At 47.1% G+C, this 227366-nt stretch carries 180 protein-coding genes, 1 tRNA gene, 1 pseudogene and 1 riboswitch; of the genes and pseudogenes, 95 read left to right on the top strand and 87 right to left on the bottom strand.

Going from position 1 to position 227366, the window contains the following annotated elements; genetic code table 11:
• Positions 1-55 precede the first annotated feature (55 nt).
• From GGU45_RS15275 to GGU45_RS15290, 4 genes are all read right to left on the bottom strand, one after another.
• A complete protein-coding gene (locus tag GGU45_RS15275; RefSeq protein ID WP_435226152.1) occupies positions 56-625 on the bottom strand; it encodes an SLATT domain-containing protein in 570 nt (189 codons plus the stop codon).
• A 17-nt stretch (positions 626-642) separates the two neighbouring features.
• A complete protein-coding gene (locus GGU45_RS15280; RefSeq protein WP_435226154.1) occupies positions 643-1920 on the bottom strand; it encodes a nucleotide-binding domain-containing protein in 1278 nt (425 codons plus the stop codon).
• A 25-nt stretch (positions 1921-1945) separates the two neighbouring features.
• Positions 1946-2635, bottom strand: coding sequence for a toll/interleukin-1 receptor domain-containing protein (locus tag GGU45_RS15285; RefSeq protein ID WP_435226156.1), 690 nt, complete (start codon positions 2633-2635; stop codon positions 1946-1948).
• 254 nt (positions 2636-2889) lie between these two features.
• Positions 2890-3528 (bottom strand): hypothetical protein, encoded by a 639-nt coding sequence (locus GGU45_RS15290; protein WP_435226158.1) that lies wholly within the window; start codon positions 3526-3528, stop codon positions 2890-2892.
• 644 nt (positions 3529-4172) lie between these two features.
• On the opposite strand from GGU45_RS15290, the gene GGU45_RS15295 reads away from it, so the two are divergent.
• Both GGU45_RS15295 and GGU45_RS15300 read left to right on the top strand, forming a co-directional pair.
• Entirely contained in the window at positions 4173-5252 is a 1080-nt protein-coding gene (locus tag GGU45_RS15295; protein ID WP_435226160.1) for a helix-turn-helix domain-containing protein, read from the top strand.
• Between the two features lie 31 nt (positions 5253-5283).
• Positions 5284-5808, top strand: coding sequence for a PIN domain-containing protein (locus GGU45_RS15300; RefSeq protein ID WP_435226162.1), 525 nt, complete (start codon positions 5284-5286; stop codon positions 5806-5808).
• 4 nt (positions 5809-5812) lie between these two features.
• Here the strand turns inward: GGU45_RS15300 and GGU45_RS15305 are convergent, their stop codons facing one another.
• The 7 genes from GGU45_RS15305 to GGU45_RS15335 form a co-directional block, all read right to left on the bottom strand.
• Entirely contained in the window at positions 5813-6034 is a 222-nt protein-coding gene (locus tag GGU45_RS15305) for a hypothetical protein (RefSeq protein WP_435226164.1), read from the bottom strand.
• A gap of 23 nt (positions 6035-6057) precedes the next feature.
• Entirely contained in the window at positions 6058-6585 is a 528-nt protein-coding gene (locus GGU45_RS15310; RefSeq protein ID WP_435226166.1) for a hypothetical protein, read from the bottom strand.
• Between the two features lie 34 nt (positions 6586-6619).
• Complete coding sequence (yidD, locus tag GGU45_RS15315; protein ID WP_435226168.1) at positions 6620-6883, bottom strand: membrane protein insertion efficiency factor YidD; 264 nt, start codon at positions 6881-6883, stop codon at positions 6620-6622.
• 435 nt (positions 6884-7318) lie between these two features.
• Positions 7319-7930 carry a hypothetical protein gene (locus GGU45_RS15320; protein WP_435226170.1) on the bottom strand — a complete coding sequence of 204 codons (612 nt, stop codon included), beginning with the start codon at positions 7928-7930 and terminating at the stop codon, positions 7319-7321.
• Between the two features lie 38 nt (positions 7931-7968).
• Entirely contained in the window at positions 7969-8148 is a 180-nt protein-coding gene (locus GGU45_RS15325; protein ID WP_435226172.1) for a hypothetical protein, read from the bottom strand.
• Positions 8129-9142 (bottom strand): type IV toxin-antitoxin system AbiEi family antitoxin, encoded by a 1014-nt coding sequence (locus tag GGU45_RS15330; RefSeq protein WP_435226174.1) that lies wholly within the window; start codon positions 9140-9142, stop codon positions 8129-8131. Before GGU45_RS15330 ends, GGU45_RS15325 begins: the two co-directional genes overlap by 20 nt.
• Positions 9143-9948: 806 nt before the next feature.
• The gene (locus GGU45_RS15335; RefSeq protein ID WP_435226176.1) at positions 9949-10908 is read right to left on the bottom strand and encodes a hypothetical protein; all 960 of its coding nucleotides are present in this window, start codon (positions 10906-10908) and stop codon (positions 9949-9951) included.
• A 530-nt stretch (positions 10909-11438) separates the two neighbouring features.
• Here GGU45_RS15335 and GGU45_RS15340 point away from each other — a divergent pair.
• Positions 11439-14216, top strand: coding sequence for a metallophosphoesterase family protein (locus tag GGU45_RS15340; protein ID WP_435226177.1), 2778 nt, complete (start codon positions 11439-11441; stop codon positions 14214-14216).
• A 287-nt stretch (positions 14217-14503) separates the two neighbouring features.
• Here GGU45_RS15340 and GGU45_RS15345 read toward each other — a convergent pair whose 3' ends face one another.
• Positions 14504-15124 (bottom strand): dihydrofolate reductase family protein, encoded by a 621-nt coding sequence (locus tag GGU45_RS15345; RefSeq protein WP_435226179.1) that lies wholly within the window; start codon positions 15122-15124, stop codon positions 14504-14506.
• A 51-nt stretch (positions 15125-15175) separates the two neighbouring features.
• A complete protein-coding gene (locus GGU45_RS15350) occupies positions 15176-15583 on the bottom strand; it encodes a VOC family protein (protein WP_435226181.1) in 408 nt (135 codons plus the stop codon).
• A 642-nt stretch (positions 15584-16225) separates the two neighbouring features.
• On the opposite strand from GGU45_RS15350, the gene GGU45_RS15355 reads away from it, so the two are divergent.
• The 13 genes from GGU45_RS15355 (at position 16226) to GGU45_RS15415 (ending at position 34424) form a co-directional block, all read left to right on the top strand.
• Positions 16226-16891, top strand: a complete 666-nt coding sequence (locus GGU45_RS15355) for a ferredoxin reductase domain-containing protein (protein WP_435226183.1) — start codon at positions 16226-16228, stop codon at positions 16889-16891.
• Between the two features lie 60 nt (positions 16892-16951).
• Positions 16952-17881 (top strand): Dyp-type peroxidase, encoded by a 930-nt coding sequence (locus GGU45_RS15360; protein WP_435226185.1) that lies wholly within the window; start codon positions 16952-16954, stop codon positions 17879-17881.
• A 61-nt stretch (positions 17882-17942) separates the two neighbouring features.
• Complete coding sequence (locus GGU45_RS15365) at positions 17943-18152, top strand: hypervirulence associated TUDOR domain-containing protein (protein WP_435226187.1); 210 nt, start codon at positions 17943-17945, stop codon at positions 18150-18152.
• Positions 18153-18227: 75 nt separating this feature from the next.
• Positions 18228-18590, top strand: a complete 363-nt coding sequence (locus GGU45_RS15370; RefSeq protein WP_435226189.1) for a DUF488 domain-containing protein — start codon at positions 18228-18230, stop codon at positions 18588-18590.
• Between the two features lie 259 nt (positions 18591-18849).
• Complete coding sequence (locus GGU45_RS15375) at positions 18850-20568, top strand: phytoene desaturase family protein (protein ID WP_435226191.1); 1719 nt, start codon at positions 18850-18852, stop codon at positions 20566-20568.
• Positions 20569-20877: 309 nt separating this feature from the next.
• The gene (locus GGU45_RS15380; protein ID WP_435226193.1) at positions 20878-22494 is read left to right on the top strand and encodes a beta-N-acetylhexosaminidase; all 1617 of its coding nucleotides are present in this window, start codon (positions 20878-20880) and stop codon (positions 22492-22494) included.
• Positions 22494-23672: an SGNH/GDSL hydrolase family protein gene (locus tag GGU45_RS15385; RefSeq protein WP_435226195.1), complete on the top strand. Its 1179-nt coding sequence runs from the start codon at positions 22494-22496 to the stop codon at positions 23670-23672. The genes GGU45_RS15380 and GGU45_RS15385 overlap by 1 nt, the downstream gene beginning before the upstream one ends.
• The gene (locus GGU45_RS15390) at positions 23665-24954 is read left to right on the top strand and encodes an alpha/beta hydrolase family protein (protein ID WP_435226197.1); all 1290 of its coding nucleotides are present in this window, start codon (positions 23665-23667) and stop codon (positions 24952-24954) included. The genes GGU45_RS15385 and GGU45_RS15390 overlap by 8 nt, the downstream gene beginning before the upstream one ends.
• Before the next feature lie 383 nt (positions 24955-25337).
• Positions 25338-28532: a SusC/RagA family TonB-linked outer membrane protein gene (locus GGU45_RS15395; RefSeq protein ID WP_435226199.1), complete on the top strand. Its 3195-nt coding sequence runs from the start codon at positions 25338-25340 to the stop codon at positions 28530-28532.
• A gap of 21 nt (positions 28533-28553) precedes the next feature.
• Positions 28554-30440: a RagB/SusD family nutrient uptake outer membrane protein gene (locus GGU45_RS15400; protein WP_435226201.1), complete on the top strand. Its 1887-nt coding sequence runs from the start codon at positions 28554-28556 to the stop codon at positions 30438-30440.
• Positions 30441-30475: 35 nt separating this feature from the next.
• A complete protein-coding gene (locus tag GGU45_RS15405) occupies positions 30476-31693 on the top strand; it encodes a DUF4959 domain-containing protein (protein ID WP_435226203.1) in 1218 nt (405 codons plus the stop codon).
• A 30-nt stretch (positions 31694-31723) separates the two neighbouring features.
• Positions 31724-32893, top strand: a complete 1170-nt coding sequence (locus GGU45_RS15410) for a DUF4998 domain-containing protein (RefSeq protein WP_435226205.1) — start codon at positions 31724-31726, stop codon at positions 32891-32893.
• Between the two features lie 172 nt (positions 32894-33065).
• On the top strand, positions 33066-34424 hold the full coding sequence (locus tag GGU45_RS15415; RefSeq protein WP_435226206.1) for a hypothetical protein: 1359 nt from the start codon (positions 33066-33068) through the stop codon (positions 34422-34424).
• A gap of 117 nt (positions 34425-34541) precedes the next feature.
• On the opposite strand, the gene GGU45_RS15420 is transcribed toward GGU45_RS15415, so the two are convergent.
• A complete protein-coding gene (locus GGU45_RS15420; RefSeq protein ID WP_435226208.1) occupies positions 34542-35573 on the bottom strand; it encodes a GntR family transcriptional regulator in 1032 nt (343 codons plus the stop codon).
• A gap of 267 nt (positions 35574-35840) precedes the next feature.
• On the opposite strand from GGU45_RS15420, the gene GGU45_RS15425 reads away from it, so the two are divergent.
• The 5 genes from GGU45_RS15425 (at position 35841) to GGU45_RS15445 (ending at position 42688) form a co-directional block, all read left to right on the top strand.
• Entirely contained in the window at positions 35841-37166 is a 1326-nt protein-coding gene (locus tag GGU45_RS15425) for a class II aldolase/adducin family protein (protein WP_435226210.1), read from the top strand.
• Positions 37167-37211: 45 nt separating this feature from the next.
• The gene (locus tag GGU45_RS15430; RefSeq protein ID WP_435226212.1) at positions 37212-38183 is read left to right on the top strand and encodes a sugar phosphate isomerase/epimerase family protein; all 972 of its coding nucleotides are present in this window, start codon (positions 37212-37214) and stop codon (positions 38181-38183) included.
• Positions 38184-38213: 30 nt separating this feature from the next.
• The gene (locus GGU45_RS15435) at positions 38214-39641 is read left to right on the top strand and encodes an FGGY-family carbohydrate kinase (protein WP_435226214.1); all 1428 of its coding nucleotides are present in this window, start codon (positions 38214-38216) and stop codon (positions 39639-39641) included.
• 112 nt (positions 39642-39753) lie between these two features.
• A complete protein-coding gene (locus GGU45_RS15440) occupies positions 39754-39879 on the top strand; it encodes a hypothetical protein (protein ID WP_435226215.1) in 126 nt (41 codons plus the stop codon).
• Positions 39880-39937: 58 nt separating this feature from the next.
• Positions 39938-42688 carry a family 78 glycoside hydrolase catalytic domain gene (locus GGU45_RS15445; RefSeq protein WP_435226216.1) on the top strand — a complete coding sequence of 917 codons (2751 nt, stop codon included), beginning with the start codon at positions 39938-39940 and terminating at the stop codon, positions 42686-42688.
• A 117-nt stretch (positions 42689-42805) separates the two neighbouring features.
• On the opposite strand, the gene GGU45_RS15450 is transcribed toward GGU45_RS15445, so the two are convergent.
• Complete coding sequence (locus GGU45_RS15450; RefSeq protein ID WP_435226218.1) at positions 42806-43198, bottom strand: winged helix-turn-helix transcriptional regulator; 393 nt, start codon at positions 43196-43198, stop codon at positions 42806-42808.
• Between the two features lie 125 nt (positions 43199-43323).
• Here GGU45_RS15450 and GGU45_RS15455 point away from each other — a divergent pair, with 125 nt between their 5' ends.
• The gene (locus tag GGU45_RS15455; RefSeq protein ID WP_435226220.1) at positions 43324-43872 is read left to right on the top strand and encodes a YceI family protein; all 549 of its coding nucleotides are present in this window, start codon (positions 43324-43326) and stop codon (positions 43870-43872) included.
• A gap of 11 nt (positions 43873-43883) precedes the next feature.
• Complete coding sequence (locus GGU45_RS15460; protein ID WP_435226221.1) at positions 43884-44756, top strand: pirin family protein; 873 nt, start codon at positions 43884-43886, stop codon at positions 44754-44756.
• Between the two features lie 9 nt (positions 44757-44765).
• Here the strand turns inward: GGU45_RS15460 and GGU45_RS15465 are convergent, their stop codons facing one another.
• The gene (locus tag GGU45_RS15465) at positions 44766-45110 is read right to left on the bottom strand and encodes a hypothetical protein (protein ID WP_435226223.1); all 345 of its coding nucleotides are present in this window, start codon (positions 45108-45110) and stop codon (positions 44766-44768) included.
• A 116-nt stretch (positions 45111-45226) separates the two neighbouring features.
• Here GGU45_RS15465 and GGU45_RS15470 point away from each other — a divergent pair, with 116 nt between their 5' ends.
• Genes GGU45_RS15470 through GGU45_RS15480 form a run of 3 tightly spaced genes read left to right on the top strand, consistent with a single transcriptional unit; the run spans position 45227 to position 50737 of the window.
• Positions 45227-45997, top strand: a complete 771-nt coding sequence (locus GGU45_RS15470) for an ImuA family protein (RefSeq protein WP_435226225.1) — start codon at positions 45227-45229, stop codon at positions 45995-45997.
• 1 nt (position 45998) lies between these two features.
• Positions 45999-47495 (top strand): Y-family DNA polymerase, encoded by a 1497-nt coding sequence (locus GGU45_RS15475; protein ID WP_435226227.1) that lies wholly within the window; start codon positions 45999-46001, stop codon positions 47493-47495.
• 11 nt (positions 47496-47506) lie between these two features.
• On the top strand, positions 47507-50737 hold the full coding sequence (locus tag GGU45_RS15480; protein ID WP_435226229.1) for an error-prone DNA polymerase: 3231 nt from the start codon (positions 47507-47509) through the stop codon (positions 50735-50737).
• Between the two features lie 37 nt (positions 50738-50774).
• Here GGU45_RS15480 and GGU45_RS15485 read toward each other — a convergent pair.
• From GGU45_RS15485 to GGU45_RS15500, 4 genes are all read right to left on the bottom strand, one after another.
• A tRNA-Thr gene (locus GGU45_RS15485) sits at positions 50775-50847 on the bottom strand.
• Between the two features lie 130 nt (positions 50848-50977).
• Complete coding sequence (locus GGU45_RS15490; RefSeq protein ID WP_435226231.1) at positions 50978-51907, bottom strand: NAD(P)/FAD-dependent oxidoreductase; 930 nt, start codon at positions 51905-51907, stop codon at positions 50978-50980.
• A gap of 203 nt (positions 51908-52110) precedes the next feature.
• Positions 52111-53490: a deoxyguanosinetriphosphate triphosphohydrolase gene (locus tag GGU45_RS15495; RefSeq protein ID WP_435226232.1), complete on the bottom strand. Its 1380-nt coding sequence runs from the start codon at positions 53488-53490 to the stop codon at positions 52111-52113.
• A gap of 851 nt (positions 53491-54341) precedes the next feature.
• The gene (locus tag GGU45_RS15500) at positions 54342-55667 is read right to left on the bottom strand and encodes a Gfo/Idh/MocA family protein (protein WP_435226234.1); all 1326 of its coding nucleotides are present in this window, start codon (positions 55665-55667) and stop codon (positions 54342-54344) included.
• Positions 55668-56049: 382 nt separating this feature from the next.
• Between GGU45_RS15500 and GGU45_RS15505 the strand changes: the two genes are divergently transcribed.
• Together GGU45_RS15505 and GGU45_RS15510 are read left to right on the top strand one after the other, a co-directional pair.
• Positions 56050-56670 (top strand): methylated-DNA--[protein]-cysteine S-methyltransferase, encoded by a 621-nt coding sequence (locus GGU45_RS15505; RefSeq protein WP_435226236.1) that lies wholly within the window; start codon positions 56050-56052, stop codon positions 56668-56670.
• A gap of 44 nt (positions 56671-56714) precedes the next feature.
• A complete protein-coding gene (locus tag GGU45_RS15510) occupies positions 56715-57575 on the top strand; it encodes a bifunctional helix-turn-helix domain-containing protein/methylated-DNA--[protein]-cysteine S-methyltransferase (protein WP_435226237.1) in 861 nt (286 codons plus the stop codon).
• Between the two features lie 111 nt (positions 57576-57686).
• Here the strand turns inward: GGU45_RS15510 and metE are convergent, their stop codons facing one another.
• Positions 57687-60020 (bottom strand): 5-methyltetrahydropteroyltriglutamate--homocysteine S-methyltransferase, encoded by a 2334-nt coding sequence (gene metE, locus GGU45_RS15515; protein WP_435226239.1) that lies wholly within the window; start codon positions 60018-60020, stop codon positions 57687-57689.
• 177 nt (positions 60021-60197) lie between these two features.
• A riboswitch (cobalamin riboswitch) is annotated at positions 60198-60391 on the bottom strand.
• 274 nt (positions 60392-60665) lie between these two features.
• On the opposite strand from metE, the gene GGU45_RS15520 reads away from it, so the two are divergent.
• The 5 genes from GGU45_RS15520 to corA all read left to right on the top strand — a co-directional run bounded on the left by GGU45_RS15520 (position 60666) and on the right by corA (position 64076).
• Positions 60666-61082 carry a putative signal transducing protein gene (locus GGU45_RS15520; protein ID WP_435226241.1) on the top strand — a complete coding sequence of 139 codons (417 nt, stop codon included), beginning with the start codon at positions 60666-60668 and terminating at the stop codon, positions 61080-61082.
• Positions 61082-61924, top strand: coding sequence for a sterol desaturase family protein (locus GGU45_RS15525; protein WP_435226242.1), 843 nt, complete (start codon positions 61082-61084; stop codon positions 61922-61924). The genes GGU45_RS15520 and GGU45_RS15525 overlap by 1 nt, the downstream gene beginning before the upstream one ends.
• Positions 61925-61958: 34 nt before the next feature.
• The gene (locus GGU45_RS15530; protein WP_435226244.1) at positions 61959-62096 is read left to right on the top strand and encodes a hypothetical protein; all 138 of its coding nucleotides are present in this window, start codon (positions 61959-61961) and stop codon (positions 62094-62096) included.
• A 117-nt stretch (positions 62097-62213) separates the two neighbouring features.
• Positions 62214-62945: a 3-deoxy-manno-octulosonate cytidylyltransferase gene (gene kdsB, locus GGU45_RS15535; RefSeq protein ID WP_435226246.1), complete on the top strand. Its 732-nt coding sequence runs from the start codon at positions 62214-62216 to the stop codon at positions 62943-62945.
• Between the two features lie 18 nt (positions 62946-62963).
• Positions 62964-64076, top strand: coding sequence for a magnesium/cobalt transporter CorA (gene corA, locus GGU45_RS15540; RefSeq protein WP_435226247.1), 1113 nt, complete (start codon positions 62964-62966; stop codon positions 64074-64076).
• Between the two features lie 29 nt (positions 64077-64105).
• Here the strand turns inward: corA and GGU45_RS15545 are convergent, their stop codons facing one another.
• Entirely contained in the window at positions 64106-64612 is a 507-nt protein-coding gene (locus GGU45_RS15545) for a DUF2480 family protein (protein ID WP_435226249.1), read from the bottom strand.
• Positions 64613-64934: 322 nt separating this feature from the next.
• Between GGU45_RS15545 and GGU45_RS15550 the strand changes: the two genes are divergently transcribed.
• A complete protein-coding gene (locus GGU45_RS15550; RefSeq protein WP_435226250.1) occupies positions 64935-67814 on the top strand; it encodes an FG-GAP-like repeat-containing protein in 2880 nt (959 codons plus the stop codon).
• A 14-nt stretch (positions 67815-67828) separates the two neighbouring features.
• On the opposite strand, the gene GGU45_RS15555 is transcribed toward GGU45_RS15550, so the two are convergent.
• The 6 genes from GGU45_RS15555 to GGU45_RS15580 form a co-directional block, all read right to left on the bottom strand.
• Positions 67829-68926 (bottom strand): mandelate racemase/muconate lactonizing enzyme family protein, encoded by a 1098-nt coding sequence (locus GGU45_RS15555; RefSeq protein ID WP_435226252.1) that lies wholly within the window; start codon positions 68924-68926, stop codon positions 67829-67831.
• A gap of 94 nt (positions 68927-69020) precedes the next feature.
• Complete coding sequence (locus GGU45_RS15560) at positions 69021-69464, bottom strand: hypothetical protein (RefSeq protein WP_435226253.1); 444 nt, start codon at positions 69462-69464, stop codon at positions 69021-69023.
• A 91-nt stretch (positions 69465-69555) separates the two neighbouring features.
• Positions 69556-70194 (bottom strand): response regulator, encoded by a 639-nt coding sequence (locus tag GGU45_RS15565; RefSeq protein ID WP_435226255.1) that lies wholly within the window; start codon positions 70192-70194, stop codon positions 69556-69558.
• A gap of 17 nt (positions 70195-70211) precedes the next feature.
• Positions 70212-73148, bottom strand: coding sequence for a ligand-binding sensor domain-containing protein (locus tag GGU45_RS15570; RefSeq protein WP_435226257.1), 2937 nt, complete (start codon positions 73146-73148; stop codon positions 70212-70214).
• Between the two features lie 392 nt (positions 73149-73540).
• Positions 73541-75703 carry a S46 family peptidase gene (locus tag GGU45_RS15575; RefSeq protein WP_435226259.1) on the bottom strand — a complete coding sequence of 721 codons (2163 nt, stop codon included), beginning with the start codon at positions 75701-75703 and terminating at the stop codon, positions 73541-73543.
• Positions 75704-76126: 423 nt separating this feature from the next.
• Positions 76127-77095 (bottom strand): 2-hydroxyacid dehydrogenase, encoded by a 969-nt coding sequence (locus GGU45_RS15580; RefSeq protein ID WP_435226260.1) that lies wholly within the window; start codon positions 77093-77095, stop codon positions 76127-76129.
• A gap of 261 nt (positions 77096-77356) precedes the next feature.
• On the opposite strand from GGU45_RS15580, the gene GGU45_RS15585 reads away from it, so the two are divergent.
• From GGU45_RS15585 to GGU45_RS15600, 4 genes are all read left to right on the top strand, one after another.
• Complete coding sequence (locus tag GGU45_RS15585) at positions 77357-77701, top strand: PadR family transcriptional regulator (protein ID WP_435226262.1); 345 nt, start codon at positions 77357-77359, stop codon at positions 77699-77701.
• Positions 77701-79815: a PspC domain-containing protein gene (locus tag GGU45_RS15590; RefSeq protein WP_435226264.1), complete on the top strand. Its 2115-nt coding sequence runs from the start codon at positions 77701-77703 to the stop codon at positions 79813-79815. The genes GGU45_RS15585 and GGU45_RS15590 overlap by 1 nt, the downstream gene beginning before the upstream one ends.
• A 126-nt stretch (positions 79816-79941) precedes the next feature.
• Positions 79942-82362 carry an outer membrane beta-barrel protein gene (locus GGU45_RS15595; protein ID WP_435226266.1) on the top strand — a complete coding sequence of 807 codons (2421 nt, stop codon included), beginning with the start codon at positions 79942-79944 and terminating at the stop codon, positions 82360-82362.
• Between the two features lie 183 nt (positions 82363-82545).
• Positions 82546-83799 carry an ATP-binding protein gene (locus tag GGU45_RS15600; protein ID WP_435226267.1) on the top strand — a complete coding sequence of 418 codons (1254 nt, stop codon included), beginning with the start codon at positions 82546-82548 and terminating at the stop codon, positions 83797-83799.
• Positions 83800-84039: 240 nt separating this feature from the next.
• Here the strand turns inward: GGU45_RS15600 and GGU45_RS15605 are convergent, their stop codons facing one another.
• The 13 genes from GGU45_RS15605 to GGU45_RS15665 form a co-directional block, all read right to left on the bottom strand.
• Positions 84040-85752: a TlpA family protein disulfide reductase gene (locus GGU45_RS15605; protein ID WP_435226269.1), complete on the bottom strand. Its 1713-nt coding sequence runs from the start codon at positions 85750-85752 to the stop codon at positions 84040-84042.
• Positions 85753-85762: 10 nt separating this feature from the next.
• Positions 85763-86518: a LytR/AlgR family response regulator transcription factor gene (locus tag GGU45_RS15610; RefSeq protein WP_435226271.1), complete on the bottom strand. Its 756-nt coding sequence runs from the start codon at positions 86516-86518 to the stop codon at positions 85763-85765.
• Positions 86515-88281 (bottom strand): sensor histidine kinase, encoded by a 1767-nt coding sequence (locus GGU45_RS15615; protein ID WP_435226273.1) that lies wholly within the window; start codon positions 88279-88281, stop codon positions 86515-86517. The genes GGU45_RS15610 and GGU45_RS15615 overlap by 4 nt, the downstream gene beginning before the upstream one ends.
• 10 nt (positions 88282-88291) lie before the next feature.
• Entirely contained in the window at positions 88292-89635 is a 1344-nt protein-coding gene (locus GGU45_RS15620; protein ID WP_435226275.1) for a thioredoxin-like domain-containing protein, read from the bottom strand.
• 713 nt (positions 89636-90348) lie between these two features.
• Positions 90349-91881, bottom strand: coding sequence for a sulfatase family protein (locus GGU45_RS15625; RefSeq protein ID WP_435226276.1), 1533 nt, complete (start codon positions 91879-91881; stop codon positions 90349-90351).
• Positions 91882-91934: 53 nt separating this feature from the next.
• Positions 91935-92306 carry a BACON domain-containing protein gene (locus GGU45_RS15630; protein ID WP_435226277.1) on the bottom strand — a complete coding sequence of 124 codons (372 nt, stop codon included), beginning with the start codon at positions 92304-92306 and terminating at the stop codon, positions 91935-91937.
• A 30-nt stretch (positions 92307-92336) separates the two neighbouring features.
• Positions 92337-94187: a RagB/SusD family nutrient uptake outer membrane protein gene (locus tag GGU45_RS15635; RefSeq protein WP_435226279.1), complete on the bottom strand. Its 1851-nt coding sequence runs from the start codon at positions 94185-94187 to the stop codon at positions 92337-92339.
• 24 nt (positions 94188-94211) lie between these two features.
• Positions 94212-97451: a SusC/RagA family TonB-linked outer membrane protein gene (locus GGU45_RS15640; protein WP_435226280.1), complete on the bottom strand. Its 3240-nt coding sequence runs from the start codon at positions 97449-97451 to the stop codon at positions 94212-94214.
• Positions 97452-97518: 67 nt separating this feature from the next.
• The gene (locus tag GGU45_RS15645) at positions 97519-98574 is read right to left on the bottom strand and encodes a FecR family protein (protein WP_435226282.1); all 1056 of its coding nucleotides are present in this window, start codon (positions 98572-98574) and stop codon (positions 97519-97521) included.
• A 35-nt stretch (positions 98575-98609) separates the two neighbouring features.
• A complete protein-coding gene (locus tag GGU45_RS15650; protein ID WP_435226284.1) occupies positions 98610-99140 on the bottom strand; it encodes an RNA polymerase sigma factor in 531 nt (176 codons plus the stop codon).
• A gap of 106 nt (positions 99141-99246) precedes the next feature.
• Complete coding sequence (galE, locus tag GGU45_RS15655; protein ID WP_435226286.1) at positions 99247-100302, bottom strand: UDP-glucose 4-epimerase GalE; 1056 nt, start codon at positions 100300-100302, stop codon at positions 99247-99249.
• Between the two features lie 195 nt (positions 100303-100497).
• Positions 100498-101730, bottom strand: coding sequence for an inorganic phosphate transporter (locus GGU45_RS15660; RefSeq protein WP_435226288.1), 1233 nt, complete (start codon positions 101728-101730; stop codon positions 100498-100500).
• Between the two features lie 87 nt (positions 101731-101817).
• A complete protein-coding gene (locus GGU45_RS15665) occupies positions 101818-102465 on the bottom strand; it encodes a DUF47 domain-containing protein (protein WP_435226290.1) in 648 nt (215 codons plus the stop codon).
• Between the two features lie 276 nt (positions 102466-102741).
• Between GGU45_RS15665 and GGU45_RS15670 the strand changes: the two genes are divergently transcribed.
• Positions 102742-105516, top strand: a complete 2775-nt coding sequence (locus GGU45_RS15670; protein WP_435226292.1) for a TonB-dependent receptor — start codon at positions 102742-102744, stop codon at positions 105514-105516.
• A 24-nt stretch (positions 105517-105540) separates the two neighbouring features.
• Positions 105541-106929: a beta-helix domain-containing protein gene (locus GGU45_RS15675; RefSeq protein WP_435226293.1), complete on the top strand. Its 1389-nt coding sequence runs from the start codon at positions 105541-105543 to the stop codon at positions 106927-106929.
• A gap of 277 nt (positions 106930-107206) precedes the next feature.
• On the opposite strand, the gene GGU45_RS15680 is transcribed toward GGU45_RS15675, so the two are convergent.
• The 5 genes from GGU45_RS15680 to GGU45_RS15700 form a co-directional block, all read right to left on the bottom strand.
• Positions 107207-108403 (bottom strand): hypothetical protein, encoded by a 1197-nt coding sequence (locus GGU45_RS15680; protein ID WP_435226295.1) that lies wholly within the window; start codon positions 108401-108403, stop codon positions 107207-107209.
• A gap of 319 nt (positions 108404-108722) precedes the next feature.
• On the bottom strand, positions 108723-110615 hold the full coding sequence (locus GGU45_RS15685) for a RagB/SusD family nutrient uptake outer membrane protein (protein WP_435226297.1): 1893 nt from the start codon (positions 110613-110615) through the stop codon (positions 108723-108725).
• Positions 110616-110638: 23 nt separating this feature from the next.
• Complete coding sequence (locus GGU45_RS15690) at positions 110639-113917, bottom strand: SusC/RagA family TonB-linked outer membrane protein (protein ID WP_435226299.1); 3279 nt, start codon at positions 113915-113917, stop codon at positions 110639-110641.
• Positions 113918-114087: 170 nt separating this feature from the next.
• On the bottom strand, positions 114088-114753 hold the full coding sequence (locus GGU45_RS15695) for a sterol desaturase family protein (RefSeq protein WP_435226301.1): 666 nt from the start codon (positions 114751-114753) through the stop codon (positions 114088-114090).
• Between the two features lie 162 nt (positions 114754-114915).
• Positions 114916-116115, bottom strand: coding sequence for a serine hydrolase (locus tag GGU45_RS15700; RefSeq protein WP_435226303.1), 1200 nt, complete (start codon positions 116113-116115; stop codon positions 114916-114918).
• A gap of 158 nt (positions 116116-116273) precedes the next feature.
• Here GGU45_RS15700 and gcvT point away from each other — a divergent pair, with 158 nt between their 5' ends.
• The 4 genes from gcvT to GGU45_RS15720 all read left to right on the top strand — a co-directional run bounded on the left by gcvT (position 116274) and on the right by GGU45_RS15720 (position 122702).
• Positions 116274-117359, top strand: a complete 1086-nt coding sequence (gene gcvT / locus GGU45_RS15705; RefSeq protein ID WP_435226304.1) for a glycine cleavage system aminomethyltransferase GcvT — start codon at positions 116274-116276, stop codon at positions 117357-117359.
• Positions 117360-117592: 233 nt separating this feature from the next.
• The gene (locus tag GGU45_RS15710; RefSeq protein WP_435226305.1) at positions 117593-118321 is read left to right on the top strand and encodes a 2-phosphosulfolactate phosphatase; all 729 of its coding nucleotides are present in this window, start codon (positions 117593-117595) and stop codon (positions 118319-118321) included.
• Between the two features lie 225 nt (positions 118322-118546).
• On the top strand, positions 118547-122311 hold the full coding sequence (locus GGU45_RS15715; protein WP_435226307.1) for an SNF2-related protein: 3765 nt from the start codon (positions 118547-118549) through the stop codon (positions 122309-122311).
• Between the two features lie 112 nt (positions 122312-122423).
• Positions 122424-122702 (top strand): hypothetical protein, encoded by a 279-nt coding sequence (locus GGU45_RS15720; protein ID WP_435226309.1) that lies wholly within the window; start codon positions 122424-122426, stop codon positions 122700-122702.
• Positions 122703-122838: 136 nt separating this feature from the next.
• Here the strand turns inward: GGU45_RS15720 and GGU45_RS15725 are convergent, their stop codons facing one another.
• Entirely contained in the window at positions 122839-123723 is an 885-nt protein-coding gene (locus tag GGU45_RS15725) for a helix-turn-helix transcriptional regulator (protein ID WP_435226311.1), read from the bottom strand.
• A gap of 323 nt (positions 123724-124046) precedes the next feature.
• On the opposite strand from GGU45_RS15725, the gene GGU45_RS15730 reads away from it, so the two are divergent.
• Genes GGU45_RS15730 through GGU45_RS15760 form a run of 7 tightly spaced genes read left to right on the top strand, consistent with a single transcriptional unit; the run spans position 124047 to position 135539 of the window.
• Positions 124047-127169: a SusC/RagA family TonB-linked outer membrane protein gene (locus tag GGU45_RS15730; protein ID WP_435226312.1), complete on the top strand. Its 3123-nt coding sequence runs from the start codon at positions 124047-124049 to the stop codon at positions 127167-127169.
• An 18-nt stretch (positions 127170-127187) separates the two neighbouring features.
• On the top strand, positions 127188-128753 hold the full coding sequence (locus tag GGU45_RS15735; RefSeq protein ID WP_435226314.1) for a RagB/SusD family nutrient uptake outer membrane protein: 1566 nt from the start codon (positions 127188-127190) through the stop codon (positions 128751-128753).
• Positions 128754-128770: 17 nt separating this feature from the next.
• Positions 128771-129586: a phytanoyl-CoA dioxygenase family protein gene (locus GGU45_RS15740; protein ID WP_435226315.1), complete on the top strand. Its 816-nt coding sequence runs from the start codon at positions 128771-128773 to the stop codon at positions 129584-129586.
• Positions 129587-129592: 6 nt separating this feature from the next.
• Positions 129593-130441, top strand: coding sequence for a sugar phosphate isomerase/epimerase (locus GGU45_RS15745; protein WP_435226317.1), 849 nt, complete (start codon positions 129593-129595; stop codon positions 130439-130441).
• Entirely contained in the window at positions 130431-133277 is a 2847-nt protein-coding gene (locus GGU45_RS15750; RefSeq protein ID WP_435226319.1) for a glycosyl hydrolase, read from the top strand. The genes GGU45_RS15745 and GGU45_RS15750 overlap by 11 nt, the downstream gene beginning before the upstream one ends.
• A gap of 7 nt (positions 133278-133284) precedes the next feature.
• Positions 133285-134769, top strand: a complete 1485-nt coding sequence (locus GGU45_RS15755; RefSeq protein ID WP_435226321.1) for a glycoside hydrolase family 28 protein — start codon at positions 133285-133287, stop codon at positions 134767-134769.
• Between the two features lie 23 nt (positions 134770-134792).
• On the top strand, positions 134793-135539 hold the full coding sequence (locus GGU45_RS15760) for a glycosyl hydrolase family 28 protein (protein ID WP_435226323.1): 747 nt from the start codon (positions 134793-134795) through the stop codon (positions 135537-135539).
• Positions 135540-135548: 9 nt separating this feature from the next.
• On the opposite strand, the gene GGU45_RS15765 is transcribed toward GGU45_RS15760, so the two are convergent.
• Positions 135549-136265 (bottom strand): tetratricopeptide repeat protein, encoded by a 717-nt coding sequence (locus GGU45_RS15765; RefSeq protein ID WP_435226324.1) that lies wholly within the window; start codon positions 136263-136265, stop codon positions 135549-135551.
• Positions 136262-136819 (bottom strand): RNA polymerase sigma factor, encoded by a 558-nt coding sequence (locus tag GGU45_RS15770; protein WP_435226326.1) that lies wholly within the window; start codon positions 136817-136819, stop codon positions 136262-136264. The genes GGU45_RS15765 and GGU45_RS15770 overlap by 4 nt, the downstream gene beginning before the upstream one ends.
• 158 nt (positions 136820-136977) lie before the next feature.
• On the opposite strand from GGU45_RS15770, the gene GGU45_RS15775 reads away from it, so the two are divergent.
• From GGU45_RS15775 to GGU45_RS15785, 3 genes are all read left to right on the top strand, one after another.
• Positions 136978-138966 carry a DUF7849 domain-containing protein gene (locus GGU45_RS15775; protein ID WP_492226444.1) on the top strand — a complete coding sequence of 663 codons (1989 nt, stop codon included), beginning with the start codon at positions 136978-136980 and terminating at the stop codon, positions 138964-138966.
• 71 nt (positions 138967-139037) lie between these two features.
• Complete coding sequence (locus GGU45_RS15780; protein ID WP_435226331.1) at positions 139038-141650, top strand: CHAT domain-containing protein; 2613 nt, start codon at positions 139038-139040, stop codon at positions 141648-141650.
• A 148-nt stretch (positions 141651-141798) separates the two neighbouring features.
• Positions 141799-143244 (top strand): ATP-binding protein, encoded by a 1446-nt coding sequence (locus GGU45_RS15785; protein ID WP_435226332.1) that lies wholly within the window; start codon positions 141799-141801, stop codon positions 143242-143244.
• Here the strand turns inward: GGU45_RS15785 and GGU45_RS15790 are convergent.
• Positions 143202-143378, bottom strand: a complete 177-nt coding sequence (locus GGU45_RS15790) for a type II toxin-antitoxin system ParD family antitoxin (RefSeq protein ID WP_435226334.1) — start codon at positions 143376-143378, stop codon at positions 143202-143204. The genes GGU45_RS15785 and GGU45_RS15790 overlap by 43 nt on opposite strands.
• Before the next feature lie 232 nt (positions 143379-143610).
• Between GGU45_RS15790 and GGU45_RS15795 the strand changes: the two genes are divergently transcribed.
• Complete coding sequence (locus tag GGU45_RS15795; protein WP_435226336.1) at positions 143611-144693, top strand: hypothetical protein; 1083 nt, start codon at positions 143611-143613, stop codon at positions 144691-144693.
• 1701 nt (positions 144694-146394) lie between these two features.
• The gene (locus GGU45_RS15800) at positions 146395-147972 is read left to right on the top strand and encodes a hypothetical protein (protein ID WP_435226338.1); all 1578 of its coding nucleotides are present in this window, start codon (positions 146395-146397) and stop codon (positions 147970-147972) included.
• A 154-nt stretch (positions 147973-148126) separates the two neighbouring features.
• Here GGU45_RS15800 and GGU45_RS15805 read toward each other — a convergent pair whose 3' ends face one another.
• Both GGU45_RS15805 and GGU45_RS15810 read right to left on the bottom strand, forming a co-directional pair.
• A complete protein-coding gene (locus GGU45_RS15805) occupies positions 148127-149179 on the bottom strand; it encodes a Gfo/Idh/MocA family oxidoreductase (protein WP_435226340.1) in 1053 nt (350 codons plus the stop codon).
• A gap of 49 nt (positions 149180-149228) precedes the next feature.
• Positions 149229-150362, bottom strand: a complete 1134-nt coding sequence (locus GGU45_RS15810; protein WP_435226342.1) for an arginase family protein — start codon at positions 150360-150362, stop codon at positions 149229-149231.
• A 136-nt stretch (positions 150363-150498) separates the two neighbouring features.
• Between GGU45_RS15810 and GGU45_RS15815 the strand changes: the two genes are divergently transcribed.
• The 6 genes from GGU45_RS15815 to GGU45_RS15840 all read left to right on the top strand — a co-directional run bounded on the left by GGU45_RS15815 (position 150499) and on the right by GGU45_RS15840 (position 155337).
• A complete protein-coding gene (locus GGU45_RS15815; RefSeq protein WP_435226344.1) occupies positions 150499-151440 on the top strand; it encodes a DUF3078 domain-containing protein in 942 nt (313 codons plus the stop codon).
• On the top strand, positions 151440-152144 hold the full coding sequence (trmB, locus tag GGU45_RS15820; protein ID WP_435226346.1) for a tRNA (guanosine(46)-N7)-methyltransferase TrmB: 705 nt from the start codon (positions 151440-151442) through the stop codon (positions 152142-152144). Before GGU45_RS15815 ends, trmB begins: the two co-directional genes overlap by 1 nt.
• Positions 152131-152355, top strand: coding sequence for a C1orf53 family protein (locus GGU45_RS15825; RefSeq protein WP_435226347.1), 225 nt, complete (start codon positions 152131-152133; stop codon positions 152353-152355). Before trmB ends, GGU45_RS15825 begins: the two co-directional genes overlap by 14 nt.
• The gene (locus tag GGU45_RS15830; RefSeq protein WP_435226349.1) at positions 152294-152686 is read left to right on the top strand and encodes an MGMT family protein; all 393 of its coding nucleotides are present in this window, start codon (positions 152294-152296) and stop codon (positions 152684-152686) included. The genes GGU45_RS15825 and GGU45_RS15830 overlap by 62 nt, the downstream gene beginning before the upstream one ends.
• A gap of 687 nt (positions 152687-153373) precedes the next feature.
• Positions 153374-154795, top strand: coding sequence for a Gfo/Idh/MocA family oxidoreductase (locus GGU45_RS15835; RefSeq protein WP_435226351.1), 1422 nt, complete (start codon positions 153374-153376; stop codon positions 154793-154795).
• Positions 154796-155034: 239 nt separating this feature from the next.
• Entirely contained in the window at positions 155035-155337 is a 303-nt protein-coding gene (locus tag GGU45_RS15840; protein WP_435226353.1) for a hypothetical protein, read from the top strand.
• A gap of 50 nt (positions 155338-155387) precedes the next feature.
• Here the strand turns inward: GGU45_RS15840 and GGU45_RS15845 are convergent, their stop codons facing one another.
• A complete protein-coding gene (locus tag GGU45_RS15845; RefSeq protein WP_435226355.1) occupies positions 155388-156878 on the bottom strand; it encodes an aminotransferase-like domain-containing protein in 1491 nt (496 codons plus the stop codon).
• A gap of 123 nt (positions 156879-157001) precedes the next feature.
• On the opposite strand from GGU45_RS15845, the gene GGU45_RS15850 reads away from it, so the two are divergent.
• Positions 157002-158960 (top strand): TonB-dependent receptor plug domain-containing protein, encoded by a 1959-nt coding sequence (locus tag GGU45_RS15850; RefSeq protein WP_435226356.1) that lies wholly within the window; start codon positions 157002-157004, stop codon positions 158958-158960.
• Between the two features lie 12 nt (positions 158961-158972).
• Here GGU45_RS15850 and GGU45_RS15855 read toward each other — a convergent pair whose 3' ends face one another.
• The 4 genes from GGU45_RS15855 to GGU45_RS15870 form a co-directional block, all read right to left on the bottom strand.
• Complete coding sequence (locus tag GGU45_RS15855) at positions 158973-160010, bottom strand: SDR family NAD(P)-dependent oxidoreductase (protein ID WP_435226467.1); 1038 nt, start codon at positions 160008-160010, stop codon at positions 158973-158975.
• Positions 160011-160211, bottom strand: a complete 201-nt coding sequence (locus tag GGU45_RS15860) for a helix-turn-helix domain-containing protein (protein WP_435226358.1) — start codon at positions 160209-160211, stop codon at positions 160011-160013. It lies immediately after the preceding gene.
• A 65-nt stretch (positions 160212-160276) separates the two neighbouring features.
• Entirely contained in the window at positions 160277-160798 is a 522-nt protein-coding gene (locus GGU45_RS15865) for a hypothetical protein (protein WP_435226360.1), read from the bottom strand.
• Between the two features lie 211 nt (positions 160799-161009).
• Positions 161010-162296, bottom strand: coding sequence for an ABC transporter permease (locus tag GGU45_RS15870; protein ID WP_435226362.1), 1287 nt, complete (start codon positions 162294-162296; stop codon positions 161010-161012).
• Positions 162297-162480: 184 nt separating this feature from the next.
• Here GGU45_RS15870 and GGU45_RS15875 point away from each other — a divergent pair, with 184 nt between their 5' ends.
• A complete protein-coding gene (locus GGU45_RS15875) occupies positions 162481-162690 on the top strand; it encodes a hypothetical protein (protein WP_435226364.1) in 210 nt (69 codons plus the stop codon).
• A gap of 492 nt (positions 162691-163182) precedes the next feature.
• On the opposite strand, the gene cysS is transcribed toward GGU45_RS15875, so the two are convergent.
• Entirely contained in the window at positions 163183-164685 is a 1503-nt protein-coding gene (gene cysS / locus GGU45_RS15880; protein WP_435226366.1) for a cysteine--tRNA ligase, read from the bottom strand.
• A gap of 296 nt (positions 164686-164981) precedes the next feature.
• Here cysS and GGU45_RS15885 point away from each other — a divergent pair, with 296 nt between their 5' ends.
• Positions 164982-165422 (top strand): hypothetical protein, encoded by a 441-nt coding sequence (locus GGU45_RS15885; RefSeq protein ID WP_435226368.1) that lies wholly within the window; start codon positions 164982-164984, stop codon positions 165420-165422.
• Between the two features lie 6 nt (positions 165423-165428).
• On the opposite strand, the gene GGU45_RS15890 is transcribed toward GGU45_RS15885, so the two are convergent.
• The 6 genes from GGU45_RS15890 to metF form a co-directional block, all read right to left on the bottom strand.
• Positions 165429-166553, bottom strand: a complete 1125-nt coding sequence (locus GGU45_RS15890) for an endonuclease/exonuclease/phosphatase family protein (protein ID WP_435226370.1) — start codon at positions 166551-166553, stop codon at positions 165429-165431.
• A 71-nt stretch (positions 166554-166624) separates the two neighbouring features.
• On the bottom strand, positions 166625-167563 hold the full coding sequence (locus GGU45_RS15895) for a rhomboid family intramembrane serine protease (protein ID WP_435226372.1): 939 nt from the start codon (positions 167561-167563) through the stop codon (positions 166625-166627).
• A gap of 56 nt (positions 167564-167619) precedes the next feature.
• Complete coding sequence (locus GGU45_RS15900; RefSeq protein WP_435226373.1) at positions 167620-168303, bottom strand: rhomboid family intramembrane serine protease; 684 nt, start codon at positions 168301-168303, stop codon at positions 167620-167622.
• A 31-nt stretch (positions 168304-168334) separates the two neighbouring features.
• On the bottom strand, positions 168335-169768 hold the full coding sequence (rlmD, locus tag GGU45_RS15905) for a 23S rRNA (uracil(1939)-C(5))-methyltransferase RlmD (RefSeq protein WP_435226375.1): 1434 nt from the start codon (positions 169766-169768) through the stop codon (positions 168335-168337).
• 1 nt (position 169769) lies between these two features.
• Positions 169770-170072, bottom strand: a complete 303-nt coding sequence (locus GGU45_RS15910; RefSeq protein ID WP_435226378.1) for a DUF1330 domain-containing protein — start codon at positions 170070-170072, stop codon at positions 169770-169772.
• Between the two features lie 57 nt (positions 170073-170129).
• Positions 170130-171080, bottom strand: coding sequence for a methylenetetrahydrofolate reductase [NAD(P)H] (gene metF / locus GGU45_RS15915; protein WP_435226380.1), 951 nt, complete (start codon positions 171078-171080; stop codon positions 170130-170132).
• 161 nt (positions 171081-171241) lie between these two features.
• On the opposite strand from metF, the gene GGU45_RS15920 reads away from it, so the two are divergent.
• Complete coding sequence (locus tag GGU45_RS15920; protein ID WP_435226382.1) at positions 171242-172396, top strand: peptidase associated/transthyretin-like domain-containing protein; 1155 nt, start codon at positions 171242-171244, stop codon at positions 172394-172396.
• 205 nt (positions 172397-172601) lie between these two features.
• A complete protein-coding gene (gene lptB, locus GGU45_RS15925; protein WP_435226384.1) occupies positions 172602-173396 on the top strand; it encodes an LPS export ABC transporter ATP-binding protein in 795 nt (264 codons plus the stop codon).
• A gap of 29 nt (positions 173397-173425) precedes the next feature.
• On the opposite strand, the gene GGU45_RS15930 is transcribed toward lptB, so the two are convergent.
• The 6 genes from GGU45_RS15930 to GGU45_RS15955 form a co-directional block, all read right to left on the bottom strand.
• Entirely contained in the window at positions 173426-173701 is a 276-nt protein-coding gene (locus GGU45_RS15930; protein ID WP_435226386.1) for a hypothetical protein, read from the bottom strand.
• A 132-nt stretch (positions 173702-173833) separates the two neighbouring features.
• On the bottom strand, positions 173834-174658 hold the full coding sequence (locus GGU45_RS15935) for an SDR family oxidoreductase (protein WP_435226388.1): 825 nt from the start codon (positions 174656-174658) through the stop codon (positions 173834-173836).
• A 162-nt stretch (positions 174659-174820) separates the two neighbouring features.
• Positions 174821-175147, bottom strand: a complete 327-nt coding sequence (locus GGU45_RS15940) for a four-helix bundle copper-binding protein (RefSeq protein ID WP_435226390.1) — start codon at positions 175145-175147, stop codon at positions 174821-174823.
• A 367-nt stretch (positions 175148-175514) separates the two neighbouring features.
• On the bottom strand, positions 175515-176153 hold the full coding sequence (locus GGU45_RS15945; protein ID WP_435226392.1) for a DUF2911 domain-containing protein: 639 nt from the start codon (positions 176151-176153) through the stop codon (positions 175515-175517).
• Positions 176154-176162: 9 nt separating this feature from the next.
• Positions 176163-176723 (bottom strand): DUF2911 domain-containing protein, encoded by a 561-nt coding sequence (locus GGU45_RS15950; protein ID WP_435226393.1) that lies wholly within the window; start codon positions 176721-176723, stop codon positions 176163-176165.
• 12 nt (positions 176724-176735) lie between these two features.
• Positions 176736-177326, bottom strand: a complete 591-nt coding sequence (locus tag GGU45_RS15955; protein WP_435226395.1) for an acyl carrier protein phosphodiesterase — start codon at positions 177324-177326, stop codon at positions 176736-176738.
• A gap of 60 nt (positions 177327-177386) precedes the next feature.
• Between GGU45_RS15955 and GGU45_RS15960 the strand changes: the two genes are divergently transcribed.
• Positions 177387-177887, top strand: a complete 501-nt coding sequence (locus tag GGU45_RS15960) for a DinB family protein (RefSeq protein WP_435226397.1) — start codon at positions 177387-177389, stop codon at positions 177885-177887.
• 201 nt (positions 177888-178088) lie between these two features.
• On the opposite strand, the gene GGU45_RS15965 is transcribed toward GGU45_RS15960, so the two are convergent.
• Both GGU45_RS15965 and pnuC read right to left on the bottom strand, forming a co-directional pair.
• Positions 178089-179156, bottom strand: a complete 1068-nt coding sequence (locus GGU45_RS15965; protein WP_435226399.1) for an acyl-CoA dehydrogenase family protein — start codon at positions 179154-179156, stop codon at positions 178089-178091.
• On the bottom strand, positions 179153-179758 hold the full coding sequence (pnuC, locus tag GGU45_RS15970; RefSeq protein ID WP_435226400.1) for a nicotinamide riboside transporter PnuC: 606 nt from the start codon (positions 179756-179758) through the stop codon (positions 179153-179155). Before pnuC ends, GGU45_RS15965 begins: the two co-directional genes overlap by 4 nt.
• A 247-nt stretch (positions 179759-180005) precedes the next feature.
• Here pnuC and GGU45_RS15975 point away from each other — a divergent pair, with 247 nt between their 5' ends.
• From GGU45_RS15975 to GGU45_RS15985, 3 genes are all read left to right on the top strand, one after another.
• Entirely contained in the window at positions 180006-180443 is a 438-nt protein-coding gene (locus GGU45_RS15975) for an SET domain-containing protein (RefSeq protein ID WP_435226402.1), read from the top strand.
• 269 nt (positions 180444-180712) lie between these two features.
• On the top strand, positions 180713-181723 hold the full coding sequence (gene obgE, locus GGU45_RS15980; RefSeq protein ID WP_435226404.1) for a GTPase ObgE: 1011 nt from the start codon (positions 180713-180715) through the stop codon (positions 181721-181723).
• Positions 181724-181817: 94 nt separating this feature from the next.
• On the top strand, positions 181818-184520 hold the full coding sequence (locus GGU45_RS15985; protein WP_435226406.1) for a family 78 glycoside hydrolase catalytic domain: 2703 nt from the start codon (positions 181818-181820) through the stop codon (positions 184518-184520).
• A 10-nt stretch (positions 184521-184530) separates the two neighbouring features.
• Here the strand turns inward: GGU45_RS15985 and GGU45_RS15990 are convergent.
• The 4 genes and pseudogenes from GGU45_RS15990 to msrB form a co-directional block, all read right to left on the bottom strand.
• A pseudogene (locus tag GGU45_RS15990) lies at positions 184531-184785 on the bottom strand (DUF5615 family PIN-like protein); the annotation flags it as partial.
• 88 nt (positions 184786-184873) lie between these two features.
• The gene (locus GGU45_RS15995) at positions 184874-185116 is read right to left on the bottom strand and encodes a DUF433 domain-containing protein (protein WP_435226408.1); all 243 of its coding nucleotides are present in this window, start codon (positions 185114-185116) and stop codon (positions 184874-184876) included.
• A gap of 168 nt (positions 185117-185284) precedes the next feature.
• Positions 185285-186286, bottom strand: coding sequence for an SRPBCC family protein (locus GGU45_RS16000; protein WP_435226410.1), 1002 nt, complete (start codon positions 186284-186286; stop codon positions 185285-185287).
• Between the two features lie 214 nt (positions 186287-186500).
• Positions 186501-187064, bottom strand: coding sequence for a peptide-methionine (R)-S-oxide reductase MsrB (gene msrB / locus GGU45_RS16005; RefSeq protein WP_435226412.1), 564 nt, complete (start codon positions 187062-187064; stop codon positions 186501-186503).
• 344 nt (positions 187065-187408) lie between these two features.
• On the opposite strand from msrB, the gene GGU45_RS16010 reads away from it, so the two are divergent.
• Positions 187409-188017 carry an adenylate kinase gene (locus GGU45_RS16010; RefSeq protein WP_435226414.1) on the top strand — a complete coding sequence of 203 codons (609 nt, stop codon included), beginning with the start codon at positions 187409-187411 and terminating at the stop codon, positions 188015-188017.
• A 41-nt stretch (positions 188018-188058) separates the two neighbouring features.
• On the opposite strand, the gene GGU45_RS16015 is transcribed toward GGU45_RS16010, so the two are convergent.
• Positions 188059-188520 carry a viral A-type inclusion protein gene (locus GGU45_RS16015; RefSeq protein ID WP_435226416.1) on the bottom strand — a complete coding sequence of 154 codons (462 nt, stop codon included), beginning with the start codon at positions 188518-188520 and terminating at the stop codon, positions 188059-188061.
• Here GGU45_RS16015 and GGU45_RS16020 point away from each other — a divergent pair.
• Positions 188519-188659, top strand: a complete 141-nt coding sequence (locus tag GGU45_RS16020; protein WP_435226417.1) for a hypothetical protein — start codon at positions 188519-188521, stop codon at positions 188657-188659. The genes GGU45_RS16015 and GGU45_RS16020 overlap by 2 nt on opposite strands.
• A 95-nt stretch (positions 188660-188754) precedes the next feature.
• On the top strand, positions 188755-189222 hold the full coding sequence (locus GGU45_RS16025; protein ID WP_435226419.1) for a cytochrome c class I: 468 nt from the start codon (positions 188755-188757) through the stop codon (positions 189220-189222).
• A 66-nt stretch (positions 189223-189288) separates the two neighbouring features.
• Here GGU45_RS16025 and GGU45_RS16030 read toward each other — a convergent pair whose 3' ends face one another.
• On the bottom strand, positions 189289-192546 hold the full coding sequence (locus tag GGU45_RS16030) for an amidohydrolase family protein (RefSeq protein WP_435226420.1): 3258 nt from the start codon (positions 192544-192546) through the stop codon (positions 189289-189291).
• 312 nt (positions 192547-192858) lie between these two features.
• Between GGU45_RS16030 and GGU45_RS16035 the strand changes: the two genes are divergently transcribed.
• Complete coding sequence (locus tag GGU45_RS16035) at positions 192859-193053, top strand: hypothetical protein (protein WP_435226422.1); 195 nt, start codon at positions 192859-192861, stop codon at positions 193051-193053.
• 174 nt (positions 193054-193227) lie between these two features.
• Here GGU45_RS16035 and feoB read toward each other — a convergent pair whose 3' ends face one another.
• Together feoB and GGU45_RS16045 are read right to left on the bottom strand one after the other, a co-directional pair.
• Positions 193228-195375 carry a ferrous iron transport protein B gene (feoB, locus tag GGU45_RS16040; RefSeq protein ID WP_435226423.1) on the bottom strand — a complete coding sequence of 716 codons (2148 nt, stop codon included), beginning with the start codon at positions 195373-195375 and terminating at the stop codon, positions 193228-193230.
• Between the two features lie 173 nt (positions 195376-195548).
• Positions 195549-197816 (bottom strand): FUSC family membrane protein, encoded by a 2268-nt coding sequence (locus GGU45_RS16045; RefSeq protein WP_435226424.1) that lies wholly within the window; start codon positions 197814-197816, stop codon positions 195549-195551.
• A gap of 208 nt (positions 197817-198024) precedes the next feature.
• On the opposite strand from GGU45_RS16045, the gene GGU45_RS16050 reads away from it, so the two are divergent.
• From GGU45_RS16050 to GGU45_RS16065, 4 genes are all read left to right on the top strand, one after another.
• The gene (locus tag GGU45_RS16050; RefSeq protein ID WP_435226426.1) at positions 198025-199503 is read left to right on the top strand and encodes a sensor histidine kinase; all 1479 of its coding nucleotides are present in this window, start codon (positions 198025-198027) and stop codon (positions 199501-199503) included.
• Positions 199504-199505: 2 nt separating this feature from the next.
• On the top strand, positions 199506-201002 hold the full coding sequence (locus tag GGU45_RS16055; RefSeq protein WP_435226428.1) for a TlpA family protein disulfide reductase: 1497 nt from the start codon (positions 199506-199508) through the stop codon (positions 201000-201002).
• Between the two features lie 178 nt (positions 201003-201180).
• The gene (locus tag GGU45_RS16060) at positions 201181-202323 is read left to right on the top strand and encodes a TlpA family protein disulfide reductase (protein ID WP_435226429.1); all 1143 of its coding nucleotides are present in this window, start codon (positions 201181-201183) and stop codon (positions 202321-202323) included.
• Positions 202324-202371: 48 nt separating this feature from the next.
• Complete coding sequence (locus tag GGU45_RS16065; protein WP_435226431.1) at positions 202372-203034, top strand: LytR/AlgR family response regulator transcription factor; 663 nt, start codon at positions 202372-202374, stop codon at positions 203032-203034.
• A gap of 212 nt (positions 203035-203246) precedes the next feature.
• Here GGU45_RS16065 and GGU45_RS16070 read toward each other — a convergent pair whose 3' ends face one another.
• Entirely contained in the window at positions 203247-204494 is a 1248-nt protein-coding gene (locus GGU45_RS16070; protein WP_435226433.1) for a M16 family metallopeptidase, read from the bottom strand.
• 217 nt (positions 204495-204711) lie between these two features.
• A complete protein-coding gene (locus GGU45_RS16075) occupies positions 204712-205995 on the bottom strand; it encodes an OmpA family protein (protein ID WP_435226434.1) in 1284 nt (427 codons plus the stop codon).
• 203 nt (positions 205996-206198) lie between these two features.
• Here GGU45_RS16075 and GGU45_RS16080 point away from each other — a divergent pair, with 203 nt between their 5' ends.
• Positions 206199-206588 carry a DUF4488 domain-containing protein gene (locus tag GGU45_RS16080; protein ID WP_435226436.1) on the top strand — a complete coding sequence of 130 codons (390 nt, stop codon included), beginning with the start codon at positions 206199-206201 and terminating at the stop codon, positions 206586-206588.
• Between the two features lie 87 nt (positions 206589-206675).
• Here the strand turns inward: GGU45_RS16080 and leuS are convergent, their stop codons facing one another.
• Positions 206676-209930 (bottom strand): leucine--tRNA ligase, encoded by a 3255-nt coding sequence (leuS, locus tag GGU45_RS16085; RefSeq protein ID WP_435226437.1) that lies wholly within the window; start codon positions 209928-209930, stop codon positions 206676-206678.
• Between the two features lie 272 nt (positions 209931-210202).
• Here leuS and GGU45_RS16090 point away from each other — a divergent pair, with 272 nt between their 5' ends.
• The 4 genes from GGU45_RS16090 to hemL all read left to right on the top strand — a co-directional run bounded on the left by GGU45_RS16090 (position 210203) and on the right by hemL (position 213116).
• Positions 210203-210454, top strand: coding sequence for a DUF3098 domain-containing protein (locus GGU45_RS16090; protein WP_435226438.1), 252 nt, complete (start codon positions 210203-210205; stop codon positions 210452-210454).
• 65 nt (positions 210455-210519) lie between these two features.
• Positions 210520-211356 (top strand): undecaprenyl-diphosphate phosphatase, encoded by an 837-nt coding sequence (locus GGU45_RS16095; RefSeq protein WP_435226440.1) that lies wholly within the window; start codon positions 210520-210522, stop codon positions 211354-211356.
• Positions 211357-211437: 81 nt separating this feature from the next.
• The gene (locus GGU45_RS16100) at positions 211438-211794 is read left to right on the top strand and encodes a four helix bundle protein (RefSeq protein WP_435226441.1); all 357 of its coding nucleotides are present in this window, start codon (positions 211438-211440) and stop codon (positions 211792-211794) included.
• Positions 211795-211826: 32 nt separating this feature from the next.
• Positions 211827-213116, top strand: coding sequence for a glutamate-1-semialdehyde 2,1-aminomutase (gene hemL / locus GGU45_RS16105; protein WP_435226442.1), 1290 nt, complete (start codon positions 211827-211829; stop codon positions 213114-213116).
• Positions 213117-213170: 54 nt separating this feature from the next.
• On the opposite strand, the gene GGU45_RS16110 is transcribed toward hemL, so the two are convergent.
• The gene (locus GGU45_RS16110) at positions 213171-213749 is read right to left on the bottom strand and encodes an ORF6N domain-containing protein (RefSeq protein WP_435226444.1); all 579 of its coding nucleotides are present in this window, start codon (positions 213747-213749) and stop codon (positions 213171-213173) included.
• A 148-nt stretch (positions 213750-213897) separates the two neighbouring features.
• On the opposite strand from GGU45_RS16110, the gene GGU45_RS16115 reads away from it, so the two are divergent.
• The 4 genes from GGU45_RS16115 (at position 213898) to GGU45_RS16130 (ending at position 216717) form a co-directional block, all read left to right on the top strand.
• Positions 213898-214746, top strand: coding sequence for an SRPBCC family protein (locus tag GGU45_RS16115; RefSeq protein ID WP_435226445.1), 849 nt, complete (start codon positions 213898-213900; stop codon positions 214744-214746).
• 113 nt (positions 214747-214859) lie between these two features.
• Positions 214860-215321: a MarR family winged helix-turn-helix transcriptional regulator gene (locus tag GGU45_RS16120; RefSeq protein WP_435226446.1), complete on the top strand. Its 462-nt coding sequence runs from the start codon at positions 214860-214862 to the stop codon at positions 215319-215321.
• A 10-nt stretch (positions 215322-215331) separates the two neighbouring features.
• Positions 215332-215838, top strand: a complete 507-nt coding sequence (locus GGU45_RS16125; protein WP_435226448.1) for a transposase — start codon at positions 215332-215334, stop codon at positions 215836-215838.
• A 186-nt stretch (positions 215839-216024) separates the two neighbouring features.
• Entirely contained in the window at positions 216025-216717 is a 693-nt protein-coding gene (locus tag GGU45_RS16130) for a class I SAM-dependent methyltransferase (RefSeq protein ID WP_435226450.1), read from the top strand.
• Between the two features lie 34 nt (positions 216718-216751).
• Here GGU45_RS16130 and GGU45_RS16135 read toward each other — a convergent pair whose 3' ends face one another.
• Entirely contained in the window at positions 216752-217108 is a 357-nt protein-coding gene (locus GGU45_RS16135) for a GIY-YIG nuclease family protein (RefSeq protein WP_435226451.1), read from the bottom strand.
• A 406-nt stretch (positions 217109-217514) separates the two neighbouring features.
• Between GGU45_RS16135 and GGU45_RS16140 the strand changes: the two genes are divergently transcribed.
• Complete coding sequence (locus tag GGU45_RS16140) at positions 217515-218030, top strand: hypothetical protein (protein ID WP_435226453.1); 516 nt, start codon at positions 217515-217517, stop codon at positions 218028-218030.
• A gap of 104 nt (positions 218031-218134) precedes the next feature.
• Here GGU45_RS16140 and GGU45_RS16145 read toward each other — a convergent pair whose 3' ends face one another.
• On the bottom strand, positions 218135-218665 hold the full coding sequence (locus GGU45_RS16145) for a helix-turn-helix domain-containing protein (protein ID WP_435226455.1): 531 nt from the start codon (positions 218663-218665) through the stop codon (positions 218135-218137).
• 1068 nt (positions 218666-219733) lie between these two features.
• Here GGU45_RS16145 and GGU45_RS16150 point away from each other — a divergent pair.
• Positions 219734-220597, top strand: coding sequence for an alpha/beta fold hydrolase (locus GGU45_RS16150; RefSeq protein ID WP_435226456.1), 864 nt, complete (start codon positions 219734-219736; stop codon positions 220595-220597).
• Between the two features lie 83 nt (positions 220598-220680).
• Here the strand turns inward: GGU45_RS16150 and GGU45_RS16155 are convergent, their stop codons facing one another.
• Complete coding sequence (locus tag GGU45_RS16155) at positions 220681-221271, bottom strand: BRO family protein (RefSeq protein WP_435226457.1); 591 nt, start codon at positions 221269-221271, stop codon at positions 220681-220683.
• 812 nt (positions 221272-222083) lie between these two features.
• On the opposite strand from GGU45_RS16155, the gene GGU45_RS16160 reads away from it, so the two are divergent.
• From GGU45_RS16160 to GGU45_RS16180, 5 genes are all read left to right on the top strand, one after another.
• Entirely contained in the window at positions 222084-222644 is a 561-nt protein-coding gene (locus GGU45_RS16160) for a hypothetical protein (protein ID WP_435226459.1), read from the top strand.
• A gap of 224 nt (positions 222645-222868) precedes the next feature.
• A complete protein-coding gene (locus tag GGU45_RS16165) occupies positions 222869-223807 on the top strand; it encodes a tetratricopeptide repeat protein (protein WP_435226461.1) in 939 nt (312 codons plus the stop codon).
• A 3-nt stretch (positions 223808-223810) separates the two neighbouring features.
• Positions 223811-224899, top strand: a complete 1089-nt coding sequence (locus GGU45_RS16170) for a hypothetical protein (RefSeq protein WP_435226462.1) — start codon at positions 223811-223813, stop codon at positions 224897-224899.
• Between the two features lie 350 nt (positions 224900-225249).
• Positions 225250-226770: a PIN domain-containing protein gene (locus tag GGU45_RS16175; protein ID WP_435226464.1), complete on the top strand. Its 1521-nt coding sequence runs from the start codon at positions 225250-225252 to the stop codon at positions 226768-226770.
• Positions 226771-226774: 4 nt separating this feature from the next.
• Positions 226775-227152 (top strand): ASCH domain-containing protein, encoded by a 378-nt coding sequence (locus GGU45_RS16180; protein ID WP_435226465.1) that lies wholly within the window; start codon positions 226775-226777, stop codon positions 227150-227152.
• The last annotated feature ends 214 nt before the right edge of the window (positions 227153-227366 follow it).

A 227366-nucleotide genomic window follows, 5' to 3' on the forward strand; every position in this document is an offset into this window, starting at 1 on the left:
ACCAGTTCTTAATTATTTTTGGTGACAGATTGAAGGTATAAGTTCTACGATTATTTTACCTCGATTTTAACTTACACACTTTTCGGGATACTCCCAGAATTTTATCAATTTCAGCATCAGAAAATGTAAATTCTTCATTTTGCTGAAGTGCCTTGGAAGCAATTTGATAAGCTTTATTAATTGTTTTAGGTGCTCCCCGGTATACGTTTACGAGTTGTTCGTTCAATTCGTCTCTTTTCTGCTGGAGCTCTTCGATTTCTTTATTCCCAATCCGAGTGTCTATAAGCAACGAAAGTAACTTTTCTCTTATTTCAAGAATATTCAAAGCTGCTTGCTTATGTTTTTCAGCAATCGCTAATAAATTGAAATCCTTTGAATAAAGTGTTAACCCTAGTAAAATAGTTGAGCAAAGTGCAGCAATAAATTGAAATGCTTTCCCGTCACCAAATACAACGACTAAAATACTTGTTGTCGTTGCTGCGGATAATAGAATTTCTGTAAGCTTTAGGCGATCACTTCTTGTTTTAAGAACATCAGCACATTTTTCGTGAGTTTTGTGCGTGTAAATAACTCGCCCATATATTTCTCTTATCTGAGATTCTAACAAGTCTATTTGTTCGCTCATCGTTCAATATTTTAAAATTATTCTGAAATAGGTACATCAATTGTGTCTCTGGCAACCACTACATTGTCCTTAATAATGTAACACTCTACAAAATGGCTCCCCTTGAAATTTGTGCTCTCTTTTCGCTCGTAATTACCTGCATCGTCGATTATTTGTCCTCTAATACAGTTTCTTCTTATTGCTTGTTCTCCCCTATTAGTAACTTTCCACTTTACAGTGTAAGGCGCTGGCACATCCATTCTCACAATGTGAAATTTTAATGACTTATTAGGCCTTAGCCTAATCTTGTTTAGAAGAAACTCACGCAATGAACCTTCTCTATAACCATTTTGCTTCACCTCACAATCTATTTTTAAATCGTACCGAATATCAATAGGATAATACGATTCAATAAATTCTTCTGTATTTCTATATGTGGAATTTATTGATCTCGCTTCATTTTCATCGTTTTCATACTTAGGAAAATCATTACCAAAAATGTCTCGCCACTTATTGTGTTTTCTTTTGTCAGAGGTGGCACCAATGGCTTCCACTGCAAGATCATAAGCCTTCTTTGCTTTTCTTCTAAATGCCTTTTTAACTTTTACCCGTTGCTTGCTTCCCAGCGCTCCATATTCTGTTTGATTCTTAGGTTGATCATACAAATATTTAAAAAAGTCTCTGCACATTTCATCGTAATAAGTAGTTGATTTTAGAAAATTGTACGCCAATGTATCTATTAAAAGGCCTCCCATACAAACACCATGCTTATTTTTCCATGCCCTGGCCATTTTACAAAGTCTTCGTAGATTTCGATTCTTATTTTCTTCAAATTCAACCATGGCACCCATCTCTTTTCTCGGCTTTGTTATTTTCCAATAACCGTCGCCATAAGTGTCTGGATATTTGTAATCTTGGTCTTCAATTTCGAAAACTGGTTGTACGTCAATATGTGAATCTGCAAAATTTACCGTGACTACGCATCTATCCACCTTAATATCAGAGGAAGAATATGTTTTCGAGATTGCATTTTTAGTGTCTTGCAGCAATTTAGCTTGCCCTCCAGTTTTATTATAATCGTCCCATTTTAATGCGGGCATTATATAAAGTATATCTAAATCTGAAATCCCTTTAATTCCTGTGTATCGCCCGTACGATCCGACTTGCAAACTATTTGCTGTTTTGGAATCCGTTTTCCGAAATTCCTCATTTAACGCTTTTGTAATACGTCCGTAACGATATGAAATAGTCTCTGCTGCATCACCGCTGATCTTAATATTGGAAAGAAACTCTTTATAGATTTCAGATACATTCATGTGTTAATAGTTAATTTATTATGTCCTATGGGGTTACTAACTCCACTAACTTAGCAGCAACATCTGCCATTGATTCCTCTATAGTACTTAAGCCACTGCGTGAGCCAAGTAAAGGACTTACTTCACGTAAATCCTCAAAAGTTGTGTTGTGAACAATAGGAACAAGTAGATCACGAGCTAAGAGAGCAGAAAGTTCTTTGTCTGCGATTCCTTCTCCTTTAATGCGTTTAAGAAAAGAAGGAGTAACTAATACGATACCAACACGGGATTTTGCCAATCCTTTATCGATTTCGCGAAGTAATGGTGAGCCTAGCAAAACATCTTTTTCGCTAAACCAAACTGAAACACCCTTTGATTCTAGTAAATCATGTAGCTCTTTGGCAGCACCTTGACGATCATCCCAGGCGTGACAAAGAAAAACATCTCGCAGATCCAATAAACCCGAACGTTTCTCTACATTTTCACGCACGGGTGTAAGCGTTCGAATTTCTGCAGGTGTATATAGAATAGTAGAACCTGCCGAAGACCATCGCGCTTTAGTTCTAGGCTGTCCGCTACTACTGCTACGGCTTCCTGAACCATTTGAAGATGATGAATAAGAAGAAGAGTAACCATACGAATTGTAACCACGATTATAGCGACTACCACATGCAGGGCAGTTTGCTGCTGCACTTGCTGTTCGATGACCATAAACCGGTGCTGTACATCTTGCCATATTGGAAAAAATTTAATTGGTTAAGAAAATTTATTAATCATATAAAAACTTCACATGCCTATTGATATATGAATTTAACCCGTGCCCGGCAGCGGCTAAATTTTTCATATTGCTCACATGAGAACTTCCTGCACGCCAATGGCTATACCTGTAAACCCGGCCCGTGGCGAACATTATCAATATGTAATCTGCTCCGGTTTCGTAAGCCGCTACACCTGAACCACCACTTAAATTTCTGTATGGTATCATAATATTTAATTTTTATATTTATTGAATGAATCAAGGACTGTATTTAAAATCTGACCGGTTTCATTAACACTTAACTCAATGCTTTCTTCATCAAAGCTTTTAAACTCAAACTTTCCGGTTTGTAAACAAAAAACCCCCACATTCAAGGCGGAAGGATGGCAGTTTATTATATGATCTGTTAAGTATTTCTGATACAAGGGGTATTTTAATTGATGCTGCCAGGCAGTGTTGGTTTCTGCTAAGGAAAGCGCGTAGTAATTTCGATCACTGGCAAAAACCCAGGGAGTCTGTCCGGTTAGGCGGGTATCTTTTGAAAAATCCCATTTCATCCTGCGGCTTCCATCAATAAATTCAAGCTGATGTTTTTTAAGCTGCTCGTGATAGGCAATAAAGCCCTGTATCAATTCCTCCTGCCGTTCCTTGTTTTCTTTAGTAGGGCTAAAAGTCAAAAACTTTTGCTGTATTTGTTTAACTCCTTCAGATACAGTAAATTCTTCTTTTCCCATGGCAAGAGCGACCTCTCTAACGCAGGATACCATGCCGCGCCCGCCGCCGCTTTTAATTCCATTTGTTGCCAGTACCTGGCCATGTGCTGCAGGGTTCTCCCTTACACTTTCTAATTCTGAACATCGTACGCTAATCATTTTTCTCCTTTTAATTACATAATAATTTTGATTCAGGCTCGTTATTATAAACGGCATGAAATGGGGCTATGCCTCATAGCACATGCACCAACTCTTTCAATAAATAAGTGGAGAAAAATTTAGCGAAAGGTCCCAGAACCGGGAAAAAAAACCAATTTGGTGGTTTAATACGGTTTTCCGTAATTCGCAGAAATTACAAACTAATTTTGGGAAAGAGCGGCGTTAAAAACGCCGGGGTCGCCAAACCTTCTTTTCCAATTTCGTAAGGGGCCTGGAAAGGCCCTTTCTCTTTTTATTTAAAGAACTTTATAGATCTAACACAACAATTCCTATTCCATAGTTGTTAATTAATTGCCGTCTGTCATCTTTGCAGAAACTTCACCCCCCTCATTACATTAAAATTTAAAAGAGAGGTTTAATTTTAGGACACAATGTCTTCTAGCCTCTTATATATGACAAAGTTACAAAAATGTATTTAATATGCAAAGTCGTAACTTTAATTTGTCTACTTTAAAAAATACTTTTACCTTTGCAGTACGAAAAAAAACTAGTGCACAGGGTTTCGCCAATTTATTTAATTTCAGTAAGCTGTAATATGCTTTAACTCTTAACCTCAATTTTGTTACTATTTAAAATGATTCGTTATGAGCAGTACTGAAAACTTATTTGCCACTCGCTTTAAATCTGCCCGCCTGCTCAATGGTTTTTCTTTACAGGATCTGGCAGATGTGCTTGATGCGAACGGCCATCCACTTACCAAACAATCTTTACACCGCTACGAAAAAAGTGAGGTGATACCGGATAGCGAAATTACCGGCTGGCTGAGTGATGCGCTGAACGTGCGCCCTGACTTTTTTGCCCGTACTACCAGTATTGAAATTGGCGAGGTGGAATACCGCAAACTGAAAAGCCTGGCTTCAAAGGAGGATGACCGCATTATTGAGCAAACCCGCGAATACCTGGGCCGCTATTTGGAGCTGGAAGAAATACTGGCGTTGCCTGTGAACTTTAAGGACCCGCTGCCGAATTTTAAAATTGTAAAGGAATATAAAGACGTAAACGATGCAGCTATAAAACTACGCGAAAAATGGAACCTGGGAGATGATCCTATTTACAATATTGTGGAGCTGCTGGAAGATAAGCATATAAAAGTAGTGCCACTGGATGCGGATATGGGCTTTGATGGATTGCAGACTACTGTAAATAAAACTATTCCGGTGGTTGCTTATAACAGCCGCAAAATTGTAAAACCGGACCGCATTCGTTTTACCCTGCTGCACGAGCTGGGGCACCTGTTATTAAAATTTGATGAAGCGCTTACCAGTAAACAAATTGAAAATCTTTGTCACCAGTTTGCGGGGGCAATGTTGTTACCAGAAAAAGCTATTATACAGGAACTGGGTAAGCACCGTACCCGCCTGTATATGCAGGAGCTGGGGCATATAAAAACTCAGTATGGTATATCTATGCAGGCTATTGTAATGCGCGCAAAAGTTTGTGGCATTATAAATGAGCATTATTCAAAACAGTTCTTTTTTATAATGAACAACAATGGCTGGAAGGTGGATGAGCCGGTGGATTATACCGGTGAAGAAAAATCGAACCGGTTTGACCAGTTGTTGCTGCGCGCATTGGCGGAAGAACAAATATCTATGAGTAAGGCGGCGGCGTTAAAAAATCAAAAACTGGCAGATTTTAAGAAGGATTTTCTGATGGCATTTTAATGCTAACTTTGGGCGTACCAATTGTACTGCCATGAAGAAGGTTGCTATAACCGATGCCTGCATATTTATTGACCTGTGCGAACTGCAACTGGTTACGCATTTTTTTGAACTGACGCTGGAAGTGCATACGACCGTTGATGTAATGAACGAAATGATTACAGAACAACGGCAGCTGTTACAGGTGTATTGTTCTGCCAGCAAACTTACCATTCATATTGCGGGAGAAGTGGATAAAGAAACGATCCGTTCCAACAACTACCCCCGGTCACTTTCTGAAAGCGATTGTTCAGTGCTTTACTTTGCAGAAAAACATAGTGCGATTCTTTTGAGCAGCGATAAGGTAGTGCGTAACACCGCCAAAAAGCGCTCTATTGATTATCATGGGATGCTTTGGATTTTTGACAAATTGGTTGAGAGTGGGTTGCTGAGCCCGAAAGAAGCATCGACCAAACTTCAACAATTAATTCAATCCAATATTGTTTTTCAAAACAACCGGGAGCTGGTGGCGGAGATGGAGAAACGGTTGAAGGAATGGAGTAAACCTGGCGAGGCCTAAGTCCCTATTTAAGCCATTTAAGCAACCCCTGTATACCGGAAACAGAGTAAATAACAAACCCTATTACAATAGCAATAACTATAACAACAATCCAAACGATTGCCGCTATATTATCAACCTCCTTTCTATACTCCGGTGTACCGTTTACGTAATTATAATGGGCCTGGTCTCTAAGCTTACGTCTGCCATATTTGGTATTAGGGTTATACGGTTTGCGTTGTGCCATGTTTCCTGTGGTTTATTTATTATTTATCTTCTTCTGCTGGGAGCACTTCTTGTATGAGGGCTTACATATGTACCATTTTTTCGATAATATCCCCGCACATGCACCGGGCCGCCGGTACCGGGTTTATACGTATCAGAACTTTCGGAAGAGCCGGCCTTATAGGAGCTGCTTTCAGCCGCTTTCTTCTTTTGGAAATAGTTGTTTTTTATTTCACTGCTTTTTTGTTTATAGGCCAGGAATGAAGCACCATAAATTTTTCTATATTTCTTCTTTGATGCAGAACGGGATAATTTAAAACCATCCCTGCTGGGGGTGTAACCAACTTCATCTGCATAAATAATTTCATAATTAGATTGCCCAAAATTTCTCTTTTTCCGCAACAGGAAACGGTTATACGGAGCAATAAAGACCGTGTTGTACTCTGATTCATAATAAGTAATAAAATCAGAAGAAGAATACTTTACGGGTTCCGGACTTTCAACTAAGTAGTATCTGTTACAGGAGCTCAAAAGAATAATAATGAATACTGCAACTAAATTTATACGGTTCATTTGTGAAATTTTTAATGCTTTTTATGGGTCTTTTCTAGCAGATTTTTTTGTTCAATATTTCAGCGGGTACAATGCTGCAATCTGCCATGCGTACTGCGTTTTCATTAATATAATAATATCCGGGTCTGCACTTTTTTTTGCGATCCTTTAGTGCTTTTATGCCAGCATGTAAACCCTGTTGCCGTGTTATTCTGTATACATATTTGCTACAGGTTTCCTTGAAAAGACATCGCTTCCTTTTATTTTTAGGAATAAGAAGCCAATACAAGTGTATTGCAAAAAGTAAGATATAACGCATTTAGGTTGGTTTGGAAAATATAACCAATTGAAAGAAAGTGGTTGATGTTTTTGCGTTGATGCCAAAACACCCCGGGTCATCTACGACTGTTTCAAACTTTTCTACCGACTCAAAAGCCTAGCCCTGCGCAGCAAAATCATTAATAAGTAATTCTAATTTCTGAGCTACTGTTCCTGTTGTTTCTTTTGTTGTAATATTGGCTACGTATGGCACTACTTTGTAGGATTTCATTGCATTTGTTTAAAACAAATCTATAATTTCCAAACAGTAGGGATTTACGGAAAACCGTATTGGTAATTGTTCTTATTAATTGGGAATAAAATACAGATAACTAAAACAATGCTGCCATATGCACCCGTGATAAACGGAGCGTCGCAAGATGGATGCCGGGTGTTCTTAAGCTGGGAATATAAAAATAATTTGGAACGAAATAGTCTAATAAGAAGAGAATCCTTTTAGAAGTTGTGCCAGCCAATTTTGCATTTTTTCTGCGTCGCTATTGGTTTCTTGTACCATTTGCCGGATAAACCTGCTGCCTGGCCCGCCGGCTACTTCCCGTTCCAGTATATGTTGTACCCTCTCTTTCAGAGAGCTGTTATCTGCACAAAGTTTCTTTAGCTCTCTTCCTATTACAATGGCTCCAATATCTACAATGTTCTCCCCGGATTCGGTAGCAAAAAGATCAAGATGGTGTTCATAGATGAAATCAGATTGAAGATCGAAGTAGTGCTCAATAATGCTGGCAATATCCCTGGCATCTTTCAGGCGTTTTTCCGGTCTGTCATCGTAAGCAATGAATTTTAGTAACACAATACCCGGAAGCGTTGCGGTTTTGAAAATCTGACCTGTTGGTAATTCAGCTTTTTCAGTTCCTGCTGTATAAACTTCTTTGAAACCGCTCACACGAATGCAGGTCATACCTTCGCCCATTACCTTTACCGTTTCATCTATTTCAATTTCTCCGAACGGCAATATATCAACTTGTACACCTGTAGGGCTGATAAGAACGTAAGCATTCTCTTTTGCAGGGCTATATCCTTTATCCATTAAATAAGAACGGATATTTTCATAATCTTCATGGCTTGCTACCAGCGCGGCAAATCAATGTCTTTGGTCCCTTCGGATGTTTTACCACCACGGTGGAACCAATATTCTTTTGCGATGGCACCAATAAGATAAAAATCAACACCAACGGCTGTAAATGCTGTATTCACCTCTTCTAATAATGGCTTTAGCGCCTCTTGGTCAATCGATTTCAAATTCATCTTTCAGGTAGTTTTTATAGATGCGTTCGGCTGCTTCAATGCATCTCGGATCTTCTGTGATGAGTAAATCTGTATACACAAGTAATGGGGGAGCTGCCAATGCAGGGGTCGTATTCGTTCTTTTCCAAAACTGGTTATATATCGTCAGCTCTACATCCTTGTCTGGTATAAGTTTCCATTGCTGTATTAACTGGTTTTTCGGCAAAGCAGTATACAATTGGAGTTTCGTGGCCTTTAGGTAGTCTGTAATTAAATCAGCCGCCGGCTCGCCACCCCATACGGCATCAATGCTTTGCAGATCAAGGTTCCGCCAGTTTTGACCGGCTTTCTTATCCAGGAAACGAAAGGTCCCTGTCAACAATGTAGGTTTTAATGTTTCGCGATATCCTGCAACCCATCTTTCCAGCAATGGTTTTACATTTTTAAGTTGGATATCCTTCTTGTTTACTTTAAGGATATAGCCAGCTTCGGTAAGTCCATCAATTATATATTTGACATTGCCCAGGGCGATTCCTGTATCTTCTGCTATTTTCCGGTAATTGTCGTTAATAGCAGCTTTATTATTTAGAAAGTGGAAAACGGCTTTCAAACCTGTTTTGGTAAATGCACGGTTCGTTATAGGTTTATCTACCCGAAGCGGCGCATGTTTGTCAATATGAATATAAAAAAGAGGATTTTGCAGATAAACATTGCCATTGGTTTCGAACCAGGCTATTCCCCTTTCTATGAGCGCTATTTTTACCGGGGGTAAAATTCTTTCCGCAATAACCAGGAGTGGGTTATGCTTTGTTGCCAGGTCCATTATGTTGCCCAAATGGTACTGCCTGACTTCATTCCGGGCATTAACATAGTAGGTAATGTTATTGCCATTATAATACAACATCACCTCTCCATCCAGCCCATCGTTAATGGCAGGCTTCCAGGTACCTCTTATGCCGGTTTCTTCGCCCAGGCGCTGTAAGGCATTAGTAATAAAGAAGTCTTCTGTGTTCATAAACTTTTATAGTTCATTTAAAATGAACAAACAAATATAATGAACACTATTGAATGTGTGTTCACAAATTTACACTGTTCATTTTAAGTGAACAAGAAGCAGACTGGTACAAACGAAGCGAATTTACACAACACAGTTTGTTGCATAAATGTACTTAGTTGATTTTCAATTATTTTAAAATTGACCGTTATTATTTCCGATCTAAACCAGTTGTTGCATATTTTGCAACAGTTGAGGATTAGGTTAATTCTCCTTCTTTTGAACTACCGAAAAAAAGCACGGTAGTTGCTTCTTCTAAAAGCTGATCTTCTAAGGTGCTACTAAGTTATTCGCCGCAAAGTTGTGGCGAATAAACCCTCTAATCTCCGCAGGTGCTGAATTTGAGAATGCCGGCGAAAGAAAATATGTCCGGAAAATTTAGCAGTAAGGCTGCCAAAAAGGGTGTATTTCTGTTGGTTCAAACAGCCTGGTTCATCCCCATTTTTCAGCAAATTTGGCAGAAATCGAATTATTAGCCAATTTTTCATTATCAGGAGATGTGCTTCCTCAGCAAGGGGAGCTAAAAATCAAGCAGCTTCATGTTAAAAGGCAGCTGAATTTTTACATTTTGATCAGGATGAGCATCATAATGGTTTTCCGTGATTCGTATTCCGCATCGTCTTGCCAAAATCAGCATGGAGGTAACTGCAATAGCAAAGGTTCTGTTTTCTTCGATTAAGTAATTAGACGTTCAACTTTCTGCTTTCCTAATTATTTGCACAAAGAGCCTTTAACCCGTCTATTAAAAATGACCGCCGCCGCTAGGCTTAGGTTTTAATTGGCCCGATGTATCTTTTGGCAATAACGAGGTTGGAAAATTTGATATGGTGGGAGGCTCCTTCGGGCGTGGTATCGTCATAAAATTCGATCCAGATATAATTGAGATTCAGTTTTTCATTTGTTCTCCAGCGAAACCCTTCAAAAGGCTGCCCGGTGTTATCGTTGATCCAGGAATCCGCCAGCCAGTTCCCGTTTGGAAAACCAGGGCCCCAATGCCCCACTACCACCCCGTCCTGCCAAACCTGCAGCTCCCCGTTTGATGCAGTTGCGGGATGGTTAAGCCGGATCATCAGCTCAACGCACATCCATTCATCCCAGCGGATCTTTTTCGATTGCGGACCGCCGTTTATCAGGTCATTGCCATAGCATTTTCCCCGGGCGCCGGCCCGCATATCGCCCCAGTAAAGATAGGTATCCATATCGTCCAGGGGGCCAACGGGTTCATAGGCTATGGAGATCCGCTGATCTCCGAGTCCGCAGGTGCCGGCCCGGGGATCCGGATACCGGGTAGCGGGATTATAGCCGCCGATCCAAACCGATTCGTGGTGGATGTATCCTTTAGAACCGGAAGGGTATTTGACATAGTACCGGATATAGAGGACGCTATCGAACCCGGGGTCAAACTTCCGGAATAAATGCCCGCCGTCGTTTTTTCCTCCCTGATTGGTCATCTTAAGAGCAACGCAGCCTTTGGCCGGAACATCTGTGCTATCCAGGCTCATTCCTTCGCTGTTAACAATATCGGTATACCGGGCCAGTATACCTGGCATACCATCGCTGAATTTTTCTGTATAAAGCACATCGGGGTCTTGCTCAATGCCCGCATCGTTGAGATATTGTGCCGCAAGGGAACTGTCCGGTTGGTACAGGGTTGGCTCCTGCAGCGGTTTAAAGCTCGCAATAGAGGCGAGGACTACCAGGATGCAGGTAGGTTGTTTTATTGTCATAAACAGGGATAGAAATTTCGGAAGGGTTTTGTAAGCTGTCAACTAAATATACGTAAAATTCGGGGTTGATCTTAATGCGACAAAGGAGCGTATAGGTAGGATATGTTGAACTGTTCCTATTTGGAGCGATGAAAGATTGCATTTGCATTAGTAGAGATCTTTTAAGTTAAACCGCTCTTGTCACAATTTTAGGCGGATCTGTAACAGGCAGCCGCTGCAAACTAGTCTGTTGGTGGGGTGTTGCCGTTAAAACACTTTTTGTTTTTCGTTTCTGCCAAAGTTGCCCCTCTCCTAACGCTTTGTTTTAAAAAGTTTTATGTATATTAGCCATCGATTTAGACTTCTGACCTGAATGATTGTTGCCAATTGTTGCCCCGGTGTAACGATGAGTTTAGCGAGCCCTTTTACTGTCTTTGCCTGGTTAAACCCTTTAAAAAATGTTCGGGTATAATCTTTTTAGTGGATGGTCAATGTTGTTTAGATATTGATGTGCGGAGCATTTATTTTAAAACCCTCAAAAATAAACCACAATGTCATCAAGTTTTCAAAATCCCAGGAACCCTCTTGCCGCCTTGTGGGCGTCAGCCACGGAATCCTATTTGCGCGGTCAACACCCCGATCTCAGCATCCAGGAAATCCGGCGCCTGCCCTTCATGCAAGGCGTATTCGAACACCTGGATCAATTGAAGCAAAAAAAACGGGTGCCAAAACCACCGGATCAAGCGGAAGCAAAAGAAGCGGGTAATGCACCCGGCGTTGCCCAGGCAGCATATTATTCCCAGGCATTTTTTGATGTTGCTGTTACGGGCGCTGCTTATGTTTATACAGAAACCGCGGGAGATGTACTTTATGAATTATACCTGGTAGGTTTGGAAGCCAGTCATTACATAGACAGAACTGTTGATTTTAGCACGGATGACTGGTACGGCTTTGGATTATGTGTATTGGTATACATATGGATGCTGGGAGGGCCGGAAAATTTGAGTCGGCTTGAGGAAGCCCTGCTCAACAGCCTTTTAAACTCCCCGGTGTTAACACAGCAGCAGCGGGATAAAATTCAGGAATTTTGGGATATGCCCCGTTACGGTATGACGGAAATGCAATACCGGGATGCAGGGGATCCAGCCTATCAAAATTACGGCGCCATCGACTGGAAGATTCCCAATAATGCGCAGATCGTGATGATCGGTGACTGGGGCACCTCAATGGATGATGCCCGGGAGTTTTTAAAAGCGCTCTGGAAACAGGCCTATTTGCAATACCCGGGGCGCAAGATTGTTTTCCTCCACCTCGGTGATATCTACTATTGCGGATTGCCCTATGAATGTTATTATAATTTCCAGGATGTGTTTGCCCGGGTAAGCAACGAGCTGCAGCAAGACCGGGATATTGATCCCGGTAAGTTTGATCCAAACCCTCCTATCTTTACGATACCCGGTAATCATGAGTACTATTCCTATGGGTACGGATATTTCGAATTGCTCGATAATTTAAACCAGGGGCAAAAATGCAGTTTCTTTTGCCTGCGTACCGAAAACAACAATTGGCAGTTTCTCGGTATGGATACCGGCCAGGCCGATGGCAATGGCCTGCTATCCTTCCTGCAAAGTTTTGGCGACACTGTAAAAAGCAAGCTGGATAAAATTATGGATGCCCTGCCCGACTGGGACTGGATCACCTGGCTTCCGAACCTGGCAGAAACGACCTATGAGGATTATGTGGGGCCATTCCAGCCGGAATTACGGGAGAATGAGCTTAAATGGATGAAGAAACGATTGGACGAATTTGGCGGAAAGACCATTATGCTCTCGCATCACCAGCTGTTTTCCCGGAAGGCAATGATTGATCATAAAAGTCCTGAATACCATAATACCTGGCTGGACGCGCAGTTCAGCTCCTACTTCAAAGACCGGATCGCGGCCTGGTATTGGGGGCACGAACATGCATTTGCGGTATACTACGATGGCCTGCTGGGGTTAAATAAAGGGCGGCTATTGGGCAGCAGCAGCTACGAAGTAACGGATAAAGCAGACGACCCCTATGAAGAAAATTATAAAATGGTTGCTTTTGCACCCAATATGAATAAGAAACTTGTAGACCAGACCGGCGCAGACAAAGACAAAAAATTATACTCCCATGTGGGAGCCATCATGTCGCTGAAAGATGCGGAAATTGATGTGCGCTACTACCAGTTCCCGGCGTGGTCTCAATTAGTTGATATGCCGTCAAATGCGCAATTGAAGGAAATACCGCAGGTAGCTGAAGCCATTAAACAAGCTCCGTTTAAAAGCCTGAAACCGCGCTGGATCGGAGATATCCCCATTAAAAAGAACGCGGTTGTTACCAACCACAGTCCCTCGGTGGCCGTGTGGAATGAAACGCTTTATGTAGTGTATGTAGACGGGCTGAATCAGAATAATGAATTAGTCATGTGTTCCGTTAAAATAAAAGACATTCATATCGAAAATGAGCAATTGAAAGCCGACTGGAAGGGCCCGCAACCTATTGCGGTGGGAGGCAGTACGATCGTCACTAAGCATTCGCCAGCCATCATTGCCGTAAATAGTATACTCTATTTATTTTACATCGACAAGGATAATATACTGCAGGGAATTTCCAGGCCGGCGAGCGGCACCGAGTGGACATCGTTAAATCTGTATGGGAAAGATCAGGCAGCGCTGAAAGTGGGTGAGGCGGCTCCAGCGGTCTGCTTCTTTCAGGGCCGGATCTACCTGGTGTACCGGGAGAAGGATAAGAACGACAACCTTTGCTGGGCATACTACGATCTAAACCCCGGCTGCCAGGGAGACTGGAAGGATTTTGGAAGGCTGCTGGATCATGTGGGCGAAAAGATGGAATCGCCCAATACGCCGGCGCTCGCCGCAGACGCGTATCATATTTATATGACCTACCAGAAAAAAGACGGCACCATCATCGAGTGGGCCATTGGCACCCCATCCAGTACTGCACCCGACCGGTACAATAACAATATTTCCTGGCAGGAAATCGGAAATATCAAGGGAGAGCACTATACCGAAAGAGGAATGGCCTTAGCATATGCCAGCAACGCTTTTGTTATGGTGTACACTTCATCAAACGGGAATTTAACACAGTGTGCGCTGAGTGACACAGGAAAAGACAAACGGGGCTCCTGGGTGGGAAGCAATACCGTGAAGCCTATTTCAGAAGGTATCAAAACGACTACCGCCCGCAGCAAGTTTGTAGCCCAGATCGGGATCACCGTCGGCGGCGGGGTCCTGGTGTATCGCGGGTTAGAAGAAGATGAAATATATTGGGCATACTATTAAAGAGATGCGGAGGCCCTCCATCGCTTTTTTTGTTTTCTTTCCGAACAGGATCCGTGTATTTTTCAGGCATAACCGGCAATAAGAGCAGGGAGCCCGTATATGAGTTGAACTTTAAATTTGGGAAAAATTTACTTGCGTAATGCAAAACAAGGGTTACCCTTTACCCCAAAGATTGTGAAGATGGAGAGGGCTTCGCACCGGAACAGGAAAAAGAAGACCGAAGGATGAGTATCATAAATAACGCACTTGCTGCCATAAACAACGTATATGCAGCAAGTGCGTTTTGTTCATTTCTTCGTTAGCTTATACCTCAAATGGGTTGTCAGGTTAGAAGGGATTACTTCTGCAATCTGAATATCATATTGGTCTTTGTCCATACCATCAAACAGCCGGATACCGCTTCCTAAAAAAACGGGGGCAATGTGAATGAAGAATTCGTTGATGAGCCCGGCATTGAGAAATTGTTGAATCGTATTGGCGCCGCCCTGTATCCTGATATCCTTGCCCTTGGCGGATTGTTTTGCTTTTTCCAAGGCACTTTCTATGCCATCATTGATGAAGTAAAAAGTAGTAGTTCCCTTTTGCACCCAGGGTTCCCGCTTTTCATGTGTGAGCACATACACATCTGCTTTGTACAGATCCTCTGCCCAGTGTACTTCGCCTTCTTCAAACATCCGTTTTCCCATAATATAAGCGCCAGTTCTGGCAAACACGTCATCAATTAACTTACTATCGGCGCCATATTCTTCCCCGCCTTCCACAAGGATATGTTTCCAGAATGCTTTTTGTTTAAACATCCAGGCATGAATTTTTCCTGAAACGCCGCCCATGGGATTCTCCGGACTTCTGTTGTCGCCCGCAAAAAAGCCATCGAGCGATATGGCGCCATCGAATATTATTTGGCTCATAATTTTTATTCTTTTTTGTAGTTGCAATAATTAACTGCAGATGGGAAGGTGTTATTGTTGTGGAAATTTACTCATATCCATAAAAAAAGGCTCCCAATGGTTTCCGTCCGGATCTTCAATAGTATGTTGAATCATAAACCCGTAATCTTTTGCTTCGCTAGGCTCTGTACCGCCTGCTGCAAGCGCCTTTGCTACAAAATCCTTTACCGCATCTGCGCTTTCGAGCGATAAAGAATTCATTACCGAAATAGCTTTTTTAGTATCAGCGACTTCTTTATTTGTAAAACTTTTGAATTTTTCTTTTGTCAGTAACATTACAAAAATAGCATCGCTCCACACCATACAGGCTGCTGTATCATCAGTAAACTGTGGATTGTTGGTAAATCCCAGTTGAGTATAAAAATCCATAGCATTCTTTAAATTGCTTACCGGGAGGTTTACGAAAATTTGTTTGCTCATTTTTTAAGTTTTTATTGTTTGTTTAATTGGTTTTGTACTTTCATTTGTAATACAAAGATGAGACGAAAATGAACATTATGGAAATGGCGAATGTGACATTTTGAGGGTGAAATACGACCAAGGGAGAAGCAGATTGCTATTTTTATGGCTATTTTAGCCGAGGTTTTATTCATTATGCCTCAGGTGGAGTTGGCGATCTTTTCCGTATTTATTCAGCCTCCGGTGCTGAGTTTGATTGCAGGAAGCGGGAAATATGCCGATGATGCTAAAGTACAGCGGGTATTAAAGCGATAAAAAATGGAAGTAGCACGGCCCCTGCTAAAGTAAGTGACCATACGGTCAGTTATAGAAACAATGAATTATTTTGAACGGAGGGCTGCCTTTCTGTTAAAATGCAAAACCCTGTATGGCGGGCTTACTCCCGATGGTCGGGGCGATAAATCGGCGGAAGGAAAAATTGGAGTGCCACCAATAGAATTGCAACGGAATTTCTGACAAAACGATTGGAAGTAAAGTATTCATTGCTTCACCAGGCGTATTTCCGGAACACCCGGGTAATAGCATCCCGATTGCTGTTTATTTGAAATGCCCCCATTTTTCTATTGTAAAAAGAAGTAACTTTAAAGGGATAAATTTGGAAAAATGAGTGAAAGACATATTGTAAAAATCCTTTCTATTGAACCCGTTACCCATGATGTTAAACGGTTCCGGGTAGAAAAACCCAATGGTTATTCTTTTATTCCCGGTCAGGCAACCGAAGTCTCAATCAATAAAGAAGGCTGGTTAGAGAAAAGGAACCCTTTTACTTTTACCTCGCTGAATGAATGGGATTTTTTGGAATTCACCATTAAGATCTACGATGCACATAAGGAGGTTACACATCAGTTGGGCTTGTTAAATCCCGGGGATGAGTTGATTTTGCACGATGTTTGGGGAGCCATCCAATACAAGGGCGCTGGCTGCTTTATAGCCGGTGGAGCGGGTGTTACGCCGTTTATTGCTATTTTCAGACAATTGTACAATGATGGGTTGATCGGTAACAATAAATTGTTTTTTTCAAATAAGACCGCAGCGGATATTATCCTTAAAGAAGAGTTTACAAAAATGCTGGGGTCGAATTTTATTAATACCATCACGGAGGAGCTGGTGCCGGGCTATGACCATCATCGCATCGATGAAGCATATTTAAAAAACAGGATCCATGATTTTAATCAGGATTTTTATGTATGCGGTCCCCCCCAGATGATAGAAGCGGTACAGCAGGCTATAAAAAACCTGGGTGGTTCTGCAATAACCGTTGAAATATGACCGGCACTGGAAAAAAATGGACATCGGGTATATTTAGAGTAACAGCATTTTATAAACAAAATGAAGCCGCAATCGCAAAATGTATTGGATAATCGTGGAACGAACACCCTGTTTATGGTTTGGAATTTTAAAACAGGTACCGCTATTAAGCAAACGTTCCAACACATTTGTGCGCTGGTCATCAATCTAAATCATTCCGCGGCCATACGCTTTCCGAATGAAGGTGTTGGTTGTATTATGGGTATTGGCCATGATGCGTGGCAGCAGCTAAATCTTTCCGATCCGCTTCCCAGGGAGTTGAAAAATTTTGTTCCTGTTGTTGGCGAAAAACACACGGCCGTGGCAACCAGGGGCGATCTGCATTTTCATCTCCGGGGTAATGATTGCAGTATTTGTTATGATATGGCTGCTGAATTGTGCAAGCATTTGAATCCCATAGCGGAATGTGTGGAGGAGGTTCATGGCTTCCGGTACTGGGATGGACGTTCCATTTTGGGATTTGTGGATGGCACGGAGAACCCCCAGGGTGAGGAACGGGCTTTTTTTGGCCTTGTTGGGCCCGAAGACAAGGCTTATAATGGGGGTAGCTATCTTTTTGTTCAGAAATATATTCATGACCTGAAAGCGTTTAAGGCGCTGCCTTTGGATGAGCAGGAAAAAGTATTCGGGCGCTCCCGGCAGGATGATATTGAGATGCCGGATGCCGTAAAGCCAAAAAATTCGCACAGCGCCGTTGCCAATGTGGGCGATGATTTTAAAATTGTTCGGGATAATATGCCTTTTGGCAATATGGCTACCAATGAAATGGGCACCTATTTTATTGCATATGCCAGCACCTTTAGCACTGTAAAGAAAATGTTGGATAGTATGTTCATTGGATCTCCAAAAGGCAACTACGACCGGTTGCTGGATTTCAGCACGGCTAAAACAGGAAGCTTGTTTTTTGTGCCGACTCTGGATATGCTGGATCGTTTTTCTTCAGTCGATTGATGATCATAATGCCGGCAAAATGCAGCCTGGATACGGATGGACGTAATAAAATATTTTTTCGATGACGACACTATTCAAAATAGGCGACCATGTGAGCTGGAATTCTGAAGCAGGAAGGGTTTCAGGAGTAATCATCAGGGTGCATACAGGAGATTTTGATTACAAGGGTTACACGCATCATGCAACAGAGCAAGAACCGCAGTATGAAATTAAAAGCGATAAATCGGATCATATTGCCGCGCATAAAGGATCTGCGCTTACCAGAATATAAATGAATGGTAACGGGTGTTGTTAACGGTACGCCTGTTGAGACAGGCATTTACTTTTGACGGGTAAAACAGCTAAAATGAAACCGGTAATTAATATAAAAAGAATTTACGAGCCTTCTGCAAAAGATGACGGATACAGGGTTTTAGTAGATCGCATCTGGCCGCGGGGCATTTCTAAGGAAGAAGCGGATTTGGATGAATGGCAAAAAGAAATTGCTCCAAGCACAGCACTCCGTAAATGGTTTAACCACGATCCGGTACGATGGGAGGCCTTTAAAACAAAATACACGGAAGAACTTAATAAGAATGAAGCCGCGGCCCCCTTCCTGAGCCAATGCCGCCGGCACAAAACGATCACATTACTCTATGGCGCTAAAGAGGAACGGTATAACCAGGCCGTAGTACTTCGGGAATATATTAACAAAGAGCTGAAATCGTAATGCTTACTGTTTTCGAGTTGAGAGAATTTTGCCCCGAAGTCAAATGGCCATTCACCACTACATTGCGTGCAATAAATAAGCGTTTTTGGCGCCCGGGAATGTTTATATTAAGCAAAATGTCCGGATAAAACTCCCAGGAAACGGATCGTAAATTTTCACTCAAGCGCGCGATAAAAAACCATTAACTTTAGTACACAGGTAAAAGGAAAAACTATTTTTAAATAGCTTCAATGAAGACCAAGTTAATGTCAGCGTAAAAATGAGTATCGCACCCCAATCAAGTTATGATGTAGTAGTAATTGGTGCCGGTATTGGTGGCCTTACCGCTGCGTCATTGCTCAGTAAAGCGGGGCTCTCGGTTTGTGTACTGGAGAAAGAGCCGCATGCCGGCGGTTACCTTGCGGGCTTTCGCAGAAAAGAGTTTCGTTTTGATACGGCCATTCATTGGTTAAATCAGTGCGCTGCGGGTGGCGTTGTCGATATGATGTTTTCAATTCTTGGAAGCGATTATCCCAAAGCGGTTACTCAAAAAAAAATCAGGCGGTACATTGGCAACCATCATAATTACTTGTTAACCTGTAACCCGGATGAATTAAAACGACAATGGATCCACGAGTTTCCGGAGGACGAGGAAGGGGTTGAGCTTTTTTTTAGAATTGCAAAAAAAATAGGGGCCGCATTTAACAAATACTATCGGGTGTTCAGAACCGAAGAAAGTATGAGTTATTGGGAACGGATAAAAAAAACAATGGCTTTTTTGCAGTTTGGGATTGCATTTATTCCGTACCTGAGGTTTTCCGGTCCCGATGGATTGCAGAAGGGTTTGCGGAAGTTTTTTAAGGAAAAAAAGATGCAGGATGTTTTTGCGGCAGATACAGAGCTGGTTGGCTGCTTAACACCCATAGGATGGGCCTACTATAAAGATTTTCAAAGTCCGCCGGAAGGAGGTGGCCAGGTAATACCGGAATGGCTCAAGCATATTGTGTTGTTTTACAAAAATGATATTTTCTTTAATTGTACGGTGCAAAAGATTGTGTTGAAAGATCAACGCGCAGAGGGTGTAAAATGCATTCACAAAGGCCGGGAGTATACCATCGGGACTAAATATGTTATTGGAGCTATAGATGTGGAGACGTTGTATGACAAAATGCTGCCTGCAAACACCATCTCCTCAATATTTAGAGGCAGGCTGGCACAGGCAGAACTTTACAGCAGCTCCATTACTATTTCTATAGGATTGGATTGCCCCCCAAACCATCTGGGATTTGGTGAGGAAATGTTGCACCTTTCCATGCCGGTTAACCAAGACGGCGATAGCACAACCTCAATGCCCTTTATATCGGAGTTGTCCATTATTGCTCCCTCGGTCAGAGATCCGTCGCTGGCGCCCGATGGGAGGGGTACACTTACTATTTATGCACCTGCCTACATGGATGATTGTGGGTATTGGCAAACGGAAAAAGATGAACAGGGAAACCCCGTTCGTACAGAAGCATACCGGCAACTGAAAACGAAAATAGCGGAGACGATCCTGCGGGAGGTGGAATGCCGGGTAGCACCGGGATTGCGTGCTCATATTTTATTTTACGAAGTGGCTACGCCCGTAACGCATTGGCGATACACAGGAAATAAAAATGGATCTATGATGGGCGCGAAACCGGGAAGGGCCAATATCCGGAATAAGGTAGCGCATTATCAAACACCCATAAAAAATGTACTACTTGGCGGACATTGGGCCGAATTGGGTGGAGGGGTGCCGATTGCCGTAAAAGCGGGCTCTAATGCCGCGTTATTGATTTTTAAAAAAGAGAATAAAAAAGCGTTCAGGGCACTTGCTGATTATATGGATCGAAAAATTTCGATCGCTGCATTTTTTGAAAGAAATGTTTTTAAACCCTATAGTAATAATTGGGTACGAAAGCCAACGCCTGCTGAAAAAGCAATGCGAAACCACAAAAAGGAGTCGCCTGGTTTATGAACCCGAAACCCACGCTGAAGGAAATACAGCAGTTGTTTGTTTCGGAATAAAAGTGTTTGCTCATTTTACAAAAAACACCATGTAAAACGGAGCACTATAGCGGCCGTCAGGCAGTACAGAACAGGACAGTGGTAAAAAAATTGTGCACTAAATTCACGCCGGATATTTGATAACAAATGTTTGCGTAATGTATACGATTGATGGCATGCCTTTCTAAGGGCATAACGATACCAGCCGTAATGGCTCAAATATATAAAACGGAGCGTTTCAATTTTAACACATAAAACAGCGTTTAAAAATTATTAGTATATGAAGGGAATCATGGTTTGCATGACTGTTGGTTTATTTACCGGTATTTTGCAGGCACAGCAGCAACCGTTAAATATCATTCCGCAGCCGGCATCTGTTCAGTTAAAAAAAGGGTCTGTAAAGCTGGAGCAAAACGCCACTGTTTATATGGATCGCAACGTACAGATTGATACCGGTTACTGGAACGCAGTCCTTACAGAGATTGGTTTTCGGCCGCAGTGGGCAGGCACACCACAAAAAGCCCGGATCCGTTTTGCACTCAATACAGGGACCAATGATCCTAAAGATGAATCCTATAAGCTGGAACTGCGCCCTGGCAGCGATCAAAGCCCGGCGGTTAGCGCACAGGCGAATGGCAGCAAAGGGTTGTTATATGCATTGCAAACCCTGCGGCAACTGGGGCTGGGGTCCCAGACCGATGGGGTATCCTTCCCTGCCTGTGTAATTGCCGATAAGCCGGCATTTTCCTGGAGGGCCTATATGCTGGATGAAAGCCGCAACTTCCATGGCAAGGAAATGGTAAAACGGCTGCTGGATGAAATGGCCCGGTTAAAGCTCAATACCTTTCATTGGCATTTGGTGGATGATCCTGCCTGGCGGATAGAGATTAAGAAATATCCCCTGCTTACCCGCATCGGATCAAGAGGAAACTATGGGCACATGGTGCATTTTCAAAATTCCGAAAGCCGCCTGGATAGCCTGTTCCTGGATCCTCCTGCTCAGTTCTATTTTCAAAAAGATATAAAAGAGATCATCGCCTATGCCCATGCAAGAGGTATTGCGGTGATCCCTGAAATTGAAGTACCGGCCCACGCCTCTGCTTCAATTTTTGCGTATCCCTGGCTGGGCGCCAGCAGCAAGCAAACCGGTAAGCCGGTGCAGAGTGATTTGTACGATGTTACGGATCCTAAAGTAGAACAATTCCTGCATGATGTATTGGATGAAGTCATCGCACTTTTTCCGGATGGGATCGTTCATATAGGAGGTGATGAGGCCGATTACGGACACTGGAAAAATTCAAAGCCTGTCAATGATTTTATGAAGGCGCATTCCCTGCCTACGTATTCCGACCTGCAGGTATGGGCCATCAACCGGATGTCGCAGTACATTGCTTCAAAAGGATACCGTATGATCGGGTGGAACGAGATCACCGGGGATAATATCCGGGGGGAAGCACATGTACAGGCCGGCCAGTCGGAGCGGCTTGCAAAAGGCACGATTGTCCAGTTCTGGGATGGGAATGTACGGCTGGTAAATAAGGCCATTGCCCAGGGATATGATGTGGTAAACTCCGACCGGCATTATACCTACCTGGATTATTCCTATGAAACCACACCGCTTGAAAAAGCGTATATGTTTAATCCCATACCCGAAGGGGTAATGGGCGCGGATCAGAAAAAAATACTGGGGATCGGCTGCCAGATGTGGGGCGAGTCTACCCCAACCAGCGAGCGGATCTATTACCAGACCTTTCCGCGCATTGCCGCTTCTGCAGAAGTTGGCTGGATCCCGTCTGGTACAAAAAAATCCTATGCGGATTTCCGGAAAAGACTGGCTCCTCTTGAAAAGATATGGACAGAGAAGGGATATATCCAGTATCAAAAAGGAAAATACTAATGCTGCGGGCAAGAAGGTTGTGGCTGCTTGTGTGTCTTGTTTGCTGGTACTCTGCAAGAGGCCAGGTACCTGCCGGTGCTACGGTGGTACTGTACAACCAGGTATTTGATACCACGGGTCGTTACCCGGAGCTGGTATTACCGGATGCCAGGTATACGCCCAGCGGTATACAAATGCGTGTAAGAGGACAACTGGCCCGGCTGAATAAATATTACTCCCTCGCAGAGCGTCTGGTGCGTTATCGTGTTCGTTTTTCAGCAGACGCAAAAGGTGTTTTTCAAAGTGACCAGGGCGATTTTAAAGCCTTTGTAGATATGAGCCGGAAAACGATCAGTATTCAAACCAACCCGGTAATCCAAAAGAAAGCCGCGTTCCTTGATCCGCAGCACGATTACCTGGTGGAAGTGCACCGGAGTTATCAGACTGTAATGCTTCGCCTGATTGATCTGCATACGGGCAGCGCCGATAGTATTTCCGCAACAACGGACGGTACCGGAGGTGTGCGGGCCGGCGCTGTGGGCCGGGGTTTCTTTGCGGGGCTTCAGCACGACTATTACTGTTTTGGGTTAGCAGCGGGATCGGGGATGTATATACAACAGATGACCGTGCTTTCAAAAGCATGTAACCTGCTGCTACTAATATATGGCGATTCCATAACGGAGCCGGAGGGTTATTTTCCCCGTGCTGATTTTGCGGAGTCGTGGACGCAGCTCATCCGGAAGCAAGCCCATGGCAGGGTAATAACCAGCGGCCGCGGGGGAACCACCATTAACGAGTTGCTCAACCGGATCAAAAATGAGCTGCCCTTTATAAAGGCCAAATATGTAATGATAACGATTGGTACCAACGGGGGCAATACGGAACAAAATCTCAGTGCCCTGGTGGAATATATACAATCACAGGGATCCATTCCTGTCCTCAATAACATTCCTGCCAATGAAAGCGGCAGCCAGGTACCGGTGAACGCGCTTATTGAAAAAATACGTCAGAAATATAAGATCAAAGGCGCAAGGTTCGACAGGGCTACTTCGCTAAACTTTGATGGCATTGCTGTAGATAAAACCACTATGTGGCACGAGGATTATGATTTTGGCCAGATCTATCATCACCCGAACATAAAAGGCTCGCGGCTGATGTTTCTGCAAACGTTAACGGATATCCCTGAAATTTATGAATAACGCAGGATGGTGGTTGGGGCTTTGCGGGCTGCTGATGTCCTTACTGTCTACGGCCCGGAAAAATACAGCGCCTGCATACCATGTGCAGCAGGTGGCCAACGGCAAGGTGTATATTATTACACAAAACGATGCCCATTACACATTTGACTCAGCCCGGTATGCGGTTTTTATCCCCGACAGCGTAACCAGCCTGCAGGGGGTTTTTGTACATCAGCATGGTTGTACTATGGAAGGGCGGGGAATAGCTACCGCCTTTGATCTGCAATACCAGGCGTTTGCAAAAAAATGGAACCTGGCAATTGTAGGCCCCGACCTCTATTCCGCCAAAGGGAACTGCCATGATTGGCGAAATCCCGGGTCCGGATCAGGCCCGGCGCTTATTAAAACACTTGCCGGCATCGGGAAGATCTCCGGGCATAAAGAACTGGCGGAGCTTCCCTGGCTGTTATGGGGCCATTCCGGCGGCGGTTACTGGGCCCTGTCCATGCTAAGGGAATATCCCGAAAGAATATTGGCGGTATTTGGATACTCACCGGCATTTGAGCCGGGAGCCTATCCGTCTGCGGCATTAGAGGTACCGGTAATGATGCGGCATGCGGGCCCGGCGGGAGATGCCTGCTGCTGGCAAACATCCATAAGGGAGTTTGGTAAACTGCGTTCCGGGGGTGGGTATGCCAGTATTGCCTATACCCCCTACCAGAGCCATAATTACAGTTATGTCCGGTATATGGCCATCCCCTTTTATGAGGCAGTGCTGCGGCAAAGGCTTCCATCCAAGCCGGGAGCAGGGTACGCTGCCATGAGGCCCGTAGACCGGTGCAAAGCGTGGCTGGGTGATACCGTACGCTACAATATATACCCGGAACGGGATTTCCCGGGTAATAAGCGGAACGCGGCCTGGTTCCCCGATTCAGCAACGGCTGCCCGTTGGCGCGAATACGTGATCACGGGTACTGTTGCAGACCATACGCCCCCGCCTGCCCCCTACCATGTCCGGATAACAGATCCGCAGCGTCCGGAGGCAACACTTACCTGGAAAGCAGATGCGGATATAGAATCCGGTATCAGTCACTTCAATATTTATAAAAATGATCAGCTGATCGGACGTTTTCCGGCAACCGGTACCTATCAGAATTTTGATACCAATGGAGATGACGCTTACCCGCGTGAACTGCCCTTGCCAGAGATCAGGCTCCCGCATTTAAAAGATTCTCCCGGAAAGATCTCTGTAAGTACCGTAAACCTTTTTGGATTAGAATCGGCGAGAACTGCAATGCCCTAAAGAACGAAGCTGCAACTGTTGATGCTCAAAGTTACAAGCCCTGTTCCCAACCGATCAGACAAGCGTATTTTCAAAAGAGCGGCATGGCCTTTAAGGGTATCATGCAATTGCTTTGCGATACCCCTGGTTGAGTTTTTCTTGCAGGTTCAGTACAGAGCAGGACAAGAAAAATAATTCACTTCTTTAATTTCATACCCGATACACGAAGAACGATTTTAATGAGGATATGATTGCCGTGTTTGCGATGTGAAAAAGCAACTACTCTTTTCATAGTGCTTGCTGTTACGTAACAATAGAACAGTTTCAACGAATTTGTCTTGTTCCACGGGGCCATGCTATGCGTATCCGTGACAGGAAAGAAATAAATAAAAAACAATCAACAGATGAAAATAAAAAACCTGCTGCGTTTTTCAACGATGAAACGACTTGTTTTTAGCCTTATGCTTAGTTGTACGCTGGCCGGCATGGCCGGTGCGCAAACGCAGGATACGATTAAGGTATTTGGCAAAGTAATGAATGCCGATGGCGCTGCAATAGCAAATGCTACCGTAAGTATTAAGGGCACTTCAAGGGGCATGGCAACGGACCAGAACGGGAATTTCTTTATTGCCGCTTCTTCCGGCAGAGACTCGATAGAAGTGTCGGCTGTGGATTATAAACCCAAAACCGTACTGGCGCGTGCGGGAAAGGAGCTTATCGTAGTGCTGGAGGCAGACGAAGATGTGCGGGGGCTTGACCAGGTAGTGGTGCAGGTAGGGTTTGAAGCACGCAGAAAAGAACAGGTTGTAGGCGCGGTAACATCTGTTAACCCCGAAGAGCTACGCATACCCTCCAGCAACCTTACCACGGCGCTGGCAGGAAGAGTGGCGGGTGTTATCGGTTATCAACGCTCCGGGGAGCCGGGTCGCGATAATGCCGAGTTCTTTGTAAGAGGCGTAACCACTTTTGGTTATAAGAACAGCCCGTTGATCCTGATTGACGGCATTGAATCCAGCAGCACCGACCTGGCACGGCTGACGGTAGATGATATTGCTGCGTTTTCCATTTTAAAAGATGCTACGTCCACCGCCGTTTATGGCGCAAGGGGCGCCAATGGTGTCATGCTGATAAATACAAAAAAAGGAAAAGTGGGGAGTGCAAAAATTGCCCTCCGGGTAGATCAGGCTTTTTCCATGCCCACGAAAGATGTGGAGTTTGCCGACCCCGTCACCTATATGAAAATGGCCAACGAAGCAGTACTTACAAGAGACCGGCTGGGCACCATTCTTTATTCGGATGATAAAATTAACCGGACGGGGCAGCCGGGGGCCAACCCCTATCTTTACCCGGTAAACGACTGGAGGTCCATCCTGTTTAAAAACTATACCAGCAACCAGCGCTATGCTCTTAATGTAAGCGGCGGCGGCGGCGTAGCCCGTTATTTTGTTTCCGGGGCTTTAAACCAGGACAACGGTGTGTTGAAAGTGGACCCGGTAAATAATTTTAACAGTAATATTAACCTGAAGAGCTATTCACTCCGCTCCAATATCGATATTGACCTTACCAAAACCACTATGCTCACGGTAAGGTTGTATGGCAACTTCGATGATTACCGCGGGCCCATCTATACGGGAGAAGAAATGTATGGTATGGTAATGCGCTCCAACCCGGTTCAGTTTCCCGCTACCTTTCCAAAAGATTCGGCGCATGCGTATGTAAAGCATATCCTGTTTGGTAATAATGTTACGCGTAGTGACCGTGGTTCCCTGTACCTGAACCCTTATGCGGAAATGGTACGCGGCTACCGCGACTGGAACCGATCCAAAATGATGGCGCAGCTGGAAGTAACCCAAAACCTGGGGCAGTGGATAAAGGGGCTCAACTTCAGGGGAATGCTTAATGTGGAGCGCTATGCATATAACAGTGTAACCCGGTTCTATAACCCGTTTTATTATGAGGTATCCAATTACGACCCTGTTACCCAAAACTATGCGTATAACGTTATCAACTCTTCTGCCAATCCGCAGCCGGTGGGCCCTATAGGAACGGAGTATTTGAATTTTAGTGGCGGCGGTGGAGATGTAAATGCCAATTTTTATGCCCAGGGGGTATTGAATTACGATAACCGGATCCATGAAAAACATTCTATCAGCGGTATGTTGGTAGGCATTGTGCAGCAGCGGCTTAATTCCGGAGCCCAAACGCTGTTAAACTCGCTACCCTTAAGAAATACCGGGCTTTCCGGGAGGTTTACCTACGGGTACGACAGCCGGTATCATGCGGAGTTTAATTTCGGGTACAATGGCTCCGAACGGTTTTACAGGGACAAACGTTTTGGATTTTTTCCCTCAGGGGGCGTTGCCTGGACCATCCATAACGAACCCTTTTTTGAAAAACTGAGAACGATGATCAGTACGCTCAAGCTTCGTTATACCTATGGTATTATCGGTAATGATGCCATCGGATCTCCCGAGGACCGTTTCTTCTATTTATCGGAAGTAAAGATGGATGACGGGACAAGGGGCGCTACCTTTGGACGCGATCTTTCCGGCGCCAGCAAGTATTTGCCCGGCGTTTCAATTGGCCGGTATGCCAATGAAGATATTACCTGGGAAAAAGCCTACCTGCAAAACCTGGGGCTGGAGTTTGGGCTGTTTAATGCCATTACGCTCAACGTAGACTTTTTTAAGCAGCACCGTACTAATATTTTAATGACGCGGGCGTTTATCCCCACTACCATGGGGCTGTCTGCGCCCATCCGCGCTAATGTAGGAGAAGCCACTTCGCAGGGCATTGATGCATCGCTTACGGTAAGCAAAACCTTCGACAACGGGCTTTTTTTATCGGCGATGGGCAATTTTACCTATGCCACCAATAAGTACCTGGTAAATGAAGAGCCGCAGTATAAGGAGCCCTGGCGCTCCAGGGTTGGGCAAAATATTAACCAGCCCTATGGGTATATTGCAGAACGTCTTTTTGTAGATGATGAAGACGCGCTTAACTCCCCCGCTCAAAATTTTGGCCGCCCGGTGCTGGGAGGCGATATCAAGTTTCTTGATGTAAACCGTGATGGGCGCATTACCGAGGCAGACCAGTTGCCCATTGGTTATCCTACGGTACCGGAAATTGTTTATGGTTTTGGGCCCTCCGCTTCATATAAGAATTTTGATCTTTCCCTCTTCTTCCAGGGCATGGCCAATGAATCGTTCTGGATCGATTATAACAAGATTACCCCCTTTGTAGATGACCGGCAGGTACTTAAAGTGATTGCTGATGATTTTTGGAGCGAGCAAAACCAGAATATTTATGCACTTTGGCCCCGTCTAAGCAATTTTGCCCATCCCAATAACAAACAGCCAAGTACCTGGTTTATGAGAAACGGCGCCTTCCTGCGCCTCAAAACCGTGGAGCTGGGGTATACCCTGCCGCAAAAGCTGACCAATAAAATACGATCCTCCGGTATCCGGGTCTACTTTAGTGGCAACAACCTGCTTACGTTTAGCAAATTCAAACTATGGGATGTGGAAATGGGCGGCAATGGCCTCGCCTATCCCATTCAAAAAGTATACAACCTGGGTGTTCACTTCAATTTTAATTAAACGGATCCTAAAATGCATATAATGAAAAATATTGCTGTTGGCGTTTTTATAGTGGTCGTATGTTGTTTTTCTTCCTGTAAGAGATACCTCGATATTGTTCCCGATAATGTAGCAACGCTCGATAATGCCTTTGCCATGCGCGGAGAGGCAGAAAAATACCTGTTTACCTGCTACTCCTATATGCCGGCGGATGCCGAATTCAACGGTGGTCCGGCCTTGTTTGGGGGAGATGAAATATGGGAGCTTCCCGATATCAATGAAACCAGCATTTACCGGCGTCTTGCAGAAGGAGATCAGAATGTGAACAACCCTATCGGCGGCGATTACTGGTCAAAAATGTATCGCGCCATCCGCGACTGTAATATCTTCCTCGAAAATATCGGCGGCGTACCGGATATGGAGTCTGCGGAAAAAAGACAGTGGATTGCCGAAGTAAAGGTATTGAAAGCCTATTACCATTTTCTGCTCCTGCGCATGTATGGCCCCATTCCGGTTATAAAAACCAACCTGCCGGTTTCCGCCGGTGTTAGCGAGGTAAAAGTGACCCGCCAGCCGGTAGATTCCTGCTTCAGCTATATGGAACAGCTGCTGGATGAAGCGAAGGACAATTTGCCAATAACGATTGTGGATCCGCAGTATTATGGGAAAATAACGCGCCCTGTTGCCTACAGCCTCAAGGCAAAATTGCTCACTTTTGCCGCCAGCCCGCTCTTCAACGGCAATACCGATGAGGCCAGCCTCAAAAACCCCGATGGAACCCAGCTGTTCAATACGGAGTATTCCGAAACCAAGTGGCAACGGGCTGCGGATGCCTGCCGCGAGGCCATTACCCTTTGCGAAACCGCCGGCATAGCATTGTATAAGCACCCCAATGTAAAAGCGGCATTTGTGATCAGCGATACCACTCAAACCGAACTGAGCCTGCGAATGGCCTTCTCAGAAAAATGGAATTCAGAGATCATCTGGGCTAATACGCAAAGCTGGATCAACCGGATGCAGATCCTTGCATCGCCGGATTGGGACCCCAGCCCCCAGGCAAGGGTATGGATGGATAACCGGTATAACGCCCCACTAAAAATAGCGGAACAGTTTTATACCAACAACGGGTTGCCCATAAACGAAGATAAAACCTGGAACTACGCAGAACGGTATGCCACCCAGCTCGTTACCCCCGGTTACCGCCGGTATCTGAGGAGCGGTTTTACAACGGCGCAGCTCAATTTTAACAGGGAGCCCCGGTTTTACGCTTATCTGGGTTTTGACGGCGGTACCTGGTATGGCCAGGGTAAATTTAATGATGCGGACCCTGGTACGCTTTACTGGCTCCGGTTTAAATTAGGCGATCCCATCGGGAAAGCCTCTTCCTTCCAGGGGCCGGTTACCGGTTACCCCATAAAAAAATGGATCCATCCGGATAATGTAAGAAGTCCCTCCAGCTACACCACCATCCGGTATCCCTGGCCGCTGATGCGCCTGGCCGATCTGTATCTCCTGTACAGCGAATGTCTTAACGAGGTGAAGGGGCCCGATCCCGAAGTGTTTTTATACCTCGATAAAGTACGGGAGCGGGCCGGTATCCCAGGGGTATTGGCCGCCTGGTCCAACTTTTCTACAAACCCGGCAAAAGTGACCACCAAAAACGGCGTAAGGGAAATCATTCAGCGGGAACGGTTAAATGAACTGGCTTTTGAAGCCCAGCGCTTCTGGGACCTGCGCCGCTGGAAGCTGGCCCTCACAGAAATGAACAAAACAATTACCGGCTGGAACGTTTATGGCTCTAATACCGAATCGTATTACCGGCCTACCAATATTTTTCAGCAACGCTTTGGTATCAAGGATTATTTCTGGCCCATATCAGAAAGCGATCTCAATGTAAACACGAACCTGGTACAAAATATTGGATGGTAGCAACCGCCACCCTATAACATTTAAAATTTTTATAAATGATGGAACGAAAATATCAGCTGCTGGTTTTGGCGCTTCTTTCGCTGGTGATTTTTAACTGCTCCCGGAATGAGGAATATGTAAACTATACAGACGCCAGCCTCCCGGCGCCGGCACAGGTGCAGGATGTAAAAGTTATTCCGCAAAGCGGGGGGGCTTATATCGTTTACAAAATTCCAAAAGACCCCAACCTCCGGTATGTAAAAGCCGTATACGAAACCGCACCCGGTTCGGAATGGGAAGTAAAATCCTCGTATTATACAGACACCCTAAAGGTCGAAGGCTTTGGCGACACGCGGGAATATGATGTAAAGCTGTATAGTGTAGGTAAGAATGAAAAGGAGTCCGGGCCGCTGGTGGTAAAGGTGAAACCACTGATGCCTGCCATTCAATCAGTGTATGAAACACTGAGTATTGCAGGAACTTTTGGCGGCATCAATGTAAAACTGCAGAACCCCGAACGGGCCAACCTGGCGGTGGTGATCCTGCAGGATACCCTGCGCAATGGTAATTACAGCGAGCTGACCACTTATTATACCGCCGCCGACCGGGTCAATTTTTCTGTAAGAGGAATGGATACAACCGAAAGAAAGTTCGCTGTATTGCTGAGAGACCGCTGGAATAATAAAACAGTACAAAAGGATGCTATTATAAAGCCCTGGTTTGAAAAGCTGATCGATAAAGGCCCATGGAAGGCCATGGAGCTGCCGGGGGATAATTACGATTATGTAGAAAACTACCCCCTGCGCAAAATATTTGACGGAGGTTTTGGCTATTGCTGCCTCTTTGCCACCAGGAGCTACCAGCTGCCGCAGACCTTTACCCTCGACCTGGGCCGCCCGGTGGCCATCAGCCGCATGCGAACCTGGCTGCACCCGGAGGGAGCCTACCAGGGATCGCACCCAAAAAACTTTGAAATATGGGGCGCCAACAGCGTAAATCCTGATGGAGACTATGTGGATCTCGAAAACAAGATCTACCGGAGCAACTGGGTAAAATTAGGAACGTTTAGCTCCTTTAAACCATCGGGAGACGGACCTGTAACCGCGGAGGACCGGGACTATGCCCTCAACAGGGGCGAAGAGTTTGAATTTGAGGCCGGGATCCCCACGGTAAGGTATATCCGCTTTAAAACCTTAAATACCTGGGGCATTTCCAGCGGACAAACACAGATTGTTATACAAGAGCTCACCCTTTGGGGCCAGGACGCACAATAATCACTACAATGTAAAATTAACTTGAACAACATGAAAATTAACATACACCCCTTGATTGCAGTACTGGCGGCAATGACCATTACCGGCTGTAAGAAAATGGATGATACATATAAAAAATACGTGGTGCCCCAGGGCATCACCTATGTGGAGCGCGCCAAAGGGGTAAAAACCTACTCGGGGCTTAACCGTATTAAGTTTGGCTGGTTGGCGCCGGTAGACCCCACGGTTTCAAAAGCCCGCATCTACTGGAATAATTTTGCAGACTCTGCGGAGTTCCGGATACCCGGCAACACGGATACCGTTTCCTATTTTTTGGATGTGCCGGAAGGCCTCTATTCTTTTATCATCAAAACATTTGATGATGCAGGCAACCAGTCAGTTCCTGTAGAAGTGCAGGGCCGGTCCATCGGCGCTACCTTCCAGTCCAACATGTTTAGCCGCCCATTGAGCCAGACTTTTGTGGATAATGCAGACGGGCAGCTGCGGCTGTCCTGGGGCGGCGCAGACACGTATAATGGCAGCATTGGTCAGCAACTCACCTATACAGATGCAGCGGGTAGCCAGAAGAAGATATTTTTGAATGCAAGCGAAAACACCACGATACTAACGGACTATAAACAGGGAACGGATATTGCTTATACTACCTGGTACCTGGCTGATACTACTTCCGTAGATACGCTCAAAACCGCTGCGGTTGTTGTTCCCGGCAATACGGTAAGATACCGGCTCGATAAATCCAAATTTAAAGAAGTAAAGCTTGCCGGCGATGCCAACATGGCCTGGGGCTGGGTGATGCCAAATATGTGGGATGGCAAAACCAATGCGGAGCCGGGCTTTCACACAGCGGACGCACCTTTTCCCCAGCATATAACCTTTGATTTGGGCGTATCCGGTTTTTCCCTTTATTCATTCAGAACATGGCAGCGCCAGGGGTACCAGTACAAGATAGGGAATATGAAGCGGTTTTCGCTTTGGGGAAGCAATACCCTGGCCCCGGAATTGAGCAGCTGGACAAAACTTGGCGACTTTACTTCCGGTATACATGTAATGAGCGAAGGAGAGTTGTTCCTGATTCCGCCGGGGGCTGCGGCATACCGGTATATCCGGATACAGGTACAGGAAGCCTGGGATGGAAAAACAGTTGGCGCATTTCATATTATGGAAATTGATTTAATGGCGAATGTGAACACAAACGGATGATCTGCTTTAGAAACTGTATGAATGGCGGTTTTTTTGAAATGGTTGTGTGCCGGCCCCTTTTTTAAGGTTCTGATTAAATACCACCGGAGAGTGGTAAATTGTATGCCATGAAGGGCAAATGGTGATCCGCTTGCACGAGACATGCACTATGCGCTTCAAAAAAATTCACCGGATGTTAAAAGTTAAAGACCTTCACCTGTTCATTGCTGCAATTTGTTTTTTATGGGCGCCGCTGGCTGCGGCTCAAAAAACAGCAATTATCAATGCAGCAGATCTACACTTTTTAAAAAACCTTACTCAGGCGGTATTAGACAGTTCCCGTATTCATCCCGGCCAGCCCCTGCCACCTCCTTTTGGGGTGAACAGAACCGGGGGCACATTGATCCGGCCCGGGGGACGGACGACTTACCCGGCTTTTTGGATCCGGGATTATGCCATGAGCCTGGAAACCGGTTTTGTAACAGCAGAAGAGCAAAAGGGTATGCTGCTGCTTACGGCCGCCACACAATGCAACCAAACGCAGATCACCAGGGGGGGAGGTATGATTCCTTACGGGGCCATCGCCGATCATATCCTGATGGATAGCGGTCTGCCGGTTTATTTTCCGGGTACCTACGCTGTTGAAGAGCAGGGTACCCGGGCTTTTGGATGGTTTCCGCCGTACTGTGATCAGTTTTATTTTATAAAGATGGCCCGTCATTATATGTACACTACCGGCGACCGCGCCATTTTGAATAAGGTTATTAACGGCACTGCATTGTCTGACAGGCTGGAAATTGCTTTCCGGGTGCCACCGGCCCATCCCGGCAATCATATTGTGCATTCTATAGAAAACTATCGTGCCGTTGATTTCGGATTCAGAGATGCGATCCATATCACCGGCGATTTACTATATCCTTCATTATTGAAGTATGAAGCGGCGCTGGATCTTTCAGAGATCTTTAGAAAAAAAAACAACTCGTCAAAAGCGGCCCGGTACAAGGCGATTGCCGACAGCCTGAAGGCCGCCATTCCTGTGATTTTTACGGATGCCGGCGGTATGCTGCGCGCATCTACCGGAAAGAGCGCGCAAAAAGATGTTTGGGGCACGGCACTGGCCATCTATTTAAAAATACTTTCCGGCAAAGCCGCAGAAAAGGCGGCAGCCGTCCTTTCCGATGCCTATGCTGCGGGCACCCTGGCGTATAAGGGCGCTATACGGCATATTATTATCACGGATGATTTTGATTCTGCAACCGCCTGGGAAGGCGCTTTGCCGGAGGTTCGGTTAAACCAGTATCAAAATGGCGCCTACTGGCATACGCCGGTGGGTTGGGTAGCGAGTGCCATCTGGCTTATAGATAAACAAAACGCACAAAAGCTGGTAAAGGAGTATATAGCTCAATTGAGGGATACCGACTTTCGGAAAGGCAGCCGGTTTGCCGGCCCCCTGGAATGTTTTCATCCGCCATCATACACCCGCGGTCCGGTATACCTGACGTCCGTATCCTGCCCCTATATTGTTTTAAAAAGAATCACGAGTAAACGTTGATGCAAAAAAAATCCGGCGCACATTCCGGTTTAATGCCGCAATCCTATCAAAGCCTTTCAATGGTAAAAGAGGATGTTGGTTAGGAATACTGCCTGCTGAACCAGTTGCTGCATTTTCCTATAAAGACGGGCGTAAAGTAAGCAGGAAGGGCACTTTTTGCTTTTCCGTGGTTCCCGAAAGGATCGCCTGTGCGGTCATTACCCCCATTTCATGGAAGTTGGAAGAGATCGTTGTGATCCCGTTTAAGATCACTCTTTTGAACGGGGTTTCGTTATAGGAAATGATGCCTACCTGTGTGCCTATTTTTAACGAGGTGGGCTGAATTTTTTCGATAAGGGTCACCAGGTCCTCCTCAATCATATTGATGTATACTTCCCCCTGCTTGATAGGCTCATTTTCGATATTGTGAATGATCCTGTACGAAAAAGCGTTGTCCTGGCAAAAATGGGTAAAGCCTTTTTTTATTTCCTGTGGATAGTAGCTGTTATCCGGAAAGATCAGCTTAATGGTATGGTATTTTTCAAGATGTTCAAGAGCTTCATGCAGTGCCTGGTAAATATCATTTTGATAGTCGATATAAATAGAGCCGTATGCACCAGTTACCCCCTGCACCAGCTTATCCAGCAGGATCAGTTTATCTTTTGGAATGGTATCGATGATCTCGGAAGCCCGCTCGCCTCCATCGATAAAATGCGGAATGATCACATAGTGGGTGTAGTGATCCTTACTGCCTGAGAGCAGCCGTTTGAACAAATGAAAATTGTTGTTATAAATATAAAAATCGATACCCGCCTTATCGCCCAGGGCATTTACCAGGGCATCGTACACCATTTTTTTAGGAGTGCTTAGTTTATTGAAAAGCAGGAATACCCGGAGCGGACGCTGAAATTCGGTATTCTCAATAAAGTATCCCTTTCTGGGAACCGCATTAATAATTCCCATGCGGCGTAGCTGTTTGTAACCGCGTTCTACTGTATCCCGTGCAATATCCAGCTCAATACTGAACTCATTGATAGAAGGCATACTGTCGCCTGCCGTTACGGTTCCTTTTTCAATTTCCTTGAGAATGGCATTAACGATCTGAAGATATTTAGGTGTGCTTGAATACGGATCTACCTGGATCAGATCCAGCAAACGTTGTTTTTTCATTAGAAAAATGTTGGCAATTCAAAAGACCAATATACTATTAAATGCGGAACAGGAAAAATACGGTGTATGGCCGCAGGACCATAGTATCATGCGTACCCTCATCGCTCTATGCACGATTGTTGAAAGTCGTGGCTGATAAAGAAGCCCATGAAGCCTTCAGCGTTGCCGATGTCCGGAACCATAGCGTAAATAGTTCAGGTCAATACAGGATAGCAATCCCTTTCAGCTTTTTTAAGTTTGTTGATACTTAAACGATTTAAAGCAATTATGGCGACCTTGCTGAATACAAAAACGATGCACCCCCGGGACCAGATCACTTTGGTGATGAGGCGGATCTACGACCGCGTGCTGACAACGACATCGGGAGGCAATTTATCGATCTGTGATGAAGAGGGCAATATCTGGATCACCCCGGCGGGCATGGATAAGGGATTGCTGAAACCCGCCGATATTGTTTGTGTGAAAAAAGACGGAACCATCGTTGGCGGTCATAAACCATCATCGGAATACCCGTTTCACCGGGCGATCTATAAAAAACGTCCGGATATAAAAGCCGTAATTCATGCACACCCACCTGGTATTGTTGCCTTCAGCATTGTGCGTAAAGTACCCGATACCCGGGTGCTTCCGCAGGTGCATGCCCTTTGCGGCACCGCAGGGTATGCTCCCTATGCATTACCGGGAACAGAAGAGCTGGGAGAAAATATAGCAGCTGAATTCAGCGAAGGCGTTTCGGTGGTCGTTATGGAAAATCACGGTACGGTGATTGGCGGGGCTGATATTTCGGAGGCCTACCAGCGGTTTGAGTTGATGGAGCTAACGGCAAGATCACTGCTCTACGGCAGCAGGATCGGGACCGCCCGGATTCTGGCGGAAAACACGATCGAAAAGCATTTAATGCGGTTCTGCAATGTATTGCCGGAGGAAGATACAACCCACTCCTACTCCGCCATCAACAGGGAAAAGCGAACCGAGCTGCATAAAATTATTACCCGGGCATGCAGACAGGGGCTTATGCTGGGCGCGTATGGATCCGTATCTGCAAGATGGGAGGGGAACGATTTTATCATTACGCCCGATCATATTTCCAAATGGGACCTTACCCCCGGGGATATGGTGCAGATCAGGAACGGGCAAAGGGAAAAAGGGAAAATACCGGATAAGGCAGTACAGCTGCACCATGCCATTTATGCGCATCACAAAGAGGTTAATGCCATCATTATGACGCAACCTGCTTACCTGACGGCTTTTGCCATAACGGGAGAAAATTTTAATGTACGTACGATTCCCGAAACCTGGATCTATCTCCAGGATGTGCAGATGAGCGAGCTCGGATGCCAGTTTTCGGAGCAGGGAACGCCGCAGCCGGTCATATCGGAAGACTCACCGGTAATGATCATTAAGAACGAATGCGTGGTGGTTACCGGCAATAAGCTGTTACAGGCGTTTGATTATCTTGAGGTGGCAGAATTCAGTGCGAAATCATTAATATTGTCTGCCTCACTGGGGGCGATGATCCCGATAGCGGATCATGAGATTGAAGCGCTGGGTAAAGTGATGAGCCGTTGGAAAAACTACGAATGGAAAATATAGTATGCAGCAATAATGCAGTTAATCACCTTATAGAAGAAGATTGCCATGAGTAATAAATATGCCATTATACTGGGAAACTTAGGAAATACGCGGGATCGTTTTTGCCAGGGATATAAGCAAAATCCCAGTTCAGAAACAATGTTAAAACAGGCGCTGGAGCGGATACCGCAGATCCAGGGAATCGAACTGGTAGGTACCTGGGATATCCGGCCCGATAATGTGGCCGATATGAAAAAAAGACTGGATGATGCCGGTGTGGCCTGTGCCAGTATTATCCCGGATACTTTTGGGAATTCCTTGTTTGGAAGAGGCAGCCTCACCAGCACGGATGCAAAAGTGCGGCAGGCGGCCCTGGACTATTTGCGCCAGATGAGCGAAGTAGCATTGGCCATGAATTGCGGGATCGTGAATTTGTGGCTGGGCCAGGACGGATACGATTATTTGCTGGCCACAGATTATGATCAGGAGCGCAACTGGCTAACGGAGGGCACAAGAGCGGTTGCCAGCGAATTTCCAACACTAAAGTATGCGCTGGAATACAAGCCCAAAGAACCCCGCAACTTCTCCTATCATGCGCGGATGGCAGATACGATTCTGGCGGCAAAAGAAACCGGTTGTCCGAATGTAGGCATTACCATTGATACAGGGCACAGCTTTTATGCAGGTGAAAACGTGGCGGAAGCCGTGGTATTGGCAAAACGCGCCGGAAACCTGTTGTATCACATGCATTTTAATGATAACCACGGCAGCTGGGATGATGACATGATCGTAAGTAGTGTACACTTTACCACTTATGTGGAGTTGTTGTTCTGGCTTCGGAAAACCGGCTACGGGGGATGGATCTCGATGGATCAGTATCCCTACCGGGAAGATGCTGTAGACGCCATTTCCGAAAGCATCTGGTGGGTAAAGAAGTATGAGCAGATTGTAGATGAATACTACGATGAGATCGATTTGCTCATAAAAGAAAATGATGCCGTTAAAACTTCCAGGTTTTTAAGAAAGCTGATCCGCTAAAAAAGCGGGCCTTATTTAAACAGACGGAGTATGCCAACAAGATTGCCTGTCATAGCTGTTTTTGATATTGGGAAGACCAATAAGAAATTGTTGGTTTTTGATGTGCATTACAATGTAGTTAAGGAAGAGCAGATCCGTTTTGAAGAAATAGCGGATGACGACGGGTTTCCCTGCGAAGACCTGAACAGGCTGGCTGCCTGGGTGCTGGAGCAGTTCCGGCAATTAAAAAAGGCGCCGGAATTTCAACTAAGGGCGGTCAATTTTTCAACCTATGGAGCATCGGTCGTATGCCTTGATAAACGGGGAAAGGTGGCCGGAAATCTTTATAATTACCTGAAGCCCTACCCCGCGGAAGTACAAAAAATATTTGAAGAAGAACGGGGCAATGCCGCTTTGTTTTCTCAGGAGACCAGTACTCCTTTAATGGGGCATCTGAATGCGGGCCTGCAATTGTATTGGATAAAAAAGAAAAAACCGGACCTGTTTGATCAGACAGCGCATGTACTCCATTTACCACAGTACCTGTGCTTTTTACTTACCGGCAAAAAATTTGCTGAGATGACAAGCGTAGGCTGTCATTCGGCAATGTGGAATTTTAAACAAATGCAGTATCATTCCTGGTTAAAGGAAGAACGGGTATTGCCAAAACTATCGATGGTTGTCCCGGGTAGTCATGTAGTACCAGTGATGAATGAATATACCGGTGAAACAGTAACTACAGGCATCGGGCTGCATGATAGTTCGGCAGCGGTGATCCCCTATCTGCTGTGTTTTAAAGAGCCCTTCGTTATTTTATCTACGGGCACCTGGAGCGTTAGTCTGAATCCTTTTAACACTACACTGCCGGCTGGCCGGGAGCTGGCCGGGGGGTGCCTGAGTTATCTTTCTTATCAGGGGTGCCCGGTAAAGACCTCTATGTTATTTGCCGGTAATGATCATGATACACAGGTGCTCCGGATTGCAGAACATTTTCATGTACCCGGCGATTTTTTCAAAAACGTTCCTTTGGATCCGGGGTATATCCGGAAAATAAGAATGCAAAACAGGGTGCAAGCTTTGCAAAAAGAGGATCGGGCATTCAGCCCCACTACACCCGGTGTTTTTCATTCCCGGGCACTGTCCGGGTTTTCTTCAGCGGGTGAAGCCTACCACCAGCTGGTGGCCGACATTATAGCCCGGCAGCAACAAACATCCCAAATGGTGCTGGATGGAAGTGATGTAAATAGGGTTTATGTAGATGGAGGGTTTTGCAGGAACGGGATCTATATGCAGCTGCTGGCAAATGCATTTCCGGGTAAAGAGGTATACGCGGCCTCTATGATACAGGGTACTGCATTGGGTGCCGCACTTGCCATTCATACACACTGGAACCGGGAAGCGGTTCCAGAAAACCTGGTGCGGCTACGGCGCTGGCCGCTGGAGCAGCCGCTGCCATGCAGCGCTACATCGCAGTTGTGATTTTTTTTGGCCGGGGTAGCAGCCTCATTGTTGTATAAAAGGAAGGATAGAGTTGCTGCCTGCCGGATCTGTTACCCTGGTTTTGCTGATGATGGCCGGTAATGAGTGACGGATGCCTGTAAATGGAAAGCGGTATAAAGCCCTCCGCTACCTGCGGAATAAGTACACAGAGCTGAAAGAAATAGAGATCATGGTCACCTATGCCAATAAGAAAAATAAGATTCCCCGTAACTGGTAAAAGCCGGGGCTTGTAAATAAAAACAAATTAAAACCCTGGCAGATGCCAGCTCTAAGTTATGCGTAAAATTCTATTGATCCTTATTGCTGAATGTTGTTGGTTCACCGGTTTGCAGGCGCAGGTGCTGGATCTAAAATGTGAGAACAGGACCGCCCCCATTGGAATTGATGCTCCCGAACCCTTGTTTACCTGGAAACTCCGTTCGGCAGCACCGGGTCTGTTACAGGAGGCGTTTGAAGTATGGGTATCGGACGATCAGCACAAATTGAGGGCCGGCGCCGGCAATATCTGGCAGTCGGGGAAAATAACCAGTGGTTATAACGGGATACGTCTGCCCGCTCAAAAACTAAAGCCGTTTAAAAAATATTATTGGAAAGTACGGTGCTATACCAATAAAGGAGCAGCATCGGATGCCACGGGTACTTTTGAAACGGCGATGCTGGCTCCCGGCCACTGGAAGGCCCGCTGGATCGCCGACCGGCCGGATGAGAACCGTGTGGATCAAAGGGCTATTAATGGGGCCATGCCGCTGTTTCGCAAACCGTTTGTGCTAAAAAAAGCGGTGCAGTCCGGAAGGCTTTACATCTCCGGGTTGGGATACTATGAAGTGGAGCTGAACGGGAAACGGGTTGGGAAAAATATGCTCGACCCGGGGTGGACGGATTACCGGAAACAAGTACTCTATACGACCTACGATGTTTCGGCACTGGTTAAAAAGGGCCGTAACGCCCTGGGGGTAATGCTGGGAAATGGCTGGTACGATCTGTCGCCGATGAATATGTGGTGCAACCCCGATCGTAACCTGAGAAAGCATTTATATATGGGAACTCCCTGTGTAAAAGCGCAGCTCCGGATCACCTATATCGATGGAAAAAGTGAGGATATTTATACAGACGGTTCCTGGACTACTTTTCCGGGGCCGGTACTGGATAATAATATTTACATCGGGGAGGTTTACAATGCAAATCTTGAACAGCCGGGTTGGTCGCTGCCCTCATTTAAGAGCAGCGATGCCAAACAGGCAATCGAAATAGCAGGCCCCCCGGGGGCAATGGTTGCCCAGGCCCAGCCACCCATACAGGTATACCGGTCCTTAAAGCCGCGCTCGGTACGCGAGGTAAGGCCCGGTGTATTTCTGGCGGACCTGGGACAAAACTTTGCAGGCAAACTCAAAATAAGGGTAAGAGGCAAAGAGGGTGATACCGTTTCCATCAGGTATGGTGAAGCGCTTTACCCGGATGGAAGCCTGAATGTAATGACCTCGGTAGCCGGTCAGATCAAAGGGGCGGGCTGTGCCGGGCCCGGGGCCCCCGACACGGCGTACCAGAAAGACGTGTATATCCTCAAGGGGCGGCAGGTAGAAGAATGGGCACCGGGCTTCACATTCCATGGTTTCCGTTATGCAGAAATTTCCGGCTGGCCCGGAACGCCCGGCCCCGGAGATCTTGAAGGGCTCTGTTTGAGCGCGGCCGTTGACAATGCGGGTGATTTTAACAGTTCGGATCCCATGCTGAACCAGCTCAATGAGAATATCCGGTGGACCTTCCGGAGCAATATGTTCAGCACCCAGTCCGATTGCCCGGCACGTGAGAAGTACGGGTATGGAGGCGATATGCTGTGTACCAGTGCCGCCTTTATGTATAATTTTGATATGCAGGAATTCTACAAAAAAATGTTGCGGGATTTCACAGATGCGCAACGGCCTTTGGGAGGCATCACAGAAACTGCGCCCGATGTGGGGATTGCTGATTTCTCGCTGGGAGATGGTTCGGGACCGGTTTCCTTCCAGGCGGGTTATACCTTCCTGGCAAATGAGTTGTTTTTGTTTTATGGAGACACCGGCATTATCCGGTCGCATTATCCTTATTTGAAAAAGCAGGCGGCATTCCTGGTATCGGTTTCCAAAGAGCACCTGCTGCACACCGATATCAGTGACCACGAATCGCTGGATGCAAAACCCGGGGCCTTTTCAGCATCCTGCTTTTATTTCTTTCACCTGGTGAGGATGGCCGGCTACGCCCAGCTGCTGGAGAAAGCGGAGGACCTGAACTATTTTACCAGGCTGGCGGCACAGGTAAAAAAAGCCATTCTTGAAAAATATTTTAATGCACAAACAGGACAGTTTGATAACGGAACCCAATCTGCACAGGTATACGGCCTGTGGTTTGGATTGCTGGATGACGCCCCCTCCGCCAAAGAAAAAGCACTGAACGGTTTGCGAAAGGCCATCCGCGAAAAGGATTTTCACTTATCAACCGGGATCTTCGGAACAAAAATGCTGCTGGATGTGCTGGATGCACAAAATGAAAATGCGCTTGCCTATAAAATAGTGACCCAACCCGACTATCCTGGCTGGATGTATATGATCCGCAACGGGGCTACCTCGCTTTGGGAAACCTGGAAATATTCCGATAACACTTACTCCCAGGATCACCCGATGTTCGGATCCGTAATGGCCTGGTTTTACAAAAGCCTTGCAGGCATCCGTCCTGCGGCCGCCGGATTCCGGAAGATCGTGATAAAGCCGTTTGTGAACAATGGACTTAGCCAGGTAAAATGCGACTACCGCTCTCCTCAGGGGTTGATCCGGTCCGGCTGGAAAAAAGAAGGAACACTGGTCCGGTTTCAAATCAGTGTTCCTGCCAATACGGAAGCGGAGATCTGGATCCCCGCAAAAGACCGTACCGCAGTCCGGTCGGGAAACCTAAGCCTGGATCAGGACCCTGCTGTCCGGTTCCTGAAGCAGTCTGAGGGATACCAGGTGCTTTCCGTACCTGCGGGCGATTATGTATTTACTGCGGCCTTATAAGCCGGCGCCGGCTCCTGTCGCTTATGGCACTGCCGGTATTCGTTATTGCGGGTATGAGCTCCTGTACAAAAGGCAACAGTTTTCAGGGGGAAGACCAGAGCCGTTTGTGTAGTATATTTATACCGCTGCGGTTTTGTTTTTCCGCATGCTTTTTCGGATGGTTTCGCGGTGCATTGCACCCCACGAGGAAAGCGCATCGAGCACATCGCCCAATGTTCCGGAATATTCCGTTAACTCATAGCTGACCACTATGGGGGTACCGGTAAACACCCGGCGGTGTACAAATCCATTCAGCTCAAGATCTTTCAATTCAGCGGCAAGCGCCTTGGCTGAAATCCCTTCTATGGATCGCTGCAGTTCGTTAAAGCGTTTGCTGCCGGTCTTTAAAGCCACAATGATCCGCAGTTTCCATTTTCCGCCAATGGCGTACAGCGCATCGCCAACGGCCATTAAATTAGCATTGCATGCTTCTGCAGAAAGGTGCATATCACTACTATTCAGTTTTGCCATAGCCGGATTGTTTTATATAGCAAAGGTACGCACTTACATATTGTATAGTGCTTACCTTTTGTTAAGTGCTTACCTTTTGTAAGTATGTTGAAATACCTTTGTGTTCTAAAACAAAAAATAAAGTTATGGCACACGCAAAATGGTTATCGGATCTTACACATAGTGAATTAGGTTTTAAGATCCGGCATTTAATGATCAGCAATGTAACGGGTTCTTTCCGGAACTTTCAGGTAGAAGTGGATACCCGCGGCGATGATTTTAGTAGCGCTCAGATAAAGCTTACAGCCCGCATGGACTCTGTATCAACCCATAACGAGCAGCGGGATGCCCATCTCCGCAATGCCGATTTCTTTGAAGTGGAAAAGTACCCGGAGCTGGAATTTGTGTCAACCGGAATTACGCGCAAAGATGTGGATACATTTGACCTGCGGGGCAACCTGACTCTGAAAGGCATTACCCGGCCGGTACAGCTGAGGGTAGAGCACAATGGTACCACAAAAGATCCCTGGGGCAATGAACGGGCGGGCTTTTTTGTTACCGGTAAAATCGAGCGCAGTCAGTGGGGCATCAATTTCAATTCCGTATTGGAAACGGGAGGCATTGCGCTGGGTGAGGAAGTGAAGATCCAGAGTGAGCTGGAGCTGGTAAAGCAGGCCGTGGCTGTTCCTGCATAAAAAGACCTGTTATGAAAACCGAAAGAAAGATTATAAGAACAGAAACCCCGGAGGCCCGTCCGGGGTTTCTGGGCGCCGGTCATATAGCCCGTCAGCTGGTAGGTGCAGATTTCGAAGCTTCCGACCCCTTTATTTTCCTGATGGATGATGTACTGGATAAGAAAGATACCACGCCCTCCGGTGGGGCACATCCCCATGCAGGCTTTGAAACTGTGTCGCTGCTCCTGGAGGGAGAGATCGGTGATGAGGCCCACAAAATGCACAGCGGGGATTTTCAGCTGATGACCACCGGCAGCGGCGTGGTGCATACGGAAACCATCGACAGGCCCATGCAGTTAAGATTGTTGCAGCTATGGCTGAACCTTCCCCGCAAATACAGGACCGCAACGCCCAGGGTTCAGGACCTGCCGCTGAAGCATGTACCGGTGCTGGATGAAAAAGGCGTACAGATCCGGTTGTACAGCGGCGCACTAAACGGATTAACCGCGCCGGTACACCATTATGTGCCCCTGATTGTTGCCGATGTTTCGCTGGAAGCGGGCGCCACTACTGTGCTGGATCTTCCGGCACAGTACAACACATTTTTGTATATACTGGAAGGCGGGGTTACGGCCGGTGCGGATGAACAACCGCTCAGAAAGGAACAGGTAGGATGGCTGGATCTGTTTGAAGAAGCCGGACCAAGCACCTTAAAGGTTGTTGCAAAGGAAGAAAAAGCCCGGCTGGTACTATATGCCGGACTGCCACAGCATGAAGAGATTGTGGTACATGGCCCCTTTATTGCAGACAGTGCGGATGCAATCCCCGAACTGTACCGGCAATACCGGGCCGGCCGGATGCCGCATATTGCTACGGTTCCGGCGGCACAACGGATTTTACTCTAAACAGCAGTGCTATACCTGGGTCTTTACCACATCTCTTAAGCCGTTGTAACGCTTCTCTGCCGGCTCGCGCTTTATAGGGCTTTTATCGTTTTTGGGCTTATCCCCGCCTGGCTGTGCCGGTTGGGTTATACCCTCAAATAAGGGATTGTTTCCTGATGTTCCGCTATGCTCATAAAGAGGATTGCGGGTTGTAGAATCGGTTTGTACTGTCCGCTGCTGTTGCCGGGAAACGGTTACGTTCATAGAAATACGGGAAGGCATCCCGGAGTTGGTAATAATGCGGGAGCTGTTTTCCTGCGCAAATCCGATTTGCGTTCCTGCAAGGATCAGGCAAAGTGTAAATATTGTTTTCATTGTTTTTAAATTTGTTGTTACCGGTATATCAACAGGCGTTCTAATTTGTTACCCTAAAGCACAGATTTACAAAAGCAAAAAATTTAGCAAAATATGCTAAATATATTAGCAAATGATTGTACCTTAGCGGTGGCTGCTGGCAGCCCGGTTATATGGCACAGGCGCTATTTCATACCACTCTTTTTCAACAATTGCAGGAAGAACTGCTGCTGTTGCAGGGTCTGCGGGCTCCCGTGGATGCGGAGCTGCAGGATATGGGATTGGGCATCATCAGCGAGTCGTTTCCGCACCGCGCGTTCCCGGTAAGCGCCGTACATGAGTTGATGAGTGGTTCCGCAGAGGATGCGGCCGCCACTACCGGGTTTATAGCAGGTCTGTTGGGTACGCTTATGCGCAGGGGTTCTTGTCTTTGGGTAAGCCGGCACCGGAATATTTTTCCCCCGGCTTTGAGCATTTTTGGCATGACACCGGACCAGGTCCTTTTTGTGGAGGCTCCGGATCCTAAAAAGGCGCTGTGGGCCATTGAAGAAGGGCTTAAATGTGCCAGTCTTGCTGCTGTGGTAGGAGAGGTTCAGGAACTGAGCTTCACGGCCTCACGCCGGTTACAGCTGGCGGTAGAAAAAAGCCATGTAACGGGCTTTATTCATCACCGTACCAACCAGGTTCGGGGTAACCTGGCCTGTGTATCCCGCTGGCGGATCCGGCCTGTAACCAGTGTGTCTCCCGGGGGGCTACCGGGGGTAGGTTTCCCAGGCTGGAATGTGGAATTGTGTAAGATTCGAAACGGCCGGCCAGGCAAATGGAATGTACAGTGGACGCCGCAGGGCTTTTCCGTGCTGCCGGAAAAAACCGTTGAACCGGCGGTTATCATCAAAAAGACAGGATAACATGAGCCGGTATTTATCAATATGGTTCCCCGCGCTTCTTGCCGACAGGGCATTGCGCCTCCGGCCAGGCTTAAAGGACACAGCTTTTATCATTGCAGCACCGGAACGGGGCCGGCTGATGGTAAAGACCGCCAGCACAACGGCTGTGCAAAAAGGTATTGTACGGGGAATGGTGGTGGCTGATGCAAAGGCCCTGTTGCCGGGGTTAAAATTATTTCATTACAAACCAGGCGTGGAAGACAAATTGCTGACCCGGCTGGCAATATGGTGTCTTCGTTTTACACCGGTTGTGGCGTCCGATCTGCCGGATGGCATACTGCTTGATATCAGCGGTTGCCCGCATCTCTGGGGCGGTGAGCAGCCCTACCTGGATACCATTATCCGTAAACTGAATACCTCTGGTTACGAAGTGCGCGCCGGCATTGCAGACACCGTTGGTGCTGCATGGGCGGTTGCCCGTTTTGGGGAATCGTGTTGCATAGTGCCTTCCGGTCAACAAAAAGCGGCCCTGGAACCGTTGCCGGCCGCCGCCCTGCGCCTGGAACCTCCGGTATTGGAACGGTTGCAGAAACTGGGCTTTGCCCGTATTGGAAGTTTTATTTCCATGCCTTCAACAGTATTACGCAGGCGTTTTGGACAGGCGCTGCTGACCCGTATTGGGCAGGCCCTGGGCCACATTCCGGAGGCGCCCGTACCGTTGCAGCCGGCGGTTGTTTTTCGTGAACAGCTTCTTTGTACAGAGCCGGTGCATACCCGGGTTGCCATTGATATTGCCCTGGAAACATTATTGCAGCGGCTTTGCGATACTCTTCAGAAAGCAGGGCAGGGATTAAGGTCTGCAGTATTTAAGATTGATACGGTAGATGGCGGGTCTCAGGATATTTTTATCGGAACCAACCGGCCGGTACGCAATACAGCGCACTTGTGGAAACTATTTGAGCCAAAGATTGCGGCCATTGCCCCGGGAATGGGCATTGAAGTGTTTACGCTGGAAGCCCCGGCTGTGGAAGCGCTTGCCGGCCGGCAGGAAGCCATCTGGAGCACCCTGGGGGGTGCAGATACAAGCACGGAGCTGGCCGCTTTGCTGGATCGGATCGCCGGCCGCATGGGCGATGCTGCTATAAAACGATGGCTGCCGGCTGCACATTACTGGCCAGAGCGTTCTGTTGTTGCAGGGGGGCTTTTTGAAAAAACTGAAGCCTCCTGGCGCAGCGACCGGCCGCGGCCGGTATACCTGTTGTCCAAACCCGAACCCGTTATCGTTGCCGCACCGGTACCGGATTATCCGCCGATGCTTTTCCGTTACCGGGGAAAGGTTCATAACATCACAAAAGCAGATGGACCGGAACGTATTGAACAGGAATGGTGGCTGGAGCAGCACCTGGTACGCGATTACTATGTGGTGGAAGACGAAGATGGCGCCCGGTACTGGCTGTTCCGGGCGGGGCATTATGGCGTAGAAAAACCGCAATGGTTCCTTCATGGATTCTTTGCATAAAGGAGGTATCGATGCACTACACAGAATTACAGGTAACCACCAATTTTACATTTTTGCGGGGCGGATCACATCCCGAAGAATTGGTGAAACAGGCAATAGCGTTGAAGTACTCGGCGCTTGCCATTACGGACCGCAATACCCTGGCAGGGGTGGTACGTGCCTTTGCGGCGGCAAAGAATACATCCCTGCGGATCATACCTGCCTGCCGGCTGGATCTGGCGGATGGCCCCGGTCTGCTGATCTACCCAACAGATAAGGAGGCGTACAGCCGGCTATCTGCGCTGCTCACAGAAGGGAACCTGCGCACCGAAAAGGGGAAGTGTGTGCTGTATAAAGCCGATGTGTACCGGTATGCAAAGGGGATGAAGTTTATTGTAGTGCCCCCTCCGGAATTAAATGCGGCCTTTGACCTGGACGAGGCGTTTAAGGATACCGTAAGGGAGTACCGCAAAATGTTGGGCCAGCAGCTATACCTGGGAGCGGTATGTACCTACCAGGGCAATGATGCAAAAAAGTTATTCCGGCTGGCGCAACTGGCGCAGCAGCTCGGGATTCCGATGGTGGCCACCAATGATGTGCATTATCACGAAGCAGCAAGGAGGGAACTGCAGGATGTGCTAACCTGCATCCGCGAAAAATGTACGATACAAACCGCTGGTTACCGGCTCTGTCAGAATGCAGAACGGCATTTAAAAAATGAAAAGGAAATGCTGCGGTTGTTTCGCCTGTACCCGGATGCCATTGCCCGTACACAGGAAATTACAGATGCCTGCCGGTTTTCATTGAGCCAGCTCAACTATGTATACCCGGAGGAGCTTACAACGGAAGGCCGTACACCCCAACAGGAACTGGAATACCTGGCATGGAAGGGTGCGCAGGCAAAATTTGATAAGGCTGAAATGAAGCCAGAGAAAAGACAAGAGATCAATACTGCTATTAAGGAAGAACTGGCATTTATGGAGCGCAAGAATTATGCCTCGTATTTCCTGACTGTTTATGATCTGGTGCGTTTTGCGCGCAGCAGGGAGATCCTCTGCCAGGGCCGGGGCTCTGCTGCAAATTCTGTTGTTTGTTATTGTCTGGGCATCACATCGGTGAACCCGGTGGAAATTAAACTGCTTTTTGCACGGTTTATGTCAGATGCACGGGATGAACCGCCGGATATTGATGTAGACTTTGAGCATGAGCGGCGCGAAGAAGTGATGCAGTACATATATGAGAAATATGGCCGTAACCGGGCGGGCATTGTAGCCACCGTAACACAGGTGCATTGGAAAGGCGCGGTAAGGGATGTAGCCAAGGTGATGGGCTTGTCGGCCGATGCGGTGGATCACCTGGCAAAATCGGAATATGAATTTACACAGGACTGGACGGAGGGAAAAACGAAGTCGAGCGGAGGCTTTACAGCCCGGGATCCACACCTTTTAAAAACACTGGAACTTACCCGGCAATACATCGGCTTTCCCCGGCAGCTGGGGCAGCACACGGGAGGCTTTGTGATCACGCAAAATAAATTGTCGGACCTCTGCCCTATCCTGAATGCACGTATGGAAGACCGTACCTGCATTGAATGGAATAAAGACGACATTGAAACCCTGGGCTTTTTAAAAGTGGATGTGCTGGCCCTGGGAATGCTTACCTGCATCCGCAAAGGGTTTGATCTGATCAAAAACCACCACGGTCCCGCGTTAACGCTGGCTACAGTGCCACAGGGCGAAAAAGCCGTGTATGATATGATCAGCCGGGCCGATACTATCGGCGTGTTTCAGATCGAAAGCCGGGCACAGATGTCGATGTTGCCCCGGCTGCGGCCAAAAGAGTTTTATGACCTGGTGATTGAGGTAGCCATTGTGCGCCCTGGCCCCATACAGGGCGATATGGTGCACCCCTACCTGCGCCGGCGCAATAAGGAGGAGGAGGAAGTATATCCTTCTGAAGAATTAAAAACAATACTCGAACGCACCAAAGGGGTTCCCCTCTTTCAGGAGCAAGCAATGGAAATCGCCATTGTGGCGGCGGGTTTTACGCCTGCGGAAGCGGATGGCCTGCGCCGGAGTATGGCAACGTTTAAAGCTCAGGGGCAGGTAACAAAATGGCGTACCAAACTGGTAAATGGTATGGTGGCAAAAGGGTATGAAAAAAACTTTGCCGAACGGGTATTTAAACAGCTTGAAGGATTTGGAAGCTATGGTTTTCCGGAAAGCCATGCCGCCAGTTTTGCATTGCTGGTATATGTTTCTTCCTGGACTAAGCTCCATTACCCCGATGTTTTTTGCTGTGCGCTGCTCAACAGTCAGCCTATGGGGTTTTATCGCCCGGCACAGATTGTCATTGATGCCCGGAAGCACGGTGTGGAAGTACTTCCGGCAGATGTGAATCATTCCTGCTGGGACAATACTCTTGAAGAAAAAAACGGAGCGTATTGCCCGGTACGTCTGGGTTTCCGGCAGGTAAAGGGTGTGAAGGAAGAAGAGATGCAGCGGCTGATCGAAAAGCGGAAGCAACCGTACTGCTATATTGTTCAGCTGTCCGATGCGGGCATCTCTCAGGCGGCACTGGAATACCTGGCAGATGCGGATACATTCCGCTCCCTGGGGCTGGACCGCCGGCAGGCGCTTTGGGAAGTGGCGGCCCTGGCAGATAAGCCCTCCGGTGTATTTGAGGGACAACCTTCTGAAAGCGCTGCAGAACCTGCTGTTCAGTTGCCGGTGCTGAGTGCGGCTGCTCACGTGCTGCAGGATTACAACAGCACTTCCCTGTCGCTCAAGGCCCATCCCGTAAGCTTTGCACGGCCGCAGCTTCAGCAACAGAATATTGCACCTACCCGTATGCTGGACGCGTGGCCGGATGACGCTTTTGTACGCGTGGCCGGCCTGGTGTTGGTGCGCCAGCGGCCCCAAACGGCAACAGGGGTTTGCTTTATTACCATTGAAGATGAAACAGGTATTGCCAACCTGGTGGTATTTCATAAAGTATTTGAAACCTACCGGAGGGAAATTTTACAGTCGAAGTTATTGATGGTTTCCGGAAAGATACAAAAGGAAGGAAGCGTGATCCATGTAGTGGTGAGCCGTTGTTACAATATGAATGCATTATTACAGAACATGGCGGCACCCGGTACGGAGGAACTGCGGTTACCTGTAAACTCCTATATGGGAGAAACGGATTCTTCAGGAAAGAAAAAAGATATCGGGCAAAAAGCGGTACAGGGTGAATTGTTTCCCTCAAGGAATTTTAAATGAACAGATGACCGCCTGTGTTGCGGCCCGTATTTTTATGAGCCAACCATGGGGCTCGAACCCACGACCTGCTATTTACGAAACAGCTGCTCTACCAACTGAGCTAGGATGGCTTGTCCTTTGATAGTGTAAAATAACGAATAAAAATTTTAAATTTAAAAATAGCAGTCCCTGTTACCGGTTAAGTTCTTTTTATCGCCAATAGTCCTTCACTTTTACATGCGGTATTTAATATTCCTCGTTTCACATTTCCCCCGGACCCCGGGAAAAATCTTCCTGTGAGAGATCATGGTTGGCCATTGCGCCTGCAAGATTGCCACCGGCTACAGCGCTGGCAACGGAGCGCATGGGGGATGCCGCATCGCCGCAGGCATATACTCCGGGGACCGTTGTTTTTTGAAAGGCGTCAACCTGTATATGTCCTTGTTCGGTAAAGGCACAGCCGAGCATTGCAGGCAGCGGGGTTTGCTGTTCAAACGGCACGCGGGCATATAATGCCTGTAAGGGTATGGCAGTGCCGTCTGTAAACACAACCTGCTGTAATTGCCCTTCCGCTTGTTGCAGTGCACGGATTTCCTTTGGCACGATGGCGATACCCCGTTGCTGCAGCCGCTGCTGCTCTTCTTTTGTAAATTGTAGAGGGCCATTGGTAAATACGGCCAGGCTGCTGGTAAGATTGCGGACGAGCACGGCCAGGTGCAGCGCTGCGGCGCCGTTTGCAAGGATCCCTGTTTTATGATTGCGGTATTCATAGCCATGGCAATAAGGACAATGGATCACCGATTTACCCCAGCACTCCGCAATACCATCGATTGCCGGGAGCAGGTCTTTGATACCTGTTGCAAAGATCAGTTTCCTGCTTTGGAACTGATCTCCGGAGCGTGTTGTAACCGTAAACTGTCCGTTGGATGCGGCTGCATCCGTTGCGGGGTCGGTCCGTAATTGCACGGTCTTATAATGTGCTACCTGGTGCCGGCCCAGGGCTGCTATTTCAGCAGGTGGCTTGCCATCCTGGGTCAGAAAATTATGGGAATGTGGTGTAGCTGCGTTGCAGGGCGTTCCGCTATCCAGCACCACCACGTTCTTTAGAGAGCGGCCCAGCGCCATTGCAGCAGAAAGCCCCGCATAACTGCCACCAATGATCACTACATCAAAGGATCTGTTCTTTTTCATAAAATGATTTAAATGGTTGATGGCAGAACAGGGCTGCATGGCGATAGCCGTCTTCCTGTTCTCCCCGGGCAAAGCTATTGTTTATTTTTTATTTATGCAACATCGTTGCATAAATAAAATGAATAAGTATACTGTTTTGAGGAATGCCGGCTAAATTTTTCCTGTCACCTGCCGGGTAGTGACCTGGTTGTAAATGGGGTATACTACATTTCAATACCCCGGAGCTTCCGGTAGAGCTTCAGCGCATATACATCCGTCATGCCGGAAATAAAATCGAGGATATGCATAACCTTTGCATAAGGGCTGCCCGCTTCGTCAAATGTATATTGCGTAGGCAACAGCTCCAGGATTTTCTGGTGTTCTTTTTCCCGCTCGCGGGCTGGTGTTAATGCTGCTGTAACAAAGTCTTCAACAAGCCCGGACATGATGCGGAAGCCGGCGATCTCCAGCTCCACAACTTTACGGGCATTGTAGATCTTTTGCCGGGAAATATCTGCAATTTCCTTAAGCGCCGCTTCCAGCTCAGGGATGGCGTTGATCAGGCTTTTTTCAAATGTTCCGTTGAGGATGGCTTCCCGTTGCTCCCAGAATACTTCGGTGGATTTATAGATCAGTGTGCCGATCGACTTTGCCCGCAAATAGGCGATGGATTCGTTGGCATCTCCGCGCAGATCGTCTGCTACCTTTATCACGGAATCCATCCTGGCTTTGGGATCTGTGGCAATAATGGCTAAAAAACGCTTCCTCACTTCTTCATAACTCAGGATGCCCAACCGGTGCGCGTCTTCAAAGTCAATGATATTATAACAGATATCATCCGCTGCTTCCACAAGGAATACAAAGGGGTGGCGTTTATAGGTTATTTCTGGGCTTGTTTCCGTATCGCGGATCATATGCAGTTCCTGTGCTATTTCCAGGAATACCGCTTCATCAATTTTGAAGTATCCGTATTTTTTCCGGTGAAGAATGCCTTTTGCTGATGCCAGGGATTCACAGGGATATTTGAGAATGGAGGCAAGGGTGCTGTAGGTAAGCCGGAAACCACCCTTCATCCGCCCGCTCTGCTTCATGGTGAGGATGCGGAGCGCATTGGCATTTCCTTCAAAGGTGATGAGGTCTTTCCATTCTGCCGGGCTGAATAGTTGTTTAAATGCGATATCATCCGGCCGGGCCGACCGGTCTCTTTTTTTAAAGTACTTTGAAATGGCTTCTTCTCCCGAATGCCCGAAAGCGGGGTTGCCCAGGTCGTGGGCCAGGCAGGCTGCAGCAATAACATATTTCAGATCGCTTGTATAAAAAACAGCGGCATCGGGATCCTTTTCCACGCCGGGAAGTGTAGCGATCTTTTCGCCGATCAATCCTCCTAGGGAGCGGCCCACACTGGCTACTTCCAGCGAATGGGTAAGCCGGTTGTGCACAAAGATCTCTTCCGGGAGGGGGAACACCTGTGTTTTGTTCTGAAGCCTTCTGAAAGGGCTTGAAAAAATGATCCGGTCCCAGTCCCGCTCAAAATCGCTCCGGATGTCTTTAGATGTTTTATCGAGCCCATAGCGTTTTGATGAAAAACAATTGTTCCAAGTCATTACCATAGTCGCAAATTTAAACCCAGAACCTGTTTGAAACTTAAATAAATGCATCCTGTTTCAAAATCGTCTTATTTTTAAGCATGAAAAAACCTAAGAAAAACCCGCTGGCACCGATTGGCGGTATATTGACATTACTACAGATTGCGGCTTTAAAAAGATTTTTGCAACCGAACCTAACAAAGAGCCGCTGATCGCATTCCCGATCGAATTATTCCGGGGCAGAAAGACTGTTGCGGATCTGGTTTAGAATAAAAACGAGCAGGTAGGTGAAGCTGTTGATTCCGGTTCTGTTAGGTATTCTTTATGTCGGACACCGCCAACCTGAAACCGGTTCACCGAAGTTCCCAACACAGGATGAGGCTGTATCAAAAGTCGCTATTTTGTCATGCCGTCCCGATAGCAATCGCATGTGCGTCAGGTTAAGAACAGATCATGTTGCCATGAAATGTAGTACGGGTAAGCCTTTCGCGCCAAAAAGATCGCATCTTTTAATAGCAAACAGGCGCAGCGCGCCGTTGACCCTTATAACGATGAACCTCCAAAACCTCCCGTAGCCGCAGCGCGGCGGTAATTTCCTGTGCACGGCTTGTACAAACCGCAATGATTACCGGTGCGCTGCACCTTTATTACCCGTATTGTCGTTTACTAACAGGATCAGCGCTGCGCTGCAGCTCCCGGGGCAAAAATTAACTTGACGCGCATGCGATGGCCATCGGGATTGTTTCGGTATTTAAAGATGATTGTTAGTCAATAGATTCTGAAGAATAGATCCCGGGTCAGGCCCGGGATCTATTCTTCAGAACGACATCATGCTGTAAAGCGACTTTTGAGTCTCAATGATCACTTATTTATATTCTGGGCAAACTGTATCCGTTATGGTAAGGCGCCATAAGATAAGTGGCGTTCAGTTTACTATCGGTAAACTTGTTGGCGGCCTTGTCCCAGGTTACTTTTGCCTGGCTGCGATAGGCGATATTACCCATCTGGCAAACGGTGGCTATATGGGCCCCGGTTTGGATGGGACAGTTAAGGTCTGCCAGCTTACGGGAGCGCATCACATTAATAAAGTTTTGTGTATGTTTATCCAGGCCGTTATCGGATGGCCCTTTGCGTTGCATGCTTACTTTTTTGGCGCTGCGTTTTTCCTCCAGTACTTCCCAGCCGCCGCGGTCCAGCTCCAGGGTGGCATTATTGCCAATAAAGGCAATGCCGTGGTCTTTTCCGTATAAGCCGTTGTCTATGCCCATGGCATGATCCCATATCAGGTTAAAGTTGTCAAACTGGTAAAGCGCGGCCATGGTATCCGGTGTTTCCTGGTAAAGCTCGGGGTAGGCAAAATCGCCCCCCAGTGCCGAAACGGTTTTGGGCACCGGGGCATCCATGCCAAAAATAGCATAGTCCATCAGGTGCACGCCCCAGTCGGTCATCAGGCCGCCGGCATAGTCCCAAAACCAGCGAAAGTTGAAGTGAAACCGGCTTGAGTTGAAGGCCCGGGTTTTTGCCGGTCCCAGCCAAAGTTTATAATCCACACCAGCAGGAGGTGCGCTGTCGGCTACCTTAGGCCCCGGCTTCATCCATCCCTGGTAGCACCATACCTTTACGGTGCGGATATTGCCCAACTGACCGGTGCGGATAAAATCCACTGCATCGCGAAAATGCTGCTGGCTGCGCTGCCATTGTCCGGCCTGTACCACTTTGTTATATTTTTCCTGTGCGGCTACCATTGCCCGGCACTCAGCAATGGAGTTGCCCACGGGCTTTTCCACATATACATCCTTGCCGGCCTGCACGGCATGAATCATGATCAGTGCATGCCAGTGATCCGGCGTACCAATGATAACGGCGTCAATGTCCTTGCGGTCCAGCAGAGAGCGGTAGTCGGTATATGTCTTTATTTTCGATGTATCGATATTCTTTTTGGAAAGCTCGCGCATCCGGTTATCCAGCACATTTTTGTCCACATCGCAAAGCGCGGCAAGCGTTACGCCCGGGTTTTTGAGCATCGACAGGGTATCGGACCATCCCATCCCATTAATGCCGATTGCGCCGATCCGGATCTGATCGTCAACGGCCGTGTTTATACGCGAAAAATTGAGGGAATTGAACGATTGCAGGGCCAGGCCTCCCAGTGCTAACGCGGAGGAATGGGCAATAAATTTTCTTCTTGAGTGCATGGCAATTGATTTTACAGGGCCAAATATATAAAAAATGTAATCGATTGCAAAATATGCGATATTTTATTTCTAATGAAAATGCCGGTACCGGGCGGTAGAACAGAGACCAAAAAATAGTCCCCTGTGGAAACAGGGGACGCAACCAAAACTAACTGCTTATGAGAAAATTTAATATCTTTTATATCGATCGATAGTCTGTTTTATAACATGGTCCTACGTGTAATGTTGCAACAACCATTCCAAAAACATCAAATTGACCGGTTTGTTAACATTTGTTTTGATATTTTGGGGCAAATATTGTCGGCCATCAATTTTTAAACGCAAGATCCGGGTTTTGCGGCCATTTTTACAGCGGTACATTTGTGCAGTAAATAACAATGATATGGAACATGCTAAAACGAACAGTCCCGTAGATGTACGCAACAAGCGCAGCATGCGCGGGCGCCTGACCGCAACCAGGATGGCCGCGCCCGGCAATATTCAGCTGGAACCCTGGACGCCCGGGGATGCGGCTGCGTTCATTACCTACGAACGCGCCGGATCGCCATTTGGAGAAATTCTTGTAGCTGCTACATCGAAAGGGATCTGCTACCTGGGTTTTACGGGTAATAACCCGGCTGCAGCCATTGCCGATCTCAAAAGACGGTTTTCCTCCAACCCAATTTCAGAAGGCCCTTCTTTTTTTCAAAAAGCAGCCATCCGGCAGCTGAGCTGCCCCCGCCGGCCCCTGCCCCTTCGTTTACATTTAAAGGGGACCGGCTTTCAGCTACAAGTATGGAAACAGTTATTACAGGTGCCCCTGGGCGGCCTCACCACTTACACCCGCCTGGGCGGCAGCAGCAAAACTGCCCGGGCCACGGGCCGCGCTGTGGGCAGCAACCCGGTGGGCTACCTGCTGCCCTGCCACCGGGTAATATGCGCAGACGGCAGCTTTAGCGGCTATTTTTGGGGTACGGCATTAAAAGAAAAATTATTGGCCTGGGAGGCTGCAGCGGAAGATTGAAATCCTGCGGGCCCAATGTGGACGATGTAAAAATTTTTTAAAAGATGGAAACACAGCAGGAGCTCGATTATGGCCGCATTGCAGCAGCGATACGGTTTTTTAAAGCCCATTACAGGCAACAACCAACACTGGAAGATGCGGCGGCCCATGTGCACCTGAGCCCGTTTCATTTTCAGCGGATGTTCCGCAACTGGGCGGGTGTTACGCCCAAGCAGTTTCTGCAATATCTTACGGCAGGGTATGCCAAAGACATGCTCAAAAATACCCGGGCCAGCCTTTTTGATGTAGCGTTCGAAACCGGGCTTTCGGGTACGGGCCGGCTGCATGATCTGCTGGTAAAAGTGGAAGGCATGACCCCCGGCGAATATAAGAATGGCGGGGCCTCATTAAATATCAACTACCGTTTTGCAAGCAGCCCTTTTGGCAAGATACTGGTGGCCTCCACCCCTAAAGGCATCTGCCATATAGCATTTGCTGATGAGGGGGCGCAGCAGGCGCTGGCAGTATTACAGTCGGGCCTGCCTCATGCCCGGTACCGGCAGGCGGAAGATGAGGTACAGCAAAAGGCATTGCGCATTTTTTTGCAGGACTGGAGCAAACCGGAGGAGGTAAAACTGCATTTAAAAGGTACCCCATTCCAGATTAAGGTTTGGGAAACATTGCTAAAAGTGCCCTCCGGGGGCGTTACAACCTATGGCGATCTGGCGGTAAATGCCGGTTATGTCGGTGCATCGCGGGCCGTAGGTACCGCAGTGGGCCATAATCCTGTTGCGGTGCTCATCCCCTGCCACCGCGTCATCCGGTCTACCGGCGCCATTGGCCAGTATCATTGGGATGCTGTACGCAAAAATGCCCTCATCGGCTGGGAGGCAGCCCGGGTAAGCGGCCCCTATGTTAATGAGTAGAAATTGACGGGTGTTTCGTTTTGGAAATGCCGGTAAAAAAGCATACTGCCCACTTTGCATTCAACGGGTTGTTTGCAGCGTGGGCAGTATCGTTCTTCAGGTGTGCGCACGCTATTCCGGAACAGGATCCATTATTCTTTTGCGTAATGTTTTAGCCGCCCGTATCATTGCGGTAAGCGCCGGCATGGTTTCCTCCCAGGCCCGGGTTTTTAAACCGCAATCTGGGTTTACCCAAAGGCGTTCTGCCGGGATGGCCTCCAGTGCCTTTTCCAGTAACGCCAGCATCTCGTCCTCTGATGGCACACGCGGGGAATGGATGTCGTATACGCCCGGGCCAATATCATTCGGGTATTCAAACATAGCAAACGCATCCAGCAGCTTCATTTGCGAACGTGCTGTTTCGATGGTGATCACATCTGCATCCATGGCTGCAATAGCATGAATGCTGTCATTGAATGCGGAGTAGCACATGTGCGTATGGATCTGCGTTTGATCCTGAACGCCAGAAGCGGCAATGCGGAAAGCGGTTACAGCCCAGTTCAGGTACGCCTCCTGCTGTTCTTTTCTTAAAGGCAGGCCTTCACGAATGGCCGGCTCATCGATCTGGATGATTCTTATACCCGCTTTTTCCAGGTCGGTCACTTCATCCCGGATGGCAAGCGCCAACTGGTTGCAGGTAAGACTGCGGGGCTGGTCGTTCCGCACAAAGCTCCACTGTAAAATGGTAACGGGCCCCGTAAGCATTCCCTTTACATGTTTGCTGGTTAGGGATTGTGCATAAACGCTCCATGCAACGGTCATAGGATTGGGGCGGTATATATCGCCATAGATCACCGGAGGCTTTACGCAGCGGCTGCCGTAGCTCTGAACCCAGCCGTTTTGGGTAAAGGCAAAACCTGCCAGCTGCTCGCCAAAGTATTCCACCATATCATTGCGCTCAAACTCGCCATGCACCAGCACGTCCAGTCCAATGGCCTCCTGCCGCCGGATGGCGTTTGCGGTTGCTTCCTGCAGCAGCTGGTTGTAACTGCTGTCCGAAAGCTGTTGTTTTTTCCATTGCGCGCGCCAGGAACGCACTTCTTTTGTTTGGGGGAAAGAACCGATCGTAGTTGTGGGAAAAAGGGGAAGTGCCAGCTCCTGCTGTTGTTTTTCTCTGCGGGCAAAAAACGGGCTGTTCCTCCGGGCGTCAGCGGCCGTTATAGCAGCTACCCGGTCTTTCACCTGCTGGTGATGGATCCTTGCGGAGGTCCTGCGTGCCTTCATACAGCGGGCATTGTCTTCAAGGAGGGTTTTTGACAGTGCCTCTTCGGGGTTTGCCGCTATTTGCTTCAGTGCTGCCACTTCAGCCAGCTTTTGTTTGGCAAAAGCCAGCCATTGTTTAATTTCCTGCGGAAGCGTTTTTTCACCGGTTTCCAGGTCCAGGTCGCAGGGCACATGCAACAGTGAGCAGGACGGTGCAATCCAGATTCGCCCGGGGCCGATCTTGGCGGTTGCTTTTTGGATCAGTGACAGCGATTGTTCAAAGTCGTTCTTCCAGATATTCCGTCCATCCACAACACCCAGCGAAAGATGGGTTCTTCCGTTGGTGAACGCTGGTGTGGCAAGGATATCGTCCAGCTGCAGCGGACAACGCACCAGGTCCAGGTGCAGTATATGTACAGGCAGGGAAAGAACGGTCTCCAGGTTGGCCCCAAAACAGTCAAAATAATTAGTAAGCATTATGCGGAGGTTTGGGAACCGTTTAAAAAAAGCCGTGTACGTGGTTTTAATGGCCTGCAATGCTTTTTCGCCGAGCCCGAGCGCCAGGCAGGGTTCATCCACCTGGATATAGTAAGCACCCTGCTGATCCAGTTTTTCCAGTACCTCAAAATACACCGGAAGCAGGTTATTTAACAGGTCGAGGCGGTCAAAACCCGCCTCCTTTTCTTTCCCAAGCAGCAGGAAAGTGACCGGGCCAAGCAATACCGGCCTGGTTTGGAAGCCGGCATTTTTGGCTTCATTGAACTGGTCAATAATCTTATTGCTGAAAAAAATAAATCGCTGATCTTTTTTAAACTCAGGCACTATGTAATGGTAATTGGTATCAAACCATTTGGTCATTTCCATTGCGGTAAGATCGTACCCGTTTTTCTGATAACCCCTTGCCATAGCAAATAACAGATCGAGGGTATTCATCTGTTCCTTCTCAATCAATGGATGGTACCGGTCCGGGATGGCGCCGGTCATCAGGCAGGTATCCAATACCTGGTCATAAAACGAAAAATCGTTTACGGGCAGCAGGTCAATACCTGCGTCTTTTTGCAGCATCCAGTTGCTTTCCCGGATCTTTTTTGCTGCCTGCTCCAGTTGTGCAGCGGTCATGTTGCCGGCCCAGTACTGTTCACTGGCCTTCTTCAATTCCCTGTTGCTACCAATACGCGGGTAGCCGAGGTTGTGCGTTTGCATCTCTTTTAACTTTTTTAATGAATAATAAGCTAAAAGCCCTTTGCAAATTTCGCAATGCCGTGGTGTAAAAAAGACAGAAGATGCCGGTAACCGGAGCAGCTGAGGAGGCTGATCCCTCTATAGAGAGGGGGGTGGAATAGGGACATCGTGCAGATCCTTGCTTTATACCGCGAAAGCATTGCTCTTACAGATAAGGCAGGTCTCCTGGCTTACAGCAGCATTTACCGTCCTTCCCATAACGCCCGGGCGCTACAGTGGACATAGAGGGTAATGCTTGTGATGCTGTTTACAGTTGCGCGACAGCTCGTGATTGACACACGATTCCCTATTATCCCCGATCTTCATCGGGGACCTTTTCCGTTTGATGAAAAATGAAAGAACTTATTAGAGTAAAGGGCAAATGTAGTTAAATCGGGGGAGTTCCATCGGAAAAAATGATCCGGTGGTCCCGGGCGCTGTTTAAAAATGTGCCTCCGAAAAATAGTAGTGATGATTATTTCCCGTCCCGGTTGCTTTCGCAGGTGGGATCTGTATCAGAAAAATACTGTTTTTAAAATTGTAGGAACCTGCCCGTCTGTATATTGTTCCCTCTCTTAAAAGACACCTCCGTTTTTTTTATCCGTAATACTGCAATAACTTTAAGGTATGGACTTTATTATTGCGGCTACATATAATAATTATATTGATGCGCACCTGGCAATGGGAAATCTGCAGAGCGAGGACATCAATTGCTGGCTAAAGGACGAAAACACCATTGCCATTCATCCGGGTTTGATCAATGCCATCGGCGGCATTAAACTGATGGTGGCAGCGCCGCAGATTGAACGGGCGCTGGAGCTATTGCGGAAAACAAAACAGCAATACCAGGAGGAAAATCCCTGCCCCCATTGCGGATCTACAAATGTGGAGTATACCACTACTCCTAAAAAAGCAGTTACCTGGCTGCAAACCTTTATAAACATTGTGCGGCTGGGAGGTGCAGCGATGGCGGCAGACAAAGTATACCATTGCTTTGATTGCGGATTTGAATTTGAGGATGCGGAAAAAAAGACGGCAAAATAATGGAATCAATCGTTACCTATTTTTCCACCCTGGAACAGCGGCCGCTGGAGCGGATGGCCCTGCTGGTGGGCGGACTGGTTTTTTTCTGGATCATAGAGGGTGCTATCCCGCTGTTTCAGCTAAAGTACCGGAAATCTAAATTTTCACATGCATTGGTCAATTTTGGATTTACCGTCATTCATCTCATCATTCATACCGCCCTTGCGGTATTGATTGTGCTGCTGTCTGACTGGTGCCGCAATGCCGGATTTGGTCTTGTATACTGGCTGCACGCAGGCGTGTTGGGCGCCATCATTATTGGAGTACTGGCGCTGGATTTCAGTAGCTGGCTGGTACACTGGATCATGCATAAGCAGGCTTATTTATGGCGGTATCATCTCATTCATCACAGCGATAATAAGGTAGATGTTACCACCGGGCTGCGGCATCATCCCGGAGACAGCCTGCTGCGCGGCATCTTCTTCCTCCTGCTGATCTTTGTAAGCGGAGCGCCCATGTATAGTGTAATGATCTACCAGACGCTGGTGGTGATCACAACGGCATTTACCCATGCCAATATGAGCCTGCCCAAAAAACTGGATAAATGGTTGAGCTATATGCTCATTTCTCCCAATATGCACAAAGTACATCATCACTGGAAACAGCCGTTTACTGATAGTAACTATGGTGCCGTTTTCTCCGTATGGGATCGTTTGCTGGGAACCTATAAAGAGCTGGATCCTGCACAAATCCGGTATGGGCTGGACCGGTATTATGACAACGAAAGGGACGAGGATTTTCTGAAGCTGATGAAAGATCCGTTTGTTAAAAAAGACCGGAATCGGGGCACAAACGATCATTAGAACATTTTTCAGTTATTAAAATTAAATTTGTAGTATGGCAGACGTATTAGATAAAGAAATGTACGGTTACTTTATCCGGTTAAATGAAGCGGAAAAAAGGTCTGTGGTACAAATGCTGAAAACTTTTTCGAAGAGCCGTCAGACTGCATCGGACAACATCAGCATCGGGTAATATAATAAAGAACCGGACGAGGCCATGCGGCGTATGGATGAGGGTAAATTTACTACTGTTGAAGACCTGGAAAAAGAAATGCAGGGATGGTAAAATCCCGGCTAAAAGTTATTATAGATGATGAAGCAAAAAATAATTGCCGTTATCCCTGCCCGTTATGCGGCTACCCGGTTCCCTGCAAAATTAATGCAGATGCTGGGCAACCGGCCGGTAATTGCACATACCTATGCGGCCGTAGCAGGCAGCGGTTTGTTTGATGATGTTTTTGTAGTGACGGATAGTGCCATAATTTTTGATGAAATTGTATCCCGCGGGGGAAAGGCGATTATGAGTGTTGCCGAACATGAAAGCGGTACGGACCGGATTGCGGAAGCGGTTAAGGATATGAATGCAGATGTGATCGTAAATGTGCAGGGCGATGAGCCATTTATGGAAAAAGACCCGCTGGAAAAGATTGTAGCCTTGTTCCATTCCGATACCGTGCAGGTGGGTTCCCTTATGCGAAAATTTGCATCGGAAGCGGATGCTCAAAATCCCAATGCCGTAAAAGTAGTAACCAATAAGAACGGTAAAGCGCTGTATTTTAGCCGGAGCATGATTCCCTATAAAAGAGATCAGCAGATACAGGCGCCCTATTACCTGCATATAGGCGTATACGCATTCCGGAAGGAGGCCCTGCTCAATTTTACCGGCTGGCCCCCTTCTTTGCTTGAGCAAACGGAAAAACTGGAGCAGTTGCGCTTCCTCGATAACAGTGTGGATATCTATATGGCCGAAACCAATTACGAAACTGTAGCCATTGATACCCCCGAGGACCTTGAGAGAGCCATTGCGCTCCTGAACCGGTAAAATACCTATCTTTCCTGTATGAAGATGCGCCCTGAAAAATATTTGCGGTATCTTTTTTTACCCAACCTGTTTGAGCTTTTTGGTACAGAGCGTACCCGGGAGATCCTTTCGGTGAATCCCACTGTTGTTCCTGCAAGGGAAGAAGCACAACAGGTAATCATCACCGCATATTGCTTTAACAAAGAAAGCATAGAAGAGTGGAAGAATATTTCGTTACAGGAGGCGCTGGAATTAAAACAAAGCGATAAGATCACCTGGATCAACATTGACGGGTTGCGTAAATCGGATGTGGAAACCATTGGCAATTGTTATGGTATTCACCCGTTGCTTCAGGAAGATATCCTGAGCGTTAACCAGCGGGCCAAGATGGATGAGGTCGATGATATCCTCTTCTGCCTGGTGAACATGCTTTATTATAACGAGCAAAAAAAATCGGTGGACCAGGAGCAAATCAGTCTGGTGCTGGGGCGCAATTTTGTGATCACTTTCCAGGAAGATCTCAACAGGGATGTGTTTACTGCGCTTAGAGGCCGGCTAAAGCTGCCCACCAGTAAAACCCGTGCCAAGGAGGCCGACTATTTATATTACACCCTGCTGGACACGATCGTAGACCATTATTTTATTGTAATGGACAAGCTGGGCGATGAAATTGAGGACCTGGAAGAAGAAATTGTCCGGAGCGCCAGCAAACGCACCCTGGCCTATATAAACTCGCTGCGGAAAGAGCTGATCGTTTTAAAAAGAACGATTTATCCCGTGCGGGAAGTGATAAGCGGCCTTATCAAAAGCGAAAATGCGTTGCTGGCTGCGCTCAATGAGCGCTATTATAAAGACGTATACGATCATATTGTACAGGCCATTGACCTGGTGGATAACTACCGGGATATGCTTACCGGTATGCAGGACCTCTACCTTAGCAATGTAAATCTGAAGATGAACGAGGTTATGAAGGTGATGGCTATTGTAACCTGCCTGCTGGCCCCGGCAACGGTAATTGGCGGCATCTTTGGAATGAACTTTAACGTGTTGCCCCTCACCAATCAGCATTTTGGGTTCTGGATTGCGGTGGCGGCTATGATCCTGATCCCGATCTGGATGTTGCTGGTTTTTAAAAGAAAGGGATGGTTTTAATGTAGCATTTTACAAAAACAGCAGGAAAATTATTTTCGTTTATATACCGGTACCGTGCTGCAGGGTTCGCCATACATCAGGCTTTTGACCACGGGCAGCAGCTTTAGGGAGATTTGTGCATAGGCCTCTTCTGAAACCGGGATATCGCCGCAGCCCTTGATCACTACGCGCGCATCTGTAAAAGAAGTGGCATCAATGGCATCGATATTCTTAAGGAGCCATTTGTTTTTTACCGTGGCTTCATCGCCCAGGCTTACAAATTTGGCAATGGGTTGCAGGTAGCTCACAAGGAGCATATAGGCCCAGAGGGGTATGATAGCATCGGCGGAGCAAACAATACCTGCCAGCTGACCTTCGTAAATTGACCAGTCCTGCTCCTTTAATGCTGCCCGAAAATCTTTTTCTCTCAGGATCAGGCCCATAAAAAGATAGTCTTTAATGTCGAGCAGTACAACGGGTTCTGCAGGATAATAGGATTCCAGGTTAAGGGTTATAATCCCGCTTTCCGCTATTTTATTTCTGATAATGGGTTCCATAATGATACAACAAAGTTAGGAAGGCTTTGTTTTTTATTTTAATAGAGCGGAGCATTTTATAAACCATTGACCGCTTTTCAAAAGCAGATGCCCTGTCCCAGACGAAGCATCACCATCCCAAAAAAGTATTAGGGGATGGAATACTTCGAAGAACGGAGCGGTAGTATTGCCACAGGCAGCAATTATCAGGTTATTTTCTTTATTTTTACGGCTATCTGTAAAGAAACTACTATTTAAGCCTCGTCATAAACCACGCTATTTATGGAATGATACAGCCTCCATTAATTGGGTTTAACCAGGCATACCGTTAAACAACAGTGCCATGATAAAAATGATGCCCCCGGCCAAAAAGCTTATGCAACCCTTCCTGTACCTAGTATTCCTGTGCTTGTGCCAGCCGGTAACCGCCCAGGTGGTATTTTCAAAAACCGGTTATACGGCCGGCCTGGTTGGCCGAAAAATAGTGGCGGCCGATTTTAATGCCGATGGCAGGCCGGACCTGGCTATTGCCAATGATTACTGGAACGCGGCGGCGGATAATGGCGTAAATGTATTGCTTAATAAGGGCGATGGAACCTTTAACGCTGCGGTGGTATACCTGCCGGGCCGCGCAACAAATGACCTGGCTATTGGCGACCTGGATGGCGATGGCCGCCCGGATATCGTTGCCACAACCAATATCAATGACCCGATGGGCGGCTCCTCCAGTGGGCAACTGGTGCTGTTGCTCAATAACGGCAGCGGCAGTTTTAACGAAACCGCTCAATACCCCATCGACTATAACATCTTAGCAGTAGCCACCGGCGATTTTAACGGCGATGGAAAGGCCGATGTAGTGGTAGAAAAAAGCGGAACCACCCTATCCCTTTATCTTGGTACCGGCAGCGGTGCCCTGGCCGCCCCGACAGATCTTGTTGCCGGCGGATCCCGCCAGCTGGCGGTGGCCGATCTTAATAATGACGGCCGTCCGGATATTGTCGCCACCGGCGGGGCGGGTAACCTGGTTTCGGTACTACCCGGCAACGGCGATGGTACTTTTGGCGCTGCCGTCAGCTACCCCACGGGGGCCTATGCACATTACCTTACCATTGCAGATGTGGACGGCAATGGGAGCAAGGACCTGGTGGTATCCAACCGCGGCGATATGTCCATATCTGTACTACGCAATGATGGCAGCGGCGCCTTTGGTCCCCAGGCCGTTTACAAGGTAGGGCAAAGCCCGGCAGCAATTGCCGTGGGCGACCTGGATGGGGATGGCAGCGCCGATATTGCCGTGGCAAACGTATCCTCAAGCAAACTGTCTATTTTAACCGGTAACGGCAACGGAACGTTTCGCACCGGGTACTCCGCGGGTATTATGAACTATGTATACGGTGTGGCTATAGCCGATTTTAACGGTGATGGCAAGCAGGATATGGCTTCCACCACGGATATTACAGCCCTGCATCTTTGGGTAGGGCTCAATGCCGGTAGCTATGCACCCAATGCCTCCAATATCCTGTATGTAAACCAGGCGGTGGACCAAATGGCTGCCGGGTACACCGGCAACGGATCTTCCTGGGCCAATGCTGTTCCCGATCTGGCAGATGCGCTTGAATGGGCCAAAGCGCACCAGGGCCGATGGACCGCAAACGCCCCGCTAAAGATCTATGTAGCCAAGGGCCGGTACCTGCCGGGGTACACGCCCGGGGATAACCATACGAATCCCGCCAACCCGGCCGATAGCCGGGACAGGGCCTTTTATCTGGTTCCCAATGTAAAACTTTATGGCGGCCTTGACCCCACCGGCGGCATTACAGAGCCGTGGCAGGCCCGTATTTTTGATGCCGGCGGCAGCATCCTCAGCGGCGATTTTAATAATGATGATGTGGCCAGCGGCGGTGGCGCCGGTTTAAATATTACCAATAATAATGAAAATGCCTACCACGTAGTAGTGGTCTCGGGCAATGCCGGCAGTGCCAGTTTGGATGGGTTTACCATTAGCGGTGGTAATACGCATACCGATGAAAATCTGACCCTGACGGTTAATGCGCTGGCCGTTTACAAAAACTCCGGGGGCGGTATGTACTGTGTTGGTGCGGCTCCCCTGCTTACCCTGCTTACTATTGAGCACAATACGGCTACCGACAAAGGCGGCGGTATTTTTATATGCGATGGGGCCCAGCCGGTATTTACCAATAGCCGTGTTAATGGCAACATCGCCCTTTATGGAGGCGGCATCGCCAACCAGATAACAACCGCTCCTGTTTTCAGAAACCTGAGCATTACCAATAACAAAGCGGGCGACAGGGGTGGTGGTGTGTACAACTATAGTGCAACGGCCGCCGTTTTTACCAATACCACCATCAGCGGTAACAGTGCGGCTTCGGGCGGCGGTCTGTTTAACCGTACCCGGTCGGCCGCCAGCGTATACAACAGCATTATCTGGGGTAACCAAAAGGGCGGGGATGCGGCGGCCGCCGGGGCCGATATTGAAAACACCCCCGATGGCACCACCATCGTTGTAAAAAACAGCATTACGCAGGTTTATAATACGGGTAATGTCGCAGATAATAACCTGACCGGTATGGATCCGCTTTTTACCAATGCGGCCAATGGCCAGTATACATTGACGGCCGGCAGCCCGGCACAAAATACCGGTAGCAACCAATTGTATACCAGCGCCGGCGGCATAATCAGCAGCGACCGCGACCTGGCCGGCAACCCACGCCTGGCGGGCAGCACGATCGATATGGGCGCTTATGAAAGTCAAACGGTGCTGCCGGTATCCTTTGGCGCCTTTACCGCGGTTATAAAGGACGGCCGGCTGCTGGTGAGCTGGAGCACGGAAACAGAAACCAATAACGATCATTTTTTAATACAGCTTTCTGCAGATGGTGTGCAGTGGCACACCGTGCAAACGGTACGGAGCAAGGCGGCCGGCGGCAACAGCCATACGACATTGGAGTACAGCAGCACCCTGCCTTTAACAGCAGCGGGTGTAAGCGCCGGGTTCCTACTGCTGGGACTGGCGGCCACCGGCCGCAAAAAAAGAAGAGCGCTTATAACCGCATCGGTACTGTTTTGCGCCCTGGCCCTCTCCTGCAGTAAGCGGGATATTGACGGCACTATGGAGGGCGGCAAACTGTTTGTGCGCATTGTGCAGGTAGATAAGGATGGTGAGCAGCGGGTATCAAAAGTGATCCGCGCGGTGCAGGAGTAAAAGGAGCGGGCGCTTTATGCGGGTATTAGAAAACCGGGTGCTATTGCAGCTCCAATGCCGGGCTGATCCGGTACGGTTATACGGCCGTTTTTCTCATACTGTATGCCCCCTTCTACGGGATCCTGGCTGAACATAAGCGCGGTATCAAAATCGAAATAAACAATATTGGGGCTGCAGAGCGCCAGGTGCGCAAAGGCCGTCATGGCCAGGCGCGACTCCAGAAAGGCGCCCAGCTGTATTTCTACATGGGCGGCTTCTGCCAGGCGTATCATTTGCAGGGCATTGTAAATACCGCCGCTTTTGCCCAGCTTAATATTGATACGATCGCAGGCGCCCAGGGCCAGGAGCCGTTTTAGATCGTACTGATCGCCACAGGTTTCATCGGCCATTATGGGGATGGGGCTTTGGGTCCTTATTGCGGGCAGCTCCATAAAGGCCCGGCGGGCAATGGGCTCCTCGCAATGCTGGATATTAAAGGGCGCCAGCGCCTGCAGCGTTTCAATGGCCTCGGCCACCTGCCAGCCCTGGTTGGCATCTACCCGCAGCGGAATTTCATTGCCAACGGCTTGCCGTATAGCCTTAATGCGTTCCACATCCTGCGCACCCCCCTTGCCGATCTTTACCTTTATAACCGGGAAACCCGCTTCCTGTATTTTTAATGCATCGGCCGCCATTTTTTCCGGTGTGCCTACGCTTACCGTATAATCGGTAACAATTTCCTTATGCGGGCTGCCCCCCAGGAACCGGTAAAGCGGCTGCCCGGCATGCCGGGCAGCAATATCGTACAGCGCCATATCAAAGGCGCTTTTAATGCTATGGTTGGCATAAATGACACGGTCCATATCGGCCACCCGCTCCCCAATATCCAGGGGGTCTTTACCCAGCAAAACCTGCTCAAAATACCGGCCCACCACCAAACCGGTATCAGCCGATTCGCCGTTGATGCTCATAAACGGGCTGCACTCGCCCCAGCCGGTAATACCGGCGCTGGTTTCCATACGCACCACCACGCTTTCTGCATTGTACAGCGGCCCCAGTGAAATAACAAAGGGCTCTTTTAATGGAATAAACAGTTTATAGAAGTCGATCTTTGTAATGGTTAATGCTTGCATGTGCTAAAAGTACAATTGTCCCGGGCAAAAACCGGAAACTTATTTCCCCTTCATGCATTTGCAGATCATGACCTATTCCGTTTTACCTGTTCATTTAGCCCCGGCGGAATTTTTTCTTGGATTGGACCTGTCCGTTTTCATTCATAATTAACCGGATCCAGTCTTTTTCACCATCCAGGATAATGGTATAGCTGGTACCCGATGGCTTTGCAAGTTCGGTTACTCCAAAAATCTCAAACCGTGCAAACTGCTTTTTTATATGGTACGTGATCAGGGCCGGCAGCTGGCTGGCCTTGTAATACCGCAGGGTTTGCGTTAGTTCCCCGTTCCGGTCAAAAAAGGCTTTTACCGTTATGCCTCCATTGCTGAAGCCCGCCACCGTGTATTCCTGCGCGGCAAACCATTGTACCTGCGTGGCATCTTTAAAAAGCAGTTGAAAAGTTTCCCGGGCTTTTTTGTTTTCAATATCCGGGCCGGCGGCGGCGGCCGGCGCCCAATAACCGGCACAAAGGAGGAGGAACATTATTATACGTTTCATGATACCTGTTTTATCGGTTTTTTAAAAAGACCAATCTCCTCCTAAAGGTAGCACAGGCAGGGCGGCATCATCTACCCCCATCCGGGGGATTTTATATAAATTTACTTTTACGGGCAACGCTCAGTGCTTCGGCACGGGAGTTTACATCCAGCTTGTGATAAATGTTTTTGATATGAGATTTTACGGTTTCCTGATCGATGAATAATTCCTGCGCAATTTTGGAGCGGCTCTTACCCTCGGCCACGTATTCTAAAATTTCGGTTTCCCGTTTTGTGAGGGGCGAGTGCTGATTTTTTTGAAAATACTTCATTACCTGCAGGGCAATGCCCGTACTCATAGCGCCGCCGCCCCCGGCCACATCCCGGATATGTTCCTTTATTTTGGCAAATGATGTGTTTTTTGTAAGATAACCCGAGGCGCCGTTTTTTAGGGCGGTAAAAATAAGGTCGTCCGATTCGTGCACCGTAAGCATGATGACGTGTACGCCCGGCAGTATTTTTTTTATTACCGGCAGGGCATCCACCCCCCTCATGCCGGGCAGCTGAATATCCAGCAAAATAATATCCGGCCGCAGGGTCTCCAGTTGCTGTAGCGCGTCCTCAACAGAGGCAAAGTTACCGGATACAAAAAAATCCTCATCCGGGCTCAAAAGGCTGGTATATCCCTTGCGGATCACTTCATCGTCCTCAATAATACAGCAGTTGATCCATTGATGCGGGTTTGTATTCATTGTTTAATAGTTAAGCGTTATTCCTGTATATGAAAGATAAGGCAGGCCCTGGTACCCTGGTGGGGGGCGGTATTTATGGTAAAATGGCCATTTATCTTTTGGGCCCTTCGCCGGATATTGTTTAACCCATTGCCCGTTGCCCTGCTCTTATCAAAGCCGATGCCGTTATCTGTAAAATAGATGCCAATGGTGCCTGGCTTTTCCTGTTTACACTCCATGATGACTGATGTGGCGCCGGAATGCCGCATACTATTGCTGAGCAGCTCTTTAAATATCATAACAATGTTTCGGTTATAGCCCGGTGGTATGCGTACACCGGGGTCCACAGCGCTCAGACCGGCAAATTCAAACACCATGTCGGTATCGCTAAACAATTCGATACCCGTTTGTTTTATGGTTTGCAGCACATCTTTTAAGAGATCGCTTTCCTTCGTAAGCGACCAGATGATTTCCTTGGTGCCGGTATAAAGGCCCAGGGCATTTGAACGTATTTGCCCGATGAGCTTATTTTTTTCTTCATCTGCAGGGTCGGTTTTTTGTTGCAGCAGGTCGGCAAGCAGGGAGATGCGCGTAAGCTTATTGCCCAGCTCATCATGAAAATCTTCGGCTGTTTGCTCCCTTATTTTTTGCTGTTCCTGTTCTTTGATTTTCCGGATCTCCCTGCGTCTTCTTCGCTTTTCGCTGGTGTAAACCAGCTGTATGCCCACCCCGGCCAATAGCAACCCCAGCGCCACCAGCGCCTTAAACCAGGTTGTTTTATAATAGGGGGTAGTGATGGTAAAGGGGTATTCGATCGTATTGGAAGACTCCTGCCCGGTGGTGGTAAGCGCTTTTACTTTAAAGGTATAATTGCCGGGCGGCAGGTTTTTATAGCTTAATGCCACCTGCTTTTGTGGTAATGAAAACGCCGTATCATAGCCACTAAGCTGGTAGGCATAGCGTAGCGATGAGGGGTCCTGCAGGTAGATGCCTTTAAAATTAAAGGCGATGCTGTTGCCTGCGTAAGCAATGGTTGGGTGCTCCGGCAGCTGCTCCCATGCAGAAAATTGATGTTCCGCGGTATCGGCATCGCCGGGGAAGGCTACGGCTTCTAAAACCACAAAGGGCTTATTGCCGGATCGTTTTTTTTCATAGGCGGGGTTGTAAAGAAAGGCCCCCTTGGTAGTGCCGATCCATACCTGGTGCCGGTCATCCTCCAGCATGGCATTGAGGTTTGTTTCGGAAGGCTCATAACCATCGGCAATGCTGTACTTTTTTATCTGGAAGCCACCGGTTAGGGGGTCAATGGATACCTGCTGCACGCCCAGGCTGGTACCTACCCAAAGATGCCCGCCCGAATCCTTCATGATGGCAAAAACATTATTATCCAGTAACCCGTTATCGGTATTGCAGGAGCGCACTTTGTTGGTGGTGGTATCCCAAAAAAACAGCCCATCATCCATACAGCCAACAACCAGGTAGCGCCCCAGTTTTTCAAAACAGGACACATTAGCCCCATCCAGCGCCGGCAGGCGAAGCGGCGCCGGGCGGCCCTTAAGGGGGTATTTAAAAATACCGGTAGTAGTACCCATCAATAAGGTGTCCTGCAGCAGCACAGAGCTTACAACGCCTCCGGAGAGGCCGGCTATCTTTTGCACCGTATTGCCGGCCACCCAGTAGCCGCCTTTTGTTGTATGTACCAGCATCTTATTGTAATACGGCTTGATGGCGTAAATGGGTACCCGGTATTTTTTTTCGAGCAAAAGCGGGGTTACCTTATTACCGCTGATCTTTAATAACCGGCTGTCCATAGTGCCTATGTAAAGATTATTGGCATCATCGGCCCCCATACAGTTAACCCCCGAAGCGCTGTAAGCCGCATAATTGATGGCCCGGAAATTTTTTTTAATGCTGTCATAACGAAACAGCCCCCCCTCCCGGGTGCCCAGGAAGAGGTTGCCCTTCCGGTCTTTTGCAAAGCCCATTACCACGTTTCCGCTAAGGCCGGTGGTTTTGTCGTACCGCACAAAGGCCCCCGAAGCATATTTGTACAGCCCATCTCCATCAGACCCGATCCAGATGCTGTTATCCCGATCCTTATAAAGCGTATGGATCTGATTGTCTGAAAGCCCGTTTGTGGCGTTGATCACCCTTTTCACAGCAAAATGCTGCGCATCAACAATCCAGGCTCCCTTTGCCGCGCCCAACCAAAGGTCATGCGCATCGTCTGCGATGATGGAGGTAAAATGAACGCCGGGAAAATGCTTTTTTTGAACCACCATATCCGGGGTCATCTTTAATAAAGTGCCCCGGTTGGTAATGGCAAAGTAAACGCCGTACTGCTCCGTTATCCGGCGCACAAATTCACCCGCTTCCAGCCCGGTAACCGCCAGCTGTTTTGCCCATTTGCCCTGCTGAAGCCGGTACAGGCCTTCTGAATAAATATAAGCAAGGAGCCCTCCTCCCGCATCGCGATACAGGCAGGTGATGCGATTGCCGCCCGCCGCCGGCTCTTGTTTTTCAAGCTTTCCATGGCGTATTGCAAAAAGGCCCTGCATTATTCCAAAGGCATACACGGTGCCGCCGGCATCCTCCGTAATGGTGGTAAACGTAAAGTGCCCGCCGGGAGTAGCACCAAAATGCTCAAACCGGTACCCGTTGTACCTCGAAATGCCCTTTGGCGTAGCCACCCAAATATCCCCATTGCGCGCGGTGTACAGGGCGGTTACCTGGCCCGATAATAAGCCGTCTTTTTTTGAGAAGATCCGGAACTCTGTGCCGTCAAAGCGGTTGAGCCCGGCCAGGGTACCCACCCAGAGGTAGTTCCTTTTGTCCTGGGTAATGCAGATGACCTGCGACTGGCTTAATCCCTTATCCACATTAAAACTCTCAAACGGCAGGCGCTGGGTTGCAGCTGTTTTTGCACCAGGACAAAAAAGAAATAAAAAAAAGATTCTTAACAGCGATGTTGTCATTTGAAAATTTCCTCTATAAATATAAACCTCCCCGGCCCGATTACCGTATTAATTTTTACAACGGTTTCAAAAACGGGCAGGTGGTAGAAACCACCTGCGGTGCAATTTTTTTACAAAAAAAATTACATGAGAAAAGTTTATCTTATGAAAGCAAATGTATCCTGTTTATAAAAAACAAAAATCCCCCTTAACGGGGGATCTTTATGCATTGGTATGAGGCTGTATCAAAATTCGCTATTTTGTCATGCCGTCCCCGATGGCGATCGGGATTGTTTCGGTATCTAAAGATGATTGTTCGTCAATGGATTCTGAAACAAGAATAGATCCCGGGCTTGACCCGGGATCTATTCTTCAGAACGACATCATGCTGTAAAGCGAATTTTGATACAACCTCATTTTACCAGCTTTAGTTCGTTGATAATATTGGTAGCGCCGCCCAGTTTGTCGATGCACCACAATACATAACGGATGTCTACATTAATGGTCCGGTTAAGGTCCTTATCAAAGGCCATTTTATGGCTGAGCGCCTCGTAGTTGCCGTCAAAGGCCAGGCCCAGCAGCTCTCCCCGGCCGTTGATCACCGGCGATCCGGAGTTGCCGCCCGTGATATCGTTAGAGGAAATAAAATCGATCACCAGGTCCTTCCGCACCGGGTCCATATACCGGCCAAAATCCTTCTTCTTTAAGAGTTCAATCTGTTTTGCCGGCAGGTCGTACTCATAATCGCCGGGTTTGTATTTTTCCAGTATCCCTTTAGATGTGGTTACATAATCATAAAACACCGCATCGCGGGGCTTGTAGGCCTTTACCTGCCCGTAGCTTACCCGCATGGTAAAGGTTGCATCGGGATACATCATCCTGGCCTTTGCAGGGTCCATAGCCATTACGCCCTTCAGGTATAGCCGGCCGTAATCCGTATTTTTTGCTGTAAACTCCTGGTATTTAGGCCCTGCCCCCTGCTGGTAGTTGCGGATAAAGGCAACGGCCTGCGCAAAAGCCGGGTCTGCATCCAATACAGCCAGGTCCGGGTTGCTGATAAAGGTTTTCCATTTTGCATCGTCAAACACCATTGATTGTGCAAATATATCGGCTGCATATTTCTTGTAGGAAGCGGCTTCTGAAAGACTGCCATATTTCGCCTGGAGATCATTGTAAAAGGCTTCCGGCTGCTGGTTTTTGTCTACATTTTCATAAAACAGCTGGGTAACCGCTGCCAGGATGTTTTGATCGGAGGGTTTGTCTTCCTCTTTTAAGAATTCGCCCCGGGCTTCCGAGGCACCTGCTGCAATTTTTGCTATTACCTCCTTGGTGTCGCCGGACGCCAGCGCATTCCTCAACGGGATCAATGATGCCGCAAAGCCGATAAGCGGGGAACCCATAATGCCTTCATTCAGGTATACCCTTGCTTTGGCATAAGGCCGCCAGTCATCGTAGGCCTTTGCCCAGTCCGCAAAAATATGCTGATATTCCGGTTTGCCTTTTGCCCAGGTATTGAACCGGTCTTCCGCTGTTTTCTTTTGGCCGTAGACATCATACTTCAGCAATTGTTTGGTTTCCCCGTCAAAAAACTTCCAGTAGTTGGCGATACCCGCATAGCTGGAGGCCAGTTTTAGTTTTATTGCGGGATCCTTTTTCATTTGCTCAAACATATATTTCAGACGTACGTCCCTTAATGCTACCAGGGTAGGGTTGTTTACATCGGTAGCCAGCTTTATGCCGTAAGACGACTCATACCGGTTGGTACCGCCGGGGTAACCCCATATCATGGTAAAATCGCCTTCCTTAACTCCTTTTAAGGAAATGGGCAGAAACCATTTGGGTTTTAAGGGAATGTTGGCCGGATCATAGGCGGCCGGTTTATTTTGTTTGTTGGCGTACACCCTGAAAATGGAAAAATCGCCGGTGTGGCGGGGCCATTCCCAGTTATCGGTATCCCCGCCAAATTTGCCTACTGCTTCCGGAGGCGTTCCTACCAGGCGTATATCATTGTACCGCTCGTATACAAAAGCCAGGTATTGGTTACCTTTAAACAGGGCGCTTACCCGGGTTTCAATACTGGCAGCGGCATTGCTCATGCGTTTATTGATTGTTGCCAGCACTTCTGTTTGCTTATCGGCCCGCTCTTTTCCGCTCAGGGAGCCCAATGCTGTCATCACCTCCCGGGTTACGTCCTCTATCCGCAGCAGGAACTGCACGCTTAGTCCTGTTTTGATTTCCTCGCCTTTATTGCGCGCGTAAAAACCATCCCGCAGAAAGTTGTGGTCAACCGTGCTGGCGCCGGCGATGGCATCATAACCGCAATGGTGGTTGGTAAAGATCAGGCCCTCCGGGCTTACAATTTCGCCGGTACAGCCTCCGCCAAAGATGATGATGGCATCTTTCAACGAATTTTTGTTAACGCTGTACAATTGTTCCTTGCTCAGCTTCAGGCCTTTTTTTACCATATCATTATATACCTGCTGGCCCAGCAGCTGCGGCAGCCACATACCCTCATCCGCATAGGAACGGAATACTGCTGTAACAAAAACCAGCAGTAAGAAAACACTTTTCTTCATTCGATTAATCGATTTTTTTTTAATTAAAATTAAAGAGGCCAGGCCTCCGTAACAAGCGCCCAAACATACAACAAATGTTTGCAAGTTTTTATACCGCATGGGATTCCAGGGGTTTACAAGCGGGCCAACTTTAGACAGTTCTTAAAAAAAAGGGAATTTCCTTAACGGAAATATGATAAAAAGAGCCGGCATTTAAATGAACGGAGAGCAGGGAGAATAAAAATTGGTTTTGGTGAAATGCAGGGGCGCATAAGATTTTTATAAACTTCTTTTGAGAAAGGCTTTAACGCAATGAGCGCCAGGTTTTCGCAACGTTCGCAAGGTAACAGTAGTCAATTGTAGCGGGCATTGTAGATTTGCCGCCTGTGTTTGTCTCTGTTCCAAACGCTGAACACCGGCACCCGGGTTGCGGCTTTAAGCCGGCTAACCATAAACCTCCGCATTTACAATGGTTGGCAACCGTTCCCCGTTTAAACCGGCAATCACATTTTTTGCGGCCATCACTGCCATCGCATCACGGGTTTCCACGGTGGCAGAACCAATATGCGGCAGCACGCATACATTGGGCATTTTTAGCAGGGGATTAGCCGGGCTCATAGGTTCCGGGTTGGTTACGTCCAGCCCCGCCCCCCAGATGGCGCCGCTTTCCAAAGCAGCTTTCAGGTCCTCTTCCTGGTGCAGCCCGCCCCTTGCTGTATTTACAAAAATGGCATTGCGCTTCATTTTTTCAAACGCGTCCTTATTAAAAAGTTCTTTTGTTTGCGGGGAGAAATTGGCATGCACAGAGAGCACATCACTTTGTGCCAGCAACTCCTCAAAGGATACATAGCGGGCTCCCAGTTCTTTTTCTGCTTCCGGGTTCTGCCTGCGGTTATGATAGATCACCGGCATATCAAAGGCCGCCCGGCATTTCTTTGCCATTTCATAGCCAATCTTTCCCAGTCCGAATATGCCCAGCGTTTTTCCATCTAATTCAATACCTAAATCGGCCACTGGCTCAAATTCCTGCCATTTTCCATCAAGAATTTTATGATAATTATAAAAAGCCTTGCGCGATACAGCCAGCATTAGCAGGAAGGCCGTATCGGCCGTAGCACGGCTCAGTACGCCGGGGGTATTGCCTACCGGGATGCCCAGGCTGGTGGCCGTCGCTAGGTCTACATTATCATAACCTACGGAAAACAGCGACAGTACTTTTAAATGCCGGCAGGCTTCCAGCAGGGTGGCATCGGCCTTTACGAACCCCGCGCTTAGCAGGGCATCATAATCTTTTAGCTCCGCAATCAAAGCCTCCTGCGATAAGGTGTTTCCGGCAATGGTATACGCAATACCGGCCTCCTGTAAAAGATCCAGCCCTTTTTGGGGTACCTGTTTGGTGATGAATACGTTCATAGTGAGACGTTGTTTGGTAAGATGTTGTTTAATGAAAAGTTGTTTAGTGAGATGTGAACGGTTTGGGCGAATAGTTAGTGGTCAATGCTGAGACGAACTCCGGTTGACCATTGCCTTTTCACCATTGCCTATTGCCCTCCACGAAGCTACCGTTATTCACCGACAGTTTAGTTTCTTTACCGGCAAAAAACGCCAAACAAGGTACTGTGTATTGCCAAATACTAAATTTTGCCAATATCTTTATGAAACAATTGATAGTAAATGAACATTGATAATACACAAAGCCAGATGCGGAAGGGAATTTTGGAGTTCTGCATTTTGTCGGTGATCAAAAGAGGCGAAGCGTACCCCAGTGATATTATTGAAGAAATGAGAGCCGCCGGTTTGCAGATCCTGGAAGGCACCCTTTACCCCTTGCTTACCCGGTTAAAAAACGCGGAAATGCTCACTTACCGCTGGGAGGAAAGCAATAGCGGCCCGCCCCGGAAATATTTTTCCCTTACAGAAAAAGGCGAGGGGTTTTATAAAGAACTGGAACAAACCTGGAACGAATTATCAAACGCAGTAAATACCTTAAAAACAAAAACCACTACAAACCAACAATAATGAAGCAGATCATCAACATACAATTAGGCGGCCGCAGTATTGCCATTGAAGACAGTGCCGCGCAAAAAGTGCAGCAGTATCTGGAAAGTCTGCGTGTGCATTTTGCAAAAGAGCCGGGCCACGATGAGATCCTGTCGGATATTGAAGCCCGCTTTTCGGAGCTGATGTTTGAAAAACTGCGCAAAGGGGCTCCGCATATTACCGAAGCGGATGTGGATGAAATGATAACTACCATGGGCCGGCCCGAGGATTTTGCTGAGGATGCGGAGGCCGATAGTCCGGCACAGGAGGGCGCCCAAAGCCGGTTTGCCGCGGGCAGCCGCAAGCTGTACCGGGATGCCAACAATAAAGTGCTGGGGGGCGTATGCAGCGGTGTGGCCAACTGGATCAATATTGACCCCTCCATTGTAAGGGTTCTGTTTGCCATTATTGCCTTTGGAAGCTTTGGTACCGGACTGCTGATCTACATCCTGCTTTGGGTCTTTTTGCCTGCCAGGAACCTGGAGGGGTATAAGGGCAAGCGCCTGTTCCGCAACCCGGACAATAAGCAAATTGGCGGTGTGGCCAGCGGTATCGCGGCCTATTTTGGCAAGGAGGCCAAAACGGTTCGCCTCATCTTTGCGTTGCCGCTTATCCTGAGCATTATTAACGGCATTTTCAGCCATGGCGATTTTGACCCCTTCAGGGGTGTATTCTTCAGCTCGCTCAGCGGCACTTTTGTAGTGGCCTACATCATTCTATGGATCGTATTGCCCGAGGCCATCAGTCCTTATGAAAAAATGGAAATGCATGGCCAGCCGGTAGATCTGAATACCATCAAAAACAATGTCCAGAACTCGATGGGCGATGTTTCCAGCCGGATCCGGAACTGGGGTAAGGAGGTGCAGGAATCGGCAGAGCGATTTGGTAAATCCGGCGGCACTTATGGCCGCAATTTTGGAAGGGAGTTTGGCGGAGCTGCCGGAAGGGGCGCCCGCGGACTGGGGCACGGCATTGCCGTAGTGATCAAGGCTATTTTCCTCATCTTTTTTGGAGCCATTATTTTTGCGCTTTTTATTGGGTTGATGGCGCTCTTGTTTGGCGGCTATGTATTTGCGCCTTTTAATAATTTTTTATGGACCAACGACAACCAGCAGTTTTTGGCCTGGGCTACCGTAATCCTGTTTATTGGCGCTCCCATTGTGGGCGCAGTAATCTGGCTGTTTCGCCTGGTCCTGAATGTAACCACGCCCGGCAATTACTTAAGCTGGCTGTTTGGCGGGCTTTGGGCCTTTGGATGGGTATTTCTTGTGCTGTTTGTAAGCAGCATCTCCAAAGATTTTAAAAGAAACCAGGCGGTTGAAACACCGGTTGCCATTACCCAGCCTCCAAAAGGTAAACTGATCCTTACTGTTTCGCAGCCTGAACTGGAATTTAGCGGCGATTTTGGCTGGATGCGCGATACGGATGGCGACCGTATTTCCGGGTTCAGCCTTACAAAAGACACGTTGAAATTATCCGATATCTCCATCCGGTTTGAGAAAAGCGAGGACTCGTTGTACCACGTTTCCACAGAACGCCGGAGTTTCGGCAATACGGATGAGGATGCTCTGGCGAGGCTGAATAAGATTCGCTATTCCGTTACATCGACAGATAGCATCCTGGACCTGGCCAGTGGTTTTTCGATCGATAAAACCAGTAAGTACCGGATGCAGCGGGTACAGGTGGTGGTGCAGGTGCCCGTTGGCAAAAAGATACAGCTGGCTGGTTCTGTAAATGAAAAGCTCAATACCCTCGATATTGATGTAGAACCGGGCAGAGGGGGCATCCGGCGCATACGCGAAAGAAGGAATTACCGTTTTTATACGCCTGATACCGAATATACCATGATGGATAACGGCGCCCTGCGAAACGAAAACGGACCGGCAGAGGCCGGCACATCCGCGAAGGCGGATACCGGATACCGGTGGGATAACAAAACCGACTCCGCAAAAGCAGTCCCCAAAGACTCCGCAACGTACCGGTACGAGGGCGGCAGCAATAAACCCGTAAACCGATCCAAAGAGGAGCTGAACCAGCTCTTACAGCAAAAGGAAAAGGAGATCGAGGAACTGCGTAAAAAAGTAAACCAATAACCGAACGTGCCGGGCGGCTTTTAATGAAACTGCCCGGTAATTTTTGTTCTTCTGCCATCGGCGGGCCATACTTTAAAAACGGGCATAGCTCCGTAAGGCCCTCGTATTGCCCTAAAAACGCAAAATATGAATCTTGCTATTCGCCATATTACAATCCAGGCCTTGTTGTCATTTATTTTTCTGAACCAATTACAGGCACAGGACCTCGCGGCAAACAAAACAATCTCCGGTTTTGTAAAAGACAGTCTTACAAAAGAACAGCTGGCGTTTGCTACCATTGCCGTTTTTACAGGCGCTGCCGCCCCCGATACTATAGGCTCCGGCAATAAACGGGGCTTTTTTTCGGTAACGGTTTCGCCCGCTGCACGGCTTACCATTACAGCAGCCGGTCATCGGCCTGCAACAATATTGGCAAACGCATTTGCCCTCCTGCCCGGGCATACTATTTACCTGGGGCCGCAGCTACATGAGCTCAAAAGCGTTACGGTTTCCACAACCCAGCCGCTGATCCGGCGCGAAGTTGACAAGCTGGTTTATAATACGGAAGCGGACCCGGAAAGCAGGTTTCGCAGCACGCTGGACATCCTGAAAAAAGTGCCCTTTCTTTCTGTGGATGCACAAGACAACCTCCTGCTGAAAGGCAATTCCAGCTATCGGATCCTGATCAATGGCAAGCCTTCCGGCATGATGGATAACAACGCAGCGGCCGTGCTGAAGAGCCTTCCGGCATCAACCATTAAAAGTGTTGAAGTATATACTACGCCCCCCTCAAAATATGATGCGGAAGGCCTTGCCGGCATCATCAATATCGTTACTATTAAAAAGCCCGGGGAGGGTTATAAGGGCACGGTAAATATCAGTGAAAGTTTTCCATCCGGCGGACCCGGCGGAGGCTTTTCCTTTACCGCCACGCACAAAAAATTCGGGGTCGAACTCTATGGCGGCGCCAATAGCAACTACGGCCCTACGGTGCAAACCAATACCAGCCGTAGTACAACCGGCAATCAGCCAACGCAACTAACGGTTTCCGGCTCCGGTAAAAACAATAACAATGGCCGGTACATTGGAACACAGTTCAGCTATGAGATCGATTCCCTGCAGCTGGTTACCGCCCAACTTAATGCCAATGGCTATTATTCAAAAGGGACTGTTTCCAGGTTTTCGGTAATGCAACAGGAGGCAACCTTGTTGCAACAGTTTCGCCAGCAACATACTGCCCGCGGCAACAATAATGGTTTTGATGGCGCGCTGAATTACCAGCTGGGGTTTAAAAAAGATCCGTCAAAATTATTTACGGCCTCTTACCGCTTTATGCAATATCAAACAAAAAGCCGCTCCGGAAATGTATTTAGTGATGTGGTTCATTATGATATGCCCGATTTCAATCAATTCAATCATACTTCCATACAAGAGCAAACCGGACAGGCCGATTATATACAAACCCTCAAAAAAATAAAGCTGGAGGCGGGAGTAAAAGCCATTTTCAGGCAGAACAAAAGCGATTTTCGCACCCTTCAGCATGATGACGATGCTTTTACGGAAGATCCGGATCGGCAAAATATGTTTACTAATGGTCAAACCGTACTTTCTGTTTATAACACGTATATGCTGGCTTTAAAACAATGGAGTTTTAAGGCCGGTGCCCGGCTGGAGCAAACCACAAACCATATCAACTTCCAATCCACCGGCACGCAGGTGAATAGTCATTATTTTAACCTAGTTCCCTCAGTAGTCATTAACCGCAACAGTGCCAATGGCAGCTACCTTAACCTGGGCTATAACCAACGGCTGAAGCGCCCCGGCATCAACCGGCTGAACCCTTTTGTAAACCGCTCCAATCCCGATTTTGAGGAAACGGGCAACCCTGATCTTAAAGCCACCATGATGCACAATTTTGACCTGGGCTATGGTTTTAACCGGAAGCAGTCGGTAAACATAGGGCTCAGTTATGCCTTTGCGCACAACTTTGACCTCCGGTCCTCCCGCTACGATCCTGCCACCCGCATCACGTATATTACCTATTCCAACTCCGGCGATATTGCAGCAATGATGCTTAATATGAACGGGAACCTGGCCATTACAAAAGCATTGAAAACAGTTATCAATGGCAACCTGGCCCATTTCTGGATTGAAACCGATACCGATGCGAGGCTTCAAAAGTTGACGCGTTTTATTTATTCCGCATCAATCAATAATACCTACACGTTTGATAAAGATTGGGTCGCCACCGCTTCCGCAAACTTTACAGGAAGAAATATTGCGCCGGCGCAGGTACAGGGTACCGTTAATGGTTTTATGACCACCAGCTTTGGCCTGAGTAAACAGTTATGGAGTAAAAAACTGGCGCTCTCCGCCTATATCAATAACCCTTTTACAAAATACCGGGATAACCGCACGGAAATATCGGGTTTCAACTTTACGGAGGTGGATGTAACCGGGGAATACTTCCGCAAAGCCGGCATCAGCATCAACTATAAATTTGGCCGGCTGAAGCAGGACATCAGGCGGAGCAAGCGGGGGATCAATAACAATGATGTGGCCAATTGAAGTTATTTGGATAATCAGATTTTAGTAAAAATTGTTCCAACTTTCGGAGACGATGGTATTTTCCGCAAATTTTGAAAAACGCTTTCAAAAACTGAATATTGTAAAACAAATTAGTCAAAAAGTGTAAAATAAATCAGTCAAAAAGTGTAAAATATTGGATCTTTGCAATCCAACAAGATCGTAATGAAATATAGTAGCAGATTGTCTGATAATGAGTTGCGTAGAAAGCTCCATTCGTCTGGAGCAGTACTAATAAGGGGTGCTAAAGCCTGCGGTAAAACGGAATCTGCAAAACAACTTGCAAAGAGTGTTTTGAGTGTGGACAGGGATGAACAGGTGATGGCAATGATGAGTGTTGCTCCGAAGCGGTTATTGCTGGGCAATGTTCCTCGTTTGATCGATGAATGGCAGGCTCAACCCCGGCTTTGGGATTACATACGCCACGAAATAGATGATCGTCAAAAAACTGCGCAATTTATATTAACGGGTTCTGCAAACCCCGAGGATTCTGTAAAAATGCACTCAGGTGCCGGTAGATTTACGATAGTGGATATGCGTACCATGTCCTGGCAGGAATTAGGTTTTTCAAGCGCAAAAATAAATCTGGCCAATTTATTTGAAGGCATAAAAATTGAGATTGATGATGCGCCTACTGATTTGGAGTTCATTGTTGAAAAAATCATCATAGGAGGGTTTCCAACACTATTAAATAAAAAAATCAGCCAGGCAATGGATCTGAACCGCGCCTATATTGACTTGCTGGCCGAGGTTGATATAAGCCGTATTTCCGATCTGAAACGCGATCCTTTAAAGGTAAGAAGTCTGTTGCGTTCACTCGCGAGAAACACCAGCACGCTTGTAGAGATTTCATCTTTAGAAAGTGATATCCGAGAAAAAGAAAACACGGGGATCACCCGCCCCACTATCTATGATTATCTTGATGCGCTCAATCGTTTGATGATTATAGAAGACCAGCCCGCATGGAATACGCATATCCGCTCTTCTGCATCCCTCAGGAAATCATCCAAAAAGCATTTTACAGATGTCTGCCTTGCTGTAGCTGCGCTGGGTGCCGATGAAGAATCGCTTTTAAACGATTTGAATTTCACAGGATTTTTATTTGAGTCATTGACTATTCATGAACTTCGTGTATATGCACAGGCAAATGATGCCAAAGTATATCATTACCGCGATTCGAGCGGCCTGGAGGTTGATGCTATTGTACAAAAATACAATGGAGACTGGTGTGCCTTTGAAATAAAACTCGGTACCGGAAAAATTGAGGAAGCCGCAAGCAATCTCACTAAATTTGTTTCGGTTTTAGACCATACAAAAATAAAACCGCCGAAATCGCTGAACATAATCACTGGTACCGGAATAAGCTACACCCGGCAGGACGGAATCAACGTTATTTCTCTTGCTTCATTGGGCGCTTAATGCCCGCTCAACACTATTTCCTTGTCATACCACCCATTTTTTTTCTTTCCTGCTCCACCGTTCCCGGCGTCACCCATATCTGGCCATCATCATCGTGGCTGAGCACTTGATAATTTCCATCCGGCAGGAAGCGAAAGGGAATAAAGGATACCGCATATTTTTTTGCCAGCGGGCTTGCCCGGTTTTTTAAATCGGATACATTGATCCAGTGGTCTGTTTTATCTTCATTAATGAGCGCTGCTACTTTAACCCTGTAACTTCAGCAAGCTTTTCGCGATTCAGCTCGCTCATAAAGGAGAACCGGTCGGAACTGATATTCCCTTTTTGATCAATTACAATATATGTAGGATAGCCCCCATCAGCATTTAATTTTTTCCGGAATGCATTCTCCAACTCTTCATTGATAAAAATATGCGTACCAGCCGGCTTCAATGTTCCGATCCGGTTTTTCCAGGTTTCCTCATCGGATCCGGAGGTCGTACACAAATAAATATATTCTACCGGGAGGTTTTTGCTGTCCTCATGTAGCTTTTTACTGTTGGTAATATCGGCAATACAGGGGCCGCACCAGGTAGCCCAGATATCGATCACCAGTGCCTTGCCGTTGAATTTAGACCTTAGGTTGCTGATAAACCGGTCAATCTGATCAATGCTGTCGAGCTTGTAGAGCACTGCGCCGAAAGGAAGATTTGCAACCGGCTTCCCGATAAAATAGTCGTCCTTTTTTACAGACGTTGCCGATTTAAACAGCTGCTGCACTTCTTTTCTACTGGCTGTAAATGCGCTTAACTCGGTCTCCACTGCTTGTTTCGTCCACCCTGTTTTCATAGATCTTAGCAGGACTGGAAAAGAGGCGTCAAAAAAATCTTTCCCCTGTTCCATGAGTGCCAATTTCAAAATATCAGATTGTGGTGCACTGCTGCTTTTTTCAATACGCTGAAGGGATTGTTCAAGGTAAGCCATTAGCACGTCATCCTTTAGCAGTGTGTACCGGCGGGCATATAAATTTTTAAGAACGGATGTTTTATTTTCCATTTCAGATGATTCGTATTTTTTAATGGAATCCAAAACAGCCTTTTGTACATTTGTATAGGTAGGGTACTTTAAATAGAGCAGGTCCTGCAGTGCCGGAATTGTTTTATCAAACATGGAGGCATAGAGCTGTGACAAGTTTCTATAAAACCCCACGCCTTCATTGCTCATAAAATAAGGGGTATGTGCAAGGGCCTTTTTGTACAAGGGGGCCGTGGCGCTATCCCGCTGTCCTAGAGCGCCGATGACCCACCCATAAAACTCCGATGCTGTTGCATTTCTTACAGCCCAATCATAACCCGGGTGCCCGTTAATATATCCGTCATCTATCTGTTTCATTGCCATATAAATAGAATCGGCAAGCATCACAAAAGAAGTGGGCGCTATTTTTTTATTTGCAGCATCTATGCTCACCTGTACCAGCCTGGATGATAACTGATCGCCCTGCTCCTTTTTATACAGCACCCTTTTACAAAGCGCTTCGTTCAAAGCAGCGTCTGTGCCTTTAAAAGAAATGCCGCTTTCGTATATATAAGCTTGTTTTTTAACTGCAGCAGCGTCAATGACTACTTCAAGATCCGTATTAACCAAAATGCCGGTATATAAATAGCCCTCAACCGTTAGCCAAACCTGCTGGTAGGGCAGGTTTTCGTTCATTTTAATGAGCGCCCGTCCATTATTATCAAGCGTCGTATAGTGCGCAACCTGTGTTGAGGATCCTAAATGAACTGTAGTATATTTTACTTTGGTTTCATTTAAAGATGGGGGTTTGTTAATGATGGTAATCTTTAATTCCGGCGTTTTTCTTGACCGGAGATAGGCATCCATTCCCTTATCTTCAATGGGCAGGGGCCGTTTGCCGGTTTGTGCAAACAGCGATAAAGACAGGACCATTACCGCTGCAGTAGTCAGGATTTTCATGATGCTTGTTTTATTTCAGGTGAATCAACATTTTTGCAACGATTTCTTTTTTACTTCTTGCCACCGGTATTTGCTCCCCATTATCCAGCACCAGGAAGCCGCCATCCTCTTTTATCCAGCTTTTGATATAGGTCTTATTTACTAAATGTGATTGATGACAACGCAAAAAACCAAAATCGGCCAGCAGTTCCTCGTATTCATAAATGGGTTTGGATACCATTATTTTTTCGTGATTGGATAAGTAAAAGCTGGTATACACATTAGACGATTCGCAGCGGATAATTTCTTTTGGATGCACAAACCGGGTTTCTTTAACGGTTGGCAAGGCCAGTTTATGTGTAGCCCGCTCTTCCCGGTTGCGGATCATCTGCAAAAGATTTTCAAGCTCGCGGTTCTGCATTCTTTCGCCGATACGGCGCTCCGCTTTTTGCACGGCGGCTTTTAGTTCCTCTATATTCAGCGGCTTTAGCAGGTAGTCTACCGCAGAAAATTTAATGGCCTGGATGCCATACTGATCAAAAGCCGTAACCAGTATAATTTCAAAGGAAGGAGCTGGAAGCTCCTGCAGCATCTGGAACCCGCTCTTTCCCGGCATCTGTATATCAAGAAATACGAGGTCCGGTTTTAGTTTCCTGATCAATGTGGCGCCCTCATCGGCCGTCATAGCAATGCCGGCAATTTGCACCTGTGTACAATACCGTTGTAACAGCCCTTCCAGGTTATCGATATTATTGCGCTCATCGTCTATAATAACGGCCTGTATCATAATAACCCGTTTTTAAAATATATGGTTACGGTTGTTCCGCCTTTCCTGCTATTAAATATAAGGCGTATCTGCTGCTGGTGCAATGTTTGGTTCAGTAAGGTTATCCGTTCTTTTGTGAGCCTCAAACCAAAGCCATCGGTTGCTTTCTGCGGGTCAAATCCCTCGCCGTTGTCTGCTATTGTTGCCACCAGGCTGTCCCCGTCTTTTTTGAAGTTTATTTGCAGCGCTCCCTTTTCCTGCATCCCTGAAATGCCATGTTTAACGGCGTTTTCCACCAGGGGCTGCAACAAAAGCGCCGGCACTTCTACGGCATTGCTGTCGATAGCTGCATCTACGTTTATATGATACGCAAACCCAAAGCGCAGCTGTTCCAGGTTCAGGTACTTTTGCATTATGGCTGTTTCATGAGCAATGCTGATCATTTCTTTGTCGCTGCCTTTTAATGATTCACGCATCAGGCTGCTGAACTCCGACAGGTATTGATGGGCTCCGGCCGTATCATGTTTGGTGATCAGCCCCTGTATCGAGCTCAGCGCGTTAAAAACAAAGTGCGGGTTAAATTGCGAACGGATGGATTTTAACTCGGTAGCCACCTGCTGTTTTTGCAAGGCCGCGGCTTTGAGCTTTTTTCGCTGCAGCCGGTTTAAGTAAAGGATGATGAGGAAGGCAAATGCAATCATGGCAGCGATGCCGGTGAGTATTTTAAACCAAAGCGTTTGGTACCAGGCAGGGAGAATGGTAAATGTATAGACGCCTACAATTTGCCGTTGAAATGCATAACGCAATAGCAACCGGTAGGCTCCGGGTTTTAGCTGCTGCAACCAGATAATATTAGGATCAAAACGGTTTGCCATCCAGCCGCTACTATCTTTTTGATTAAGCACGAGATTGTATTCCACCAATTTTTCAGATCGCACTTTATCTTTTAAGTAAAAGAAAAGGTCCTGGTTAAAAGAAGTAAACCGGTTTTTCAGGTGCAGCAGGCTATCCGGCGGTCTTGTTTTTATATCGCCATAATAGGTGGAGCGAGGCTGCTGAAAATCGTATTTCCACTGGTATTTATACAGCTCAAAAAATGATTTCATGGTTCCCGAAGTAAAGGTGGCGATCACTTCGGGACTGCGTTTGGCCCAAAAAGCGGAAACTGCGCTCAATTGTTCGGGGTTGCTTAAACTTCTTACTTCTATTATGATATCGTTGCCAACAGGGGCGTTAAACCTTCCCAAATAAGCCATTTCTTCATATTGCATGCCTTCGGATGAAAAGTGCCCATACATATAAGCCGGACTAAAAAAGCGGACAGGTTGCCATGGAACCAGTACGTTGGTTTTATTGAAAAGCACCCTGAATTGAAAATCAGCCTTATTTTGCGGCGTAATGCCATAAGCGGTTACCACAATAGCTGAAGAGTCAAAAAGCGGAACGATCCCGGTTCCCAAAAAGCCATTACTGAGGGTATACTTTTTATTTTTCCCATACGTTTTAATAAAATAAGCCCCTTCCTTGAATTGTTCTTTGGAATTTAAAACCGTAAACGGGTATACATTGTTGGAATGAAAAATGGCTAACGTAATTTCATTTTTTATGCCGGGATTACGATTAACCGAACTTGTGTTTTCCACATAGTCATAATGATCTCTTATTTTGTCCCCATTGAGGGGTGCCTTAAAAAGAGAATCCTGCGAATTTACAATCGCCATCTGGCCCGGGCAGCAAACAGACAACAGCAAGGCTACAACGGTATATAAAGCAGCACGTATCAATTATTTTTCTTTAATGCGTCAGTAATTTATTTAATTGTTCATAAGCATTTTGCGGCCGTTCCGCATTTTTTTCAATGATATTTCCTGTTTTATCTACAATAACATAATGCGGTATGCTGTTAATATGAAAGGCTTCTTCTGCTTCCTTCATCTGCGATTCATCCAGGAAATAATGCTCCCCCGCAATATCTAACTCATCCCGGGCTTTTTGCCAGGATTTCTTTGAATCATGATATCCTCCAAGGTATAAAAATACAATATCCTTACCGGCCAATTGTTTCTTTAGTTGTTCGGCGATGGGGAAATCGCCCCGGCAGGGAATACACCAGCTGGCCCAAAAGTCAATATACAATACCTTGCCTTTATACCTATTAAAAATTTCCTTTAATGAGGGTAGCGTGGCAACAGGGGTGGTATTTTTGGGTTCGGCAAAGTCACGCCGGAGCGCGTCTACATCCTTAATAAAGCGTTTGTTGCGTACTGTTGCTTTGTATTTTTTGTACACCGGCCGGTAGATGCTGTCGTCTGCCTTTCTTAGCCAGGCCATTAGATGGGTTAGCTGAACATCCCGGGTACTGTTTTTAAGTTTTTGAGTGATATAGTCAAAATACGCTATCGGTGTAAAGAGTTTTCCTGTTTTTGCAAATGCATATCGGGTATGTGCCGCCACAATATCGTTATACTCCAGCGTATGGAGGGCGGCGAACTCATCATCAAAACCCTGATCAATGATTTGTTTTACCATTGCAGGAGACAGCTGATCAAAATCATTAGTGTTTTCTACAATGGTTCTTTCATAGGGTTCATATTTGTATTTTGAACGGAGCCATTGATAATACCGGTTGCTGATCTTATGAACCGCCTTATACTGATCCAGCATTTGCAGCCGGTGCGTTGCCCGTTGTTTCCGCATCTGCAATGCGCTATCCGCCGGCATTTTCATTACGTTCTTCCAATAAGCAGGGGCCGATTTATCATTTTCTACAGCATAGTCAGTATAATTAAAATCATCTGCATTTTTATTAATAGCGGTCAAGGGAGTGGTTTTGGAAAAATCGGCCACCAGTTCAATATTGTTTCCGCTAACCAGGTCAAAAAACTGGTACCCCTTTTTTGTTTCAACGAGCCAGGTATTGATCTCTTTTTCCGGTAATAGAATGCTGAAGCGATTGTTGGTATCAATGCGGGCCTTAAACCTCCTGTCGCGCCAGTTGTGGGTATTGTTTGTAAATCCTCCCGGCTCCTTAAAAACGATCACGCTGTCGCGGGCATTTATTACTGTTCCTTTTATGATGACCTGGCCTTGCGCAGCAGCCGAAAGCAGCAGCAGGCCCATTAGGGATAATCTTTTCATTTTTCAAAGAAAAGTAATGGCCACCGCTTTTTTTAACTGCGCTTTGAATCGGGACAGGTTGGTTTTGAATATAACTGCAGCGCTTAATTCGGGCCTGCTGTTTCACCGGTATTCAAGCAAATTTGACTGTAAGACAATAAGTTCTGGTTGTTGAGGAGGGAAGATGATGCAAGCAAAATGCAGCCAACCCTGCAAAACCCTTGCAGTTAGTTTTCTTGTAGCCTTTTTGTTTGCCCAAAAAGGTACCCAAAAAGGGCCCCGGAATCGGTTACGGCGCGATTCCGGAGGGTGCTTCTATCGGCTTTAGTACAAAGTGGCAGGTCCGCGGCAGCGGACACTCAGCTTTAGCATTTCTATGCTCTAATCGACACAGCCGTCACCGTTTGTTGCAGCGATAACCTCGATCCTGCTAAAGAAGTGGCTACATCCTCGAAGGGGCGTCCGCCGCACAGCAAAAGATATAATCAAGTGGAATGGCGGTTATGACGCCGATGGGAAACTTCAAAAAGCTGCTGCTGGAAGGCTGTCATAACCAAGCCTGCAACGCGGATTTTATCGGTTCCGCCCCCGGGTAAATATTCAGTCGTATCCGATCACAATAGGGCGGAATTTGCCTTGTGGCGGACTAGATCTTTGCTCCACTTTTGTACCCCGATTGATCGGGGCAAAAGTGGAAAAAAATTATGGTGCCGGTTTTGCTTAAACAGCAGACCTTAATTAATTTCCCTGTCAAAAATAACCCGGGCCTCTTTGTCTTTATATTTTTCGATTAAAGCCGCCAGTTGTTTTTTTAATTCAACAGCCAGCTTTTGCCCGCGGGCGGTGTTGTAAATATTATTTAGTTCCCGTGGGTCTTTTTGCAGGTCAAACAGTTCCCAGCTTTCTACGCGCTTATAAAAACGGATCAGTTTATAGCGTTTTGTTTTGATGCCAAAATGGGGCGATACAGAATGTTCCCCGTTTTCATAATAATGATAATACATAGCATCCCGCGACTGGTAATTTTGATGGCGCAGCAGCGGAAGAAAGGATTGGCCCTGTATTTCGGTGGGGATGCTGGCTTTACCCGCATCCAGCAGGGTAGGCGCCAGATCCAGGTTCATGATAAAATCATTGATACGGGTACCGGGTTTAATCACACCAGGGTAACGCATTACCATGGGCGTGCGGAAGGATTCTTCATACATAAAGCGTTTATCAAACCAGCCATGCTCACCCATATAAAAGCCCTGGTCAGATAAATAGATAACGATCGTATTTTTATTGAGTCCGTTTTTATCAAGGTAGCCCAGTACGCGCCCTATGTTGCGATCGAGAGAGGCTGCCGTAGCCAGGTAGTCGCGCATGTAGCGCTGGTATTTCCATTCGGTAAGCGCTTTGCCGGTAAGCGGGTGGGCCTTCAGGTCATCATAAATCTTATTGTAATGGTCCAGGAAGGTCTTACGCTGGTCGGGCGTCATGCGGGCAATGGTGCCTTCTTTCTCCGCCTTTGCCTCACTGTCAAACATTTTGAGATCGTAGCCCATGATCATCGTTTTGGCAATGGTCATGTCCTGCACCTGTGCAGCTTTGCGGGTGGCATAATTATCAAAAAAGTCTTTGGGGAGTGGGAAGGTTTTATCCTCAAACCGGTCCAGGTCCTGCAGGTCGGGCATCCAGGTTCTATGGGTTGCTTTATGGCCAATAACCAGGCAAAAGGGCTTGGAGCGGTCCCGCTGATCGAGCCATTGTTCAGAAAGATCGGTGATGATATTGGAAACATACCCGGTGTAATGCTTACGCACATTGCCGGTTTCAATAAAGTCGGGGTTATAATATTGCCCCTGGCCCGGCAGGAGGCTATAGTAATTGAATCCCTGGGGTGTATGGTTGCCCAGGTGCATTTTACCAATCCAGGCGGTTTGATAACCGGCTTGTTGAAGACCTTTTACAAAAATGTCCTGGTCAAAATTGAAGTTGGCATTTACATTGTCTTTAAATCCGTTGAGGTGACTGTATTTGCCGGTCAGGAAAGTAGCCCGCGCCGGTCCGCAGATGGAGTTGGTTACGTAGGCCTTTGTAAATAAGGCGCCCTCTTTGGCCAGCCGGTCAATATTAGGCGTTTGGGTAAACTTACTGCCATAGGCGCTAATAGTCTGGTACGCATGATCATCGGAGATGATCACCACAATATTGGGACGCTGCGCCCGTACATTTGTGAGGGCGCCCATTGTCAGAAGCAGGATTACAAGGAATTTTTTATACATGATTGTTATTTTATTCGTTGAATGAACCGGCCAGGAAAAATACTGTTTTTTTATTATTGGGCCTGGTTAATGGTTATGGTAACAGGCGGCTGATCAAAAGTTGGAGTTAAAACAATGTCCACCGTCCTTCCGGAACCTGAGGTATTGGCGGCAATTTTAACGGGCAGGGTAAAGTCGCCGCTGCCATAGGGCCTGGTGGTAGTGCACCAGGGTGCAGAGGCGGGAATCTGTACCCTCCAGCCATCGGTTCCGGCGTTTATAATCACATTGATAGTAGCTCCTGCAGCCGCAACGACGCCTGGTGTTTCCAGCGCTGCGCTAAATGGAGCAGCTACCGGCTTGTAATTGATATTTTTGTCTTTTTTGCAGGAAAAGAAGTTGCCTGCAATTGCTACAATAAAAAACAGGGTATATATCTTTTTCATTTTTTTCTTTGTTTGTATAATCAATACCGGTTACCATCCGGGATTTTGAACCCATTTGCCTCCGGTGAGTGAGAGTTGATCCTGGTTGATGGGGCTTAAATAATCCCTGTCCGTTTTAAATCCAAGCCCATCCGGACAAACATTTTTATAGGGATCGATGTAGCGGATGGCATCTCCCGGGTTGCCCGTCAGGTACAGGTTGTTGCCGGATGTTTTATCATATACCAGGTTTCCTTTGTAGTACCCTCCTGCAACGTTGGCGGCCACCATATTGCTTCCGATAAAGAGGGGCCCAAGGGGGCGTTTGCCCGCCAGCAGTTCATCGGCCACGGCCCATCTGAAAATATCGTACATCCGCATGCCTTCTGCGGCAAATTCAATTCTGCGTTCGCGGCGCACCACTTGCATAGTAGCGGACAGGCCGCTGAAGGCGTAGGCCGGGTCGGTATTATACTCCCGCTGAAAGTCAACAGCGGGCATTCCGGCACGGGTTCTTAATGGCTGCAGCACGGTAGTAATTTCCTGCTGGGCGCTGGCACCCTGCAATTCGGCAAGGGCTTCGGCATAGTTTAACAGTACCTCGGCATAGCGCATTTGTATAGCCGGTGCCTGGCTCTTCGATTCTCCTTCTATCGTTGAGGGGGCGCCATCAATTTCCACATATTTGAGCATGGAGTACCCGGAGGGGTTGGCCCAGGACACGGCTGGCGTTACCTGGGTAATAATCGGACTAAAGGGGGGCATATAAATATTGGCTGCCGTAAGGGGGCGCAGGCGGGCACCGGGCCGGGCTACCGTTTGGCTCAGGCGTGGATCACGGAGGGCAGGATCCAGCTCTGCGCCATAAGTCTTTTGGGCATCTGCGCGGGCAGTACCGGTAAAAATGTTCCCGCTCCGTGTAAGATAATCATCCACCAGCGATAGCGACAAACCGATGCTGCCTCCACCCATATTGAGGTAGCGCGTAATGCTGTGGCCCACGGGGGGAGTGGCGGTAATATCGTATTTTTTGTAAAATAATACCTCCTTATTCGCCGTCAGATCCAGGGTAATGAACATGGTTTGATAATCGGAGAGCGGCTGCCCTGTGTTAAAAATGCTCCATCGGCCGGCGCTGATTACGGCTTTGGCGGCATCCCGCGCCTGTTCAAAGTAGTTGGTGATCTTTGCATCGGAGATACCGGTTGTAAAAAAGGGTGTACCCTTGGCCTTATGGTATTTTTCCCAGGTGCCTTCAAATAAGGCGACTCTTGATTTAAAGGCCAGCGCATAGTCTTTGTGAATGCGCATGGTGGCATTGTTGGTCTGAATCTTTAGTAAGGCTGCCGCCCGGTCCAGATCCGCAAGGATCGAGTCGGCAATAACCGTACGGGTAGCCCTGGGCTGTTTCATTACTTCATTATCCGGCGGCAACACTTTGTTAATCCAGGTTACACCCCCGTATTTGCGCAGCATGCTGAAATAGTAGTAGGCTCTGAAAAAATAGGCTTCGCCCAGGTAATGGTCAATATCTGCCTGGGTTCCTTTACAGTTTCCTATATTTTCAAATACAAAATTCACCCCTCTTAGTTTGGTGTATTCACTAAGCGCTGCGGCGCCGCTTAGCGCCCGGGTGCCATTGATCAGCGCCGGAGGGGTGGCCACCACCTGGTTATCGCTGTTTTGATCGTCATAGGCAATACCGCCCCCCGCCAGCCCCCCGGGCTGTCCATCAAAAGTGCCCTCGTAAAACTGGTTCATATATTTCTGCAGCTCAGGTACAGATCCCAGGGGGTTGGCGGTTGTAAGTTGCCCCTGTGGGCTGAGATCAAGATTTTTTAAGCACCCCGTGGTGGTCAAAAAAAGTAGTGCGATAACAAAAGCTCTATTTAAATTCTTCATTGTTGATTACGATTTTGGTCCTTATTAAAATGAAACATTCAGCCCCAGGGAAAAGGTTTGTGTAAGCGCATAGTTCTTGCCGCCTTCGTTAAAGACATAAACGGTTTCCGGATCAAACATTTTTGCCATTTTGGTAAACGTAAGCAGGTTTTCACCCGCTCCGTAAATCATTACATTTTTAAGCCCGATTCTTGAAACGGCCTTTCCCGGCAGATTGTAAGACAGGGTAAGGTTCTTTAACCGCAGGTAGGCTCCGCTTTGGATATAGCGGTCGGCCGTCTGTGTTACTTTGGCGGCATAGGCGCCAAGGGAACCTACGGTACCTATATAAGGATTCGGATAATAGGCATTGGGGTTGTCGGGAGTCCAATAATCAAGATGTTCTTTGAACACCGTTACCTGCGCTTTGGACGATGCTCCCCAGAAGTATACATTGGCAGCGGGGTTGTAGTCCCGTTTTCCAACACCCTGCCACAGCATGGAGAGGGATAGATCCTTCCAGGTAATGGATCCGTTGAGGGCGTACTGGTACCTGGGAGTGGTGTTGCCAATGATGGTAACATCTCCCATATCCCCCACTTTATTAGCACCGCGGTTTATTTTGTTATCATTATTCAGGTCCAGGTATTTTACATCTCCGGGGATCCATTTTTGTCCGCTGAGGTAGGAGCGGTCCAGCTTATTGTATTCATCGGCCTCTTCCTGGGTTTGAATGAGCCCTCCGGTTTTATATCCCCAGATTTCTCCTGCATTTCTGCCGGGGTACCAGGTACCAGCGGGGTCGTTGAGGGTGGGGTTTTGATAAGAGAGCACCTGGGCCGTATAGTCGGAGAGCATGCCTCCTATGGAATAAGAGACGGTGCTGTTTATTCTATCCTTGTACTGAACACTCAGTTCCCAGCCGCGGTTGCGCATAGTGGCGTTATTGGCCTGTGGGGCGCTGGCGCCAAACATATCGGCCAGTTTGGCTGTTGGCCCCAGCATATCCCGGGTGGTGCGCTGGTACAGATCAAGGCTTCCGGTAAGGCGATTGTTCAGCATTCCAAAGTCGACCGCAATATCGGCGCTTTCAATTTTTTCCCAGGTTACGGCTGGGTTAAAAGGCCCGGGTACATTAATAATCATCTCACGCCCGTTTTGAAAAAACCAGGTCCCCTGGGTTTGGGTGGCCATTGTTTGTGCAAAAGTGTATAGAGCGGCTCCGGATTGGTTGCCCAAAAACCCATAGGACCCCCTTAGTTTCAGCGTATTGAGCCAGTCCCGGGTTGTCGCCATAAATGCTTCCTTTGCAATATTGTATCCTACTGATACGGAGGGGAAGAATCCCCAGCGGTTATCGGGGTTAAAGCGGGAAGAGCCGTCATAGCGGGCATTTGCTTCAAAAAGGTATTTTCCTTTGTAATCATAGTTGATCCGGCCAAAAAAACCTAAAGTAGCCCATCCGTTCCGGCTTTCATCGGTGGTTCTTTGCCCGGAGGTAGTACCCAGCCCGGGATTGCTGAAGTTGAGTAAATCGGCCGCCTTGCTCCATAAATTAGAATATTTGAAGTTGTCCTGCTGCCCGCCGGCCATAAAGGTAAAATGATGTTCATTGGCGATGTTCAGCATATAGTTCGAATAAATATTTAATGAATTATACATCGACTTTGCCATGCTTCTATAATAAGACCCGGTCAGCGGAACGGCTAATTCCTGCCTTGCCTCAAAACGGGTAGTACCGTCTAAGCCGTAAATGGTAGCGGGAATGGCGGCTTGCTCATTATTGGCATTATTCAATCGAAAATTATAATCGATGAATATTTTCCAGTTTTTAAGGGGTTGTATCTCAAAGCCGCTGAGTATACCCAGGTTGTTGTTTTCGTTATTATTGGCGGAGCCGGACTGTAGGTAAGGGATCTGCGACAATTCTGTAAAACGCCCGTTCAGGTCATAGGGCGAGTTGGTAGGCCGCATCCTGGCCAGGTTGTGAAAGAACATGCCTTCGTTAACCGCATTGTCTCCAAAGGGGCTGGTGGACCTGTCGTTAGTATATTTGGTATTAAGGTTCAGCTTCAGCCAGGATGCCAGCTCTGCATTGAGCCGGGCATTAAGGTTGTATCTTTTATAATTGATGCGGGCATAGCGCAGCAGCCCGTCCTCATCATAATACCCTCCGGAAACATAGTACTGCTGCTTGTCGTTGCCCCCGGCAGCGCTGAGGTTATGCTCCTGTTTTACTGCCGCGTCCTTATACTGGAGTTTGAAATAATTTGTATTGCCCACGCCCAGCGGCGAATTTTCTGCGGAAAACCAGTTAGTCGATTGTTCCGGCCATTGGTTCATCCCCGTGGGGTCTTTCACAAACTGCTGTAGTAATGCCAGTTTTTCATCAGAATACTCTGCATTGCCCGTTGTATTTTTCCAGCCCGCATTAAAAAATTTTGCAAATTCATAGCTGTTCACCATATCCGGCAGTTTTACCGGATGGGTTGCCCCCAGGTTGCCGTTATAAGTAAACGACATCTTGCCCTTGCTTCCTTTTTTAGTGGTTACCAATATGACCCCATACGCTGCCCTGGCCCCGTAAATAGAGGCCGCCGCCGCATCTTTTAGCACTGAAATGCTTTCGATATCATTGGGGTTTACATTGCTGAGCGACATTTCCATACCGTCTACCAATACATAGGGATCGTCTGACCCGCTCAGGTTGCCCTGCCCCCGGATGTTGAGGCTATAGCTGGTACCCGGTGTGCCGCCCTTGTTGTTAACGCTTACGTTTAAACCGGGTACCAGGCCCTGCAGGCTTTGGGTAGCATTTACCACCGGCCGGTTGGCAAGCTGCTCCCCATCTACAACCGATACGGCACCGGTAAGATTTACTTTCTTTTGAGTGCCATATCCTACCACTACTACTTCGTTGAGTGCCGACTTGGCATCGGAAAGCTTGAGCCGCATTACAATGGCGTTATTCTCATTTGCACTCCTTACAGAAAACTGCGTCAGGGAATCAGGTTGGTAGCCCACATACTCAAATACCAGCGTGTATTTTTGGTTGTAGGAAACATTGGCAAAAGAAAAATTGCCACTTTCATTGGAAACGGCAAACTGCCCCTCCCGGTTGGTCTGGTTGATCAGCGATATCGTTACCCCGTTCAAAGGATCGCCTTGTTCCGTTATCACTCTTCCGTTGATTTGTCCCGGTTTTGCCTGGGCTAACCCCATCAAAGGGAACAATAACAGCAGTATTGGTGCAACAAGGCCCAATCGTTTTTTTCTCATTTTCATATAAACTGTTTGTTTTCTATTAAAGTCAATCATTCATAAAGCAACATCAGAAAGGCTCTTCCAGCCGCTATTGTTTCTCCTTCGGATGAGGCACAGCGCTCCGCGTTATAATAATCGAATCGTTCCGGTAATGATACTCAAGCCCATTTACTTCACAAATATTCTTTAAGAGCTTGTCAATAGCATCATTATAATAAATAGCGCCTGTAAAATGATACCGGGCTATTTGTTCCTGATCATAAACAATGGGCACATTATACTTATCCATTATTTTGTCAAACACCACCGGCAGCGCCGTTTGCGAAAACGTAATGGCATTATTGGTCCACACGGCATCTTCCGGCGCCGACTTTTTTACAGCTGCTGCCGCTTCTTTTGGTACGCCCGCCGCCTGCTTCTTTTCAGGATGGCTAAGGGTTACCTCCATGGTGCCCACATGAATAAAGAGCCGGTCCCCGGGTGTCAGTACCACATCGTTCATCTTTTTATTGGCTGCATACACTTTTACCAGGCCCTCCTGCAAGGCTATTTCCACCGTAGCATTTGCCGGGGTGCTGCTAACTGTAAACAGTGTGCCCACCGGGGTAATGGCAATGCCCTGCGCCCATGCGGTAAATGGTGTACCTGTTTTCTTTTCTTCAAACTGAACGGTTCCTTCTTCTACCGTTACCCACCGCTTTTTTATAAAATCCTGTTGGTAAGAGAGGCGGGCTCCGGACAAAAGCAACACCCGCGATCCATCGGGCAACAGGGTATCTTTACTGGCCCTGGTGAAGTTGCTGATTATGACCCGCGCATAATCCGCTGTTTGCGGCTGCCGGGTACTTATATAAACAACGGCAACCGCCACTGCCAGCAGCAAAACTGCAGCGGCGGCGTACCTGAACAGAGAAAGCTTTAAGGCGCGCCCTCCGGTTTTTTTGTCAATAATCTTTTTCAGGGTCTGCTTCTGCCCTGCTGTCAGCATCGTTCCGTTTAAGGCATCCTGCCATTCTTCTATGGAAAAGTATTGATCCAGTACCTCAGGATGCGCGGCAAAAAAAGCGCTTACGGCTTCGGCTTCTTTGGACGAGCATTCGTTATTTAAAAATTTTTTGATGAGATATGGATCCATTGCTGCCATATACTACTACTAACGTTTCACAAAAGGGGTTTTCCCTATTGCCGGGGGAAAAAAATAATAAAAAGCAATAAAATTTTGCGGAGCTGTGCAATGCCCTGGTAAATATGGTTATCTACCGTTTTGGGCGAAATACTCAATAAAGCGGCTATTTCTTTATAATTGTAGCCTTCCAGGTAAAAAAGGGCCAGCACTTTTTTACGTACCGGGGGCAGTTTTTCCAGGGCCAGCCTTGCCCGCTCAAATTTTTCGGACCCTTCCCGGGGCTCTCCGGTATGCTGCGCCTCATGGCCGATGATCTGCGACAGCAGGCTGCGCTGCGAGGCCTGTTTTCGCAGCCAGTCGATATAGGTAATACGGGCTTTGTAATACAGCTGCATATCGGTCGAAAGCGCCGGGTTGAGGGAGCTGCGGTATTCCCAAAACTTTATAAAAGTAAGTTGCGTAAGTTCTTCGGCCTGAAAATGGGATTGGGTTCTTTTAAAGAAATAACCAAACAGCTTATCTACATATTGCCAGTAGAAAGTATCAAAAGCTTTTTTATCGCCATTTATTATTTGATCAATCACCAAAGAAGCATTTGATCAAAGTTAAGATTTCAATAAATGCCATTCCTGCCGGGGACGGGTGGCCGGCAGGAAAAGCTGCAGGTTAACATTTAAACAGCGGCCTTTTTTATTTAAGCTCAATATTTGATGCCTCCCCGGGAACCTGCGTCTTCGCCAGCTTTTGCTCCCATTCCCAGGCCGTGCGCATCATATCGTCCAAACCGTATTTGATTTCCCACCCCAGGCTTGTTACTGCATGGTCGTTATTGGCATAAATGGCAATAACATCGCCGGCGCGGCGGGGCCCGATTTCGTAGTTCAGTTTTACACCGCTTACTTTTTCAAAAGACCGGATGGCTTCCAGTACCGTAACCCCATTGCCGGTTCCCAGGTTAAAGATTTCATAATTGCTTTTGTTTTTTACCCCTTCCAGGTATTTGATAGCCAGGGTATGCGCGTGGGCAATATCGCTCACATGAATAAAGTCACGCAGGCAGGATCCGTCGCGGGTGTCATAATCGGCGCCGTGTACGGTCATCTGTGGAAGTTTGCCGATGGCGGTTTGTGTAATGGCCGGTACCAGGTTTTGGGGCCGCCCAATGGGCAGTTCTCCAATCTGGATGGAAGGATGTGCCCCTACCGGGTTAAAATACCGCAAAGCAATCACATTGGTGTCTGCTACTTTTGCAAAGTCGGTCAGGATCTGTTCGCCCATCTGTTTGGTAGCGCCATAGGGCGATTCTGCCGGCTTGGTGGGAGTTGTTTCCACCACGGGGATATGGTCCGGGTTTCCGTAAACGGTGCAGGAAGAGGAAAAAACAAAATAAGGGGTATCAAAATCCCGTGCGCATTTTAAAATATTGATGAGGGAGTTGAGGTTGTTTTCATAATAGGCCAGGGGCATTGCCACCGATTCGCCCACGGCCTTATATGCGGCAAAATGGATGATGCCGGTAATATCCGGGTTTTCTTCAAAAATAGCATGCGTATCGTCAAAATTGCAAAGATCCAGTTTGTAGTTCTTAACTGTTTTGCCGGTAATCTTTTCCACGTTTTCCAGGATGAAGGGCTGAGACCGGCTGTTATTGTCTACAGAAATGACTTCATACCCGTTCTCAATTAAATCAACAATGGTATGCGAACCAATATAGCCACAACCACCGGTCACCAAAATCTTACTCATAAAATTTTTTTATTGTCCCAGGGACCTCCCCGGGGAGTTACAAAGGTGCGGATTTTTTTGATAGGTTCCGACTGGTCACACCGGGGGTGGGGTTATCAGGTTTCCGGGGTGAGAAAAATAATGGCCGTATACAGGAACAAAAAAAGTACCCGGGTTAGGGATACTTCTATATTAATTGTTTAATATGCTGAACTCCTATTGGATCCCCGGTACCACCAGTTTCATAATGAAGTAAACCAGACTGGCCAGCAGGGCGCTTACCGGTATGGTTAGGATCCAGGCCCAAACAAGGTTGATGGTAACCCCCCAGCGTACGGCCGATAAACGCTTGGTGGCGCCCACACCCATAATAGATCCGGTGATGGTATGGGTGGTGCTCACGGGTATCTTCATTGCCTCCGTTGCAAACAGGGTGAGGGCCCCGGCGGTTTCTGCCGCCACACCTTCAAAGGGCGTTACCTTGGTGATTTTGGTACCCATCGTTTTTACAATTTTCCAGCCACCGCTCATAGTACCCAATGCAATAGCGGTATAACAGGCCAGCGGTACCCAAACCACCATGTGGTTCAGGTTATAGCTATTGGGATCGTAGGCCACCAGGGCCACCATAATGATCCCCATTACTTTTTGGGCATCGTTGCCGCCATGGCCAATGCTGAAAATGGCAGAAGATACTAACTGCAGCCTTTTGAACCAGATATTGGCCCGGTGCGCATTTAACCCGCTTAGGAAGAGGGAGAAAACCGCCATGATGATCAGGATGAGGCCCAGCAGGATGTATTTAAAATTATGGGAATAAAAGACGACCTTCAGCGCATAGGATTCATAGTGCGATTTCAGCTTTTCGGGGTCGGTTTCCAGTACAAAGCTTAAAAACACGAATACCGCCGCAATTACCAGAAAGGAAAAAAGCTTTACCCTCCATCCCTTTTTAAACGAATTCATAAACCAGATCGAAAAAAGGAATGCCACAATCATCCCAATTACCGGCGCCAAAAAGATGAACGCCGCAATGGTTAGTATAACGCTGGAGTTTACAGCGGTAAAGGGATTGCTCTCGCCCATCCCCATCGCATGGGAAATACCGGCCCCCGCAAATCCTCCAATAAGGGTATGCGATGACGAAGACGGAATGCCCCGCCACCAGGTAAAAAGGTTCCAGATAACGGCGGCCACAAGCCCGGCAAAGATCACGTTAAGATCAATAAAATGTTCCTTAACGGTTTTGGCAATGGTATTGGCCACGCCATGATCCTTAAAAATGAAATAGGCTACAAAGTTGAAAAGGGCGGCCCATATAACCGCCTGGAAGGGGGTAAGCACTTTTGTAGATACAACCGTGGCGATGGAATTGGCCGCATCATGAAACCCGTTAATATAATCAAAGATCAACGCCAGGGAAATAATAACAACTAAATATGTGAACATGGTGAATAGTGAATAGTGAATAGAAAGTAGTGAATGCCGGTTGATTATTGACGGCCGGCTATTGACAATTGTCTATTGCCCGCTACGCTACGCGTATTTAATAATAATGGACTCAATCACGTTTCCTACATCCTCGCATTTGTCTGTAACCACTTCCATGGCCTGGTATACTTCTCTTTTCTTAATTACTTCTTTGGCATCGGCCTCAGTGTCAAATAAATATTCAATGCTGAGGTCAAATACATCATCGGCCTGGTTTTCGATACTGTTGATTTTTACGAGGGCTTCGGTAATATTGCGTACCTTCTTCATATCCCTCAGTTCCATTACGGCAGCCTGTACCTGCTCGGCGGCCTGCACAATTAATTCCGCCATTTTTTGTATACCGGTTTCGTTGGGGTTTACCCGGTATGTGGTTATTTTTTTTGCCGTAGCATAGATATAATCGGCTATATCATCCAGGGAAGTGGCGAGGTAATGAATGTCTTCACGGTCAAACGGGGTGATGAAATTCCGGCCCAGTTCCGTAAACACGTTGTGCGTAAGCTCGTCATTGCCGTGTTCCATATCAATAATGGACTGGGAGAGCGAGTTCCGTTTATTGATATCGGTTTCATTGACCATCTGCTTTAAAAGCTTCCCCATAGAAGTTACGTTGGCTGCTATTTTTTCAAACAATTCAAAAAAAACGGTATTGCTGGGGGTGAAAATTTTTAGAAAAGAATTAAGTCCCATGGTATGTTTTTAAAATTGGTGGCAAAATTATTCCCTTCGTTGAAGTATAATGATAAAATTACAGGAATTAATAATTCCTTAATATAGGAAATTGAATTTCATTTCCTTTTTTAATTAAAACACCGCCTTTTTTTTATGTTTTGTGCCCGTTTTTCAACATACAACCTGTGGTTAGGAGGGCTGTTAACATTAAGGTAACCTGTGGTTGACGATTTGGTAACACGGGGGTAACAATGAGGTAACAGTGCGATCTGAATCTTTGCACAAATATTCTATATGCAAATTAGGCTGCTGTTCGTTACTTTTCTCATGTTTGTTTCCCATCTGGTTTTTTCACAGGCAAAGCTGTCCGGAAAAATTACCGATGGAGAAACGGGCGCTGCAATAGTAGGCGCATCAGTAACAATAACAGGAGAACAAAAGGGAGTGACCACTGATGTTGATGGTGGATTCTATATTTCGGTACAAAGGAATGTAAAATACAGCCTTACCGTTTCAAATGTTGGTTATCAAACAAAAGAAGTTGCTGATATCCTGGTTACTGATACCGAAGTTCCGGTTGTTAATATTACGTTGGATAAAGCCAACCAACAGCTACAGGAAGTAGTGGTTAAATCAAGTGCTAAAAGAGAATCGGTTGCTTCTCTTTATAATGTACAAAAGTTAAGTGCTTCCATTTCCGATGGTATTTCTGCGGATATCATTAAAAAATCTCCCGACCGGAATACCGGAGATGTATTAAAAAGGGTGAGCGGCGCGTCGATACAAGATGACAAATTTGTGATTATAAGAGGGTTGAGTGAACGTTATAACACTGCATTATTAAATAATGCTATTTTGCCCAGTACCGAGCCGGATAAAAAAGCTTTTGCATTTAATATTCTCCCCTCTTCTATAGTGGATAATATTGTTGTTTACAAATCTGCCACACCTGATCTTCCGGGCGATTTTGCCGGGGGGGCTATAAAAATAACTACCAAGCAATATCCTACTACAAAATTAAGCGAACTTTCTCTGTCGATAGGATATAACACGCTTACAACATTTAAGGAAACAAAAACCTCCGAACCTAAGGGGAGGCTGGACTTTCTTGGATTTTTCGATTATTCCAGGGATCTTCCGAACTCATATTATAAATACCGGAATAACTTTATAGGGCTTCCTGGCGACTATAAAATCGCTGTTACCAAATTGTTCCCCAATAGCTATGGTTATAAAAATGGTCCGAATGCACTTCCAAATCTGAGTCTGAATTATACCGGGGGCAATTCTAAATTGTTTTCTGGCGACAAAAAGCTGGGGTATATATATTCAGTAGGATATGGAATCGGACAACAATTTAAACCTTCCGAACTGTTTGAATATGATATTGCTAAAACGGAGTTGTTTAATTATAACACCGACGCTCACATTCAAAAAAGGAACCTGAATGCCTTATTGAATCTTACCTACTCCTATAATAGCAATAACACGATCTCTTGGAAAAATTTGTTTAATAATGATTTTTCTGTTACAACCACCGCAAGATCGGGCGTCAATACCTCTAATGGACAAAATAATACCATCTATTTTAAAAGTTCGCAAAATGAGGCAAGGCAGGACGGAATTTTTAACTCGGTTTTTGAAGGCAAGCATAAGTTGAACAGCAGTGTGGTCGATTGGAACGCCTCTTACTCGCTTACATACCGAAACGAACCTGATCAGCGGATTTTGACGTTTACTTCAATGGATAACCAAAACTTTGTAAGAAAGGTTTCTAATGAAAACTCCCCCTCCATACAAAATGCCGGGCGTGTTTACTCTAATTTAAAGGAGAACATTTTTGGCGCCAATTTAAATTATCAATACCCGTTTCAATTATTTGATAACGAACAAAAGTTTAAAGCAGGCTATGCCGGATACTTCCGGTTAAAGGATGTAGAAGTAAATGCATTGGGATATGCTTCCTTATATGCCGGGGGAGCCGAGATTCCTGCTGGGTCCGGAAGCAACCCGTTTAGCATTTTTTCTCCGGAGAATATCGATGAATACCAGCTTACGGTAGCCAATATTGGCAATAACTCAACCAACTACCAGGGTAAAGGATACTTGAATGCAGGATATCTGATGTTGAATAACCGCTTTTCCAATAAACTCAAATTCGATTGGGGAGTACGGGTAGAAAATTATGATCAACAGTTGATACCCGTAAGCGGCAGCTTAAAAGTACGCAAACAGGATTTGGATTTTCTGCCGTCAGGTAACTTTACTTACGAAGTAACACCAAAATCCAATATCAGGTTGGCGGGCTCCCAGTCTGTAAACCGGCCGGAGTTCAGAGAGATCGCATCTTACAGCTTATATGACTACACAACGGATTTTATATATCGAGGTAATCCCGATCTGGTTAGAAGCAAAAATACAAATGCAGATCTTCGATACGAACTGTTTCCGGCCGCCGGAGAAATCATATCCGTTACTGGTTTCTATAAGTATTTTAAAAACCCAATTGAACAGGTGAACCAGGGCAATTCAATCCTCTCTTATCAAAATGCCGAACATGCAAAGGTATATGGGGCTGAAATGGAAGTTCGGAAAAAGCTGGGTTTTATTGGAGGAAACTTTTTTGACGCCTTAACGTTTTACACGAATCTTTCCTATATCAAAGGGTCTATAAAACTGCAAAATTCCAGTATCAATAATGGGCTTATGCAGGGGCTATCGCCGTATCTGATCAACGGAGGCTTAAATTACGCAAATAATGACTTCTCTATTAACGTACTATTCAACCGGATCGGCCCGAGATTGGCATTCCGTGGACAGGGTGATGCAGGCGTGGATATTTATGAAAAACCCAGAAGTGTGCTCGATGCACAGATTAGCAAAAAGTTCGCACGGAATAAACTGGAGTTGAAGGCTACCATAAGCGACATTCTGGCGCAACCTTTTGTGATGTACTATCGATTTGATAAATCGAAAACCAATGCCGATTACGATAGTGAAAGCGACCGTATTACAAGGCGCTATAAACTTGGAACCTCAGCCAACCTGTCTTTGAAATACAACTTTTAAAAACAAAAAACAAAAAAGCAAAATATGAAAAATTTTAAAATGATGTCAGTAATTGCTCTGGGAGTAATTTTATATTCATCATGCGGCAGTAAAGGAGAAGATCTTCCACCTCCGGTAACGCCTCCCGGACAATCCGGAACTGTAGATGTTCGGGGTAGTATCAGCTCAAGCCAAACGTGGACAAAAGACAAAAAATATCGTTTAAGAGGATATGTATATGTGGAAAGCGGTGCCACGCTTACAATTGAGCCCGGAACACAAATTATATCTAACAAAGACTCCGCAGGGGTATTAGTGGTTTATAAAGGAGCAAGAATAAACGCAATTGGTAAAAATAATGATCCAATTGTATTTACATCGGCAGAGGCTAGTCCTGCTCCAGGAGATTTGGGAGGGTTGGTTTTGGCAGGTAATGCTACCGGCAATATGAACCACAAGGAAATTGAGGGTGGCGTTGATGCGGCGCATAAGGCATTTGGAGGAACCAATGATGCGGATAATAGCGGAACATTACAGTATGTTCGGATCGAATATGCGGGTAAAGCAGTAAATCCTGGTGACGAGGTGAATGGTCTTTCTTTATATGCTGTAGGGAGTGGAACAACCATTGATCATATTCAGGTTGTAAATGGGCTGGATGATGCCTATGAGTTTTTTGGGGGAACAGTAAACTGTAAATACCTGATCGCCTATAACAGTGCGGACGACGATTTTGATATGGACGATGGATATCGCGGTAAGATCCAGTTTGCGGTTTCTATAAAGGCGCCAGGGTTTACAGATGATAAAGGAACCTCCGGAGATGTTTCGAACAATTTTGAGGTAGACAATACAAACGGAAAAATTCCCTATACAACAACGCCGATCACACATCCTATACTTTCAAATTTTACCGCCATTGGTCCGAATAATGCTGCAGGTACATCAACTGACTATGGCTATGGTATGCGTTTCAGAAGAGGAAGCCAGGTTGTATTGGCTAACTCAATAGTACTTGGCGGTCAAAAGGCCGGCCTGGTTGTAGAAAATGCAGAAACTCAGCAGGCGTTTGTTGATGGTAACGGCATCTTCTACAACAGTCTGCTGCATTCGGTAACGCAACCGTTCTTTGCCAAAGATGCTACGATCCTTACGGATGTTTCGTTGCAAACCCTCGTCTTGGGAACTTATACAAGCAAGTTACTCGCGTCTGGAACAGATGCGGGATTAACGGATCCGTTCAATGCTGCTACACCAAACCTCCAACCCAAATCAGGAACATTGGCGTTAACAACTGCCGGCAAGTTTGATAAATCGGACCTGAATGATGCCTTCTTTGTAAAGACTAACTATATTGGCGCATTTGACGGAACGAATGATTGGACGCAGGGATGGACTGTATGGGGTGCAAAATATAATGTTACAAAAAAATAACTGAATAAATTTCTATTTAAATGTGAAAGAGGCTGCCCTTTTGAGACAGCCTCTTTTGTTTTTAAGATAAAATAAATGAACACTGCAGCGCTTCTTGCCCTGCCAGCTGCCAATGTCCATTTTGCACGGGGCTATGCATACCGGCACCCGTGTGATCGGGAGGCCTTCCGGGACAGATAGGAAATACCGAAGATCTGTGGTTGGGGGTCACTCGTCCGGCAGGTCGCCTGATGTCCCTCAAAACGAACAGCTACTTTAAAGAAAATGCCATCACTTGCTACGGATGATACGCATACGCTACTTCGTAATGCTCGTTTTTAAGCCGGGGCAATAGTTTCCCCATGGGCAGATCTTCTTTCTGTGGCGTGGGCTCACAAACGGAGTATTGCTCTCCGTTAAAAAGAATGGAAGTGCCTACCGGTTTTTCCAGCTTTACGGCAATAGTTACGTGCTGCGGATATACCAGTACGATCATCGGCCGGTTATAGAGCGCTTTTACCAGGTAAAAAAAGAACAGTACCCTGTCTTCGCAATCGCTGCCTTCATACAGCAGTGTTTGCTCGGGTGTTAACCGTTTTTCCCGGCCAAACTGGCGGGTGTCTTCCTCAAAGGGAAATGCATACCGTGTAAAACGCATCAGGTAGTCGACACCTTCTTTTGTGGACCGGCCCTTTAGCTCTTTTTTTAGCATGGGAATAAGTGATGCATCGGTGGTATTGCTGACCGGTATGGAAAAATAAGTGCTGTAGTCTACCGTAGGATAATTGGCAAACAGGTTCTTGATCTTGGGGTTCACCTTTATCCGGTAATCATAATCCTGGTCATAAATGGTAAGCTTCAGTTCCCTGGTTATGTAGTCTGTGGTTTGGAACCGGGGCAGTTTGGTAACCTTGTAGGAGAAGGAGCGCTGGTGCTGAGGAATGGGCAACGCAACTTCTTTGAACGGTGTTTTCTCAAAGTCAATATTGCTGCCATAATCATGATAGTTCAGGCATACATATTGTTTTCCCTGCTTCATCCGGTAGGGGATATTGTAAATATTTTCATCGCTCTGGATGTAAAAAAGAAGCCGCTGGCCATCGAGGCTCAGCAGGGGATCAAAACCGGACTGCAGCATAAAATACCACTTATACAGGGTATAACGGATGTAGTTTTGTTCCTTGGGGCTGATCTGCTGCACCACGGCGCGTACCAGCTGGTAATAGAGCCAGTCATCTGCACCTTCTTCCGCCTCGTATTTTTTTAGAGCGGCCAGCACACCGGAATAGTCCTTTTGCTGAATGGAAGTATAAAAATCAAGAATGCCGGAATCGGATAGGTGGTGCTCATCAATGGTAACCAGCTGCGGCTCCCTGTACACAAAGCGGATACTATCGCCATAAAACAGGAACTGCACTGTTTTGGGGGCGTTGTCTGCATGTATACCAGACAGAACCAACAGGAGGGAGCACCCTATAAGCAACACTTTTTTCATTACTGCGGAATCTATCCAAGTTACAAAAATTAATGATTATTTAATATTAAATTTTGGACGGTTTGGGGTAGCGGAATAAAAAAAGTAGTATCAAAAGTCGTTTTATAGCGCAATGGGGCTGTATCAAAAGTCGCTTTACAGCAAGATGTCGTTCTGAAGATGTCATCCCGGGCTTGCCCCGGGATCTATTCTTGTTTCAGAATCTATTGACGAACAATCATCTTTAGATGCCGGAACCATCCCAATCGCCATCGGGACGGCATGACAAAATAGCGACTTTTGATACAGCCTCGTTTTTGAAAGCAAAAGCCTTTTATGCTTAGTACCCTGGGTTTTGTACCAGCGCGGTATTTTTATTCATTTCATCGCGGTCGATGGGGGCATAATACATTTTATTGACCCATTTCCGGTTTTCATGAGCTTCATTTACTACCGGGGTATAGGTGTAGTTATAAATGCTTTCATCATGCTGGTAGGTGTCTGCCAGTTGTTTCCCTGGTAAAAAGCGGCCCACCACATTGATGAAAGTGAGTTTGCGGCCCACGGTTTCCTGAGGAATCATCCAGCGGCGCACATCAAAATAGCGCTGCTCCTCAAACGCCATTTCCACCCGCTTTTCGTTACGGTAGCGGTTTTTGAGCGCGGCGCCTGCATCGGTAATGGCGGGCATTCCGGCCCGGTAGCGGATGCGGTTCAGCCAAAGGCGGGCCTCGCTTTCTTCATTCAGCTCTATACAGGCTTCTATATAGTTCAATACGGCTTCTGTATAGCGGAAGAAGGGCCAGGGTACCAGTTGTTTGGTGTTGGCATCAACGATCTTTGGATCGGGATCGGTAAACTTACGCATGTAGTAGCCCGTGCGGCTGCCGTTCCAGTCTTCAATAGAACTGCTGCGGGTATCCAGCCCGTTGAAGGTGATTTTTTTACCGCTTACGATCAGGTCGTATTGCCCGGTTTGGATCTGGTTGGCAGGGTCCACGTTGCCGGAAATCTGGTCGCGGGGCTTCCAGCCGGCACCGTCATACAGGATCGTGGCATAAAACCGGGGGTCGCGCCCCGTATACGGATGTGCTTTTTGGACGGTATTGGACCAGCTAAAGGGAGCGCCATCGGCCATTTCATAATCATCGGCCAGCAACCCGATGGGGGTATTGCCCGCCCAGTTATGATAGCCGTTGGGCCCGTTATACAGGTTAATGCTTACGCCGGCCCCGGTATTTACGTTCAGGTTATAATAACGGCCAAAGATCACTTCGGATGCGGCATTGGCATCCATGCCCGGCGCCTTGCTGTAGCCGGCCATGGCAATGGACATATAATTGGTTTTGCCCGCTGCGGCAGAAACCGGTGCGCCCAGGTTTAGCTTATAACCCGTGCCCAGGTCCATTACCTGTTTTGCCGCCGCTTTTGCCGCTGTCCAGCGGGCCTTGCGGTCGCCGCCGGCATAGCCAAACAATTCGGGTTTGGGGTGACTGGCCAGCTCGGCAAATTTTGTTTTGGCCAGGGGCAGGTAGTTCAGATCGCTGGCTGCATATAAAAGAACCCTCGATTTTAATGCCAGTGCCGCCAGCACACTGGCCCGGCCCTTATCCATGGTGGAAGCATTCATAAGCCAGATGGCACTGTCGCAGTCGGCTGTAATAAAGTTGACGCATTCTTCAAAATTATTGCGCGTTGTATTGTAGTCCTGGTTCAGCTCGTATACCCGGGTCACAATAGGAACGCCGCCATAGTAGCGTAGCAGCTGATGATAAAAGTAGGCCCTCAGAAAATGGGCTTCTCCTTTTAGCCGGTTGGCCAGTACTGTATCAATCTTAGGCGCTGCCAGCTTTTCCAGGGAGAGATTGGTCGCGCGGATATTGTCATAAAGATTCTTCCAGCTGTAACTTCCGGGAATCCATCCTACACCACTGGGGCTGGCACTGCCCTCCATTACCGTATTGATGTTGCGCCCTGTATGGGTAAATGTGGCTTCATCGGTGAGCGAGGCCAGCATTTGCTCATCAAAGCCGCCTACTCCCAGTCCATAAATGCCGGCACCGCCGCTGTAAATGCCCGTAATAAAAGCCTGGGCAAGGGCGGGATCCTGCCAGGTGGTTTCCTCCGGTACCTGGCCCGTGGGGTCGATATTCAGGAAATCCTTGCTGCAAGCGGTAACTGCACATGAAATGACCATCAGGATAAAAAATGGCCGGTATATATATGTTTTCATTTTTTCAGAATTAAGATAGGTGGTTAAAAACTTACGGTAGCGCCAATATTGAGAATACGCGACTGGGGGTAATACTGACCACTGCCGCTGGTAGATTCGGGATCCCAGATCTTCATTTTATCCCAGGTGATGAGGTTTTGACCGTTGGCAAAAAGGCGTACATTGCTAATGAGCCTGCGCACTTGCTCCGGCAGTACCAGGTTATAACCTACTTCTACATTTTTTAGCCGCAGGTAATCGCTGCTGCGGAGAAAATAGGTATTAAAGCGGGCAGCACCACCCGTATAATAAGTGTTGCCCCTGCTGGCGATCCGGGGGTCGGTGCTGCTGGGATTGTCGATGGTCCAGCGATTATCATAAGTATATTGGAGGTAATTGCCGATATCCCCGGATTCTGTGCCAATAAACAGCAACCCGCCAACGGCCCCCTGGAACATAAAGCTGAGGTCAAAATTCTTATAGTTCATACTTCCGTTAAAGCCTCCTGTAAAATAAGGATCGCGGGTTTTATCAAGGGCCACCATATCATCGCCATCAATCTTGTTATCGCCATTGTAATCCTTTATTTTCATATCGCCGGGCCTAAGCCCGCTGGTGAGCGCGCTATAATCGATCTTGTTGGCATCAATTTCAGCCTGATCGCGGAATACGCCGTCATACTGGTAGGCCACAATGGTGAAGCCGTTGGTGCCATAGGGTTTGCCGGTAGTCCGCTGCCATTCGGGTACGCCCGCCGGTTCGCTGGAGTAGAGCACTTTATTTTTGGCATATCCGCCATTTAATCCAAAAGAGTAACCTGCCTGCCCAATATTGTCCCGCCACCCGATCTTAAATTCACCACCGCGGTTCAGCATTTTTCCTTTATTTACGGGGGGCAGCTTACCGGAGATTCCGCTGCTTTGGGGTACCAGGCCCGTTTCTGCAATCAGCGCTTTATCCCGCATATTGCGGAAATAATCCAACTCCAGTGTAAGCCGGCTGTTTAGAAAGGAGGCATCCAAACCAATATTCATGTTGTTGCCCACCTCCCAGGTAAAGTTCTGGTTGGCTACCCGGCTTTCAATCAGGCTTTGTACCACCGCATCGTTGAGCACATAATTGCTAAAGGGATAGGAGGAGATGAACTGGTACTCGGCCAGCACATTGCGAAAATAAGGCTCTGCTCCCATTTGCCCCCAGGAGCCGCGGAGCTTGAGGTTGTTTACAAAGGGAACGCTGTTTTTAAAGAAGGGCTCTTCAGATACCCGCCAGCCTGCCGTTATCCCGGGGAAGAAACCGAACCGCCTTGAGGGCGGGAAAATATAGGAGCCGTCATAGCGCCACAGGAATTCAAACAGGTATTTTTCACTGTAATTATAACCTACGCGGCCAAAATAACTCAGGCGTGCCCGCCGGTAGGAGCCGCCGCCATTGTTTTTTTCCAGGTCGCCTCCTACATCCAGCACATCCAGGGCATTGGAAAGATAGTAGCGCCGATATGCGCGAAATCCTTCATAGTCCTCGGTTTCGCGCTGTACACCCGCTAAAAGGTTAACGGTATGCACCCCAAATTTTTTATCATAGTTGAGCAAACCGGAAAGATTAATGTTCAGGGTGTTTTCGGCCCATTGGGTCAGGCGGGGGTCCGTAAAGGTGGAGCGCAGTTCCTTTGTAAGCTGCGGGGTTACGCCATCGCTTTCATAGGAACTGTGGTCCCAGGAGTACAGGTACCAGGGCGTTTCAAAGCGCTTCTGGTTTTTGATGTATTTATCAATAGCAGCGGTACCGGTGATCTTCAAACCATCTACGCCGGGGACCAGGATCTCCAGTTTACCATTGGTTTGTATATAATCCCGCTTATCGCGGTCGTAACCGGTTTGATTGGTGGCAATCACCACCGGATTTTGCCCGTATTCAATATCGCGGCCGGGCAAGGCATTGGGCCATATAGCGGGTTCGTTGGGCTTACCGCGCATCAGCATCCGGAAAATATCTCCCGCCGATTCGGTAGGAAAAAAACGGTATTCTTCCCGGGCGGCAATGCCCATGGTCAGGTTCATATATTGGTTCAGCTTGGCGTCCAGGTTTAAACGGAGATCGTATTGTTTATAGCCGGTAGCCGAATTTTTATAATAAGCATCCTGGTTTTGGTAACCGATGGAGCCCAGGTATTTTATATTTTCGGATCCGCCGGTGAGCTGGATATTATGGCGTACCTGGGGCGACCATTTTTTAAAGGTTGCACCAAACCAATCGGTATTCGGATGTCCCCAGGGGTCCGATCCATCGCGGTATTGCTGCATATCATCGGGAAAAAAGCCTACAGGGGAGCTTACCGTAGCGCCATTATCGGTGCGCTTATAGGTGCCGGTGGCAGTAAGCGCATCCCATGCCGCCTTCCATTGGTCTACCGGTACATTTTCGTAAACAGCCAGTTCATTGCGCAAGGTACCATATTCCACCGCATCCGCCATTTTAGGAATCCGGGTGGGCTGGGCCCAGCCCTGGTTAAAGGTATAAGACAATAGAGGTTTTCCGCTTTTGCCCCGTTTGGTGGTAATCAGGATGACGCCATTAGCGGCCCGGGAACCATAGATGGCGGCAGAGGCGTCTTTTAAAACAGAAATGCTTTCAATATCATTGGGGTTGAGGCGTTCCATGCCGCCCTCCCTGTCCGGCACTCCGTCAATAACGATCAGCGCGCCGGAGTTTCCCAGGGAGTTGGTGCCCCGGATGCGTATGGTAGACCCATCGTAACCAGGCTCACCGCCGGTATTGATGGCGGTAATACCCGGCAGCCGTCCGGCAAGGGTGTTGGTTAGGTTTACGGTTGGGGTTTTAGCCAGTTCCGTCCCTTTTACATCGGCCACCGCACCGGTCAGGGTTACTTTTTTTTGTGTACCATAGCCCACCACTACCACATCTGTAAGCTGCTCTGCGGAATCGCGTTTAAGGGTAATGTTAATCGTTGCCTGATCTCCAATGGTTACTTCCAGCTCCTGGTAGCCTACGTGTGAAACAACAAGAGCCCCCCCGGTATTGGGCACTTTTATGGTAAAACGGCCTTGCGCATCTGTGGCCGTGCCGGTAGCGGCGCCTTTTAGCAAAACGGATGCTCCTGCAACCGGCAAACCGGTTTCATCGGCCACCTTACCGGTGATGATTTTTTCCGGAGGAGCGGCCCTGCTGTTTTTCGCAAGGCTTTCCTGCAGTGATGCGTCCAGCAGGAAAAAAATAAGGAATAACAATATGCTTTTAAGCGCAGGGCGCTTCAGCAGGGATGCATGGCGGGCATAGCAGCGCCATTGCTGCGATTTGTACATGGCATTTCTGGTTTAGAGGGTTACATAAAAAGAACGATGATGGCAAAAGTATAATCCCATCAATGGGCACCCATCAACGTTGCATTTCTCATTGTCTAAAAAACGCAAAAAAACCAGGATAATTGCGGCAGCGGCAAAATAAAATAGTAAGACCTTGCTGTTTAGCCCCGTTATTTTTTTCCAAACATCAGCTCTTTGACCTTCTCTTTGTCTTCTTTCTCTCTTTTAAGATCGAACATGGTACCAAAAACATGATCCCAGATGGTGCTGCTTACGCCAAAACCCTTGTGCTCATCTTTATAATGATGCAGATGATGGTTTCTCCACAGGCCCTTCATCCATTTAAAAGGAGGGTTCCAGGCGTGGATGGCGTAGTGCATGGTGCCATACATCAGGTAGCCGAGCATAAAGCCGGGGAAAAACATCAGCGCCGGTTTGCCAAGGATCAGGTAAAACAAGCCTAACAGCGCGGAAGCAATAATAATGCTGGGTACGGGAGGCATAAACAAGCGCTGCCGGTCGCGCGGGTAGTGATGGTGGTTGCCATGCATCACATAAGCGATCTTTTGGGCGGCGGGATTGTCGCTTACCCAATGAAAAATAAACCGGTGGGCGATGTATTCAAAAAAGCTCCAGAAAAAGAGCCCTATAAAAAAAATGAGAAACACGTAGCTAACCGAATACTGATAGCTGCTATGACTGTAATACAACATATAAGAAATAACAGGGATGTACATACCCCAAATTACCAGGGGGTGTGTTTTTGTTAGCATCTCCAGGTAATCGTTCTTAAAAAGCCGGGCCTGCCCTTTATTATGAATTTTGTCGAACTGCATACTGCAAAATTAAATCAAAAAAAGTAGATACCTTCGTTAATACAACCAATTGACAAATAACCCCTATGATTTGTTGAATAAAACCAGCAGAATGTTGTACAAGGGGCAACAGGGAGGGCTGGCCGTAAACAAAATGCACACAAACAGTTGTTTATATAAGGTTTAATGATAATGAAATTTCCAGGGTTCCAGATCGGGAATTACGGCTTTTTTCTGGTTCAGTTCATGATCGTAAATGATATCGCCTACTTCCCTGAAGAAAGGGTACCCGGTTTCCTCATATTCATATTTATTATCATTCAGGATGCCGTCCTTATTTACATAAAGTGTGGCGCTGAGCATGAATTCCACCTTGTTTTTAAAATCAACTACATAACAATAGTCGGTAAGGAACCCATAACTCCATCCGGCTTTATTAAATACACGTATATAATCCGGGATCTTTTGCCTGCCGGCGCGAAAAAAGAAGAACTTGGTGTAACTGTCAAAAAATTCGGTAGTGTCATAAGCTGGAAAAAGGCTTTCATACGGTAACTCTGACATAAAAGTATACAGCATCCGGTAGTTGTCTGCGGTTAAATGAAACCGCTGTGGGGAGGGTACGGATTCCGGAAACAAGATACTGCGCAGGATTTGCTGCCCATCTTCCAGCGGCAGGTTATTGTGCGTGGTAAAATCCATGGGCTCGTTGATCAGGTTGTCATTTTTATCCCAATGTCCTTTGCCCACCAATATTTTTGTTGGGGGAAACCGGAACCGGAGACTGCTGTAAGCCGGAGGCTGGGCATAAATAACCTGGCCGTTGTTCAGGAAGCGGATGGGGTTGGTATGGCGGTTTTCTTCGGTGGTCATGGGTACAAAACGGCGGGTGATGCGGATATCTTTGTATCCCTTTTTCCACAGGGCTTCATTTAACGTCTTTTGTCCCATAAATTCATAAAGCCGGTTGTAGGCGTCATTATCACTTACCAGGAAGATCTTTTTGATATAATGTTCCATGGAGGGCAAGCCGCTTTCTGCCGTTGTATCGCTGGTTACGGTTGTTTGTCCGCTAAACGCGCTATCGGTAAGCATGGAAGTTTGAACGGTGATTTTTTTCCCCAGCCGGTTTAGTTTTTCCAAAGCCGCAAAGGCTACCGGCATTTTTACGGTGGATGCGGGGTTAAAATAACGGTTGCGGTCCACATTCAGGTAATGATTCATAAAGTGGGGCTTTTGATGCGCATCTCTTTTTATTTCGGTATAGATCAGCTGGTATTGGTAAGTTTCCGGCTGATCCAGTACGGATTTTAGCAAAGGCGATGCTTTTTTTTGCAGCAGCTCCATGAGCCAGGGATCATTTTTTACCTGTGCGGTGGCCATAATACTGTGTATTAATATGAATAGGACGAAGACGGGTTTCATGGAGGGTAAGTTAGGATTTTTCTCCAGACCCTGTTTTACATTTCTTGTTCTTCATTTTATATTTTGAATTTTTCTCCCGGCCTATCCCGTAAATTTGCAGCCAAAATTTTGTATATATGAAGCAGACCCCGTTTACAAAAAAACATCTGGAGCTGGGAGCCAAAATGGCCGAATTTGCAGGGTATAATATGCCCATCAGTTATTCCGGTATTAATGAAGAGCACCATACGGTGCGGAAGAATGCCGGGGTATTTGATGTGAGCCATATGGGCGAATTTATTCTCAAGGGTCCCGGGGCGCTTGACCTGATACAACGGGTGACCACCAACGATGTTTCCAGGCTAAAAAACAATCATGCGCAGTACAGTTGTTTTACCAACGAACAGGGTGGTATTGTAGACGATCTGATCATTTATTGCATCGAGGAAAACCAGGTGTACATGATTGTGGTAAATGCATCCAATATTGAAAAAGACTGGAAATGGCTGAGCGACCATAATACAGCAGGGGTAGAAATGCACAATATTTCCGATAAAACAGCGCTGCTGGCCATCCAGGGGCCCAATGCAACGGCCATCCTGCAGGCGCTGACCGATGTAGAGATCCTGAATCTGAAATACTACACCTTTGAAAAAGGCACATTTGCCGGTGTTCCAAATGTACTCATCAGCGCCACGGGCTATACAGGCGCCGGGGGCGTGGAGATCTATTTTGAAGATAAGGACGGAGCCGCCGATAAGATCTGGGATGCCATTTTTGCCGAAGGAGCCCCCAAAGGCTTGAAACCGATTGGCCTTGCTGCCCGGGATACCCTGCGGCTCGAAATGGGTTATTGCCTTTATGGCAACGATCTTAATGATACTACCACACCACTGGAAGCCGGTTTGGGCTGGATTACCAAATTTACAAAAACATTTACGGCCAGCGACCTGCTGAAACAGCAAAAAGAAGCAGGCGTGGAACGCAAACTGGTCGGCTTTGAGTTACTGGACAGGGGCATTCCCCGCCACGACTACGAGATCTGCGATGCAAACGGCAGCCCCATCGGCATTGTAACCTCCGGAACCCAATCGCCCTCGCTGGGAAAAGCCATCGGACTGGGATATGTACAACCAGCATTTGCAGCATTTGAAACACCTTTATTTATTAAGGTACGCGACAAGTTATTAAAAGCAAAAGTGGTAAAGCTGCCCTTTGCCTGAGCTAAATCTTCTGTTGAAAAGAAATTAACCGGATCATAGAATGAAGACAATCGGACTGCTTTATTGCCGTTGGCATCGGGCATCTTTTTGTTAACAACAAATATGGAATATTGGATTTACTAAGAAAAAGAGGGTTTAAAATTACACCCGTCCGGCTTCGGGCCCCCCATTAATTGCCGAAGCGGTTCGTATTTAATGAAAACTGCATAAATTTATCGCCTTAAAAATAGCTGATGGATCATAAACCCACACTTTTTACTTCATTGTCGCCCGCGCTGATCCATCTTTACGACCTTAGCAATACGGTGGTGGTGATTATTGATGTGTTCAGGGCCACTTCTACCATCGCTGCGGCCCTTTACAACGGCGCCCGGTATGTGGTTCCCGTTGATTCGGTGCCCCAGGCCATCAAAATCAGCAAGGAAACCGGGGGGATTGCCGCCGGTGAGCGCGATGGCAAACTGGCCGATGGCCTCAGCCATGGAAACTCCCCCATGGAATACAAAAAAGAGTTTATTGAAGATAAAATACTGGTGCTGACCACTACCAATGGTACCCGTTTGTTGTACATGGCGCTGGAGCAGGGTGCCGATGATATCATTACAGGCTCGTTTCCCAATCTTTCATCGGTGTGCCATTATTTGATAGAACAGCAAAAAAATGTGGTGCTGGCCTGTGCCGGATGGAAGGATAAGTTCAACCTCGAAGACACCTTGTTTGCAGGGGCCGTGATCAGCCGGGTAAAAGAGCACTTCTCTGTTCACTGCGATAGTTCCTTTATGGCGGAATACATGTACCGGCAAAACAGGAGCGACCTGCCGGGCTTTTCAAAAAACCTCACGCATTATCACCGCCTGGTAGACCGGTTTGGCTATATCGATGATATTGCTTTCTGTTTACAGGAAGACGTTGCGGATGTGCTGCCGCTTTATAAAGAAGGCCGGCTGATCCCGAAGGGTTAGCCTTTGAAAATAAGCGCTTTCGTCAGAAACAGGGCAACAGAACGAATCGTATTTTTTACAGCGCTGCGCCTTTGCGTAAAAAAAATCTTGAACAAATAATAGGAAAAGCGGATAAGATTCTTTTATTTTTGCCGATTGTCCTTTTTGGAGACTTCGCCTCAAAGACACGAAGAAGTAAAAGCGTTTGGAGCCTTCGTGTCCTGGTGGCAAAAAATCATAAACATTTTGGCATTACCACATTTATTAAAACACGTATATACCTTTGGTACCGATGAAGTGATCCGCCGGGGTAAAAAAACATTTGCACTGGGATTTGTAGAGCTGATCGAATATGATAAGCTTACAAGCAGCGTTTTTTTCCGGGTTAAGGATGACTCTTACAGCACGTTTTACAAAGTGCATATTCAAAAGTTCAACGATCCCAAAAACCTGTCGCTGAAATGTAATTGCCCCTATAACCTGGGAGAGGTTTGCAAGCACGAAGTAGCGGCGCTTTTCCAGCTACAGGAGCTTATGGATAAGGGACAGCTTGAGGATGAAGAAGTGTATTATGATCAGCGGCATACGGTTGTAAAGATCCGGAACCTGGATATCCGGTCCATCCGGCACCTTTGCGCACCCGAAACCTTTAACGAAGCAGAACGGTTCCTGCAAAAAAAGAAACCCAAAATCGTATATGCGCAGGATGAAACCGTAAGAGCTATTGTAACGCTTGATGGAAAGGAATATAAGGTGGCCATTAAAAAGAATGAAGAGCGGAATTTTGATACCAGCTGCGATTTTGAGGATACAGACCACCCGCTATGCCTGCCCAAAGTGATTGTTTTTCTGCAGCTGATCAAACAGCACGGCCCCTTTTATTTTGATACCATACGCAACCGGGATGTAGAAAAAAACAAATTGCTGGAGGCCTACGGGTATTCGCTCAATGACGACCTCAAAGGCAAATTTGAATTTGTTTTTAAGGACGGCAAGCCCTTTTTAAGAGTACTGGACCCCAAAATAAAACGGATCCATACCTTAAACCCGGCGGAAAAACCCGCGGCATTGGCCGTTAAACAGCCGCTGCAGGCAGTGGAAAAAGAAGAAACCGTAGCCGTTGAGGAACCGCCTTCAAGAAAACTGGGGATTGTATTTGATTTTAACCGTGCCGGCTACCCTTATTTTCAGGTGCATGCGGTTTCCGGCGAAGTGAATGAGAGCGGCACTGGTTTTGCCGGCAAGGCGGCCGCGCTTGATGTAAGCCATTTTATTGACACAGCAGATTTTAGTGAGGACGATATCAGCCTTCTGAATGCGGTACGGAAGCTGCAGGATGCGGAGATTAATAAATACGTAAGCCGGAATACTCCTTTTAATAACCTGTGGGAGCAGGACGAGCCGGTGATAGAGGACGGCAATGAAACCCGGCAGCTCATCAATGAATATATGCTGCCCCGGTTGCGGAAGCTGCTTATGGATGCCGGTGAAGAAGGGCTGGCGTTTATGCTGCCCCGGGGGAAAGCATTTGTGACCGATAATCTTGAGCAGATTGATATTTTTACAGAACCCGCCGTTACAGAATTCTTTGTAGATAAAGAAGGCGATGATGCATTTAGCTGCGATTGCCTGGTGCGCTTAAGAGGAATGGTGCACGGTGTAGAGCAAAACGAAAGCCCCTGTCCCCTACTGTTCCTGTACAATCACCAGTTGTTTCTCTTCAGCAATGCGGAAAGTATCGGGCTGATTGAACGTTTTTTGCCCAACGGCAAAATGATCATTCCCCCGGAGCAGTGGGCTGAAACGCTACATGAGTTTATTTTGCCGCTGGCGCGGGAATACAAGGTGGATTTTGATGCCTCCATGCTCCATGTAATGAAGAACATTGTGCCGGAAGCCCGGCTGTTACTGCTGGAAAAAGGAGATCACCTGGTATTTAAACCGCAGTTTTCCTATAAAGGGTATGAGACCGACCTGCTGGGTAAAGAAGTATTCCTGATCCCCGAAGGAGATAAGATCCTTTCGATACACCGGAATAAGGAAAAAGAAAATGCCTTTGTAGACCGGCTCCGGAACCTGCACTCAAACCTGGTGATGAACGAAGAAAATGGCACCCTTTCGCTGAAAGGGACGGAGATCCTGAAAGACAACTGGTTCTTCCTGTTTGTAGATGCTATGAAGGAAATGCAGGTGCCCGTTTTTGGCTACGATGCATTGCGCAACTTCCGGTTTAATACAGCCAAACCCCAAACCAAGATCTTTATCTCCAGCAATACCGATTGGTTTGATGCCAAGGTAGATATTGTTTTTGGTGATCAGCAGGTTTCCATCGCCGATGTAAAACGGGCGCTGGCCAACAAACAAATGTATGTGCAGCTGGGCGATGGTACCCTGGGGGTGTTGCCGGAAGAATGGCTGAAGAAATATGCGCTACTGTTTAGAGTGGGCGAAGGCGCTAATAACAACCTCAAACTCTCCAAGTACCACAAAAGTGTGGTAGATGAGCTTTTTGAGCTGAAGAACGAAGAAGAGCTGGTGTTTGAACTGGAAGAAAAATACAACCGGTTGAGGGATTTTGAAAAAATCCACGAAATAGCGCCCCCGGAGCACCTGCAACCCATATTGAGACCCTACCAGATGGCGGGGTTTCAATGGATCAATTATTTAAAAAATGTGAACTGGGGCGGCATCCTGGCCGATGATATGGGTTTGGGTAAAACCGTGCAGGCGCTCTCGTACCTGGAGCACCATAAATCCCGGAATCCGGATGCCCGGATCCTGGTGATTTGCCCCACTACGCTGATCTATAACTGGGAAAATGAAATTAAGAAATTTACACCCACGCTCACCTACCGCATTCATCATGGCCCTACCCGTACCCGTAATACGGAAGACATTATGAAGCAGGATGTAACCATTACCACCTACGGCACGCTGCGCAGCGATATAAAGCTGTTTGTAAGCGTTCCGTTCGATTATGCGGTACTGGATGAAAGTCAGGCAATCAAGAACCCCGCCAGCAAGGTTACCAAGGCGGCCTATCTTATTAATGCCAAGCACAGGCTTTGCATGAGCGGTACTCCGCTTCAGAACAATACCTTTGATATTTATGCGCAAATGAACTTTCTGAACCCGGGGATGCTGGGAAGCATTGAGTTTTTCAGGCAGGAGTTTGCGATCCCCATCGATAAACTGGGCGAAGCCGACCGGAAAGAGCACCTGAGAAAGATCTTGTATCCCTTTATCCTGCGCCGTACCAAGGAGCAGGTGGCCAGGGATCTTCCGGAAAAACAGGAAATGATTCTTTGGTGCGAAATGGAAAGCGAACAGCGCTCCATTTATGATGCCTACCGGAATGATTACCGGGATAAGATCCTGGGCAATATTGAAGCCCAGGGCATTGGCCGCTCGCAAATGACCATCCTGCAGGGATTAATGAAACTGCGGCAGATCTGCGACTCTCCCGCTATATTGAACGAGGATGAAGCATTTGAAAACCACTCCATAAAAATTGAAGAACTGGTACGGGAGATTACCGAAAACATGAGCGATCATAAAGCCCTCATCTTTTCGCAGTTTCTTGGTATGCTGGGGCTCATCCGGCAAAAGCTGGAAGAGCTGGGCATAAAGTACGAATACTTTGATGGCAGTACATCGGCCCCGGACCGGGAAAAAGCGATTCAGAGCTTCCAAAAAAACGAAGAAGTGAGGGTGTTCCTTATTTCTTTAAAAGCCGGAGGCGTGGGCTTGAACCTTACAGCAGCAGATTATGTATATATTGTGGATCCCTGGTGGAATCCGGCGGTAGAACAACAGGCCATCGATCGTACGCACCGCATCGGGCAAACCAAAAGTATTTTTGCCTATCGGATGATCTGCCGGGATACAATCGAAGATAAAATCCTTAAACTACAGGAAAAGAAAAAGGCGCTGGCAAAAGACCTGATTGCCGATGAATCAGGATTTGTAAAATCACTGACCAGGGAGGATGTGGAGTATCTGTTTAGTTAATGGTGAATGGTTAACGGTCAATGGTGAATGGTGCGGAACCCATCTACTCAACGTTTCACTTTTCACTCCTCTTATCTCCATTCATCGCACCCGATCTTTACAAACAAAAAATATGAAATTCAGAAGAGGTATTTTATTATTCATTGTGGGCATTATCGCGGTGGCCTATTTTACCAAGCCCTCCAAAGACGGGTTTATCAAATGGATGCAGCCGGCTGTAAGCCGTACACAAATGCCCCCCGTGGTGGATTATCAGGATAAATTCCTGTATGCGTTGGTAACGGCTACCTATGTGGACGTTACCAATCCTGTTACCGAAGATAACCATGTGGTAGCCCCCTCACGCAAGGAAACCTATATTGGCGTGTTTGGCCGCTACTGGAAACAGTAGCTCTTCGGGAATTTAAAATGATCAATGAAAAATATTAAATGTAAAACCGGTGGTCCTGTTGCTGCCCGTGAGCTTCATGGCAGAAAGCCCCTCCCCCTTTGCATTTTAATTGGGTATGTAATATTTTATATTGCTGTCAGGGTCTGCGATGCAGCTCCCGGTAATGTTTTGGCGACTGACCGAACTTCTTTTTAAAAATCCTGGAAAAATAAAAAAGGGTCTCAAAGCCGGTCTGGTCGGCAATTTCCTGCACCGGCAGGCTGGTAGCGCGCAGCAGTTCGCTGGCTTTTCCCAGTCTCAGTTCCAGGTGGTACTGGTTGGGCGAAAGTCCTGTAACCGCTTTAAAGTCCTTTCTGAATTTGGAATAACTTACGGTGAGTTGCTGGGCCACCTGCGTCATACTGATGTCGCTTTCCAGTGCTTCCTGCAGCAGAAATTTTGCTTTGGAGATATATTGAAGTGCATCACCGGTATTTTCCTTTTTATATATGGATGCATTATATACCAGCGAAAGCAGTTGTACCACAAAACCAGCAATGAGCTGATGGTATCCCGGCGTTGCGTTCCTGATGGTGTCAATCAGGTTGTGAAAAACGGACAACAGTTCTTCCCTGAGGCCTACGTGGATTACAGGAGCTTTTTTGCTGAAGAAACCCGCCTTCATAAGCCGTTGCGGATAATAGCCGTTGAAGCCGATCCAATACTCTTCCCATCCTATTTTTGAAAGAGGTTTATACCGATGCCAGGTGCCGGGAAACAGCAGGAAACAACTGCCTTCATGCACCGTGCTGGATGCCTGGTGTGCTGTTTCAAAAACACCGCTTCCCTGCGATATAAATACGATGTAATAGTCGTTCAGGATACGCCCTTTGTTCCAGGTAAAGAGGTGTGTGCTGGGGTGCTCCCCGCTTAACGGGTAGGGCTGGTGCTGCCGGATTTTAGTATAACCCACCGTGGTTACATAAAGCCCCCAGTTATCCTCGATGGTTGTTTTAGCAAGATATTTATGAAAATTCTTCACTAACTAAAAATACATGAAATATCAAAAAGTATAAATTAAAAACGGGATAGTGTATGTTTTTTTTGCTTGATGAAATGTAAATTTGGGGTAGAAGCCATTAAGGACAACCTGGTATCCGGTTCATAGTCAGTGCAGCAGGGATTAGTTTTAGAACAAAGAATAACGATTAATAATTTCAGTAAATCATAGCCAGGTTCCGGATTTCGGGTGCAGGCACTAAATTTTATTTTTTGCATTAGTCAGAAAATGTAAATTTATTTCCGGGCGTCTGTCCTTTAAGCAAAACTACGATTGCTCGCTTTTATTATTTAAACAAGCCAATTATGATGATTCACAAACTGCTACAAAGATTGTTGCCGCTCCGGCAGGGCGTATTATTGCTGCTGCTGCTTTTGCTTCAGCAAACGGCTACGGCCCAGGAAAACGAAGCCCCCATCCGGGGGGTGGTAACACTGAGTCGCTCCGGTGATGACCTGTCCGGCACTTCTGTTAATGTAAAAGGGAAAATTGTGGCCGCCACCACCGACAAAAATGGACACTTCAGCTTAAGATCACGATTGCCGGTCACCCTGGTCATATCACGGGTAGGCTATGGTACCGTGGAAGTGCCGGTGGCTTCAAATGAACCGGTAGCGGTACTGCTTACAGAAGGCAATAATAACATGAACGAAGTGATTGTTGTAAGCTATGGTACCCGGCTGGCAAAAGATATTAGCAGTGCGGTAAGTACCCTTAATGCCGCCAAAGCGCAGGATATACCGGCTGCAGAATTTGGACAAAAACTTCAGGGGCGTATTTCGGGAGTACAAATTAATATGGCCAACGGCCGCCCGGGCCAGGGTATTGACATGCGCATCCGGGGAGCGGCCTCATTGAGCGGTGGCTACCAGCCGCTGGTAGTGGTAGATGGCCAGATCCTGTCGGGTACTGATACAAGAAATGGTGATATGAACCTGATTAATCCCGATGATATCGAAACCTTTACTGTTTTGAAAGACGCCGCGTCTGCCGCCCTCTATGGCTCCCGGGCCGGAAATGGAGTGATCCTGATTACCACCAAACAGGCAAAAGTAGGCCGTACCAATGTGTCTTTTAATACCTATTATGGATGGCAAACGGTTCCGCAGCAAGGCAGACCCAATATGATGAATGCCCATGAATTTGCTACCTACATGAAAGGGCTTTACGAAGACAAAATAAAATATGAGGCTTATACAAAAGGCATTCCCGCCGACTATGCCAACCCGGACCAATATGGCGCCGGAACCAACTGGTACAATGCGTTGCTGCGTACTGCTCCCATGCAAAACTATTCGGTAAATTTATCTTCAGGCACCGAGAAGCTTTCATCCTCATCTACCCTATCTTATTTTGACCAGGATGGCGTACTGCTGAATACCAACCTGAAGCGATTTTCATTCCGGTCAAATACCGAATACCGCCCCGGCGAGCGGTTTAAGATCGGCCTCAACCTGGCGCCTTCATACCAGCTTGAAAAAAATACCCGCAGCTATACAGACGGGAACCGGCAGATTATTGCGAATGCTACCGCCGCATCGCCCCTCAAACCTATTTACAATGCAGACGGAACTTTTAATAGCAATGTGAGCTCTTTCGGTATGCTGAATCTGAACAACCCGGTGCAGCAGTTGCTGCTGGCGGATGCGCGCTTTAAATCCCTCCGCCTGCTGGGTAATGCCTATTTTGATGTGGCGCTTTTGAAAAATCTTCATTTCCGGTCTTCCATTAACGGCGACATGGGTACTTATCAGCAGGATAACTACCAGGGCACCATGTATGGTATCGGACTGGGAGCCACGCCGGTGCCCCGGCCTACATCCAGTTCGACCGGGAGTCATTTTTCCCATAATTATGTGTCCTGGCTGAATGAAAATACCCTTAACTATAATCTGAAGCTCAGTGAGCACCACCTGGACCTGATGGCGGGTTACAGTGCTCAAAAATGGAACAGGGAATACCGGAGCATCAGCGGCTCAAATTTTGCCAATGATGAAATATACTGGATCTCCGGAGCCGCCGTCAACGGCGGGTCAACCAATAAAGAGGCCTGGTCCATGGCCTCTTCCTTTGGACGGTTGAATTATGATTTTAAAGGTAAATACCTGCTGACGGCTACTTTTCGCCGGGATGGATCTTCCCGCTTTGGGCCATCGGTAAAATATGCCAGCTTCCCCTCTGTTTCGGCCGGCTGGATTGTTAGCGATGAAGGTTTCTTTAAACAAAACGATGTGGTATCATTCTTAAAACTAAGGGCCAGCTATGGTAAAACCGGGAATTTTAACATCGGAAATTACACAATGGTTACGAACGTAAACGCCTCCAATTATGTTTTTGGAGGAACGCTGACACCGGGATTTGTGCTGAACCCCACGCTAGGCAACCCGGATGTTACCTGGGAAGCCTCCGCACAGGTGGATGCCGGGGCCGATATCAATTTCCTGAAAGACCGGATTACGTTCTCTTACGACTATTACAGCAAGATTACTACCGATATGCTCTACCTGCTTAACCTGCCTTATGCTTCCGGGTTCAGCAATGTTCAGATGAATGTTGGCAAACTAAGAATGTGGGGGCATGAGTTCTCCATCAGCTCCCGCAACCTGGTGGGTGCCTTTGAGTGGACGACCGATTTTAATATATCCCTGTTGAAAAACCGGCTGCTTGAACTTCCCGCCAATATGCCGCCTAATTCAAGATTTATTGGCGTTAATACCACCTACGCGGGGTACAACCGTTCGGTAGAGGGGAAGCCTATTGGACAGTTTTATGGCTATTTGTTTGACGGCATCTATAAAACACAGGCCGAGCTGAATAGCCAGCCCAGGCATACAACCTCTGCTTTGGGATCGGCCCGGATGAAGGATATCGATGGCAAAAACGGGATAACGGCAGATGATCGTACCCTTATTGGCAACCCCAACCCCAAATACAATTTTGGGATCACGAATACCTTCCGCTACAAGAACATCGACCTCAACATTGTGGGCTATGGTCAGGGAGGCAACCAGATCCTGAACGCAAACCGGGCCGACTGGACAAACCTCGATGGGGTAATGAATGTGGCAAAGGATATGGCCAACAGATGGCGGTCTGAGGAAAACCCGGGTAATGGCCTGGTGCCGGGTACCCGCAGCGGCAGCACCGAATTGTATCGCCTGGCCAATTCGACCTGGGTAGAAAGCGGCAGCTTTTTTACTATTAAGAATATAGCGTTGGGATATACCTTCCGGCAAAACCTGTTAAAATATGTACGGGCTGCCCGGATCTATGCCAGCGTGCAGCAGGCCTTTGTTTTTACCCATTATTCCGGGATGAACCCCGAGGCCAATTCCACAAAGGATAATATTACGGGAACCTACGGTCAGGACCTGAGCACCTTCCCAATTCCCCGTACAGTTATGATTGGAGCCAATTTCAGTTTTTAAGTCTTAAAGAAGTTTACCATGAAAAGTAATAAATATATTTACGGGTTTTGTCTTTTTGCTGCGGCCGTATTTTCTTCCTGTTCCAAAGATTTTCTGACGCTTTACCCGGAAGGGAATCTGAATGAAGGCGTTTTTTATAAATCGGATGCCGACTATCAGCAGGCATTAGCCGGGGCTTATACATCATTGCGCGATATTGCCAATAACGCCTTTTGGATGGATGAAATGCGCTCTGACAATGCCACCTACGATTATTATGCAAAAGACCGGGGAAATGCCGCCCGCGAAAATATTTCCACCTTCCTGGATGAGGCTACTAATGGTGTAACCCAGGTGCGCTACCAGGCAGCATATACCGGTATTAACCGGATCAATGCCCTGCTGGATCATCTGGCGGCCAATACTACCATGTCCGACTCTTTAAAAAACCAGATCACCGGCGAGGCCAAAGCATTGCGGGGACATTATTATTTTGACCTGGTACGCAACTTTGGCGGTGTGCCCCTTTATTTACATGAAACGCTGGGCTACGGCGATGCATTTCTTCCAAGGGCTACAGCTGATGAGGTATACGGCCAGGTAATCAGCGACCTGAAGGATGCGGGGAACCTTTTAGCCCCATCCTCCTTTGCAGACGGGCAAACCGGGAGGATGAATAAAGGCGTGGTGCTTACAGAGCTGGCTGCCGTTTATATGCAGCGTAAAGATTACGCCAGCGCCCTTCCGCTGCTGCAGGATGTTACAAAAATGGGCTATACCCTGCTCACCAGTTTCGGCTCCATATTTGACCCCGCCAACGAGTTAGCCAGCAAGAACAAAGAAGTAATCTTTGATGTACAATACCAATCGGGAACCACCGGGCAATCCAGCGCTTTTATCTATCGTTTTATTCCCAACATGCCTTCTACAAAGGTTTTGCTGGGCGTAAGCTTTAATGTGAATGGCTATGGCGGCTGGAATGTGCCTACGGGCAACCTGATGGCCATTTTTGAGCCGGGTGATGCGAGGTTTGATGCTTCCGTGGGGGTGGTAGAAGGAACCATTGACGATAAGCAGGACTTTGTTCCGACAAAGGTTGTAAGCGCCGTAAACTATACAGCGCCCGCCGGGGTTACTGCCAAATATTTCTGTAAGAAATTTTATTTTCCGCCCTACCCCAATACCAATCAGAATACGGATCAGAACTGGACGCTCTATCGCTACGGCGATGTGCTGCTGATGCTGGCCGATTGTTTAAATGAAACCGGGGCGCCGGGCGATGCATTGCCCTATCTTAACCAGGTACGGATACGGGCCTTTGGTAATACCAATCACAATATAACTGTTACCGGGCAGGCCGGTCTGCGCACGGCAATAGCCCTGGAAAGAAGAAGGGAGCTGGCTTTCGAAAATAAGAGATGGCAGGACCTGATCCGCACCGGACAAGCCATCCCGGTGATGACCGCTTACGGCGTTACGGCAAAGCAAACGTATCCGTATATGTTGCCGCAGTCGTTTACCGTAACACAGGACCGCTTGTTGTATCCCATTCCGCAGCACGAAATAGAGCTGAACAGTAAATTAACGCAAAACTCCGGGTACTAATCCACAAATACATTACAATGAAAAATGAATTATCGAAGGAGCAGGTTCAATACTACCAGGAAAACGGGTTTGTAGTCATTGATGATTTTTTGTCGCGGGAAGAATTGCAGGAATGGCGCCAGGCAGTTACGGAGGCCATAGCGGAACGCAACGGGATCAAGATCCCCGGCCAGGATATTAAAATAGGCATGGACGATGGGATCAACGAGGATGCGGAATATTTTTCCAAGGTATTTGACCAGCTATTGAACCTGTGGCAAACCAACGAAAGGGTTAAAAAGATAATGACGGATGAGCGCATTGGCAAAATGGCTGCAGAACTGGCGGGCGTGGACGGCATCCGGATCTGGCACGATCAGGCTCTGTTTAAAAAACCCTGGGCCAATCCCACCTCCTGGCACCTGGATACGCCCTTCTGGTCGTTCTCCGACCGCAAAGCGCTCTCCATCTGGGTGGCCCTTGATGATGCCACACCCGAAAACGGTTGCCTGTATTTTATACCGGGGTCATTTAAAGAAACCACTTTTGAGAACAAAGGAATCGGCAAAAATATGGATGGCATTTTTGATGTATATCCGCAGTTCAGAAAAGTAAACGCTGTTAGTGCAAAAATGAAAGCCGGCAGCTGTTCCTTTCACAACGGGCTTACCATACATGGTGCCGGAGCCAATATGACCAGCGGTTACCGCAGGGCTATGACCTGCGCTTATATGCCCGATGGCAACATTTTTAACGGGGAAGCCAATATTTTACCCGGGGCCTACCTGAAAACATTGTCGATCGGCGACTCACTGAACAACGAGGTGCAGAACCCTTTGATCTATCATAAATAAATAGTATTGAACATACGATTTCTTTGTCCGCGCTGGGGTGCGGAGCAGGTGGATTGGACTTCCTTTCTAAAAGCGGTAAAACAGGCCGGCTATGCAGGAATTGAATGGTTCCCCTTTGGTGAGCCGGGCGATCCCGCAACGGTTCTTTCATTGCTGGAGGAGCTGGAGCTCGATTTTTCCATTGTGATGCAGGTGAGCAGCGCGTATGCAGATTTTGAAACCTACCTCACCGTGCTGAAAAATGACCTGCTGCAGCTGGCGGCATTGCGTACGGCAACAAAACAGCCGCTGTTTATCAGCGTGCAATGCGGCCGCGAGTATTTTACCAATGCGCAGATCCTTCAATGCCTGCTGGTTTGCCAAGCCGTAGCGGAGGCAACCGGCACGGCCATCTACCAGGAAACCCATCGTAATAAATGGTCCTATGGCGCTCATACGGTGTACCCGGTGTTGAAACAAGTGCCGGAGCTGGGTCTTACGCTGGACGTATCGCACTGGTTCTGCGTTTCCGAAAGTTATCTCGAAGATCAGCAGGCTGCGGTGCAGGCCGCTATCCGGCAAACCTTTCATGTGCATGCACGGGTAGGACATACGGAGGGGCCACAGGTATTTGACCCGGCGTTGCCGGAATATGCCCTTGCATTAAACGAACATCTGAAGATCTGGGATCAATGGGTAGCGTACCGGCAGCAGCAGGGATTTGCAGAAAGCACTATTACGCCGGAATTTGGACCGCCCCCCTACCTCACGCCGGCCAACCGGAATGTGAACCTGCAGCAGGAGCAATGGAGACTGAACTTATGGGTGAAAAATCTTTTGAACAAACGGTATAATAAAACAGAACATGAAGCGTAGAACCTTTTTAGAACGCGGCAGCCTGCTAACGGCTGGTGCTTTGATGTACGGGAACATGGCCTGGGCTTTCCAAAACAACAAGGTGCAGGCAGCTGCAAAAGACCAGCTGTATGCATTATTTAAAACACCGAAGACCATTTACCGGCCTTTTGTACGCTGGTGGTGGAACGGGGATAAAGTAGAAAAAGAGGAACTGCTGCGGGAGTTGAAATTGCTGAAAGACGCCGGTATTGGCGGGGTGGAGATAAACCCCATTAAATTTCCGCAGCGGACGGATGATATGGGCATCCCCTCGCTCACCTGGCTCAGCGATGAATGGGTGGATGTACTGGATTTTACCCTGACGGAGGCAAAAAAACTGGAACTCACCTGCGATCTGATCGTAGGCTCCGGTTGGCCATTTGGTGCGGAATACCTGCAGGGCGATGAGTGCGCCGATGTAATGACCATTGGCGTTAAAAAAGTGACAGGGCTGATGGATTTTGAAGCGCCCTTACTCGATTTTATCAAGGAAGCCGATCCCGCAACCACCAGCCCCAATCCGCACCGGAAGCTGGAAATACAGCGGGTATTTATGGTGCCGGACCCCATGAAATCGCTGGATGAAGTGGTGGAACTTTCGGACCAGATTGCATCCGGGTTTATCAAAGTAAAAGTTCCGCGGGGGAATTATGCAATCTACGCCCTGCTGAAAACGCGGGCCTTCCTGGAGGTGATCAATGGCGCACCGGGCGCCAACGGACAGGTACTGAACCACTTTAACAAGGCGGCTGTTGAAAAATACCTCCATCGTATGAGTGATGCGATCCGGCAGCGGATCGGGCCTTTAAAAAACCGGGTACGCGCCCTGTTTGTAGACAGCATGGAGCTGGAAGGCGCCAACTGGACGGCCGATATGGCCGATGCATTTAAAAAGCGCCGGGGCTACGACCTGATGCCCTATCTCCCGCTGATTTTTTATAAAACAGGGGGCATGGGAAATGTATACGATTATAATTATGGAACCCGCTTTACACCGGAGTTCCAGGATAAAATTGAAAGGGTACGCTGCGATTTTGACCGTACAAAAGTGGAGCTCCTGGAAGAACGTTTTGTAGCGCCCTTTCAGCAATGGTGCAAGAGCAACGGGCTCCTGTCGAGGGCGCAGGCCTACGGGAGGGGCTATCATCCGCTGGAAGCCAGCATGGGCATGGATCTGCCCGAAGGCGAAACCTGGATCAAATACGGAATCGGCGAAGAAATGCCCGAAACGGATTACCGCATCGGGCGGGCCTACACCATGGCCAATAAATTTGTTTCCTCCGGGGCCCATCTTGCCGGCAAGCGTCTGATTTCCTGCGAGGAAGCCACCAACACCGATATGGTGTTTAACGCCTCCCTGCAAACGCTGAAACTGGCCTCCGACCAAAGCCTTATTACCGGGATCACTCACTCTGTTTACCACGGGTTTAACTATTCGCCCAAAAATGCACCCTTTCCCGGCTGGATCCGTTACGGGAATTTTATGAATGAGCGCAACACCTACTGGCCCTTCTTCAAGCGGATCAATGACTATAAAGCACGTGTGTCAGCACTCCTGCAGCATGCAGACATGTTTGCCGATATTGCCATTCTGCCGCCGCTGTATGATTCCTGGGGAAAATTTGGTGCGCCCAATGAACCCTTTCCCTCGCTTACCTATCCTGCTAACCTATCTCTGATATGGGAAGCCATGCAGCAGCAGGGAAACGGATGCGATTATGTTTCGGATGCCATCATCAATAACGCTATTATAAAAGAAGGATTCCTGGAGTATGGCCCCCGTAAATATCATACCCTCTTCCTGGTGCACGTACAGAGCCTGGAGCCTGTTACCGCGCGTAAACTATTGCAGTTTGTGCAGTCTGGCGGAAAAGTGATCTGTGTGCAGAACATGCCCGATAAATCGGTAGGGCTGCTAAATGCAGACGAGCAAACAAAACTGGTGCGCAATATCCTGGAAGAACTGCAAACCTTTAAAGACCGGTTTATTTTTACAGAACATCCCGAAGAAAATTACCGGGAATGGTACCGGGCGCTGCAACAGCAACATGCTATAAAGCCGTATGTTACAATAACGGATGGGAACCCTTTTATTGAACAGGTGCGGTATACCAATGATACCACAGATATGCTGCTGGTGTTTAACTCAAACGCCAACTATCCGTTTAAAATAACGGTGGAGCCCGATGCGGCTATTTACGAAGGAAGGTTTGGGCATTACTGGGATGCGGTTACCGGAGAGCTTTACCGGCTGGAGAACGACCGGCAGATTACCGTGACCCTCTATCCGGCCGACATGCGGATCTTTGTTTTTGAGAAAGAGTCAAGAAGGAAACGCCCTGTATATAAGGAAGTGCCGGAGTCGGAAGGGCAATACCCGGAAATGGATACTCCCTGGAACGTTGAGTTTCGTCATATAGACGGATCGGTAAAAACAATAACCCTTACGGGCTTAAAAGACCTGAACACGATGCCCGGATACCAGAGTTTTGCCGGAACCGTTATTTACAGGAATACCCTTTTGAAAACGGCAGACGGACCTTCTTACATCGACCTGGGAACGGTATTGGGTATTGCCCAACTGAAATTAAATGGAAAAGACCTGGGAGTGCGCTGGTTTGGCCGCTACCTGTTTCATCTGCAGCCTTGGATACGGCCGGGTGAAAATACCATTGAGATTGCGGTAACCACCACCATGGGCAATTATATGAAATCACTTACCGATAATGCCGTGGCCCAATACTGGACAAATGGAAAAAGAAAACCGCAGCCCATGCGCTCTATGGGATTGCTGGGACCTGTTACCGTATTTTAAATATTGAATGATGCGTAAGAAGAATGTTTTTTTAGCAATGCTCCTTTCCGGTCTTTCGCTGATGGCTGCAGCAAAGGACTACAGTGTGCTTAGCTTTGGAGCGAAGAACGATGGGGCAAGCCTGAACAGTGCCGTTATACAGGGAGCCATCGATTATATTCATGAACAAGGGGGTGGACGGCTGGTGTTTGATGAAGGAAAATATCTTACCGGCACTATTTTTTTGAAATCCAATGTAACCCTCCATCTCAAAAAGGGCGCCGTGCTGCTGGGATCCGTCAACCCGTTTGACTATGAAAAGAATAAATACATCGGGTGGACATCCATGATTTTTGCCATAAAGCAGGACAATATTGGTATTACCGGCGAAGGCCTGATTGACGGGCGTGGTTTTCTTACAGCGGTCAATATGGTGGGTAATATCCAGAAAGGCCTGGTAGCGGATCCGCTGAAACTTGACCGGCCAAACGAAACCAACCGCCCGCAGAATATCTATTTTCGTGAATGTACCCGTGTGCGCATTACGGGTATTACCCTTAAAGACCCCGCCAGTTGGAACCAGACCTACGATCAATGCCGGAATTTGTATGTAGACAGCATCCGGGTAGATAGCAAGAGCTACTGGAACAATGATGGAATTGATGTGGTAGACTGCGATAGTGTGGTGATTAAAAATTCGTATTTTGATGCGGCAGATGATGTCATCTGCTTCAAATCGCACGATGCATCGAAGATTTGTCAGAATGTGATCGTTGATAATTGCACGGGAAGGTCCAGCGCCAATGGGCTGAAGTTTGGCACGGTTTCCCGCGGTGGTTTCCGGAACTTTAAAGTAACCAATCTGAAGATCTTTGATACCTATCGTTCGGCTATTACGTTTGCCGCGGTGGATGGCGGGTTCATAGAGAACATTGAAGTGGATGGCGTACGATCCATTAATACCGGCAATGTAATTTATCTCCGCATCGGCGACCGCTGGAGCAACGGCAAGCAACCCTACATGAAAAATGTACGGATCTCCAATGTGTATGCAGAAGTGCCGGCCACCAAGCCGGATGCCGGTTATAGCTATGAAGGGCCCATTGAAGATCTTCCCCGCAACATTTCACCATCAAGCATCATCGGGTTGCCACAATATAAAATACAGGACGTAACGCTCAAAAACATAGAGATCGTTTATCCCGGCGGAGGCAATCCGCACTATGCCCGGCGCGGGTTGAGCAAGGCCGAGCTGGATAGCATCCCGGAGATGCCCGGAGCGTATCCTGAGTTTTCGCAGTTTAAAGAACTGCCGGCCTGGGGGTTTTATGTGCGGCATGCTACCGGTATCCGTTTTGAAAATATTACCCTGAAGGCAAAAGAAAGCGATTACCGCCCGGCCATTGTATTTGATGATGTACAGCAGGCGGCCTTTGATAAAATAACCGTGGAGGAGCCCGGTGCTAAAAAGAAAAGGCAGCTGTTTTTACATAATACCACAAGGTTAAAATAATTTCATTTTTAAAGTTGTTCAAAATGCGCGTCTTAAAACTGATCCTGTTGGCAGTGCTGCTACCGTTTTTTACTGCTGCAAAAGACTACAATGCCTCCCTGTTCGGCATCCTGTCCGATGGTGTTACCAACAATACCCGCTCCATACAAAAAGCCATTGATTTCATTCATGAGCAGGGCGGAGGCCGGCTGGTGTTTTATGTAGGGCGCTACCTGACCGGAGGGGTGCAGCTAAAATCGAACGTAACCATAAAACTGGAGGAAGGGGCCGTGCTGGTGGGTGCAGCTTCCGTATACGATTACAACAGCGCCGGCCGTATCAGGGCTATCATCTGCGCCGATGGTCAGCAAAACATCGGCATTTCCGGAAAAGGCGTTATTGAAGGAAACGGTCGCGCCCTGCTGGCCAATGCGGCGCTATTGCAGCAGGGCGGCTACCTGCGCCGGCAGGATTTTGTACCGCCTTCGCTTATGGGATTTACCAATTGCTCCAACGTAAAGATCGATTCCGTAAATCTTTGGAATGGCTGCGGCAAGGCCCAGGTGTTTGATGCCTGTAATGATGTGGTGGTAGAAACGGTAAATATCAGCAGCAGGAAGCTGCCCGGCAGTGGGGGTATCCGGTTATCGGCATCAAAAAATGTGGTTATAAAAGACACGTTCATAGATGTGGCCCTGCAGCCCTGTATTAGTGGAGCAAAAAATAATGCTTCTATCCGGGTTGAACGTACCATTGATCCTTCAGGAAAATTGCTTACCGTACAGGAATAGGGCCGTTGGTTATTCCAGCTTTTTTAGAATGCGTTGTGCATTTTTATAATAAACATTGCCTGGGTGAACTGAGCCGGCATATTTTTTGGCTTGTTCCCCGTTGCCGGTTTTATAGGCGCAGAGTGCTGCAAAAAAATAGCTGTCTTCCTGGTATACGGAACTGCTTTGCACCAGTCTTTCAAAAATGGGCAATGCCAGGGCCGGCTGCTCCGTTTTTAACAGGCATACGCCATAATAAAATGCGGCCATCACATCTTCCGGCATACTGTCGGCGGCAGCCTTCAGATAGGGAAGGGCCGCCTGGTATTGTTCGTCATTAAATAGTTTTCCTCCCTCTTTGCCATGATCGGTGGCGCCACGTACTACCACATTGGGCATGGGGGTAACCGGGTAACGGTCCATACTGGCGGGAGTAAGGATAAACAGGATAAAGACCGCCGCAACCGCCATGGCTGCAAATAACATTTTTTTTACCCGGCCGGTTCGTTGTACGGCTGTTGGTGATCTATTAAAATGCGCCTCGGTGAGCGGCTCCAATAGTGCTCTTAACTGCGGCACCTGCTGTTCGGCCGCTTCGTGCTTTTGAACGATCGCTTCGGTGTAAAGCCAATCCTCATACGCTTTTTTTACCTGGGGATCCTGCGTCAGCTGCCGCTCAAAATCAGTGCGCTCCTGGAGCGAAAGCGTGCCCGACGTATAAGCTTCTATTTGTTCATACAGATTCATGGAGTGCGGTTATGATTGACTAATTCAATTAATTCAGACATGCAGATGGATTTCTTTTTCCGGAGGTAGGCATAGCTTACACCCAGTTGTTCCGCCAGCTTCTGCTGCGAATCGCTGAGGTAGGATGCTTTGATGATTTCCCTGCAGCGCTCACTGAGCTGCTCCATAAGGGTCATCACAAGCGCCTCCTGCTCCAGCTGGGCCGTGTGTGCGGCTGCCTCCCTTTCTGTGTCATCTTCCAGGTAATGATATCCTTCATCCAGGCTTTTTGTTACCCCTGATCTGGAATTTTTCTTCATCTGGTTGATCCATTTCCGTTTACAAACCAGTAAAAGAAAAGCTTCAAAGGGGCAGGTGAGTACAAATTTGCCATCAGAGGCCAGTTTAAAAATATCAATGAGCGCTTCCTGAAAAATATCACCGCAGGCATCTGCATCGGCTCCCCTTGAACGCAGGTATGCCTCAATGGACGGAGCATATTTACGATAGATCTCGGAAAGCAGGGCCGCATCATTATTTCGCAGTGCTTCAATATACCGTTGGTCTGTATGCAATCTCTTAAAATTAATATGATAAACCGTTTGGTCCGGCAGCTTTGTGACTCCCGGTTCTCAAAAATATTGAATATATTTACCATGCAGCATGTTTTTTGCGGCCCCTTTCAAATTTTCCCTCTGAGGTAACAATTGCAAAGCGCTGCTGATTTATGAGTATGTGGCAACTAAAATTGAGACCAGCACTTATTTTGTCTGGAATGCTGCTTACGGGGTACGGAATACGCGCCCAGGCAGTAGCACCGGCAGATAGTTCCATCCGGGCCGTTGCAGATTCGGCCGGTATCCGTTTTTCGGCGCCCTTGCCGGCGCTTAAACAGATACCCGGCGCCCCCGAGCCTTTTTACACGCATTTATGGGATTTTGGCGATGGACACTTCAGTACGGAGGTGACGCCAACACACCGGTATGCCGATGCAAAGGAGCATGATGTGTATTTATATGCTGTAAACAATTATGACGATGGTAAAAAACCGGACCGCAAAAAAATAAAAATGCCTGCCAGGGGAAATAACAATAATGTAGCATCCGTTTCAACCGCAGAAAAAGATTTTTTTAAAGCCAACGGGGTTTTTGAACTGAAGTATAACTGTATGGCAAAGCCCAATGACACCATGGTATTGCTGGCCGGCTGGAAGAATACCGGCACCTCCGAGGACGAGGGAAAGATGTACCTGTTTTTAAATGAGAAAGTGTTTGAGCAAACCTGTTTTGAAAACGTAGGTGAAAATAAAGGCTTCCGCTTTTTTAACCAGGGCGACAGCCTGGTGGTTTCCGGATCGCCGGGACTGATGGCCGGCCTGGAGCCGGGGAGGCAGCTGAAGATCACGGAAAGCGGCAGCCCGCCCTCATCAGTAGTAAGAGTCCAGAATGCAGCGGAAGCAGCCAACACCTTTTTAAGTACGATGATGTTATATAAAAGCAATTACACCATCGACCTTGGAAAAACCGCACCGGGAGCAGCACATTTTGCCCTTGCGGAACTGAAAGTAACACCGGAAATGATCCGCGACACCAATGCTACCGTAACCGTTACGGGCGTATATGTTCCCAAAAAAGGGAACCCCGTTATGCACCGCCTTAATATCCCGGTGGTTAACTCACATGATCCTAATAAAATGAATTTAAAAGGCGGCCGGCTGGGCTATCGTTTTTTAGGCAAGCACAAAGAACTTACCTACAAGGTACGTTTTCAAAATACCGGCAAGGGGCCGGCGCGCAGGATTGCGCTGGATATTACCCTGCCCGGGGATCTTGATCCGCAAACAGTGGCCGTTAAGGACCTGGCGCCGTTTTGTCCCCCATGCCAGGTGGGGGTAGAAAAGCTGGGCTGCTGGGAGCTGGAAAAAAAAGCACAGGGATTGCTGTTTACCCTGCATGGTATTTACCTGCCCGGTACCAATCAAAAAGGCGTAGACGATAAGGACAGCACCAAGGGGTTTATGGAATTTTTCATCGTTACAAAGAAAAGGTTGGACCCCCTGCCCTTTAAGGCCCGTACTGCCATTTATTTTGATAAGAATGAGCCGATACTTACCAATTATGCTACGGGCCGGTTTAAAAAAGGAATATCACCCATTGTAATGGCGGGTTTTGAAAAAGCTTGGGGCAGGGAACGGGTAAGTGATGGACTGGTAACCGGCCTGGCGCTGGCGCCCCTGGCCCCTTTTCGGCCATTTTTACAACTGGAGTTCTATTATAAGCAGGGTCTTAAAACCAATGCCGGCCATTATGTTCAGGAGCGGGCGGGCGTGATCCCTGTAGAGAGGCAAAAAGAGATTGTGTATAATAAAGTAGACTCGACTGCTATCAACCGTATTTCACAGGTAAAGCTGATTCCGGTGCAGCTGCGTCATAATTTTGGCAATTATTTTTCGGCAGGCGCCGGCCTCAGTGTTACGGCAAATATGGGAGGCGATGTGGAAACCGGTCTCACTTTTTATGGAATATCAGCCAACGGAACTACGGGGGAAGTATACAGAAGAGAACGTAACGAAAAAATAAAAGCTTTTTCCAATATCCGGCTTCAGCCCTTTATCGATCTGCAGTTGGGAAAAGTAAAACTCGGCCCCCACCTGGGCGTCCGGTATTATTATAACAACAAAAAAACCGGGTACGGGTTCCTTTACGCAGGATGGCGGTTTTAGACACACTATTGCCTTCGGGAGCCTCGTTGTTCTGCGATGATACCGGTTTAGCGATGGGTAATTGCAGCAACATGTTTTCCAAAAGCAAAGTGGTATTCCGGCTGCTGATGGTCCTGTTTGCGGGTATGCTCCTTTCCGCTGCGCCGCCGGCCGATTCCCTGGAAACAATTTACCATCAGCTAAAACAAAAAGACAACCTGGAAGCCTGCGCCAATTTTCTTTTTGACCAGCTGGATGCAGACCCCGGACTGGCGGTTGGCCGCGAAGATTTTTTAAAAAATGCTTTGTGGCGGTCCCCGCGCACCCGGGAAGAAAAGATAGCCTGCTACCAGTTCTTCATCAATACCGGCTGGCATTTGCTAACCCAGCGGCAGGTACCGGCATCTATTAACTGGTATGAGCAGGCCTATGCCTTTTATGAGCAATACAAACAGGATCCGGAGCTAAAGCAGGAGATGGATTTTGAAGAGTATATTGCTAAACCGCTGGGCAATAACTATACCCGGGTGGGCGATTTTTCCAAGGCCATTTACATTCAGCAGCGTGCCATTAATGAAGCGCTTGCCGCCCAACGCACCGGCATTATACCGGGCCTGTACCTGAACCTGGCCACCACCTGTTTCCGGATGCACGATGATGCCGGCCTCCAAAACGCCATTGCGCAGGGACTCCGCAGCGTATCCCCCGGAAGCCTTGATGCGCTGCCGCTTTATAACTTAAAAGCCGAATATTTTATTGAAGCGGGCAATACAGACAGTGCCCGGGTATGGAACCAAAAAGCCCTGCAGCTGGGTAAAAGACAGGCAGATCCCACCACCGCCCTGTTGACCACATTCCTGGCCCGGGCCCGCTTGCTGAACCTGTCTGGTCAGCACCGCGCATCGCTTTATTACCTGAAGGAAATCGAAAAACACGTGGCTGCAGACAATATTGAGTTAAGAGTAGAGACGGCCATTGAAACTGGCAACGCTTACCTGCTGATGCGGCAGCCCGATAGCGCCCTTGCCTGGCACAACAAAGCATTGCATTATTTCCGGCTGAATGAAAACGGGCTGTTCCCCGATTTTAAAGTGACCACGGCCCTTTTTGGCGTGGCTACTGCATTATTGTACAAAGATCAGGCAGAGGCCGCCCGTTGGTTTGAAAAAGCGGTACTGAACGATTACTATACGGAACAGCTGCTGCCTTCATCCCTCAACAGTCATACGGCAGCCTATGCCAATAAAAAATATTCGGAAACCGCTATTGCATTGTATCACCAGCTGTTTGACCAGTACCGCGATCCGGAGTACCTGATTAAAGCGCTATGGCTTACGGAGCTCTCCAAAGGGCGCATACTCATCAATGAGCAGCGGAGAACCGCTCACTGGCAACAGGATGCGCTGCTTGCCGGCAACAAAAAATGGGTGGATCAGCTGCGCTCTTTGTACGTGTTGCTGGCCGAAACACCGGAAGGAATCTATAAGCAGCAGATCCGGCAAAATATTCAGCGGCTGGAGTTTGAGCTCAATCTTAAAGAACGGGAAAGTATTACCCTGCTGAAATTACCCTCCTATAATGTATTTAATAACTGGGTTCGCAGAACCACCCGAAGCAAGGCCATCATCAGTTATTACCTGGGGGATAGCTATTCGTATATCATCCATATACAAAATGGCGTTTTCCGGCACCGGCTGGATACCAATACACAGGCGCATTTAAAAGTGTTGAACAGGTTTATGCAAACCTACTTTTACACCGGTACCACTGCATTTAACCGGGATCCGGGTGCTTACTATCAGCAATCGTTCGGACTGCTGAATACCTGGAACCCCTGGCTGCAGGGCACGCTTCCGGCCGTACTGGTTTCGCCGGACAGGGAACTGCACGGCCTGCCGTTTGAGGCACTTTGCACCGCCCCCGGTAAGCCCCGTTACTGGGGGGCATCCACATCCATCAGCTATAGTTTTACATTCCTGCAAAATGCGTTCCCCCCACCCATGAGCCATGCGCCCAAGCCGGTAACTGTTTTTAGTTTTGAAAAGCCGCACCTGGGCTTTCCGGCATTACCACAGTCTGAAAAAGAGCGTTCCTTCCTGGCGCAGCAGTTTGTTACGCGGCAATATTACGCCGGAGGCACTACGGATTCCGCTTTTATGGCCGCATTGAATACCGGAAATATTATTCACCTGGCATCGCATGCTGTGGCCAACCCCGCAGAAAAACAACCTTACCTGGTTTTAAAAAACAAGCTCTACCTGGGGGCGCTCCAGTATATCACCACACGATCGCCCCTGGTAGTACTGGCCGCCTGCGAAACGGGCTCCGGCGTCCTGCATCAGGGAGAAGGCATGCAGAGCCTTGGCAGGGTACTGCTGAGTAAGGGTGTGGATGGAGTGCTCTCCTCCCGCTGGGAGGTGGATGATGCAGCATCGGGTGAGCTCATACGGGAATTTTACAGCGCCCTGTGTGCAGAAACTGACCCGGCTGCAGCGCTTCAAAAAGCAAGAGCCGCCTACCTGAAAAAACACCCCACCGCGGCAGCGCAAAACCCTCTTTACTGGGCCGCTTACTTTTACCAGGGCAATAACCAGCCACTGATGATCCGGCAAAAGAGATCGTCCGCCATCCTTTTATCATTGCTGCTCATTGCCGGTGCGGTTGTTGCGGTTACGTATGTTCTCCGGAAAAGAAAGCTGTTATAACCCCGTAGGACCCGCGGAGGATTGTGAGCGGAGCTGCAAAATAGTATTCATGAAGGAGGTTTATTTTACCTATTTTACACTTTTTGTAAAAATAAGGGTATAATTTGCTGTTTATTTTTTAATTTTAGGTAAAATAAATAAAACTTCTGTGAATTCATATACTATTCCTACAGAGAAGATACAGGAGCGCCTTCAGTTCGAAAACCCCTGGTGGGAAACTGCCACGCCTGCTTCTGAGATGAAAGAATTGCCCAAACGGCTTTATTTCAAACAGTTTTATTCCCTGGTAGCGGACCGGTCCGTAAAAAGAGCAGTAATAGTAGTGGGCCCGCGGCGGGTGGGGAAAACCGTAATGATGCATCATGCTATTGATACCCTGGTAGCAGAAAAGGTAGCAGTGGCCAGAAAGGTATTTTATATAGGGATAGATAATCCTGTTTATATCAATCTTCCATTAGAAGAGTTATTACAACAATGCGTGCTGGCTTCCGGAGGCGATGCGCCGGAGGACTGTTTCGTATTTTTTGACGAGATACAGTACCTGCGGGACTGGGAGCGGCATTTGAAGATAATGGTAGACAGCTATCCCAAAACAAAATTTGTGGTTACCGGTTCTGCCGCTGCCGCGCTTCAGGCAAAAAGCACGGAGAGCGGTGCGGGAAGGTTTACCGATTTTTTGTTGCCGCCCCTAACGTTCCAGGAGTTTTTGCACCTTCAAAACCTGACCCATTTATTAAAGCCAACCGAAGTGCTGTATGGAAATCAAAAACAGCCATTTTATTCTGCGGTAGATATAAAACAGCTAAATGAATTGTTTTTTCAGTATATCAATTACGGCGGCTATCCGGAAGTGATTTTTGCAGACGGCATCAGGGCTAATATGTCCCGGTTTATTCGGAATGATATTATTGATAAAGTATTACTGAGAGATTTGCCCGCATTGTATGGCATAAAGGATGTGCAGGAGCTCTATCGTTTTTTCGCACATCTTGCCTATCATTCCGGCAAAGAGTTTTCACCCGAAAAACTAAGCAAGGAAAGCGGGCTGGATAAGGGCCTGCTTAAACGGTACCTGGAATACCTGGAATCGGCATTTCTGATAAAAGTATTGCATAAGGTAGATGAAAAAGCCAGTACTTTCAAACGCATTACAGCCTATAAAATTTACTTAACCAATCCATCATTGCGTACTGCGTTATTTTCACCCATCGTACCCACCGATGACGAAGCAGGCAATATGGTGGAAACAGCCATCATAGCCCAATGGATGCATCGGGGTAATCTGAACCTGCGTTATGCCCGCTGGAAACAGGGACGCAGCGAAGGAGAAGTGGATTTAGTAAATCTTGACAACCTGCATCAAAAGCCCTTGTGGGCTATAGAAATAAAATGGAGCAACCGGTATGTGGGTAAGCCCAACGAACTGAAAAGCGTTTTAGAATTTTGCAGCGCTAATAACCTAAGCGCAGCGGTGGTAACCACTATCGATAAGGAGCAGCAAAATAGGGTAAATGATATCCAGCTTGCCTATTTTCCGGCTTCGGTATATGCTTACGTCGTTGGTGTCAATACACTAAAGCAAAAAGAAGATTGATTTTCCTCTTGTTCAAAAAGACGTAAAGTAGTCCTTACAACCTCGCTTGCAGATGAAAAACGCCCATTTTGAATTTGATAATTAATGAAATTATCGAAGTGATCTCCTAATGGAATTGAAGTGTTTTTTGCCATTGTCAAACGCTTTGTTCAATGTACCAATTCCTGGTATTTATTCAAAATTTAAGACGGCCCCAGGATTTCGACTGTTTATTGTTGCTTCATTTCAACCTGCACCGCCCGGGAGGCCTGCGCAAGCGGGACCTTCAACGTCTGCACAAATTTTTTTCTTCCCGGGGTAACAGTTCTTTCCTTCTGTTGATATACAGGCAGAACCCTCTTTTTTAATTTTTAAAAACAATGTTTTATGAAAAAGAATATGACTCCCCTGCTGGCGTTATTGTCATTGGCCGTTTTCCTGTTTGCCTGCAAAAAAGACAATATGCCTATTGACCCGCAAAGCGCTTATCAGAAGGATGTAGAAAAAATGAACCGCTTTTTTAAGGCGCACGAACCTGCTGTGGAAAAGTTTACGGTGGATGCTGGTGCCGGTAGTACCGTTACCTTGCAGAACGGCACTAAGATCAGTTTTGGCCCCAATGCCTTTGTAAAACCCGGAGGAGCAATAGCAACGGGCAACGTAACGGTAGGCGCCCGGGTGTTTATCAAAGCCAGTGAAATGATCCTGGGCGATAAGCCTGCATTCACCGCCGAAGGAAAAATCCTGGAAACTTTTGGAGAAGCCATGGTGACTGCTGAACAGGGCGGACAGCAGCTGGCATTGAATCCTCAGCAAAAGCCTCCCAATGTTCAGGTGCCCATCCCCGCCGCCGGTGCAAACGGCGCTAACCGCGAAATTCCTATGTGGGATGGAGATACAACCGTGAGCACAGAATACAGCGGCTACAACCATGAGAATGTTTACACCACCATTACGGAAACCTATACCATCAGGAAAGGAATGGCATGGACACAGATCCCCGGTTCTTTTGGGGCGGGCAATGCAGCCGCTACCTACTTTCCGCTGGATGCCCTGGGCGACTGGAGAAACTGTGATGCTCTTTACAGCATTACGACCCCTAAAACAACCGTACTGGGTTATTTTGGCGACAAATTCAACATCAAAACCGGCAATAATTACTCTGGTCAGGATCCCACCGAATTGTTCTTTAAAGTGTCGGGTGTAAATACTATGGTCAAATTGTATAACCCCATCTTTCACCCCATTACCGGAAAAGAAGGATTGCTGAGCTATCAAAACAGTATCCCCATCGGGGCCAGCGGAACCTTCCTGGCCATGAGCGTGGTGAACGGTAAATTTTATGCGGAAATGCGGGATGTTACTATTACCCCCGATGCCGGAAAGAATTTCATGGGGATCCATTTTAACCTGCAGGAAGTGTCCGAAACACAATTGCTGCAGCTGATACAGCAGATGAATACGAAATAAATGGTTTCAAACAACCCTTTCAATAAATACTGTACCTTTCGGAGGCTGTTTTGACAGCCTCTTTTTTATTGCTACAGGTATGGAAACCTGGATAAATATCCTCGCCTCACAAAAAACACTTGTTAAAAACTGCAATTAGTTGATGTCCAACGGCTTTCTGTATTTCAGCGCTTCCTATGTTTCCACTGAGGCACTGAAGTTTTGGACTTTCTACGTGTAAAAGCAAGCGTCATCGCTGCAGCTTTAAAAGAATCTGTGTGTCAGTGGTAATTGCAAGAGATACTGATTTTCTCCGCGTCAGAATCTCAGTGGCGTTATCCTGAAAATTTTGTGTTTCGGTCCCTCAGTGGCACCCTTGCAGCCGGTCAAAAAAAAAGGTCTTTCTGTAGAAACAGACCGACCTCTAACGATTGCTTGCCATATGAAAAAGTTAATGAATAACTTCTTAATACAAAGATAGACATAATTCATGCCATTTTAAACCCCTGTCTTTTTTTCAGACAGGGGTTTAACCCGAAATGTTTAATTTTCAGCGCTGTTTATTTAGAAAATTGTGGTTGCTTAACGATCAGCATTAAAAATTGATCAATAAACTGGCAAAAAAATTCTAATTTTTAAAAAAAACAGTTGTTAGTTAATTTATTGTTAATAGAATCCCTTACTTTAGTGTTCGATAACCAGTGAAACAAAACATTTGGCCTCTAACGTTTGTCTTGCCTGAACAAAGCGGATCTTTTATACAAGAGATCCGCTTTTTATATATAGCCTTTCCTATACAAACAAAAAAAAGGTCCTTCCGTAGAAACGGACTGACCTCTAACGATTGCTTGCCATATGAAAAAACTTAAAAAACTCTTCGGTGTGCTGCCTGCAGCTTTTATCTCCTCTTTTTCCTATCCCCTCATTTGTTACACAAAGGTAGGGAGCATTTATACAGCCCAAAACACAATCTATCGTTAATTCTATTATATTCAATGGAGCCTCATTGCCCTGAAAGTGCCGTAAACACAGCATTTCGCAAGAAAAAGGATCGTATATCCAAGGCTTTAATTGCAACGGAAAAATCATTGAAAATTGTATAAATAAAAGCCTAAAGAATGTAAAAAATCAAAAAGTTTAAAAAAAGATTGGGGAAAAAAAGTCCCGTTTCAAAAAATACTGTTATTTTAGTTGCCTGTAGTCAATTAACGTTTTATTAACCAGTATGCGTTTTGGGATTACAGGGTAAATAAAAAAGCGTTTTTATTTATACAAAGATGACCTCTAAGTTTGATTGCCTCTGACGGTTGCTTCTTTTTTTTTCTTTATGAGCGCACCTTCATAGCCGTTTTTATAGATTGTATGCGCAGGCTGTTTGTCATTTGGATTTATAAGGTACTAAAAACAAAAAAGGTCCTTCCGTAGAAACGGACTGACCTCTAACGATTGCTTGCCATATGAAAAAACTTAAAAAACTCTTTGTTGTGCTGCCTACAGCTTTTGTTTCCTCTTTTCCTTATCCCCTCATTTGTTACACAAAGATAGTCCTTTCCGGGAGGGTACTCCAAACCAACTATTGAGGAGCTATAGTATCTCTAAGCTGTTATAAAAACATTAAAGTGCCCGTTGCTACTCAATTACAGCGTAATTTTGCGGAGATGTCCAAGGGTATTTTGGGCGTTTTTTAATGTTTTTGAAGGGTTTGCATTTAACTTTGTAACTATGCCGAATAAGCCGGGGGATATCCTGTTTCAGTTAATAAGATCGTTGGAAAAGTCGGAAAAGAGACACTTTAAGCTTTATATTACAAGGAGTTCTGGTAATGAGGACCTCAAAGTGATCAAATTGTTTGATGCGATGGATAAATTGCAGCAGTACGATGAAAAACTGGTACTGAAGAAACTGAAGGATGTGACCAAACCCCAGCTGTCTAACCTGAAATCACATCTCTACAAGGAAATACTGGCGGGGCTCCGTTTGCTAAAAAGCAGTGAAAGCCTGGATCTTCAATTAAATGAATTATTTGAGTCGGCGCATATTCTTTATAAAAAGGGGTTGTTTTATCAAAGTTTGCGGGTGATCGACAAAGCCAAGGAGGTTGCCAAGCTCAATCAGAAATTCTTTTTTCTTCCTCAGCTTTTATCACTCGAAAAACGGATTGAGGCCCTGAATGTAACGGATAGTTTTGTGAGCCGGATGGATGAATTGGCAGAAGAGTCCAATGAGGTCAATACCAAACTGAATATGATCACCCGGCTATCCAATCTTTCGTTGCAGGTATACGGGTTTTATATTGCCAACGGGCATGCCCGCAATGAGGCGGAAGAAGATAAGGTAAAAAAATTCTTCCGGCAGAACCTGCCTTCGGGATCGGCCCAGCAGGATGGGTTTTATGAAAGGCTCTATTACTACCAGGCCTATACCTGGTTTGCCTTTATCCGGCAGGATTTTCTATTATACTACCGTTATGTTCAGAAATGGGTAGACCTGTTTTATGAAAAGCCCAATATGCAGCGTACAGAAACGGGGCATTTTATAAAAGGATACCATAACCTGCTGAATGCACATTTTGATCTGCGGAATTATGAACAGTTCAGCATCGACCTGCAAAAATTTGAGGAGTTCAGCCATACAAAAAGGGTACAGGGCAACGAAAACTTCCGGGTACAATCATTTGTATACATTGCCAGTGCCAAAATAAATTATTTTACTATTACCGGGCAAACCGCAGCGGGGTTAAAAGAAGTGCCTTTTATTGAGGACAAGCTTGCGGAATATGCGTTGTTCCTGGACCGGCATCGGGTAATGGTGATTACGTATAAGATAGCCATGTTGTATTTCCTTTCCGGGGATTACAGTACCTGTATTGATTATCTTCAGAAGATCATCAACGATTCGTCCGGTTTGAGAACCGATCTGCAGTGCTATGCGCGGCTGGTACATTTGCTGGCACATTATGAAATGGGCAACCTGGAGCTGATGGATTCACTTACCCGGTCGGTATTCCGTTATATGTCGAAGATGAAGAACCTGACGGTGATCGAACAGGAGATTTTCCGGTTTTTCCGGGGGTCGTTCCGTTTTACCAGCAGAGAGCTGATACCGGAGTTTGAGCGCTTCCTGGAAAAAGTAAAGCATTTGGAGAAGAACCGGTTTGAGACCCGCTCCTTTGCCTATCTTGATATTATATCGTGGCTGGAAAGTAAGGTAGAGCGCAAACCCATGCGGGTGGTCATCGAGCAAAAATTCCTTCAAAGCAAGCGCAGCCGGAACGTGGTTCCTGTGCTTGCAGATCAATAAACCTCTTTATAAATGTAAAATACTGAATGAAGAGTGTAAAATGAAAAAGGAGTATTCGGTTTAGAAAAAAGCCTATTAGGTTTTAACGGGATCGCTTCTTCATTTTACATTGGATATTTCTTATTCTACATTTTTTACCGATACTTTTTCATAATTAAACAAACGACACCACCCTCCGCTCACGGCTGCTTTGCAGGGCGGCATCAATTACTTTCATGGTGAGGATGGCATCTGAAGCCGGCACGGGGTTGGGGCGACCATTTCGGAGCGCATTGTAAACGTCTTCGTAATAGTCCATGTAATTACCCATTTCCGACCGGGTTTGCTTTCTTACGTCTTCCCCGTTAATAGTGGTATGTAATACACCGTCAAATCCTTCCGGCGTAGGAATCCAGCTTTCAATAGCGGGCACCACGCCTTCCTGTAATTTTGTTTCCTGCAGGTCGGATCGTTGCTGCAGGAAGGTCCCGTTCTCTCCCTGTATGATAAAGGGATAGGGCGACTCTTTGGCAAACACCGTTCCTTTGACCCGTACCCGGAAGGGGCGGGGATAATACAATAGTACTTCAAAGTAATCGTTGGCCTCCATATTCTTTCGCATGGTGAATACATCCGCAAAAACGGCTTCGGGAAGTCCGAACAGCTGGAGGGCCTGGTCAATCAGGTGCGCCCCCAGGTCGTGCAGGTTGCCGGCGCCGGGTTTGTTGCCTTCTTTATGATCTTTGCCACTATGGCCGGTACGGTAGCGGTCATAGCGCAGTTCCACTTCTTTTAGCTCGCCCAGCAGGTTTTCGGTAACAACGTCCTTTATGGCCCGGAAATCGCCATCGTACCTGCGGTTTTGGTAAACACAGAGGAAAAGGCCTTTTTCTTTAGCCCGCCGGTCTACTTCTTCTGCTTCGGTAGCATTAATCATAAACGGCTTTTCTACCACAATGTGTTTACCGGCCTCCAGGGCCTTAATGGCATACTCAAAATGGGTTTGAACGGGGGTATTTACAATAACCAGCTCAATTTCCGGGTCGGCAATCAGTTCTTCAAAAGAACGGTATAGTTTGGAATCGGGATACCGCTCCCGCGATTCTTCTTTATGCCGCTCTACAATGGCCCTCAGCTCAAAATGCGGGTTGGCATTAATAAACGGTGCATGAAACAGTTTGCCGCTCATGCCAAACGATGCGATTCCAGTAATAATTGGATGACTCATTATTGATTTGATTTTGAAGAAATGTAAAAATAGTACAACCCGCCGGATATTACCGTTGCTGTGCCCGGAACCATCGATCCGGAATTTCGTCCTGCGATGCCAGCAGGTAGTCCTTATAGCTGCAGGGTACCAGCTGGTTTCCGGGAAGCTGCATCCACCAGCGCCCGGTTTTTTTGCTTTGATAAAACGTGGTTTCTATTTCCGAAAAGATCATCTGGTACTCATTAAAGGCCTCTTTGTCGGTAAGGGCTGCCTCTCTTTTCCGGCGGTGGATGCCATCGAGCGCATACCACAGCATGTGGCCAATTTGTTTGGCGGTTAATTCATCCCGGTCTTTTTTCACATCGTACCCGTAAATGCCAATGGTGTTTACGGCTGCGCTCATGCCCGCGTATTGCATTAAAATACAGGCTTCCTCCCCATTAAAGCCGTTGGGCGTAAGCTGGTTGGCCGGGGCATAAGCATGGGCAATGGCATTGATATCAAAGGAGAACAGCTGACTGCTCCGGATGGCCGGTTCAATCTGCTCCAGGTCTTCCTTTACATGCCCTACGCGGTAAAAGTCAAATTTTAGCTTGTCGAGTGTTTGCAGCATTCCCGGGTGTACCAGGTAGCTTTGAAACCCTATATGGTTATAGTGCCGGATATAATTGGGCTCACCGGTAAGCATCTCCATCAGGAAATGATCATTGGCAAAAGGCGACTCCATGTCCAGGTCAATTACTGCATCCACAATGGAGGCCTCAATAATGGTTTTTTGTGCCACGTATGCTCCATATTGCGCCAGGGTAAGATCGTGTGATCCGCCCAGGATGATGACCGTTTTTCCTTCTTCAATAAGGGCGGCGATCACTGTTCTCAGGGCCGCCACCGTATCAGTATAAGAAGCGCCCTGCCGGATGTCGCCGATATCGGCGATCCGGATGCCCTCATGCCAAAAAAACAGAGAATAAAAATGACGGCGGATACTGTCGGGCGCAGTACTGGGAGCGCCCAGGATTCCATTGCCGCGCTGCTCACCACAGCCCACAAACACCACATCTGCCAACTCCAGGTCCGGGAATAATTCTTCATGAAGATCGATACTACTGCCTATTTGGTTGGGCTTATAGATTTCGTCACCAGCAATTTCCCGGAGGTTAACGGGCGATAAGAAGGCCTCGATATTCATGTGATCTGACATGCTTGCAAGATAATATAAACAGGGAAAGATTTGAAGAACCGCTTATAAAGTTTTTGGAGGATTTGTGTAAGAAGCCGCCGGCAGTTGTCCTGCTTTAAAGAAGGAACACTTACTTTTGAGGCCAAAATCAATCACTATGAGGAAACTTTTATGGATGGCCTTGTTTTTAAGCGCCGGCTTTTATTTGCATGCACAGGATGAAACGGTAAAAAAGTTACAATCTGATGCGAATCGTAAAATTGCAAAGGATGGCAGTGATACCACGAAGATGACCTGGAAAACCGGTGGCATCTTTAACCTGAATGTTGCACAGGGATCGCTGAGCAATTGGTCGGCCGGTGGTGATAAGTTTTCCCTGGCGCTGAACTCGCTCCTGAGCACTTATGCTTTTTATCAAAAAGGAAGAAATCACTGGGACAATACGCTGGACCTGAACCTGGGGTATATGAATACCACATCGCTCGGCACCAGGAAGAACGATGACCGGATCGACCTGGTATCAAAATACGCGTATGATGTAGGAAAAAAATGGGATGTGGGTGCCTTGTTTAATTTCCGTTCGCAGATTCTGAAGGGGTATGATTATAATACGGATACCTCAAAAACGCTTACCTCTCAGTTTCTTTCACCGGCCTATTTGCTGCTAAGCCCGGGGGTTACTTATAAGCCATCAAAGACCTTCTCCATATTTGTTTCGCCGGTAACAGCCCGCTGGACGGTGGTTATGAATGATTCGCTTTCTGCGCGTGGGGCATACGGGGTAGACACCGGCAGGCATGTAAAAACGGAGTTTGGCGCTTTTGCCACGGTTAATTTTTTCAAGGAATTCAACAAATCCATTTCATTTAAAAGCCGGGCAGATTTCTATTCCAATTACCTGCACAACCCGCAGAATATTGATGTATACTGGACCAACCTGCTGAGCATGAAGCTGGGTAAGCTTTTTGCCATTAATTATGCAGTGGATCTTATTTATGACGATGATGTGCGCCTTTTTGGCCCGGACAAAGAATCGGCGCGGCCGCAGATACGATCGATGCTGGGAATCGGACTTTCATATCGCTTTAGCAACAGATAATGGCACAAAAAAAACTGGTACGTTTTGCAGAATTGAATACATTTAATAATGTGTTACAATTTCCCCAGGATATAAAGGGAAAATGGAAGGGCTATTTTAAAAATGAGCAGTCCATTACCCTGGAGCTGGCCTGCGGAAAAGGAGAATATGCACTTGGGCTGGGGCGCCTGTATCCAAACCGGAATTTTATCGGGGTGGATATAAAGGGCAACCGGTTATGGGCGGGGGCCAAAAAAGCGCAGAATGAAAAGCTGGATCAGGTGGCTTTTTTAAGGGCCCAGATCGAGCAGCTGCATCAATACTTTGCACCGGGTGAGGTGAGCGAGATCTGGATCACGTTCCCCGATCCGCAACTGCGGTTTTCAAAGGCAAAAAAGCGGCTGACGCATCCCCGGTTTTTGAGGATCTACCAGCAGGTATTAAAGCCAGGAGGGACCATCCATCTGAAAACAGACAGTCCCAACCTGCACCGGTTTACCAAGGAAGTGCTGGATATGTATCAATGCCCCATCCTGAAGGATACAGACGACCTTTACGGTGAGCCGGATCTTCCGGAAACGCTGAAAATAAAGACCTATTACGAGAGCCTCGATATTGCCGAAAGCAACCGGATTCATTATATTTCTTTCCAGCTGCCGCCCGTATTGGCCGGTGAAGAAAAAGACCTGGAATTAAAGGAAGCCATCCGCTATGAGCTTGATTGAGGGAGAGGATTATTATGTAAATGAAGAGGGTAAGGTGGTACTTACAGCAAAGTACCATCTACAGCGGGGGTACTGTTGCAGCAATGGCTGCCGGCATTGTCCCTATGGATATGAAAATGTTTCTGAACCTAAAAAAACGCAGTTACTAAATGAGCGTAAAAAAAGGGAGCAGCAATCCGGTAAAATTGAAAACGATACGCCCCTCGGGTAAAACAGAGGAAAGTATCTTCGACCTCATTTACGATATTGCCCGGCAGATACCCAGGGGGCGGGTTACTTCTTATGGCGCCATTGCAAAGGCTATCGGCTCGGGAAAGTCGGCAAGGCTGGTAGGCTGGGCCATGAGCGGTGCCGGCCGGGTAAAGCCCAAAGTGCCGGCGCACCGGGTGGTAAACAGTACCGGGCTGCTTTCCGGGAAACTCGCCTTCAAAACACCCACCTACATGCAGGAGCTGCTGGAGAAGGAGGGCGTAAAAGTAGTAAATGATAAGGTGTTGGATTTTAAGACCCGGTTTTGGGACCCGGTGCAGGAGCTGGGTTAACGGATTTCTTGTCTTTTGAGCAAAGGGAACGGATGGTCGGGCCGAAGAGATCTGGATTTCAGAGCAAAATTGTGAGCTAACGGGAGATCTGTTGGAGGCCTATCTGTTAGAGCCTTGTCCGTTGGAGTCTTTTCCCAACCCAAATATCTACCTTTGACTATGCTGGAGAAGAAACTCTATATTGTAGCAGGGCCCAATGGTGCTGGTAAAACGACCGCATCTTATACGATTTTGCCGGAGATCCTGAATTGTAAGGAATTTATTCGAAATTTATATGGAGATTGTTGACAGTGTATTAATTTTTGATAACTCAGAGGGCAAACACAGCCTGATAGCAGAAAAAATGGAAGCAGGTGCGCTGAAGATCATCAATCAAACGAAATTTGAACAATTAAGGCGAATTTATGATGACCATAAATAAGAAAATAGAGGAAAGAAATAAGATCATTAAAGGCCTGGAAAAGGTTTACGAAAAGCTGATCGAATTTAAAAAAGAAAAAAAACAGACCTCGTGATTATGCGCGGGGATAAGGTGGTAAAAATAAAGCCAGAATAGCCCAACTAAAACGATTTCGATATCTTCCGGATCGGGGAAAGTTAAAATACATAAATTCGCCCCGTGCGCTACAAAACGGGGCTGCAATCATCGGTCCGTTATATGCTATAGTATTTAACGATTTTTCAAATATGACAACAAGAAGAACTTTTATCCGCAATTCGGCCCTGGCCACCAGTGGCATTGCTTTAAGCGGCATGTTTACAAAAGTAAATGCATCCAGCTACAACCGTATTATTGGAGCTAATGGTAAAGTGAACCTCGCGCATATCGGCATCGGTAACCGTGGAGGAGAGATCATTGGGGATTTTGCAAAAACCAACCTTGCAAATGTGGTAGCACTATGCGATGTGGATATGGGCGCCAAGCATACACAGGGAACCATTGCTAAATTTCCCAACGCAACGCAGTTCCAGGACTTCAGGAAGATGTATGATAAAATGGCAAAAGACATAGATGCGGTAACCATTGCAGTACCGGATTTTGCGCATTTTCCCATAACCGTACATTCGATGGCGCTGGGTAAACATGTGTATGTAGAAAAACCCATGGCGCGCACCTTTCATGAGGTGGAGCTGATGATAAAGGCGGCAAAAAAATATCCTCATGTGGTAACCCAAATGGGTAACCAGGGTCATTCCGAAGCAAATTATTTCCAGTTTAAAGCCTGGACCGAAGCCGGCATCATAAAAGATGTAACGGCCATAACCGCCCACATGAACAGCCCCCGCCGCTGGCACGGATGGGATTCCAATATAAAAAAGTTCCCTGCAGCTGAACCTGTTCCGGAAACCCTCGATTGGGATACCTGGCTGTCGGCGCAGATGTATCATGATTTTAACAAGGATTTCCATTACGGGCAATGGCGTTGCTGGTACGACTTTGGTATGGGCGCCCTGGGCGATTGGGGGGCACATATTCTGGATACGGCCCACCAGTTCTTAGATCTTGGCCTGCCGGAAGAAATAAACCCGCTGAAGCTGGAAGGGCATAACGATTATTTTTATCCCATGTCCAGCACCATTGAGTTTAAATTTCCCAAGCGGAAAAAAATGCCGCCGGTAGTCGTTACCTGGTACGATGGTATTAACAATCAACCCAAACTTCCTGAAGGATTTGGTGCATCGGAACTGGATTCCAGCATTCCTACTGTAAACGGTCAAAAAGCCCAGGCAGTAAAGCTAAATCCCGGTAAAGAGATCTACAGCAAAACGCTTACGTTTAAGGGTGGCTCTCATGCCAGCACGCTCAGCATTATTCCTTCAGAAAAGGCGAAGGAAATGGCATCCAAACTGCCCGAAGTGCCCAAGAGCCCATCCAACCACTTTGCCAATTTTTTACTATCCTGCCAGGGTAAGGAAAAAACCCGTTCTCCTTTTGAGATTGCCGGTCCGCTCAGCCAGGTATTTTGCCTGGGCGTAATGGCCCAGCGGTTAAATCAGCCCATCAAATTTGACCGGGCTACAAAAAGGGTTACCAATAATGCATTTGCCGATGCATTTTTAACCGGTGCTCCTCCGCGCAAAGGATGGGAAGATTATTATAAGATATAGATCACGGTCTGAAATAACAGTCTGAAAAAGATGGGGTCGTCTGAAAAAGGCGACCCCATCTTGCTTGCGGCCATAACATTTTTCCGATTCGTGGGGACACGAATCAGGGCGACCAGCCGTGGTCCCGCCAATGCGGGATCTCCACGCGCCACTTTAGGATAAAAATATTATGCATCCTTTTGGTTGGGTGCACTTAATAAAAAGATTTTGTACTTTTAAAGGTGCAAATATTTCCGGCTATGAAAGGGAGCCCGTTATGGGTATTGATGTTTACCGTCTGCAGCCTTCCGGCTGCCGCACAGGTAAATATTACAAGAGATCCTTTAAAAAGGGATAGCGTACCCGCACTTTTAAGAACCGATGCCCATGCTTTCAAAGTACGGCCTGTGGCGCTGCATACCGCGTATTATAATTGTCTGGGGTTTATGTGCCGGCAGGAGCTGAAGCTGGAAAAAGCTACCAAGACCAGTTTTCGCCTCCGGCTGGGCAGCGTAGAGTATACAGACAGGATGGAAGGAAAGGTGAAGCCCGTGATCCGGTGATGGGCGGCGGGCTCAAACCTTTACATCTTTCACCTCAAAATTGCATTATTTTATTGCCGGGTAGCCTGTTCTACGGCCCGGTTTAGCATCTTTAAAACATCCGTTGCTTCTGCAGCAGTAAAATTTCCGAACCCCAGGCGCATGGCACTTAACTCCCTTGTTTGATATAACAGGAACTGTGGAAGCTGCAGCCCCTGTGTGGCACATGCTTTACTGATCCGTAATAAATTCAGGCCCTGATCCCATTTGGTCCAAACCGCCAGTCCCCCAGGCGGTATCGAAAAAGAAACACAGTTGCCCAGCTGCCTGCCCAGGGTTTCGCAAAAATGATTGCGCCGTTCATGGTAGATCTTCTGCACCTTTTTTAAATGGCGGTGAATTTCACCCTCGGCGATCAGTTGGCCCAATACCTGCTCCATAATGGTATCGCCCTGACGGTCTATAATGGCCTGTGTTTTTTGCATTTCTGCAATCAGGTTTTCAGGCGCTACCAGGAACCCGGCCCGGAAACCCGGGGCAAGGGTTTTTCCGAAAGAGCCCAGGTACACCACCATACCATCCGTATCGGCGCTGGCCAGGGGAAGAATGGGACTGCTTTGATAAGGAAAATCGTACTCGTAATCGTCCTCCAGAATAATGAACCCGTAGATGGCAGAAAGTTTCAGCAATGCCACCCTTCGCTGTGCGCTAAGCGTTGCCGTTGTTGGGTAGTGATGATGCGGGGTAATATATAACAGCCGCACCGGGTGCTTTTTGCAGGCGTACTCCACTGCTTCCACACTGATGCCTTCTTCATCTGCTGGGATCGTTTTTAACCTTGCGCCGGATTGCTGAAAAGTCATGTTGGCGGCATAATATCCCGGTGAGCCTACTAATACGATATCACCGGGACTGATGAGTGTGCGGGCAGCAACATACATGCCCATTTCCATGCCCCGGGTCACCAGGATGTTTTTGGGGGTAATATGCAGTCCGCGGCTGCCGTTCAAAAAATTAGACAGCTGTACTTTAAAAAAGGAGTGGCCGGAGGCGGCATTGTATCCCAGGTGCTTCCGGTTTACCTTTCTGCGCAGGGCGGCTGTATAATAACGCGCCAGCTGATCTGTGGGCGAAAGCCGGTAGTCTGGCTGTCCGTCTGTAACTGTAAGAGGCAGGCCGGGTGCTTTTTCGGGCACATCCAGGATCGTGCTTCTGCTGAAATGGAAGCCCGCTTTGGCAGGGTATGCCGTTAATTTCAATGCATCCAGTTTTTTTTGAGCGGTATTCTTACGGGATGCGGTCTTTACAAAACTGCCTTTATTGGGGCGGGCCTTGATCCAGCCCTGCGCATCCAGTTCTTCATAAGCTGCCACCACCGTTTTACGATGTACCTCCAGTAGCATACTCATAGCACGGGTACCCGGTAGCTGTTGTCCTTCGGAAAGAAATCCCCGCTGGATGGCATTAATAACCTGGTGCACGATCTGGAGATAGATCGCCGTGGTACTCTGCCGGTCGATGGGCACAAAGGTTTTGTATGGTAACTGAACCGGACTACTCACTATATAATAACCGGACTATCTAAGTCGTCCGGCAAGGTAATAGTTTTGGCGGAAAATAAGGAGAAAATGCCTGGCCACAAAGGTGCAAAGGCAGCAAGACACACAAATATGAATTTTAAAAAAATGAGGAAGGCTACAATATTAATAGAGCGGGTACAACGCAGAAGAGCGTTTTTAACAAGGGTTTTACTTATGCTGATTGTCGTTTTGACGGCCACCGCCGCCTTTGCGCAGGATACATTGCTGGACCCCGTTACGGTAACTTCGTCCGTTATAGAAAAAAGAAGTTCGGAAACCGGCAGAAATATCAACATTATCAGCGGGGAAACCTTTGCCGGGCTGCCGGTACACTCGGTTGATGAACTATTAAAATACATTCCGGGAGTAGAGGCTCAAATGCGGGGGCCGCAGGGTGCTCAAACAGATATTTCGATCAGAGGTGGCACATTTCAGCAGGTGCTGGTGATCCTGGATGGGCTGCGGCTGAACGACCCCAATACCGGGCATTTTACGGGCTATATACCCATCAGCCCGGCAGAAATAGACCGTATTGAAGTGCTGAAAGGAGCTTCCTCGGCGGTTTATGGATCCGATGCGGTGGGCGGAGTGGTCAATATCATTACCAAAGCGTTTAACAAAAACCGGCAGAGCCGGTCAAAACAGGCTGCGGCAATGATCAGCACCGGTGAGTATGGTTTGCTGAATGCCAGCGCCGGCGGATTTTATCAGAATGAAAAAATAAACGTAGGCGCAGGTTTTTTGACCAATAACGCCGGCGGGGTACAGCAGCGGGGCATCCGGGGCTATTTTCACAATACTGCGGCTTCGGCGGGGCTGCTGGTAAAGGTTGACCCATACTGGAACCTGGCATTGCGGACGGCTTATGACAACCGGGATTTTGCCGCGCAGAATTTTTATACCACCTATGCATCAGATACTGCATCAGAAAAAATCAGTTCCTGGTGGAACCAGGCGCGGCTGCAATACCAGAAAGGCAGCACACAGGTAAGTATCGATGCGGGATACAAAACGATGGAGGACCAGTATTTATTTAACCCGTCATCGATTGCCAATGACAATCGATCCCACCTGCTGCAGACCCAGGTTACGCTGCAACAGCGTTTTTCGGAGCAAACCCATCTTGTGGCAGGATTTAATTTCCAAAACCGGGATATCCGCTCCAACGACCGGGGCAATCATCACTTGAGTACGGCGGCCCCCTTTGTTTCATTGATCCGGAAATTTGGGGAGCATTTTATGGTGAATCCTTCTTTAAGGATGGAACTTTACGGCTCCCTTCCTGCAGAATGGGTACCCCAGCTGACGGCATCCTATAAAATGCGCAATATCCAGTTGCGCGCCAGCGGCGGCAAAACCATTCGTAATGCAGATTTTACCGAGTTGTATAATAATTACAATAAATCCGTGGTGAAAAGCGGAAGTGTAGGTGACCCCGGCCTCGCAGCAGAGAGATCCTGGACCTATGAAGCCGGAATGGATTGGTTTTGCCAATCAAACCTGAAGCTTTCCACCAGCTTCTTCCAGCGCTTTCACAGCCAGCTGATCGACTGGGTAAATACGCCGTATGCGGATATGCCCCGGAAAGATAACCTGGTTGCGGGAAGTAACTATGCGCTGGCCAAAAATGTTGCTGAAGTAACTACCAGCGGCTGGGAAGCAGATGCTACCTATACCCGGCGGTTTACCAACCGGCAGTCGTTGCTGTTCAATGGCGGTTTTGTATGGCTATACAGTAAAAGCAGCGAGCCCAATCCTTCTTTTTATATTTTATCACATGCCCGCTTCCTGGCAAATGCGCTGCTGACCTATAATGCCGGTCCGGTTTCGGTGAGCCTCACAGGTATCTATAAAGCGCGCAAACCGCAAACGGCCTCCGGGATCAATGCCACAATTACAAAGGATTATTTTTTGCTGAATGGAAAAGCCTCTTACGGGATCTTAAAAGACCGGCTGGCTCTTTTTGTGCAGGTGGATAATGTTTTTGACCGCTCATACAGCGATCTGCTGGGAGCCCCTATGCCCGGCCGGTGGCTGCAGGGTGGGGTGCGTGTAAATCTATAGACCTGTAAGGGTTTAAAAACCCTGCAGGTCTGTATAATGCTGGCAGGCATCTCGGATCGTTTCCTCCAGCTTACGGTACTCAAAGCCGGGCAATGATCTTACCAGCTTAGATCCATCAAAAACTGTTGCGCTGTTAGCCACTTTGGCGCTTTCTTTTGTAATGAGGGGTTTGGCTCCTGTGAGGAATGATTTCAGCCGTTCCAGTCTCCAGGCGATGCCGGAAATAACCGGCGATGCTTCCCGGCCCGGTTGCTTTTTACCAAAGGCATCTGCCATCGTGTTGAGCAGTTTGCGAAAACGCCAGTTGTCGTTGCACACCACAAAGCGTTCCTCTGTAATAGGCGATCCGGTAAGCAGGGCAACGGCTTTGGCCACATCCTCTACATCTGTAAAGCCATTGATGCCGTTGGTGTACCAGCCAAATTCTTTGTAAACGTTTTTAAAAATAGCACAGCTCCCTTCGTTCCAGTTGCCATAGCCCAGGATGGTGGCAGGGTTCAGCACCACGCCTTCCAATCCTTCGGCAAATCCGCGCCAGACTTCCAGCTCCGCTCTGAATTTGCTGATGGCATAGTGGGTATTGTTTTTATTATCCTCCCATTTTGCGGTTTCATCTACGGTACTGCTTTCCTTTTTACGCCCCAGTGCAGCAACAGAGCTAATATGTATAAAACGCCGTACACCTGTCTGCAGCGCCATGTTAACCATATTGGCGGTACCCTCCACATTCACATGATACATATTTCTGCGCTCTTTTTTGGCAAAGGAAACAATAGCGGCGCTATGTATCACCGTATCAATGCCTTCCATAGCCTCTTCCAGGGACAGCACATCAAGAATATCGCCGTCTACCCATTCTACCCTGGCCAGGATTTCCGGGTCCATAAAGGCAGGCATCCGGGAGCTGTCTCTTTTAATGGCCCTTGTGGCAAAGCCTTGCTGCACCAGCGTTTTAAGGATATAAGCACCTAAAAAGCCGGTACCCCCGGTAACCAGTATTTTTGATTTTTGATTTATGATTTTTGATTTATGATTGGCGAAAATAGCTATTTATTCCCGATCGATAATATCTCCCGGTTTGCAATCCAGGGCCTTGCAAATGGCTTCCAGTGTATCGAAACGTACACCCTTTGCCTTACCCGTTTTCAGGATGGAAAGATTTACAATGGTGACTCCTACCTTTTCCGATAGCTCGGTGAGGCTCATCTTGCGTTTGGCCAGCATTACGTCCAGGTTGATCACAATAGGCATAATTAGATAAAGGATTCGTTTTCTTTTTTAATGTTGTTTTCATAACCTGCTGTTAACTATGGTTCTTAAATGATGGTGTCCTGCTCCATTTTTACATCAGCTGCATATTGCAGCAGATCTGCTATTAAAAAAACACAAAGGATCAAAAACCAGGATATGGGGGCATTAAAGAGCGCCGTCAGCAGCGCATTCTGATACAGGTTATGGTCTGCCAGGTGGTTGGTGATCGAATCCTGTTTGGAAAAAACAGACTCCTTCCAGGTAGATGCAGCCGCATCAATCAGCAGCACCAGCACATTGAGCCAGCCGATGCCCTTGACCTTTTTATAATAGCCGGTATTCCATTTTTGACGGAGCATTACATTTTTTATGATACGGAACAGCAGGTAGCCCATGATCAGCAGGATACCCGACTTGGCAAATTCCAGAATATTTAACGGTAACGTTTGGTTGCGGTACTCCTGTATAGATGCAATATTGGAAGAAAGGGAGTTGGTTAGGGCAATGACGAGGTTTACAATAAAGGCAACGCAAAGAAAGCCCAGCGCCATCAGGCTGCTGCCGGTAATTTTAAATTTTGGAGGCATAACAAGGAATGTTTTAGTATTCAAAGTTATAAAGATTTTAAAATAAAACAAAAAATATTTATCGTTTTATTTTAAATATTCAATGTGGCATATTAATATTCAGGGTTCTGAACCATCTTTGAATTCAGGATAAGTTCCCTTTAGGGAATGGGGAGCAGTACATGACGGGGCTGAAAACCAAAAGAAGATAATTCCGCCCCTGCCAGCGGGCTTAAACCAGTCCTTTCTGCTTCATGCCCAGCCAGGTGGCCAGCTGCAGCACCGCAATTATAATAAGCACGGGAACAAGATTTTTGAAGATATCGCTCAAGCGGCCCCCCTCCAGGAACAGGCCATAAAAGGCCTCCAGGCACCAATAGAGTGGTGAAATGTGCATCACTCCCTGGAAGGATGCCGGCATGGCAAAGGCCGGAACCAGCAGCCCTCCAATGGCGGCGAACAATACAATGCTGATGGCGCCAATGCCATTGCTTTGTTCCTGTGTGTTGGCAAAGATGCCCATGCAAATCGCAAAGCTGGTAGCGCACCATCCGCAAAGAAAGGTTACCAGCAACAGCCCGCCCTTATCGGCCGGAATATTCAACGCCGGCAGCCCGATGACCGGAAAGAGCCAGCGCCCAATGCTGAAGATCACTGCGGCCTGCAGCATGGTGATGAGGATATAAGTGATCTGCTTGGAGGCAAGGGAAACGGATAAGGAGGTAGGCATGGTTTTCAGACGAAGAAAGCTGCCGCTTGTTTTTTCCCGAACCAGACTGCTCCCCAATGAAATTACGATAAAGAACATGGCAAAAAGCGTCCAGGCCGGTATATTATGCTGGGTGGCGTTGGGCACGGGCTGGCTATTGTCTCTGGAGGCGGCCAGTTGGTTTATAGGCGTTTCATTGGAAAGGATTTGCTGCTCCAGCGATTGGGGAATGCCGGGTTCATTATTGATGCTGCTGTATAGTGCCCGTACAATGTACTTGCTTTGTACGATTTGTAGTACACTGCTGAGGGCGCCATCGATCCCCTGCCGGAACGACTTTTGCAATACGGGGTGATAATATAAGGTAAGGGGACTTGCTTTTATTTTTGCAGAATCCGCAACAGTACTGTCAGAAATGGCAATCGTTTTCAGCGCTTCTCCGGACACCCGCTCCGCCTTGGAAAGTACATCCTGCGTGTATTGCGGCGGAATAATGATGGCTAGCAAGGCATCTTTATCCTCCATTTTATTTTTGATATCGCCGGCCGTTGCTGTAGCCGGTAGCTGCTTGAGGGTGAACATGCCGCCTTTTTCCAGTGAGGCGATCAATTCCTTTGAGGCCTCGCCGGTATCCTTATTTAAAATAATCAGCGGTACTTTCTTATCATTTACCAGCTCAAAAGTGCTGTTTTGTACGGAGGCGATGATGATGGCAAGTACGATGGGCATCAGGAACATGAGCGCCAGTCCCACTTTATCCCGCAACAGGATGCGGCCATCTTTCTTTATGCTTGCCCAAAGTTTGTACATGTTTCTGGTTTGAGATTTATTGTTTGATGTTGAAACCAAAAACCACAAACGATAAACCACAAATTGTTCGGCACCATTGGCAAATGTTTCCTTTTTATCTTCAGCGCCCGACAGGTCGCAAAAGTAGCGGATATCTTGGATGTTCTGCTATCAAGGAGTAAATTTGATGGTAAACGAAGAAACCATGGAAATCATCTATGCAGCAATTGAACTGATCAATGGCGATGATCTTGCGCTGGCACGCCGCCATATTATTGGCGAAGAGGAAATCAAACGAATTAAAGTGAATATGCTGGTGGATACCGGCAGCGTATATATGTGCATCAATGAAAATGCGCAGGAATTGATCGTAAATCCTGAACACCCGTATTTTGCTCAAATGAAATTGAAATAAGAGGCTGTATCAAAAGTCGCTGTTTTGTCATGCCGTCCCGATGGCGATCGCATGTGCGTCAAGTTAATTTTTGCCCCGGGAGCTGCAGCGCAGCGCTGATCCTGTTAGTAAACGACAATACGGGTAATAAAGGTGCAGCGCACCGGTAATCATTGCGGTTTGTACAAGCCGTGCACAGGAAATTACCGCCGCGCTGCGGCTACGGGAGGTTTTGGAGGTTCATCGTTATAAGGGTCAACGGCGCGCTGCGCCTGTTTGCCATTAAAAGATGCGATCTTTTTGGCGCGAAAGGCTTACCCGTACTACATTTCATGGCAACATGATCTGTTCTTAACTTGACGCACATGCGATGGCGACCGGGATTGTTTCGACATCTAATGATGATTGTTAGTCAATAGATGCTGAAACAAGAATAGATCCCGGATCAGGCCCGGGATGACATCTTCAGAACGACATCGTGCTGTAAAGCGACTTTTGAGTGCCTCCTTGCGGTTACTCCACACTCCAGCTGATATTCCCGTCTTTTTCATCTTTTAAAAGAATCCCGATCGTTGCCAGCTGGTTGCGGATCTTATCCGATGTTACAAAATCTTTCCGGCTGCGGGCTTCCTTCCGGATATCGATCAGCAGCTGCATTACGTCCTTCAGTTTTTCATTGTCTGCTGCAGAAACCGATGTCAGTCCCAGGATCGTTTCCAGGTAAGTATGCATCTGCCCCTGCAGCAGCTCAAACGTTGCTTTTGAAATGCTGTTGAGGGCAATGGTTTTGTCCTTCAGGCTATTGATGACGGGAGCCAGTTCAAACATATTAGCCAATACCTTGGCGGTATTGAAATCATCGCTCATGAATGCATCAAACTCCGCTACCAGTTTCTGCAGCCGGGCATCCAGCTCCGGGTCGGCGGCTGTTTCCTGTAGCTCACTGCCCCGGTCCTGCAGGCGTTTCAGGTTTTCATAAGCTTCCCAAAGCCGTTTCAATCCTTTTTCGGAAGCCTGCAGTGCTTCGTTGCTGAAGTCGAGCGTACTGCGGTAATGGCTTTGAAGAATAAAGAACCGCACCACCATCGGGTGGTAGGCCTGGGTAAGCAAGGGGTGATCGCCGCTAAACAGTTCCGTTAATTTGATCACATTGTTATAGCTCTTGCCCATCTTGCGGCCATTGATCGTGATCATATTATTATGCATCCAGTACTTTACCGGTGAATGGCCATTGCAGATGGTGCTTTGCGCAATCTCACTTTCATGGTGCGGAAACTGGAGGTCCATACCGCCACCATGGATATCAAAATAAGATCCCAGGTATTTTGTAGCCATGGCCGAGCACTCGATATGCCAGCCGGGAAACCCTTCGCCCCAGGGGCTGTTCCAGCGCATGATATGTTTGGGGGGCGCTGCCTTCCAAAGCGCAAAATCGGCTGCGTCCTTTTTTTCTTCCTGCCCTTCCAGCTCCCGGGTGGCTTCCAGCAGGTCGTCTATCTTCCGGCCGCTGAGTTTTCCGTAATCGTGTCCGGCTGCGTATTTTTTTACATCAAAGTATACGGATCCATTGTTCTCGTATGCATACCCGTCTGTGATGATCTTTTTGATCATCTCGATCTGCTCCACAATATGCCCGGTGGCTGTTGGCTCAATGGAGGGGGAAATGGTATTAAAGAGGCCCATGGCCCAATGAAAAAGGTTCGTGTACTTCTGTACCAGCTCCATCGGCTCCAGCTTTTCGAGCACCGCCTTGCTGGAAATTTTATCCTCTGCTTCACGGCCTTCTTCCTCAAAATGCCCGGCATCCGTAATATTGCGCACATAGCGCACTTTATACCCCAGGTGCTGCAGGTAACGGAATACCACATCAAATGTAATATACGGGCGGGCGTGTCCGAGGTGACTTTCGCCGCTTACCGTAGGCCCGCAAACATACATTCCTACATAGCCCGGCGTAATCGGTTCAAACAGCTCCTTCTGGCGCGAATAGGAATTATGTATCTTAAGTGTGCTCATACCATCTTTTTGTAAGAGTACAAATATAAAGGAGGCTGCTGGTATTTGACCGGGGATGGATAAAAAGAAAAATGAATATACGCCACCGCCGGATCTGTTAAACCGGCGCTAAATCCGGGATGACCTGCAATTTCAGCGGCATGATCATCGTCTGATAAACAGATCAAAACCATTTTTATGAAATACCGTTTTTTACTGGTTGCTTCCTTTTTCCTGTTGTCGAAAAGTGATGCGCAGTTTTTGCTGAAACCGGAGGGTTTGTCACTTCCGGAGGAAAGGGATACTATGTAATTACAGTGCCTGGGGCCTCGCAGCAGCAATTGTTTGATGCCGTTGAACGTCGGATACAAACCAGTTTTGGTTCTTTTCGCGACCGGATATCAACGGACCCGGGCAGGGAGATCGTGTTCCAGGCAACAGACCGCCACGGGCTTAACTATTATGGAAAAGACTATGACGTTACCTTCCAGGCCAGTTTTGAGTTTAAGGAGGGTAAAATAAAAGTGAATGCCCCGCTCATCAGAAACATACGCAGTTTTAACCCCCGGATCGATTCTGTGGCAGCCGTATTAGCGGTAAACAGCCCGGGAACGGTGATCTTCCTGAATCGGGGCTGGTTTGTATATGATAAAAAGGGCAAATTAAAAAACCGGCCGCTGAAGGAGCTGCTGGAGTCGCTTTTTAATGATGAAATACTGGCGCCGCTGCTGGCGGTGAAAGCTGCGGAGGACTGGTAGCCTTCTTTAATTAGACGCAGGAGCCAGCTTCAGGTCACAAACCATCATATAGTGGTCGGAGTAATTGGTGGTCACCCGCTTTATCTGGTCGATCTCAAAATGATGATCGGTAAAAATATAGTCGATCCGGAGCGTGGGCGACAGGGAATTATAGGTCCGGCCGATCCCGAGCCCTTTTTTCAGAAATGCATCCTGCATCGATCCCTTCACGGTATGGTACGTGTAGGAGTTGGGCACATCATTAAGATCGCCGCAAAAGATAGTAGGGCTGGGGCTGTTCTTCAATATCTCGGGCATCATATCGGCCTGTATGCTCCGGTGCTGGATGGCTGTTCTTAGCTTGGTAAAAATATAAAAGGCATTGCTGAGGATATTTCCCTTTGCTTTTTTTAAGGCTTCAATTTTCGAAATGTCTTCCTTACGGAACTGGTTCGATTGCAGGTGCGTGGTGTAAACACGGAAACGCTGGTTGTTTTTTTTGATATCCACAAATAAGAGGGCTTCCGGCAAGGTAGGCCGTGGATAACGTACAATGCCGGTATCAATAATCGGGAACCGGCTAAAAATAACGCTACCGTTAAATAACCGGTCGCCATCCCAGTCGTGTGAATAATAGAAGTAAGGATACCCGATTCCCTTGCTTACGGCAACAATATTGTTGTACCAGTCCGGGTTGATGGAGGAGCTGAATTCCTGGAAACATAAGATATCGGCATTAACGGCCTTGATCTGCTGCAGCATTTTGTACCGGGTCTGGCTCCCTTTATTGTTGTTGACCACCATCTCAACAAAACGGGCAACGTTCCAGGTGGCGATACGGATATGATCTGCTTTTTTTTCCTGTTTAAACGGCTTTCTCAAATTAAAGGCAAAGAAATTCGTAATAGCGCCGCCCCCCAGCACCACGGCAATTGCAGAGATCAGGGCCCATTTTTTTTTAATAAAGATCCACCAGCCTAAAAAGACTAAAACCAATAACAGCAAAAACGGAAAAGCCAGGCTGAAAATATAAAGAACCGGCCAGTCCATTGGGCTGATATAAGCAGCAAGACAAGCCAATAAGAAAAAGAGGACCACCAAAATATTGATGCCCAGTAAAACCTTATTGCTGATTTTTGCAAAAATGCTCATTTACGGATTCTTTCAACCCGAAAGATAGTTAAGTTATCAGCAAACTGGCAAAAACCGGGGAACGATTTTGCCTATTTTCCTTTAAGATCTTCCTGGCTGGCGCGGTTTAAAAAGTCTTTTTCTTCTTGTGTAAGTGTTTCATATCCACCCGATTGATTCATTTTGTCAAGAATTGAATCCAGGCGTTGTTGGGTAAGCCGGGCAGTTTTTGTAAAGGGTTCAGCAGAGGTCTTATAAAAATAAGCGTCCTTTATTTTTTTCCGGTTCTCCGCTTTTTCGGGGTTAAACAGGTTGATGAACCAATCGTACACCCGGTTCATCCATTCGCTTCCGTCAAATCCCTTTCTTAAAAGATAAATGAACAGAAAACCGGTGAGTGCCCCTGTAAGCTGCGAAAAATAGAGTGCAGGCACCCCCGGCGGTATGGTGGCAAAATCCACGACCGCATAAATAAGTGTGATGACCCAGAGGGAGATGCCCCCGTTGAGCATCGGAAATAACTTATAATTAGGAGAAATAGTGGTTGCCGCAACAGCAATGGCCAGGATGCAGGCGCCCGAGCCGCTGAAATAGGGAAATGCATGTGTTTCCGGATGCATGGACTTACAAACAAAAACGTAAACAAGCCCCGAAAAAAGGGTGGAATAAATAAACAGGGGGATCAGCTTCCGGTTTCCGGTGATATCGATAAAAATAAAGCCAAAACACCAAAGCCATAACATATTGGCAATAAGCTCCCATACATTCACCTGCACAAGCGAATAGGTTACGAAGGTCCATATTTTGGCCACCGCAGTGCTCAGTTTAGGAGATAAGGCAATGGTGCTGAGAATATGGTCGTTAAAATACCCGGTTACATTTCCCCCTTCATCAAAACGCAGATAGGTAAGCGCTTTAAAGAATGCAAGGACTACAAACAGGATCATGCTGATGGCGATCAGTATGACCAGTGGATTTACCCGTGTGCCAAACGACAACCGGCTGTCATAGTTTCTGTCAGAAATACCCATATCAATTACCCAACAAAATTAAAGGGTTAAAAGTTGATTTCTTATTTAAGATAAATTTAGTAAAAATTGCGCCGGTTTGTTTTATTCCAGATCTTCATCAGGATAAAACCGGTAACGGCTCCCCCAAGGTGTGCATAATGTGCAATGCTATCGCCGGATGCACTGTACAGCCCAAAAAACAGGTCGATGAGGATTAAACCGGTGATGGCCCATTTGGCCTTTACCGGAACCGGTATAAACATAATGTAGAGCTCTGTGTTCGGAAATGTTAGCGCAAAAGCTACCAGCACGCCCATTACAGCCCCGGAAGCGCCTACGGCCATACTGCCGGTATTGGTGTAATATTGAACGGCCAGGTGCAGCGCCGCAGAACCCAGCCCGCAAATAAAATAGAAAATAAGGAACCGTTTGGCGCCCCAAACATTTTCCAGGATGCGCCCAAACATCCAAAGGGTAAACATATTAAAAAGGATGTGAAAGAACATTTGCGAACCGGAGGCCGCATGGGCAAACATATGGGTGATCAGCTGGTAGGGTTTAAATCCCTCACCGATGGGCCAAAGCCCCAGTTTGCCGGTAAGAAACCCTACGCTGTCATATACATTTCCGATTATTACTGTAGATTGACCATACCTGTTGTCGAACAGAAGCTGCGCTACCCAAACCACCACGTTAATGGCAATAAGGTATTTAATGGCGGGGGGGAATTTTTCGGGGGGTCTGGTAAAATAAGAATTCATGAAATATTTTGTATTAAAGCTTGGCGAAAGATCAGGACCGGAGTTTTAGTTGTACCACGTTCTCAATATGCAGTGTATGCGGAAACATATCCACCGGCTGAATTTTTGTTACTTCATATTTTTCATTCAATAAGGCCAGGTCTCTTGCCTGGGTGGCCGGATTACAGCTCACATACACAACAACGGGTGCAGCCATTTCATTAATCTTCTGTACCAGTTTCTCATGCATGCCTGCCCTTGGCGGATCGGTTATTATAACATCCGGGCGTCCATGTTGTTCAAAAAAAGCATCGGAACAGATGTCAATGACATCCCCAGCATAAAAATGGGTTTTATCCAGGCCATTTAAGGCGGCATTTTCGCGGGCATCCTCAATAGCGGCATCGATCACCTCTACTCCAATCACTTTTGCAGCCTTTTCGCTACAAAAAATGCCGATGCTTCCGGTGCCGCAATACAGGTCATACAGGATTTCCGTTCCGGAAAGCTCTGCAAAATGGCGTGTTACGCGGTATAATTCGACAGCCTGCGCTGTATTGGTCTGGAAAAAAGACTTGGGGCCAATTTTAAACCGGTACTGCTCCAGCTGTTCGGTTACGTAGCCCGGGCCATACCAGGCCACCGGTTCCAGGTCATAAAGACTGTCGTTCCTCTTTGTATTAATTGTGTAGAGCAGGGTGGTTATCTGCGGAAATTGTGCCCGAAGATGTTCCAGTATTTTTTCCCGTTTTTCGGGATCATCTTCTCCCATTACCAGGTTTACCATCAGTTCACCGGTTTCGCAAAGGCGTACCTGCATGGTGCGGAAGAAGCCCGTATGCTGCCGGAGGTCGTAAAAACTGTATTCATGTTCCTTAGCAAAGGCTTTTACCGCCAGGCGGATGGCATTGGTGGGCTCTTCCTGTAAATAACAGGTACGGATGTCAACGATTTTATCCCAGAAGCCCTTGCCATGAAAGCCGGCAACGCCCTGCCTACCGTATTCATGTGGGTTAATGCCCTGCTCTTTTAGCGCATTAAACTGCTCTTTGGGCATAAACAATTCAGTACCAAAAGTATATTCGATCTTATTGCGGTACATCCGGGTTTTGGCGGCACCCAGGATGGGCTGCATTTCCGGCAGCGGGATCTTTCCGATGCGTTGAAGGTTGTCCTTTACCTGTTGTTGTTTGTATTGCAGTTGTTTTTCGTAAGGCAGCATCTGCCACTGGCAGCCTCCGCAAACCCCAAAATGCGTACAAAAGGGGTCTACGCGCTCTTTGGAATAGGATCTGAAGGCGAGGGGGTGGCCCTCGGCCCAGTCTTTTTTATTCTTTCCAAGGCGGATATCCACCACATCCCCGGGAACCACCTGTTCTACAAAGATCACTTTACCATCCACGCGGGCGATGGACCGGCCTTCGGCAGCATAGTCTTCGATCAGGATATTTTCAAGAATGATATTTTTTTTCTTTTTCCGAGCCATTTTATAGTTGTTTTCCCTGAATGAGAACAGCCGACCGGATGGATTGTTCCTTTAAATGTAAAAATTGTTTTCGTTCCTCATCTTCCAGGAACCGGCCGAAATCCGCTTCTGTTTCAAAAGAGACCAGGTGTACTTCGTAAGGCGGTTCCGTATTTATTTCAATAAAAGCTGCTTTTTGCGGGCGTAACCGGAACAAAAGGCGTCCGTTATATTTCGCTATCAATGGAATGGCCAGTTGCTCAAACTCATGAAAAATGGCCTCGCTTCCTTCATTGATGTAAATGAGTTGTGTAATAAATATCATCCGGGCAATTCAATAATTACATGTTTGCGGCCTTCCGGCTATGCGTTTCCTGGAATATTACAGTTCTTTTATAACCGAGCTGATGATCTGGGGCCGGCCCAGCGTATAGTAATGCAGCACGGGTACCCCGCTCTTTTTGAGGTCCTTTGACTGCATCAGCAACCACTCGGTACCTACCTTTTCTACATCCTCATTGCTCTTGCATTTCATCATTTCTTTTGAAAGATCCGTGGGCAGGTCGATATGGAATGTTTTAGGCAACACATTCAGCTGTTTGAGTGTATAAACCGGCTTCAGCCCCGGTATAATGGGCACAGTGATCCCCGCTTTGCGGCAGGTTTCTACAAAAGCATAATACTTTGCATTATCAAAAAACATCTGTGTTACAATATAGTCGGCCCCGGCATCCACTTTTGTCTTCAGGTAGGCCATATCGGTTTCCATATTGGGAGCCTCAAAATGCTTTTCGGGGTAAGCGGCCACGCCGATGCAAAAATCGGTCTTCTGCGAATTTTTCAGGTCTTCTTCCAGATAGATCCCGTTGTTAAGGTCCACCACCTGTTTTAGCAGGTCAACGGCGTAAGGATGTCCGTCTGGTTGCGGAATAAAGGCTGTTTCGTTCTTGGCAGCGTCCCCGCGCAGCACCAGAACATTGTCAATGCCCAGGTAGTTCAGGTTAATAAGCGCATCTTCGGTTTCATTAATACTAAAGCCGCCACAGATCAGGTGCGGAACGGTATCCACATTGTATTTGTTCATGATGGCGGCGCAAATGCTTTCCGTTCCGGGGCGTTTGCGTACGATCACTTTTTTAAAACTCCCATCCGCGTTCTTTTTAAAGATATGTTCACTCCGGTGATAGGTAACATTGATAAACGCCGGTTTGTATTCCATCAACGGGTCCAGATGGTCATACAGCGCCTCAATGCCCTTTCCTTTTAACGGGGGCAATATTTCAAAAGAAATCAATGTTTCCTTTGCATTATTAATATGATCGATCACCTTCATAGGCTGCAAAACTAATGGAAAGATGCCAGTAATGCGGCTTCGGGTTTTATGTTCCGGATTTGGTTCAGGCAGGGCTTTATATTCCGGGTGGGCAAGGCGTTGGGGCCGCTGTTTGATGCATTCAGAAGTGTTTGCTATTTTAGTGTCAAATAAGCTGCCTGATGAAGTTCCGGACGATGCGTTTAATAACTGCTTTTTGTTGCCTGTTCCCTTTTGTTTCCGGGGCGCAGCGCATATTTACGGGCCGGGTTCTGGACAATTATTCGGAGCGTCCTGTAGCCCATGCCACGGTTACGATTAACGGGGTAGCTGTCCAGGCGGGAAAAGATGGTTATTTTGAAATACATGCACCCGGCAAAACACCCAATACGATCCATGTTTCACATATTAGTTTCAGAGACACCGTACTAACGGGCGTTCCGGAAGTATTTCAGCTGATAAAACTGAACAAGCGTGTAAAGGAGATGGATGAAGTGATCGTACCGTCTGCAAACAATGCAGAAGAGATCATCAGGATGGCAAACCGGGCTGTTTGCGGTAACTACCCACGAAAAAAGATCCTGACCGAGGGGTATCATGTTGCAAGGGAATCGTTTAACGATGAAGGTGTTGTGTATGAAGATACGGCCCTTGTAAGAGCCCAAATCCCTTCTTATTGCAAGCCAGTGCCGGCAATGCTGAACCTGATACAGAACAAATCCGGTATAATGGTCCGCGACAGCAACCTTGCCCGTAGCGCGGTTTTTTCCGGTGGCTATTATTTTGTAAAGGGTGTCGACTATGTGCACCGACAGGTATTTTCAGAGGAAAATATGCGGCTGTACCGTTTTATCCGAAAGCCGGATTCTGTAACGGCAAACCAGCAACTCTATGTGATCGCCTTTCAAACCCGGGCAAAATCGGACCTTTTGATGGAAGGAACGGTATATATCGATAAAGAAACGCGGGCCTTTGTTTCGTTTTATGTGAATCTGGTCCGGTATCCGAGGCGCGACTACCAATATGCAATAGAAAAGGAATACGCCAGTATCATTGTTCATTATAAAATGGCGGCCAACCGGAAATATTACCTGCAGTCTTTTTCGAGCGAGAATATCCGGACACAAACACGGATCAACGACCCGGGCATGGTGCAGGCTGCCCGGTTAAAGCAGGCCTATATTACCCTCCGCGTGAAAGAACATGGCCCTTTTGATCAGAATGCCCTGCTGGGGGAGACCCTCACATTTAGCGAAATTTCAAAACCCACGGAACTCATTCCGTGGAAAGAGGCCACCGCGGCGGCTGCCGCCGGGGAAATGGTGCTGGAGGACTAAAAAGGGAGTTTAAAGTGCCGTTTAGATCCGGGTGCTGTTTTTTATACCGGCTGTTTGTCATGATATTCGATACCGCGCCGGATGCGCTCCCAAAGTTCCGGGATGCTGATGGCTGAACAAGGGCGGCTGGCCATTAACAGGTCGTTTCAACATTTAACGAAGCCTGCTGAAGAATAGTGTGGAAGCTTTCTTATTTTTGCCGGGCATGTTAATGAAAATACATACCAAGGATCTGGTAAAACGCTATGGTGAGCGTACGGTGGTAAACCACGTTTCTTTTGAGGTGAACCAGGGGGAGATCGTAGGACTGCTGGGGCCGAATGGTGCGGGGAAAACCACCTCGTTTTACCAGGTGGTGGGCCTTATCAAGCCGGATGAAGGAGATGTATTTTTAGATGACCTGAATATTACCAAATTACCCATGTACAAACGGGCGCAGATGGGGATTGGGTACCTGCCCCAGGAGGCTTCTGTTTTCCGGAAGCTGAGTGTGGAGGACAATATTGCGGCCGTACTGGAAATGACCAAACTTCCCAGGGCTGAGCAAAAGGAGAAACTGGAATCATTATTGGGCGAGTTTCGTCTGGGGCATGTGCGCAAGAGCAATGGGGATGTGCTGAGCGGGGGGGAGCGGAGACGGACCGAAATTGCCCGGGCCCTTGCCGTAAATCCGAAATTTATCCTGCTGGATGAGCCGTTTGCAGGGATTGACCCGATTGCAGTAGAGGATATTCAAAGCATTGTGGCCCGATTGAAATACAAGAATATTGGCATCCTGATCACGGATCATAACGTAAATGAAACGCTTTCGATCTGCGACCGGGCCTACCTGCTTATTGATGGAAAAATATTTGAAAAGGGCACGGCAGAGGAGCTGGCTGCCAATGAGCAGGTGCGCCGCCTGTACCTGGGCCGCAATTTTGAACTGAAACGCAAGGACTACCTGCACGAAGAAGCGCAGCAGAGCGCTGCTGAAGATCTGCGGGTAAACAATGAATAGATGATATATTCTTCATTCAATATTTTACATTACAGTTGATCTTCCGGCTCCTCCAGTTTATGATCTTTTGAAAATTGGTTGCGGTGGTCGGTAAACCGGCTGATAACTTCCTCAACCTGCTCGATCGTTGTATGGATATTTTCATGTATATCCGGCAGCGCCAGTTCCAATACACCTATTCCCAGGTTAATATTCTCTGCTTCTACCTGGGCAATTTTTTTTAAAACAGCTGTTTCGCTGTTTTTAAGATCCTCCAGCTCACGCAGGACCTTGTCCATCGCGGCTAATTTTTCTCTTTTATCCATAAAATGATTTTTGATTTGATGGGCATTTACAGATCCAATGCCGGCTCCTATCCAGGATGCTCAAACATTGTGCAAGACTGCGATGCCTGAGGGTCTTTTTCGGGGTTTTTGTATTTTCTTATGAAAAAAAGGCTAATTATCTAAAAAAAGGTCTGTATATAATTGTTCTCCGGGAGTAACCGCGTAGGAGTCAAAATTGGTAATACCTGATACTTTCAAAACATCCTCATCAATAAAACAATTTCCCGTGCATTCGCCCGCTTTTTGTTGCAGGATGTAAAATGCAGCATCTGCCACGATCTGCGGGGTACGGCTCATCCGGGCCAGGGCCTGCCCGCCCAGCAGGTTGCGCACGGCCGCGGTGTCGATCGTTGTTTTAGGCCATAAGGCATTGGCGGCAATGGGTATATTTTTAAATTCTGCGGCCCAGCCCAGGGTAAGGAGGCTCATATTGTATTTGGAGATGGTATAGGCAATATGCGGCCCCAGCCATTTGGCGTTGAGGTTAACCGGCGGCGACAAGGTTAAGATATGTGCATTGGCCGATTTTTTCAGATGAGGCAGGGCTGCCTGCACCATCAGGAAGCTTCCTCTTACATTAATTTCCTGCATCAGGTCGTACCGCTTCATGGGGGTGGCGGCGGTATCGGTCAGGGAAATGGCAGAAGCATTGTTGATGACAATATCTACACTCCCAAATTTGGCAACTGCCTGTTCCATCACACTTTTTACCTGGTCTTCCATACGCACATCGCAGGCAACGGGCAATGCCTGGCCGCCCGCAGCCTCCATTTCTTCAGCGGCGGAGTAAATAGTTCCGCCCAGTTTTTCGTTTTCGGTTACGGATTTGGCAGCAATTACAATATTGGCTCCCGTGGCGGCCAGCTTCAGGGCAATGGCTTTTCCAATGCCCCGGGTAGCGCCGGAAATGACAACGGTAGTATCTTTAAAAATCATAGGGTAAGTTACGAAATCGGTTGCAATACCCGGTTAAAAAGCGGTGCTGCACAAGAACAGTTTAGGCGCTTAAAGTTGAAAGCCTGTATGGATCTATGTTTCCGAACCTTCGGAATCGTGATAGAAAAAGATACACATACCGGGGAATATTTTCATCACTGTTTATGCAACTGCCGACTGGCCGCACTCTACCGCACATTCATTGCAGATCTCCGCACAGGCCCTGCAATGGTCATGGTTGTGCCGGCTGCACTCGTCCGCGCAAAGTTTACATACTTCTGCGCAAAGCAACAGGGCATTTTGCTCCCCAATGCCCTGCTCCAGCAACAGGCCGGTGGTACGGCAAACCGCGGCACAGGCAATATCTGTACGAATACAATCCGCCAGGTGTTCAACTGCTTCCTCCTGCAAACAGGCGGCTGCACAGTGATCGCAAACCGCCGCGCACCGGTTGAGCAGTACTGCTAAATAATTACCAATAGGATCCATAATGTTTGCTTTTTTATGAAAAATAGAGACCCTGTAACAGGGACAAACAATATGCCTGTTTTAAAGATATGCGGACTGCGGGGGCTATTGCTTTTCACCCCCGTAAATCTGCTGTTCGCCCCTTTTTATTGCCCGTTCTGCTACAAACGGCTTGGCATACAGGGCCTTCCACTGCTATTTTTGAATCAACAAACCAATTAAAACGCCTGTAAACAATAGCGGCAGTGTTTTAGCAACAGTAAAATACAAAAGAGGCGATATCTGATCTCCCTGGCTTTATTTAGGCTATTTGATCTGCACTACGGGTGAAAACCTGAGCCACAGTTTTTAATGCAGAAGTATATGTCTTTTCTTTGCCCGAAACGCGTTATTTTATAACAAATGGAAGCTTTACCAGGGTGGTTCCCCAGGCAATTAACAGGTCGGCACCGGTATCGGTTTGTTTAAAGACCATGGTAAAGTATTCGATGGGCGGGTTGTCATCTGTGGACGGCACTTCCACCCGCATAAGGTCTTGGGTGCTATCCTGGTTAAGACCCCAGGTGTCCAGGTTATTATTAAGTACCAGGGTCCAGCTTTTTTCGTGTGGAATGCTGTAAAGAATGTACCGCCCCGGCCCTGTTTTTTTATTGTTAAGGTAAACGGGCTTGAAAATATCCAGCTCGGTAGCCTCATTGGCGCCCATTCTCCAGGGGTGATCATATTTGAGTACGGTACCAAACAGGGACCGTCCCTGGAGGTGCGGCCGGCTGTAAATAACGCGCATAACCGGCCGTTCTTTGGTGCCCCCGCTCATTTTCTGGAGCGGGTAATGAACGGGGTAGTAGCTCATGTCTAATGGAGATACATCCACTGCTTCATAGGGGTTGCCGGCATTAACCGGCTGTTTTACCCCGGCTGTATTTGCCTGTTGTACGGGTTTGATCTTTGCTTCGGGTTGCTGATTACAGGCAACCAGTATGGCAAAGCCGGCAAGCAGGAACAATCTGCCTTTTAGACAATTCATTCGTTATAGTTAAAAATTAATAGGCAGGGATGCTTTTTTCTGATCCCATTCGATTGCCAAGTTAACAGTTGATCCGCTTTTTTCAAAATCAATGGTGAGGAATTCTATGGGATCTTTTAACGCTTCCACCGGCACAGAGGTCCTTACCACATCTTTTGCTGCATCATAATTAAAGGCCCCCCAGGCATCGGTATCTTTATTTACTACAAATGTCCATTCTTTTTCGGTGGGTATGCAATACAGGGTATACCGGCCCGGGAGGATCTTTTTGCCACCGATGGTTGCCGCGGTAAAAAACTGAATCTCCGTAGCTTCATTGGCACCCATGCGCCAAACTTTACCATAGGGAACAATATCGGAGTTAAATATTTTTCGGTTGTTCCTGGCGGGACGGCTGTAAATGACCCGCATGCGCAAGGGTTCGCTGGTTCCCCTGATTTTTTTGGAAGGATAATCCACGGGGTAGTAGATCTGGTCCATCGGTGATTTGTCTACCGGTATCCAGGATTGCGCGGTAACCGGCAAAATGAACAAAACGCCGATAGTCGCTGCTAATAAATACTTTGTCATACGCTTCCTGTTTTAATTCGTCAATCTTTTGAGTTGCGCTGCTGCAAAGGGTTTCAGGTCTGCCCAAAAAAGACGGTAATGCTCCTCCAAAAGTTTGATGTTGTCTTCAAATAGTTTTTCGGCCGGACGGCTGTCATCCAGGTACCGGGCCCTGCGTACCAATCCTGCAAAGCTCTTGTAAATTCCGGAAGGCTCGCTATAGTGATACAGCCAGTTTTGCTGTTTCATGTAGTAAAACATTTGCCGGAAATGTTCCGGCAGCTGCTCAAAATAGCGGTCGAGGGTTTCATAGGTATGCTGTGCAAAAAATTGGAGCGATCCGGGTGGAAACTCTGCTGCGTCATTTGCCAGGAAATAATCATATACAACGTCCATGAAAGCACCGCTGTACAGCCGGTAGTCCTTTCTGAAAACCTGTTTGGCGGCAAGTGTGACAGGGTGGGCATCGGTAAAGGTATCAATTTCCCGGTGCAGCCGGATGCCCGTGCGGATGGCCGGGGGGTAATCCAATTGGCGGTTTCCTTTTACGAAATCGCTGATCATATTACCCACAAGAACACCCTCATGACCAAATGAGAGGTATGCGTGCGCCAGGAAATTCATGCCGCAAATGTAGTCGGAAAACAGAAAAAGTGTATCTTCACCATCCGTTAAAATTAAATTATGGACACCCTGCAACAATTGAAATCCGAGCTGGAGGAAGAATATCATACTACAAAAAATTTTTTTGAATTATATCCTGCCGATAAGGGTGATTATGCGCCACATCAAAAAAGCATGAAGCAGAACCGGCTCGCCGGGCATATTGCGGAGATCTTTGGCTGGGCCTCTTTTATCCTGCCAACGGAAACGCTTGATTTTGCAACCGGTGACTATAAGCCGGCAAACATAGGATCAAGAGAACAGTTGTTGGAAGAACTGGATAAAAATTACAATGCCAGTAAGAGGGCGTTGGAGGGCGCAACCGAAGATGCATTGCTGCCCAACTGGAGTATTGCCCAAAACGGGCACAAGCTGGCAGAGTGGACAAAATATGGCGCTATCCGGCATTCGCTCAATCAAATTTCACATCACCGCGCGCAGTTAGGCGTTTATTACCGGCTACAGGATATACCCCTGCCGGGAAGCTACGGTCCTTCTGCCGATGACAAGCGGTTTGCATAACGGAGCCGGGTGTAAAATGAACCCCGACCAAAAAGCGGGTATAAAAAATAAGGTTTCTGGTTAAGGAAATAAATGAAAAGACGGTCTCGCAAATCTGAAAAAGCAGGCCGGTCAGCCAACTGCAGAGTCCGCGTCTTAAGCTCCAACACAAAAGTCCTTTAATACTTTTACAAAGGGTTCCTTATACAGGAACCCTTTTGTTTACCGGGGTGTATTTAATAATGCATGTTGGCTTGCCGTAAAAATATCTCTGAAGATGCGGTTGAGGACGGTGCCATTCTGTGTAGCAGCAACACCGCAGCCGGGGTACAGATCGGCAACCAGCTTTCTGGAAAATTGGGCAAGCAGCCGGCTTTGCCCCGAAACCCTTTGTAGCAGTGACTCTGAGACAGCCCCATGTTTTAGAATACAATTCCAGGAGTCATCGACAGCAGTGTAAAAGCGCGACCGCAGTTTTTGCAGGTGTTGGCTGGCTTGTTGTGTTTTCTGCAGCATCAACAACAAAGCAGCTGTTTTCCCGGATTTTTGCTGTACCAGTTGTTCCAATTCCTCCAGGAAGTGCAGCGCCATTCCCAGCGTGTTTACGGCAAGTGTGGTTTCTGCAAACTGCAGGAAGGGGTAGCGGTAGATGGCGCCGGGCAGGGTGGCCGCTGCAGGATGTATCATAAAACTCCGCTCAGCGGGTACCTCTATGCCCGAAACGCTAAAGCTTTCACTGGCTGTGGCCCTCAACCCCATGGTATCCCAATCGTTGTGAACAAGCACTTCTTCCCGTGTAAATAAAAAAGACCGGTAAACCGGTATGCCCTGTGCACCGGTAACAAGCTGCCCGTCTTTTTCAATGTTACAGTTGGCGGTAAAATGCGTGCAATAGGGGGCTCCGGTGGCATATTTCCAGGCGCCGCTAACGATATATCCATCTTTTGTTTCCCGGGCAATTCCGGAGAGGGCGCCACTGCCACCAAAACAAACCCTGTCGTTTTTGAAAATTTCGCCGGTAAGGGCAGGCGGCAGATAGCCGGTAAATTGTGTGGCGCCGCTGCAAAGGGTAATGGTCCAGCCCAGGCTGCCATCAATCTTTGCCAACGCTTCTTCCATCCGCAGCCCATCGGGCAAACTCAGGCCCAGCCCGTTCTGCGAGACAGGAACAAAAAGCCTGAACCATTTTTCCCGGCAGATGATATCCAGCTGCGCCTGCGTAAGCAGGGCTTGCGCATCGGCCTCTTTTGCCGGTGCGGCCAATGCAGCCGCTATGTGTTGATTGATCATTTTTTTTCTGTTTTGAGGATACGCTTCCATTCAAAAAAGCCAAACACTGCAACAATAAATAAGAACAGGGTTAGCAGGGCATAGAGCGGCAGCTGCTTGTAAAACAAAAGGGGTATGGCCACGGCATTGCTGATATTAAGCAGGATCCAGTTCTCCAGTTTGCGTTTTGCCAGTAACCACATGCCCGCCCAGGCCGTGGCACTTACAAAGGCATCCATCACAGGCACTGTGGATTTCATAATGTAACGGAGTACAACATATAGCAGCAGGAATCCTCCGAGGGCGATACACAGGGTAATGCGCCATTCCTTTTTAGTAGCCCTTGTTACCGGCAGGGAAATGGAACTGCGTTTAAATGCCCAGAACCACCATCCATAGATGCTCATAACCAGGTAATACAGGTTCAGCGCGCTTTCGGCATAAAGGCCGGCGGACATAAACAAATAGACGCTGATCAGTACAGACAGGATGCCTGCGGGATAAAGCCCAATTTTGTTGGCCTTCGCCAGCAAGACCTCCGCGGCGCCAAAACCGGCGCCCAGCCACTCAAGAACACTTGTATGCTTTATTTCTTCAACAAAAACGGTGACCCAGTTTGCCATAACCTTATAAAATCAAATACGGGGTCAGCTGAAATGCTGCTGTTTCCTACGCCGGCATTACCCGGATCAGGTTCCTGAGCCTGTTGATGTCAGAACTCAATGGGTATGATCTCAGCCTTGATTTCATCCCGCCACCGGCGGGAAAGGCACCCCGTGTTGGGGGTGAAGGTAAGCAAAAAATAATTTTTATCTTGTTTTATACTTTCGCAGTGATTTGTAATATATTCGCTCCGCTTAATTTTTTTACATGCCATCATCGAAGCGTTTATTCGTAAAAACTTCCTCCCTGCCCAATGCCGGCAAGGGATTATTTACAAAAGTTGCTATCGCAAAAAAAGAAATTGTTACGGAGTATACCGGCGATCTGCTTACCTGGAAGGAGGTGGAAGATGATGCGGACAACGGGTATATTTTTCATATTAACGATGATGCTGTTATTGATGCCAGCAAACATCCAAAATCCTTTGGACGTTATGCCAATGATGCTGCCGGATTGCAGCGGGTAAAGGGCATCAGGAACAATGCCGAGTACCTGGAAGATGGCACCCGGGTATACCTGGTTGCCAAAACGGATATAGCCCCCGGGAGCGAAATTTTTGTATCCTATGGCCCCCAGTACTGGAAGCAGGTACGGGAGAATATCCGGTTTGACAGGGAGGCTCAAAAAGAAAAATCAAAAGGATAAGTTCGTATAGCGCTGCAATAGCGGAGATTGTCAAACGTGATATTTGGCCGGGAAACCGGCAAGTCAACGGCACCTGGACATCAGCATCTTCCCGCATTTCCAAGGTCCCGGCAATGATTTGCTTCCGGCTTTTGATACAGTCCTTGTGAGTCTTGCAAAATCCGGCCATTAAAACCTGGCTGCAAAAGAAGTTTGTAACAGGAATGTAATGCGTCCCCCGTTATATCATTTTTAGACAGCTTCTGAGGAATGCAGTTATCTTTGTTTTAATGGAAAAGAGCAATTTTGTAGACCAGATACGGATATTTTGTCGCAGCGGGCATGGCGGTGCGGGCATCAAACATTTTTTGAGGGATAAGTTTACCTCTAAAGGTGGGCCCGATGGGGGTGACGGCGGAAGAGGCGCCCATATTATTTTAAAAGGTAACCGCAACTTATGGACCTTACTTCATTTACGTTATTTTAAGAATATACTGGCAGAGAACGGCGAAAACGGCGGACATAACAATTGTACCGGTCGAAGTGGAAAAGATGTGGTGATTGAGGTGCCGCTGGGTACCATTGCCATGGATGAGGAAACAGGTGAAAAAGAAGCCGAGATCCTGGAAGACGGCCAGGAAATTATCTGGATGCCGGGGGGTAAGGGCGGACTGGGCAATGCCAATTTTGCCACACCCACCAACCAGGCGCCGGAGTATGCACAGCCCGGTTTGCCGGGTCTTGAGGGCTGGAAGGTACTGGAGTTAAAAGTATTGGCCGATGTAGGGCTGGTGGGTTTTCCCAACGCCGGAAAATCGACCCTGCTTTCCGTAATCACGGCGGCAAAACCCAAAATCGGTAACTATGCATTTACAACGCTGACCCCCAATCTTGGTATTGTGGAATATCGCGATGGCCGTAGCTTTTGCATGGCCGATATGCCCGGTATTATAGAAGGGGCCGCCGAAGGGCGTGGCTTAGGGCACCGTTTTCTGCGGCATATTGAGCGCAATCCTGTGCTGCTGTTTTTGATTCCGGCCGATAGTGCCGACCACCGCAAGGAGTTTGATGTGCTCATGAACGAGCTGGAACAATACAACCCGGAGCTGCTGCATAAACAGTTTCTTATTGCCATTTCCAAAAGCGATATGCTGGATGACGAGCTAAAAACTGCCATCAGCAAAGAAATGCCCGATCATATTCCCCACCTTTTTATTTCCTCGGTGGCGCAGCAGGGGCTTCCCCAATTAAAGGATAAGCTGTGGGAAATATTAAATACGGTACAGGAACCAGGGCAGTAGCGGCTGTTTCAGGATTGTACAGGACAGTTTCCCCAATCATTCATTGTATTTTCGGAGCAACGATGTTATTGATAAACAATCACAAAGCTTGCTCATGAACAAGAAAAAATCGCTTGTCGTTATTATCCTCCTGTTTTCCCTAACGGTAACAGCACAAACAAAAGTTGAAACTCTGCGTACTGAAAACCGCATCGACCCCATCGGGCTTGATATGGTTCAACCCCGGTTTAGCTGGCAGTTGCAAAGCAATAAAAGAAACGTTATACAAACGGCCTATGAACTACGGGTAATGCAGAACAAAACGGCAGCCTGGAATAGTGGAAAAGTGGCTTCCGATTCTTCCGTGCATGTTGCATATAAAGGCGCCGCATTAAAAAGCGGTGAAAAATACCACTGGCAGGTACGGGTTTGGGACAACAGCGGCAAGGCCTCTGCCTGGAGCCGTCCCGCGGTTTTTCAAATGGCTTTATTGGAACCATCCGACTGGAAGGCCACATGGATCACACCCGGCTATGAAGAAGATGCGGTGCTTCGGCCCAGTCCCCTGATGCGGAAGGAATTCAGCCTTACAAAAAAGATTGCCCGGGCTACCGCCTACATTACCGCACATGGAATGTACGAAGCCGCCATTAACGGAAGCCGGGTGGGTGATGCGCATTTTACACCGGGCTGGACCTCCTATAAAAAAAGATTGCAATATCAGACTTATGATGTTACCAGCCTGCTGAAGCAGGGCGCCAATGCATTGGGCGTTACCCTGGGTAATGGCTGGTACCGGGGCAATATCGGGTTTAGAAATCAACATGATTTTTATGGAAAAGACATTGCGTTGCTGCTGCAGCTGGACGTAATATATTCCGATGGAACACGGGAACTTATTGTGTCTGACGGCTCCTGGAAGTCGGCCACAGGAGCCATCACCTATTCTGAAATATATAACGGGGAAACCATCGATGCGCGAAAAGATAAAACCGGCTGGATGCTGGCGGGATATAGGGATGCAGACTGGGCCCCGGTAAAAACGGAGTCCTTCGATAAAAATAATCTGCTGGCTACCTATAACGAAATGATCACAGCACACGAAGTGTTTAAACCCGTTAAAGTATTAAAAACACCGGCTGGAGAAACAGTGCTGGATTTTGGTCAGAACCTGGTGGGATGGGTGCGTGTAAAGGTAAAAGGAGCGGCGGGCGATTCGGTGATCCTGCATCATGCTGAAGTATTGACCAAAGCCGGCAACTTTTACACAGAAAACCTGCGGGCCGCAAAAGCGCAGGATACTTATGTGCTTAAAGGCGGAGGCGAGGAAACCTTTTACCCCCACTTTACCTGGCAGGGATTCCGCTATGTAAAAGTGGAGGGCTACCCGGGTACGCTTACGCCCGATAATTTTGAAGCTGTTGCCTTCTATTCCAATATGGAGCCTACCGGAACGTTTACCACTTCCAATCAATTGATCAATCAGCTGCAGCACAACATTCAATGGGGACAAAAGGGCAACTTTCTGGATGTGCCTACAGACTGCCCGCAGCGGGATGAACGATTGGGTTGGACGGGTGATGCACAGGCCTTTTTTCGCACGGCCGCCTTTAATATGGGGGTGAACAATTTTTTTACCAAATGGCTGAAAGATCTTGAAGCAGACCAGATGGATGGGCGCGTACCTTCTGTGATACCCAATATCCTGGGCAGTGGGGCCAATAGCGCCGGCTGGGCCGATGTGGCCACCATTATTCCCTGGCAATTGTACCTCGCTTACGGCGATACACGCACTCTGGCAGAGCAATACAATAGTATGAAAAACTATGTGGAAAGTGTGCGCAAAACCACAAAAAATGATCTGTGGAATACGGGCTTTCATTATGGCGACTGGTTGTTTTACCGGCCGGGTGATGATAATGACGGACGTTCGGCGGTGACCGATAAATATCTTATTGCTCAGTGTTTTTACGCACATTCTGTGCAATTGCTGATCAACGCCGCAACAGTATTAGGAAAAACGGAAGATGCCGCCGCCTATGCGCAATTATTGAAAAATATAAAGGCGGCATTTGTAAAAGAGTACCTGACTCCCTCCGGACGGCTGGTATCCGGCACACAAACGGCCTATGTGCTGGCACTTCATTTTGATATGCTGCCGGAGCCGCTTCGGAAACAGGCGGCTGAGCGACTGGTCGAAAATATCAAAAGCTATAACAACCATCTTACAACCGGCTTTTTGGGCACCCCTTATTTATGTCATGTGCTTACCCGTTTTGGTTATACGGATATGGCGTATACCTTATTATTACAGGAAACCTATCCCTCCTGGCTGTACCCGGTAAAAATGGGGGCTACCACTATTTGGGAGCGCTGGGATGGCATTAAGCCGGATGGCAGTTTTCAAACGCCTTCCATGAATTCCTATAACCACTACGCTTACGGGGCTATTGGCGACTGGATGTACCGGAAGATGGTGGGCCTCGATACCGAAGATGATGGTGTAGGATATAAGCATATAAAAGTAAAACCCCATATTGGCGGCAATTTTAAAAACGCCGCTGCATCGTTAGAAACTTATTATGGAACAACGATGGCCGGTTGGGAAATAGCCGATGGCAAGGTGGTGGTGAATGTGGACGTACCCGCCAATACGAGGGCAACAGTGTACCTGCCAACAGAAAATGCTGCAGCAGTTACCGAATCCGGCAAACCCCTGTCCGCTATAAAAGACATCAAAGAGCTGGGGTCCGAAGACGGGTATCTGAAAGTTGAAACGGGGTCGGGTAAATACCGATTTAGTTTACCAGGTAAATAATGGGATGTTCTTATTGGTCAAATTCGATAATGTCAGCCTCTCCTGCTAACAAATAGGAGATCATTTCCTGTATTTTGGGTTTCAACATGTTCCATAAAACCCGGTTATCGCAATTACCTATTTTAATACTGATTAGTTTTGGGGGGGCGCCCAACCGGCTTATGAGTTCCGGAAAAGCGTTGTCCTTAGAAATGAATATTATCTTACCATGGGCTTTTGCTTTATTGTAAATATCGATATCTGAGAGTGTATGATGGTTGAGCGCATAGGCCGATTTAACAGTTTAACCGGCATACTCAGTCATCCATTTTGCAATAATGGGTGAAAGATGAATATCCAGCCAGATTTCCCAATCAGGCAGCATGGACAACTACTGTGTTTTTCATTTTCAAAGAGGCATACAATAAAGCGGCGGAAATATCCTTTTTCTCAAGAATCGGGTGTTGTTCCAGGATGCTGTCTTCGCTGATACCGCTTGCCAACGTTTCGAGGATATCGCCAACAGGGAACCGCATCCCCCGAATGGTGGGTTTGCCACTCATTAGGCCCGGTATTATTGTAATACGATTTAAAAGCTCCTGTTGATAGGGGTTCATTTTTGGGTGAAGTTTACTGTAAGGTAAGCAAATTTGTGATATCTTCCTCTGGCTTAACAGAACACCAAAGCCTGGGGCCTACTACAACAACAGCCTTTTTGATAGAGTTAAAGGAATTTGAAGAATGTTCAGAATAAATAAAGACTTCATGCATAGGTTGTTCTCCGCTCATTCCACCAGGTAGATAATACGCATCGTGGAGTCCTTTATATTGTATTGCTCAATAACCGGTGTCTTTACCTTGAGCTGTTTTTCTGCCACATAGTCATCCAGCGTTTTGTAAGCAAGGTCTTTTAACGCAGGGTCGTTTTTTGTACCGGCTTCCAATGTTTTTGAGGCGGGAATGCCGATCAGTTCCTCCGGTGTTTGCAGTTGCGGGCGGAACCCTGCAGGAACTTCGATGGCCGCCGCCACATCGCTTTGCAGCTCTTTTTGGTCCTTTTTGTAAAAAAGCCCGGTACGTAGGGGCGTGGTTGCACTGTCTTTTAACGTGTAATGTTCCAGGTGATGAAAATGCGTGTTAAAAAAACCGGGTAAATCCGCCCAAAGCACCCGCTGTTTGATGGCCACATACTGGGTTTGTGCAAAATGTGCTGCAATAACCCGCGGGGCATTCCTGTCTTTAACCGGCGATTTTTCAATGATCAGCTTCAAGGCCTGTAACCCCCTCTCAAAGTCGGTCCCTTTTTCTTTGTCAAGACTGAAAAACAGATTGAACACATTCCAGGGTTTCTTTGAGGGAATGGTAAAAGTCCAGGTAACGGTGGTAGCATTGCCTTGTTCCTGCAAGTCGAACCGCGAGTCGGCTTCCAGTTTTTGCGGCTCCAGCAGACTGATATGATGGCTGATTTGTTTTTGGGGCAGCAGGCCGGTGAGCGCAATTTTCCCTTTTCCGGATAGCAGCGCATTACCCTCCCACATGATGGTAGTGCCTACCTGCCCATCGGGGAATTGGTTGGATGTATAGCGAATAGAAGAATCCGACTGCCCCCAAACGGACCAGTTATTGAAGTTTTGCAGCAGGACTATCTGCTCGTATACTTTTTTTACCGGAGCATTGATGACAATGGATTTAACCACTTGCTGCTTATCCGGGGCAAGAAGCGAGAAGGCAAATAACGAAATAGTCAAAAAAACAAGGAACAACAGAATCCCTCTGATAAATTTCATGCGTGCTTTTTGTGCACAAAAATAGATGCTTATACCGGGCAATGGATAAAAAAAAGAATGGATTAGCTATAAAAAATAACTAATTCATCCCTTGTGAAGTAGAAAGAGAAGCCTGCTACCCAAATGCCCAAATATTTATGAGGTAAATAAAACGGTCCTGAGCAGGGGGCTCCCGGAGCCTGAATGACCGGGAAATAAAAGTACGGCGCTGGCGCTAAGGGGTCTTTTTATATCCTTCTTCTGCTTTTTTTGCCTTTTCAAAGTCAAGGATCACTCCATTAATGCAATAGCGCAGCCGCGTAGGGGGAGGGCCATCATCAAATACATGGCCCAGGTGCGCTTTACAACGCCCGCATTCTACCTCGGTGCGTACCATTCCGTGGGATCGGTCCTCAAGGTAAACAACACTGGTTTTGCTGATGGGTTGATAAAAACTGGGCCAACCACAACCGCTTTCAAACTTGGTATCGCTTTTGAATAACGGATTACCACAGGCTGCGCAATAATAGGTGCCTATTTCCTTAGAGGTTTCATATTTGCTGGTCCAGGGTCGCTCGGTTCCCTTCTGACGGGCAATATAGTAGACCTCTTCGGGCAATATTTTTTTCCATTCATCTTCCGGTAGATTCACTTTTGAACTGTCGGAGCGGGAGTAAACGGGGTTGTTTTCTTTTTTCATATTTATTGAATCTGGCTGGGCGCCGGGCCTGGATTGGGAATAGCCACAGTGTTGAAATAACAGGCTGATGGTAACCAGCAATACAGGTAAATACTTCATGGCGACATTTATTATATTATAAAACAAAGATACAATGCAAAATGTTTTGAGCATGTGGCGGTAAACAGGGGGCTGTCTCAAAAATCGCGTTACAGCATGATGTCGTTCTGAAGATGTCATCCGGGGCTCGACCGGGGATTTATTCTTGTTTCAGCATCTATTGACGAACAATCATCATTAGATGACGAAACAATCCCGGTCGCTATGGGGACGGCATGACAAAACAGCGACTTTTGATACAGCCTTGGCTGCATTTTTCAAAAATTTTAATAAATAAGACAGAACCGCCGTTTTTCCCCAAGCTTTGCTATATTTGTTGGCATCACTTTAAAAGAAAAGCGTAAATGTTTAACTTAATATTATTTGGCCCTCCGGGCAGTGGAAAAGGAACCCAATCCGATCGTTTGGTGGAGAAGTACGGTTTGGTGCACCTTTCTACAGGAAACCTGTTACGTTCTGAAATTGCTGAGAAAACACCGCTGGGTATCGAAGCGAAGAATTTTATGGACAAAGGGCAGCTGGTTCCGGATGAAGTAGTGATTGGCATGATCGATAATTGCCTGGAGCTGCATAAAGATGCCAAAGGATTTTTGTTTGACGGCTTTCCGCGTACCGCTAACCAGGCCAGGGCATTGGACAGACTGCTGGAACTGAAGCGTACCGCCATTCATAGTGTGCTGGCACTTGAGGTTTCTGAAGAGGAGCTGGTAAAACGCCTGCTCGAAAGAGGCAAGACCTCCGGCCGTTCGGATGATACCAATGAAGCGGTGATCCGCAACCGCTTTTCCGTTTATCAGAATGAAACGGCTCCCGTTGCGGAACATTATAAAGCATTGCGCAGGTTTAAAGCCATCCCCGGTGAGGGCTCGGTAGAAGATATTTCAAATGCACTTGGCACCCAAATAGATAAAGCGCTGGACCGGCAGCGCGAAGAGCAGGAAGCATTTGACTAAAAAAATCAGGAGACCGTCTTCAGTAACCAGGAGACGGTTTTTTATTTGCTGCCTAATACTTCCTCCGCCTTGCTGATGCTGCTCAGTACGGCATCCTTCACCTGGTTTACCTTTGTTTTCTGATCTTCCAGGTATTTGATCCGCCCGGGTTCATTGTGCTGTAATGAGTCGTATTTAAAGCCGTTCATCCATTCGTTCATGGCTTTATCCGCACCGCTGAGGTCAGCGTATATGGTGTCCAATTTTGCCCGAAGCGCCTGCTGTTGTTTTTGAGCCGCCGCCGGTAATTTACCAAGCGAGTCGATCGCCGATTTTGACTCCTTCATCAGCCGCTCCAGTTTTTTCATTTTTGGCATGGCTATATCATGCCCGTTGATCACTTCCTGTAAAAGACTGTCTGCTTTCGTTTTTGGGCCATCTTCCGTATCGGAAACGGATTGCTGTCCACTATTGCCGCAGGCCATTAACAGGACGATTGCTGCTGAGAAAAAAAATGATTTCATGAACCTGGAAATTTTAAACGCAAAGGTAGGAATAGTTACCCGGCAAATGCATACTTTCAGTTATATCCGGCATTTGATGCTAAACCGCAATGTGCGCAACGGTTTCGCAACGGTAGCAAAAGAAGTATGGACCGGTTAAGGAACGATTATTGTATCTTAGTAGTTGTAGCAAAATGAGGGCAATATCCCCCGCGGCGCGCGGGGCCTTTTATTTTTAACAGGAAATCGAATGCGATGAAAAAACAAAATTATTTATTATCCGTTGTATTTATAGTATTGCTGGCCTGCAACAGTAATCCTTCTGCAGATAGTGCGCCAGCTCCTTCTTCCGGCGATTCTGCAACGGCACCTGATATGACTCCCTTAACAGATCCGGCAGACAGTGTAAGAACCAATACGGCAACAGTGGACAGTACTGCTACTGCTGCGCCACCGGAGGTGGACAAAAATGAAAAAAGATATTCGAACAACAAAGGGGAAATAATTACCGCTGTGTATCACAGTTCTGGTGATATGGGAGTAGCGGAGTTAAAAATAAAGGGTGAATCCGTAAAACTAATGAAGGGCGAAAAGGAAAATGGTGCTACTATCTATACTAACGGAAAGCTTACCTGGAAAGTGAAGGCCGATGAAGCTTCACTGGAGAAGGATAATGTAGTTTCCGTATATAAAGAAGTAAAACAAGGTGGAGCTGGCGATTAGCCGTCAGCTTTCAGCGATCAGTTTTGCCGTTGGGTTTAAAACTGATCGCTAAAGGCCGATTGCTTACTAATCCGTATCCATTTCCTGTGTACCGCCGCCGTCCTGCCAGTTAAAGGCGCTGCTTCTTCTTCCCAGTTCCCAGTAAAATTTACTGCGCGGGGTTTGATTATTACCGGTTTCGTTCATGGTGTCGGTATCGTATAAACGACCATTTACCATTACATATTTTACCGATTCTGTATTACGGATATTCTCCAGCGGGTTGGCATCCAGTATGATGAGGTCGGCTAGTTTTCCGGTTTGCAGGGAGCCGATCCAGTCGTCCAGCCCAAGGCTGCGGGCGGAGTTGATCGTAGCGGTTTGCAGTGCCTGCAGCGGGCTCATGCCGCCCTGTGCCATCATCCATATTTCCCAGTGTGCGCCAATGCCCTGTATTTGCCCGTGCGCACCCATGTTGATGGTGACACCGGCATCGTTGAGTTTTTTAACGCTTTTGGAGCTAAGGATATGACCGTTTTCATATTCCTCTTCGGGCAGCATGGTGCGGTGCCGGCTGCGCTGGTCAATAACCGCGCGGGGTGTGTATTTCAACAGTTTTTCATTTTCCCACACATTGGTGTGCTGGTACCAATAATATTCACCGGAAACAGAGCCGTAGTTTACAATAAGGGTAGGGGTATAGGCTGTTTTTGAGCGTTTCCACAGCTGGATCACATCATCCTGTAATACGGCAATGGGAAGGTTGTGTTCAATGGTAGTGTGTCCGTCGTTGATCATGGCCATATTGTGATAGAAAAAGGAGCCGCCCTCGGGTACCACCAATACGCCCAGTTCCTTTGCTGCGGCAATAATCTGCTGGTTTTGCTCCCTGCGCGGCTGGTTGTAGCTTTTTACGGAGAACGCACCAAAGGCCTTTGTTCTCCGGATGGCGCTGCGCGCGTCATCCAGTGAATTGATCACGGCTTTAAAACTTCCATCGGCGCCATACAGCACTGTTCCGGTACTGAATACCCGGGGGCCCACCATTTTGCCGGCTTTTATCATTTCGCTTTGCGCAAAAACAAGCTCGCTATTGGCAGATGGGTCGTGCATGGTGGTTACGCCAAAGGCAAGATTAGTATAGTAAGGCCAGTGCTTTTGAGGGGTAATGCCGCTCCTGAAATGATTACCATGTGCATGGGCATCCACAAAACCGGGCAGGATGGTTTTTCCGGCACAATCGATGACTTTTGTACCTGCGGGAATGGTTACCTCACTGCTGGTTCCAACGGCTTTCAGCAGGTTGCCCTCTATCAGTACCGTGCCTTTCTCAATAACGGTATTATTGTTCATCGTAATAATGCGGGCATTGGTAAAGGCCATCAATCCTTTTGGTTTATCAGGCGTATAAGTAATGCCAACGGGAATACCTTTTGCAGTAACCGATGGGGCTGTTGTATCTTTTTCATCCAGGAATTTGAAATATTGTTTTAGTGGAATGGTAAAATATTCATTGCCCAGGTTATAATGCAGCTCCCGGCTATTGGCGTTCCAGTGCAGGTTGTAGCCGGCGTCTTTGGCCACCAGTTGTACCGGTACGGTATTGGAGCCGCCGGCGATCTCCAGGGTTTTGCCGGTTTTTGGAAAAGCGGCTATATACACTTTATGCAGGTCTACAAAGGCCAGCCAGTTGCCGTCCGGCGACAGGATGTACTGGCTGCCATAGTTGCTGGTGGCCGCTGTTTTTTCTTCGGTGCCGTCCTTTTTGCAGGTAACCAGGTTCTTGCCTCTTTGAAAATAGATATGAGCACCGGTGGCATCAAAGTAAGGGGCACTGCCATTTTCAATAATACGGATAGGTTGAGAGGCGCCGGTTGCATCTGCTGTATAGATCCCGGTATTTGTATTAAATGCGTTGCCCAGCACATTGTCGCCGCCTTCCTTGCAGTACACGATGATTTTGCCATCGGGGCTAAAAGCAGGGTTGGTGTAAATGCCTTTTTCAATATTGAGCCTGCGGGAGCTGCCTTTTGTAAGATCCATTACATGAATGCCGCCCATGGAGCTATCGTTCCAGCTGATATAGGTAAGCCAGCGGCCGTCTTTTGAAAAAGAAGGCTGATCCTCGATGTCGTCTGATTTGGTAAGGCGTGTGGCTTTGCCATTGGGTAGCTCCTGTTTCCACAGGGACCCCAGGGCATTGTAGATGATGAATTTGCCGTTAGGTGCGGTGACCAGGTTCCTGAGCACATGGGTGGTATCCTGGTTTTTATTGAGGTTTTGCTTTATGCGTACCGCTTCTGCAATTTTTTGAGTTACATTACAGGTAAAGGGGATCTCTGTGGAGGCGTTGCTGCCATTGATGGATACCCGGTTCAGCTTACCATTGGCCCATATTACGATCTCCTTTCCATCCGGCATCCATGCAAAACCGGTATAAACACCAAAAATAGCCCAGGCCTCCTGCTGGTCCTTGCTAAGCTTGTCGTAAACCGGCCATTCCTCCCCGGTTTCAATATTGCGGAGGTATAAAACGGTTTTGGTGCGTACCCTTCTTACAAAGGCCAGTGTTTTTCCGTCGGGAGCTACCTGTGGCCTGAAAGCGCTTCCCCCGCCGCCGGTAATGGTTTCGGTTTCGCCTTTTTCGCGGTCATAGCGTTTGATCACATAGATCTCGTTATTAGGGTCTTTATTGTATTGGAAAAAGCCACCGGGATACATATCCTCGCTGTAATAAATGTAACGGCCATCGGGTGATGCTGAAGGTTCGTTCACATCCTGTTGATCATTCTTGCGTTTGGTTAGCTGCATGCCATCGCCGCCGCTGATATGATACATCCATATTTCGCCGGCGCCCAATGAGCGGCCTGCGGTGAAATGTTTGCGGGCTATTATATAATTGCCCTCCGGCGACCATACGGCATTGTTCAGCAGCCGGAAATTTTCTTTGGTTACCTGGCGGGCGTTGCGGCCATCCCGGTCCATTACCCATATATTATCACCCCCGCCTGCATCGGAGGTAAACAGGATCTTTTTACCATCGGGGCTAAAGCGCGGCTGTACCTCGTAGGCCAGGCCTTGCCGCAGTACCCGGGCGGTACCGCCGGTGATGGGCATGCTGTAAATATCGCCCAGGAGGTCAAATACCACTTCATCGCCTTTGGGCGATACGTCCAGGTTCATCCATGTACCTTCATTTACAGAAAAGGATACTTCTTTATATTGTTGCCCCGGAGGGTTGTTTACATCCCATTTGGTTGGGGCTGGTTTAACGGAGTCCTTTTTGGGCTGGGCCGCAATGACAGAACCGATAAAACAAAGACCGATAAAAAATAAAGACCGCATGTGCTTGATTGTTTTATAAAGTGCCGAAAGTAGGAAATTAGCTGCAAACTTAGTTGGCGGTGGGTGCATTCCAAATTGTCGCACTCCCATAGACGTAATGTGTCGCCCAAGATGTCATCCCGGGCTTGTTCCGGGATCTATTCCTGTTTCAGGGCCTATTGAACGACAATATGCATAGATGCTGAAATAATCCCGAACCTTCGCATAGGCGTCAGGTTGATTTCTGCCCTGGAAGCTGCAGCGCAGCGCTAAACCTATAGGTAAGCGACAATACGAATGATAAAGGTGCAGCGCACCGGTAATAATTTCGGTTTGTACAAACCGTGCACAGGAAATTACCGCCGCGCTGCGGCTACGGGTGGTTTTTGGGCGCTCATGATTATAAGGGTTAACGGCGCGCTGCGCCTGTTTGCCATTAAAAGATGCCATCTTTTTGATCTGAAAGGCGTACTCCTGCCGCATTTTATGGTAATTGACGGCTTTGGGTTGGCAAGGAAACCGGGGTAACATTTTGAGGCGATGCCTGTCCGGCCGGTCGCCAGGATCCCTTGCACAAAAGCCGAAGGGCTGCGCCGCTTAGGCGGAAATCCTTTGCCGGAAGGGTATGTGCGTGGGGCAAAGATTGGAGACGGGCGGCGGACTGCAGCTGATGGATGCAGTACTGCCCATAGCCCAAGCCCTTTATTTTAGCAATTGGAAGGTGATAAAGCTGAGTGAATAGGCCAGCCCGGTCATATAGGCCAGCTGGATGAGGGGCCATTTCCAGGAGCCGGTCTCCCGTTTTACAATGGCCAGGGTGCTCATGCAGAGCATGGCAAATACATAAAATATAAGGAGCGATACACCGGTGGCAACCGTAAATACTTTGCTGCCGTCCTCAAAAGTGGCTTTGTTCATTTTATCGCGCAGGGCCATATTGGCGCCGCCATCGTCCTCTACGCTATACAGCGTGGCCATGGTACCTACAAACACTTCGCGGGCGGCAAAGGAGGTTACCAGGGCAATGCCGATTTTCCAGTCGAAGCCCAGTGGACGGATCGCCGGCTCGATGGTTTTACCCATGATACCGGCATAGGAGTTTTCCAGCCTGGCTGCCGCACGGGTTTCCTCTATCAGCACCGTATCCGCATTGGGAAGGGCCAGGGCTGTTTCGTATTCCTGTTGTACGGTGTGCATACGGTGTTTGGGCCCAAAGGAGCTGAGGAACCAAAGGATAATGCTGATGATCATGATGATCTTACCGGCCTGTACCACGAAGATCTTTGCTTTTTCGACCATGGTTTCCAGGGCATTTTTCCAACGGGGAGCGCGGTAGGTAGGCAGCTCCAGGATAAAGTAACTTTTTTCTTTATTCTTTATAAAGAACTTGGCTACATAGGAAACCAGGAGGGCAAATACCACGCCCAGCAGGTACAATCCCATCATCATAAGGCCCTGAAGGCTGATGAAGCCAAGGAAGTAGGTTTTGGGAATGACCAGGCCTACCAGGATCACGTATACCGGCAGGCGGGCAGAACAGCTCATGAGCGGGGTGATCAAAATGGTCAGCAGCCGCTCTTTCCGGTTCTCAATGTTGCGGGCGCTCATAATGGCTGGTACTGCACAGGCAAAACCGCTGATCATGGGCATTACGCTTTTGCCATTGAGTCCTACACTGCGCATGACCCGGTCCGTTAAAAAGCTGATGCGGGCCATATAGCCGGTATCTTCCAAAAGGGTAATAAGCCCAAAAAGGATCATGATCTGCGGCACAAAAATGACGATGCCGCCCAAACCGGCAATGATCCCGTTTATTAAAAGGTCCGAAAAGTTATTTTGAGGCAGCACATTGCTTAGCCAGCCGCTAAAGGCCGCGGTGCCGGATTCGATCCAGTCCATAGGGTAGGATGCTATCAGGAATACGCACTGGAACATCAGGAACAGCACGCCTAACAGGATAAAGTATCCCCAAAAGCGATGGAGGAAAATATTGTCCAGCTTATCTGTAAGGATGGACTTTTTATTGGGATCGGGCAGGGTAACGGATAAGTTCATCACGTTGCCGATGCGCTGATACCGCTGCAGGATCTCCTCTGCCTGGGTTTTGGTGGGATTAAACTGATGGTCGATCTCTGTTTGTTCTATCTGCTCCTGCAGGGTATCCGGAAGGGTAAATGTTTCGTGATTGATGAGGTAATGCACGCCTTCATAAGGGCTGATGCCCGGCACCAGCTGCTGCACGCCTGCGATGGCCTGCGGGGCCAGTGCTTCTACATCAATAAAGTTGTGCACGGGCGCTTTAAACAGGTTGCCGGAAACCAGCTCCACGGCCTTTTTCAGTTGATCGATGCCCTTGTTTTTCCGTGGATTTACGGCCACAATAGGAATGCCCAGCTCGCGCTCCATCTCGTTGATATTGATGTGGATGCCTTTTTTCCGGGCCAGGTCCATCATGGTCAGCGCCATTACTACCGGGCGCTTCAGGTCAATGATCTGGCTGCAGAACAGCAAATTCCGTTTCAGGTTGCTGGCATCGGCCACTACTACAATCACATCGGCCTTCAGGTCCTTATCCTGGTTCAGGATCACTTTATAAGCCACTTCTTCGTCCAGCCGGCGGGGATATAGACTATAAGTGCCCGGGAGGTCAATGATTTTGGCATTAAATGGGCCAATTTTTGAAATTCCGGTCTTTTTATCTACTGTTACACCGGGAAAATTGCCTACCTTCTGGCTCAAGCCGGTAAGGGAATTGAACAGGGAACTCTTACCACTGTTGGGGTTTCCTACTAACGCAATATGAAGCTGCTTCTTTTCCAAAATCCTCAGGGCCGCAAATTTACGGATCATTAATGGATGATCGTTTACGAAATGCGGTATTTGTGATAAACGCGGAGAAAGGCTCACTCCCGATAGGATGGCACCGGGACACAGATCTGCACAGAGGGACCTAAAGTTTGCTTAGGTCTGTGGAATCTGTAAAAGAAAACAGAACACCCGTTGGCGAATCTGTGAGCAATACGCTATTTCGCTGCCGAAAGCGATTCCTGCCGGGCTTTTTCGGTTTCCCCGGTATTTTTGAAACCGGTGATCTCTTCCGCCAGCTTGTTCAGGTCGCCGGAGGCACGGCTGATGAGCAGGAATTGATCGATGATAGGTTTTAGCTCGCCAAGGGTTACCTTGGTTTCGGTATCTCTTAATCCCTGCTGAATTTCGTGCCGGCGTTTTTCGAGCAGTTCTTTTACGGCCATTTTTAACGATTGGCTGTCGCTGTGGGCAGCGGGCTGTTGTACCTCCTCATCGGAAAGGATACCGGCTGTATTTTCAAGTTCGTGCAGGGTATTTTCGATCGTGGGCAGAAAATTATAGGTGCGGTATTTAGCCGCCAGCTGTCTGGAGTAGTGGGCCAGCGTGGCAATATGGGAATTGATGGTAAAGATCATGACCACAAACTGGTGGATCTTTTTAATGTTCTTTTGTTTGCTCTTGGGCTCACTCAGCATGCGGGAAAAGGTTCCGGAAAGGTTGGCCTGGGCTACAAATGCTTCCTTGCGGCTGAGCTTGTAATCGGGGGGCGGCTCATTTTTTACATAGGCGCTGGAAACGGTTTCAAAATAGACCCGGGTTTTTTCCAGGGCGGTGGCCATGTAGCTGTTTACCTGTTTTTTTTCCCAGGAGGGGATGATGTAAGTAGCAAGGAATGCGATTACAGATCCGATGAGGGTGTCCAGGATCCGGTTCTCGATCACCACATGAAAATTCCGGCTGTCCAGTAAAAAGAACAGGATCAATACATAGGCCGTCATAAATGTAACGCTTACCAGGTAGCGGGTGCGCATAAAGCTATATGTGGCAATCATCAGCACCACCATAGCAGTAAACCTCCCCGTGGAAGTCTGGAGCAGGAACAACAGGCCAATGCCCCCCAAAGCTCCAATAACGGTGCCCATAACCCGCTGGTAGTTGCGCTGTTTGGTAACGCTGTAAGTGGGTTTCAGAATTACCAGGGTCGTTAGCAGGATCCAGTAGCTGTACTCAAGCTTTAGCAGAATGGCCGTAATATAACCCAGGGTCATGGCCAGGCTCAGCCTTAATGCGTGCCGGAAGGTATTGGACTGCAGGGTAAGGTTTTCCCGGATCAGGTCGCTGTCCAGGTCTGTTTTTTCTATAAAAGATTCATAATTGTCGGCTAGCCGGTATTCCTTTACCTCTTTGCGATCATACCGGGTGTAGTGATGCAGGGTGTAAATGCGAAGGATCATATCTTCGATAGACTGCATGATCTTGCGCATATTGATCAGCGCTTCCAGGTTTTCGGCGTTGCGATGGGTATTTACGAAGTTTTCAAAGTGTTGTTTTAATTCCCGCAGTTCATCGTTCAGGTTCCTGGATACCTTTGAGCGGCGCCCTTCCTGCACTGAAACACCTATTTCATACAGCTCGTCCACCATACCCAGGATCACCCGTTGAAAATGCGGAAGAATATTGGAGCCATCAAACCGCTGGTGCATGGATTCATAGTTATAAAAAGTGGCATTGGCCTTTTCAAAAAGGTCCACGGTCTCTACAAAGATCACCAGCAGCCCCCGCCCCGTGAGCGTGGTGGATTTTACAATGTTGCGGCTTTTAAACAGCATTTCGCGCACCAGGATCTGCTTGTCCTGTACTTTTTGCTGCTGCAGCATCAGGTTTTTATAGGTTTTGTCATAGTTAACCCCTTCATTATAAAAATAAGAGCGGGTCTTCAGATAATCGGCTATGGAGATAATGGAATCGCCCAGCGCCTGCTGAATCACTTTATAGGGGCGTACCCCGTGCAATGCCAGGCTGAGGCCAATGTACCACACCCCCCCGCAAAGCAGGTATATACCATCCAATACCACATTCCAGCCAGTGGCTTTGTGGTAAAGTGTAAGCACCATGATCAGCAACCCGGCAAAGCCAATGGCGTTGGTACGGGCATTATATACACCCAGCATGCTCAATGAAAAACTTAAACCCAGGATCAGAACGGCAGTAACCAACTGATTCGTATGCGTAAATCCTGTTATAAGGTCTGTAAAGAAGATGAGCGCAAGGGCGGCCAACATGCCGTTCCGACGCTCCCTGATAGGGCCGGGAATGTCAGCGGCGCTTACTGCCATGGCGCCCAGGGAGGCGATCAGGCCAATTTCCAGCATCCCGAAAAAGTTGAGGATGACGGAGGGGAGGATAATGCCCACAGTAATACGGACTGCTTCATTAAAGTAGTAGCTGCTTACAAACTGCCGGTATTCCTTTATATAATCCATGCCATACAAATTTACTAACAAGTAAGAGTTTAAGGAAATGAGGCTTTCGCCGATGGCGTAGAAATATGAAGAAATTCCCGCATATCCTGCACCGAAGCGCCACTGATCCACGGAGTTTTTCCGGGAGCAACGAGAAATTCGTCACAGGAAACGGCCGTTCCGTAACAAAAGCAGGGAGCGTATGGGCAACCTGTATTAATCTTGTGCTATGAAAGCAAGAAACATATTCCAGAAAATAGAAATACTGATTGCCACGCTGGTGGCGGGGCTTTTTATATTCATGATTGCCACCGACCGGACGGTCCCTCATTTACAGGAGCGGTTTGAGGAGAATGGCATTCCTTATAGCTTTTACACCAACTACCTGCAGCCCTGGATTGCGGTGGTGCTGATCTGCTACATGGTATTTTTGTTTCTTACCCAGTATGTGGAAACAAAAGCAAGAGGTTTTTTTAAGATCACGCTGCTGATCTGCACTTACCTGCTGCTTGCCGCGGCCTTGTCGGTTTGTTTTACCTATATTTTTGCCTGGCGGTATGGGGTAGATTATTACCCAACCCGGCGCGATGTTACCGTGTCCTTTTTTTCGCAGGGCTTTGCGGTGGCGGCTGTTAGCTATATGTTTTACCTGGTTTATTTCGGATTAAAGGCTCTGCTGTTCAGTCCCCTGCTAAAGAAAAAATTACAGGAAATCAACGGCTCGCGGCTCCTGTTTATCGGTCTCAGTGTTTTGGCCTGGCTTGTCATCTTTATTATGCTTGCCAGTAATGATGGGTCCCCTTTTGCGGTGGTCCTGTGGTCGATAGTATTGCCCTATGCATTGCTGGTATTGTACATTCATATTTATGTGCTGATCCCCGGCCTGCCGGTAAAGAAAGCGTGGACGGGGTATTATTTATCGCGCATCATTCCCATTATACTGCTGATCAACTTTATTGCTACCGTATTTTGCAAGGCAACGGCTAATGGAGGAGGAATGCCGTTCCCTGGGGTCTATGTGCTGTTGTTGTTGTGGACCGGCCTGGTGGTGATACCGCTGGCCTGGTGGATCTATAAGAACCAGAAAGAAAAACTGGGATTAAAAACGGCGCTTGGTTCGTCAGAAGCTAACCTGGGTTTTCTGCGCTCCCAGATCAATCCGCATTTTCTTTTTAATGCGCTGAATACCCTGTACGGAACGGCCTTGCAGGAAAATGCCGAACGCACCGGCGAGGGGATTCAGAAGCTGGGGGATATGATGCGTTTTATGCTGCATGAGAATATGCAGGACAAGATCCTGCTGGTGCGGGAAGTGGCTTATCTGAACAATTATATCGATCTTCAAAAGCTGCGTACCGTTTATTCGCCGGATATTGTTATAAAAGTAAAGATCGATGAACCGGCTTCCGCGCTCCAGATCAGCCCCATGCTGCTGATCCCTTTTGTGGAGAATGCGTTTAAACATGGCATCAGTCTGAAGGAGCCATCCTACATCACTATTGGGCTGCATACCCAAAATAATATATTGTATTTTGATGTGCAGAACAGTATCCACCTGAAACCGGATGGCGACCCGGAGAAGCTAAAAAGCGGTATCGGTCTGCAGAATGTGAAGGAACGCCTGTTGCTTGAATATCCCGAGCGGCATGAGCTGGTGATCCGGCAAACAGCGAAAGACTTTTTTGTACACCTGACCATCAATTTATAGGCATGAAAAGAATTAAAGTGCTATTGCTGTTGCTGCTTGTAATACCAGCACAGGCACAGTTTCGGCTGAGCGGCCGCATCAGTGGTTTGAAGGAAGGATCGGTAACGATCCGGGTGCCTTTTGTATACGATTTTTTTGCGCAGGACCCACTGGAGGTTCCTGTAGAAAAAGACGGCAGCTTTAACTTCCGGTTTCCCCTGGAAAAAGAAAGGCTGGTGCGCCTGGAGTATGGGCGCAAAGCCGTTCTGGTCTATGCCCGGCCGGGCCAGTCGCTGCAGATCAGCAATCGCAATGCAGCCGAAAATGTACAACCAGTGGGCGGCTCATTGTTTAAAGAGAACCAGGCGCTGTTTGCAGCGGACCCTTTAGAGTACCCCGGCTTTTTAACAACGCCACCACCCCGGGACTCCCTTGTAAATAAGGCCGCGGATGTGATCTATACCACCTATATCCAGCCCTGGATGCAGTATGTGCTGGAGAAAACAGCCGCCCTTGAAAAGACCATGCTTTCACTTCGATTAAAAAAGCTATTTATCCAGGAAGTCCGTTCTGCAGCTTACTGCCGGTCCGGCGAGTTTGCACAGGATTTTATGAATATGACGCAACTGCGGGCTTTTTATCCGCTGCTCTATGGATCTGTATCTGCAAAATCTGCGGTGGGGGATCCAGGTCCATTTTATTACTGGTTTGTACACAATTATATCGGGTACCTTGAATCGGAGGCTATGCAGCAATGGAAAGCCTCCGGCAGCCGGCCCAATGAACCTTTGGCCTATTATAATATAAGCCTGGATAACGGAACGGCGCTTATAAAGCAAAAAGGGAAGCCGTATCTCAACTGGCTGGCTGTAAAGAACACCAATAGCCCGGATATTGCCGAAGCCTACCTGGCACAGCAGGTATTTACCAGGTACACTGAAAAGGATCTGAAATTTGCGGGTGCCCTTCTTGAAGCGCTGAAGGAAACCTACCCGTCCAGCTCCTATTACCCTGCGTTAAAAAACAATGTGAAGGAGCTGGAAGCATTGCTGGAGCAGAACCAGAACAATAAGGCGATACAGATCGTGGCTAATTATGATACGGTATCGTCCATTTATCCGGTCATTGATTCCTTAAAAGGGAAGGTCGTATACCTGGATGTATGGGGTACCTGGTGCGGACCCTGCAAACATGAATTGAAATTTACTCCCCGGTTAAAACAGTATTTTAAAAACAAAGAAGTTGCCTTTGTGTACCTGGATATGGATGATGATGAAAAAGATGCGGCATGGAAAGAGTTTATTAAAGTAAATGGATTAACCGGGATCCATTTAAGAAAAAACCGCGGGCAAATGGCCTCTTTCTGGAAGGAGCTGCTTGCCGGTGCGGAGGATAAGAGCGAGTATTATCCCCAATATTTTATTTTTGATAAAACAGGAAAACTGGTGGTAACAAAAGCGGAGCGGCCCAGTAAAAAAGAAGTGCTTTACAAACAGATTGAATCGGTGTTGAATCAATAAGCCTGTTAGGGGTTAAGGCCATTGTTCCAATACACAAGGAGAAAGATTTTTTGTACATTTAACGATCCTGCTGTAATTGAAGTTTATTATGATGAAAGGATATCTTCTGTTGTTTTTGTTTTGCTTTCCGAAAATTATTTTTTCTCAGCAGGCAGCGCCTCTTTCTGAGCAACGGCTCGTGAAGAGAAGTGAAGACCCCGGCATTTTGAAGAATGCGCAGCTTTTGATCAATTCACTATTCAAAAAGGGATTCCATACATGGGGTAAGGATTCTATTATTAATAGAATGCTTCCGGCAGTGTGGAAGGAGCGGGATTCCATTGCCGGCTTGTATCCGGGTAAAAAAAGGAATATTCAATATTACTACGCCAATAAAATATCCGCCTTTTCAAATGGCATCAAAAACAAACCTCAAAGAGGTGAGGCCTGGAAAGTGCTGGCAGATACTGCTCTTAAAGGAGTGCCATTGCCGGAAACGGATCTGCTGTCTTATAGCCCGTCGGCAAACTGGTTCCTGGAAAATTATGTTGAAAATGAACTCACAGAACTTTTCCTGCAGGCAAGAGCGAATGGGGAACTTCTTATGGAGGAAAAACTGGGATTGCCTATTGACACGCTCAAAAAAAAGGCAGAAAAATATGGAGAGGGCTTTTTAAGCATTATATATGCGAAGGCCGTTCTCCCGGATAAGCTTTATGAACGTTACCTGGCCAATCAAACATTAGACAGGGCCGGTGATCTTGAGCTGGTTAAGTCACAGGTCATTTTTAACCAGCTGATAAAAGAATTTCCGCGAAGCAGGTTCCGGAATATCTGCAAGAGGGAAATCAGCGCATTAGAAGCAGGCATATCCAAAACCGCGGGCAACAAAAACATCATCTTTGTTAAAAATCCTGACAGCATCAGGTCTCTGGATTCTTTAATTGCACCCTACAAAGGAAAAGTGGTTTACCTGGATATCTGGGGTACCTGGTGCATCCCCTGTGTTGCAGAAATGTCCCGGCATACAAAGCCTTTGAAAGATCATTTCAGGAACGAAACCCAAGTGGTGTTTTTATATTTAGCGATGGAGAACCCCCGTGACATTGAAAAGTGGAAGGAATTTGTATTGCTTCATAATGTGACGGGCAATCATATTTACAAAACCGATAAAGAAATAGAACCTTTTTGGGTTGACTTGCTAAACAGCAAGGATGTTCCCCGTGCATATCCTGCCTATGCAATATTTGACAGGAGTGGCAGGCTTGTTACCTCACAGGCTTACAGGCCCAGTAATGGGGAAGCGCTTTACAAACAGATTGAGTCGGTGTTAAATCAATAACTCCGTTAGGCTTTAAAGTCTGACAGATCGAATATAAAAAATTTTACCGTGAATGCCATTGCAATAGACGACGAACCCATAGCGCTGGAAGTGATCCGGAACCTTTCCGGCAAAGTGCCCTTTATAAAGCTGGAAGCTGTATTTACCAATGCTTTTGAGGCGATTGATCACCTGCAAAAAAATAAGATCGACCTGATCTTCCTGGATATTAAAATGCCGGACATCAGCGGCATTGAATTGTCAAAGAGCCTCGCCAGTCCGCCCCTGATCATTTTTACTACGGCATATACGGAGCATGCGGTGGAAGGTTTTGAAGTAAACGCCGTAGATTACCTGTTAAAGCCCTTTTCACTGGCCCGGTTTATAAAGGCCTGCACCAGGGCGCAGGAGTTGTTTTCCCTGAAGAATGGCAAGGGTGCAGAGCCGGAATTCATTTTTTTAAAGGACGGGTATGAACAGGTGCGGGTACAGCTGAATGAGATCACTTATATTGAAGCCGCCGGCAACTATGTGAATGTGATCCTTCAACATAAAAAAATCATGACGCGCATTACCATTAATGAGATCCTGCAATTGCTACCTTCCGATCAGTTTACGCGCATTCACCGCAGCTATATAGTGGCCAGGGATAAGGTAACCAAATTCAACAAACAGTCGGTGTTTATTGGTCTGCTGGAGTTCCCGATTGGCAATAGTTATGCGTTTGGTTAATTTGAGAATTTGAAGATTTGAAAATGTGGAATTTGGGAATTTGGGACAAACCTACTAATGTACAAAGAACCCGGTTAATGCCAAACCAAACGTCAAACAAGAAACGATAAATGGCACATCGGGTATAAAAACGGATCCGATCTAACCTGAAACTTTAAACCTGGAACCTCGTCCCGGTCGTGCGGGCTCCAACAAGAAACGGCCCACCGGGCCTAAATTGCCTCTTTCTTTGCGTGGTAATACAGGGCGCTACTGTTTTCCTCCCGGAAGACCTTTTGCGCCGTTGCCTGGATATCCTGTGTGGTAACGGCACTGTACCGGTCCAGCTCGGTATTCATCATACCGGCATCCCCCAGCAGCTCATAAAAGGCCAGGCTGTTGGCACGGTTCAGCAGGCTCATATCTTCAAAAGCCATCATGCTTTCGGTTTTGTTCTTTACCTTTTGCAGTTCTGCCTCTTGGATGGGCGTTTCCTTTACCTGCCGGAGTATGGCTTCTACGGCCGCCTCGGCTGCTTCCATTTCCACGCCTTTCACTAATTTTCCTTCAATACAGATGATGCCCGGGTCAATACTGCCCATGTGGTAGCACTGGATGTTAACAAACAACTGCTGTTCCTTTACCAGTTTTTCAAACAGGCGGGAAGATTCTCCGCCACCCAGGATATCCGTCAGCAGGTCTGCCACATAATATTCCGGGCTCAGGCGATCGCCGATATGCCAGCATTTATAAAACGCATCCAGCGGAACATCGGCAGTAACGGTCTCCCGCCTTGCCTCCGTTTGGGGGAGCTCGGCAGGAACTTCCCTGGTTTTAGGATCGCCTGATGGGATATCCCCAAACCACTTTTCAGACAGGGCCTTTACGGCTTCGGTGGTAATGTTACCGGCCACTACCATTACGGCATTGTTGGGGCGATAGTGTTTAAAAAAGAAGCGCTTTACATCCTCCAGTCGGGCATTTTCAATATGCGATAGTTCCTTTCCGATGGTCATCCACCGGTAGGGGTGCTGTTTGTATGCCAGTTCGCGCATTTTGAACCAGGCATTGCCATAGGGCTTTTCGAGATAGTGTTCCTTGAACTCCTCGCATACCACTTTACGCTGCACTTCCAGGCTCTTTTCGCTGAATGCCAGGGAAAGCATGCGATCGCTTTCCAGCCAGAAGGCCGTCTCTATATTTTCTTTGGGAATCTGTATATAGTAATTGGTAAGATCGTTGGTGGTATAGGCGTTGTTCTCGCCCCCGGCCAGCTGCAGGGGTTCATCGTATTCGGGAATATTTACCGATCCGCCAAACATCAGGTGTTCAAACAAATGAGCGAAGCCTGTTTGCTGTGGTACTTCGTCCCTTGCTCCTACATCGTACAAAATGTTCATGACCACAGTAGGGGTAGCCGTATCCTCGTGCACAATCACTCTTAATCCGTTCGCTAATGTAAATCTGTCAAACTGTATCATTTGGCAAATGTAATACCGTTTGGCAAACAATATGACCCAAAATCTCCGCCAGGGCGGATCATTGTTCAATTTGTTTTTATACCAACGGCACAATACGGGTTTGAAATTTCTTGTTTTGGATTGTAATAAATTTCAAATCCATATAAGGTGAACGCTGTTTACAGGCAAAAAAAGCCGCCTCCCGGGGGAGACGGCCGTATACAAGGTTTACATATAATTATTTCTTCAATAATCTTACAGAAGTTCTGCGGTCTGCAGCCCTGGCTTCATCCGGGGCGTTTTCATCCACCTGTGCCAGAGTTTCGCCATAGCCTTCAGCTTCCGGCACCTGGGCGCCCACGCCGGCAGCTTTTAAAGCGGCCTGCACAGCTTTGGCCCTGCCATCGGAGAGTTTCAGGTTGGCAGCGTCATCGCCTTTCTTATCAGTATACCCGCCTACCTTGATCTTCACATCCGGGAAAGCTTTTAATATGGCAGCGATATTATCCAGCTGGCGTTTGGAAGAATCGGTCAGTTTTGTGGTGCCAAACTCGAAGTTGAGGTCGTCAAAATTGAACCATTTTTCTTTCAGGGTACTGTCGGCTGCTGTTTTGTAAGCGTCCGACTGTATAAACTGAACCAATTGGTCTTCAATGCCACCGGAGTAGGCTTGCAGCTTTGTACCATTGGGAAGCGTTACTTCTGCAAGTGTCCTTGTTGCAGGATCGGCCGGGGCCGGGGATATTGTAAGCGTGTCTTCAGGTGCAACGGCTATTGTATCTGATCCGGTACCGGCAGTTTCTGTTTTATTACAGCCCTTTCCCATAAAATAGAATAGTGCCAGTGCTATTGCCGCCAGTAGCAAAAGTGGCAGCAGCCATTTGGCGCCTCCTCCTGCTTCACGGGCTTCCTGGTCTGCATAGTTATAGGTGGAAGCGGCTGTTTCCCGCACATTTGAAACGGTTTGCTGCACTCCTTCACTGATGGAATTTAACCCCAGTGCCGTGCCCAGGGACCCCAATCCGGAGGGGAGCGCACTGAGTATATGATCTTTCTGGGATCCCAGAAAGCTGGAAAAACCACTGGCATTCAGGTTATTATCGGTAGCATGTTTTCCAAGCAGTCCCGATACGAGCGGAACGATCATGCTTATAAGAGACCCTGAAGAGGATGATTTGATCCCCGCAAAATTGGCAATGCTGCCGATGACAGAGTCGGTTTTATCGCCTAAAAGCCCTTTAAAAAGGTTGGTGCCCTTTGATAAAAGGTCGGCATTCCCAAATAGTGAGCCTATATTGCCCAGGATACCACTGTTGGAAAAGCTTTTGGCGGTGTCCAGCACCTCAGCCGCACCCTGCTCGCCGGAAGTTGCTTTAGAGGCAAATAAACCCAGGATTGAGGGAATGATACCGGAAACCGCATTGGAAACGTTTCCTTCGCTTTCGTTTAAAGCGGATCCGGCTTTTGCAATCAAATCCGGTGAAACATAGTTCTTAACAAGATCTACAATGTTAATTGACATAGTTTGCGTTTTTAGTTTGATTAAAAGTCAGCGCATTTTGGTTGGGCGCTACCCAAGTCTATCTAAAAATATGCCATTTTTGAGAAGTGCTTCAAAACGGGCCGCCCGGCACGCCGGATCATATATGGAAAATAGCTGGTTCTCCGTCTGCCTTATAGCGCGGAAAAGCGAAACGGTTATCTTTCAGGTATAAATGTACAAATATGCAAAAATGCTTCTTTTTGATCCTGGCAATGGTCTTGCTGACGGCATCAGTTCCAAAACCCGACAACCGGTTAACAGGTATCTGGGAGTTGCAGTTGGATGGTGCTTCAACCGGTTTACTGAAGCTGTACAATGTGGACGGCACAGCAACCAATATTGGCCTGGGAAATGACGGGTTTGGTATCTCAATGGAGGGGACTTACGAGTTGCAATCGGCAAACAGCTATCTTGAAAAGACCGTTCGCTCTGGTTTCCCGGGACAGAAAGGAGCTCAAAAACTGATTCAGTTTAAACTAACGGGCGACAGCCTGCTGCATCTTTCCTATAAGATCTCCGGAGAAATGTTTACGGAAGACTATAAAAAGCTGCAACTGATCACCGGGCAGTAACAGGGCTCCCGGAGGATGTGACAAAGAAAAAGGGCTGTGCCAGGGGATCATACCTTTTGACACAGCCCTTTTTAAAGAGAACATTTTTTATACCACTACGTTCACCATTTTGTTCTTTACATAAATGATCTTTTTGGGCGGATTTCCGTCCAGCCATTTTTGTACAACCTCATTGTTCAGCACCAGTTGCTCTACATCCGGCTGGGAGGCTTCAAGGGAGATTGTCATGGTCGTACGCATTTTTCCGTTAATGGAAATAGGGTATTCCTTTTCAGATTCCTTTGTATACTTTGCTTCATATACGGGGAAGGGGGCGTCCAGTACGCTGGAATCATTGCCCAGTGCATGCCACAGCTCTTCCGCAATATGCGGTGCATAGGAAGACAGCATGGTCAGCACCGGCCCCAGTACCTGTTTTTTGTGGCATTTCAGGTCCGTCAGTTCATTTACCAGGATCATGAAGGCGCTCACCCCCGTATTAAAGCTGAACCGCTCATTGTCGTCTTCAATTTTTTTGATGCTTTTGTGCAGCACTTTCAGTTCGGCTGCGGTGGGTGCATCGTTTGTCCAGATGGCCTCACCTCCCGTCCTCTCCAAAGGAGAGGAGGTTTTAAGATCCTCCTTGTAGAAAAGGCGCCATAGTTTTTTCAGGAAACGGTGCACCCCTTCAATGCCCTTGGTATCCCAGGGTTTGCTCATTTCCACCGGGCCCAGGAACATTTCGTACATACGGAAGGTATCCGCCCCGTATTTGTGGACCAGGTCGTCCGGGTTTACGGTGTTGAATTTGGATTTGGACATTTTTTCTACTTCTGCGCCGCAGCTATATTTGCCGTCTTCCAGGATAAATGTTGCGCCGGCAAACTCATTGTTGCGCCATTTTGCAAAGGCTTCCTGGTCCAGCACGGTACCATCCACAATATTTACATCCACATGAATTTTATCCAACACATGGCCGTTATAAGTGCCATCGGCAGCAATCAGTCCCTGTGATACAAATTCGTTGGTGCCGTTGATGCGGTATACAAAGCGGCTGCTTCCCTGGATCATGCCCTGGTTCACCAGCCGTTTAAAGGGTTCGTCGAAACCGATATGGCCGAGGTCATAAAGCGCTTTTGTCCACATACGGCTGTACAGCAGGTGCCCTACGGCATGCTCGGTACCGCCAATGTAAAGATCTACCTGGTTCCAGTAATCCGTAGCCGCACGGCCGGCAAACTCCTGGTTGTTTTTAGGATCCATATAACGGAGAAAATACCAGCTGGATCCGGCATAACCGGGCATGGTATTGGTTTCCAGCTCCCGGGCCACCCATTCGGGAATATTGGCCAGGGGGCCTTCTCCTTCCGGTCCGGGTTTATAGCTGTCTACCGTTGGCAGTTCCAGCGGCAGGTCAGTCGCATTGAGGGGGTAGGCCGTTCCGTTTTTCCATTGGATGGGGAAGGGCTCGCCCCAGTAGCGCTGCCGGCTGAAGGCGGCATCCCGCATTTTGTAGTTCACCTTGCGTTTACCGATGCCTTTTTCTTCAATGGCTTTGATGACGGTTTCCATGGCTTCGCGCATAGGAGTGCCGTTTAAAAAACCGGAGTTTTCGAGTACCGCATCCTTGGTGGCATTGGCTTCTTCTCCGTTAAAATGGCTGCCGATAATATTGGTAATGGGAATATCAAAATGTTTGGCAAATTTAAAGTCGCGCTCATCACCGCAGGGCACCGCCATAATGGCCCCGGTACCATACCCGGCCAGTACGTATTCGCTGATCCAGATGGGAATTTCGCGACCATCAAAGGGGTTAATGGCATAGGCGCCGGTAAATACACCGGTGATCTTTTTCTCCGCCATGCGCTCCCGCTCGCTCCTGCTTTTTACGTAAGCGATGTAGGCGTCCACGGCAGCTGCCTGTTCTGGTGTTTTAATCTGGTCCACCAGGTCCAGCTCCGGGGCGATGACCATAAAATCTACCCCAAAAATAGTATCCGGCCGGGTGGTGTAAACCCTCACCCCAACCTCTCCCAGGGGAGAGGAGTTGTCAGCATCCTTTAATACATCGGCTTGGTCTTTTATTTGTGCCAATACTGCTTCAAGGTTGTTGATTACTGCATCATTTGTAAATCTGACAACAGTAAACCCAGCTGCTGTTAATTCGGCCTCGCGGAGTCGATCGTTTTCAATCTGCTCCGGTGTGTTGTGATAGCCACCATCTACTTCTATAATTAGCCCTGTTTCAAGATTGGCAAAGTCTGCGATAAAGTTTCCGGTGGGATGTTGTCGTCTGAATTTGTATTCAATTTTCCGGTTACGCAATGCCTGCCAAAGCACGTCTTCTGCCTCTGTAGCATGCTGCCGGTTTGCTTTTGCATTTTCAAAGTTGATGCCCGAAGCAACTTTTTGATCCAGGTATGCTTTTCTTCTTTTTGCTTTTGAATCGGCGGTGTTCTCGCTCCCCTCGCCCCAGGGAGAGGGGCTGGGGGTGAGGGCAAAATCGATTTCTGCCCCGCTGGATTTTCCGATCCAGTTACTTTGCATCTCCTTCATGGCTTCGCTGAAATCCACCGTTTGCAGACCCTCCAGCAGGCGGTCTGCATATTCCGTAATACGCAGGTACCATTGGCGGAGTTTCTTTTTCACCACCGGGTAGCCCCCGCGTTCGCTTACTCCATTCACGACCTCGTCGTTTGCCAGTACGGTACCCAACGCTTCGCACCAGTTCACTTCGCCATAGCCGCAATAGGCCAGGCGGTACTCCATCAGGATGTCCAGTTTTTGTGCTTCGCCGTAAGAGTTCCATTCATCGGCCGTAAAGCTGAATGAGGGAGGCTTAATGCCGGGTGTTGCCGAACCATGCTGCTCAAATAAGGTTACCAGGTTATGAATGGGTGCTGCTTTTTGCTGCTGCCGGTCGAAATAGCTCTCAAATAACTGCAAAAAGATCCACTGGGTCCATTTATAATAGGCGGGGTCGCTGGTACGCACTTCCCGGCTCCAGTCAAAGCAAAAGCCAATATTATCCAGCTGTTTCCGGAATGTGCTGATATTTTTGTCCGTAGAAACGGCCGGGTGAATGCCATTTTCGATGGCATATTGCTCCGCCGGCAGGCCAAACGCATCATAACCCATCGGGTGCAGTACGTTAAATCCTTTCAGGCGTTTATAACGGGCGTAGATATCGCTGGCAATATAGCCCAGGGGGTGTCCTACGTGCAGCCCTGCTCCGCTGGGGTAGGGAAACATGTCCAGGACATAATATTTAGGTTTGTTACTTTCATTGGAAACGGTATAAGTGCCGTTTTCTGCCCAAAAGTGTTGCCACTTTTTCTCTATTTCATTAAAGTTATACTCCATAATCCTTGTATTGATCCGGTCCCTTCCTTTTACATGTGAAAAGGATTTTATGCTTCATTTTCAACAAAAAAATCAGGAAATCGGACTTGGGGGGCAAATTTAAGCATTGTATTTTCAAAAAAAACGGTCTGGCCGGTATTTTGAAGGCAAAAGCCACAGATTCACAAAAACGGGGTTTTTATAAAAATTAATTAAATGAGGACGGATTTGCAGCTTCCAAATCCGGGCATTGCTTATAATATATTATATTGCAACCCTAAAATTGTCAGCGTATGGCTACTTCAACAAATGGCGCACCTTCTATGTTCTCAAAATCCAATTATACCTGGATGCTGATTGGGGCAGTTGTAATCGCCCTGGGTATGTTTTTGATGTCGGGTGGAAAAAGTGCGGACCCAAATGTATTCAACAGGGACGCTGTGTACAGTACTACCCGTATTACCGTTGCGCCGATCATTATTTTCATTGGGCTGGCCATTGAAATATATGCGATCTTCAAAAGATCATCCCCCGAAAAAAAATAAAAGATTTTCAATAAAAGATTTTTAAGGCGGCTACTTTATGTCGCCTTATTTTTTAAAGTCCCTTTATGAGCATTATTCAGGCCATTATTATTGCAATTGTAGAAGGCATTACCGAGTACCTCCCTATTTCCTCCACCGGACACATGATCATTGCCAGTTCGTTTATGGGGATTGAGAAGGAAGAATTCACCAAACTGTTTGAAGTAGCCATCCAGCTGGGGGCCATCCTTGCAGTGGTGGTGCTATACTGGCGCCGGTTTTTTCCTTCAAAAGCCCAGGGAGGCATAAACCGGACCTTTTATTTTAAACTGATTGTTGGGGTGATCCCGGCACTGGTACTGGGTTATTTGTTTGCCGATAAAATTGATGCACTGCTGGAAAGTCCTACAGTAGTAGCCACCACACTGCTGATCGGTGGTTTTGTGTTATTGTTTATCGACAAAATGTTCAATCATCCAACGGTAAAGAGGGTAGACCAGATCTCTTATCCGAAGGCATTTGTTACCGGTTTATGGCAGGTGGTGGCCATGATTCCCGGTGTAAGCCGGAGCGCCGCTTCTATTATTGGCGGAATGCAGCAGAAGATGACCCGCAGTATTGCGGCGGAATTTTCCTTTTTCCTGGCGGTACCTACCATGGCTGCGGCAACCCTTTATTCCTTGTTCCTGAAAAAATGGAACCAGGGCGGTGTTACGCAAAAAGGCTATGAGCTTATCCTGGCTTCAAAAGAAAATACCATTGCCTTTATAGTGGGTAATGTGGTGGCCTTTGTGGTAGCCATCCTGGCCATCAGGTTCTTTATCGATTTTCTGAAAAAATACGGGTTCAAAGCCTTTGGCTGGTACCGGATCATTGCCGGTGCGGTACTGCTGCTATTGATTTATAAGGGGGTGATTGCGTAACGTGAATAGGCAATAGTCAATGGTGAAATAGATCCGTTGTAATGAAAAATTGACTACCTTAACGTGCAAATGCTAATCACTATGTTTCTAAAATTAAATCACCAAAACCTTGAAGCTTATAGAAGCGCAAATGGACTTCTCATTGAATGTTACAAATTTTCAAAGACTTTACCTGACTACGAAAAGTTTGGGATGGCCTCGCAAATAAGGAGGGCGGCTCTATCCAACATATTAAACATTGCAGAAGGAGCATCCAGAAAATCGATACTGGAAAGAAAACGTTACTATGAAATAGCGCGGGGATCGGTAATTGAAATAGATGCAGCCCTTGATGCTGCTGCGGCGCTTGACTATTTAAATAATTACCCGCTTGAAAATCTGGGAGAAAAACTGCAAAGTTCTTTCAGATTAGTTACCGGTTTGATCAATTCAAAGTAATTTTGCGCTATTCACAATTGACCATTCACATCATGTATACATACGAATCCAGCAGATCATTATTCGAACGTGCCCAAAAGAGTATTCCCGGAGGAGTTAACTCTCCCGTGCGGGCTTTTAAAAGTGTGGGAGGCACTCCCGTGTTTTTTGAAAAAGCAAAGGGCGCTTATCTCTATGATGTAGCCGGGCAGCGGTATATCGATTACATCGCTTCCTGGGGGCCTATGATCCTGGGGCATGGGTATGAACCGGTAATAAAAGCCATTCAGCAGCAGGTGGAAAAAGCCACTTCTTTTGGCGCACCTACGGAGATCGAAATAGAAATGGCGGAGCTGATCAAATCCATGGTACCCAATGTGGACCTGATCCGCATGGTAAACAGCGGTACCGAGGCCTGCATGAGCGCACTGCGGGTGGCCCGGGGCTATACCGGCCGTAATAAATTTATCAAGTTCGAAGGTTGTTATCACGGTCATGCCGATCCCTTCCTGGTAAAGGCCGGAAGTGGAGTGGCTACGTTCAATATTCAAACCGTTCCGGGTATTACCGCCGGAGCGGCAAATGATACACTTACCTGTGCTTATAACGACCTGGCGGCTGTTGAACAACTGGTTCAGGCGCATAAAGGCGAAATTGCGGCAATTATTGTAGAGCCTGTGGCGGGTAATATGGGATGCATCCTCCCGGAACCAGGCTTCCTGGAAGGCCTGCGCCGTATTTGTGATGAAGAACAAATGCTCCTGATCTTTGATGAGGTCATGAACGGGTTTCGCCTGGCGCTGGGTGGTGCACAGGAGCGGTTGGGTATTGATGCAGACCTGGTAACCTATGGTAAAGTAATTGGTGCTGGTATGCCGGTGGGCGCATTTGGAGGTAAACAGCATATTATGGAAGTGGTGGCTCCGCTGGGCGGTGTGTACCAGGCAGGTACGCTCAGTGGCAACCCTGTGGCAATGACAGCGGGAATCACCTTGCTGCGTGCACTGAAGGAAACGCCGGAATTGCTGATGGACCTGGACGATAAAACAACCTACCTGAAAGATGGGCTGGATGCGGTATTGAAAGCCTGGGGCCAGCCCTATGTGATCAACCAGTTTGGGAGTATGATCAGCGTTCATTTTTCCGGTCAGCCGGTGGTGAATTTTGCAACGGCCGCTGCAGCGGATAATGCACGGTTTAACCGGTTCTTTCATGCTTTGCTGAAAAGAGGTATTTACCTGCCGCCTTCTGCTTTTGAAAGCTGGTTTTTGAACAATGCGCTGACGAAGGAGGATCTTGACCAGACCATACAGGCAGTGAAAGAAAGTCTCGAGGAACTTTAATATCGTTCTTGGAAACTGTTCTTCGAGACTTCAAGTCTCGAAGAACAACTTATTTTATTTCGCATTAAACCCGATCCGCTGGCGGTCATTCCATTTTTTCTGGGCCACTTTCTCGTCCAGTAAATTTTCAATGGCATCATAAATAGCGGAGAGCTGCGCATCGTGGCCGGTAATGCGATCCTGGATCTGTTTCAGTTGTTCTGCCAGATCGCTCTGCTGCAGCATGATCCTCCTGATTTCCACAAAAGCTCTCATAATGGCGATGTTCATTTGAATGGCTTTGTCGCTGTTCAGGAGGCCGCTCAGCATTGCTACTCCCTGTTCTGTAAATGCATAAGGTAGTGCCGTTTTTGGCCGTTTTCCGGGGTATGTCATCACAATTTGTGATGACATACCTGTAACTGATTGAAAGTCATCATTGTATAATTTGTCGATTTCTGGCCTCAATGCGGCAGATTCCTGCCGGGTCAATTGAAACATAAAATCAGCGGGAAACCGTTTCCTGTGTCTTTTTACGGTCTGATTCAGTGTTCTTGTTTCTACTTCATAAAGGACGGCAAGGTCAAAGTCGAGGATCACGCGTTCGCCACGGATCTCGTAAATACGGTTTTGGATACTGCGGATGATTTGCATAGGTTAACTATTTTATACTGTAAAAGTATATAAATAATTTTTAAAGCGTTTTTCCTGTTGTCAGCGTTATACGCTTCCCTGCCGGCTGATGTATCTTTGTTTTATTAAATTCAAAACCCGATCTTCAAATGATATGCCTGTTATAGAGTTGAAAACGCTAATCAAAGCCGATCCGGAAACCTGCTTCGATTTATCAAGAAGCATTGACCTGCACCGTTTTTCAACCGTTCAAACCGGGGAGCGCGCTGTTGCCGGAAAAACCACCGGGTTGATCGGGGCGGGAGAAACCGTGACCTGGCAGGCGCGGCATTTTGGAGTGCGGCAAAAGCTCACTTCAAAAATTACGATGTACGACCAGCCTTTTCATTTCCGGGATGAACAGCTTAAAGGCGCGTTCCGGTTTATGAAGCATGATCACTATTTCAACGCTGTTGAAGGAGGCACCTTAATGAAAGATGTATTTGAGTTTCAGTCGCCATTGGGTATACTGGGACAACTAACGGATGCCATTATTATGAAGGGTTATCTTACCCGGTTTTTAACAAAGCGGAACAGGGTAGTAAAAGATATTGCCGAATCCGGGATGGGGACCTGTATAGTAGCGGCGGAGCGTAAACAAGATGTCAGGGAACGGGCCGGCGCCTTTTCTTATACACCTGATGGGTTCATACCGGAGGAAACATTGCTGCGCGCTTATTATGCATGGGCTGATGTTGAAACGATCTTTGCTTACAAGAAAGACCTGGTAACAACCGATGAGATTTGCTTGGATCTGTTTACAAAGAAGGGAATACGCGTCTTTATCAATGAATCCTTGCCCGGCTGGGATCGGTTTCTGCAAAAATTGTCGGAGCGGCTTCCATTAATACCGGAGGGCTGGGAGTGGCAGGTAGCGCAGCCCCCTTTTGAAACAAATCTTACATTACTATTTGATCGGAGAGGGCGGACTTTGAAGCAGGCAGCAACAGGCTGCTATGAAGGTGTTCACCGACAATAACGAAGGTATTTACCGTTTTTTTTCTAATGGTCACTGGACAGGAGCCGGCAAGGATGAAAAATTCCGGAAGTTTTAATTATCTTTATAATCAAGATAATTAATAATAAAGATAAATGCAAAAGTCAACCGTAGAAAATTTAAGTGAATTGGGACGAGAGATTTCCGATGTGACCATACTCATGCATGAGGCCATTGCCCGCAATGCCGGGCTCACGGGAGTAGATCACAAATACCTGAGCCTGATTCTGCGGCAGGGACCACTTACGGCCGGGGAGTTGTCCAACCTTACCGGGCTTACCACAGGTGCTGTAACCGCCGTGATCGACCGGCTGGAGGGCCGGAAGCTGGTAAGCCGCGAGCCGGACAAAACGGACAGGCGGAAAGTATTGATCGTTGCCAATACGATCAAGGCGAAAAAGTTATTCGAGCCATCCAGCACCCGGCTAAAAGCAGAAGTTGGAAAACTGGTTTCCACCTACAGCAAGAAGGAAATGCAACTAATTGCTGGTTATCTCCGTGCGTCAATCGGCATTATGCAGGCATTTACCCGGGAGCTGAACAAAAAATCCAAATAAAACAGTCATCATGACAACCCTTAATATGGAGTACGTATCAAGAGCGGAAAGCTGGTTACTGATAACCATCCTCGCTTATTTTTTATTGAACGGCGCACAGCTTTTTGAAACGGCGGTGCTGGTTCCCAAATGGACGGCCGCCCCGCCCCAATCCTTCCGGTACTTTAAAGCCCCCTATGGAGCCGACCTTAAAACCTTCTGGATCATCGCGCATTCTATACACGAAATAGCATTTATATTGGCTATTGCTTTCTGCTGGAAAATTGATCCGGTAAGGAACGGGCTCCTGCTCCTGTTTGCCATACATGCTGCATTGCGGGTATGGACGCTGCTTTATTTTGCTCCCAACATTATTGAGTTCCAGGCCATCGCAAACGGCAAATCCTTTACTACCGACTTACTAACCCGAACAAAACAATGGCGACACTTAAACTATATCCGCGTTGGCGTTTTTATAGCGATATCCATCGGGTTAGTGCCTTTGTTGGTAAAGCTCGCCGGTTTAAAAAACGGATAAGCTGCTTTTGGGCCACGCCGCAGCACTCCCGGTAGCGGCGTGAAGCCTGTCCCGTTGAAGGCTGGATCACGCACTTCAGCACCTCAATATGGAGGATTTTCGTTTGCGGGCCCACCCATACTCCGGAGCCTTTACACCACGCATGTTCTGAATAAATCCTTTTCTTTGCCGCATATGCATTTATCAATGGCTTTTTCCATAGGAGATCAGACTCTGGAAATCTGCATGCCGCCGCCGGATTATATTCAGCGGGCATATCAGCGCAACAAGAACGCCGCCTATTGGGCGCAGGTATGGCCGGCAGCAATCGGCCTTTGTATGTTCTTACAGAAATATAAGGAATACGTTGTGGATCAACAGGTGCTGGAACTGGCTGCTGGCCTGGGTTTACCCGGTTTATATGCAGCCTCTTTTGCAAAACAGGTCACCATCAGCGATAAGGAAGTGTTTGCATCAGAATATGTAAAAAGATCCGCGGAGCAGCTACAACTAAATAATGTAACCGCCATAGCCTTAGACTGGAAGGATGCTGTTACACTGCCATTGCCCGATGCGGTATTGCTCAGCGATGTAAACTATGAGCCGGAGGTATTTAATGAACTCAAAAAAGTAATTGACTACTTTCTGCAGCATAGCGTTACCGTAATTATCAGCACGCCACAGCGGCTGGTGGCAAAGCCCTTCATCATTACCTTGCTGCCTTATGTTGTACAGCAATGGAACGGAACTGTAACGCTTAATGATGTGGAAACGGATGTGAGTGTTTTTGTGTTTCGGCAAGCTCAGCACGATGATTCGGCAGGCTCAGCACGACGATTCGGCAAGCTCAGCACGATGATTCGGCAAGCTCAGCGCGATGATTCGGCAAGCTCCCCATGACGATGAGCCAAACTCATCGTTGCAGTTCGCGATGTCACCCTGAGCCTGTCGAAGGGTGATCTCCCGAAGGGGGCGAAGGGTGATCTCCCGAAGGACTCCCATACTGTGTATAGTTCCTCGATAACAGCTTCAAGGCATCCCAATCGGATCGCATCAATGCCTCTTTCTTTTTCCGCGACCAGCCTTTGAGCTGCTTTTCAAAGGCAATGGCGTTCCTTACATCATGAAAGCATTCATAGTAGGCCAATGTTACTGGTCTTCTGGAAGAGGTGTAACTGCCCTCATAGTACCCGTTTTCATGCTGATGTAGCCGTCGTTCCAGGTTGTTGGTAATGCCGGTGTAATATGAATTATCGGCGCACTTCAGGATGTAGACATAGTAGCGTTTCATGGAATGGGTGTTTTGTTTATGTTAATGGCGTGCTTCGGCAGGCTCAGCACGGCAGGCTCAGCACGACGGTTCGTCATGTCATCCTGAGCTTGCCGAAGGATGATTGCCGAAGGATGATTGCCGAAGGATGACTCGCCCGAGGGCGCCCCCTTTTACATCATAGCAGACGGGCTCAAATTTTTGCAATAGGTTGGTGATCCGTTCTTTTTTCATAGTTATCTGTTTTAGGTAAAGTTAAAAATAAATTTAATATACTGACCCGCTCAATATAAAGGAGATGGCATCATTATTACAAACTACTATTGCGACAGATACCTTACCAAAGAGAAAGGATGTTGCTAAATAGACCTGCTATTGTTGCGTTTTGATAAAAAGCTTCGTTTTACCCAAAAAGCAAAACAAATTTATGAGAATCATTGTTTCTATTGCCTGCCTGTTAATGGTTATTGCAGCCTGTAAAAAGGACAACAACCTGCAGGAAGGCTACACTTTTACCACGGCGTTTAAAAATGAACTTTCGGTACCGGTAGAAATAAGAAGAGCGATGCTCTGGCGCAGAGCCCTCAATAAACCGGATACGCTGATATACCAAGATACCCTTAAAATTGTCGCTGGCGGCGTATATGAGCAGGGACAGTTTATTTGCACTGAAAACTGTAACCCGGAGGGGCTTTATTACGACATTCTGGCACCGGCATACAACATAAGCAAAATAGTGATCCAGGGTAAGGAGCGCATGGATACCGCCTGCAATACAAAAGCCCTTATCTTAAAAGATCCGCTTTTCAAATGCGAAGATGGGCCCACCGGACCCCCCAATATTTACGCCTACTACCAGTATAAACAAACACAGGATGCAAAAGGCAATATCATCCGCCGGGAATATGTGTTTGATGCAAAGGACCTGGCTGCGGTAAAGTAAATGCGCCTTGTTCCGGCAATGCAATGACTTTTTTTCCGTCAAAGAGCGAAAACCAGAAGCACGCTTTCATTATTCCTGTTACCGGATGCGGGTTTGTTCCCTATTCATCGCTTTTTACGGTTGCACAACTGCAGCGCCGTTTTTTTGGCGCTCTTCAGCACTAATAGTTTATGCTCCATCAAAAGCTGCCGGGCGGGGCAGCAGGCGGCCATTGCAATCAATGTGTCCTGTTTTAACTGTTCCACCAATTGTTTTGAAAAAACCGGTGTATCCTGTACTGTCAGGAGGTCTATGACCTCCAATCTTTTAACCAGGCATTCATGCAGCTCCTGCATACGCGCCAGCTCCCGTTCCGTGCGCGTGATATCCGATGCGGTATTGCTGGCCAGCTGCTCCAACTGCGCTGTTACCTCCCGGTACTGTGCCAGGTCCTGTTCTTTTGCCGGGGTTACAGCCCGGTTGCTTTTCGCACGCTTTTGCTTTGATAATAATTCCAGTTCTCCTGCCTTAATAAGGGCATGCGTGGGCAGGGAGCGATGTCCGTTTTCGTAAAGGGCAAGGGCAGAGCGCGATACGCCCAAAAGAAGTGCCATTTGTTGTTGGCTAAACTGCAGCCGGTTCCGGAGTTCCTTCATATTGGTTGTTTTGTAACAGTATAAATGTAACAATAAGAATTGTTACAGCTGCGGGTGTTTCAACTTTGTAACACTTCTTTTATTCTAAAGAAAAATGTTACAGGTAGGGCAGGTCCGGTTTTTATGGCAACCGCCTGCGGCGGCGCCAGGTTTATTTTCAACCGGCACTCTCACCGTCTGCTTTATCACCCCAAGGGGCCATCAGCCTCTGCACGTAATGCTCACTGCTCCCCTTCCCCTTCTCGCGCAGGCCTCCGCCTGTGCATTTCAGTAATTGAACAGCTACCTAAAGCAACCTTCTTAACCGTTGCACCTGCAACGTATATGAAGCCGGTAACAAAATCACACCGGGGCCGGCCCGTGTGATAGGAGCGATAGGCTGTACTTCCTGTAAGGTGTAGGTAACAGGCACCCCCCTGGAAAAAATACGGCGGTCTGCGCGTAAACACCAACATCTTTTTAACGGCAGCATTCCGGTATATGCAGTCCGGAAAGCAGATTTTTGAATACAAAAACCACCCCTTTTTGCCTGTCATTCTGGCAAAAATGTTTCAAAAATTACCCATGCCGGTTCAAAAAAGTGGGATATACGAGCACCGAACAAACACCGAACAAAGGATATAGAAAGGATATACAAAGGATATACAAACGATACAGAAAGGATACAGAAACGATATACAAAGGATACAGAAACAATACAGAAAGTTCAGTCTTTCCGGTTTGGGCCATAATAAGGCAATTTAAGGCTTTGGTGCATTGTTTGGGCATCTCTTATTTAGGAAGCACAGAAGTGGCGGCTATGCGGCCTTAAAACCCGCCTGGAGGGCACTAAAAACGCAACAGACCTGCCGGTAATCAAAGCTATTAAAAATGCCCGGGAAGGCAACGTTGCTGCCATCCTGGCACCTGCACGTAACGCGCTCTGTCCCCCCAGTCCCCCAGATCCCCCAAAAAAAAACCGGCAAAATCTACCCCCAAACTTGTCGTATTCCCCCAATATCCAATTCCCCAATCCCAGCCATCTTTGTGTGGTCAATAAAACAGGCAAACAACCCAAAAACGGTCGGTATGAAAATTAGCATCCATATTTTTAAAACCATACTTTTAATCACCATTATTATGCTTACAGCAGCTACATCACAAGCACAACCCACCCCGGCCGACAGCGGCTATGCCCCCCTCAACGGCATCAAGGTATATTACAAGGTATATGGCCAGGGCCAGCCCCTGGTATTGTTACACGGGGCATTTATGACCATCGACGGCAACTGGGGTCCGCTCATCCCCCAGCTTTCAAAAACCCGCAAGGTCATTGCGCTGGAGCTGCAGGGGCACGGCCACACCCCGTACTCCGATCGTCCCTTATCCCACGCCACCCTGGCCGCCGATGTAGCCGGCGTAATGGATTACCTGCATATAGACAGTGCGGATGTGGTGGGCTATAGTTTTGGTGGCGCCATCGCTTACCAGTTTGCCATACAACACCCTCAGCGGTTAAAAAAACTGGTCATCATTTCTGCCACTTATAAAAGTGAAGGCTGGCTGCCCCAGGTAAACGCCGCCTTTAAACAAATGAAGCCCGGGCTTTTTGATCAATCGCCCATGCACAGCGCCTACAATGCCGTGGCGCCGGATACCACCAAATGGATCCCATTCCTGCAGCAGATGATCGCCTCCGCCCGGCAACCCTTTAACCTGGGCGATGCCAACATTGCAAAAATTACCGCCCCCGTGCTCATCATTGCCGGCGATAACGACGGGCTGGATAAACTGGAGCTCATCAAAACCTACCAGCTGCTGGGCGGCAATGTAGTAGCCGGTTTTGGCCCCGCCCCCGCATCCCAGCTGGCCATTGTACCCGGGCAGGGGCACGTAAGCCTGATGGAGCAAACCACCACGCTGTTGAACCTCCTCAACGGTTTTTTAAAGTAGGGGGCAGGGGAAGGTTTTTTATGAGCCCGGCTGCAGTACTCATGGCGGCGGAGTGGAGCCTGTCCCGTTGAAGGCGGGATCACTCACTTCAGCTGTGGAATAAGCATCAGCCATCGGCCCACCCATAACACTCTATGTCCCCCCGGTCTCCCTGTCCCCCAAATAGTACTAGTACCTTTAAGGGCAGGCCTCCCGGCCTGTGCCGCGTCAGCGCCGGTACTACAAAAGCCATCTATTTTTTCCGGGTATCTTTCAATATCTTTCTTGCATCGCCATCCACACCACGCTCGTAAATAATGCCCGACAGTTTTTTCTCCGATTTGGTCAGCTTTTCCCGGGCCCACTTCCAGCAGGCGCTGTTCAATAATTTCCTGCTTACGGGTTTGTACCGCAAAATAAGTTTGGGCAAACGCAATGGCCGGTTTAGCCGGGTCGCCGTTCTGCGCCACCAGGTAGCAGGCGTAGCGGGTAAGGGCAATATCTTCCACCTCCCGTTGTGCGCCACTCCCCAATGTTACCATTTTGTTGAGGCCAACAAAATGGTCAGCGATAGGCTCGCCGGCGGCATTACAGGATTTACGTGCTTTATCCAGCGCATTCAAAAAATTTTCCCAGCGGCTATAGCCCAAAATCACCAGCCCTGAGCTTGCCGAAGGGCACGCCTTTAACTTCATAGCAGGCGGCCTCAAATTTTTGTAATAATTCGGTGATCAATTCTTTTTTCATGGTTATATATTTTAGGTAAAGTTAAAAATAAAGCCTGATGAATATTGGGGCCTGCCCCAGCAAGCGAGGGGAGGGGGCTCTGCGGTATCTTGTTATTAGAATGCTTTCTTGCGCAGCCCCCCGGCCTGTGCATACCCGTAACTTGGGTACTACCTAAAGCGGCTTCTGTAATTACTGTATTTGTAAAAAGGATTAAGCTAAGTAACAACGCCGCACAGGCCGGGAGGCCTGCGCGAGATATGAAAACCACTCGCTAATTTTTGCACTTGTGGAAAATAGGTATATTAGCAAACCAAAATTGCTCAATGAGAGCCTATAAATCAATCTAATATATAGAAATGAAATCCAGGTTTAAACAAGAGTTTGAGGACGAGTATAAAAAGGTGAAGGTAAAAGTAGATTTAGCTGCAAAACGTCTATATGTAATTGCCTTTAATATTTATGCTTGGTTTTGGTTAATAAGGCAAATTTTTGTACGGCACTCTACCAACATTGAAGATTATCTTTTATGGTTCTTTACAACGGCGGGAATGTACTATTTTGTTCTTGATAACAATGATATATTCTTTAAAACAAAAAAGACTAAAATCTAGCCCTCAATTATAGATTCTTGAACTTCACAGCTTATGACGTTAAGTTAAGTGACAAAGCCATATGCCGTACAGTCAGCGTAAACTAAATAATATAATGCCTTTACGGGGTCCCGTAAAAAATTAGGAAGCCAAATTCAGATCTTCGCCCCAAATAAATTATTGAAAAAATGCTTAAAAGACTATCGGCTATTACAGCCATTGCCCTCATTACGGTAACTTCTTACGGACAAGATGCAAAAAAAGAAGGGGAGGCCGTTAAAACTAAAATGGATGTTTTTACTTCAAAAACAGGTAGCTTAATAAAATTTATCGATACAAATTTACCCAGCTTGAAAACTGCCTACGGGATATCAGAAACAAGAGTCCGGAAAATTTCAAGTAGCTCGGGAAACGGATATTTTTATCAGATTGAAAAGAAAGGACAGTATAGCAATACCACGGCTTCAATCGAATATACTGATCTGATTGAAGTATTAAAAGCGGTAAAGGCACTTAAAGCAGACGTTAGCAATGATATTGCGGCTAATCCAGATTATATGGAAAACAAATTTGTAACAGCAGATGGTTTTCAGGTAGGCTATTTTGTTGATAAAGGGAAAGCAAAATGGTACATTAAATTAGAAAAGTACGGGTCAGATAATACCCTGTTTATTAATGATGCCGATGTAATAGAAACAGCATTCACAGAAGCAAAAAATAAAATTGATGAACTAAAAGTAGTAAAGTGATTATTTTGTAACAGCCCGCTGACCCCTTCAAGATCAATGGAAATTTCCTCAAATATTTTATGACGTAGATAAATACACATAACGGAAACTTCTTATCTTTTATTATATTTATAATACCAAGATAATGTTGTCGAGTTGAAGTACCCAAAACTACATGGCCAGTAATTGAATTTAGCTTATAGTATTATAAAATCAACGGAGGTCAAAAAGATGAAACAGCGAATATGAAATATGTCCCCAATTTGATTCCAGAAAGGTCTAAAGTTTTACCCGATTACTTTAAAGGAAGTAGTCCGCAAAAGCCACATAAGAAAAATAAACTAAAGGCCTTTGTAATGTGGGTTCTGGGTGCAATCTTTTTTCTGTTTGCACTGGTCTCTATCAGCCATCCTGCGCTTTTTATACTATATGGTTTGATAGGTTTTATCCTTGTTCCTCCCGGTCATAATTTTCTGGAAAAGAAATTACAATTCAAATTAACTTCAAAAACAAAAACTATAACGGCGCTTGCTTTATTTATAGCCTCTATGCCTTTGATGGATTATTATCAAAAAATCGATAATAAAATAGCTCATGAGGAAAAGTTGACGACTGAGAAAAAGGCAACAGAAGAAGCAATTGCTGCGGAGCAGGATAGACAGCGGATAGATAGCATTACGTTTTATGTGCAGCAAAGTAATCAACTTAAAGAAAAACATAAGATTGACGATGCGGAAAAAAAATTGAAGCGCGCCCTGTCTTTTGTAAATACACAAGAAGAAAGAAGCTCAATAGCAAGGCAACAAATAGCTATTACCACTATAAGAACAGAAGATCTCATTAAAGCCGGTAAATATAAGGCAGCACTTCCAAAAATCGATTCATTGTTAAATTCAGATCCACAAAATTCAGATCTGCGTTATAACAGAGCCCTATGTTATGCAAAAACAGGAAAAATTTCGGAAGCCGTCAGTGATCTAATGCCTTTAATACAGGCGGGCAATATCAACGCTGAGAAGTTACATAACAAAGTCAATCCTATTCGTAAAAGGATTACCGGGTATATTACGCTTTGCCGTGATGGAACCACTTCTAATGCCAGAGGGAGAGGTGCATGCTCCTGGCATGGAGGGGTTAAAGATTGGAATTATCCTATTTATGAAGAATACAGGAAATATGAATAAGTTATGAACGGAAAAGTATATGAAATACAACCATTGATTGCCCGCAGTGTCATGCAAAAGCTGTTTAAGCAACATCCGGATGACAACGCTGTAATAGAACTCAACAATTTACTTGCAACACAAAGCATATATACTATCTCATCTGGCGATTTAGAACAATTAAATCAAAAATACAAGCTGAATTTAAAAAGGGAGTATAGGTTAAACCTGGAAGAATTCTATGCCGTTTATCTAAATCATTGCCTTTCCGACAGGCGATTGGATGACGAAGAGCTGCATGATCTCAATCATTTAAAGCTGCTTTTTGAATTGGATGATAAAACGGTGGATAAGCTTCATGTAAAGCTGGGAGAAAAGATGTATAAGCAATCTTTTTCTGAAGCTGTTGCCGATGGAAATCTTTCAGATGAGGAAAAAACATTTTTAAGCGCCCTTGAAAACACATTGAAACTGCCCAAAGAACTTGCAGACAAAATAGCATTTGAAGTAAAAAAAAATTTCGTTAACGATTTTGTTTCAAAAATCGTTTCAACTAATAGCCTATCCCCAAAAGAAGAGCAGGAATTAGAACAGATAGCCCGCAATTTAAACGTGCAGTTAAAGGCAGACGAACAAACCCACTATCACTTGGAAAAGCTAAAACAATACTGGGTATTGGAAAACTTACCCTTGCAAACGATGGAACCGGATATTGTTATTCAAAAATCAGAATTGTGTTACCTGCAAGTATTGAATGTTAACTGGTACGAGCCCAGAGGCAGCAGATCCAATAATCCCCGTTACCCTTCTATCTTTAGTAGCAATACAAAGACATATGTAGGGCCAGGCAGAAACCAGAGCCGGCCGCAGAATGCGGAAGCGCTAAGGCTTATAAATGATGGTGCTCTCTACCTAACCAATAAGCGAATCATATTTACACATGGCTGGAATAAGTCTATAATACGGCTAAACGATATTTCAAGAACACAGCCCTTTGCAGAAGGTGTGGAAATTTATAAGTATAATGGCAAAAATATAGTTTTGCAAATGGGGCAAAATGCGGATGTTTTTGCAATGATACTTTTACGAGTACTACGTAGTGAATATCGATAGTTTTTTTCTTGTGCAGGTCTCCACCCCCAATGGTAGCACCACTTGCAAAAATAATGCCCCCGACTGGTATGCCGTGGGCGCTCCGATCTTTTGTTTCAAGGCCTATGATCCATGTTCCGGAGGCTTCCCGTAAAAAGGTTTATTGTAAAGAGATCCGTTTGTGTAAAGAACTGCTTTGCAGATTTTTATTTAGTTGAAAAAATAAGTATATTAGCAGTAGCAACAGAAGCTTAGAAGGCTACCAATTGAAAGACAAAAAGCCATGCAAAAGAAGGTATCGGAATAAAGGAACTTAATTGCTTTTAACCATCGATGAATTTGATTTTGAAACTGCAAGAAATATTTAAACTATGAAAGTGCTACTTGATACAAATATCATCATTCATAGGGAGGCAAATAGAGTTAGCAACCCTGCTATTGGCCAGCTCTTTAACTGGTTGGATAAGCTGAAATACGATAAATATATCCACCCACTCACTTTATTCGAGCTGAACAAGTATAAAGATCAGGAGGCAGTAAAGACGATGAATGTTAAAGTTGAGAGTTATAATCAATTGAAACATCATGCCCCGCTAAGTGATGCAATAAAAGCTGTAAGTAAACAGGTTGACACAAAGGATAATGATATTAATGATACCCAAATTCTTAATGAGGTATATGAAAACCGGGTTGATCTGTTAGTGTCGGAGGATAAAAAAATACATACTAAGGCTAAACTATTAGGGATAAGCGAAAAAGTTTTTAGGATTCAGGATTTCTTGGAAAAATCAATCGCCGAAAATCCCAACTTAATTACGCATAAAGTATTGGCAGTTAAAAAGGTTGACTTTGCCGAGGTCGATCTAACTGATCCCTTTTTTGATAGCTTCAGAAATGACTATCAGGAATTTGACAAATGGTTTAATAGCAAATCCGAGGATCCCTGCTATGTTTGTTATAGCGATGGTCAGTTAACGGCATTCCTTTTCGTAAAAATTGAGAACCCTGGTGAAGATTACGCTGATATTTCGCCTGTCTTTGCGCCCAAAAAGAGGTTGAAAATAGGCACTTTAAAGGTTACAGGAAATGGCTATAAAATTGGAGAGCGATTTCTCAAAACAATTTTTGACAACGCTCTTCTTTTTAAAGTAGAGGAAATTTATGTTACCATCTTTAATAAAAGACCAGAGCAGGAACAGTTAATAGAAATGCTTGAAGAATGGGGCTTTTACAAGCACGGAATCAAAACTACTGCCAACGGAAAAGAAATGGTTTGTGTTCGGGCGTTTGGCAAAACGCTTCCGGCAAATGTTGAGAATCCAAAACTGACATTCCCATTTTTTTCAAGGCAAACCAATAAATATTTGATAAAAATCGAAGCTCAATATCATACGGAACTATTTCCTGATAGCATCAATACTAAAGAAGATAAAACTAAATATACCGAGAATGAGCCCCACAGGAATAGGATAAGCAAAGTTTATATTTCTCATTCTCCTGATAGGAATCTGAAATCAGGCGATATTGTATTAATCTATCGTCTTGGTGAAACGTCTCCCAAAAAATATTCAAGCACGGTAACTACCATCTGCATAGTAGAAAGTATAAAATCTAACTTTAAAGACTTTGATGATTTTTACAACAGTTGTAACAGACGAACAATGATTTCAAAAGAAGATTTGGAAACAAAATGGTGGAATAAGTATCCTAAGTTTAGGCCTTTTATTATTAACTTTCTATATGCACATTCTTTACCAACACCCAAACCCACATTAAACGATTTAATCAATCTGAAAATATTTTCAGATCCAATGAGCTTGCCAAAGGGTTTTGCGAAACTAACCGATGCCCAGTTTAACGATTTAATTAAATTTGCTTATTCTAAGAAATGAAACAATGAAAGTAGTATTATCCATAAAGCCCGAATTTGCATATAAAATTTTTGAAGGAACGAAGAAGTTTGAATTTAGGAAGGCGATTTTTAAGAACGAAAATATTAAATCGGTAATCGTCTATGCCTCTTCGCCTGTTCAAAAAGTAATAGGTGAATTTGAAATAGATAAGGTACTTAAACATGACCTTGATACGCTTTGGAGCTTAACCCAGGAGCATTCAGGCATTAGTGAAGCATTTTATTATGAATATTTTGCAAACAAGGACGAAGGATTTGCTATAAAAATAAAAAAAACCAAAAAATACAAAAAGCCAAAGTGTCTAAGAGAAGATTTTAATTTAGCACCCCCACAGTCTTTTGCATATTGGGCAGATAAGTAATTTGTCGGCTGAATTGAAATAGTTTCTATGTCGTTGGTGTTTTATTATAATTCTGTATCAATTTAGGTTGATGAAAATTGATATAGAATTTAACGGCAGACACTATTTTTTTATAATTAAGGGAGTATCCCGAAAAGTGTGTAAGTTAAAATCGAGGTAAAATAATCGTAGAACTTATACCTTCAATCTGTCACCAAAAATAATTAAGAACTGG

It is taken from the genome of Niabella hirudinis, from assembly GCF_051201075.1.
In the GTDB taxonomy this organism is placed as follows: Bacteria; Bacteroidota; Bacteroidia; order Chitinophagales; family Chitinophagaceae; genus Niabella; species Niabella hirudinis.

What these genes read in the sequence shown, in the direction of transcription:
- GGU45_RS15275 (WP_435226152.1), bottom strand. Translation starts at nt 625, where the DNA reads ATGAGCGAACAAATAGACTTGTTAGAATCTCAGATAAGAGAAATATAT.
- GGU45_RS15280 (WP_435226154.1), bottom strand. Translation starts at nt 1,920, where the DNA reads ATGAATGTATCTGAAATCTATAAAGAGTTTCTTTCCAATATTAAGATC.
- GGU45_RS15285 (WP_435226156.1), bottom strand. Translation starts at nt 2,635, where the DNA reads ATGGCAAGATGTACAGCACCGGTTTATGGTCATCGAACAGCAAGTGCA.
- GGU45_RS15290 (WP_435226158.1), bottom strand. Translation starts at nt 3,528, where the DNA reads ATGATTAGCGTACGATGTTCAGAATTAGAAAGTGTAAGGGAGAACCCT.
- GGU45_RS15295 (WP_435226160.1), top strand. Translation starts at nt 4,173, where the DNA reads ATGAGCAGTACTGAAAACTTATTTGCCACTCGCTTTAAATCTGCCCGC.
- GGU45_RS15300 (WP_435226162.1), top strand. Translation starts at nt 5,284, where the DNA reads ATGAAGAAGGTTGCTATAACCGATGCCTGCATATTTATTGACCTGTGC.
- GGU45_RS15305 (WP_435226164.1), bottom strand. Translation starts at nt 6,034, where the DNA reads ATGGCACAACGCAAACCGTATAACCCTAATACCAAATATGGCAGACGT.
- GGU45_RS15310 (WP_435226166.1), bottom strand. Translation starts at nt 6,585, where the DNA reads ATGAACCGTATAAATTTAGTTGCAGTATTCATTATTATTCTTTTGAGC.
- yidD (WP_435226168.1), bottom strand. Translation starts at nt 6,883, where the DNA reads ATGCGTTATATCTTACTTTTTGCAATACACTTGTATTGGCTTCTTATT.
- GGU45_RS15320 (WP_435226170.1), bottom strand. Translation starts at nt 7,930, where the DNA reads ATGGATAAAGGATATAGCCCTGCAAAAGAGAATGCTTACGTTCTTATC.
- GGU45_RS15325 (WP_435226172.1), bottom strand. Translation starts at nt 8,148, where the DNA reads ATGAATTTGAAATCGATTGACCAAGAGGCGCTAAAGCCATTATTAGAA.
- GGU45_RS15330 (WP_435226174.1), bottom strand. Translation starts at nt 9,142, where the DNA reads ATGAACACAGAAGACTTCTTTATTACTAATGCCTTACAGCGCCTGGGC.
- GGU45_RS15335 (WP_435226176.1), bottom strand. Translation starts at nt 10,908, where the DNA reads ATGACAATAAAACAACCTACCTGCATCCTGGTAGTCCTCGCCTCTATT.
- GGU45_RS15340 (WP_435226177.1), top strand. Translation starts at nt 11,439, where the DNA reads ATGTCATCAAGTTTTCAAAATCCCAGGAACCCTCTTGCCGCCTTGTGG.
- GGU45_RS15345 (WP_435226179.1), bottom strand. Translation starts at nt 15,124, where the DNA reads ATGAGCCAAATAATATTCGATGGCGCCATATCGCTCGATGGCTTTTTT.
- GGU45_RS15350 (WP_435226181.1), bottom strand. Translation starts at nt 15,583, where the DNA reads ATGAGCAAACAAATTTTCGTAAACCTCCCGGTAAGCAATTTAAAGAAT.
- GGU45_RS15355 (WP_435226183.1), top strand. Translation starts at nt 16,226, where the DNA reads ATGAGTGAAAGACATATTGTAAAAATCCTTTCTATTGAACCCGTTACC.
- GGU45_RS15360 (WP_435226185.1), top strand. Translation starts at nt 16,952, where the DNA reads ATGAAGCCGCAATCGCAAAATGTATTGGATAATCGTGGAACGAACACC.
- GGU45_RS15365 (WP_435226187.1), top strand. Translation starts at nt 17,943, where the DNA reads ATGACGACACTATTCAAAATAGGCGACCATGTGAGCTGGAATTCTGAA.
- GGU45_RS15370 (WP_435226189.1), top strand. Translation starts at nt 18,228, where the DNA reads ATGAAACCGGTAATTAATATAAAAAGAATTTACGAGCCTTCTGCAAAA.
- GGU45_RS15375 (WP_435226191.1), top strand. Translation starts at nt 18,850, where the DNA reads ATGAGTATCGCACCCCAATCAAGTTATGATGTAGTAGTAATTGGTGCC.
- GGU45_RS15380 (WP_435226193.1), top strand. Translation starts at nt 20,878, where the DNA reads ATGAAGGGAATCATGGTTTGCATGACTGTTGGTTTATTTACCGGTATT.
- GGU45_RS15385 (WP_435226195.1), top strand. Translation starts at nt 22,494, where the DNA reads ATGCTGCGGGCAAGAAGGTTGTGGCTGCTTGTGTGTCTTGTTTGCTGG.
- GGU45_RS15390 (WP_435226197.1), top strand. Translation starts at nt 23,665, where the DNA reads ATGAATAACGCAGGATGGTGGTTGGGGCTTTGCGGGCTGCTGATGTCC.
- GGU45_RS15395 (WP_435226199.1), top strand. Translation starts at nt 25,338, where the DNA reads ATGAAAATAAAAAACCTGCTGCGTTTTTCAACGATGAAACGACTTGTT.
- GGU45_RS15400 (WP_435226201.1), top strand. Translation starts at nt 28,554, where the DNA reads ATGAAAAATATTGCTGTTGGCGTTTTTATAGTGGTCGTATGTTGTTTT.
- GGU45_RS15405 (WP_435226203.1), top strand. Translation starts at nt 30,476, where the DNA reads ATGATGGAACGAAAATATCAGCTGCTGGTTTTGGCGCTTCTTTCGCTG.
- GGU45_RS15410 (WP_435226205.1), top strand. Translation starts at nt 31,724, where the DNA reads ATGAAAATTAACATACACCCCTTGATTGCAGTACTGGCGGCAATGACC.
- GGU45_RS15415 (WP_435226206.1), top strand. Translation starts at nt 33,066, where the DNA reads ATGTTAAAAGTTAAAGACCTTCACCTGTTCATTGCTGCAATTTGTTTT.
- GGU45_RS15420 (WP_435226208.1), bottom strand. Translation starts at nt 35,573, where the DNA reads ATGAAAAAACAACGTTTGCTGGATCTGATCCAGGTAGATCCGTATTCA.
- GGU45_RS15425 (WP_435226210.1), top strand. Translation starts at nt 35,841, where the DNA reads ATGGCGACCTTGCTGAATACAAAAACGATGCACCCCCGGGACCAGATC.
- GGU45_RS15430 (WP_435226212.1), top strand. Translation starts at nt 37,212, where the DNA reads ATGAGTAATAAATATGCCATTATACTGGGAAACTTAGGAAATACGCGG.
- GGU45_RS15435 (WP_435226214.1), top strand. Translation starts at nt 38,214, where the DNA reads ATGCCAACAAGATTGCCTGTCATAGCTGTTTTTGATATTGGGAAGACC.
- GGU45_RS15440 (WP_435226215.1), top strand. Translation starts at nt 39,754, where the DNA reads ATGCCTGTAAATGGAAAGCGGTATAAAGCCCTCCGCTACCTGCGGAAT.
- GGU45_RS15445 (WP_435226216.1), top strand. Translation starts at nt 39,938, where the DNA reads ATGCGTAAAATTCTATTGATCCTTATTGCTGAATGTTGTTGGTTCACC.
- GGU45_RS15450 (WP_435226218.1), bottom strand. Translation starts at nt 43,198, where the DNA reads ATGGCAAAACTGAATAGTAGTGATATGCACCTTTCTGCAGAAGCATGC.
- GGU45_RS15455 (WP_435226220.1), top strand. Translation starts at nt 43,324, where the DNA reads ATGGCACACGCAAAATGGTTATCGGATCTTACACATAGTGAATTAGGT.
- GGU45_RS15460 (WP_435226221.1), top strand. Translation starts at nt 43,884, where the DNA reads ATGAAAACCGAAAGAAAGATTATAAGAACAGAAACCCCGGAGGCCCGT.
- GGU45_RS15465 (WP_435226223.1), bottom strand. Translation starts at nt 45,110, where the DNA reads ATGAAAACAATATTTACACTTTGCCTGATCCTTGCAGGAACGCAAATC.
- GGU45_RS15475 (WP_435226227.1), top strand. Translation starts at nt 45,999, where the DNA reads ATGAGCCGGTATTTATCAATATGGTTCCCCGCGCTTCTTGCCGACAGG.
- GGU45_RS15480 (WP_435226229.1), top strand. Translation starts at nt 47,507, where the DNA reads ATGCACTACACAGAATTACAGGTAACCACCAATTTTACATTTTTGCGG.
- GGU45_RS15490 (WP_435226231.1), bottom strand. Translation starts at nt 51,907, where the DNA reads ATGAAAAAGAACAGATCCTTTGATGTAGTGATCATTGGTGGCAGTTAT.
- GGU45_RS15495 (WP_435226232.1), bottom strand. Translation starts at nt 53,490, where the DNA reads ATGACTTGGAACAATTGTTTTTCATCAAAACGCTATGGGCTCGATAAA.
- GGU45_RS15500 (WP_435226234.1), bottom strand. Translation starts at nt 55,667, where the DNA reads ATGCACTCAAGAAGAAAATTTATTGCCCATTCCTCCGCGTTAGCACTG.
- GGU45_RS15505 (WP_435226236.1), top strand. Translation starts at nt 56,050, where the DNA reads ATGGAACATGCTAAAACGAACAGTCCCGTAGATGTACGCAACAAGCGC.
- GGU45_RS15510 (WP_435226237.1), top strand. Translation starts at nt 56,715, where the DNA reads ATGGAAACACAGCAGGAGCTCGATTATGGCCGCATTGCAGCAGCGATA.
- metE (WP_435226239.1), bottom strand. Translation starts at nt 60,020, where the DNA reads ATGCAAACGCACAACCTCGGCTACCCGCGTATTGGTAGCAACAGGGAA.
- GGU45_RS15520 (WP_435226241.1), top strand. Translation starts at nt 60,666, where the DNA reads ATGGACTTTATTATTGCGGCTACATATAATAATTATATTGATGCGCAC.
- GGU45_RS15525 (WP_435226242.1), top strand. Translation starts at nt 61,082, where the DNA reads ATGGAATCAATCGTTACCTATTTTTCCACCCTGGAACAGCGGCCGCTG.
- GGU45_RS15530 (WP_435226244.1), top strand. Translation starts at nt 61,959, where the DNA reads ATGGCAGACGTATTAGATAAAGAAATGTACGGTTACTTTATCCGGTTA.
- kdsB (WP_435226246.1), top strand. Translation starts at nt 62,214, where the DNA reads ATGATGAAGCAAAAAATAATTGCCGTTATCCCTGCCCGTTATGCGGCT.
- corA (WP_435226247.1), top strand. Translation starts at nt 62,964, where the DNA reads ATGAAGATGCGCCCTGAAAAATATTTGCGGTATCTTTTTTTACCCAAC.
- GGU45_RS15545 (WP_435226249.1), bottom strand. Translation starts at nt 64,612, where the DNA reads ATGGAACCCATTATCAGAAATAAAATAGCGGAAAGCGGGATTATAACC.
- GGU45_RS15550 (WP_435226250.1), top strand. Translation starts at nt 64,935, where the DNA reads ATGATAAAAATGATGCCCCCGGCCAAAAAGCTTATGCAACCCTTCCTG.
- GGU45_RS15555 (WP_435226252.1), bottom strand. Translation starts at nt 68,926, where the DNA reads ATGCAAGCATTAACCATTACAAAGATCGACTTCTATAAACTGTTTATT.
- GGU45_RS15560 (WP_435226253.1), bottom strand. Translation starts at nt 69,464, where the DNA reads ATGAAACGTATAATAATGTTCCTCCTCCTTTGTGCCGGTTATTGGGCG.
- GGU45_RS15565 (WP_435226255.1), bottom strand. Translation starts at nt 70,194, where the DNA reads ATGAATACAAACCCGCATCAATGGATCAACTGCTGTATTATTGAGGAC.
- GGU45_RS15570 (WP_435226257.1), bottom strand. Translation starts at nt 73,148, where the DNA reads ATGACAACATCGCTGTTAAGAATCTTTTTTTTATTTCTTTTTTGTCCT.
- GGU45_RS15575 (WP_435226259.1), bottom strand. Translation starts at nt 75,703, where the DNA reads ATGAAGAAAAGTGTTTTCTTACTGCTGGTTTTTGTTACAGCAGTATTC.
- GGU45_RS15580 (WP_435226260.1), bottom strand. Translation starts at nt 77,095, where the DNA reads ATGAACGTATTCATCACCAAACAGGTACCCCAAAAAGGGCTGGATCTT.
- GGU45_RS15585 (WP_435226262.1), top strand. Translation starts at nt 77,357, where the DNA reads ATGAACATTGATAATACACAAAGCCAGATGCGGAAGGGAATTTTGGAG.
- GGU45_RS15590 (WP_435226264.1), top strand. Translation starts at nt 77,701, where the DNA reads ATGAAGCAGATCATCAACATACAATTAGGCGGCCGCAGTATTGCCATT.
- GGU45_RS15595 (WP_435226266.1), top strand. Translation starts at nt 79,942, where the DNA reads ATGAATCTTGCTATTCGCCATATTACAATCCAGGCCTTGTTGTCATTT.
- GGU45_RS15600 (WP_435226267.1), top strand. Translation starts at nt 82,546, where the DNA reads ATGAAATATAGTAGCAGATTGTCTGATAATGAGTTGCGTAGAAAGCTC.
- GGU45_RS15605 (WP_435226269.1), bottom strand. Translation starts at nt 85,752, where the DNA reads ATGAAAATCCTGACTACTGCAGCGGTAATGGTCCTGTCTTTATCGCTG.
- GGU45_RS15610 (WP_435226271.1), bottom strand. Translation starts at nt 86,518, where the DNA reads ATGATACAGGCCGTTATTATAGACGATGAGCGCAATAATATCGATAAC.
- GGU45_RS15620 (WP_435226275.1), bottom strand. Translation starts at nt 89,635, where the DNA reads ATGAAAAGATTATCCCTAATGGGCCTGCTGCTGCTTTCGGCTGCTGCG.
- GGU45_RS15625 (WP_435226276.1), bottom strand. Translation starts at nt 91,881, where the DNA reads ATGTATAAAAAATTCCTTGTAATCCTGCTTCTGACAATGGGCGCCCTC.
- GGU45_RS15630 (WP_435226277.1), bottom strand. Translation starts at nt 92,306, where the DNA reads ATGAAAAAGATATATACCCTGTTTTTTATTGTAGCAATTGCAGGCAAC.
- GGU45_RS15635 (WP_435226279.1), bottom strand. Translation starts at nt 94,187, where the DNA reads ATGAAGAATTTAAATAGAGCTTTTGTTATCGCACTACTTTTTTTGACC.
- GGU45_RS15640 (WP_435226280.1), bottom strand. Translation starts at nt 97,451, where the DNA reads ATGAAAATGAGAAAAAAACGATTGGGCCTTGTTGCACCAATACTGCTG.
- GGU45_RS15645 (WP_435226282.1), bottom strand. Translation starts at nt 98,574, where the DNA reads ATGGCAGCAATGGATCCATATCTCATCAAAAAATTTTTAAATAACGAA.
- galE (WP_435226286.1), bottom strand. Translation starts at nt 100,302, where the DNA reads ATGAGTAAGATTTTGGTGACCGGTGGTTGTGGCTATATTGGTTCGCAT.
- GGU45_RS15660 (WP_435226288.1), bottom strand. Translation starts at nt 101,730, where the DNA reads ATGTTCACATATTTAGTTGTTATTATTTCCCTGGCGTTGATCTTTGAT.
- GGU45_RS15665 (WP_435226290.1), bottom strand. Translation starts at nt 102,465, where the DNA reads ATGGGACTTAATTCTTTTCTAAAAATTTTCACCCCCAGCAATACCGTT.
- GGU45_RS15670 (WP_435226292.1), top strand. Translation starts at nt 102,742, where the DNA reads ATGCAAATTAGGCTGCTGTTCGTTACTTTTCTCATGTTTGTTTCCCAT.
- GGU45_RS15675 (WP_435226293.1), top strand. Translation starts at nt 105,541, where the DNA reads ATGAAAAATTTTAAAATGATGTCAGTAATTGCTCTGGGAGTAATTTTA.
- GGU45_RS15680 (WP_435226295.1), bottom strand. Translation starts at nt 108,403, where the DNA reads ATGAAAAAAGTGTTGCTTATAGGGTGCTCCCTCCTGTTGGTTCTGTCT.
- GGU45_RS15685 (WP_435226297.1), bottom strand. Translation starts at nt 110,615, where the DNA reads ATGAAAACATATATATACCGGCCATTTTTTATCCTGATGGTCATTTCA.
- GGU45_RS15690 (WP_435226299.1), bottom strand. Translation starts at nt 113,917, where the DNA reads ATGTACAAATCGCAGCAATGGCGCTGCTATGCCCGCCATGCATCCCTG.
- GGU45_RS15695 (WP_435226301.1), bottom strand. Translation starts at nt 114,753, where the DNA reads ATGCAGTTCGACAAAATTCATAATAAAGGGCAGGCCCGGCTTTTTAAG.
- GGU45_RS15700 (WP_435226303.1), bottom strand. Translation starts at nt 116,115, where the DNA reads ATGGCCACCGCACAGGTAAAAAATGATCCCTGGCTCATGGAGCTGCTG.
- gcvT (WP_435226304.1), top strand. Translation starts at nt 116,274, where the DNA reads ATGAAGCAGACCCCGTTTACAAAAAAACATCTGGAGCTGGGAGCCAAA.
- GGU45_RS15710 (WP_435226305.1), top strand. Translation starts at nt 117,593, where the DNA reads ATGGATCATAAACCCACACTTTTTACTTCATTGTCGCCCGCGCTGATC.
- GGU45_RS15720 (WP_435226309.1), top strand. Translation starts at nt 122,424, where the DNA reads ATGAAATTCAGAAGAGGTATTTTATTATTCATTGTGGGCATTATCGCG.
- GGU45_RS15730 (WP_435226312.1), top strand. Translation starts at nt 124,047, where the DNA reads ATGATGATTCACAAACTGCTACAAAGATTGTTGCCGCTCCGGCAGGGC.
- GGU45_RS15735 (WP_435226314.1), top strand. Translation starts at nt 127,188, where the DNA reads ATGAAAAGTAATAAATATATTTACGGGTTTTGTCTTTTTGCTGCGGCC.
- GGU45_RS15740 (WP_435226315.1), top strand. Translation starts at nt 128,771, where the DNA reads ATGAAAAATGAATTATCGAAGGAGCAGGTTCAATACTACCAGGAAAAC.
- GGU45_RS15750 (WP_435226319.1), top strand. Translation starts at nt 130,431, where the DNA reads ATGAAGCGTAGAACCTTTTTAGAACGCGGCAGCCTGCTAACGGCTGGT.
- GGU45_RS15755 (WP_435226321.1), top strand. Translation starts at nt 133,285, where the DNA reads ATGATGCGTAAGAAGAATGTTTTTTTAGCAATGCTCCTTTCCGGTCTT.
- GGU45_RS15760 (WP_435226323.1), top strand. Translation starts at nt 134,793, where the DNA reads ATGCGCGTCTTAAAACTGATCCTGTTGGCAGTGCTGCTACCGTTTTTT.
- GGU45_RS15765 (WP_435226324.1), bottom strand. Translation starts at nt 136,265, where the DNA reads ATGAATCTGTATGAACAAATAGAAGCTTATACGTCGGGCACGCTTTCG.
- GGU45_RS15775 (WP_492226444.1), top strand. Translation starts at nt 136,978, where the DNA reads ATGTGGCAACTAAAATTGAGACCAGCACTTATTTTGTCTGGAATGCTG.
- GGU45_RS15780 (WP_435226331.1), top strand. Translation starts at nt 139,038, where the DNA reads ATGTTTTCCAAAAGCAAAGTGGTATTCCGGCTGCTGATGGTCCTGTTT.
- GGU45_RS15790 (WP_435226334.1), bottom strand. Translation starts at nt 143,378, where the DNA reads ATGGCAAAAAACACTTCAATTCCATTAGGAGATCACTTCGATAATTTC.
- GGU45_RS15795 (WP_435226336.1), top strand. Translation starts at nt 143,611, where the DNA reads ATGAAAAAGAATATGACTCCCCTGCTGGCGTTATTGTCATTGGCCGTT.
- GGU45_RS15800 (WP_435226338.1), top strand. Translation starts at nt 146,395, where the DNA reads ATGCCGAATAAGCCGGGGGATATCCTGTTTCAGTTAATAAGATCGTTG.
- GGU45_RS15805 (WP_435226340.1), bottom strand. Translation starts at nt 149,179, where the DNA reads ATGAGTCATCCAATTATTACTGGAATCGCATCGTTTGGCATGAGCGGC.
- GGU45_RS15810 (WP_435226342.1), bottom strand. Translation starts at nt 150,362, where the DNA reads ATGTCAGATCACATGAATATCGAGGCCTTCTTATCGCCCGTTAACCTC.
- GGU45_RS15815 (WP_435226344.1), top strand. Translation starts at nt 150,499, where the DNA reads ATGAGGAAACTTTTATGGATGGCCTTGTTTTTAAGCGCCGGCTTTTAT.
- trmB (WP_435226346.1), top strand. Translation starts at nt 151,440, where the DNA reads ATGGCACAAAAAAAACTGGTACGTTTTGCAGAATTGAATACATTTAAT.
- GGU45_RS15825 (WP_435226347.1), top strand. Translation starts at nt 152,131, where the DNA reads ATGAGCTTGATTGAGGGAGAGGATTATTATGTAAATGAAGAGGGTAAG.
- GGU45_RS15830 (WP_435226349.1), top strand. Translation starts at nt 152,294, where the DNA reads ATGAGCGTAAAAAAAGGGAGCAGCAATCCGGTAAAATTGAAAACGATA.
- GGU45_RS15835 (WP_435226351.1), top strand. Translation starts at nt 153,374, where the DNA reads ATGACAACAAGAAGAACTTTTATCCGCAATTCGGCCCTGGCCACCAGT.
- GGU45_RS15840 (WP_435226353.1), top strand. Translation starts at nt 155,035, where the DNA reads ATGAAAGGGAGCCCGTTATGGGTATTGATGTTTACCGTCTGCAGCCTT.
- GGU45_RS15850 (WP_435226356.1), top strand. Translation starts at nt 157,002, where the DNA reads ATGAGGAAGGCTACAATATTAATAGAGCGGGTACAACGCAGAAGAGCG.
- GGU45_RS15860 (WP_435226358.1), bottom strand. Translation starts at nt 160,211, where the DNA reads ATGCCTATTGTGATCAACCTGGACGTAATGCTGGCCAAACGCAAGATG.
- GGU45_RS15865 (WP_435226360.1), bottom strand. Translation starts at nt 160,798, where the DNA reads ATGCCTCCAAAATTTAAAATTACCGGCAGCAGCCTGATGGCGCTGGGC.
- GGU45_RS15870 (WP_435226362.1), bottom strand. Translation starts at nt 162,296, where the DNA reads ATGTACAAACTTTGGGCAAGCATAAAGAAAGATGGCCGCATCCTGTTG.
- GGU45_RS15875 (WP_435226364.1), top strand. Translation starts at nt 162,481, where the DNA reads ATGGAAATCATCTATGCAGCAATTGAACTGATCAATGGCGATGATCTT.
- cysS (WP_435226366.1), bottom strand. Translation starts at nt 164,685, where the DNA reads ATGAGCACACTTAAGATACATAATTCCTATTCGCGCCAGAAGGAGCTG.
- GGU45_RS15890 (WP_435226370.1), bottom strand. Translation starts at nt 166,553, where the DNA reads ATGAGCATTTTTGCAAAAATCAGCAATAAGGTTTTACTGGGCATCAAT.
- GGU45_RS15895 (WP_435226372.1), bottom strand. Translation starts at nt 167,563, where the DNA reads ATGGGTATTTCTGACAGAAACTATGACAGCCGGTTGTCGTTTGGCACA.
- GGU45_RS15900 (WP_435226373.1), bottom strand. Translation starts at nt 168,303, where the DNA reads ATGAATTCTTATTTTACCAGACCCCCCGAAAAATTCCCCCCCGCCATT.
- rlmD (WP_435226375.1), bottom strand. Translation starts at nt 169,768, where the DNA reads ATGGCTCGGAAAAAGAAAAAAAATATCATTCTTGAAAATATCCTGATC.
- GGU45_RS15910 (WP_435226378.1), bottom strand. Translation starts at nt 170,072, where the DNA reads ATGATATTTATTACACAACTCATTTACATCAATGAAGGAAGCGAGGCC.
- metF (WP_435226380.1), bottom strand. Translation starts at nt 171,080, where the DNA reads ATGAAGGTGATCGATCATATTAATAATGCAAAGGAAACATTGATTTCT.
- GGU45_RS15920 (WP_435226382.1), top strand. Translation starts at nt 171,242, where the DNA reads ATGAAGTTCCGGACGATGCGTTTAATAACTGCTTTTTGTTGCCTGTTC.
- lptB (WP_435226384.1), top strand. Translation starts at nt 172,602, where the DNA reads ATGTTAATGAAAATACATACCAAGGATCTGGTAAAACGCTATGGTGAG.
- GGU45_RS15930 (WP_435226386.1), bottom strand. Translation starts at nt 173,701, where the DNA reads ATGGATAAAAGAGAAAAATTAGCCGCGATGGACAAGGTCCTGCGTGAG.
- GGU45_RS15935 (WP_435226388.1), bottom strand. Translation starts at nt 174,658, where the DNA reads ATGATTTTTAAAGATACTACCGTTGTCATTTCCGGCGCTACCCGGGGC.
- GGU45_RS15940 (WP_435226390.1), bottom strand. Translation starts at nt 175,147, where the DNA reads ATGGATCCTATTGGTAATTATTTAGCAGTACTGCTCAACCGGTGCGCG.
- GGU45_RS15945 (WP_435226392.1), bottom strand. Translation starts at nt 176,153, where the DNA reads ATGAATTGTCTAAAAGGCAGATTGTTCCTGCTTGCCGGCTTTGCCATA.
- GGU45_RS15950 (WP_435226393.1), bottom strand. Translation starts at nt 176,723, where the DNA reads ATGACAAAGTATTTATTAGCAGCGACTATCGGCGTTTTGTTCATTTTG.
- GGU45_RS15955 (WP_435226395.1), bottom strand. Translation starts at nt 177,326, where the DNA reads ATGAATTTCCTGGCGCACGCATACCTCTCATTTGGTCATGAGGGTGTT.
- GGU45_RS15960 (WP_435226397.1), top strand. Translation starts at nt 177,387, where the DNA reads ATGGACACCCTGCAACAATTGAAATCCGAGCTGGAGGAAGAATATCAT.
- GGU45_RS15965 (WP_435226399.1), bottom strand. Translation starts at nt 179,156, where the DNA reads ATGATCAATCAACACATAGCGGCTGCATTGGCCGCACCGGCAAAAGAG.
- pnuC (WP_435226400.1), bottom strand. Translation starts at nt 179,758, where the DNA reads ATGGCAAACTGGGTCACCGTTTTTGTTGAAGAAATAAAGCATACAAGT.
- GGU45_RS15975 (WP_435226402.1), top strand. Translation starts at nt 180,006, where the DNA reads ATGCCATCATCGAAGCGTTTATTCGTAAAAACTTCCTCCCTGCCCAAT.
- obgE (WP_435226404.1), top strand. Translation starts at nt 180,713, where the DNA reads ATGGAAAAGAGCAATTTTGTAGACCAGATACGGATATTTTGTCGCAGC.
- GGU45_RS15985 (WP_435226406.1), top strand. Translation starts at nt 181,818, where the DNA reads ATGAACAAGAAAAAATCGCTTGTCGTTATTATCCTCCTGTTTTCCCTA.
- GGU45_RS15995 (WP_435226408.1), bottom strand. Translation starts at nt 185,116, where the DNA reads ATGAACCCCTATCAACAGGAGCTTTTAAATCGTATTACAATAATACCG.
- GGU45_RS16000 (WP_435226410.1), bottom strand. Translation starts at nt 186,286, where the DNA reads ATGAAATTTATCAGAGGGATTCTGTTGTTCCTTGTTTTTTTGACTATT.
- msrB (WP_435226412.1), bottom strand. Translation starts at nt 187,064, where the DNA reads ATGAAGTATTTACCTGTATTGCTGGTTACCATCAGCCTGTTATTTCAA.
- GGU45_RS16010 (WP_435226414.1), top strand. Translation starts at nt 187,409, where the DNA reads ATGTTTAACTTAATATTATTTGGCCCTCCGGGCAGTGGAAAAGGAACC.
- GGU45_RS16020 (WP_435226417.1), top strand. Translation starts at nt 188,519, where the DNA reads ATGAACCTGGAAATTTTAAACGCAAAGGTAGGAATAGTTACCCGGCAA.
- GGU45_RS16015 (WP_435226416.1), bottom strand. Translation starts at nt 188,520, where the DNA reads ATGAAATCATTTTTTTTCTCAGCAGCAATCGTCCTGTTAATGGCCTGC.
- GGU45_RS16025 (WP_435226419.1), top strand. Translation starts at nt 188,755, where the DNA reads ATGAAAAAACAAAATTATTTATTATCCGTTGTATTTATAGTATTGCTG.
- GGU45_RS16030 (WP_435226420.1), bottom strand. Translation starts at nt 192,546, where the DNA reads ATGCGGTCTTTATTTTTTATCGGTCTTTGTTTTATCGGTTCTGTCATT.
- feoB (WP_435226423.1), bottom strand. Translation starts at nt 195,375, where the DNA reads ATGATCCGTAAATTTGCGGCCCTGAGGATTTTGGAAAAGAAGCAGCTT.
- GGU45_RS16045 (WP_435226424.1), bottom strand. Translation starts at nt 197,816, where the DNA reads ATGGATTATATAAAGGAATACCGGCAGTTTGTAAGCAGCTACTACTTT.
- GGU45_RS16050 (WP_435226426.1), top strand. Translation starts at nt 198,025, where the DNA reads ATGAAAGCAAGAAACATATTCCAGAAAATAGAAATACTGATTGCCACG.
- GGU45_RS16055 (WP_435226428.1), top strand. Translation starts at nt 199,506, where the DNA reads ATGAAAAGAATTAAAGTGCTATTGCTGTTGCTGCTTGTAATACCAGCA.
- GGU45_RS16070 (WP_435226433.1), bottom strand. Translation starts at nt 204,494, where the DNA reads ATGATACAGTTTGACAGATTTACATTAGCGAACGGATTAAGAGTGATT.
- GGU45_RS16075 (WP_435226434.1), bottom strand. Translation starts at nt 205,995, where the DNA reads ATGTCAATTAACATTGTAGATCTTGTTAAGAACTATGTTTCACCGGAT.
- GGU45_RS16080 (WP_435226436.1), top strand. Translation starts at nt 206,199, where the DNA reads ATGCAAAAATGCTTCTTTTTGATCCTGGCAATGGTCTTGCTGACGGCA.
- leuS (WP_435226437.1), bottom strand. Translation starts at nt 209,930, where the DNA reads ATGGAGTATAACTTTAATGAAATAGAGAAAAAGTGGCAACACTTTTGG.
- GGU45_RS16090 (WP_435226438.1), top strand. Translation starts at nt 210,203, where the DNA reads ATGGCTACTTCAACAAATGGCGCACCTTCTATGTTCTCAAAATCCAAT.
- GGU45_RS16095 (WP_435226440.1), top strand. Translation starts at nt 210,520, where the DNA reads ATGAGCATTATTCAGGCCATTATTATTGCAATTGTAGAAGGCATTACC.
- GGU45_RS16100 (WP_435226441.1), top strand. Translation starts at nt 211,438, where the DNA reads ATGTTTCTAAAATTAAATCACCAAAACCTTGAAGCTTATAGAAGCGCA.
- hemL (WP_435226442.1), top strand. Translation starts at nt 211,827, where the DNA reads ATGTATACATACGAATCCAGCAGATCATTATTCGAACGTGCCCAAAAG.
- GGU45_RS16110 (WP_435226444.1), bottom strand. Translation starts at nt 213,749, where the DNA reads ATGCAAATCATCCGCAGTATCCAAAACCGTATTTACGAGATCCGTGGC.
- GGU45_RS16120 (WP_435226446.1), top strand. Translation starts at nt 214,860, where the DNA reads ATGCAAAAGTCAACCGTAGAAAATTTAAGTGAATTGGGACGAGAGATT.
- GGU45_RS16125 (WP_435226448.1), top strand. Translation starts at nt 215,332, where the DNA reads ATGACAACCCTTAATATGGAGTACGTATCAAGAGCGGAAAGCTGGTTA.
- GGU45_RS16130 (WP_435226450.1), top strand. Translation starts at nt 216,025, where the DNA reads ATGGCTTTTTCCATAGGAGATCAGACTCTGGAAATCTGCATGCCGCCG.
- GGU45_RS16135 (WP_435226451.1), bottom strand. Translation starts at nt 217,108, where the DNA reads ATGAAACGCTACTATGTCTACATCCTGAAGTGCGCCGATAATTCATAT.
- GGU45_RS16140 (WP_435226453.1), top strand. Translation starts at nt 217,515, where the DNA reads ATGAGAATCATTGTTTCTATTGCCTGCCTGTTAATGGTTATTGCAGCC.
- GGU45_RS16145 (WP_435226455.1), bottom strand. Translation starts at nt 218,665, where the DNA reads ATGAAGGAACTCCGGAACCGGCTGCAGTTTAGCCAACAACAAATGGCA.
- GGU45_RS16150 (WP_435226456.1), top strand. Translation starts at nt 219,734, where the DNA reads ATGAAAATTAGCATCCATATTTTTAAAACCATACTTTTAATCACCATT.
- GGU45_RS16155 (WP_435226457.1), bottom strand. Translation starts at nt 221,271, where the DNA reads ATGAAGTTAAAGGCGTGCCCTTCGGCAAGCTCAGGGCTGGTGATTTTG.
- GGU45_RS16160 (WP_435226459.1), top strand. Translation starts at nt 222,084, where the DNA reads ATGCTTAAAAGACTATCGGCTATTACAGCCATTGCCCTCATTACGGTA.
- GGU45_RS16165 (WP_435226461.1), top strand. Translation starts at nt 222,869, where the DNA reads ATGAAATATGTCCCCAATTTGATTCCAGAAAGGTCTAAAGTTTTACCC.
- GGU45_RS16170 (WP_435226462.1), top strand. Translation starts at nt 223,811, where the DNA reads ATGAACGGAAAAGTATATGAAATACAACCATTGATTGCCCGCAGTGTC.
- GGU45_RS16175 (WP_435226464.1), top strand. Translation starts at nt 225,250, where the DNA reads ATGAAAGTGCTACTTGATACAAATATCATCATTCATAGGGAGGCAAAT.
- GGU45_RS16180 (WP_435226465.1), top strand. Translation starts at nt 226,775, where the DNA reads ATGAAAGTAGTATTATCCATAAAGCCCGAATTTGCATATAAAATTTTT.